This window comes from Pyrodictium brockii (assembly GCF_055379715.1).
In genome coordinates, this window is the sequence record NZ_AP042401.1 from 501,751 (window position 1) to 728,887 (window position 227,137).

General features: G+C 65.6%; 215 protein-coding genes, 5 tRNA genes and 3 pseudogenes (2 of these 223 running past the window's edge). 127 read left to right on the forward strand and 96 right to left on the reverse strand.

Annotation, left to right across the window (positions count from 1 at the left end):
* From ACZ42Y_RS02865 to ACZ42Y_RS02890, 6 genes are all read left to right on the forward strand, one after another.
* On the forward strand, positions 1–4,033 hold the 3' portion of the coding sequence (locus ACZ42Y_RS02865; protein WP_464735648.1) for a hypothetical protein. The gene continues 62 nt to the left of window position 1, outside the view; the window shows 4,033 of its 4,095 coding nt (coding positions 63–4,095); the start codon falls outside the window, past its left edge; the stop codon is at positions 4,031–4,033.
* Between the two features lie 228 nt (positions 4,034–4,261).
* On the forward strand, positions 4,262–5,557 hold the full coding sequence (locus ACZ42Y_RS02870; RefSeq protein ID WP_464735649.1) for a carboxypeptidase-like regulatory domain-containing protein: 1,296 nt from the start codon (positions 4,262–4,264) through the stop codon (positions 5,555–5,557).
* Between the two features lie 140 nt (positions 5,558–5,697).
* Entirely contained in the window at positions 5,698–7,116 is a 1,419-nt protein-coding gene (locus ACZ42Y_RS02875) for an acetate--CoA ligase family protein (RefSeq protein WP_464735650.1), read from the forward strand.
* Positions 7,117–7,178: 62 nt separating this feature from the next.
* Entirely contained in the window at positions 7,179–8,261 is a 1,083-nt protein-coding gene (locus ACZ42Y_RS02880; protein ID WP_058371509.1) for a potassium channel family protein, read from the forward strand.
* 44 nt (positions 8,262–8,305) lie between these two features.
* The gene (locus ACZ42Y_RS02885; protein ID WP_464735651.1) at positions 8,306–9,775 is read left to right on the forward strand and encodes a UbiD family decarboxylase; all 1,470 of its coding nucleotides are present in this window, start codon (positions 8,306–8,308) and stop codon (positions 9,773–9,775) included.
* 8 nt (positions 9,776–9,783) lie between these two features.
* The gene (locus ACZ42Y_RS02890) at positions 9,784–10,707 is read left to right on the forward strand and encodes a UbiA-like polyprenyltransferase (RefSeq protein WP_464735652.1); all 924 of its coding nucleotides are present in this window, start codon (positions 9,784–9,786) and stop codon (positions 10,705–10,707) included.
* Here ACZ42Y_RS02890 and ACZ42Y_RS02895 read toward each other — a convergent pair.
* Together ACZ42Y_RS02895 and ACZ42Y_RS02900 are read right to left on the reverse strand one after the other, a co-directional pair.
* Complete coding sequence (locus ACZ42Y_RS02895) at positions 10,639–10,977, reverse strand: MarR family transcriptional regulator (protein ID WP_058371506.1); 339 nt, start codon at positions 10,975–10,977, stop codon at positions 10,639–10,641. The genes ACZ42Y_RS02890 and ACZ42Y_RS02895 overlap by 69 nt on opposite strands.
* On the reverse strand, positions 10,970–11,422 hold the full coding sequence (locus tag ACZ42Y_RS02900) for a hypothetical protein (protein ID WP_464735653.1): 453 nt from the start codon (positions 11,420–11,422) through the stop codon (positions 10,970–10,972). The genes ACZ42Y_RS02895 and ACZ42Y_RS02900 overlap by 8 nt, the downstream gene beginning before the upstream one ends.
* A gap of 250 nt (positions 11,423–11,672) precedes the next feature.
* Between ACZ42Y_RS02900 and ACZ42Y_RS02905 the strand changes: the two genes are divergently transcribed.
* Complete coding sequence (locus tag ACZ42Y_RS02905) at positions 11,673–12,305, forward strand: phosphate signaling complex PhoU family protein (protein ID WP_464735654.1); 633 nt, start codon at positions 11,673–11,675, stop codon at positions 12,303–12,305.
* A 103-nt stretch (positions 12,306–12,408) separates the two neighbouring features.
* Here the strand turns inward: ACZ42Y_RS02905 and ACZ42Y_RS02910 are convergent, their stop codons facing one another.
* From ACZ42Y_RS02910 to ACZ42Y_RS02925, 4 genes are all read right to left on the reverse strand, one after another.
* A complete protein-coding gene (locus tag ACZ42Y_RS02910; RefSeq protein WP_058371503.1) occupies positions 12,409–12,852 on the reverse strand; it encodes a DUF2153 domain-containing protein in 444 nt (147 codons plus the stop codon).
* A 142-nt stretch (positions 12,853–12,994) separates the two neighbouring features.
* Positions 12,995–14,455: a homocitrate synthase gene (lysS, locus tag ACZ42Y_RS02915; protein ID WP_464735777.1), complete on the reverse strand. Its 1,461-nt coding sequence runs from the start codon at positions 14,453–14,455 to the stop codon at positions 12,995–12,997.
* Between the two features lie 196 nt (positions 14,456–14,651).
* The gene (locus tag ACZ42Y_RS02920; protein ID WP_464735655.1) at positions 14,652–15,488 is read right to left on the reverse strand and encodes a menaquinone biosynthesis family protein; all 837 of its coding nucleotides are present in this window, start codon (positions 15,486–15,488) and stop codon (positions 14,652–14,654) included.
* Between the two features lie 50 nt (positions 15,489–15,538).
* The gene (locus ACZ42Y_RS02925; protein ID WP_168371372.1) at positions 15,539–16,492 is read right to left on the reverse strand and encodes an ARMT1-like domain-containing protein; all 954 of its coding nucleotides are present in this window, start codon (positions 16,490–16,492) and stop codon (positions 15,539–15,541) included.
* Positions 16,493–16,660: 168 nt separating this feature from the next.
* Here ACZ42Y_RS02925 and ACZ42Y_RS02930 point away from each other — a divergent pair, with 168 nt between their 5' ends.
* Together ACZ42Y_RS02930 and ACZ42Y_RS02935 are read left to right on the forward strand one after the other, a co-directional pair.
* A complete protein-coding gene (locus ACZ42Y_RS02930; protein WP_464735656.1) occupies positions 16,661–17,485 on the forward strand; it encodes a slipin family protein in 825 nt (274 codons plus the stop codon).
* Positions 17,486–17,648: 163 nt separating this feature from the next.
* Entirely contained in the window at positions 17,649–18,008 is a 360-nt protein-coding gene (locus tag ACZ42Y_RS02935; protein ID WP_058371500.1) for a roadblock/LC7 domain-containing protein, read from the forward strand.
* A 122-nt stretch (positions 18,009–18,130) separates the two neighbouring features.
* Here the strand turns inward: ACZ42Y_RS02935 and upp are convergent, their stop codons facing one another.
* On the reverse strand, positions 18,131–18,793 hold the full coding sequence (gene upp, locus ACZ42Y_RS02940; RefSeq protein ID WP_464735657.1) for a uracil phosphoribosyltransferase: 663 nt from the start codon (positions 18,791–18,793) through the stop codon (positions 18,131–18,133).
* A gap of 88 nt (positions 18,794–18,881) precedes the next feature.
* Between upp and ACZ42Y_RS02945 the strand changes: the two genes are divergently transcribed.
* Positions 18,882–19,949 carry a pyridoxal phosphate-dependent aminotransferase gene (locus ACZ42Y_RS02945; RefSeq protein ID WP_464735658.1) on the forward strand — a complete coding sequence of 356 codons (1,068 nt, stop codon included), beginning with the start codon at positions 18,882–18,884 and terminating at the stop codon, positions 19,947–19,949.
* Here ACZ42Y_RS02945 and ACZ42Y_RS02950 read toward each other — a convergent pair.
* From ACZ42Y_RS02950 to ACZ42Y_RS02970, 5 genes are read right to left on the reverse strand one after another with little or no spacing between them, the layout of a single operon-like run.
* On the reverse strand, positions 19,946–20,335 hold the full coding sequence (locus ACZ42Y_RS02950) for a hypothetical protein (protein WP_058371497.1): 390 nt from the start codon (positions 20,333–20,335) through the stop codon (positions 19,946–19,948). The two genes, ACZ42Y_RS02945 and ACZ42Y_RS02950, sit on opposite strands and share 4 nt — an antisense overlap.
* A gap of 57 nt (positions 20,336–20,392) precedes the next feature.
* Entirely contained in the window at positions 20,393–22,282 is a 1,890-nt protein-coding gene (locus ACZ42Y_RS02955; RefSeq protein WP_464735659.1) for an aldehyde ferredoxin oxidoreductase family protein, read from the reverse strand.
* A gap of 59 nt (positions 22,283–22,341) precedes the next feature.
* Positions 22,342–23,106, reverse strand: a complete 765-nt coding sequence (locus ACZ42Y_RS02960) for an MqnA/MqnD/SBP family protein (RefSeq protein WP_464735660.1) — start codon at positions 23,104–23,106, stop codon at positions 22,342–22,344.
* Positions 23,107–23,121: 15 nt separating this feature from the next.
* Positions 23,122–24,285 carry a radical SAM protein gene (locus ACZ42Y_RS02965; RefSeq protein ID WP_058371494.1) on the reverse strand — a complete coding sequence of 388 codons (1,164 nt, stop codon included), beginning with the start codon at positions 24,283–24,285 and terminating at the stop codon, positions 23,122–23,124.
* Entirely contained in the window at positions 24,282–25,472 is a 1,191-nt protein-coding gene (locus ACZ42Y_RS02970; RefSeq protein ID WP_083494616.1) for a CofH family radical SAM protein, read from the reverse strand. Before ACZ42Y_RS02970 ends, ACZ42Y_RS02965 begins: the two co-directional genes overlap by 4 nt.
* 69 nt (positions 25,473–25,541) lie before the next feature.
* On the opposite strand from ACZ42Y_RS02970, the gene ACZ42Y_RS02975 reads away from it, so the two are divergent.
* Both ACZ42Y_RS02975 and ACZ42Y_RS02980 read left to right on the forward strand, forming a co-directional pair.
* Complete coding sequence (locus ACZ42Y_RS02975; RefSeq protein ID WP_464735661.1) at positions 25,542–26,348, forward strand: TrmB family transcriptional regulator; 807 nt, start codon at positions 25,542–25,544, stop codon at positions 26,346–26,348.
* Between the two features lie 47 nt (positions 26,349–26,395).
* On the forward strand, positions 26,396–26,797 hold the full coding sequence (locus ACZ42Y_RS02980; protein WP_058371492.1) for a hypothetical protein: 402 nt from the start codon (positions 26,396–26,398) through the stop codon (positions 26,795–26,797).
* Here ACZ42Y_RS02980 and ACZ42Y_RS02985 read toward each other — a convergent pair.
* From ACZ42Y_RS02985 to ACZ42Y_RS02995, 3 genes are all read right to left on the reverse strand, one after another.
* Positions 26,794–28,008 carry a SufB/SufD family protein gene (locus ACZ42Y_RS02985; protein WP_464735662.1) on the reverse strand — a complete coding sequence of 405 codons (1,215 nt, stop codon included), beginning with the start codon at positions 28,006–28,008 and terminating at the stop codon, positions 26,794–26,796. The genes ACZ42Y_RS02980 and ACZ42Y_RS02985 overlap by 4 nt on opposite strands.
* Before the next feature lie 6 nt (positions 28,009–28,014).
* The gene (locus ACZ42Y_RS02990; protein ID WP_058371490.1) at positions 28,015–28,740 is read right to left on the reverse strand and encodes an ATP-binding cassette domain-containing protein; all 726 of its coding nucleotides are present in this window, start codon (positions 28,738–28,740) and stop codon (positions 28,015–28,017) included.
* Between the two features lie 112 nt (positions 28,741–28,852).
* A complete protein-coding gene (locus ACZ42Y_RS02995) occupies positions 28,853–30,226 on the reverse strand; it encodes a serine hydrolase (protein WP_058371489.1) in 1,374 nt (457 codons plus the stop codon).
* A gap of 395 nt (positions 30,227–30,621) precedes the next feature.
* On the opposite strand from ACZ42Y_RS02995, the gene ACZ42Y_RS03000 reads away from it, so the two are divergent.
* Positions 30,622–32,277, forward strand: coding sequence for a hypothetical protein (locus tag ACZ42Y_RS03000; protein ID WP_464735663.1), 1,656 nt, complete (start codon positions 30,622–30,624; stop codon positions 32,275–32,277).
* On the opposite strand, the gene ACZ42Y_RS03005 is transcribed toward ACZ42Y_RS03000, so the two are convergent.
* The 4 genes from ACZ42Y_RS03005 to ACZ42Y_RS03020 all read right to left on the reverse strand — a co-directional run bounded on the left by ACZ42Y_RS03005 (position 32,274) and on the right by ACZ42Y_RS03020 (position 34,437).
* Positions 32,274–32,855, reverse strand: a complete 582-nt coding sequence (locus ACZ42Y_RS03005) for an SIR2 family protein (RefSeq protein ID WP_464735664.1) — start codon at positions 32,853–32,855, stop codon at positions 32,274–32,276. The two genes, ACZ42Y_RS03000 and ACZ42Y_RS03005, sit on opposite strands and share 4 nt — an antisense overlap.
* A gap of 276 nt (positions 32,856–33,131) precedes the next feature.
* The gene (locus ACZ42Y_RS03010; RefSeq protein WP_464735665.1) at positions 33,132–33,410 is read right to left on the reverse strand and encodes a hypothetical protein; all 279 of its coding nucleotides are present in this window, start codon (positions 33,408–33,410) and stop codon (positions 33,132–33,134) included.
* Between the two features lie 63 nt (positions 33,411–33,473).
* Entirely contained in the window at positions 33,474–33,914 is a 441-nt protein-coding gene (locus tag ACZ42Y_RS03015; RefSeq protein ID WP_236698217.1) for a hydrogenase maturation nickel metallochaperone HypA/HybF, read from the reverse strand.
* A 55-nt stretch (positions 33,915–33,969) separates the two neighbouring features.
* A complete protein-coding gene (locus ACZ42Y_RS03020; RefSeq protein WP_464735666.1) occupies positions 33,970–34,437 on the reverse strand; it encodes a PadR family transcriptional regulator in 468 nt (155 codons plus the stop codon).
* Between the two features lie 142 nt (positions 34,438–34,579).
* On the opposite strand from ACZ42Y_RS03020, the gene ACZ42Y_RS03025 reads away from it, so the two are divergent.
* Positions 34,580–38,833 carry an MMPL family transporter gene (locus ACZ42Y_RS03025; RefSeq protein WP_464735667.1) on the forward strand — a complete coding sequence of 1,418 codons (4,254 nt, stop codon included), beginning with the start codon at positions 34,580–34,582 and terminating at the stop codon, positions 38,831–38,833.
* Positions 38,834–38,891: 58 nt separating this feature from the next.
* Here ACZ42Y_RS03025 and ACZ42Y_RS03030 read toward each other — a convergent pair whose 3' ends face one another.
* Positions 38,892–40,112 carry a M20 family metallopeptidase gene (locus tag ACZ42Y_RS03030; protein WP_464735668.1) on the reverse strand — a complete coding sequence of 407 codons (1,221 nt, stop codon included), beginning with the start codon at positions 40,110–40,112 and terminating at the stop codon, positions 38,892–38,894.
* 357 nt (positions 40,113–40,469) lie between these two features.
* On the opposite strand from ACZ42Y_RS03030, the gene ACZ42Y_RS03035 reads away from it, so the two are divergent.
* The 4 genes from ACZ42Y_RS03035 to ACZ42Y_RS03050 all read left to right on the forward strand — a co-directional run bounded on the left by ACZ42Y_RS03035 (position 40,470) and on the right by ACZ42Y_RS03050 (position 43,791).
* Complete coding sequence (locus ACZ42Y_RS03035) at positions 40,470–40,610, forward strand: hypothetical protein (RefSeq protein WP_464735669.1); 141 nt, start codon at positions 40,470–40,472, stop codon at positions 40,608–40,610.
* 6 nt (positions 40,611–40,616) lie between these two features.
* The gene (locus tag ACZ42Y_RS03040) at positions 40,617–42,422 is read left to right on the forward strand and encodes a carbon starvation CstA family protein (protein ID WP_464735670.1); all 1,806 of its coding nucleotides are present in this window, start codon (positions 40,617–40,619) and stop codon (positions 42,420–42,422) included.
* Positions 42,423–42,506: 84 nt separating this feature from the next.
* The gene (locus ACZ42Y_RS03045; protein WP_464735671.1) at positions 42,507–42,800 is read left to right on the forward strand and encodes a DUF7990 family protein; all 294 of its coding nucleotides are present in this window, start codon (positions 42,507–42,509) and stop codon (positions 42,798–42,800) included.
* 4 nt (positions 42,801–42,804) lie between these two features.
* Complete coding sequence (locus ACZ42Y_RS03050; RefSeq protein ID WP_058371477.1) at positions 42,805–43,791, forward strand: ArsA family ATPase; 987 nt, start codon at positions 42,805–42,807, stop codon at positions 43,789–43,791.
* Between the two features lie 82 nt (positions 43,792–43,873).
* On the opposite strand, the gene ACZ42Y_RS03055 is transcribed toward ACZ42Y_RS03050, so the two are convergent.
* Positions 43,874–44,554 (reverse strand): Snf7 family protein, encoded by a 681-nt coding sequence (locus tag ACZ42Y_RS03055; RefSeq protein WP_464735672.1) that lies wholly within the window; start codon positions 44,552–44,554, stop codon positions 43,874–43,876.
* Between the two features lie 125 nt (positions 44,555–44,679).
* Here ACZ42Y_RS03055 and ACZ42Y_RS03060 point away from each other — a divergent pair, with 125 nt between their 5' ends.
* Positions 44,680–45,342: a hypothetical protein gene (locus tag ACZ42Y_RS03060; RefSeq protein WP_058371475.1), complete on the forward strand. Its 663-nt coding sequence runs from the start codon at positions 44,680–44,682 to the stop codon at positions 45,340–45,342.
* On the opposite strand, the gene ACZ42Y_RS03065 is transcribed toward ACZ42Y_RS03060, so the two are convergent.
* A complete protein-coding gene (locus tag ACZ42Y_RS03065) occupies positions 45,320–45,973 on the reverse strand; it encodes a hypothetical protein (RefSeq protein ID WP_201783118.1) in 654 nt (217 codons plus the stop codon). The genes ACZ42Y_RS03060 and ACZ42Y_RS03065 overlap by 23 nt on opposite strands.
* A complete protein-coding gene (locus ACZ42Y_RS03070; RefSeq protein ID WP_058371474.1) occupies positions 45,928–46,161 on the reverse strand; it encodes a hypothetical protein in 234 nt (77 codons plus the stop codon). Before ACZ42Y_RS03070 ends, ACZ42Y_RS03065 begins: the two co-directional genes overlap by 46 nt.
* 80 nt (positions 46,162–46,241) lie before the next feature.
* On the opposite strand from ACZ42Y_RS03070, the gene glmU reads away from it, so the two are divergent.
* Positions 46,242–47,567: a bifunctional sugar-1-phosphate nucleotidylyltransferase/acetyltransferase gene (gene glmU / locus ACZ42Y_RS03075; protein ID WP_464735673.1), complete on the forward strand. Its 1,326-nt coding sequence runs from the start codon at positions 46,242–46,244 to the stop codon at positions 47,565–47,567.
* A gap of 381 nt (positions 47,568–47,948) precedes the next feature.
* Here glmU and pyrH read toward each other — a convergent pair whose 3' ends face one another.
* Positions 47,949–48,629, reverse strand: a complete 681-nt coding sequence (gene pyrH / locus ACZ42Y_RS03080; RefSeq protein ID WP_058371472.1) for a UMP kinase — start codon at positions 48,627–48,629, stop codon at positions 47,949–47,951.
* A 296-nt stretch (positions 48,630–48,925) separates the two neighbouring features.
* Here pyrH and mgtE point away from each other — a divergent pair, with 296 nt between their 5' ends.
* Entirely contained in the window at positions 48,926–50,506 is a 1,581-nt protein-coding gene (gene mgtE / locus ACZ42Y_RS03085) for a magnesium transporter (RefSeq protein ID WP_464735674.1), read from the forward strand.
* A 178-nt stretch (positions 50,507–50,684) separates the two neighbouring features.
* Positions 50,685–51,539 (forward strand): TIM barrel protein, encoded by an 855-nt coding sequence (locus ACZ42Y_RS03090; RefSeq protein ID WP_058371470.1) that lies wholly within the window; start codon positions 50,685–50,687, stop codon positions 51,537–51,539.
* On the opposite strand, the gene ACZ42Y_RS03095 is transcribed toward ACZ42Y_RS03090, so the two are convergent.
* Positions 51,536–52,054, reverse strand: coding sequence for a hypothetical protein (locus ACZ42Y_RS03095; RefSeq protein WP_464735675.1), 519 nt, complete (start codon positions 52,052–52,054; stop codon positions 51,536–51,538). The genes ACZ42Y_RS03090 and ACZ42Y_RS03095 overlap by 4 nt on opposite strands.
* Positions 52,055–52,218: 164 nt before the next feature.
* Here ACZ42Y_RS03095 and ACZ42Y_RS03100 point away from each other — a divergent pair, with 164 nt between their 5' ends.
* Positions 52,219–53,088: a M48 family metalloprotease gene (locus ACZ42Y_RS03100; protein ID WP_058371468.1), complete on the forward strand. Its 870-nt coding sequence runs from the start codon at positions 52,219–52,221 to the stop codon at positions 53,086–53,088.
* Here ACZ42Y_RS03100 and ACZ42Y_RS03105 read toward each other — a convergent pair.
* A complete protein-coding gene (locus ACZ42Y_RS03105) occupies positions 53,068–53,466 on the reverse strand; it encodes a hypothetical protein (RefSeq protein WP_058371467.1) in 399 nt (132 codons plus the stop codon). The genes ACZ42Y_RS03100 and ACZ42Y_RS03105 overlap by 21 nt on opposite strands.
* Positions 53,467–53,793: 327 nt before the next feature.
* Here ACZ42Y_RS03105 and ACZ42Y_RS03110 point away from each other — a divergent pair, with 327 nt between their 5' ends.
* On the forward strand, positions 53,794–54,621 hold the full coding sequence (locus ACZ42Y_RS03110; RefSeq protein WP_058371466.1) for a tRNA (adenine-N1)-methyltransferase: 828 nt from the start codon (positions 53,794–53,796) through the stop codon (positions 54,619–54,621).
* On the opposite strand, the gene thrC is transcribed toward ACZ42Y_RS03110, so the two are convergent.
* Positions 54,618–55,892, reverse strand: a complete 1,275-nt coding sequence (thrC, locus tag ACZ42Y_RS03115; RefSeq protein WP_236698208.1) for a threonine synthase — start codon at positions 55,890–55,892, stop codon at positions 54,618–54,620. The two genes, ACZ42Y_RS03110 and thrC, sit on opposite strands and share 4 nt — an antisense overlap.
* A gap of 180 nt (positions 55,893–56,072) precedes the next feature.
* On the opposite strand from thrC, the gene ACZ42Y_RS03120 reads away from it, so the two are divergent.
* Genes ACZ42Y_RS03120 through ACZ42Y_RS03140 form a run of 5 tightly spaced genes read left to right on the forward strand, consistent with a single transcriptional unit; the run spans position 56,073 to position 61,658 of the window.
* Positions 56,073–57,818 (forward strand): ABC transporter substrate-binding protein, encoded by a 1,746-nt coding sequence (locus ACZ42Y_RS03120; RefSeq protein ID WP_058371465.1) that lies wholly within the window; start codon positions 56,073–56,075, stop codon positions 57,816–57,818.
* 23 nt (positions 57,819–57,841) lie between these two features.
* The gene (locus ACZ42Y_RS03125) at positions 57,842–58,780 is read left to right on the forward strand and encodes a carbohydrate ABC transporter permease (RefSeq protein ID WP_236698207.1); all 939 of its coding nucleotides are present in this window, start codon (positions 57,842–57,844) and stop codon (positions 58,778–58,780) included.
* 2 nt (positions 58,781–58,782) lie between these two features.
* Positions 58,783–59,730 carry an ABC transporter permease subunit gene (locus ACZ42Y_RS03130; RefSeq protein WP_464735676.1) on the forward strand — a complete coding sequence of 316 codons (948 nt, stop codon included), beginning with the start codon at positions 58,783–58,785 and terminating at the stop codon, positions 59,728–59,730.
* Positions 59,731–60,846 (forward strand): ABC transporter ATP-binding protein, encoded by a 1,116-nt coding sequence (locus ACZ42Y_RS03135; RefSeq protein WP_058371464.1) that lies wholly within the window; start codon positions 59,731–59,733, stop codon positions 60,844–60,846. It abuts the gene before it with no gap.
* A 56-nt stretch (positions 60,847–60,902) separates the two neighbouring features.
* Positions 60,903–61,658, forward strand: coding sequence for a hypothetical protein (locus ACZ42Y_RS03140; RefSeq protein ID WP_058371463.1), 756 nt, complete (start codon positions 60,903–60,905; stop codon positions 61,656–61,658).
* An 8-nt stretch (positions 61,659–61,666) separates the two neighbouring features.
* On the opposite strand, the gene ACZ42Y_RS03145 is transcribed toward ACZ42Y_RS03140, so the two are convergent.
* Positions 61,667–62,185, reverse strand: a complete 519-nt coding sequence (locus ACZ42Y_RS03145; protein ID WP_058371462.1) for a type 1 glutamine amidotransferase domain-containing protein — start codon at positions 62,183–62,185, stop codon at positions 61,667–61,669.
* A gap of 53 nt (positions 62,186–62,238) precedes the next feature.
* Positions 62,239–63,201, reverse strand: coding sequence for a DHH family phosphoesterase (locus ACZ42Y_RS03150; protein WP_058371461.1), 963 nt, complete (start codon positions 63,199–63,201; stop codon positions 62,239–62,241).
* Between the two features lie 84 nt (positions 63,202–63,285).
* Here ACZ42Y_RS03150 and ACZ42Y_RS03155 point away from each other — a divergent pair, with 84 nt between their 5' ends.
* The 3 genes from ACZ42Y_RS03155 to ACZ42Y_RS03165 all read left to right on the forward strand — a co-directional run bounded on the left by ACZ42Y_RS03155 (position 63,286) and on the right by ACZ42Y_RS03165 (position 64,837).
* A complete protein-coding gene (locus tag ACZ42Y_RS03155; RefSeq protein WP_058371460.1) occupies positions 63,286–63,747 on the forward strand; it encodes a universal stress protein in 462 nt (153 codons plus the stop codon).
* A 200-nt stretch (positions 63,748–63,947) separates the two neighbouring features.
* Positions 63,948–64,337: a hypothetical protein gene (locus tag ACZ42Y_RS03160; RefSeq protein WP_058371459.1), complete on the forward strand. Its 390-nt coding sequence runs from the start codon at positions 63,948–63,950 to the stop codon at positions 64,335–64,337.
* A 35-nt stretch (positions 64,338–64,372) separates the two neighbouring features.
* Entirely contained in the window at positions 64,373–64,837 is a 465-nt protein-coding gene (locus ACZ42Y_RS03165) for a PD-(D/E)XK nuclease family protein (protein ID WP_058371458.1), read from the forward strand.
* Positions 64,838–64,920: 83 nt separating this feature from the next.
* Here the strand turns inward: ACZ42Y_RS03165 and ACZ42Y_RS03170 are convergent, their stop codons facing one another.
* Positions 64,921–65,094 (reverse strand): ribbon-helix-helix protein, CopG family, encoded by a 174-nt coding sequence (locus ACZ42Y_RS03170; RefSeq protein ID WP_083494613.1) that lies wholly within the window; start codon positions 65,092–65,094, stop codon positions 64,921–64,923.
* Between the two features lie 163 nt (positions 65,095–65,257).
* Here ACZ42Y_RS03170 and ACZ42Y_RS03175 point away from each other — a divergent pair, with 163 nt between their 5' ends.
* Positions 65,258–65,623 carry a hypothetical protein gene (locus tag ACZ42Y_RS03175; protein ID WP_058371457.1) on the forward strand — a complete coding sequence of 122 codons (366 nt, stop codon included), beginning with the start codon at positions 65,258–65,260 and terminating at the stop codon, positions 65,621–65,623.
* Positions 65,624–66,115: 492 nt separating this feature from the next.
* Positions 66,116–66,838: an endonuclease III domain-containing protein gene (locus ACZ42Y_RS03180; RefSeq protein WP_464735677.1), complete on the forward strand. Its 723-nt coding sequence runs from the start codon at positions 66,116–66,118 to the stop codon at positions 66,836–66,838.
* On the opposite strand, the gene ACZ42Y_RS03185 is transcribed toward ACZ42Y_RS03180, so the two are convergent.
* From ACZ42Y_RS03185 to cutA, 3 genes are all read right to left on the reverse strand, one after another.
* Positions 66,835–67,179, reverse strand: a complete 345-nt coding sequence (locus ACZ42Y_RS03185; protein WP_058371293.1) for a hypothetical protein — start codon at positions 67,177–67,179, stop codon at positions 66,835–66,837. The genes ACZ42Y_RS03180 and ACZ42Y_RS03185 overlap by 4 nt on opposite strands.
* Positions 67,180–67,307: 128 nt before the next feature.
* Positions 67,308–67,415 (reverse strand) — tRNA-Lys (locus ACZ42Y_RS03190).
* Positions 67,416–67,461: 46 nt separating this feature from the next.
* Positions 67,462–67,791: a divalent-cation tolerance protein CutA gene (gene cutA / locus ACZ42Y_RS03195; RefSeq protein WP_058371292.1), complete on the reverse strand. Its 330-nt coding sequence runs from the start codon at positions 67,789–67,791 to the stop codon at positions 67,462–67,464.
* Positions 67,792–67,878: 87 nt separating this feature from the next.
* Between cutA and ACZ42Y_RS03200 the strand changes: the two genes are divergently transcribed.
* Complete coding sequence (locus ACZ42Y_RS03200; protein ID WP_464735678.1) at positions 67,879–68,400, forward strand: hypothetical protein; 522 nt, start codon at positions 67,879–67,881, stop codon at positions 68,398–68,400.
* Here the strand turns inward: ACZ42Y_RS03200 and ACZ42Y_RS03205 are convergent.
* The 3 genes from ACZ42Y_RS03205 to ACZ42Y_RS03215 all read right to left on the reverse strand — a co-directional run bounded on the left by ACZ42Y_RS03205 (position 68,397) and on the right by ACZ42Y_RS03215 (position 71,499).
* The gene (locus tag ACZ42Y_RS03205) at positions 68,397–69,419 is read right to left on the reverse strand and encodes an FAD-dependent oxidoreductase (protein ID WP_464735679.1); all 1,023 of its coding nucleotides are present in this window, start codon (positions 69,417–69,419) and stop codon (positions 68,397–68,399) included. The genes ACZ42Y_RS03200 and ACZ42Y_RS03205 overlap by 4 nt on opposite strands.
* A gap of 149 nt (positions 69,420–69,568) precedes the next feature.
* Positions 69,569–70,741, reverse strand: a complete 1,173-nt coding sequence (locus ACZ42Y_RS03210) for an inositol-3-phosphate synthase (RefSeq protein WP_058371289.1) — start codon at positions 70,739–70,741, stop codon at positions 69,569–69,571.
* Between the two features lie 242 nt (positions 70,742–70,983).
* Positions 70,984–71,499 (reverse strand): GIY-YIG nuclease family protein, encoded by a 516-nt coding sequence (locus ACZ42Y_RS03215; protein WP_083494612.1) that lies wholly within the window; start codon positions 71,497–71,499, stop codon positions 70,984–70,986.
* A 99-nt stretch (positions 71,500–71,598) separates the two neighbouring features.
* Here ACZ42Y_RS03215 and ACZ42Y_RS03220 point away from each other — a divergent pair, with 99 nt between their 5' ends.
* On the forward strand, positions 71,599–72,009 hold the full coding sequence (locus ACZ42Y_RS03220; protein ID WP_464735680.1) for a hypothetical protein: 411 nt from the start codon (positions 71,599–71,601) through the stop codon (positions 72,007–72,009).
* Positions 72,010–72,019: 10 nt separating this feature from the next.
* Here the strand turns inward: ACZ42Y_RS03220 and ACZ42Y_RS03225 are convergent, their stop codons facing one another.
* Both ACZ42Y_RS03225 and ACZ42Y_RS03230 read right to left on the reverse strand, forming a co-directional pair.
* Positions 72,020–72,991, reverse strand: coding sequence for a ribose 1,5-bisphosphate isomerase (locus tag ACZ42Y_RS03225; RefSeq protein WP_464735681.1), 972 nt, complete (start codon positions 72,989–72,991; stop codon positions 72,020–72,022).
* A gap of 6 nt (positions 72,992–72,997) precedes the next feature.
* Complete coding sequence (locus ACZ42Y_RS03230) at positions 72,998–73,987, reverse strand: eIF2B alpha/beta/delta subunit family protein (protein ID WP_464735682.1); 990 nt, start codon at positions 73,985–73,987, stop codon at positions 72,998–73,000.
* A gap of 80 nt (positions 73,988–74,067) precedes the next feature.
* Here ACZ42Y_RS03230 and ACZ42Y_RS03235 point away from each other — a divergent pair, with 80 nt between their 5' ends.
* On the forward strand, positions 74,068–74,730 hold the full coding sequence (locus tag ACZ42Y_RS03235; RefSeq protein ID WP_464735683.1) for a biotin transporter BioY: 663 nt from the start codon (positions 74,068–74,070) through the stop codon (positions 74,728–74,730).
* Between the two features lie 6 nt (positions 74,731–74,736).
* Here the strand turns inward: ACZ42Y_RS03235 and ACZ42Y_RS03240 are convergent, their stop codons facing one another.
* The gene (locus ACZ42Y_RS03240) at positions 74,737–76,080 is read right to left on the reverse strand and encodes an amidohydrolase (RefSeq protein WP_464735684.1); all 1,344 of its coding nucleotides are present in this window, start codon (positions 76,078–76,080) and stop codon (positions 74,737–74,739) included.
* 129 nt (positions 76,081–76,209) lie between these two features.
* Between ACZ42Y_RS03240 and ACZ42Y_RS03245 the strand changes: the two genes are divergently transcribed.
* From ACZ42Y_RS03245 to ACZ42Y_RS03265, 5 genes and pseudogenes are all read left to right on the forward strand, one after another.
* Positions 76,210–76,695, forward strand: a complete 486-nt coding sequence (locus ACZ42Y_RS03245; protein WP_058371282.1) for a MogA/MoaB family molybdenum cofactor biosynthesis protein — start codon at positions 76,210–76,212, stop codon at positions 76,693–76,695.
* Between the two features lie 84 nt (positions 76,696–76,779).
* A complete protein-coding gene (locus ACZ42Y_RS03250; protein WP_058371281.1) occupies positions 76,780–77,244 on the forward strand; it encodes a hypothetical protein in 465 nt (154 codons plus the stop codon).
* Positions 77,245–77,329: 85 nt separating this feature from the next.
* The gene (locus ACZ42Y_RS03255) at positions 77,330–77,842 is read left to right on the forward strand and encodes a YbhB/YbcL family Raf kinase inhibitor-like protein (protein ID WP_464735685.1); all 513 of its coding nucleotides are present in this window, start codon (positions 77,330–77,332) and stop codon (positions 77,840–77,842) included.
* 77 nt (positions 77,843–77,919) lie between these two features.
* Positions 77,920–78,186 (forward strand): annotated as a pseudogene (locus ACZ42Y_RS03260) (amino acid kinase family protein); the annotation flags it as partial.
* 104 nt (positions 78,187–78,290) lie between these two features.
* Positions 78,291–78,920: an amino acid kinase family protein gene (locus tag ACZ42Y_RS03265; protein ID WP_464735686.1), complete on the forward strand. Its 630-nt coding sequence runs from the start codon at positions 78,291–78,293 to the stop codon at positions 78,918–78,920.
* Here the strand turns inward: ACZ42Y_RS03265 and ACZ42Y_RS03270 are convergent.
* Positions 78,917–79,360, reverse strand: a complete 444-nt coding sequence (locus tag ACZ42Y_RS03270; protein ID WP_058371279.1) for a hypothetical protein — start codon at positions 79,358–79,360, stop codon at positions 78,917–78,919. The two genes, ACZ42Y_RS03265 and ACZ42Y_RS03270, sit on opposite strands and share 4 nt — an antisense overlap.
* 126 nt (positions 79,361–79,486) lie before the next feature.
* Positions 79,487–80,098, reverse strand: coding sequence for a hypothetical protein (locus tag ACZ42Y_RS03275; RefSeq protein ID WP_236698178.1), 612 nt, complete (start codon positions 80,096–80,098; stop codon positions 79,487–79,489).
* 186 nt (positions 80,099–80,284) lie between these two features.
* On the opposite strand from ACZ42Y_RS03275, the gene ACZ42Y_RS03280 reads away from it, so the two are divergent.
* The 4 genes from ACZ42Y_RS03280 to ACZ42Y_RS03295 all read left to right on the forward strand — a co-directional run bounded on the left by ACZ42Y_RS03280 (position 80,285) and on the right by ACZ42Y_RS03295 (position 84,162).
* Positions 80,285–80,372, forward strand: a tRNA-Leu gene (locus ACZ42Y_RS03280).
* A gap of 175 nt (positions 80,373–80,547) precedes the next feature.
* The gene (sufC, locus tag ACZ42Y_RS03285) at positions 80,548–81,300 is read left to right on the forward strand and encodes a Fe-S cluster assembly ATPase SufC (protein WP_058371278.1); all 753 of its coding nucleotides are present in this window, start codon (positions 80,548–80,550) and stop codon (positions 81,298–81,300) included.
* An 80-nt stretch (positions 81,301–81,380) separates the two neighbouring features.
* Positions 81,381–82,811: a Fe-S cluster assembly protein SufB gene (gene sufB, locus ACZ42Y_RS03290; protein WP_058371277.1), complete on the forward strand. Its 1,431-nt coding sequence runs from the start codon at positions 81,381–81,383 to the stop codon at positions 82,809–82,811.
* Between the two features lie 148 nt (positions 82,812–82,959).
* A complete protein-coding gene (locus tag ACZ42Y_RS03295; RefSeq protein WP_058371276.1) occupies positions 82,960–84,162 on the forward strand; it encodes a SufB/SufD family protein in 1,203 nt (400 codons plus the stop codon).
* A gap of 365 nt (positions 84,163–84,527) precedes the next feature.
* Here ACZ42Y_RS03295 and ACZ42Y_RS03300 read toward each other — a convergent pair whose 3' ends face one another.
* A complete protein-coding gene (locus ACZ42Y_RS03300; protein WP_236698177.1) occupies positions 84,528–85,349 on the reverse strand; it encodes a [LysW]-aminoadipate/[LysW]-glutamate kinase in 822 nt (273 codons plus the stop codon).
* A gap of 23 nt (positions 85,350–85,372) precedes the next feature.
* On the reverse strand, positions 85,373–86,431 hold the full coding sequence (gene argC, locus ACZ42Y_RS03305; protein WP_058371275.1) for an N-acetyl-gamma-glutamyl-phosphate reductase: 1,059 nt from the start codon (positions 86,429–86,431) through the stop codon (positions 85,373–85,375).
* Between the two features lie 310 nt (positions 86,432–86,741).
* On the opposite strand from argC, the gene lysW/argW reads away from it, so the two are divergent.
* From lysW/argW to ACZ42Y_RS03325, 4 genes are all read left to right on the forward strand, one after another.
* The gene (gene lysW/argW, locus ACZ42Y_RS03310) at positions 86,742–86,915 is read left to right on the forward strand and encodes an alpha-aminoadipate/glutamate carrier protein LysW (protein WP_058371274.1); all 174 of its coding nucleotides are present in this window, start codon (positions 86,742–86,744) and stop codon (positions 86,913–86,915) included.
* 154 nt (positions 86,916–87,069) lie between these two features.
* Positions 87,070–87,930: a lysine biosynthesis protein LysX gene (gene lysX, locus ACZ42Y_RS03315; protein ID WP_058371273.1), complete on the forward strand. Its 861-nt coding sequence runs from the start codon at positions 87,070–87,072 to the stop codon at positions 87,928–87,930.
* Between the two features lie 39 nt (positions 87,931–87,969).
* A complete protein-coding gene (locus ACZ42Y_RS03320) occupies positions 87,970–89,136 on the forward strand; it encodes an aspartate aminotransferase family protein (protein WP_058371272.1) in 1,167 nt (388 codons plus the stop codon).
* Positions 89,111–90,202, forward strand: coding sequence for a M20/M25/M40 family metallo-hydrolase (locus ACZ42Y_RS03325; RefSeq protein ID WP_464735687.1), 1,092 nt, complete (start codon positions 89,111–89,113; stop codon positions 90,200–90,202). Before ACZ42Y_RS03320 ends, ACZ42Y_RS03325 begins: the two co-directional genes overlap by 26 nt.
* Positions 90,203–90,408: 206 nt before the next feature.
* Here the strand turns inward: ACZ42Y_RS03325 and ACZ42Y_RS03330 are convergent, their stop codons facing one another.
* The 3 genes from ACZ42Y_RS03330 to ACZ42Y_RS03340 form a co-directional block, all read right to left on the reverse strand.
* Complete coding sequence (locus tag ACZ42Y_RS03330) at positions 90,409–91,881, reverse strand: B12-binding domain-containing radical SAM protein (protein WP_058371453.1); 1,473 nt, start codon at positions 91,879–91,881, stop codon at positions 90,409–90,411.
* 66 nt (positions 91,882–91,947) lie between these two features.
* Positions 91,948–92,313 (reverse strand): hypothetical protein, encoded by a 366-nt coding sequence (locus ACZ42Y_RS03335; protein WP_058371270.1) that lies wholly within the window; start codon positions 92,311–92,313, stop codon positions 91,948–91,950.
* 315 nt (positions 92,314–92,628) lie between these two features.
* Positions 92,629–92,961, reverse strand: coding sequence for a PadR family transcriptional regulator (locus tag ACZ42Y_RS03340; RefSeq protein ID WP_058371269.1), 333 nt, complete (start codon positions 92,959–92,961; stop codon positions 92,629–92,631).
* 200 nt (positions 92,962–93,161) lie between these two features.
* On the opposite strand from ACZ42Y_RS03340, the gene ACZ42Y_RS03345 reads away from it, so the two are divergent.
* The 4 genes from ACZ42Y_RS03345 (at position 93,162) to ACZ42Y_RS03360 (ending at position 96,285) form a co-directional block, all read left to right on the forward strand.
* Entirely contained in the window at positions 93,162–93,968 is an 807-nt protein-coding gene (locus tag ACZ42Y_RS03345) for a TSUP family transporter (RefSeq protein WP_464735688.1), read from the forward strand.
* 70 nt (positions 93,969–94,038) lie between these two features.
* Positions 94,039–94,407, forward strand: a complete 369-nt coding sequence (locus tag ACZ42Y_RS03350) for a hypothetical protein (protein WP_058371267.1) — start codon at positions 94,039–94,041, stop codon at positions 94,405–94,407.
* Positions 94,408–94,450: 43 nt separating this feature from the next.
* Positions 94,451–95,389, forward strand: a complete 939-nt coding sequence (locus ACZ42Y_RS03355) for an ADP-ribosylglycohydrolase family protein (protein WP_464735689.1) — start codon at positions 94,451–94,453, stop codon at positions 95,387–95,389.
* A 185-nt stretch (positions 95,390–95,574) separates the two neighbouring features.
* Positions 95,575–96,285 carry a hypothetical protein gene (locus ACZ42Y_RS03360; protein WP_464735690.1) on the forward strand — a complete coding sequence of 237 codons (711 nt, stop codon included), beginning with the start codon at positions 95,575–95,577 and terminating at the stop codon, positions 96,283–96,285.
* 142 nt (positions 96,286–96,427) lie between these two features.
* On the opposite strand, the gene bchH is transcribed toward ACZ42Y_RS03360, so the two are convergent.
* From bchH to ACZ42Y_RS03385, 5 genes are all read right to left on the reverse strand, one after another.
* Positions 96,428–99,994, reverse strand: a complete 3,567-nt coding sequence (gene bchH, locus ACZ42Y_RS03365) for a magnesium chelatase subunit H (RefSeq protein WP_464735691.1) — start codon at positions 99,992–99,994, stop codon at positions 96,428–96,430.
* A 445-nt stretch (positions 99,995–100,439) separates the two neighbouring features.
* Positions 100,440–101,282 carry a CbiQ family ECF transporter T component gene (locus ACZ42Y_RS03370; protein ID WP_058371263.1) on the reverse strand — a complete coding sequence of 281 codons (843 nt, stop codon included), beginning with the start codon at positions 101,280–101,282 and terminating at the stop codon, positions 100,440–100,442.
* Positions 101,275–102,627, reverse strand: coding sequence for an ATP-binding cassette domain-containing protein (locus ACZ42Y_RS03375; RefSeq protein WP_058371262.1), 1,353 nt, complete (start codon positions 102,625–102,627; stop codon positions 101,275–101,277). Before ACZ42Y_RS03375 ends, ACZ42Y_RS03370 begins: the two co-directional genes overlap by 8 nt.
* The gene (locus tag ACZ42Y_RS03380; RefSeq protein ID WP_464735692.1) at positions 102,608–104,161 is read right to left on the reverse strand and encodes a hypothetical protein; all 1,554 of its coding nucleotides are present in this window, start codon (positions 104,159–104,161) and stop codon (positions 102,608–102,610) included. Before ACZ42Y_RS03380 ends, ACZ42Y_RS03375 begins: the two co-directional genes overlap by 20 nt.
* Positions 104,154–105,827, reverse strand: a complete 1,674-nt coding sequence (locus tag ACZ42Y_RS03385) for an outer membrane protein assembly factor BamB family protein (protein ID WP_464735693.1) — start codon at positions 105,825–105,827, stop codon at positions 104,154–104,156. Before ACZ42Y_RS03385 ends, ACZ42Y_RS03380 begins: the two co-directional genes overlap by 8 nt.
* 74 nt (positions 105,828–105,901) lie before the next feature.
* Here ACZ42Y_RS03385 and ACZ42Y_RS03390 point away from each other — a divergent pair, with 74 nt between their 5' ends.
* The 3 genes from ACZ42Y_RS03390 to ACZ42Y_RS03400 are packed head-to-tail and all read left to right on the forward strand — an operon-like array spanning position 105,902 to position 112,016.
* Entirely contained in the window at positions 105,902–108,349 is a 2,448-nt protein-coding gene (locus tag ACZ42Y_RS03390) for a cobaltochelatase subunit CobN (RefSeq protein ID WP_464735694.1), read from the forward strand.
* On the forward strand, positions 108,346–109,923 hold the full coding sequence (locus tag ACZ42Y_RS03395; protein ID WP_058371257.1) for a cobaltochelatase subunit CobN: 1,578 nt from the start codon (positions 108,346–108,348) through the stop codon (positions 109,921–109,923). Before ACZ42Y_RS03390 ends, ACZ42Y_RS03395 begins: the two co-directional genes overlap by 4 nt.
* Positions 109,924–109,979: 56 nt before the next feature.
* Entirely contained in the window at positions 109,980–112,016 is a 2,037-nt protein-coding gene (locus tag ACZ42Y_RS03400; RefSeq protein ID WP_464735695.1) for a VWA domain-containing protein, read from the forward strand.
* A gap of 120 nt (positions 112,017–112,136) precedes the next feature.
* On the opposite strand, the gene ACZ42Y_RS03405 is transcribed toward ACZ42Y_RS03400, so the two are convergent.
* On the reverse strand, positions 112,137–113,606 hold the full coding sequence (locus ACZ42Y_RS03405) for a leucyl aminopeptidase (RefSeq protein ID WP_058371255.1): 1,470 nt from the start codon (positions 113,604–113,606) through the stop codon (positions 112,137–112,139).
* A 194-nt stretch (positions 113,607–113,800) separates the two neighbouring features.
* Between ACZ42Y_RS03405 and ACZ42Y_RS03410 the strand changes: the two genes are divergently transcribed.
* From ACZ42Y_RS03410 to ACZ42Y_RS03420, 3 genes are all read left to right on the forward strand, one after another.
* Complete coding sequence (locus ACZ42Y_RS03410) at positions 113,801–113,998, forward strand: hypothetical protein (RefSeq protein ID WP_058371254.1); 198 nt, start codon at positions 113,801–113,803, stop codon at positions 113,996–113,998.
* 125 nt (positions 113,999–114,123) lie between these two features.
* Positions 114,124–115,551 (forward strand): beta-propeller domain-containing protein, encoded by a 1,428-nt coding sequence (locus ACZ42Y_RS03415; RefSeq protein WP_464735696.1) that lies wholly within the window; start codon positions 114,124–114,126, stop codon positions 115,549–115,551.
* Positions 115,493–116,110, forward strand: a complete 618-nt coding sequence (locus tag ACZ42Y_RS03420; protein WP_464735697.1) for a beta-propeller domain-containing protein — start codon at positions 115,493–115,495, stop codon at positions 116,108–116,110. The genes ACZ42Y_RS03415 and ACZ42Y_RS03420 overlap by 59 nt, the downstream gene beginning before the upstream one ends.
* Here the strand turns inward: ACZ42Y_RS03420 and ACZ42Y_RS03425 are convergent.
* Positions 116,107–116,574 carry an acyl-CoA thioesterase gene (locus tag ACZ42Y_RS03425; RefSeq protein WP_058371252.1) on the reverse strand — a complete coding sequence of 156 codons (468 nt, stop codon included), beginning with the start codon at positions 116,572–116,574 and terminating at the stop codon, positions 116,107–116,109. The two genes, ACZ42Y_RS03420 and ACZ42Y_RS03425, sit on opposite strands and share 4 nt — an antisense overlap.
* Before the next feature lie 79 nt (positions 116,575–116,653).
* Between ACZ42Y_RS03425 and ACZ42Y_RS03430 the strand changes: the two genes are divergently transcribed.
* Entirely contained in the window at positions 116,654–116,956 is a 303-nt protein-coding gene (locus ACZ42Y_RS03430) for a transcriptional regulator (protein WP_058371251.1), read from the forward strand.
* Here the strand turns inward: ACZ42Y_RS03430 and ACZ42Y_RS03435 are convergent.
* A complete protein-coding gene (locus ACZ42Y_RS03435) occupies positions 116,953–117,675 on the reverse strand; it encodes a nucleotidyltransferase family protein (RefSeq protein WP_058371250.1) in 723 nt (240 codons plus the stop codon). The two genes, ACZ42Y_RS03430 and ACZ42Y_RS03435, sit on opposite strands and share 4 nt — an antisense overlap.
* A gap of 167 nt (positions 117,676–117,842) precedes the next feature.
* Between ACZ42Y_RS03435 and ACZ42Y_RS03440 the strand changes: the two genes are divergently transcribed.
* The 3 genes from ACZ42Y_RS03440 to ACZ42Y_RS03450 all read left to right on the forward strand — a co-directional run bounded on the left by ACZ42Y_RS03440 (position 117,843) and on the right by ACZ42Y_RS03450 (position 120,145).
* Positions 117,843–118,166 (forward strand): hypothetical protein, encoded by a 324-nt coding sequence (locus ACZ42Y_RS03440; protein ID WP_058371249.1) that lies wholly within the window; start codon positions 117,843–117,845, stop codon positions 118,164–118,166.
* 105 nt (positions 118,167–118,271) lie between these two features.
* On the forward strand, positions 118,272–119,276 hold the full coding sequence (locus ACZ42Y_RS03445; protein ID WP_058371248.1) for an ATP-binding cassette domain-containing protein: 1,005 nt from the start codon (positions 118,272–118,274) through the stop codon (positions 119,274–119,276).
* A 17-nt stretch (positions 119,277–119,293) separates the two neighbouring features.
* A complete protein-coding gene (locus ACZ42Y_RS03450) occupies positions 119,294–120,145 on the forward strand; it encodes an ABC transporter permease (RefSeq protein WP_464735698.1) in 852 nt (283 codons plus the stop codon).
* On the opposite strand, the gene ACZ42Y_RS03455 is transcribed toward ACZ42Y_RS03450, so the two are convergent.
* The gene (locus ACZ42Y_RS03455; RefSeq protein WP_058371246.1) at positions 120,142–121,509 is read right to left on the reverse strand and encodes a bifunctional hydroxymethylpyrimidine kinase/phosphomethylpyrimidine kinase; all 1,368 of its coding nucleotides are present in this window, start codon (positions 121,507–121,509) and stop codon (positions 120,142–120,144) included. The two genes, ACZ42Y_RS03450 and ACZ42Y_RS03455, sit on opposite strands and share 4 nt — an antisense overlap.
* A gap of 239 nt (positions 121,510–121,748) precedes the next feature.
* Here ACZ42Y_RS03455 and ACZ42Y_RS03460 point away from each other — a divergent pair, with 239 nt between their 5' ends.
* The 4 genes from ACZ42Y_RS03460 (at position 121,749) to ACZ42Y_RS03475 (ending at position 126,182) form a co-directional block, all read left to right on the forward strand.
* Entirely contained in the window at positions 121,749–122,786 is a 1,038-nt protein-coding gene (locus tag ACZ42Y_RS03460) for an MraY family glycosyltransferase (protein WP_236698176.1), read from the forward strand.
* A 101-nt stretch (positions 122,787–122,887) separates the two neighbouring features.
* On the forward strand, positions 122,888–124,852 hold the full coding sequence (locus ACZ42Y_RS03465) for a hypothetical protein (protein WP_058371244.1): 1,965 nt from the start codon (positions 122,888–122,890) through the stop codon (positions 124,850–124,852).
* Between the two features lie 129 nt (positions 124,853–124,981).
* Positions 124,982–125,560: a hypothetical protein gene (locus tag ACZ42Y_RS03470; protein ID WP_058371243.1), complete on the forward strand. Its 579-nt coding sequence runs from the start codon at positions 124,982–124,984 to the stop codon at positions 125,558–125,560.
* Between the two features lie 79 nt (positions 125,561–125,639).
* Positions 125,640–126,182 (forward strand): hypothetical protein, encoded by a 543-nt coding sequence (locus ACZ42Y_RS03475; RefSeq protein WP_058371242.1) that lies wholly within the window; start codon positions 125,640–125,642, stop codon positions 126,180–126,182.
* On the opposite strand, the gene ACZ42Y_RS03480 is transcribed toward ACZ42Y_RS03475, so the two are convergent.
* Together ACZ42Y_RS03480 and ACZ42Y_RS03485 are read right to left on the reverse strand one after the other, a co-directional pair.
* Complete coding sequence (locus ACZ42Y_RS03480) at positions 126,163–126,864, reverse strand: DUF432 domain-containing protein (protein ID WP_058371241.1); 702 nt, start codon at positions 126,862–126,864, stop codon at positions 126,163–126,165. The genes ACZ42Y_RS03475 and ACZ42Y_RS03480 overlap by 20 nt on opposite strands.
* 70 nt (positions 126,865–126,934) lie before the next feature.
* Positions 126,935–127,183, reverse strand: coding sequence for an Lrp/AsnC ligand binding domain-containing protein (locus tag ACZ42Y_RS03485; protein WP_058371240.1), 249 nt, complete (start codon positions 127,181–127,183; stop codon positions 126,935–126,937).
* Between the two features lie 300 nt (positions 127,184–127,483).
* Between ACZ42Y_RS03485 and ACZ42Y_RS03490 the strand changes: the two genes are divergently transcribed.
* Positions 127,484–127,795 carry a helix-turn-helix domain-containing protein gene (locus ACZ42Y_RS03490; protein WP_464735699.1) on the forward strand — a complete coding sequence of 104 codons (312 nt, stop codon included), beginning with the start codon at positions 127,484–127,486 and terminating at the stop codon, positions 127,793–127,795.
* A gap of 11 nt (positions 127,796–127,806) precedes the next feature.
* On the opposite strand, the gene rimI is transcribed toward ACZ42Y_RS03490, so the two are convergent.
* From rimI to ACZ42Y_RS03520, 6 genes are all read right to left on the reverse strand, one after another.
* Positions 127,807–128,319 carry a ribosomal protein S18-alanine N-acetyltransferase gene (gene rimI, locus ACZ42Y_RS03495; RefSeq protein WP_464735778.1) on the reverse strand — a complete coding sequence of 171 codons (513 nt, stop codon included), beginning with the start codon at positions 128,317–128,319 and terminating at the stop codon, positions 127,807–127,809.
* A gap of 95 nt (positions 128,320–128,414) precedes the next feature.
* Positions 128,415–129,398 carry a 2-oxoacid:ferredoxin oxidoreductase subunit beta gene (locus ACZ42Y_RS03500; protein WP_058371238.1) on the reverse strand — a complete coding sequence of 328 codons (984 nt, stop codon included), beginning with the start codon at positions 129,396–129,398 and terminating at the stop codon, positions 128,415–128,417.
* Positions 129,388–130,008, reverse strand: a complete 621-nt coding sequence (locus ACZ42Y_RS03505) for a transketolase C-terminal domain-containing protein (RefSeq protein WP_058371237.1) — start codon at positions 130,006–130,008, stop codon at positions 129,388–129,390. Before ACZ42Y_RS03505 ends, ACZ42Y_RS03500 begins: the two co-directional genes overlap by 11 nt.
* A complete protein-coding gene (locus ACZ42Y_RS03510) occupies positions 129,999–130,922 on the reverse strand; it encodes a 2-oxoacid:acceptor oxidoreductase family protein (protein WP_058371236.1) in 924 nt (307 codons plus the stop codon). The genes ACZ42Y_RS03505 and ACZ42Y_RS03510 overlap by 10 nt, the downstream gene beginning before the upstream one ends.
* A gap of 328 nt (positions 130,923–131,250) precedes the next feature.
* Positions 131,251–131,328, reverse strand: a tRNA-Val gene (locus ACZ42Y_RS03515).
* A gap of 219 nt (positions 131,329–131,547) precedes the next feature.
* Positions 131,548–132,153 carry an alpha/beta fold hydrolase gene (locus ACZ42Y_RS03520; protein ID WP_464735700.1) on the reverse strand — a complete coding sequence of 202 codons (606 nt, stop codon included), beginning with the start codon at positions 132,151–132,153 and terminating at the stop codon, positions 131,548–131,550.
* 468 nt (positions 132,154–132,621) lie between these two features.
* On the opposite strand from ACZ42Y_RS03520, the gene ACZ42Y_RS03525 reads away from it, so the two are divergent.
* The 10 genes from ACZ42Y_RS03525 to ACZ42Y_RS03570 all read left to right on the forward strand — a co-directional run bounded on the left by ACZ42Y_RS03525 (position 132,622) and on the right by ACZ42Y_RS03570 (position 143,313).
* A tRNA-Gly gene (locus tag ACZ42Y_RS03525) sits at positions 132,622–132,700 on the forward strand.
* A 206-nt stretch (positions 132,701–132,906) separates the two neighbouring features.
* Positions 132,907–133,338 (forward strand): hypothetical protein, encoded by a 432-nt coding sequence (locus tag ACZ42Y_RS03530; protein ID WP_464735701.1) that lies wholly within the window; start codon positions 132,907–132,909, stop codon positions 133,336–133,338.
* Positions 133,304–136,117, forward strand: a complete 2,814-nt coding sequence (locus tag ACZ42Y_RS03535) for a YncE family protein (protein WP_058371233.1) — start codon at positions 133,304–133,306, stop codon at positions 136,115–136,117. Before ACZ42Y_RS03530 ends, ACZ42Y_RS03535 begins: the two co-directional genes overlap by 35 nt.
* Before the next feature lie 20 nt (positions 136,118–136,137).
* Positions 136,138–137,535, forward strand: coding sequence for a hypothetical protein (locus ACZ42Y_RS03540; protein ID WP_058371232.1), 1,398 nt, complete (start codon positions 136,138–136,140; stop codon positions 137,533–137,535).
* 98 nt (positions 137,536–137,633) lie between these two features.
* Positions 137,634–137,711: transfer RNA gene (locus tag ACZ42Y_RS03545), tRNA-Glu, on the forward strand.
* Between the two features lie 325 nt (positions 137,712–138,036).
* Positions 138,037–139,866 carry a CBS domain-containing protein gene (locus tag ACZ42Y_RS03550; protein ID WP_464735702.1) on the forward strand — a complete coding sequence of 610 codons (1,830 nt, stop codon included), beginning with the start codon at positions 138,037–138,039 and terminating at the stop codon, positions 139,864–139,866.
* Between the two features lie 211 nt (positions 139,867–140,077).
* On the forward strand, positions 140,078–140,833 hold the full coding sequence (locus ACZ42Y_RS03555) for a phosphocholine cytidylyltransferase family protein (RefSeq protein ID WP_058371230.1): 756 nt from the start codon (positions 140,078–140,080) through the stop codon (positions 140,831–140,833).
* On the forward strand, positions 140,808–141,470 hold the full coding sequence (locus ACZ42Y_RS03560; RefSeq protein WP_058371229.1) for a CDP-alcohol phosphatidyltransferase family protein: 663 nt from the start codon (positions 140,808–140,810) through the stop codon (positions 141,468–141,470). The genes ACZ42Y_RS03555 and ACZ42Y_RS03560 overlap by 26 nt, the downstream gene beginning before the upstream one ends.
* Before the next feature lie 68 nt (positions 141,471–141,538).
* Positions 141,539–142,126, forward strand: coding sequence for a DUF445 domain-containing protein (locus ACZ42Y_RS03565; RefSeq protein WP_058371228.1), 588 nt, complete (start codon positions 141,539–141,541; stop codon positions 142,124–142,126).
* A gap of 68 nt (positions 142,127–142,194) precedes the next feature.
* Positions 142,195–143,313: a formate--phosphoribosylaminoimidazolecarboxamide ligase family protein gene (locus ACZ42Y_RS03570; protein ID WP_083494568.1), complete on the forward strand. Its 1,119-nt coding sequence runs from the start codon at positions 142,195–142,197 to the stop codon at positions 143,311–143,313.
* Here ACZ42Y_RS03570 and ACZ42Y_RS03575 read toward each other — a convergent pair.
* The 4 genes and pseudogenes from ACZ42Y_RS03575 to ACZ42Y_RS03590 form a co-directional block, all read right to left on the reverse strand.
* Positions 143,306–144,013 carry an acetate--CoA ligase family protein gene (locus ACZ42Y_RS03575; protein WP_058371450.1) on the reverse strand — a complete coding sequence of 236 codons (708 nt, stop codon included), beginning with the start codon at positions 144,011–144,013 and terminating at the stop codon, positions 143,306–143,308. The genes ACZ42Y_RS03570 and ACZ42Y_RS03575 overlap by 8 nt on opposite strands.
* Positions 144,014–144,060: 47 nt before the next feature.
* Positions 144,061–144,612: an AMP-binding enzyme gene (locus ACZ42Y_RS03580; protein ID WP_464735779.1), complete on the reverse strand. Its 552-nt coding sequence runs from the start codon at positions 144,610–144,612 to the stop codon at positions 144,061–144,063.
* Positions 144,595–145,658: pseudogene (locus ACZ42Y_RS03585) on the reverse strand (AMP-binding protein); the annotation flags it as partial. The gene ACZ42Y_RS03580 and the pseudogene ACZ42Y_RS03585, both read right to left, overlap by 18 nt.
* Positions 145,659–145,996: 338 nt before the next feature.
* Complete coding sequence (locus tag ACZ42Y_RS03590) at positions 145,997–146,662, reverse strand: PDDEXK family nuclease (RefSeq protein WP_058371227.1); 666 nt, start codon at positions 146,660–146,662, stop codon at positions 145,997–145,999.
* A gap of 296 nt (positions 146,663–146,958) precedes the next feature.
* Between ACZ42Y_RS03590 and ACZ42Y_RS03595 the strand changes: the two genes are divergently transcribed.
* Both ACZ42Y_RS03595 and cimA read left to right on the forward strand, forming a co-directional pair.
* Positions 146,959–148,194, forward strand: coding sequence for an FAD-dependent oxidoreductase (locus ACZ42Y_RS03595; RefSeq protein WP_464735703.1), 1,236 nt, complete (start codon positions 146,959–146,961; stop codon positions 148,192–148,194).
* 173 nt (positions 148,195–148,367) lie between these two features.
* Entirely contained in the window at positions 148,368–150,053 is a 1,686-nt protein-coding gene (gene cimA / locus ACZ42Y_RS03600; protein ID WP_083494567.1) for a citramalate synthase, read from the forward strand.
* Here the strand turns inward: cimA and ACZ42Y_RS03605 are convergent.
* Positions 150,050–150,529 carry a hypothetical protein gene (locus ACZ42Y_RS03605; protein ID WP_058371225.1) on the reverse strand — a complete coding sequence of 160 codons (480 nt, stop codon included), beginning with the start codon at positions 150,527–150,529 and terminating at the stop codon, positions 150,050–150,052. The two genes, cimA and ACZ42Y_RS03605, sit on opposite strands and share 4 nt — an antisense overlap.
* Positions 150,530–151,328: 799 nt before the next feature.
* On the opposite strand from ACZ42Y_RS03605, the gene ACZ42Y_RS03610 reads away from it, so the two are divergent.
* Positions 151,329–151,973 carry a hypothetical protein gene (locus tag ACZ42Y_RS03610; protein ID WP_464735704.1) on the forward strand — a complete coding sequence of 215 codons (645 nt, stop codon included), beginning with the start codon at positions 151,329–151,331 and terminating at the stop codon, positions 151,971–151,973.
* Between the two features lie 419 nt (positions 151,974–152,392).
* On the forward strand, positions 152,393–152,974 hold the full coding sequence (locus ACZ42Y_RS03615; RefSeq protein ID WP_058371223.1) for a DUF998 domain-containing protein: 582 nt from the start codon (positions 152,393–152,395) through the stop codon (positions 152,972–152,974).
* Here the strand turns inward: ACZ42Y_RS03615 and hemA are convergent.
* Positions 152,971–154,266, reverse strand: coding sequence for a glutamyl-tRNA reductase (gene hemA / locus ACZ42Y_RS03620; RefSeq protein ID WP_464735705.1), 1,296 nt, complete (start codon positions 154,264–154,266; stop codon positions 152,971–152,973). The two genes, ACZ42Y_RS03615 and hemA, sit on opposite strands and share 4 nt — an antisense overlap.
* A gap of 375 nt (positions 154,267–154,641) precedes the next feature.
* Here hemA and ACZ42Y_RS03625 point away from each other — a divergent pair, with 375 nt between their 5' ends.
* Positions 154,642–155,124 (forward strand): DUF2795 domain-containing protein, encoded by a 483-nt coding sequence (locus ACZ42Y_RS03625; RefSeq protein WP_464735706.1) that lies wholly within the window; start codon positions 154,642–154,644, stop codon positions 155,122–155,124.
* Positions 155,125–155,183: 59 nt separating this feature from the next.
* On the opposite strand, the gene ACZ42Y_RS03630 is transcribed toward ACZ42Y_RS03625, so the two are convergent.
* From ACZ42Y_RS03630 to ACZ42Y_RS03655, 6 genes are all read right to left on the reverse strand, one after another.
* A complete protein-coding gene (locus ACZ42Y_RS03630) occupies positions 155,184–155,498 on the reverse strand; it encodes a hypothetical protein (RefSeq protein ID WP_464735707.1) in 315 nt (104 codons plus the stop codon).
* Between the two features lie 228 nt (positions 155,499–155,726).
* Entirely contained in the window at positions 155,727–157,295 is a 1,569-nt protein-coding gene (locus tag ACZ42Y_RS03635) for an ATPase domain-containing protein (RefSeq protein ID WP_464735708.1), read from the reverse strand.
* A 577-nt stretch (positions 157,296–157,872) separates the two neighbouring features.
* On the reverse strand, positions 157,873–158,766 hold the full coding sequence (locus tag ACZ42Y_RS03640; RefSeq protein WP_464735709.1) for a type II secretion system F family protein: 894 nt from the start codon (positions 158,764–158,766) through the stop codon (positions 157,873–157,875).
* 28 nt (positions 158,767–158,794) lie between these two features.
* A complete protein-coding gene (locus tag ACZ42Y_RS03645; protein WP_464735780.1) occupies positions 158,795–159,652 on the reverse strand; it encodes a type II secretion system F family protein in 858 nt (285 codons plus the stop codon).
* Between the two features lie 16 nt (positions 159,653–159,668).
* Positions 159,669–161,261 carry a type II/IV secretion system ATPase subunit gene (locus ACZ42Y_RS03650; RefSeq protein WP_464735710.1) on the reverse strand — a complete coding sequence of 531 codons (1,593 nt, stop codon included), beginning with the start codon at positions 161,259–161,261 and terminating at the stop codon, positions 159,669–159,671.
* Positions 161,262–161,585: 324 nt separating this feature from the next.
* The gene (locus ACZ42Y_RS03655) at positions 161,586–162,044 is read right to left on the reverse strand and encodes an archaellin/type IV pilin N-terminal domain-containing protein (protein WP_464735711.1); all 459 of its coding nucleotides are present in this window, start codon (positions 162,042–162,044) and stop codon (positions 161,586–161,588) included.
* A 274-nt stretch (positions 162,045–162,318) separates the two neighbouring features.
* On the opposite strand from ACZ42Y_RS03655, the gene ACZ42Y_RS03660 reads away from it, so the two are divergent.
* The 4 genes from ACZ42Y_RS03660 to ACZ42Y_RS03675 all read left to right on the forward strand — a co-directional run bounded on the left by ACZ42Y_RS03660 (position 162,319) and on the right by ACZ42Y_RS03675 (position 163,887).
* Positions 162,319–162,606, forward strand: coding sequence for a hypothetical protein (locus ACZ42Y_RS03660; RefSeq protein ID WP_058371213.1), 288 nt, complete (start codon positions 162,319–162,321; stop codon positions 162,604–162,606).
* 58 nt (positions 162,607–162,664) lie between these two features.
* Positions 162,665–163,294, forward strand: a complete 630-nt coding sequence (locus ACZ42Y_RS03665) for a hypothetical protein (protein ID WP_464735712.1) — start codon at positions 162,665–162,667, stop codon at positions 163,292–163,294.
* A 143-nt stretch (positions 163,295–163,437) separates the two neighbouring features.
* Positions 163,438–163,665, forward strand: coding sequence for a hypothetical protein (locus ACZ42Y_RS03670; RefSeq protein ID WP_464735713.1), 228 nt, complete (start codon positions 163,438–163,440; stop codon positions 163,663–163,665).
* Between the two features lie 51 nt (positions 163,666–163,716).
* Positions 163,717–163,887 (forward strand): hypothetical protein, encoded by a 171-nt coding sequence (locus ACZ42Y_RS03675; RefSeq protein WP_464735714.1) that lies wholly within the window; start codon positions 163,717–163,719, stop codon positions 163,885–163,887.
* On the opposite strand, the gene purB is transcribed toward ACZ42Y_RS03675, so the two are convergent.
* The 4 genes from purB to ACZ42Y_RS03695 form a co-directional block, all read right to left on the reverse strand.
* Complete coding sequence (gene purB / locus ACZ42Y_RS03680; protein WP_464735715.1) at positions 163,884–165,263, reverse strand: adenylosuccinate lyase; 1,380 nt, start codon at positions 165,261–165,263, stop codon at positions 163,884–163,886. The two genes, ACZ42Y_RS03675 and purB, sit on opposite strands and share 4 nt — an antisense overlap.
* 54 nt (positions 165,264–165,317) lie before the next feature.
* Complete coding sequence (locus ACZ42Y_RS03685; protein WP_464735716.1) at positions 165,318–166,751, reverse strand: NAD(P)/FAD-dependent oxidoreductase; 1,434 nt, start codon at positions 166,749–166,751, stop codon at positions 165,318–165,320.
* Positions 166,751–167,770: an adenylosuccinate synthetase gene (locus ACZ42Y_RS03690; RefSeq protein WP_464735717.1), complete on the reverse strand. Its 1,020-nt coding sequence runs from the start codon at positions 167,768–167,770 to the stop codon at positions 166,751–166,753. The genes ACZ42Y_RS03685 and ACZ42Y_RS03690 overlap by 1 nt, the downstream gene beginning before the upstream one ends.
* Positions 167,771–167,890: 120 nt before the next feature.
* Positions 167,891–168,121, reverse strand: a complete 231-nt coding sequence (locus ACZ42Y_RS03695) for a hypothetical protein (RefSeq protein ID WP_464735718.1) — start codon at positions 168,119–168,121, stop codon at positions 167,891–167,893.
* A gap of 291 nt (positions 168,122–168,412) precedes the next feature.
* On the opposite strand from ACZ42Y_RS03695, the gene ACZ42Y_RS03700 reads away from it, so the two are divergent.
* Genes ACZ42Y_RS03700 through ACZ42Y_RS03710 form a run of 3 tightly spaced genes read left to right on the forward strand, consistent with a single transcriptional unit; the run spans position 168,413 to position 170,167 of the window.
* Entirely contained in the window at positions 168,413–169,093 is a 681-nt protein-coding gene (locus ACZ42Y_RS03700; RefSeq protein WP_464735719.1) for a hypothetical protein, read from the forward strand.
* Positions 169,094–169,153: 60 nt separating this feature from the next.
* Positions 169,154–169,861 (forward strand): B3/B4 domain-containing protein, encoded by a 708-nt coding sequence (locus tag ACZ42Y_RS03705; protein ID WP_464735720.1) that lies wholly within the window; start codon positions 169,154–169,156, stop codon positions 169,859–169,861.
* Positions 169,862–169,873: 12 nt separating this feature from the next.
* A complete protein-coding gene (locus ACZ42Y_RS03710) occupies positions 169,874–170,167 on the forward strand; it encodes a hypothetical protein (protein ID WP_058371204.1) in 294 nt (97 codons plus the stop codon).
* On the opposite strand, the gene ACZ42Y_RS03715 is transcribed toward ACZ42Y_RS03710, so the two are convergent.
* Positions 170,139–170,474 carry a cupin domain-containing protein gene (locus tag ACZ42Y_RS03715; RefSeq protein ID WP_464735721.1) on the reverse strand — a complete coding sequence of 112 codons (336 nt, stop codon included), beginning with the start codon at positions 170,472–170,474 and terminating at the stop codon, positions 170,139–170,141. The genes ACZ42Y_RS03710 and ACZ42Y_RS03715 overlap by 29 nt on opposite strands.
* Positions 170,475–170,552: 78 nt before the next feature.
* Here ACZ42Y_RS03715 and ACZ42Y_RS03720 point away from each other — a divergent pair, with 78 nt between their 5' ends.
* The 8 genes from ACZ42Y_RS03720 to ACZ42Y_RS03755 all read left to right on the forward strand — a co-directional run bounded on the left by ACZ42Y_RS03720 (position 170,553) and on the right by ACZ42Y_RS03755 (position 177,698).
* Positions 170,553–171,212: a LysO family transporter gene (locus ACZ42Y_RS03720; RefSeq protein ID WP_464735722.1), complete on the forward strand. Its 660-nt coding sequence runs from the start codon at positions 170,553–170,555 to the stop codon at positions 171,210–171,212.
* Between the two features lie 49 nt (positions 171,213–171,261).
* Positions 171,262–171,435, forward strand: a complete 174-nt coding sequence (locus tag ACZ42Y_RS03725; RefSeq protein WP_464735723.1) for a hypothetical protein — start codon at positions 171,262–171,264, stop codon at positions 171,433–171,435.
* 61 nt (positions 171,436–171,496) lie between these two features.
* Positions 171,497–172,111: a BMP family lipoprotein gene (locus tag ACZ42Y_RS03730; RefSeq protein WP_464735724.1), complete on the forward strand. Its 615-nt coding sequence runs from the start codon at positions 171,497–171,499 to the stop codon at positions 172,109–172,111.
* A gap of 3 nt (positions 172,112–172,114) precedes the next feature.
* Entirely contained in the window at positions 172,115–172,585 is a 471-nt protein-coding gene (locus ACZ42Y_RS03735; protein ID WP_464735725.1) for a hypothetical protein, read from the forward strand.
* Between the two features lie 97 nt (positions 172,586–172,682).
* The gene (locus ACZ42Y_RS03740; RefSeq protein WP_464735726.1) at positions 172,683–173,330 is read left to right on the forward strand and encodes a hypothetical protein; all 648 of its coding nucleotides are present in this window, start codon (positions 172,683–172,685) and stop codon (positions 173,328–173,330) included.
* A gap of 150 nt (positions 173,331–173,480) precedes the next feature.
* Positions 173,481–174,908 carry a B12-binding domain-containing radical SAM protein gene (locus tag ACZ42Y_RS03745; protein ID WP_058371196.1) on the forward strand — a complete coding sequence of 476 codons (1,428 nt, stop codon included), beginning with the start codon at positions 173,481–173,483 and terminating at the stop codon, positions 174,906–174,908.
* Positions 174,905–176,446, forward strand: coding sequence for a radical SAM protein (locus ACZ42Y_RS03750; RefSeq protein ID WP_464735727.1), 1,542 nt, complete (start codon positions 174,905–174,907; stop codon positions 176,444–176,446). Before ACZ42Y_RS03745 ends, ACZ42Y_RS03750 begins: the two co-directional genes overlap by 4 nt.
* Positions 176,447–176,672: 226 nt before the next feature.
* A complete protein-coding gene (locus tag ACZ42Y_RS03755) occupies positions 176,673–177,698 on the forward strand; it encodes an arsenic resistance protein (RefSeq protein ID WP_464735728.1) in 1,026 nt (341 codons plus the stop codon).
* Positions 177,699–177,759: 61 nt separating this feature from the next.
* On the opposite strand, the gene ACZ42Y_RS03760 is transcribed toward ACZ42Y_RS03755, so the two are convergent.
* On the reverse strand, positions 177,760–177,960 hold the full coding sequence (locus ACZ42Y_RS03760) for a hypothetical protein (protein ID WP_464735801.1): 201 nt from the start codon (positions 177,958–177,960) through the stop codon (positions 177,760–177,762).
* On the opposite strand from ACZ42Y_RS03760, the gene ACZ42Y_RS03765 reads away from it, so the two are divergent.
* The 5 genes and pseudogenes from ACZ42Y_RS03765 to ACZ42Y_RS03785 all read left to right on the forward strand — a co-directional run bounded on the left by ACZ42Y_RS03765 (position 177,877) and on the right by ACZ42Y_RS03785 (position 181,340).
* On the forward strand, positions 177,877–178,119 hold the full coding sequence (locus tag ACZ42Y_RS03765) for an ATP-binding cassette domain-containing protein (protein WP_464735781.1): 243 nt from the start codon (positions 177,877–177,879) through the stop codon (positions 178,117–178,119). The genes ACZ42Y_RS03760 and ACZ42Y_RS03765 overlap by 84 nt on opposite strands.
* Positions 178,013–178,285 (forward strand): annotated as a pseudogene (locus tag ACZ42Y_RS03770) (ATP-binding cassette domain-containing protein); the annotation flags it as partial. The gene ACZ42Y_RS03765 and the pseudogene ACZ42Y_RS03770, both read left to right, overlap by 107 nt.
* 279 nt (positions 178,286–178,564) lie before the next feature.
* Positions 178,565–179,212, forward strand: coding sequence for an L-threonylcarbamoyladenylate synthase (locus tag ACZ42Y_RS03775; protein ID WP_201783097.1), 648 nt, complete (start codon positions 178,565–178,567; stop codon positions 179,210–179,212).
* A gap of 432 nt (positions 179,213–179,644) precedes the next feature.
* A complete protein-coding gene (locus ACZ42Y_RS03780; protein ID WP_236698172.1) occupies positions 179,645–180,529 on the forward strand; it encodes a mechanosensitive ion channel family protein in 885 nt (294 codons plus the stop codon).
* Positions 180,483–181,340: a Rossmann-like domain-containing protein gene (locus tag ACZ42Y_RS03785; protein ID WP_058371192.1), complete on the forward strand. Its 858-nt coding sequence runs from the start codon at positions 180,483–180,485 to the stop codon at positions 181,338–181,340. The genes ACZ42Y_RS03780 and ACZ42Y_RS03785 overlap by 47 nt, the downstream gene beginning before the upstream one ends.
* Here ACZ42Y_RS03785 and ACZ42Y_RS03790 read toward each other — a convergent pair.
* Positions 181,300–182,625, reverse strand: coding sequence for a radical SAM protein (locus ACZ42Y_RS03790; protein ID WP_464735729.1), 1,326 nt, complete (start codon positions 182,623–182,625; stop codon positions 181,300–181,302). The genes ACZ42Y_RS03785 and ACZ42Y_RS03790 overlap by 41 nt on opposite strands.
* Positions 182,626–182,879: 254 nt before the next feature.
* Between ACZ42Y_RS03790 and ACZ42Y_RS03795 the strand changes: the two genes are divergently transcribed.
* Positions 182,880–185,018, forward strand: a complete 2,139-nt coding sequence (locus ACZ42Y_RS03795) for an ATP-binding protein (protein ID WP_058371190.1) — start codon at positions 182,880–182,882, stop codon at positions 185,016–185,018.
* Between the two features lie 23 nt (positions 185,019–185,041).
* Positions 185,042–185,938, forward strand: a complete 897-nt coding sequence (locus tag ACZ42Y_RS03800; RefSeq protein ID WP_464735730.1) for an ornithine cyclodeaminase family protein — start codon at positions 185,042–185,044, stop codon at positions 185,936–185,938.
* On the opposite strand, the gene ACZ42Y_RS03805 is transcribed toward ACZ42Y_RS03800, so the two are convergent.
* The 4 genes from ACZ42Y_RS03805 to ACZ42Y_RS03820 are packed head-to-tail and all read right to left on the reverse strand — an operon-like array spanning position 185,882 to position 189,570.
* Positions 185,882–187,039 carry a branched-chain amino acid ABC transporter permease gene (locus ACZ42Y_RS03805; protein ID WP_464735731.1) on the reverse strand — a complete coding sequence of 386 codons (1,158 nt, stop codon included), beginning with the start codon at positions 187,037–187,039 and terminating at the stop codon, positions 185,882–185,884. The genes ACZ42Y_RS03800 and ACZ42Y_RS03805 overlap by 57 nt on opposite strands.
* Positions 187,040–187,054: 15 nt before the next feature.
* Positions 187,055–188,017: a branched-chain amino acid ABC transporter permease gene (locus ACZ42Y_RS03810; protein ID WP_464735732.1), complete on the reverse strand. Its 963-nt coding sequence runs from the start codon at positions 188,015–188,017 to the stop codon at positions 187,055–187,057.
* A 17-nt stretch (positions 188,018–188,034) separates the two neighbouring features.
* Entirely contained in the window at positions 188,035–188,760 is a 726-nt protein-coding gene (locus ACZ42Y_RS03815) for an ABC transporter ATP-binding protein (RefSeq protein WP_464735733.1), read from the reverse strand.
* Between the two features lie 6 nt (positions 188,761–188,766).
* The gene (locus tag ACZ42Y_RS03820; RefSeq protein WP_464735734.1) at positions 188,767–189,570 is read right to left on the reverse strand and encodes an ABC transporter ATP-binding protein; all 804 of its coding nucleotides are present in this window, start codon (positions 189,568–189,570) and stop codon (positions 188,767–188,769) included.
* A gap of 214 nt (positions 189,571–189,784) precedes the next feature.
* Between ACZ42Y_RS03820 and ACZ42Y_RS03825 the strand changes: the two genes are divergently transcribed.
* Entirely contained in the window at positions 189,785–191,155 is a 1,371-nt protein-coding gene (locus tag ACZ42Y_RS03825) for an ABC transporter substrate-binding protein (RefSeq protein WP_058371185.1), read from the forward strand.
* A 240-nt stretch (positions 191,156–191,395) separates the two neighbouring features.
* Here ACZ42Y_RS03825 and ACZ42Y_RS03830 read toward each other — a convergent pair whose 3' ends face one another.
* Entirely contained in the window at positions 191,396–192,295 is a 900-nt protein-coding gene (locus tag ACZ42Y_RS03830) for a carbon-nitrogen hydrolase family protein (RefSeq protein ID WP_058371184.1), read from the reverse strand.
* A gap of 411 nt (positions 192,296–192,706) precedes the next feature.
* On the opposite strand from ACZ42Y_RS03830, the gene ACZ42Y_RS03835 reads away from it, so the two are divergent.
* Positions 192,707–194,479 carry a hypothetical protein gene (locus tag ACZ42Y_RS03835; RefSeq protein ID WP_464735735.1) on the forward strand — a complete coding sequence of 591 codons (1,773 nt, stop codon included), beginning with the start codon at positions 192,707–192,709 and terminating at the stop codon, positions 194,477–194,479.
* 296 nt (positions 194,480–194,775) lie between these two features.
* Positions 194,776–195,714 (forward strand): cation efflux transmembrane domain-containing protein, encoded by a 939-nt coding sequence (locus ACZ42Y_RS03840; protein ID WP_058371182.1) that lies wholly within the window; start codon positions 194,776–194,778, stop codon positions 195,712–195,714.
* 6 nt (positions 195,715–195,720) lie between these two features.
* Here the strand turns inward: ACZ42Y_RS03840 and coaBC are convergent, their stop codons facing one another.
* The gene (gene coaBC, locus ACZ42Y_RS03845) at positions 195,721–197,019 is read right to left on the reverse strand and encodes a bifunctional phosphopantothenoylcysteine decarboxylase/phosphopantothenate--cysteine ligase CoaBC (RefSeq protein ID WP_464735736.1); all 1,299 of its coding nucleotides are present in this window, start codon (positions 197,017–197,019) and stop codon (positions 195,721–195,723) included.
* 36 nt (positions 197,020–197,055) lie between these two features.
* Between coaBC and ACZ42Y_RS03850 the strand changes: the two genes are divergently transcribed.
* The 5 genes from ACZ42Y_RS03850 (at position 197,056) to ACZ42Y_RS03870 (ending at position 201,461) form a co-directional block, all read left to right on the forward strand.
* Positions 197,056–198,030: a GHMP family kinase ATP-binding protein gene (locus ACZ42Y_RS03850; RefSeq protein ID WP_083494559.1), complete on the forward strand. Its 975-nt coding sequence runs from the start codon at positions 197,056–197,058 to the stop codon at positions 198,028–198,030.
* 47 nt (positions 198,031–198,077) lie between these two features.
* On the forward strand, positions 198,078–199,073 hold the full coding sequence (locus ACZ42Y_RS03855; protein ID WP_058371179.1) for an acyl-CoA thioesterase: 996 nt from the start codon (positions 198,078–198,080) through the stop codon (positions 199,071–199,073).
* A 3-nt stretch (positions 199,074–199,076) separates the two neighbouring features.
* Positions 199,077–200,024 (forward strand): ketopantoate reductase family protein, encoded by a 948-nt coding sequence (locus ACZ42Y_RS03860; RefSeq protein WP_464735737.1) that lies wholly within the window; start codon positions 199,077–199,079, stop codon positions 200,022–200,024.
* Positions 199,988–200,851 carry a 3-methyl-2-oxobutanoate hydroxymethyltransferase gene (panB, locus tag ACZ42Y_RS03865; RefSeq protein WP_464735738.1) on the forward strand — a complete coding sequence of 288 codons (864 nt, stop codon included), beginning with the start codon at positions 199,988–199,990 and terminating at the stop codon, positions 200,849–200,851. Before ACZ42Y_RS03860 ends, panB begins: the two co-directional genes overlap by 37 nt.
* 277 nt (positions 200,852–201,128) lie before the next feature.
* Positions 201,129–201,461 (forward strand): hypothetical protein, encoded by a 333-nt coding sequence (locus ACZ42Y_RS03870; RefSeq protein WP_058371176.1) that lies wholly within the window; start codon positions 201,129–201,131, stop codon positions 201,459–201,461.
* Here the strand turns inward: ACZ42Y_RS03870 and ACZ42Y_RS03875 are convergent.
* Genes ACZ42Y_RS03875 through ACZ42Y_RS03885 form a run of 3 tightly spaced genes read right to left on the reverse strand, consistent with a single transcriptional unit; the run spans position 201,458 to position 205,036 of the window.
* Positions 201,458–202,207: a CoA-transferase subunit beta gene (locus ACZ42Y_RS03875; RefSeq protein ID WP_201783095.1), complete on the reverse strand. Its 750-nt coding sequence runs from the start codon at positions 202,205–202,207 to the stop codon at positions 201,458–201,460. The two genes, ACZ42Y_RS03870 and ACZ42Y_RS03875, sit on opposite strands and share 4 nt — an antisense overlap.
* Before the next feature lie 13 nt (positions 202,208–202,220).
* Complete coding sequence (locus ACZ42Y_RS03880; protein WP_070807841.1) at positions 202,221–203,045, reverse strand: CoA transferase subunit A; 825 nt, start codon at positions 203,043–203,045, stop codon at positions 202,221–202,223.
* A 26-nt stretch (positions 203,046–203,071) separates the two neighbouring features.
* Positions 203,072–205,036: an acetate--CoA ligase gene (locus ACZ42Y_RS03885; protein ID WP_058371174.1), complete on the reverse strand. Its 1,965-nt coding sequence runs from the start codon at positions 205,034–205,036 to the stop codon at positions 203,072–203,074.
* 222 nt (positions 205,037–205,258) lie between these two features.
* On the opposite strand from ACZ42Y_RS03885, the gene ACZ42Y_RS03890 reads away from it, so the two are divergent.
* From ACZ42Y_RS03890 to ACZ42Y_RS03935, 10 genes are all read left to right on the forward strand, one after another.
* Positions 205,259–206,014, forward strand: a complete 756-nt coding sequence (locus ACZ42Y_RS03890; protein ID WP_464735739.1) for an ABC transporter ATP-binding protein — start codon at positions 205,259–205,261, stop codon at positions 206,012–206,014.
* Complete coding sequence (locus tag ACZ42Y_RS03895; protein WP_058371172.1) at positions 206,011–207,171, forward strand: ABC transporter permease subunit; 1,161 nt, start codon at positions 206,011–206,013, stop codon at positions 207,169–207,171. The genes ACZ42Y_RS03890 and ACZ42Y_RS03895 overlap by 4 nt, the downstream gene beginning before the upstream one ends.
* A 23-nt stretch (positions 207,172–207,194) precedes the next feature.
* The gene (locus ACZ42Y_RS03900; protein ID WP_058371171.1) at positions 207,195–207,968 is read left to right on the forward strand and encodes a hypothetical protein; all 774 of its coding nucleotides are present in this window, start codon (positions 207,195–207,197) and stop codon (positions 207,966–207,968) included.
* A 218-nt stretch (positions 207,969–208,186) separates the two neighbouring features.
* Complete coding sequence (locus ACZ42Y_RS03905; protein WP_464735740.1) at positions 208,187–208,459, forward strand: hypothetical protein; 273 nt, start codon at positions 208,187–208,189, stop codon at positions 208,457–208,459.
* Positions 208,460–208,465: 6 nt separating this feature from the next.
* Entirely contained in the window at positions 208,466–209,347 is an 882-nt protein-coding gene (locus ACZ42Y_RS03910; protein WP_464735741.1) for a hypothetical protein, read from the forward strand.
* A gap of 13 nt (positions 209,348–209,360) precedes the next feature.
* Complete coding sequence (locus tag ACZ42Y_RS03915) at positions 209,361–211,997, forward strand: molybdopterin-containing oxidoreductase family protein (RefSeq protein WP_464735742.1); 2,637 nt, start codon at positions 209,361–209,363, stop codon at positions 211,995–211,997.
* Between the two features lie 12 nt (positions 211,998–212,009).
* Positions 212,010–212,654, forward strand: coding sequence for a 4Fe-4S dicluster domain-containing protein (locus tag ACZ42Y_RS03920; protein ID WP_464735743.1), 645 nt, complete (start codon positions 212,010–212,012; stop codon positions 212,652–212,654).
* A gap of 194 nt (positions 212,655–212,848) precedes the next feature.
* On the forward strand, positions 212,849–213,514 hold the full coding sequence (locus ACZ42Y_RS03925) for a restriction endonuclease (protein WP_168371331.1): 666 nt from the start codon (positions 212,849–212,851) through the stop codon (positions 213,512–213,514).
* 8 nt (positions 213,515–213,522) lie between these two features.
* Positions 213,523–214,566 (forward strand): molybdopterin-dependent oxidoreductase, encoded by a 1,044-nt coding sequence (locus ACZ42Y_RS03930; protein ID WP_058371166.1) that lies wholly within the window; start codon positions 213,523–213,525, stop codon positions 214,564–214,566.
* Between the two features lie 56 nt (positions 214,567–214,622).
* Positions 214,623–215,063 (forward strand): RNA-binding domain-containing protein, encoded by a 441-nt coding sequence (locus tag ACZ42Y_RS03935; RefSeq protein WP_058371165.1) that lies wholly within the window; start codon positions 214,623–214,625, stop codon positions 215,061–215,063.
* A 25-nt stretch (positions 215,064–215,088) separates the two neighbouring features.
* On the opposite strand, the gene ACZ42Y_RS03940 is transcribed toward ACZ42Y_RS03935, so the two are convergent.
* From ACZ42Y_RS03940 to ACZ42Y_RS03950, 3 genes are read right to left on the reverse strand one after another with little or no spacing between them, the layout of a single operon-like run.
* Complete coding sequence (locus tag ACZ42Y_RS03940) at positions 215,089–215,847, reverse strand: P-loop NTPase (protein WP_058371164.1); 759 nt, start codon at positions 215,845–215,847, stop codon at positions 215,089–215,091.
* Positions 215,848–215,855: 8 nt separating this feature from the next.
* Entirely contained in the window at positions 215,856–216,275 is a 420-nt protein-coding gene (gene hypA / locus ACZ42Y_RS03945) for a hydrogenase nickel incorporation protein HypA (RefSeq protein WP_058371163.1), read from the reverse strand.
* Positions 216,276–216,331: 56 nt separating this feature from the next.
* Positions 216,332–216,751 carry a 5-(carboxyamino)imidazole ribonucleotide mutase gene (locus ACZ42Y_RS03950; RefSeq protein ID WP_236698171.1) on the reverse strand — a complete coding sequence of 140 codons (420 nt, stop codon included), beginning with the start codon at positions 216,749–216,751 and terminating at the stop codon, positions 216,332–216,334.
* A gap of 362 nt (positions 216,752–217,113) precedes the next feature.
* Here ACZ42Y_RS03950 and rgy point away from each other — a divergent pair, with 362 nt between their 5' ends.
* On the forward strand, positions 217,114–221,385 hold the full coding sequence (gene rgy, locus ACZ42Y_RS03955; protein ID WP_058371162.1) for a reverse gyrase: 4,272 nt from the start codon (positions 217,114–217,116) through the stop codon (positions 221,383–221,385).
* On the opposite strand, the gene ACZ42Y_RS03960 is transcribed toward rgy, so the two are convergent.
* Entirely contained in the window at positions 221,382–221,975 is a 594-nt protein-coding gene (locus tag ACZ42Y_RS03960; protein ID WP_058371161.1) for a class I SAM-dependent methyltransferase, read from the reverse strand. The genes rgy and ACZ42Y_RS03960 overlap by 4 nt on opposite strands.
* Before the next feature lie 131 nt (positions 221,976–222,106).
* Between ACZ42Y_RS03960 and ileS the strand changes: the two genes are divergently transcribed.
* Together ileS and ACZ42Y_RS03970 are read left to right on the forward strand one after the other, a co-directional pair.
* Positions 222,107–225,064, forward strand: coding sequence for an isoleucine--tRNA ligase (gene ileS / locus ACZ42Y_RS03965; RefSeq protein WP_464735782.1), 2,958 nt, complete (start codon positions 222,107–222,109; stop codon positions 225,062–225,064).
* Between the two features lie 161 nt (positions 225,065–225,225).
* The gene (locus ACZ42Y_RS03970) at positions 225,226–226,386 is read left to right on the forward strand and encodes a hypothetical protein (RefSeq protein ID WP_464735744.1); all 1,161 of its coding nucleotides are present in this window, start codon (positions 225,226–225,228) and stop codon (positions 226,384–226,386) included.
* Between the two features lie 55 nt (positions 226,387–226,441).
* Here the strand turns inward: ACZ42Y_RS03970 and ACZ42Y_RS03975 are convergent, their stop codons facing one another.
* On the reverse strand, positions 226,442–227,137 hold the 3' portion of the coding sequence (locus ACZ42Y_RS03975) for a protein phosphatase 2C domain-containing protein (RefSeq protein ID WP_058371158.1). 150 nt of this gene lie beyond the right edge of the window; only the last 696 of its 846 coding nucleotides appear in the window; its start codon lies beyond the right edge, outside the window — the gene reads right to left on this strand; its stop codon occupies positions 226,442–226,444.

The following is a 227,137-nucleotide window of genomic DNA, read 5'->3' on the forward strand; positions in this document are numbered from 1 at the left end:
GCTAGCAGCGACCAAGGCGGCAGCCCAGAGCTTCACAGTCGAGGTCGTGCCAGCGCCATACCTCAACTACAACATACTGTTAATCAAGGTGGAGGGCGTCCCCAGCGACCACCCGCTAGCAGTATCGGTCACACCCTACGACGCTAACGGCAACGCGCTCGCAAGGGAGCCCTACCTCCTCCTAGCAGGCTACGCCGGCGGCAACGAGTGGCACGTATTCATAGCCCTCAACAAGACCTTCGAGAAAGGGGTCTTCCCCTGGAACTACACCAACACTAGCAGCACCACCATAGGCACGGCCTCGAAGATATACAAGATGAGCGAGCTGGGCATAAACATCTACACCGCTGGCAGCCTGGCAGACGCCCTCTCCAGGGTCAGCCCCGTGATAGCTCTAGAGGGTAAGGCCGTACAGAACATAACAAACATGCAGGATACCAACGGCAACAAATACAACTTCACATCGGCCAACATAACTAGCGCCTGGCCGATAGTCAACGCCCTCAGCCCAAGCGCTAACACTGCCTACATAGAGGTCAAGATAGAGGCCGGCGACCTGGGCAGCCAGACAGTGAGGATAAACATAGGGCCTAGCAAGGCCAGGCTGCTAACCCAGGGGTACCTATACACGGCCCCCGAGAAGGTAGTAGAGTTCAGTGTAGACGACCCAACACTGCTGGCCAACCCCACAGCCGCCAACACGCTAACCTACGTGAATTCCAACGCTAACAAGGTTCTCACCAGCAATACCAGTGTCCAGGTATTCAACCTAACCAGCGACGGCACCCCTGCTATGAAGGCAGCCGCCCTCGAGGCCGGCGCGAGCAATCTGAAGAATATCGGCATAAATGTTGGCTACAACACTACCGGCAACAACGAGCTAGAGATATCGGCCACCCAGGTGCCAGAGAACGCCACGATATTCGTGGAGCTCCTCGCGAAGGCAGCTCATAGCAGCGGTAGCGAGAATCTAGCATTCTACGCTGTACTGACCAGCAGTACTCCGAGACAGGCGTTCAACTGGACCAGCAATGCACCCGACAACATAACTATAACTCGTGTACGGGTAACCATAGTGCCCGCAAACGTGTCGACCAACATCAACGGCTTCACAGGCAGCGGGACCGGGCTATACAACTACACGGTAGGAAACACCAGCGTCTCAATAAACATGACCTACACGCCGGAGCAGTACACGTTCATACCAGAGGTCTACCAGGAGGGTAGCGCGCTGACGTTCAAGCTCTACATGCCCGGCAGGGGCGATGTGCCCAGCTACGAGTTCATAGCCGGCACCTACGCTGTGAACGACGCCCCGGTATCGATAACCTTCACCGAGGGCAGCGGGGCCGGCAGCGGCAGCTTTGAGGTGGACGCGTTCATAAAGCTGCAGACCGGCGCGCTCAGCATACCCAGCAGCGTGAAGCCCGGTGAGGCCTTCACGATAACCCTCACCGACATCGACGCCTACAGCCCGAGCGTTGACGTGACGCTGGTGGGCAAGGACGGCAACAATATCGCTACCGCGACTGTGCCGCTCGGGCCCACGGGCACCGCCGGCGAGTTCACGGCATCCCTCAAGGTGATGCTGCCCAGCAGCAGTGGGAACGCCGGCATAGATACCTCTAACGGCGTGATCTACGTGAACAGCAGTGTGGCGAAGATAGTGGTGACCTACCACGACAAGTACTCGGTGCAGGGCACCCCCGTAGACAGGAGTAAGACGGCTGCGCTGGAGTTCTACCCGACCACTGTGAGCCTGCCCAGCACCGCTGGCCCGCTCCAGGCAGTAACAATGAAGGTGATCAGCGGCAACCTCAACCTCAACCCCAGCGCTAACGAGACCCTCTACATGGAGATAGCTGGCGACCACGCGGTGCTGCACTACGGCAGCCCCAACGGCATAACGGTAGCAGAGATATACGTGAAGAAGAATGGCAACACGCTAAACAGCACTGAGCTGAACAGGGTGTTCGTGATCAAGACGTTCTACGAGACCGGCGCCGACACCGGCACCTACAAGATACCGCTCTACCTGCGCAACCTAGACCTAAAGAACAACGACAAGATAGAGGTGGACTTCAAGGACACGCTAAACAGCAGGTGGTACAACAGCACCATAGCCATACAAGCTATAGAGGGCAAGGTCAAGGTCTACGCGGTGGCTAACGGCCAGGAGATAGCCATAAGCAAGATACCGATAGCGGCCGCCAAAGGCGCAAACGTGAGCATAACTTACACAGTAGAGGTTAAGGACAGCGACGCTAACACCGACCCAGCAAAGGTTGAGAACGTTACACTCTACTTCTACTTCCTGAAGTACGGGCAGACGAGCCCGGAGAACATACAGGAGGTAAAGCTGCGGGAGACCGACATAGACACCGGTGTCTTCAAGGGCACGCTAAGCATAACCTTCTACAGCAATGGCAGCGTTGAGATAACCCTCGGCGGTAAGAGCATAACGCTGCAGCTGAGCGACCTGCCCTACGGCAAGCTAGTGATAATGTACAACGATACAAGCGTGGACAAGAACGTGACCGTAGAGCTGCCGGTGAAGAACCCGAGCACCGCCGAGCTGACGCTCCAGCCCACGGTGGCTGATAAGCTGAGCGACAACGTGACGATAACGCTCTACGAGCCCGACCTAGACACTATACCCGGCGCCGGCAACGACAAGCTGCCGAGCGATCTAACCTTCGGCGTGAGCTTCCAGGGCTGCACCGTGGCAACCGCCAGCATAACTGTGGCCGACCTGGAGAACGCCGCCGGGGCCAGCTTCAATGAGGTGGCTGAGGGCAAGTTCCAGCTAACCATGCCCGCCCAGGAGCTGCTAAGGCTGATAGCAAGCAAGCTGAACGTGGAGTACAGCAGCCTCATAGGCAAGGCAATAACCCTGAGCTACACCGACCCGGTCAGCGCTGGCAGCATATCCGGCAAGGTGTACACCGCGACCACTAGCGGCAGCTTCATGGTGCGCAGCCACACCGCGGAGCTGACGGTGACGCCGGAGAAGGTCAGCCCGTTCGGCACGGTGAAGATAGTGATCTACGACCCAGACCTCATAGGCATGAATGCGAGCTACGTACGGGGCTACCTGGCGGTATCCAGCGGTAAGACCAGCGATCTAAAGCCCTACCTGAGCACCGTGTACCCAGAGACCGGCGGCAGCGAGAACGGCACCTTCGTGTTCACGCTGAGCCTCAACGACAGCCTGGTCAACCCTGTAGACACAGTGATAGTGTCCTACACCGACCTAGTCGATGCTAACGGCCAGCAGAAGGTGATAACCAAGACTGTCAGCGTGGTCTCCGAGAACGGTACTATAGAGTTCACGCCGGAGCAGCCGGCTCCCGACAGCATGCTAACTATAGTAGTGAAGGACTTCGACGCCAACAGGGACCCGAACGCTATCGACACGGTTAACGTGACCGTGTACAGCAGCGCCATCAACGTGAGGAAGACCATAACCCTGATCGAGACTGGGCCCAACACCGGCGTGTTCACGTACACGGTGAGGCTGAGCAGCAGCCCTGCCGAGATAAGTGCCCCGAACACCATCTACGCGCCCGCCGGCAGCACTGTGTACGTGGTGTACCATGACGAGTACGGCTCCAACGGCAAGCCGGTGGACATAGTCAACAGCACCAAGGTTGCCGCGCCCACGCCGAAGGTGAGATACCCGCTGATACCCTACCCGGAGAAGGCTGTGCTGAAGGACGCCGCCACGCTGGAGAACATAAGCGTGGTGAAGCCTGGCAAGCAGGCGGTGATAGTGATACCTGTGGAGAACATCGCCGACTACGACGTGACGACCTACGTGATAGCGGTGGTGTACAAGGACGGTGCGCCGGTGGCCTACAACTACGCGATCAACAAGGTGCCGGCCAAGAGCGTGGTCGATGTGCCTGCGACGCTGCCGGTGCTGACGGAGCCCGGCACCTACACGGTGAAGATACTGTTCTGGAAGGACCTGGTGAGCATGCAGCCGCTCAGCAAGAGCGCTGTAGAGCTGACTATAACGGTTGGCCGGTAGCGCTGGCTGCAGAAGAAGGGCATGGGGGCTCGGAGAGTCTTGCCCCGAGCGCTTTTTCACATGGCCTCTACCCACTCTGGGGTTCTCCCTGTTTTTAGCCCCGGAGCGTCTACCGGCCCCAACGGGGCTCTAGATGAATGCTCTTGCGCGACGGGGGTAAACCCCTATATATTTGGGCTCTCTGTGTGCATGTAGGGTGTGAAGGGGAAGGCGAGCGGGTGAACCAGGATGAGGAGTAGGGCTGCTAAGAGGCTCGCGGGGCTAGCCGCTGCAGCGCTTGTCCTCCTAGCGGTGTCCCAGTCGATAGTGGCGCTGGCGGCGCTTAGCGTCTCGCTCAACAAGGCCAGCTTCATCCCCGGCGACACGCTCGTGGTCAGCGGCACAGCCGACCCCAACGCGGTCATAGCAATAAAGATTGTGGACCCGAACGGCGCGGTCAAGGTGGCGGACCAGGTAAGCGCTGGCGGCGACGGCAGCTTCACCTGGAGCATCAGGCTGCCCGGCGACTGGCCGACCGGCACCTACCAGGTGGTGGTCAGGAACGCTGACACCGGGGAGCAGCAGACGCTGACCTTCACCCTGCAGAGCGGGGGCGAGATAACCGGCAGGGTGGTGGACGAGAACGGCAGCCCGGTGGCGGGCGCGGAGGTGTACGTCTGCAGCGGCAACCAGACCGTCGCCGAGGCCGCCACGGGCGGCGACGGCAGCTTCACGGTGTTCGTGAACCCTGGTACCTACTGCGTGAAGGTTGAGAAGAGCGGCTACACCACCGCCACTGTCACCAATGTCAGCGTTGGGCGCGGCGAGCGCGTGAGCCTCGGCACGCTGCAGATACGGAGCCTGGAGAGCGTGGTGCGGGGCCTGGAGGCACAGGTGGCTGAGCTGAACAGCAAGCTGGCCCAGGTGAACGCCAGCCTCAACGAGCTGATGGCTACACTGGAGCAGCTCAACGCCAGCGTGGCGGCGGCGGCCACCAAGGAGTATGTGGACCAGCAGCTACAGCAGCTGAGCCAGCTGCTGCAGAGCCTCGCCGAGCAGGTTAAGACCCTGCAGAGCCAGCTGGACACCAAGGCCGGCAAGGCTGACCTCGAGAAGCTGGCCGCGGAGCTGAGCGACCTAAACGACAAGCTTGGCAGCCTCGCCGACCAGCTGAGCTCCCTCCAGGGCCAGGTCGCCGGCAAGGCCGACCAGGCCGCGGTGAACCAGCTGGCCGCGAAGCTCGGCGACCTGAGCGACAAGCTGGACAACCTGAGCAGCCGCGTCGCCACGCTGGAGAAGAGGGTGGACACCCTGGAGGCCGCCACCCAGAGCATCGGGCAGCTGCAGAGCGCCATAGGCCAGCTGAAGAGCAGCATCGACAGCTTCCGCGCCACCGCGGCTAGCCTGCAGAGCCAGGTGAGCAGCGCCAGCAGCAAGGCCAGCAGCGCCTCCAGGCTCGCCCTGGTCGGCGTCGCGGCTGGCCTGATAGGCCTCATAATAGCGATCGTGGCGGTGGTGCTGGTTTACAGGAAGATAGCCGGCTGAAGCCCCCGGGGCCCCCGGGGAGCCCTAAGGGCCCACGAGTTTTTCCCCCATCGCTCTACGCGCCTCCTACACCCCTCTCTCCCCGGCGCGCCGTTTTCAGCCCCCCGGGGCGCGGCTCTGGGCGGGGGCGTGGCCGCATCTTGAGGCCTAGGCCGCCGGCCGGCAGCGGCGTGGACGTCTTCTTCCATCCCCGCGGGGTCGCGGTGGTGGGCGCCTCCAGGCACCCGGGGAAGGTCGGGCACACGGTGCTCCTCAACCTGAAGAGGTGGTTCCGGGGCCCGGTGTACCCGGTGAACCCTCACGCCCGCGAGATCCTCGGGCTCCCCGCCTACCCTAGCCTGCTCGAGGTCCCGGACCCCGTGGACCTGGCTGTGGTGGCGGTCCCCGCGCCCCTGGTGCCGAGGGTTGTGGACGAGGCGGGCCGCCGGGGGCTGCGGGGGGTCATAGTGCTGAGCGCCGGGTTCCGGGAGGTGGGGCCCCGGGGGGCGGCGCTGGAGGAGAGGCTTGTGGAGGCCGCGCGGCGCCACGGGCTCCGGGTGCTGGGGCCGAACTGCATCGGGGTCTACTCGCCCTCCACCGGGGTGAACGCGACGTTCTTCGTGCCGGGGAGGCAGGGGCTGCCGGGCCCGGGGCCGGTAGCCTTCGTGAGCCAGAGCGGGGCGCTGGGCGCGGCGGTGCTGGACTGGGCCGAGGCCCGGGGGGTGGGGATCAGCAGGTTCGCGAGCCTCGGGAACAAGGCCGACGTGGACGAGGCGGATCTCCTCTCCTACCTCCGCGGGGACCCGGAGACGAGGAGCATCGCCCTCTACGTGGAGGGGGTTGACGACGGGCCCCGGTTCCGCGGGGCGCTGGAGGAGACCACCCCGGTTAAGCCGGTGGTGGTGCTGAAGGCGGGGAGGAGCGGCGCCGGCGCCCGGGCGGCGGCGAGCCACACGGGTAGCCTGGCCCAGAGCTACGAGCTCTACGCCGCCCTCTTCAGGCAGACCGGGGTGGTCCCGGCCTCCAGCACCGAGGAGCTCTTCGACCTCGCGGTGGCCCTGGCCCTCCAGCCCCCCATGAGGGGCGACCGGGTGGCGGTGGTCACCGTGGGCGGGGGCAGCGGGGTGGTGGCAAGCGACTGGCTGAGCAGCCTGGGCCTCGAGGTACCCGAGCTCAGCCCGGAGACCCAGGCCAGGCTCCGCCGCGTCCTCCTCCCCCTCGCGAGCACCAGGAACCCGGTGGACGTCACGGGCTCCGCCACCGACGAGCACCTGGCGGAGGCGCTCCACGTGGTCCTGGAGAGCGGGGAGGCGGACGGGATCCTCCTCATACCCTACTTCAACGTCCCCGGGATAACCGGGGAGCTGCCCGAGAAGCTGGCCCCCGTCCTCAGGAGGGCCCGGGAGGAGGGGGTCCCCGTGGTGGCCTCGGTGACCGGCGGCGCCAGGGCCTGGGGGCTGGCGAGGAGGCTGGAGGAGCTGGCCGGGGTCCCCGTCTACCCCGGCGAGGCGCGGGCCGCCAGGGCGCTCTGGGGCCTCCGCCTCTACGCCCGCTGGCTCGAGAAGACCGGGGGCCTCTAGCCCCGCAGCGGCTATGAGGGGGCCCCGGGGGGCCTGGGCCCCGGGGGAAGGGTGCCGGAGAGGTGGTGCTGGCGGCGGCCGTCGAGGCTCTCCGGCGGCTCCTGGCGAGGCTCGCCAGGAGGCTGCGCAGCAACATAATATTCGACGTGGCGCTCATAGCGATGCTGGTCTGGCTCGCCTCCGGCATCTCCTTCTCCCTGGTGGAGGGCCTGGGGCTCCAGGAGGGCCTCTACTGGGCCCTCGAGACCATGACCACGGTGGGCTACGGCGACATAGTCCCCCGCACCCCCGCCGGCAGGCTCATAGCAATGCTCACCATAGTGGCGGGGATAGCGGTCTACACCGCCCTGGTATCGATAGCCGCCGGCAACATAGTGGAGGCTGCCGAGAGGAGGAGGCAGGGCTACATAAGGTACAGGGGCGCCCGGCACGTGGTAGTCATAGGCTGGACCCCGGCCAGCGAGGCAGCGGTGAGGGAGCTGCGCAGCCGCGGCTACAGCGGCGACATAGTGCTCGTCACCGAGAAGCCCGCCGCGGTGGCGAAGGAGATAGACATAGAGGGCCTCACCCTGGTCCGCGGCGACCCCACCCGCCGCGAAACCCTGCTGCGGGCCAGCGTCCACCGGGCAGGCATGGTGGTGGTCAGCACCAACGACGACGCCAAGACGGTGCTGGTGGTGCTGGCGGTACGCGGCCTCAACCACTCCGCGAGGATAGTGGCGGAGGCCCTCCACCCCGAGAACGTGGAGCTACTCCACAAGGCCGGGGCCGACATAGTGGTGCCGACCCGCGACCTCGGCGGCAGGATGCTGGCGGCGAGCCTCCTCGAGCCCGGCGCGGCCATGTTCGTGGAGAACATATCCAGGATAGAGGAGGGCCTCATAGAGATCCACGAGATCCCCGCTGCGCCCTACGCGGGCAAGCGCTACATCGACGTGCTGCTCGAGCTGCGCCGCCACGGCATGACCCCGGTGGCGATCCGCCGCCGCGGCCGCCTCATAACCAACCCGGCCGACGACACCCTGCTGGAGAGCGACGACGTCCTCGTAGTAGTGGTCCCTACCCCGGCCGCCGGGGAGGCCGCCCCCCAGGGGGAGGCGGCGCCCAGCGGGGGCGGCGGGGCAGGCGGGGCCGGGGGCAGCTAGAACAGCCTCCAGGGAGGGGAGCCCCCCGGGGGGTGCACGCAGGGGTGCCGGCCGCGAGGGACCTCCGGGAGCTGCTCGCCCTGCTGGAGGAGAGGGGCCAGCTCCGCAGGGTGCGGGCCGAGCTGAGCCCGGTGCTCGAGATACCCGAGGTGCTCCGCCGCGTCATGAGGCGCCGGGGCCCCGCCCTCCTCTTCGAGAGGGTCCGGGGCTACCCGGGCTGGAGGGTGGCGGGCAACCTCTTCGGCACGCTCGAGAGGATAAAGCTCGCGCTGGGCGCAGAGAGGCTCGAGGAGATAGGGGAGAGGCTCACCAGGGCCCTGGCGGGCCCCCCGCCCATGGGGCTCCTGGAGAAGCTCCGGGGCCTCCGGGAGGCCCTCGACCTCGCCCGCTACGCCCCCAGGCAGGCCCGCAGGGCGGCCTTCGAGGACACGGTGCTGGAGGGCGGGGAGGCGAGCCTGGAGAGGATACCGGCCTTCAAGACCTGGCCCCGGGACGGGGGCCGCTACATAACCTTCGGCCAGGTGTACACCGTGGACCCCGCCACCGGGGTCACCAACATAGGCGTCTACCGCGTCATGGTGAGGGGGCCGAGGGAGGCAGTGGTCCACTGGCAGCTCCACAAGAGGGGCCAGCAGGCCTACCGGGAGGCCGGGGAGAGGGCCTGGGAGAGGCTCCCAGTAGCGGTGGTCGTGGGCTCCGACCCGGCGACGATGCTGGCCGGGGTGATGCCGGTCCCCTACCCGCTGGACAAGCTCCTCTTCGCCGGCGTGATGGCGGGCCGGGGGGTGGAGGTGTACCGGCTCCCCTCCGGGGTGCCGGTCCCTGCCAGCGCTGAGCTGGTGATAGAGGGCTACGTGGAGCCCGGCCGCGAGGCCCCCGAGGGCCCCTTCGGCGACCACTGGGGCTACTACGATAGGCCGGCCCGCCGCTTCCCCGTCCTCACCGTCGAGAGGATCTGGCTCCGCCGCGGCCCCGTCTACGTCGGCACGGTGGTCGGGAAGCCCCCGATGGAGGACGCCGCTATAGGCAAGGCTGTGGAGAGGATCTTCCTCCCCATCGTGAGGCTCCTCCTCCCCGAGGTGGTTGACATGAACCTGCCGGAGCACGGGGTGTTCCAGGGCATAGGGATAGTCTCGATAAGGAAGCGCTACCCCGGCCAAGCGAAGAAGGTAATGATGGCCCTCTGGGGCCTGGGCCAGATGGCGCTGACAAAGATACTCATAGTGGTCGACCACGACGTGGACGTGCACGACCTGAACCAGGTGCTCTGGGCCGTAGCCGCCCACGTGGACCCGCAGCGCGACGTGGTGGTGGTGCCGGGCACCCACACCGACGAGCTGGACCCCGCGGCCCCCTACCCCGGCTACGGGAGCAAGCTCGGCATAGACGCTACCAGGAAGCTGCCGGAGGAGAACAACGGGAGGCCATGGCCGGAGGAGGTGGAGCCCGACCCCGAGACCGCCAGGAAGATAGACCGGATATGGAGCAGCCTAGGCATAGACGCGGGGGGCTGACATGCCCATTGGCCAGGGCCGCCTGGGACCCGGGGAGGCTCTCCCGCCGCTCCCGGCTCCACGCGCTCATGAGGCTCGTGAGGATAGAGCACACCCTCTTCAGCCTCCCCTTCGCCTACGCCGGGGCTGTGCTGGCCTGCCCCCGCTGCCTGGGGCCCAGGGAGGCCGCGCTCATAGCCCTCGCCGTGCTGGGGCTCCGCACCGCGGCCATGGCGTACAACAACATAGCCGACCTGGACATCGACAGGCTGAACCCGAGGACGAGGAGCAGGCCCCTGGTGGCCGGGGCCGTGGGGCTCCGGGACGCCTGGGCGCTGGTGGCGGCGGGCTCCCTCCTCTACTACGCCTCAGCCGCCCTGCTGAACCGCTACGCGCTCCTCCTCTCCCCCCTGCTCTGGCTGGCGGCAATTACCTACCCGCACGCTAAGAGGCTCCACTGGCTCCCCCACCTCCACCTGGGCCTCGTGCTGGGCTCCGTGGTCTTCGGCGGCGCGGTGGCCGCCTACGGGGGCCGCGCCCGGGGCGCCTGGGACCTGCTCCACCACGTGCCGTGGCTCTACGTGGCGGCGGTGACGCTCTGGGTCGCGGGCTTCGACACGTACTACGCCATAATGGACATGGAGTTCGACAGGAGCATGGGGCTCGGCAGCATACCCGCCCGGCTAGGCCCCCGGGGCGCCCTATGGGCCTCCAGGCTGATGCACGCCGCCTCAGCGGTCCTCATGCTGGCCTCGGTGCCGGCCTACGGGCTGGGGCCGGCAGCGGCGGCCGGCCTGGCGGCGGCGGCGCTGCTCCTGGCCTACCAGCACCTCCTCCTAGCCCGCCGGGGCCTCGAGGCGGTGCCCCGCGCCTTCAACACCAACCTAGCCCTGGGCCTCGCCGCCGGCCTGGGGGTGCTCGCCGACAGGCTGCTGGCGCTTGCAGGCCTCTAGCGCCCCGCGCCTCACCCGGTAGAGCCTGACCCTGGCCCCGCCTCGAGGGACCCCGCACACCCTCGCCAGGGGGCAGCGGCTGCAGGGGCACGCGGCCGCCGCGGACCCGGCTCTCTCGACGACCCCGGAGGCCTCGAGGAGCGCCAGTATAGCCTCAACCCTGCCCCTCGGCAGCCCCGTGACCGCCGCCAGGTACTCGGGCGCCGCGGCCCCGGTCCTGGCGAGCGCCTCCAGCACCCGGCAGACCTCGCCTCCCCGGGGCTCAGCCACCAGAGCCGCCCCCGCCGAGCGCCTCGAGGGGCGGAGACCCCGTGTAGCGGAGCCGGAGCCCCCTAAGCCTCTCCATGGCCTTCTCGACGAAGCCGTCCAGCTCCCCGGGGTCCACGCCCCGCTCCCGGGCCAGCCGCTTCACCTCCCTCTCCACCAGCGCGTACCGCTTCAGCCTCTCGTTGAGCCTCCTCCACGGCACCCCGCGCAGCGCCTCCGCAAGCCTCTCGTCGAGGGGGAGCAGGCCCTCCAGCATCAGCGCGGCTATTATGGGGTAGCCCACGTAGCCGCGGAGCCTGGTGCCGTTGTCGTCGCTGTAGGCCAGGCCCCTGCCGGGGTCCACGTAGACCCGGTAGCTCCGGTCCCCCTCGCTGCTGGTAACCCTGTAGACCCCAGGGCCGAGCCTCTCGACCCTCCCGTCGGCTATCGCGCCGAGGGCCTCGAGCACCTTGATCCTCGGGGGCGCGCGTAGAACTCTTGCGTGGCCGGCCGTGGCTGCTCAGCCTCCCCGGGGAGACCCTCCCCGGGGAGGCTATGAGGCTGGCGTCGTGCCTCTCGGGGATTCGCCACGATCCAGCATCAATGACGTGATTTATACACCTTCAAGCCCCGGTGGGAAACTTATGTAAAGGCCTCCAGGGCCCAGGTTCGGGGAAGAGAGCGGAGCAGGAGGACAACCCGGCGGGAGGGTGGCAGGGTTGACGCGCCCCATAGAGCTGGCGCTCTCCGAGATAGGCGAGCTGCTCGACCGGCTATTCGACACCGCGCTTGCATCCCTAGACACCGCTATGAAGCTGGTCTCCGGCGAGGAGAGCGACGCGGGGAAGGTGGAGAGCTACAGCAGGGAGGCTTCACGCCTCCGCCAGGAGGTTATTGAGAAGACCGTGGAGGCGCTGGCGCGCTTCCAGCCGGTGGCGAGCGACCTGCGCCGCCTCACAGCCTACATGGAGGCGTCCTACGACCTCTTCCGGGTCTCCCGGTATGCGCTCGAGATAGCCCGGCTCTACGGGAGGCTCCCCCGCAACTGCCAGGAGGTCGCCCACGAGGCCCCGGGGCTCCGCGGCAAGGTGGAGGAGATGCTCTCCACCGCCTACGTGGCGCTGCAGGCCGAGGACCCGGAGAAGGCCCGCTCCGTGATCCTCCTCGACGAGGAGGTAGACAGGGCGTACGTGGAGGCCCTCGACCGGCTCGCGGCGAGCGAGCAGCTCCCCCGCTGCGAGGTCGCCAGGGTGCTCCTCCTACGCCACCTCGAGAGGATAGCGGACCACGCCGTCTACATAGCCTCGGCGGCCCACTACGTGGCCACCGGGGAGAGGCTGGAGCCCTCCTAGAGGCCCCGTGGGGCGCTCTCCGGGAGGGCTGCCGGGGAGAAGAACCCTGAGGGGCTGGGGGGCGGGCGGCGCCCCGCGGAGCCGCAGCAGCCTACACCATCCCTTATATCATCATTGTCGGTGGACGCCTGCCGCCCATCTCCTCCTCCTCGCCCACCTGCTTAACCGTGGCCACCAGCGGGTTCAGCTTGCCCTCCCGCGCCAGCTCCTCCAGCAGGTTCCTCACGTCGCTGGTGTGCTTGATGTCTATCTCCAGCAGCTGCTGCAGCACGTTGTACATAACCTTCCACACCTCCAGCAGCATCTCCCTGGGCACATGGGCTATTATAATGGGGTCCTGGAGCCAGTTGTCGAAAGCCTTGATGGTCCTCATCATGTGCTGGAACGCCGCCCTGGTAGCCACTATTATGTCGAGCCTGTCCCCCTCCTCAACCCTCCCAGCGGTCTCCCTGAATGTGTCCAGCAGCTTCCTCTGCATCTTCACCCACTCGTCCAGCTGCTTGAGGAACGCGTAGTCTACCACACGTATCTCACCAGGCCTGCTCATACGTGGACACCTCTCTTTTAGTATTAGGCTGCGGCGCCCCCTTTAGAAGGACACTGCCGTGCATGTAGCCGCTACATTCTCCGGGAGAGGATGGAGGCACCATGCAGGGCGTTTCATAAACCCTTCCACGGGCCCCCAGGGGCTAGCCCCGGCCGGCGGCCTGGGGCCGCGCGCCGTCGCTGAGGGGGATGCGGCGGAGGACCAGCATTGTGTAGGTCTCCCGGACGCCCCGGGTCCCTCTTATAGCCTCCACCACCTGGTTTAGCTCCACCGGGCTCCGGGCGCGGACCCGCAGGAGGATGTCGTTCTCCCCCGTCACCTCTGCCACCTCCTCCACGCCGGGGATCACGCTCAGCCTCCTAGCCACGCTGGTCGTGTACACGTTTGCCTCGCACTTCACGGTGACGAGCGCCTCTATCTCCTCCGGGGGCCTGGGCCTCAGGGCGCGGCCAGTCACCTCCTCGGCTATCTCCAGCAGGTCCTCGTCGCGGAGCCGCCTGGCGCCGCTCCTCCTCTTAACCTCCTGGAGGATCTTCTGCAGCTCCTCCTCGGAGACCCGCACACCCAGCCTCTCCAGCCTGGCCTGGAGCCCGCGGCGGCCGGTGTACTTGTCTATCGTGTAGTCCCTCGTCCTCCCCAGCCACTCGGGCGGGTAGGGCTCATAGGTCTCGGGGTTCCGCAGCACCCCGGCCACGTGGACGCCCGCCTTGTGGATGAACGCGTTCTCCCCCACCACCGGCGCGTTGGGGGGCACCGGGACGCCGCTGTAGCGCTCCACGAGCCTGGAGAGCTGGGGGATGAGCTTGGGGTCCACCACCTCGACCCCGTAGTGGCGCTTCAGCGCCACCGCGACCTGCTCGAGCGGGGCTATCCCAGCCCTCTCCCCCAGCCCGTTGACCGTCACGTGGATGATCGTGGCTCCCCCCTCCGCTGCCGCCAGGCTGTTGGCAACCGCTAGGCCCAGGTCGTTGTGGGCGTGGACATCGTACTCCACCCCCGGCACGTCGCGGCGGAGGCTCTCGAACAGCCTCCTCATAGCGTAGGGCGTGGCTATGCCCACTGTGTCGGCTATGGACACCCTGTCCGCTCCAGCGTCCCTAGCAGCCCTCACAGCCTCCACGAGGAAGCCGTAGTCAGCCCTGGTGGCGTCCTCAGCCGTGAACCTCACCTTCACGCCGTGCTCCCTGGCGTACTCCACCATCTCGCCTATAATGGAGAGGGCCTCCTCCCTGCTCACCCGGTGCTTGTAGCGGAGATGGATGTCGCTCACCCCGTAGAATATCGCCACCCTGTCCGGCTCCAGCGAGGCAGCCTCCTCTATGTCGCTCCGCGCCGCCCTGCTGTGGGCCACTATCTCGGCCCTGCGTATAATCCCCTCCCTCTTCAGCCCTATGATCCTCCGCACCGCCTCCCTGACATCGGGCGCGACGCTGGGGTGGCCGGCCTCAATCATAGCGACACCTGCCTGGTCGAGGAGCCTGGCTATCTCCAGCTTCTGCTCCACAGTGAAGCTCACGCCCGGCGTCTGCTCGCCCTCCCGGAGCGTGGAGTCCAGCAGCCCCAGCCGGAGGCTGCCGGGCCTCTCCCCGCCGACACCGCCCAGGCAGGATACCCCGGTGCAGCCGCCACCAGCCAACTCTGCACAGCCCCCGGAACCAGGTGCGGACCCATAGACCCGGCAGTAACGGGTTCATGGTGCCGGGGTGAAAGGAGCTACGGAGAAGAGGGGGGCGGAACCCGCACCGAGGGAGGGCCCGGGGCTCCCGGAAAAAGGCCCCCGGAGGACCACGGGGCCGGGGCTACACGAACTCGGGCTCCACAGGCTCAGGTATGAGGCGCTCGTCCCAGGCCATCTCGTAGAGGAGGCGGTGGGCCCTCCTCCCCTCCACGCCCATGTCCAGGGTGCGCTCGTTCACATACATCCGCACGAACCTGTCTATCTGCTCCAGGCTCCCGCTCCTAGCGAAGCCGGCTGCGTACTCCAGGGCCTCCCGGTGGTGGCTCCACGCGTACCTGATGCTCTCCTGCAGCGCCCCCCGCAGCCTCGCTGCCTCCTCCCGGCCAAGCCTCCTGGAGGCCAGGTCCACGCCCAGCGGCATCGGGAGCCCGCGGGCGACGCTGCTCCACCACTCCCAGAGGTCGAGCACCTTGACCAGCCCCATCTCACTGTAGGTCAGCTGGGCCTCGTGTATCAGTAGGCCGGCGTCAGCCTCGCCCCGGAGAACCATGCCGGGGATCCTGTCGAACCTGGCGTAGACCTCCCGGTAGCCGCCGCCCGTGGCGAGCCGCAGGAGGAGCCGGGCGGTGGTGTAGCGGCCTGGCACCGCCACCCTGGCGCCGCGGAGCCCCTGCAGCCTACCCCGGGCGACCAGTATGGGGCCGTAGCCCTCGCCCATGCTCGCCCCCGCGGTCATCAGGTAGTAGCGGTCCGCCAGGTAGGCGTAGGCGTGGGCGCTGGCAGCCGTTACCTCGACCTCCCAGCCCTCCTCCACCAGCCGGCGGTTCAGGGTCTCGATATCCTCCACCAGGTGCTCGACCCGTTCGTAGCCCGGCAGCCGCACCGCCCCCTTGACGATACCGTAGAACATGTAGGCGTCGTCGGGGTCCGGGGTGTGGGCTACACGGAGGACAGCCACAGCGGCGCACGCCCCGCGGGCAGCCCGGGGCCCAGGGGGTATTGAGGCCTCTAGCCCCCGGGGCTCCTCCACTCCCGGAGCCTCTCCAGCAGCCACTCGGCCGATGCCACCACGGGCTCCGCGTGGCCCACCCTGAAGAACCTGGAGAGGGGCCCGCACTTCGCCCTGAGCATGAACACCAGGCTGGCCCCGGGCCCCGCGGCGTCGGGGTAGTCTAGGAACGCCTCCAGGTTGGCTATCCCCTTAACCAGCACCAGGCTCCCGTCGGCGAGCAGGCTCCTGGACTCCTGGGACGCCCTGGGATGGAAGACGGGGTACCTGCCCCCGGTGCTCACCACCCTCGCCCCCGGCTCGAGCCTCGCGGCCAGCTCCACGGCCTCCCTGGCGGTCACGTCCACCTCGTAGGGCTCGCCCCTGGCGACCAGGTAGAGGGGTTTGCCGGCCCTCCTGGCGAGCTCGCCCGCCGCGGCTATGTCTAGCACCGCCTCTCCCGCGTTGTCGAGCACCACCACTATCCTCTCCGAAGCCCCCAGCAGCTTCTCGACGTCGCCCTCCCCGAGCCCCAGCCATGCCGCGCGGTCCCGCAGCCCCCGGAGCAGCTTCTCCAGCCCCGGCCGGTACCCCGGCATCGGTATGTCGACGCCGTTAGCAGCGGCCATGAGGGAGAAGATCTCCCAGTCCTCCATGCCCGCCAGGTCCAGGGCCCCGAGGGCCTCGAGGACGGCGTGGCTCAGCTCCTCCCTCTTCTCACGGTACAAGTCGTGGACGCCCAGCAGCCTCTCCACATAGTCGTAGCTCTCCACGAACACGCTGGTCCTGCTCGGCCACCTGGCCACCAGCTCAGCGGCCTTAGCCAGGACCCTGGCCTCCCTGGCCCGGTCGCCCGCGACGGCCTGCAGCCTCTCGTAAACGAGGCAGGCGACACACTCCAGGGGGTCCAGGGGCTCCCTCCTCCTCACACGGACCCCGAATCCAACTAACCAGACCACCTCCGCCTGCAGCACCTAGCCTCAGGAGGGCCCTGTGGACAGTCCAAGCCCCTGCAGGGAGAGCCGGGAGGGCGCCCACCGTAGACCCAGTTAATAAAGCTAGCCGCGGAGCCGGCGGCCCGCCCTAGGAGGGGCACGTGCTTATAGCCGGGCAATCGGGGCAATATATCAGGATGCAGTGCCTTGCCGCAAGCCCAGCCCGCCCCGGCGGGCCTCGGGGAGCTCGTAGCCCTCCTCCTCGGAGGACTCATAGCCCTCATAATAATCGCCTACAGCATACGGGTGGTGAGGGAGTACGAGCGCGCCGTCGTGTTCAGGCTCGGAAGAGTCGTGGGGGTGAAGGGGCCCGGGCTCATCATAGTGGTGCCCTTCATAGACAGGGTGACGGTGATAGACCTGCGCATACACACCGTCGACGTGCCCCGCCAGAGGATAATAACCAAGGACAACGTGGAGGTCTCAGTGGACGCGGTGGTCTACTACCGGGTCCAGGACCCGCTGAAAGCCGTGCTCACGGTGCGCAACTACAACGTAGCCGTCACCCTCCTCTCCCAGACAGTGCTGCGGGACGTGATAGGGAAGAGCGAGCTGGACGACCTCCTCTCCAGGAGGGAGGAGCTGAACAAGGAGCTGCAGAGGATACTCGACGAGCTCACAGACCCCTGGGGGATAAAGGTCACAGCTGTGACCCTCAAGGAGGTGGTGCTCCCAGAGGGCATGGTCAGGGCCATGGCCAGGCAGGCGGAGGCGGAGAGGTGGCGCCGCGCCAAGATAATAGAGGCTGAGGGCGAGCGCCAGGCGGCCAAGATACTGGAGGAGGCCGCCCAGACCTACGAGAGGCACCCCGCCGCCCCCCGGCTCAGGGAGCTCCAGGCGCTCATAGAGGTTGCCAAGGAGAAGAACACGGTCGTATTCTACCCCATAACGCTCGGCGCCGAGGCGGCCTCCCTGGCGGCCCTGGGCCTCGAGGCGGGGAGGAGGGCGAGGGAGAGGCGGGGGGAGGGCTAGCCCCCCGGGTGCCCGCGGCGTGCCGGCGTGGCTCCGTAAGACCGCTGTTAAGGCTGGCGGATGGCCTGCCCGTGGATACGCTTAATTTGGCGCGGCTGTATCCTATTTGGTCTCTACTTTTTATCCTAGCCTGCTTGCCTCCCTACCCACCCGGTGGCGGCCTATGTCCTCCCCTATGAGGGTGGTGCTCACAGACTTCACCAGGATAGAGGGTGTAACAGCCGCGGCTATAGTGTCCAAGGACGGCTTCGTGATAGACTATGTGCATACGGGGGAGGCCAGCATAGACCCGGACTCGCTCGCCGCCATGGTCACGACGCTCTACGGCGCCGCCACGAGGCTGGGCGAGGAGCTGAACCTGGGCGACATAACGGACGTGATAATAGAGTATCGGAACAACTACGTCCTATTCGACGACGTGGGCGAGGCCCTGACAGTACTGGTGGCCGACCGCCGCGCCATACTCGGCAGGCTCCGCTACGAGCTGAAGAAGCAGAGGGAGAGGATAAGGAGCGCGCTCTAGCAGGGGAGGCAGGGTCGGCTGGGTAACCGCCAGGCCATCCCCGGCGGCCCGCCGGGTCGCGCTCCCCGAAAAGATCCTCATCCCCTCCCTGCCCAGCGTTTTTGAGCCCTGCCCTCGGGGGATTACTCGCCGAAGCACCGGTCCCCCGCGTCGCCCAGCCCCGGCACGATGAACCCCTTCTCGTTCAGCTCCGGGTCCACCGCTGCGGCCACCACCTGGGCTCTGGGCGCGGCCTCGAGGAGCCTCTCCACGCCCTGCCTCGTGGCTATGAGGGTGACCGCTACTATCCGGCGCGGCTCCTCCCTGGCTATCCTCGAGGCTATGCGCGCCAGGGTGCTCCCCGTGGCCAGCATGGGGTCTACGATCATCACGTCCCGGCCCGTGAGCCTCGGCAGCCGCCAGTAGGGGGTGTCCACGTCGAATATCATTCTGCCGCCCTCCATCCTGCCTGTCTCCTCCAGCCTCGAGGCCGCCACGAAGCCCAGCCTGGCCCTCGGGTAGAGCCTGGCCGCTCCCAGGGCCATCGGCACAGCGGCGCGGAGCACCGCGACTATGACTAGCTCCTCGTCCGCCACCCTGGCGCCGGCGGCGCGGGCGCCGAGCGGGGTCTCCACCTCCTCGACCCTGGTCTGGAGGAGCCTGCCTGCCTCGTAGCCCAGGAGCAGCCCGGCTGTCTCCAGCAGCTCCCTGAACCTGTGCCTCGGGGTCCTCCTGTCCCGCAGCTCCAGCAGGACCCCCTGGAGCGCCGGGTTATCCACCACGTGGAGCCTCTCCTGCCGGGACACGCTGCTGCCCAGGGGGCCGGTGCCCAGGCCGCTGAGCGGGTTATTAACCGATGGCCCCGGGGCGTGTGGCGGGAGGGTGCTGGGAGCGGTGCCGGTCCGCGTGAAGCCCTGGCTGGAGGAGTTCCGGGGCTACAGCCCCCGCAGCTACCGGGGCGTAAGGGCCCGCCTCGACCTCAACGAGTCCCCCTACCCCCCGCCCGAGAGGGTTGTGGAGGCGGTGGCGAGGGAGGCGGCCCGGGGGAACAGGTACCCGGAGGCAGAGATGCTTGAGAGGCTGGCGGGGCTCCTATCCAGCTACACCGGGGCCAGGCCCGAGCAGATAGTGGTCGGCCTCGGCGGCGACATGGTGCTGGAGAAGGCTTTCCACCTCGTGCTCGCGCCCGGCGGCAGGATGGCGGCGCCCCGGCCCTCCTTCAGCATGTACGAGGTCTACACCCGGCTCCAGGGCGGCGAGCCCATCTGGGTGGAGCTGGAGCCCGCCGGCGGCTGCTGGAGGCTGGACTGGAGCCGCTTCTCCGAGGCTGCGGCGGGCTCCTCGCTGGCCGCGCTGGACAACCCCAACAACCCGACGGGCAGCCTCCTGGCCCCTGGGGAGGGCGAGCTGGCCGAGCTGCTCGAGAGGCTCTCGGCGAGGGGCGCGCTCCTCATCCTGGACGAGGCCTACTACGAGTTCAGCGGGGTAACCTACGCTGGGCTCACAGAGGCCTACGATAACCTGCTCGTAGTGAGGACGCTGAGCAAGGCATTCAGCCTCGCCGGGCTCCGCATCGGCTACGCCATAGCCCACCCCAGGCTGGCCGAGAGGCTCCGGAGCATCATGCCCCCCTTCCTCCCCCGCACCAGCGTAGCGGCGGCGATAGCGGCGCTCGAGGACCCGGGCTACGCCAGGAGGGTGGCCGACACGGTGCGCGGGGAGAGGGAGTGGCTAGCCTCCATGCTCCGCAGGCTCCCCGGGGTCAGGGTGTACTGCTCCTACACGAACTTCCTGCTCGTGGAGACCCCCGTGGAGAACGTGGTAGAGCGGCTGGCCGAGCAGGGGGTGGCGGTGCGCCGCGTCCCCCTCGGCAGCAACTGGCTGCGGGTGACCGTGGGGACGCCCGGGGAGAACAGGGTCTTCCTAGAGGCCCTCTCCCGGCTCCTCCAGGGCCAGGGCTAGCCCCCGGCCCGGGAGCCGGCGTAGCAGACGGCCTCCACCATGCTGTAGGCCAGGTCAACCAGCATGGCCGCCAGCTCGCCGGCCTCCCCCTCCAACCTCGGGAGCCCCTCCAGCCGGAGCGAGAGCCCGTAGAGGCTCCGCTGGAGCCTCTCCAGCACCTCCCCCGCCACGCAGCGGCCGCTCCACCCCGACTCCCCGCAGCCCCCTATGCAGGGCTCCACGGCCCCCGAGAGGGCCCCAGCAGCCCTCCGGAGAATCCTGGCGAGCCCCCCGCCCTTGCCCCGGCCCTTGCCGAGCGCCTCAGACGCCTCCTCCAGCGCCGCGAGGGCAGCGCCGCAGCCCGCGGCCAGCGCCTCGATGCACTGGCTCAGCCCGCCCCCCTGCAATGCCCTTGCCGCCCCGGGGCCGGGGGAGGGCGGGGGCCAGGGACTTAAAACAGCCGCCTAGGAGACTATGTAGAGGAACTCGTTGAGGCCGAGCCTCTGCAGGGTCTCGGGCAGCGGCTTGCCGTCCTCCCAGCCCCTGAGCTTGTAGTACTCCGGCAGGTAGGCCTCCAGGGCCTCCTTCGCGGTCTTGCCCCGGGCGGGGCCGTCGGGCAGCGGCTGCTCGAGGAGCCTCTTGGGCAGGTAGTCCCTGTAGCCCTGGCCCTCCCTGACGGCGAAGAGCCTCTCCACGTTGTATATCCTCTCGCCTATGGTTAGCAGCTCCTCGGCCGTGAAGTCCTCCCAGCCGGTGGCGGCGCGTATCAGCGGCACATAGTCCTCGGGCCCGGTGGAGAAGGTGTAGAACTTGCACACCACCATGCTGTCTATGGCGGCGAAGAAGTCCTGCTGGAACTTGACCAGCTGCACCTTCTCCAAGTCTATCTTCAGCGGGTCGGTCTTCTTCGGTATGCCCAGCACTTCGAAGCTCACAGCGTAGGCGCGGAGGTGGCAGCCGCCGCGGTTTGAGGTGGCGTACGCCAGGGCCATGCCGTTGATAGCCCTCGGGTCGTAGGCCGGGAGCTCGAGCCCCCTAACGTGGACCGCGGAGTCGGGGCTGCCGAAGGCCTCGGTGAACCTCGCCGTCCCCTCGGCCAGGTAGTCGCCTATCCCGTCCCGGTACGCGGTCCTCCAGACCAGCTCTATCACGGCGTCCGCGTTGCCCCAGGTGGGCTTTATGTCGCCGAGCAGGCTGAGGAGCTTCTCGGCCTTGTCCTTGGGCAGGGCGCCGTTAAGCGCCTTCTCGTAGAGCTCCATGAGGGCTGCGACGGCGTTGCCGAAGCTGATAGTGTCTATGCCCATGTCGTTGAGCAGGTAGTTTATCTTTATCAGGGCCTCCATGTTGCCTATCATCGGGTTGGCCCCGTTGGCCCAGATGGTCTCGTACTCGGGGCCCTTGCCGACCGGCGTGTAGTAGGGGCCCTCCTTCACCTCGGTGATGCGGGAGCAGCGTATCATGCAGCCCCAGCAGCCGCTGTTCTTCTTGAGATACTTCTCGGCCATGTACTCGCCGCTTATCTCGTAGGCCTTCTCGAAGGTGCCGCGGGTCCAGTTCTTGGTGGGCAGGGCGCCGTGCTCATTGATTATGTTGACCAGGACGGCTGTGCCGTACTTCCTCAGGCCCTGGCTGACCGGGTTGGCCTCAACCTTCTCCATGAACTTCTTGGCGGCCTTGAGGAATCCCTGGGGGTCGACCGGCTCTATCTTCCTGCTCCCGTAGGCAAATATGGCCTTGACCCTCTTGCTCCCCATAACCGCGCCGAGCCCGGTGCGGCCGGCGGCGCGGCGGCTATCGTTTATCAGCGCCGCTATCCTGGCCAGGTTCTCCCCGGCCGGGCCTATCGCGAGCACGCTGCCCTGGCTCGTGTCCTCCATCTTCATGAACTCGCGTATCCTCTTCTCCGTGTAGACCACGCCCTTGCCCCAGAGGGGCCGGGCGTCGTGGAACTCCACCTCCCCGTCAACGATGCTTATCCAGACTGGCTCCTCGCTGACCCCCTCGAGCACTATGCCGTCGTAGCCGGAGAAGCGGAGCCAGGGCCCGAACTTGCCTCCGGCGTTGGAGTCTCCGAGGATCCCGGTGAGCGGGCTCTTGCCGACCGCGTGGTAGCGGCCGTTCCCTATCCTGGTGTCGCCCACGGCCATGCCGGTCAGGGGCCCGGTGAGGATGTAGAGCCTGTTATCCGGGCCCAGCGGGTCGGCTCCCCGGGGGATCTCCCGGAGGGCCAGGTAGGCCCCGAGGCCGCGGCCGCCGAGGAACCGGCGGAGGGTCTTCTCGTCGACGCGCTCCTCCCTGGCCTTCTGGCTCCAGAGGTTTACACGGAGGAGCTTGAACTCCAAGGAGGGCTGCACCGGCGGGTTACCCCGGGCAGCAGGGATATTTCTATCCTCCTAGCCACAATCAATAACTATCAATGGTTAGAGAGACTGTAGACCCTTCCACCCTGGGCCTTGTGGAGGGCCTCCCCCAGGAGACGGAGCGCCCCGGCCAGCGCCCCGGGGTTGTAGTCGAGCCGGACCAGCCGGTGGTACCTCTCCGCCTCCCGGGGCGGCAGCCCGGTGACCCGGGCGGTGGCCTCCGCGTCGCCCCTCCCGGGCCGGGGCCAGGGCGGGGAGCCGAGGACCCCGGGGCACCCCCGGCCCCGGGCGACAGCGGTGGCGGCGTAGACGGGGCTGATCCCGAGCACGTCGCGGACCAGCTCCCCGAGATCGGCCACCACGTGGAGGCCCCGGGCCCGGGCGGCGAGGGCCTCGTCGCCTATCACCAGGGCGCAGGGGGCTGCCCGGAGCAGCCGGTAGGCGCTCGTCGCGCTGAGGCGCAGCAGCCGGGGCCGGAGCCCCATGTTCTCCAGGGCGAGCTGGAGGTAGAGGATGCTCGTCCTGGTCTCCCCCGTCACGGCTATCCTATCGCAGCCCCCCAGCCTCCTGGGCCCCCTGGAGAAGACGGCGACGCTCATGGTCTCTGCCTTGCTGTACACCATGGGGCCGGGGCAGCAGCGGAGCCCCTCCCCAGAGGCGAGGAGCCCGAGCGGCGCCATGCCGGCGTCCGCGGCTCCTCGGCGGAGCAGCTCAGCGGCCTCCGGGGGCGCGGCGATGTAGACGGCATAGCCCCTGCCCAGCAGCCAGCGGCGCAGGGGCGCGGCGTAGCGGTGCTGCGGGGCGGCGTAGACAGGCAAGCCCTCCGGCCCTCCCTAGGCGAGCCACGGGAGCTCCAGGGTATTCACCCTCTCCAGGTAGTTGTAGAAGGTGTCACGGAGCCAGGGCTCCCATCCCGCCTGGCGCAGCATGTAGGCGAGCTCCCCGGGCTCCTTCCCCCCGGGGCCGCCGCCGGCAGCGGTTATCACCGCCTCCCGGTAGAACGTGCCGCCGAGGTCGTTGGCGCCGTGGGCCAGGGCGGCCTGCGCCAGCTTGTCCCCCATGCTCACCCAGTAGGCTACAATATTGTCCACCGCCCCCAGCAGGGCGAGCCGGGCGGCGGCCACTATCCTTAGGTCGTACTGGCCGTCCAGCCTGGCCCGCTCCCTGTAAAGCCTGCTCCTCCCCAGCGGGGTGCTCCCCGGGTTGAAGCGGACGGGTATGAAGGATATGAAGCCCGGCGCCTTCTCCTCGAGCAGCCGCACCCGGTAGATGTGGCGGGCCACGTGTATAGGCTCCTCCACGTGGCCATACATCATTATCACGTTGCTCCTTATCCCGAGCCTGTGGGCCTCCTCGTGCACCCTGAGGTACTCCTCCGGGCCCGGCTTCAGTGGCGCTATCAGCCTCTGCACCCCCTCGTCGAGTATCTCTGCGCCCCCGCCGCTGAGCGCGTCGAGGCCCAGCTCCCGCAGCCTCTCCAGCACCTCGCGGACACGGTGCCCCGTGCTCCTGGCTATGAAAAGTATCTCCTCCGCGGTGAAGGCCTTCAGCGCCACCCTGGGGGCAGCCCTCTTCACGGAGGATACCAGCTCCTCGTAGTAGCTGAAGGGCAGCTCCGGGTTGTTGCCGCCGACCATGTGTACCTCGACTATGCCCAGCTCCTCCGCCGCCCGGCGCACAGCCCCGGCTATCTCCCCCGGGCTCCTGGTGTAGGCCTCCGGGCTGCCGGGGAGCCTGTAGAAGGCGCAGAAGCTGCACCTGGTGACGCAGACGTTGGTGTAGGTTATGTAGAGGTTCTTGGTGAAGCTGCCCCGGCCCCTCTTCAGCCTCCGGGCGTAGTAGTCGGCCGCGGCTGCCAGCGCGTGGAGCGGCGTCTTGGCCACCAGCTCCTCTATCTCCGGGGGCTCTAGCCTGTCTCCGTGGATCGCCTTCTCCAGCGCTGGGGAGCCCTCCTCCTGGGCCAGCCTCTCCAGCCACCTCGGGGGCTCGAGGCTCACGCCGCCGCACCCCCCGCCCGCGGCTCGGCCTCGGCGGCCTCCCGCCCTGCTATGGGCCGGTACCAGTTGTCGCGCTCGTAGGGCTCGTAGCCGGCGCCCCGTATGACCCGCTCGATGCTCCTCCTCACCAGGAGGGGTAGGGGCACGCCGGCCGCAGGGAGGACGCGCTCCCCGTAGAGGGTGCCTCCCCAGTCGTTAGCGCCGTAGTCGAGCGAGACCTGGCCCAGCCTCTCCCCGGCGGTGAGCCAGCCGGCCTGGATCCAGGGGATCTCGTGGCGGAACACCAGCCTCGCCACAGCCACGCTGCGGAGCAGCTCGGTGCCGCCGGCGGGGTAAGGGATCTCCCTGCCCAGCTCGGTGTTCCCCGGCTCGAAGTTCCAGGCTATGAAGGCCATTACCAGGCCGCGGCGCCTCTGCAGCTCGAGCAGCCTGAGGAGGTGCTCGGCCCTCTCCCAGAGGGTCTCCACGTGCCCGTACACCATGGTGGCGCTCACCGGGACGCCCATGGCCATCACGGTGTCCATGACCTGGATCCAGCGCTCCCCTGTTATCTTCCTCGGCGAGATGAGCCCCCGGACCCTCTCGCTCAGTATCTCCGCTCCCGCGCCCGGCACGCTGTCCAGCCCGGCCTCCCGCAGCCTGGAGACCAGCTCCCGGAGGCTCATCCTGCTGGACCTGGCGAGCCATTCCAGCTCCACCGCGCTGAGCCCATGGATGGCCACCTCCCCCCGGGTGGCCGCCTTGATGCCGCGGAAGGCCTCCTCGTAGTACTCCAGCGGTATCGAGGGATCCACGCCGCCCTGGAAAAGCACCTGGCGTATCCGGTACCTCCTCCAGTGCTCCTCCACCATGGCGGCGGCGCGGCGCGGGGGGATGCGGTAGGCGTCGGGGCTCCCGGGCCTCCGGTAGAAGGCGCAGAACCTGCAGCCCACCACGCAGACATTAGTGTAGTTGAGTATCATGTTCACTATGTAGCCCACCCTCCTCCCGGTGATAGCGTCGGTCACCGCGCGGGCCAGGCCGCCCAGGAGCCAGAGGGGCATACGGTAGAGCTCCACCACGTCCCCCGGGCCAGCCCTGCCCTCCAGCACCCTCTCCACCGGCGCCGCGTAGCCCAGCTCCTCGGCCACCCTGAGGAGCCTGGCAACCCCGGGCAGCTCCAGGTAGCCGCGGGGCCTATGGGGCATCCAGGGCCTGGCCGTGAACCACCACCCGGCGGTGGTTCCAATGCAGCGGCCTTATAACCCGTGGCCCGGGTGCAGCGCTCGGCGGCACAGCCGCGGGTAAGGCGGGGCTTGAGGGACCTCGAGGAGAGGCTCAGGAGGCTCCTAGGCCTAAGCGGCTACGAGGCCAGGGTATACCTCGCCGTCCTCCAGGGAGCCACGCGGCCCAGGGAGATAGCGGAGGAGGCCAACGTGCCTCCCCAGAGGATCTACGACGTGCTCCGCAGCCTCCAGCGCCGAGGCCTGGTGGCCCAGACGGGCGACGGCTACCAGGCGGTCCCTCCCTCCCGCTCGCTCCTCGTCGAGGCCGAGAGGCTACTAGCCGAGGCCTCCGAGAAGGCGGAGGAGCTCAGGAGGCTGGCCCGGGAGCTTGAGAGACGCGTCGCCCACGCGGCCAGGGAGTACGTGGCCGTCGAGGAGGGCGTCCACCGGGCCGTCGCGGCCGCCTCTGCCGCGCTCGAGGAGTGCGGGGAGAAGCCCTGGATAATGGCGTACAAGGCGGCCGAGAAGGCTGTGGAGCTGCTGCCGGTCCTCCAGCCCCTGCTCAGCCTGCTGGCGGGGAGGGGCGCCCGGGTCATAGTCTACCGGGGCGCCCGGGTCCCCGAGGAGGCGCTCCAGCAGGTCGGGAGGCTGCCGGGGGTCGAGGTCAGGGTCTCCGACGCCGTCCTCCTAGACATGATGGTGGCCTGCGACACGGTGGTGATAGGCGCCCCCGGCAGGGCTGGGAGCGTGGTGGCCGTCGTGGCTGTCAACCAGGGGTTCGCGGACGCGCTGAAGAGGAGGATCGAGGCTATATGGAGGGACTCCGAGCCCCCGCCCGGCGGGCCGGCTAAGCCCTAATCCAGGCCCCGGGGGCTCTAGGCTAGACTCTGGCGGGGACACGGAGCATGTCCCGGGAGGAGGGTGGAGGCAGGCGCCGTAGGCTCCCCATGTTCGCCACCGGGGAGATCGTGGGCGACTACGAGCCCCTCTACCTCTACTGGCAGGAGGCCGGGGACCGGGCGGAGAGGAGCGTGCTCAGCAACGAGGACTTCCGGGAGGTGCAGAGGCTGGTGGCGGAGGAGGGGGTCAACAGGCTCGACCAGCTCCTCGAGAGGCTTAAGCAGCGCTTCCTTCCCCGCGTCGACCCGGCCGCAGCGAGGAGGGCTCTCACCCGCTACTACGGCACGGAGATCCCCGAGGGAGAGGCCGCAGAGAGGATAGCGGGGATACTCGCCGGCTGGCTGGTCGAGGCCGCCACAGAGTGGGGTATGCTGAGGCTCCGCAGGGGCTGGGAGAGGAGGGGCTAGCCCGTCGCCTTCTCTGCGAGGGTGCGCTCTACGTAGCGTATCAGGCTCCGCAGCGGCGCCGGGAGCCCCGGCACCTCCACGTGGAGGAGGCCGCGGAGCAGCAGCCCCCTCGCCTCATCCTCTGTGAAGCCCCTCGACATCAGGTACTCAAGCTCCTCCTCCGCTATCCGGCCTATCGCGGCCTCGTGGGTCAGCTCGGCCCCCTCGACGCTGCTGTGGAGCTCCGGGATAGACTCTATCACCGCGTCGCCCGAGAGGGGGAGCCCCAGGCACTCTATATGGCCCCGTGTGTCGGGAGCGTGGGCCTCGATCCGGGACCTAGCATACACCCTCGCACTGCCCCTCGCCAGCACCCTCGAGACCAGCTCCGCCGAGGCGCCCTGCCCGCGGAGCCTCGCGAGGGCCCCTATATCGTAGACCGCATCGCCTTCAGCGACTATTATCGAGGCGCTGTAGAGCCTCGCCCCCCGCTGCAGCTCCACCACCGGGTAGCTCTGCACGCTCGCGACGGGGCCGTGAATCAGGTAGTAGTTCACGTAGCTACCATCCTCCTCGACCACGACGCCGGTGCGGGGCCTCACGTGGACCCCCGGGGCCCAGGAGTGGATCATAGCGTACCTCAACGTGGCACCCTTCTTGACGTAGAACTCTGAGACCCCCACGTGGAGCGCGCCGGTGACCCCGTGGGAGACACCGCACCCGCTTACCAGGTTCGCCTCAGCCCCCTCGTCAACCACTACTATGTTGTGGACTAGCTGGGCCTCCAGCTCCTCGGTTATGAGCAGGCAGGTGTAGATAGGCTGCTCCACCCTGGCGCCGGGAGGCACGTAGATGAAGTAGCCCTTCCTCCCGCCGTAAAGCTCCACCGCGGCTGTGTACTTGTCCGCGTCCACCGGGACGGCGCGCCAGTAGTAGCCCCTGGCCCAGGGCAGCTTCTCCAGCGCCTCGTGGAGGGGCATAACCAGCACGCCCTGTTGTTCAAGCCTGCGCGCTACAATGCTGCGGAGTATCTCCTCGTTAACCTGGACGTAGCCGGCCCTCCCCAGCACGCTCCTGCCGAGCCCAAGCTTCTCCAGAGCGTCCTCTACGGTGCCGGCCGCCGCGCCTCTGCGGGAGGAGAGGTAGCGCTCGAGGTCCACGTCGGGCCCGTAGGGGGCTGGGCTCTGTAGGGCGCGGAGGGCCCTCTCCCGCAGCTCGGCTACCTCGGCCACCCCTGCTCACCCCGCAGTGGCTGCCAGGCCGTGGAAGCCCCCCTCCCTCAGGGCGTGGAGCAGCGGGCCCGGGGGCCCCGAGGCGGCGACCCGCCCTTCCAGCAGCACGTGTACCCTGTCTATGGCTCCGTGGCCTGCGAGCTTCTCGAGCATGTAGAGCGTGTGGCTCACGAGTATCACCGTCACTCCTCTCCTCCGGAGCTCTATGAGGAGCCTCTCGATCCGCTCAAGAGTGTCTATGTCTACACCGCTGTCGGGCTCGTCGAGAAGCGCCACCTGGGGCCTCTGGAGCACTGTGAGGTACAGTTCTACGCGCTTACGCTCGCCGCCGCTCATGCCGGTGAAGAGAGGCCTGTCCATAAACTCCTTGACATCGAGTATCTCGGCCGCCCACTCCACCTCCCGGGCGCTGCCATAGAGCCTCTCCATGGCGGAGACCAGCTCGCGGAGGGTCAGCCCTCTCAGCCCCGGCGGGATCTGGTGGGCCAACGCTAGGCCCATCCGCGCCCTGCGGTAGAGGGGCTCGCGGGTCACGTCCCTACCCTTGAAGATTATCCGGCCCTTCCTAACATGGCAGCGGGAGAGCCCCATCAGGGTGTTCAGTAGGGTCGACTTCCCGGCCCCGTTGGGGCCCACTATCACGTGCAGCTCGCCCGGTCCAGCCTCCAGGCTCACGCCTCGCAGCACGGTCCTGGCTCCCACGTCCACGTGGAGGTTCTCAGCACTCAGCATCGTGGCCCGCCGCCCAGGCCTCCCCGGCTCTCGCAACGCTTGCAACCATTGTTACTGGTGAAAAAATCGCATCTATAGCTATAAACTTTTCCCGGCCCCGGGGGGTGGCGGGCTACTCGCCGGCCTGAGCCTTCACCAGTCTGTACCGGTCGTAGAGCATCTCAACTACCCCCTCCTCCAGGTCGATACGGAAGCTTACTCTCATCCTCTTCCCTGCCCTCGCCGTGAGGAACACCGGCTCGGCCGGGTCGAGCCGCTCGGGGAAGAGCACCTCCCTCCTCCCCGGGGGCTCCAGACTCTCCAGGAGCAGTGCATCCCCAACCCTCTCCAGCCTAACCCTCACAGTGCCCCTGTAGCCCGTGTAGACGCCCTCCAGGGCCCCGAGCACCCGGTCGGCTGTGTTGAAGGGCAGGCTCCAGGGATCCGCCCCTGCAGCCGCCGCGGCCAGCGTCATAGCTATCTGGGGCGAGCCGGGGTCGGCGTTTGCCAGCACGGCCACCGTGAGCCCCTTCTCCCTTATATGGCCGGCGAACCCCGTGTAGAAGAGTATGTTCCCGCTGTGCCCCACCAGCCTGCCGCCGGGGAAGCCCGGGTACACCATGACGCCGAGCCCGTAGCTGTCGTCCCCGAAGAGCTGTGCCGGGAGCCTGGCTCGGGGCTTCTCCATCTCCTCGACGCTCCTCTTGGACAGTATCTCTACGCCGCCCAGGCTGCCGCCGCTGGAGAGCGCCGCCATCAGCTTGCCCAGGTCCACGACGCTGCTCCAGCCGCCTCCATCCGCGGCTAGCCCCGGGGGTATTGCGGCCGGGCGGGGCGGGGTCTTGGAGGAGTCGTAGGGGGTTGCCAGGAGGCTCGAGCCCCATGCCTCCCCGTAGTCGAAGGTGGTGCTCCGCATCCCCAGCGGCCCGGCTATGAAGCGCTTCACGTACTCGGGGAAGCTTAGCCCCGAGAGCCTCTCGACGAGAAGCCCCAGGGCGACGTACCCCTCGTTTAGGTAGAGGAACCTCTCACCCGGGGGAGCCAGCGCCCAGTGGCGGGCGCCCCGCTCCAGCCACTCCAGCACGTCCCGGGGGTCCGAGAAGGGTAGCCAGCCGCGGCCGAGCCCCGCGTAGCCGGTGAGGAGGGCCTCCGCGTACCCTAGAGCCGGTATCCCGCTGGTATGGCTTAGCAGGTGCCACACCCTAACCGGCTCCCCCTGGACGCGGAGCTCCACGGGGAGATGCTTGTCCACCGGGTCGTCGAGGCTGAGCACGCCCTTCTCGACGAGCTGCATTACAGCCACAGCCGTGATTGTCTTTGATATCGAGGCTATGCCGTAAACCGTCTCCGCCGTCGCGGGGAGCCCCTTCTCTAGGGAACGGTAGCCGTAGCCCCTCTGAAGGAGCAGCTCGCCGCCGCGCTTCAGCGAGACGCTAACCCCGGGGGTACGGGTGGCCCTCATCCTCCCGTGGATGTACTCCCAGGCGAGGCTCTCAAGACCCTCCACGGCGCCCCCAGCACCCAGGAAGGGTGCATGCGCCCGCGGCTACTCAACGCTTCCCCGGCGGGGCGGCTGGGCAGCCCCGGCCCCAAGGGTGACAGGCCCATGGAGCCCCCGGGGGGTCAGCCGCAGGGAAGACCCCGGGCCTCCCCCAGGACCCGCGGGGTTCCCCGATGCAGGCCTCATCACCCCCTGGGCCCAGGTAGAGGGGCTCGGCCCACCCCTAGGGGCGTCACCGCCGGGGCTCCTCGGGACCGCCTCTGGGTGCTCGCGGGGCTCACTCCTCACAGCCCCGAGGGCCTCTCTAGCGGGACCATCCCGAGCGTTAATAGGCGCGCCCCCTGGGCCCCCAGGTTTATGTGGATCAAGGTGCCTAACCAGGGGGTGGAGCGTGGACAGCCTTGGCTAGGCGCTCACGCCGTTCACGCCTGCCTACACTATTGCTGCTCGCGCTGCTGCTCCTGCCTCCCCCCGTGGCCCGCGCCTCTGGCGGCGGGCATGGCTCGGTCACGCTCCTCGTCGACGGCGAGGGGGTGGTGTGGGTTAACGCGTCCCTCTCCGCCCCGCTGGAGGGGCTCAAGGGGCTCGAGTGGATGAACTCAACCACTACGGTAGCCCCCCGGCAGGCCGCGGGGGGCAACGCCAGCTACACCGTGATCTCCCGGGTCTCGGCTGCTACGAGGGAGGCCGCGGTAGCAGGGCTCGCGGCCACCGGTATGAGGCTCCGCCTAGCCGGGCGCGGGGGTAGCGGGGTCTTCGCGTTCAACCTCTCCCTCCCGGGCATGAGCGCCGGCGCGTCGGGGGTGTACAACAAGACGGGCCACGTCTACAGGGTGGACGGCGTGTTCTCCGCCTCTATAGACGCGGGTAACGAGACGGCCGCGCGGTCTCTGGCGGAGAGGATCCGGCGGCTCCTCAACCCCGTAGTGGCCACCGCCGCCCTCCAGGGCTTCGGCGTTAGGGTGGATAGCCTCAACGCAAGCGTGGAGGCCTCCGGCAGCACCGTGGTGGTGGGAGGATCCTTCACGGCATTCTTCGACTACTGGAAGTACGTGGAGAAGGCTGTCTCCGGGCTCGCGGCCGCCGGCGCGTTGAGCCCGGAGGAGGCCGATAAGCTGCTAAGCCTGCTGCGCGAGGCCGGCAGGCTCTCCTCTATGATCGACACCAGCCGGAGCATGGAGCTGGTCCTCAACTATACAGGAAACGGGCTCCTGGAGATCGAGGCGAGGAGCAACTCCACGATGACGGGGCCGAGGGAGGCCCTGGAGAGGATGCTGGCCTACACGCTCCTGGGCAGCGCGGCATCGATCACGGCCGTCCCCGGCGCCGGGGGCGTGCTGCCCGTGGCGGGGCTCGCGGCGGAGGGGCTAGCGGCCAGGGCCAGGGGCAACGCTACTATATCCTCCTGGGCCGGCAACGGGACTGTGGCTTACCGCGTGCAGGGGCTGGGCATCTACAAGCCTGGCGCCAGCCCCGCCGAGTCGGCCGAGGCGGCGGTGCACGCGGTAGCGGAGTTGCTCGGGAGCCGGCTGGGCCTAGAGAGGCTGAACATAACCCTCGTCTCCCGGCTCCCCCTGGAGGCGCCCCAGGGAGTCAACACGTCCAGGGAGAGGATTGGAGGCTCAGAGGCCTACGTGGTCAGGCTCGCCTCCCCCGGGCAGCTGGCGGCGGTGAAGTTCGGCCAGGCGTCTAGCAGCACTGGCCCCGGGGCGGCCACGGCAAGCCCCACGGGGACCACCACGACGGGCACAGCCACAGCAACCACCGCAGGGATGGCCTCCACGTCCCCCACCGCGCCAGCGGCCGGGGGGAGCACCGGCAGCGCAGCCACAGCAGCCGGGGCGGCCGCCGGGGCGGGTACGGCGTCCGCGACCCCGCCCGCCGCTGCCAGCAGCGCCGGAGCCGGCAGCGCAGCGGCGCCGCCCCCTACGGGCAGCAGGAGCCCCGGGGGTATGAGCCCGGCAGCGCTCACCCTGGGCTTCGCAGCCGTGGCGGCGGTGGTTCTGGCGGCAGGCCTCCTGGTCTACCGGAGAGGGGCCGCGGCTCCCCGGGGCTAGGGGGCTAGCCCTGCTAGGAGCTCCTCCAGGGTCTCGCCCGTCTCCTCGAGCCCCAGGCCCCTGAGCTGGGCCGGTGCCGGCTCGAGGAGCCTGACCCGGGTGAACCTCGAGGCTGCGAGCGCGAGTACCGAGCCGAGGACTGGAGGGGGCTCGCCGAGCCCGTGGACGGCCACAGCCTCGGCCGTGGTCAGCTCGTATATGGCCTCCTCCAGCTGCCTGCGGCGCGGCGTCTCGCTGTAGTCCGGCTCGCCTGGCCCGCCGCAGCGGGGGCAGCGCTCACCCTCGTCTATCCACCACCTCCTCCCGCACCGGGGGCAGCGGAGCCTAGAGACGGCGCCATACACCTCCACCACGCCCCGGCTCAGCAGCCTCGACAACGCGCCGTCGGCGCCGAGGTAGACTATGCTCCTCACAGCGCCGCTCTCTAGGCCGCGGCGCAGCCTCTCCAGCAGCCGTCCTCCCCCGCGGCGGAGCGCTGCACGATACAGCTCCAGCGGCTCCCCGGGATCCCCGGGGAGGCCGAGCAGCTCTACCGTGCTCTGGGCCCCTAGTAGTAGGACGTAGCCCTCTCCCGCCAAGCAGGTGCTCCCCGCTCCCAGCCGCTAGAGGCGTGCCGGCGGGCGGCGCGAGGGGCTCGTTGTTGCACAGGCTCAGCACCCCGCGGAAGAGCTAAGGCCCAGGCGTCCATTCACAGCCCCTGGCGCCGCCCCAGGGGCGGTGGCGGCCCGGGGCCGCCGCGTTAATGAGGCTTGAGGCGGCCACCCCGCGGGGCTGTGAGGAGGGCGATTGGGGCCGACGGCCGGGGATGGGGAGCCCGTGCTCCGTGCTGAGCCCCGCAGCCTCGGCGCGGCCTCCTAGTGGCCTAGCCGGACCGCTGCCCGGACGGCGTCGATGAGCCTCCTTCTCCTCCGCCTTCTCCTGTCCCGCGTCCAGGGTGCGGCAGGGGCCTCAGCCCCGGGCCCATGGCTTATTATACTCTGCTCTATCTCCTCCAGCTCGGCCCTGGTGGAGGCGTGGAGCTTCTCCGCAGCCGCCTCCACCATGCGCTCCCAGGGTGTGGGTTTACCTGCGCGGCTTCTCGGGCGGGAGGACGTCCTCATGACTGTGGCCCGCCTCTTCTCCAGGCCTTCCATGGTCCAGCCTGTGCTCTGGGCGTGGGTAAGCTGTTCTCCCCGTCGCGGTGGGCGCAACCCGTATTACAGCTGTACCCCGCGCTCCTCGTCCTCCCCGGTCTCTATGTCGACGCTGTGGAGCATTACACCGGTGCCCTGGACCACCTCCACGTCCCTGGCCCCGCAGCGGGGGCACTGGAGGAACCGGGGCAGGACGTCGGGGTCTATGTGGACCAGGGTGCTTATCTCTGGGTTGCCCGTGAGCCTCTCCGTCTCCTCCCTGCTCGGCTTCCACTCGTAGCCGCAGACCCTGCAGCGGAACCGGGGCTCAGCCATCTCCACCTCTATCTCCGCGTCCTCGGCGGGGGTGCCGCGGGAGGCTACGCGGAGCGCGAAGCGGAGAGCCTCGACGTCTATGAGGCTGAGCACGCCGACCCGGAGCCTTATCCTGGTCACCCGCTTCGCCCCGGGTGTGCTGCGGAACGCGTCCTCGACCGCCGCGAGTATGCCCAGGGCTATACTCATCTCGTGCAATGAGGCTGCGCCTCCATGCACGCCCTTCCCTGGGGGCGCCCGGGGCCTAGGCTGTAGGCACAGCGGCCAGGATGCCGCGGAGGGCCTCTATGAGGCTCTCGGTGAGCTCCTCTATCCTCTCAAGCCTCTCGACGGTCTCCTCTAGGAGCGGCCGCAGCTCCCCGCCCGGCTCGACCCCGGCTAGGCCCCGGGCGGCGTCTATGTGGAGCCTTATCGCCGCCTCTATCACGTGGAGGCCCCGGTTGACCATGCGTAGGAGCTGCTCGAGGCCTCTCCTCGTTATCCTGTAGACCTTCCTCTGCCTGGCCCCATGGGGCTCCTCGCTCGCCTCTATGAAGCCCTCCTCCTCCAGGCTGCGGAGCACCGGGTACACGGTGCCGGGGCTGGCGGCTGCACCAACCTCCCCCAGGGCGCTCCTTATCCTCTTTATCAGCTCGTACCCCGTCTTCGGCCCCTCGGCGAGGAGGAGCAACACCGTGTAGCGCGTCCTCATCTCCAGAGCCTGGCTGGCCATCCTACTTGCTGCACCCCTCCACTCTTGCAGGGGCTCCCCTGCTCTAATCTAGATAGGGCGGGGCCCCGGCTATGAGCGTCTATGGAAAGCGATTTATCCCCCTGGAGATGTGTCGGGCCCCGATACCTCGTGGGTGTGTAGTGTGGGTCTGGCTGAGGCGATAACGAGGAGGCCCCTCGCGGTTGTAGCCATCTGGATAATCGTGGCCGTGGCGGCGGCGCCTCTGTTCGCCAGGCTGAGCAGCGTGGTTAAGGAGCAGCAGTACAGCCTCCCGCCGAGCAGCGAGACCAGGCAGGCTGAGCAGCTCATGAGCAGGGTTCTGAGCGGTCATGGAGGCATCGGGGTCATAGTTGTCACCGGGGTCAACCTCGACGATAACGGGACTGTGCTGAAGCTTGTGGAGTGGGGCAGAAGGTTCAACGAGAGCGTAAGCAGCTACATGAGGGGTGTCAGCAGCCTCCCCCTAATGCTTGCCGCTGTGAACGAGTCCCTGTACAAAGCGATGCTCCAGGCGGTCAACATGTCGGCCGGCAACGCGGCGAGGCTCTACGCGATGCTGGAGCAGCTGGACCAGGCGTACGCCTCGGCGCTGGAGAACGCTAGCAGGCAGGTGAGAATGCTTAACCAGAGCGTAAGGGGGCTAATGGAGGCCGATAAAGGTTATGTAGAGGCCTACAGGAGCCTGTTGAGCCTCGCAGCAGCCCTAAACCGGACCATGGAGGGGCTCGCCCGGGTAGACCTCGCCCTTGAGAACGCCACAGACTCCCTGCTAGAGGTAGCGGCCAGGCTCAACGGGACCGCTACGGGGCTGGCCGGGCTGGACCAGGCGTACAGCAGTCTCTACCATAACCTGTCCCGGAGCGCCTCGAGGCTCAGACTACTCCTCTCCAATAGGACGGCCGTTAACCAGACTATGCAGCTAATAGCCTACACGTGGTGGCAGCTGGGCAGGGCCTACTACTACCTGGAGCTCTACAACGGCAGCTACCAGGCCTACGCCAGGGTAGCCAACCTCACCCAGGTGAGCCCGAGGTTGGCCCCGCTCCCCAGGAAGGAGGCCATCCAGGCCTGGCGCGGGATAGCCAGTATGGTTAGAGGGGGAGCCGACCCCGACACGGCCGCGCTGAAGGCGGCAGTGGAGGCCCTCGCCAACCAGACACCGGGCACGCTCCGCAGCCTGCTCCCCGTCCTCGCGGGCCACTGGGCCGAGGAGCTCAGCAGAGAGAAGAGGGGGATGAACATTAGCGAGGCCCTGCTCCTCCTCCAGCCCCCGCCCATGCACGTGAAGAGCCAGCTCAGGCTGCTCCAGCTCGCCCAGGAGGCAGCCAGCCGGGCCGCCGAGAGCGTGGCGAGCCACGCCGACGAGATCGCCACGGGCATACTAGCCGGGAGCCTGGAGGAGGAAGGCCTGCCGAGAGACGCCGCCGAGAAGCTGGCAAGGCTAGCGGTCGAGGGCAGGCTCCGTCCCCTCGACGCTGCTGAGGCGGTGGCGGCCGGGGCCGCTGCCAGGATGAGGCTCCCCGGCAACGCCACCAGCACACTGGCAAGGCTCCTCGTGGAGGAGGACCCCGGTGCCAACGGCACCCTGGCAGCTAGCCCGGAGAGGAGCATGGAGGCCGCGGCCAGGCTTCTGGAGCAGCTGGGCGCCCCAGCCGGGGCCGTGGAGGCCGCGGAGAAGCTGCTCCGGGGGCATGGAGGCCGCAGGGAGGCAGCCAGGCTGGCGGCGGAGCTGCTCCAGCAGCGGCTCCCCGCTGAGGCCCGCGGCCTAGTGCCCCTGGTTCTCCAGGCTGACCCCGAGGCCCGGGGGCTGCTGGCCAAGAGCCCCGAGGAGCTGGCCAGGCTGGCGGCGGAGCTGGTCTACCGGGAGGCCGCGGGGAAGGGCGCCAGGATGCCCAGGGACGTGGTCGAGGAGCTGGCCAGGCTGGTTGCGAGGGGCGAGGCGGGGCCTAGCCGGCTGAGGGAGCTGGCCCTGGAGCTTGTGGAGCGCCAGGCAGCGGGGCGAATGGGCGCCGAGAAGGCCCAGCTGGTTGTGGAGGCGCTCAGGCGCTACGACCCCGGGGCCCAGGGGCTGCTGGCGTCCAACGAGACCCTTGCAGCCGAGGCCGTGGCCTGGATGGTCGAGAAGCAGGGCAAGCGGCTGCCCTTCACCCCGGAGCAGCTGGTGGAGATGCTCCACAGCAGGGAGGCGTTGAAGAGGATAGTGGCCGGGGAGCTGCGCCGCCAGGTGCTAGCCCGCACCCCGGAGAACATGACAGGCACCGTGGAGGGGATGCTCGACACCGTGATCAGGGAGGGCCCCGTGATCCCCGCGGAGAGGAAGTGGAGCCTGGTCGAGGAGATGCTGGAGAAAGGGGTAAGGGAGAACATAGGCAGGATCAGCGTGGATGGGCTGAAGCCCCCGAGCTGGCTGCCGGGCGAGCTGGCCAGGCTAGCGGTTGAGGCGGCTAGGAACGAGACGAGCGTGGAGGGGGCGGCACGCCTGCTGGCGGAGAGGCTGCTGCTCGGCAGCGTGTACCCGAAGCTGCTGAGGAGTAGTGAGGGCCTCCTAGTATCCAGGGACCACCACGCCTTCACCGTGATGGGCGAGCCGCTGGGCTCTACGCAGGACGAGAGGGCGGGCAACACCGAGGCTGCCGGGAGGCTAGTCGAGGAGCTGCTGGACAGCATGCATATAGCCCATGGCAAGGTATATGTTAGTGGAAGCGACCTGCTCCTGAGCCAGGTGAAGAAGTATGCGAGGGAGGATGTCGAGAAGACTAGCGGGTTCAGCGAGATCGGCACATTCATAGTGCTACTGGTCATCCTGGAGAGCGTGTTCGCCGTCATACTGCCCTATATAGGCATCTTCCTGGGCCTCCTGGTCGGCGGCGCCATCATCTACCTGGCGGCCAGCCACGGGATAGTGAGCCTCGACTCCCAGACCCACGCGCTGATGATGACCACGGCGCTGGGCCTGGGCGCGGACTACGCCGCCTACCTGGTGCACCGGTTCCGCGAGGAGTACGCTAAGCTCGAGGACGCCCGGGAGGCGGCTAGGAGGGCTCTCAGGCGTGCCGGCCCCGCCATAGTTGCCAGCGCGCTCACCGTGATCATAGGCTTTGGCAGCCTGCTGCTAGGCTGGGAGGTAGGCTTCCTACGCAGAATGGGCGAGAATATACCGGTAACCGTCGCCGCCACCGCCGCCGCCAGCCTGACCCTGGTGCCTGCCCTCCTAGCACTGCTCGGCGGCCGCCGCTGGTTCTGGTGGCCGAGGAGGCCGAGCAGGGAGAGGCACGTGGGACGCGAGAGCAGGGTGATGAGGCTGCTGACCTGCTACGAGGCGCCCCTGTTCGCGGTCCTCGCCCTGCTGATAATCGTTTCCGGCCACTACTACGTAAGCTTCAAGGGCACCCATGACATGAAGCTGATGCTGCCGGAGAGCGCGCCAGCCCTCCAGGCGTTCAACGTGCTAAGCGAGGAGTTCGCCCCAGGCATAACGGACCCGGTCTACGTGGCCGCGGTGCTCCCCCACAGCGTGTGGGAGGACAACTCTACCGCTGCTATGCTGGATGGACTGGTGGACAAGATAGCGGAGGTGCCCGGCGTCTACAAGGTCCTAGCCCCCACCAGGCCCCACGGAGTGAAGGTCAGCATCGGGGAGGCAGCGCGCAGCGGCGGCAGGAGGCTCACAAGCAGCGGCGGCAGGGTGGCGGTTATCCAGGTCATACTCGGCGTGGACCCCTACAGCCGGGAGGGCCAGGAAGCGGTGGAGGAGATACACCGGGTGGCCCACAGCTACGCCAGCAGCCACGGCTTCACCGTCTACGTGGGCGGCGCGCCCTACGGCGTACTGGAGATGGATGAGCTTCTCCACAAGCTGTACTACCACCGCATCCTCCCCGCGGCGGCGCTGCTAATGATACTAGTCTTCACAGTGGTGTTCGGCAGCCTCGTGGCTGCAGTAGTAGCGCTCACGGTGATAATAGGCGCCGCGGTTATGGGGATAGCGGCGAGCATACTGCTTTTCCAGGACCTGCTCGGGAAGCCCGTGCTATGGTTCCTCAACATAGTGGCTATGATGGCTGTGCTCGGCGTAGGCATGGACTATAACAGCTTCTTCCTGGCGAGGGCGCTCGAGGAGTGCCACCTAACCGGCTGCGACCCCAAGAAGTCGGTGGCTAGGGCGGCGGGCGCGGTGAGCCTCTTCATAATAGGCCTCTCGCTGGTGGTAACAGTCGCCTACGCCTCGATGATGACCGCAAGCAACACTGGTATGAGGGAGATGGGCTTTACGCTGGCCTCGACGGTGCTCCTGGCGGGGCTGATGGCGTCCTACCTGCTGACGCCGCTGGCTATATCGCTGCTGGGCAGGGCCGCGTGGTGGCCGTGGGGGATGAAGAAGAGGATAGAGCACTAGGGCAGCGGGGCCCTGCCTCCGCTTTTTCTCCTTCCCTTTTCTCCTTCCCGGGGGCCTGCTAGCCCAGTATTCTGCGTATAAGGGCCCTGTACACCTTCACAGCGTTCTCGAGCTCCTCCAGGGGCACGTACTCGTCCGGCTTGTGCGCTGCCCCGGGGGCCCCGGGCCCGTAGGTCACGGCGGGGATTCCGCGCTGCTGGAAGTACCTGGTGTCGAGGCCGCCAGTGCAGATGGTGCGGAGGGGCTCCAGGCCCAGCGCCTCCCGGACAGCCTCCGCCACGGTCTCCACGAAGGGGTTGTCCGGGGGTATCCAGGTTGCCGGCGCCTTCCCCGTGGTCTCGACCTCTACCCGGTAGCCCTTCTCGAGAAGCGGCGCCGCGGACTCCATGATGAAGTCCCGTAGTTCCCTCTCCACCTCGTCGGGGTCCTCGCCGGGTATGAGGCGGCGGTCTATGCTGAACCGGTAGTAGCCGGGCACGACATTGGTCTTGGCTCCCCCCTCGATCTCCCCTCCGATCGTGATCGTCGGGTGCGCCGCCCTGGGATCGTCCATGGGCAGGTCTGTTCTCCTCTCCGCCAGCCTGGGCTTGTAGCCATGGATAAGCCTGTAGGCTATCTCCACCATTGCCTCGAAGGCGTTGAGGCCGAGCCAGGGGGTTGAGCCGTGGGCCTGCCTGCCGTAGACGTGGACGTTCATCCAGACCGCGCCCCGGCTGCCTATCCATATCCTCGACGTGGTGCTCGGCTCAGCCACCAGGGCGTAGTCCGGGAGCGTCAGGCCCTCGTCGAGCATGTATTTCACGCCGGTCTCTCCCCCGGTCTCCTCGTCGGGGGTGAAGCTCAGCTCTATGCTGCCCCGCCGGGGCCTCCAGCCCTCCTCGACGAGGCCCCGGATAGCTGCTATTACAGCCGCTATCCCGCCCTTCATGTCCGTGGCGCCGCGGCCGTAGACCCTCCCGTTCTCGACCACCGGGTTGAAGGGGTCCCTGGCCCACCCCTGCCCCGGCGGCACCACGTCGTAGTGGCCGTTGAGGTGCAGCACAGGCCTGCCCTCGCCCAGCCTGGCCAGCACTATGAAGCGGGGGTAGCCCCTGGCCCAGGGGTAATGCTTCTCCACCACCTCGTCCGGGACGCGGACCACCCGGGTCTCGAGCCCCAGGGCCTCCAGCTCCTCGCGGAGAAGCCCGGCCATCTCCGCGTAGTGCTCGCCGGGAGGATTCACCGTGGGCACGGCTATGAGGCGCTGGAGGAGGTACACCACGTAGCTGTTCTCAGGCACCCCGGGGGTCACCCTTGCAGGCGCCGCCGGGAAGTCCCTAGGGCCGCGGGCGCCGGCGGTAATATGTCCGAGGCTCTGCTGCGCAGCCCCGCTGCCGCGCCCGAAGCCCTCTGGGTCCACTGCCTAGGCTGTGGCATCCTCTTTGTTTCAGCTTAAGGATTTAGGCTTCACTGATCCGGAACAAAATTTATACAGATCACAGATCCTAGTGGCCTTCGAGGCCCACCCAGCGGTAGGCGCAAGGCCTCAGGCATCCAGGGGTGACATGACCTGCCCGGCTCGGCCAGCCGCGCGCTGGGTCTTGCCATCACTGCGCTGGGCATAGCGCTCTTCATCTACGCCTTCGCAGCGGCCATCATGAAGGGCCACCTGGGCTCGAGGGAGGCCTGGACCCCCGACGCGGTAGCGATTCTCCTAGGCTGGTTCCTGGTGCTGGTGGGCCCCGCCCTGGCCTTCGGCGAGGCCCCGGCATCAATAAAGACTGCAGTTAGGAGGTGAGCGGCCGTGTACACCCCTGCGGGCCTGGTCGCGGGTATAGTGCTAGCCCTCTACGCCATCGCATACATCTACTACGGCCGCCACATACTCGAGCGCCGGGTTGTCGAGGCGTCTGCCGAGAGGAGGACGCCGGCCCACACCATGTTTGACGGCGTAGACTATGTGCCCGCCAACAAGTACGTGCTGTATGGCCACCACTTCGCCAGCATAGCGGGCGCGGGCCCAATAGTGGGGCCCGCCATAGCCATGGCTTATGGCTGGGGCCTGCCCCTGCTCTGGATAATCTTCGGCAACATCTTCATCGGCGCTGTGCACGACTACCTCTCGCTCATGGCCAGCGTGAGGCACGGCGGAGTCTCTATAATGTCTGTGTCCGAGAACGTAATGGGCAGGCGGGCCAAGTACATATTCCTGCTCTACGTCTACTCCGCGCTGATACTAGTGCTGGCAGCCTTCATAAGCGTGAACGCTAAGCTGTTCGCTGTGCAGCCATCCTCAGCCTCCAAGGCCATGATCTACATGCCGCTGGCGGTGATGCTGGGCTTCCTGATGTACAGGACCAGGCTGAGCCCCAGAGCCAGCACAGTAATAGGCCTGGCCGCGCTGGCTCTGGGCATAGCGTTCGCGGTGAAGTACCCCTTCCTAATACCCGGCGACGCCTACCACACGTGGCTGATACTCCTAGCCCTCTACAGCTTCATAGCCAGCGTGCTCCCCGTCTGGTACCTGCTGCAGCCGCGCGACTACTTGAACGCCTACGTGCTCTGGAGCTTCGTGGGCCTCGCGATACTGGGCGCGCTTGGCATCGCCTGGAAGGGGCTCACCGGCCCCGCCTATACCAGCTTCGCGCCCAAGATATTCGTTGGCCAGGCTACGCCCTTCTGGCCGGCAATACCCCTAATCATAGCCTGCGGGGCGCTCAGCGGCTTCCACAGCGTGGTGGCGAGCGGCACTACGAGCAAGCAGCTGGCCAGCGAGCTGGACGCGCTGATGATAGGCTACGGCGGCATGCTCACCGAGGGAGCGGTGTCCAGCATGGCTGTGGTGATACCGATAGCCTTCGCCTGGCAGCACCCCGGCTTCTCCGAGTTCCTGAAGGCCATGGGCATGAAGGAGCAGGTGATAGAGACCTACCGTCAGAACGGCATACTGGTGCTGAACAAGATACAGCGCTTCACCCTTGGCTACGGGTTCATGCTGGGCCAGGCGTTTGGCGGCAGCACGGCAGTGGCCAGCTTCATGGCCAAGTTCGCGGGCATAGCGCTGGCAACCTTCATCCTAACCACCCTCGACTCCGCCACGAGGCTGGCCAGGTTCGCCTGGCAGGAGATGTTTGACTGGCTCGCTGACAGGAGCCCCATCGCCTACAATATTGTGGCTAACAGGTTCGTTGCCAGCGGCATCGCTGTGCTGCTGGGCGCCGGGCTGGCCTACCCCAGCGTGGTGATAAACGGGAAGCCCGCGCCAGCCTACAACATCATCTGGCCCGCCTTCTCCGGCACCAACCAGCTGCTGGCGGCCCTGGCGCTGCTCACCAGCGCGCTGTGGGTATACGCCGTGCTGAGGAAGCGGGATGTCAGGACCAACTTGCTGATACAAGCGCCTGCCTGGTTCCTGTGGATAACTGTGACGGCCGCCCTTATATGGTGGACTGCGGCGGTGCTGCCGCATTACCCGTGGATACAGAAGGTTGGCGCCGGCAGCATGGTGCTGGTATCGCTGGCCGCCGACTTCCTGCTGATCTACCTCTACGTGGTGGGGCTGCAGAGGGCCAGGAAGGCGGCGGTCGAGGCCGCTGCGAGGAGAGCCTAGCCAGTACATCCCGGCGGCTGGGGAGCCTACCCACTCCCTTTTTCCTCCCCTCTCGGCGTACCCCTGTCTCCTAGGGGATGCGGCTTGCTAAGATTCCTCCGCAGGCTCCTGGGCGAGGCTAAAGCATTCATAACCGGGATGCAGGAGGCCCTAATCGAGCAGGGCGTGGAGGTCCTTGAGCTCGAGCTGCTGGAGCTCGAGCACGCCTTCCTAAGCCTCGTTCTCGGCAGCCTCGTAGGCCTCCCTCTGGCCCCCATGGGGGTCGCCGCCGAGCTGGCTCCCCTGCTTGAGGGGGAGACGCGCATACTCTTCGAGAGGACCTGGCGCGGCGCCGACGCGATAGCCGACCTGTTCAGCAGGATGGGGGGTGAGTGGTAGAGCCTTGCCCTGGCTGGTGGAGGGCCTCGATACGGAGGGCTGGAGGCTCCCCCACGTGGTAATGGTTATGGGTAAGGGCGGGGTGGGGAAGACCACTGTAGGGCTACGGCTGGCCTACGAGCTGTCCAGGCAGGGCCGCCGGGTGCTTGTGGCGAGCCTGGACCCGGCCGGCCACTTGCTCGAGTACCTCAGGCTCCCCGGGCCGCTCCGGGAGGTGGAGAAGGCGCCTGGGCTTAGGGCGGTCCAGTACGAGGTCGAGGGGGTTGCGAGGAAGGTTGCGGAGGAGTACTCGATGCTCCTCCGCAGGCTCATGCCGGGGCTGCAGGCGCTGAGCATCGAGAGGGCTGTGGAGGTTATCCGGGAGGCGCCGGGTTTCGAGGAGGAGGTCTTCCTCCGGATACTGAGCCAGCTCTATCAGCGCCGGGACGTGGACATCGTCATAGTGGACACCCCGCCCACCGGCATAGCGCTGCGCGTGGTCTCGCTCCCGGGGCTCCACCTCTTCTGGGTTGAGAGGCTGAGGGAGCTGCGGGAGAAGATAGTCTCCATAAAATACGCTATAGCAAACGCCATGGGTAGGCCCGTGGAGGCCGACGACCCGGTGCTGAAGAAGCTGGAGGAGCTGAGGGGGCGCTACGAGGCGCTCCGGAGGGAGATGACCGACCCCGCCCGCACCAGCGTGGTAGCTGTGGCGACGCCGGAGCCCCTCCCAGTCTACGAGGTGGAGGTGATAGCCGGGAAGCTCGCCAGCCTGGGCATAGCGCTCAAGATGATCGTGGCCAATAGGGTGCTGGGGGAGCGGGCCCGGGGCCTAGGCTTCTCGGAGGTGGAGGAGAGGAGCCTCAGCCGCCTGGAGGAGGCAAGGTGCCGGGCGGACCCGCCGCCAAGCATGGCGCTGGTAGCCCACATGGGGAGAGCGCCCAGCAGCCTCGGGGACGTGGAGAAGCTCGGCGACTACATCCTCGAGGTAAGGCGGGGCTGCAGCGGGTAGGAGGCCGGCGCGGGTAGAATGGGCAGCAAAAATCCTTGCCCGGGCCCCCGCGGCGCCCCGGGCCCCCGGGGGCTGGAGTGGCTTACTTGGTGCCACCGTCCTGGTTCCGGTTCTGGCTGCCCTGCTGGGTGGGGCTGGGAAAGGCGCTGGGCAGCTCCGGGAACTCGGCCCGCATCCTCTGCTCGGCTACGGCCGCAGCCTCCTCCATTATCTTCTTGGCCTCCTCGCTGTACACCGTGGGCGCGCTCGTGAAGCTGGTGAACTCTCCTGCCTCTGTCACCACGCCCTCGAGCATCTCGCCTATCTCGGCCATCTCCAGGCCTATCTCCGGCACCAGGCCGGTGAGGTGGCGGCGCAGGTCCCTTATCACGCCCACCACTGGGGCCAGGCCCACCAGCACGTCGCCCATAGTCATGACAGTCTCTAGCCTCAGGGCCACCCTCTCTATGGCGTACTTGGCGACCAGCAGGCTCTTTATCATCTTCCTCAGCTCTGCTACCTCGCCGGCGTACATCGCTGCCCTAGTGGTGTCCTTCTCCATCTGTGCCTGGACCACCTTCTCGAACAGCGCCTGGTCCCGCTCCTTCATCTTAGCTATGATGTACTCCAGCTTGTTGTTCTGCACGCGCAGCTTGTACAGCGCTAGGGCGAGCTTGTGCCTCATGGGGGGCGGGGGGTTTATCGTGTTCTTAATCCTCTCTATGACGCCGGGGCCCTTGGGCTGCGGGTTCCAGGCCTTTGCGAAGTCCTCTACCCTAGCCATGGCTCTCAGCGCCGGTTGATAGCTTCTAGCCCCCAGTAACCGGGTAAGCCCGGCGCCCCGGTGGCACCGGGCCTCATGTCTTATAAGAGGGGGTCCGCGGGCGCCGGGGCCGCGGTGGCCCGCCAGTGGGCCCGGCCGGGTGGCTGGCAGTCTACACGCTGATAGCGCTCTCTTCGGCCTCTGTGGTCTGGTTCTTCCAGGTCCGCCGGAGCATGTTGATGCGTATGAGGGCTGTCGTAGGCATACTCGAGGACGTGTTCCGGCCGAGGGATAAGACCTACACCCTTCTAGGCTACCTGGTGGGGTTCCGCGCCGTCTACCGGCTCGACTGGCCCTGGGCCGGCAGGGCCTGGATCCTCTACACCATGCCGCCCAGCCACGTCTTCCTCTACCTGCCGGTGGTAGTCCTCCAGCGGCGGAGGGACCGGCTGGAGGTGACCCTCCGCCTGGCCTCGCCGCTCCCCGGGGAGGCCCACGTCTACGACCCGGGAGACCGGTGGGCCAGGAGGCTCGTGGCCCGCGACACCGCCGAGTCGCGGGGGAGGCTCCGCGAGCGGGAGCTGGAGCTGGCCGGCAAGAGGTACCGGGCCCTCTACAGCGGCGAGGAGGCGTTATCCAAGGCGGAGAGGCTGGCCCAGGAGCTCCTCGCCAGGGGCGTGGACGTGCGCCGGGTCACGCTCGACGATGGGCGCCGAGCCCTCCACGTATCCCTGGCCCCCAGCCTCGACACGCTGCGGGAGGCGCTGGAGACCGTGAAGAGGTCTGCTAGGCTTCTCGCCGGCTCCTAGCCCGCTCCACGAGCCCGGCAAGCTCCCTCAGCTTATCCTCCACGCCCTCCTCTCGGGCCCGCCTCACGAGGTAGCCCCAGTCGAGCCTATCCCTCCACACGGTGTAGATCCAGAGGGCCTTGTCCCGGTCCTCCGTAGAGCCCCAGTGCTTCCAGCCGGCCAGGTAGCGTACCAGTATCTCCTCCGGCGGCTCGATGTAGACGTGGTAGCCGTCCACCACCAGCTTCACCGGGGGCGCGGGCCGGCTATAGACCGTCGACACGATGTCTACCGACTTGACCGCGAGCGCCTCGTCGCGGGGCAGGTAGCCCCTGGCCAGGGGCTCCGCCACGCGGCGCAGGAGGGCCTCCAGGACCAGGAGGGCCGCCCTGCCCTCCACTATCACGTCCACATCCATGGTGCGGTAGACCCTGCCCGTGTAGACCTCGGCCGCGAAGCCCCCTGTCACTATTATCCTGCCGAGCCCCTCCTCCTCCAGCCTCGTGTTGAGCCAGGCCAGGAGGAGGAGGAAGCGCCTCGTCTCGTCCCGTTGGAGGCGAAGGCGGGGCAGCAGCTCCCCGGCCAGCTCCTCGAGGAGCCTCGCCGCTAGCTCCTCAGCCTCAGCACCCGCCTCTCCCCTGCCCTCCCCCACTCGACCACCTCCACTAGCAGCTGGGAGGACTCTACCGCCAGCATGGCCAGGCGCAGGCTGTCCTGGAGGCTCCTGCGGCCCCTGCGCGCCTCCCCCCGCTGCCGAAGCGCTGCGGAGAGGCGGGCGGCCTCGCGGCGCCGGCGCCGGGCAAGCTCCTCCACGTAGGCGTAGTCAAGCACCCTCTCCACGGCCCCCCGGCCCCCGGGCTCTGGGAGGGGCTGGCAGGCCCTAATACCGTGGCGCCCCGGGGGCGGGGCTGGGGGAGGCCTTGGCTCGGTATGCCGTCGTCCTGGCGGCGGGGAGGGGGGAGAGGCTCTGGCCGCTCACCTCCACCAGGCCCAAGCCGCTGCTCCCCCTGCCTGGCGGGGAGACGCTGCTCAGCCGCCTCCTACGCCAGCTCCAGGGCCTCGTAGACGGCGTAGTGGTTGTCGTGGCCGGTGGCTGGGCGGGTGAGGCGGTGAGGAGGCACCTGGAGGAGAAGGGGCTCGCCGCCAGCTACGCTGTGCAGCGGGAGCAGCGGGGCACCGGGGACGCCGCCATGGTGGGGGTTGAGGCCCTCCCACGGGGCGTCGACGAGGTGCTGCTGGTCAACGGGGACCTCCTCGTCTCCCGCGGCCTGCTCGAGGCCGTGGCCGGGGCCGGCGCCCCCGCCCTCGCGGCCGTGCCGAGCGAGAGGCCCTGGGAGTACGGGGTGGTGGACATCGACGAGAGGGGCTGCCTGCGGGGGATCCGGGAGAAGCCCGCGGACGCCAGGCCGGGGAGCCTGGTCAGCACGGGGGTGATGCTCCTCCCCCGCGGGAGGCTCGAGGAGCTGCTCCGGGGGCTGAAGCCGAGCCCCCGGGGAGAGCTGGAGGTCACCGACGCGCTCACCGCCCTCGCGGCCGAGGAGTGCGTGAGGATCGTCACCGGGGACTGGCTGTGGATGGACGTGGGGAGGCCCTGGGAGGCCATAGAGGCCTACAAGGCGGTGTTCAGGGAGAGGATGGGCCCGAGGAGGGAGCCCCTGGTGGAGGGGGAGGCCGAGCCCGGCGCCGTGCTCCGCGGCCCCGTCTACGTGGCGCCCGGGGCCGTGGTCCGGAGCGGCACCGTGGTCGAGGGCCCCGCCTGGATCGAGGGCGAGGCGGGGCCCCTGGCGAGGCTCCGGCCCTGGAGCTTCCTCCTCCGGGGGAGCAGGGCGGGGGCCCACACGGAGGTGAAGGCGAGCATTCTGATGGAGGGCGCTAAGGCCCCCCACCTCAGCTACGTGGGCGACAGCGTGGTGGGGGAGCACGCCAACCTCGGCGCCGGCACGGTCACGGCCAACCTGCGCTTCGACCACTCCACTGTAAAGATGACGCTGAAGGGCCGCCGCGTCGACACCGGTAGGAGGAAGCTGGGCGCCTTCATAGGCGGCTACGCGCAGACCGGGGTCAACGTCTCCCTCCTCCCCGGGGTGAGGGTGGGGGCCTACAGCTGGATCTACCCCGGCGCCGTGGTCTCGAGGGACGTGCCCGACTGCAGCTTCCTGGCCCCACGCGGCCAGGAGTACGTGGTAGAGGACCTAGCGGGGAGGATAGAGTGCCCGAGGCACCTCGACAGGCGGGTAAAAAGCTAGGGGGTCTCCGAGGCTAGGGCTTAGGGAGCAGTATTGCTGCATGAAGCTCTACACTACGACAACCTCAGCTAGATGGAGGGTTCCCGCCCTTATTCCCTGCTCTCCCCACTCTCTTATATAAACTTAGCTTATAACTTAGAGCGTTACGCATAAGTAAGAGGGAGCTTCTACCAGATAAGTGAGAGCATACTAATGGGGCCGCCGGGCGCGGCTACTATAGTGAACCCGGCGGCCCCGAGGGTGCCCCGGCTGCCGCCCTCGCCCCTCCCCATTTCTTCATGCAGTCGAGGCCTGTGGAGAGTAGGGTGGAGGTACCGTTCCCAGCACCACTCTTCTCCGCAGCAGCCTCTAGTCAGCAGTTTGACGTAGCGCCGGGGTGCGCTAGGAGGCCTCTATGAGGCTCCCCACCTGCTCGCCCCGGACGGCTCTGGCCACGTTCCAGGGGTCTGAGCCGTCCACCACGCGGACGGGTATCCTGCTCCGCTCTACTATGGAGAGGGCGAGGGGGTCGAGGAGCTCGTAGCGGCCGGGCTCAAGGCTCTGCTCGAGGACCCGGCGCAGCTCCCCGTAGCTCAGCCTGGGTATGAGCCTGGCCTCGGGGCTCCTCCTCGGGTCCGCGGTGTAGACGCCTTCAACTGTCGTGGCCAGCACGAGCAGCTCGGCGCCGAGGGCCTCGGCCAGCAGCGCAGCCACCCCCGCGGTGCTCTGGCCGGGCTGGAAGCCCCCGGCGACCAGTATCCTCCCCGTGGCCGCGGCCTCGAGCGCCTCCCAGAGGCTCCTCGGGGGCTCCGGGTAGGCCTCCGGCTGCAGCACGGCGGCGAGGAGCCGGGCGTTCAGCCGCGCCGCCTCTATCCCCAGCATGTCCTGGAAGGCCTTGCCGGCGCCAGCCTCCTCCGCCGCGGCTATGTAGGCCCGGGCCACGGGGCCCCCGCCCACCACTACGGCGAGCCGGTAGCCCTCCCGGCTGAGGAGCCGGAGCACCTCGGCGTAGCGCCGCACCATGCCCGGCTTCTCCGGGTTCACGTGCTTCCCGCTGATCTTCACCACCACCGTCGGCGCCACGGCTGCGCTCCCTGGGGTCCATGGCGGCCCGGGGGCCGAGTTAAGTCATTAACCTCGGCCCTGCGGCCCCGGGGCTAGTGAGGGTGGCGAGGGGGAGCGCTTGGGTGTAGCGCTGGCCGTCGTGGCGTGGATCCCGGCTAGGCTAGCGCTGTTCGCGGCGCCGCCGGCGCCATGCTGGTATCCAGGGGGCTCGCGGGCGCCATGGTCTCCGGCGTCGGGGGCGTCCTCGGCGGCCTACCCAGGGCCGCCGGCCGCTGCCGGGAAGGGGCAGGCGCTGGTAGGAGGGGTCGGGGACCGTGACTAGGAGGCTGCTGGTGCTCGTCGAGACCCAGGATAGGCCTGGGCTGCTGTCCAGGGTATCCGGGCTCCTCCACAGCCTAGGCGCCAACGTGGCTACCAGCCTGGGCTACAGGGTGGACGGGAGGGCGAGGATACTCTTCATGGTGGATGCGAGGCTTGAGCCCGGGGAGCTGGCTGAGCGGATCAGGGAGCAGCTCGGCGGCGAGGCACGGGTGGAGGCCGCCTACCTGGGCCCCGAGGGCGCCGAGCTGCTGGCGGAGTTTCTCGAGGACAAGCCGGGGCTTGTGAACCTTCTGGAGCTCTACCTCGACCCCCCGGATCTCCTGGACGCGCTGCTCCGCCTCCCTGAGGAGGCCCGGCGCCGCATATACCGCGTGCTCTCCCACAGCAGCCTCGCGAGGATAATGCTGCTGGCCGACGAGGCCACGGCGCAGGAGATAGCTGGGAGCCTGGACCCCGACCATCTCGCCAGGGCGCTGGCCACCCTGGAGCCCGACGAGACGGTGGATGTGCTGCAGAAGCTCCCGGAGAAGCTGCGCCGCCAGCTCCTCGGGAGGCTCCCGGAGCCCCTCCGCGAGGAGGCGCAGAGGCTGCTCCGCTATCCCCCCGACACCGCTGGCGGCGTGATGACCACCAGCGTACCGGTGCTCCGGGCCGACGACACCGTGCAGCGGGCTCTCCAGGAGCTGCGGAGCGGGGAGCACGATGTGCGGGACACAGTGGTGGTTGTGGACAGCCAGGGCAGGCTCCTCGGGCTGGTCACCGTAGACCAGCTCCTCCGCGCGGGCCCCGGGGAGAGGCTGGGGAGCCTGGCGCTGAAGCCGAGGGCAACTGTGGAACCCGAGGCCGACAGGGAGGAGGCTGCCAGGATAATGCTCCGCTACGATATCAGCAGGCTCCCCGTGGTGGACCAGGAGGGCAGGTTCCTCGGGCTAATCACCATAGAGGACATGGCCGGCGTGCTCACCGAGGAGGCGGCGGAGGACATAGCCCTGCTCGGAGGCGTGGAGGCGCCGAAGGAGAGGTACCTGAAGGCCAGGGTGCTTGACCTCTTCCGCCGCCGCATACTGTGGCTCCTCATGATATTCCTCGTGGAGAGCGTGACAGCCAACATAATTATGGGCTACGAGGACGTTATACGCCGCATAGCCCTGCTCGCAGCCTTCATACCTCTGGTGATGGATACCGGCGGCAACGTCGGGAGCCAGGCCAGCTCGATGATAGTCAGGGCGCTGGCCCTCGGGGAGATATCGGAGAAGAGCCGCCATGACATAGTATATGTTCTCCTAAAGGAGGTGGCCACCGCAGCCCTCATAGGAGCAGCTATGTCGGCCGTGGGGTTCGTCTTCGCGCTCCTCCTGAGCGGGGGCGAGGTGAAGCTCTCGCTAGTAGTAGCGCTCACACTCTTCATAGTTATCATGATGGCCGATGTTATAGGCGCAAGCCTCCCCATACTGGCCAGGAGGCTGGGCATAGACCCCGCAACCTTGTCGTCACCGCTGCTCACCACTATAACCGACATAGGGGTCACGGTTATCTACATGGGTCTCGCATCCTACCTTATACTCGGGAGGTAGAGGGGCAGGCGGGAAGAGAGGGCTGTGAAGAGTGTGGCGGGCTCAAGCCCCGGGGGGCCTGCCCCCGGGGGATGCAGAGAGTGGACCCGCTGAGCCCTCTGCTGACCCGCGCAGGCCTCCCTGCCGCGGGCCTCTTCAACCAGCCCTGTGGGAGCCCCTGGGGTGGAGGGTCGCCGGGATGAGCCGTAGGATGAGGTTTGGGCCAGCCGGCAAGCCTGTGGGCATGAAGAGCGGGGACTACGTGAAGGCCATAGAGTACGTGGCCAAGGAGGGGCTCGAGGCTATAGAGTACGAGGCGGTGCGCGGGGTACGGATCAGCGAGAAGAAGGCGAGGGCTATACGGGAGGCGGCAGAGAAGTACGGGACAACACTGTCCATGCACGCACCCTACTACATAAACCTCGCTGGCAGCGAGGAGACCATAAGGAAGAGTATTGAGAGGCTTAGGGCTGCTGTGAGGGCGGCGAGCTGGATGGGCGCCTACGCGGTCGTCTACCACCCTGGCTACTACCGGGACAATCCTAGCCCGAGGGATGCGCTCCGCAAGACCATCGAGAGCCTCCGGCCCCTCGTCGAGTGGATGAAGCAGGAGGGTATCCGGGGGGTGTGGCTAGCCCCCGAGACGACTGGCAAGACAAGCCAGGTGGGGAGCCTGGACGACGTGATAGAGATATGCAGGGAGGTAGAGTTCAGCAGGCCGGCCGTCGACTGGGCCCACCTATACGCCAGGAGCGAGGGCAAGTACATAACCAGCCTGGACCACGTCATAGAGGTTATAGAGAGGATAGAGAGGGAGCTTGGAAGCTGGGCTGTGAAGCCCCTCCACACCCACTTCAGCAGGATAGAGTACGGGCGGGGCGGCGAGAGGGAGCACCACACGCTGAGCGAGACCGAGTACGGGCCGGAGTGGAGGATAGTCTGCAGGGCCTACAAGGAGACCGGGATAGAGGGCGTGGTGATCTCCGAGAGCCCCCTGCTAGACCAGGACGCGCTTGTAATGAAGAAGATGTGCGTCGAGGAGGGCTACATCTAGCCCCTGGCCTCCCCGGCCCCCCTGCCCTCCTCTACCAGCCTCTGGAGCCTCTGGAGGGCGGACGCTACCAGCCTCTGGTGCTTCGCCTCCTCCTCGGTGAGCAGCTCGGCGAGCTTCCGGAGCGTTGTGCCCGGCTCGGCCAGCGGCACTATGCCCTCATAGTTGCTGCGGGCCAGGTCCTCTATGGTAGCGTGCGCCTCCAGGAGGCCGAGGAGCCTGCCCATGTCCTCTGGCCTGGGCTTGTAGCTCAGCACCTCCTTCACCGTAACCTCTATCTCGCTTGCTGCGCGTATCAGCGCCCAGGCTATCTCCTTGTGCACGATGCTATCCATGGCTATTAGGAGGAGGTTCCACCTACTGTCCTCGTCGTGGCAGAGCCTCGCCAGGTCGCCATAGGCCCTTGCCTCACTCATCTCGTCCAGGGCTATGTCCTCTAGGAGCTTCTTCATCCTGTCCAGGGACGCCAGCAGCCGCTCTAGCCGCTGCTCGAGCCTGCCGGCTCCCTCGCTCGCCACGGCGCCCCACCGCCTAGAGAGGGCCTCACCCTGCCGCCTCAAGGGGCTATGCCGAGGGCTATTAGGGGTTTCACCCGCTGCCGGGGGCTGGGCCGCAGCCACTATAGAGGCCCCCGGGCGTCCACGCCGGGGGATGGGAGGAGGCCTCAGCGGGAGTATCAGCCATGACGGGGGCTTCTCACGCCTCCCTGCCGGGGGCGGCGTTCTACGCCGGCATCGTGCTCGCCACAGCCCTCCCCGGGCTATACGTGCTGGTGCTCCGCGGCGACCCCGAGAAGGCGTGGGCCAGGCTCCGCGCGCTCATGGCCGCCGCGCTGGCGGCGGGGGCGCTCATGGCCGCGGGGGGTGGCGGTGTCGACCCCCTGGCGGCGGCCATGGTTGGGCCGGCCCTGGGCCTTGTGTACCTGGCTATCAGCTGGAGGCTTGGCAGGAGGACGCTGGGCAGCCTCGTCTACAGGGTTGGCGGCCGGCTCTACAGGGTCTTCCTGCTATCCTCCGGCCTGCCCACAGCCTTCACCGTGGCGGCCCTGGGGAGGATCTACGTGTCGAGGGGCCTCTACGAGAGGCTGAGGCCGGAGGAGGCGGGGGCCGTGGTGGCACACGAGGCTGGGCACCTGGAGGCCCTTCGGCCCCTCCCCCCGCTGGTGCTCGCCGGCCTCGTGGCCCTCCTCGCCTCCTGGCTGGTAGCGGCCGCTATGAGGCTGGCCGGGGCGGGGCCTCTGGGGGCCGCCGAGGCGGCGGCTATGCTGCTGGCGGCGGGGCTGGCGTGGGTGAGCTTCAGCTGGGCCTGGGAGCACCTGGCTGACATATACTCGCTCCGGGCGGCGGGGGCCTGGAGCATCTCAGCCCTCTACCGGATGACGGGCGCGCTTCCAGAGGAGCCAGTGGTGGCCCGGGCCTACCTCGACGCGCTCCTGGGCCTGAGGCCCAGGAGGGGCCCCGGGGTGGTCTTCCTGGTCAACCCTCACCCGAGGCCGGGGCACCGCCTATACCTCATGGAGAGGCTTGCCTGGCTAGGCCGGGGGCTGCTGTAGCCGCGGGGTGAGGTTCTCCAGCTCCCCCAGGCTGAGGGGGAGGCGGCGCACGAGGGCGGGGCCCCAGAGCCCCTCAGCAGTGTCGAGCGCTGCCTCGCCCCAGGCGTGGCCCTCCCCCGGGTCCGCCAGGTGGGCTCCGAAGACCACCCCGTCGACCACCGCCAGGCCGAGGCTGTGGCCGCTCTCATACTCTACGCAGACCAGGCCGGTGAACCTCTCCGCTACGAGCTCCTCGCCCAGCCGGAGCCACACGTCGCCCTCCATCTCGGCGGCCTCGGCGCTGGAGGCTAGTATGCACGCGGCCTCCGCCGCCCCGTCGAGGGGGAGCCCGGCCTGGGCGAGGCTGTGGCAGGCGGTCTTCTCGACGCCGAGGCTCACGGCCAGCTCACCGCTGGGAGGGACTAGGCGCGCGGGAGGGCTAGGGGCTTAGGGGGCTGTAGAGAACCATGTATCACCGCCGCCTCTTCTCCAGCTGCGAGAGCTCCGGGGAGGAGGGCCTCAGCCAACCCGGCTTACGCCATCAGCGCCGCCGTGGTGGCGCCTCGGCCCGGGGTTCGCTTCCGGCGCGTTCATCACGTCCCCGGGGGCTACCCGGGGCCCGGAGCCCTATAGCCTGATAGCCTCCAGGCGGCCGGGGGCTGCGGCGTGACATCGTTATAGGCGGGCTCTACAGCCCCGCGGCCCTCCCCCGGGGAGTGCATCCCCGTGGGGGGCGAGTGCTGCCGCGACGTGGTGTGCGAGGGCTGCCCAGTGCTCCTCGTCCTGGATGAGAGGAGGAGGTTCCTGTTCCGGGTCGAGAGGGGCAGGGTGCAGGGCAGCGACCGGGGCGTGGTGAGGCACGACGACCTGGTGGGGCTCCGCTACGGCTCCTGGGTGAGGCTGAGCAGCGGGGCCCTGGCGCTGGTGCTCCAGCCCCGGCTGGTCGACTACATGGAAAGGGGGCTGCGCAGGAGGAGCCAGGTGATATACCCGAAGGACCACGGCCTCATACTCATGCTGCTCGACCTCAAGCCGGGGGCCCGGGTGCTCGAGATAGGGGTGGGCAGCGGCTACACTACAATAGTCCTCGCTCAGGCTGTGGGAGCCACCGGCAGGGTCTACAGCTACGAGGTCCGCAGCGACATGCTGGAGACCGCCAGAAAGAACCTGGAGACGGTGGGGCTTCTGGACCGCGTGGAGCTGAAGCACCGGGACGCGAGGCTGGGGGTGGACGAGGAGGGGCTGGACGCGGCCGTGGTGGACATGCCCGACCCCTGGGCGGTGCTACCGGTGCTACACCGCGCCCTCCGCCCCGGCGCCGGCGCCGTCTTCTTCCTCCCGGCGGTCAACCAGGTCTCGAGGCTCCTATCCGCGATGGATCTCCGCGGCGGCTGGGCGGAGACCCGGGTCTACGAGGTCCTGCTCCGCGAGTACGAGCCCCGGGGCGACGCGCTCAGGCCGAAGACGACTATGATAGCCCACACGGGCTACCTCGTCTACGCGAGGAGGGTGGAGGAGAGGCCGGCTCAGGTAGGGGATAGAAATAGGGGCTAGCCGCCGGCCAGGCTGGTGACCAGCTTCACCGCGTCCTCCACGCCGGCCGCCACGTACCTCCTGGCCCCCGCCTCCAGCATAGCCTGGGGGTCCTTCAGCCCGTGGCCCGTCAGCACTATCACCACTGTCTCGTCGCTTGATATGACCCCCTCCTCGACGAGCTTTATGAGGCCCGCCAGGCTCGCCGCGCTGGCAGGCTCCACGGCGACGCCCTCCAGCCTCGCCAGCATCGCCTGGGCCCGGAGTATCTCCCTATCACTCACCATCGTGAAGACGCCGTTGCTCTCCCGCACTGCCCTCATAGCCTTGGGCCAGTTGACCGGGTGCCCTATCCTTATCGCTGTCGCCCTCGTCTCCGGCTTGTCTACGAAGAGCGGCTCGTTCAGCCCCTTCCTCCAGGCCCTGGCTAGCGGCGCCGCGCCCTCAGCCTGCACCCCCGCCATCCTCGGCAGCCTGTCTATCAGCCCGTGGCGGTGGAGCTCCCGGAACCCCTTCCATATAGCGGATATGTTGCCCGCGTTGCCCACTGGGACCACCACCCAGTCGGGCGGCTCCCCTCCAAGCGCCTCGACAACCTCGTAGGCGAGGGTCTTCTGGCCCTCCAGCCTCCAGGGGTTGAAGCTGTTCAGAGGGTAGAGCCTCGCATCCCTCCCCACCGCCTCCATCACGGCCCTCAGCGCGTCGTCGAAGCTCCCCTCTATCTCCACTATATCGGCGCCGTAGAGCACGCTCTGAGCCAGCTTGCCCAGCGCCGTCTTCCCGCGGGGCACCACCACTATCCTCCGGAGCCCCGCCCTGGCGCCGTAGGCGGAGACGCTTGCAGCAGTGTTGCCCGTGCTCGCCACCACGAGAGCCCTGGCGCCGGCCGCCTTAGCCAGCGTCACCGCCACGGTCATGCCGCGGTCCTTGAAGCTCCCCGTCGGGTTCTGGCCCTCGTTCTTAGCGTAGAGCCTCCGGAAGCCCAGCATCCTCCCTATGTTCTCGAGCTCCACCAGCGGGGTAGCCCCCTCGCCGATGCTCACGGGCTTGACGCCGCTTACCGCCGGCAGAAGCTCCCGGTACCTCCAGACCCCGGGCCTCCGCTGCTCCCAGAGCCTCCAGGATGGAGGCCTCGCGGGCTCGACCTTGACATCGAGGAGGCCGCCGCAGCGGGGGCAGCGGACCAGCCTCGGGTGCGGCGGGTACCTGGCGCCGCACGCCACGCACTGCAGCTCTACTTCATTCTCGAATCCAAGCGCATCGCCCGCCTCGTATCCAATCTCCCACGCCAAGCCCACGGCTAACCCGGGGCCGCGATATAAGCATAGCGGCTAATCCCTCTCCACGCCCACCAAGCCCCCGCAATAGACCGCAGCATCCTATAATGGCAAGACTTTTAGCTAACAACTGTTACGCAGTATATAGTAAATAATTGAAGAGGTTTTCACGTGCCCAGGAGGAGTGGTGGTGCCATGGCTCAGCGCACAGGCCTCATAGCCGCCGCGGTCGTAATAATAGTTATCATAGCTATAGCAGCCGCCATAACCCTCCAGCGTGGAGGCAAGCCCGCGGCAACCACCACAGCGCCGCCGGCCACCGCGGCCACCACGACTACAGCCGCCGCATCCTCCCCAGCAGCAACGGCAGGCCAGGCCAAGCCCTCCAAGCCAACACTCACCGGCAACATCGAGGAGGACATAGTAGCTATAGGCCGCTACCTAGCGGCTCAGGGCATACACAAGGCCACCTTCACCGTCTGGGGCGCCGGCGACCCCAACAGCGTGATGAGGACCCTCGCCGTCGCCGAGGCCGCGTACAGGCTCAACAAGATACTAGAGAAGAACGGCGTAGACTTCAGGATAGAGGTTAAGCAGAACTTCCGCCGCGGCGGCGGGGACAAGCTGGCAGAGGACTTCGCCGCAGCCTTCCAGAGCAACGCCAACCCCGACATAATGGCTAACAGCTACAAGCACATAGCGAGGTTCGCCGAGCAGGGCTACCTGCTCGACATAACCCCCTACCTGGAGAAGTACAAGAGCCTCCTAGGCGACTTCTACCCCAGCCTGCTCGCAGCCGTCCAGTACAAGGGCAGGTACTACGGCCTGCCGCAGGACACCGAGGCTAGGCCCCTCTACTGGCGCACCGACGTAGCAGCATGCATCAAGGAGAAGACCGGCAACGACATACTCGCCGGCCTCGCGGAGAAGATAGAGAGGGGCGAGGTAACCTGGCACGACATCTACCGCTACGCCAAGCTGGCGGTGGAGAGCGGGTGCAGCAAGTGGGGTGTGCTGCACCGTAAGGGCAGCGCCCACCCAGACCTAATACAGTTCATCTACGCCTTCGGGGGCAGGCTCTACGACCCCGAGAAGAACATGCTGGTCCTCGACGTGCCGGCCGTCTACAAGTGGCTCTACGTCGAGTGGCGGATGGCTCGCGACCACCTGCTGCCGGAGGACATGATGAGCTGGGACTGGGCCAAGCAGATACACCCCGCGGTGGTCAGCGGCCAGACGCTGGTGTGGATAGGCGGCACCTGGCACTGGACGGAGTGGCAGACTAAGCCCTACTACCTGGACCCGAAGACCGGCGAGAAGAGGCCGCTGACCACCGAGGAGGTGAAGAAGTACTTCTACTATACCCTCTTCGCAGCCGGCGACCCCGGTGATAAGCCGGTGACCCTTAGCCAGCCCTTCGTCTGGATGATAGCGAGCAACGCGGGCAAGGACAACCCCAGGTACAGCGAGCTCAAGGACGTGTACCACATGCTGGCGTTCCTCCTGGTAGTCAAGGCTGACGACCCTGACCTGGTGGCGATACACAGCATCATAAGCGCCCACCTGCCGGTGAGGAAGGCAGCGGCCGAGCTGATAGCAGACAAGGCGTGGGTGGAGAAGCTGGCCAAGCTGCAGGTAGACCTGAGCCCCGAGGTGAAGAACTCCATAGCCGATATAGTCAAGGCTACCGTCAACGACATAAACGTGGCGTTCCTCGCCAACGCGAGCAATATGCTGAAGTACACCCACCTGACCCCGATGCACCCCGACTACCCGAGGCTGGCCGACATATTCGCCAGCGCCGTGGACAAGGTGCTCCGGGGCGAGATGACCCCCGAGGAGGCCGTGAACTACATAATATCGAAGATCAAGGCGGACCCCGAGCTCTCCAAGACGGTGGAGATTGTCGGCGAGATCCCGAGGGACTGGAGCTTCCCCTAGCATCCCCCTAGGGGTGTGAAGCTGTGCCCAGGCCTAGGCTCGGCCCGGCAGCGTTTTTCCTCATGCCCGCCCTCTTCCTCATAGCCGTGTTCTACATAGCCCCCCTCATGCTCTCCATCTACATCGGGTTCACGCCTCTTAGGGATTGGAACCTGCACCGCTACCTCGGAAGCGTCACTACCTACAACTACGAGAGGCTCCTCCACCTGCTCCTCCACGACCCGGACGTTGGCAAGATCATACGCACAACCATAGTGTTCGTCTCGCTCACGCTCCTGGTCAACGTGCTGGGCGGCCTCGCCCTGGCTCTGGCGGCCTTCCTAATGGAGGAGAGCATCTCCCTGCCGACGAGGCTCGCCTGGATGCTTCCCCGCATGACGCCTATAGCAGTGTACTCGCTGATATGGTACTACTTCTTCCTCGGTGACCGCACCGGGACGCTCAACAGCATCCTCCTCCGGCTAGGCGTTATAGACAAGCCTGTGGACTGGGGCACCAACCCCGCGCTGCTCCCCTACAGCGACTGGGCCATACTGGTCCTCGTCAACGGCCTGGTGGGCGTGAGCTTCGGCATGGTGGTGTTCTACAGCGCGCTCCGCAGCATACCCAGGGAACACATCATAGCCGCGAGGGTGGACGGGGCCTCCACCTGGCAGCTGGTTAGGCACATACTGGTTCCCCAGCTCCGCTGGCACCTGGTGTACGTTACCATCTGGCAGCTGCTCAGCCTCGTCACAACCTACGCCCACATATTCCTGCTGGTGGAGTGGGGTGCCCTGGACAGGTGGTGGGGGAGCACATGGGCCCTCTACGTGTTCAACACTGCGTTCTCCACCGGCGACCAGGGCCTAGCGGCCGCTGCCTCCACCCTGCTCGTGGCCTTGGGCGTGGTGCTCGGCCTGGCCGCGCTCCGGCTGCTAGGCTTCCAGAGGATGATGCAGGAGCCGCGGGGTGAGATCTAGCCGTGCAGCTCCGCCTCCCCAGGCTGCGGAGGAGCGGGGCCGAGTGGTCCCAGCTCAGGGATGTGGAGACCCTGCCCAGGCGCCGCCTCACCCTGGTGCTGGGCCTGGCGGTGGGCCTGGCCACCCTCCCCCTGGTGCTGCTCTACCTGCTCCTCGTGCTCTCGAGCTTCGCCGACCACATGCTCTCGGGCCCCGACATATTCACCGCCCGCTACAGCCTCGATAACTGGAGGCTCCTCCTTGAGGGCCGGCTGGAGCCCGCCGCCGGCAGGCTCTACACGGCCCGCGACCTTGCAGCGATAGTGCTCAACACCTTCATAGTGGCGCTCGGCGTCACCGCCGTGGTTGTCGCGGCGAGCGTCATGGCGGGCTACGCGTTCTCCAGGATGAGGTTCCCGGGGAGGCGCAGGCTCATGGAGCTCATAATCCTGCTGCACGCTTTCCCGGGAGTGGCGCTTATCATAGCGGTCTACGCCATCTACGTCTGGAGCCTCGGGGCTGTGCCAAGGGACGCGGTTACGGGGTACCGCTTCCTCTACACCATCCTGGCCCGGGCGGCCCTGGAGATACCCATGAGCATATGGCTGATGAAGGGGTTCTTCGACAAGATACCCTGGGAGGTCGAGTGGAGCGCCCTTGTGGACGGGGCCTCCCGGCTCCGCGCCTTCTGGCAGATAGTGCTGCCCCAGGTCAAGCCGGGGATAGCAGCCCTCTCCATCTTCGCCTTCCTAGCGGGCTGGGAAGACCTGATATACGTGCACGTGTTCCTCTACACCGGGGGCATCAAGACGCTCGCTACCTTTATAGAAGAGGTGGTGGGTAACATAGAGACAGCCTACCTGCCCGTGGCGGCAGCCGCGGGCACTCTCTACCTGCTACCCACCATAGTCTTCTTCATCATCACCCAGAGGCTCCTCCTCGAAGCTGCCAGCGGCGGGGTGAAAGGCTGAATGGTGGAGGTCCGGCTCGAGAACGTGACAAAGAAGTTTGGCCGGGTAGTGGCGGTAGATAACGTGTCGCTGATCTTCCCCGACGGAAGATTCTCCGCGCTGTTGGCGCCGAGCGGCGCGGGGAAGTCGACGCTACTCTACCTGATAGCCGGGATCTACAAGCCGACGAGCGGCCGCATATTCTTCGGGGACCGGGATGTGACCGACCTGCCGCCGAAGGAGCGCAACGTGGGCCTGGTGTTCCAGAACTATGCGCTCTACCCACACATGACCGTGTATGATAACATAGCCTTCCCGTTGAGGCTGCGCAAGCTCCCCCGGGAGAAGATAGACGCTAAGGTGCATGAGGTCGCTAAGCTCCTCCATATAGAGGAGCTTCTCGACCGGTACCCGGGGCAGCTGAGCGGGGGCCAGCAGCAGAGGGTCGCCCTCGCCCGGGCGCTTGTCAAGGAGCCTGAGGTCCTGCTCCTAGACGAGCCCCTCAGCAACCTAGATGCCCTGCTGCGGCTCCGCATAAGGGCGGAGCTGAAGAGGCTGCAGAGGAGCCTGGGGATAACAGCGATATACGTTACCCACGACCAGTCGGAGGCCATGAGCATGGCCGACATGATAGTTGTGCTTAACCGGGGCAGGGTGCAGCAGGTGGGGAGCCCCGACGAGGTCTACAATGCGCCGCGCAACTTGTTCGTGGCCGGGTTCATCGGCTCTCCCCCCGCCAACATACTCCCAGGCAAGGCCGAAGAGGGCAGGGTTGAGGTCGCGGGCTCATGGTTCACGCCCAGGGAGGACTACTCCAGGGTGATGGCGAAGAGGGGGCTGAGAGAGGTAGTGGTGGCGTTCCGGCCAGAGCATGCTAGGCTCAGCCAGGAACCGGTGAAGGACACGCTGAGCATCATGGCTGAGGTCTACGTGGTCGAGCCGCTCGGCAAGGAGAACATCGTGACGCTGACGGCCGCCGGGGTCCCCCTGAAGGTTGTGACACCGCCGAACGTGAGGCCGGAGGCCGGGGAAAAACTCTACGTGGTCGTGCCGAGGGAAAAGGTTATGCTGTTCGACCCCGAGACGGAGCTCAACCTCGCCTACCTCGCTGAGGAGGCCAGGCGGTCCCTAGACTAGCCCCGCCTCTCGCACAGGACACATCTCCCGGCACAGGCCGGAGAGAGGGCGCCGGGATGGCCACGGGAAGGCCTTACTCATGCCTCCTAGCCGGCGCGGCCATCGGCGCCGGGGTTGTGCTAGCGGTAGCCGGGCTGCTCCTATACCACTACGCCGCCGGCAGCTACAAGCACCTCTACCAGGAGGCGGTGGAGTACCGCGGCCTCCTAGAGAGGTACCAGGCCGTACTCCGGGAGCTCAACCAGAGCGGGCTGCTCGAGGGCTACCGGGAGCTCGCGCGCCAGCTCCCCCGGGTCAGGGCCGCCCTCGAGGATTACCGGCGGGTTCTCGGCAACGCGTCTCAGGCTGCCGCGACGATAGAGGAGTTCTACAACCTGACCCATAGCAGCTGGTACAACAAGACCATGAAGATGCTGGCCGGGCTCGCCGGGAACCCCATTCTAGCCGTGCTGCTGAGGTCCAAGCTGGGGCTCGACACGCAGGCCGCCGGGCTCCTAGCAGCCCTCATGGCGGAGGCCCAGGAGGACACCGCCAAGGCGGCCAAGATCATAGAGGCTCTCCAGGGCCTGGACCGGCAGGCGGAGAAGTACCTCGCCACCCTGAGCAGGATCGTCGAGGAGCTGCCGCCGGATAGGCTGGAGCGCGACCTGGCCCAGGCCCTGGGAGCGCTGCAGGAGGCTGACAAGGCGCTTGCGAGGCTAGAGGAGAACCCGCCGGGGAAGCTCGAGGCCCGGGGCCTCGCCATCCTCGCCGCCGGCCTGGCGCTGGCGGGCGCCGGGGCCCTGCTGGCCCTGCGGCGCTGCGGCCCGTGACCAGGCCGCTAGTAGCCCCGGGACTTCAGCAGCCGGATGTACTCCCTCATCCAGGCAGGCATGTCGGGCGGCACCCTGGCGGTGACGAGGTTTCCGTCAACCACCACGGGCTGGTCCAGCCACTCGGCGCCAGCGTTTATCACGTCGTCCTTTATCCCGGGGTAGCTCGTGGCCCGGCGGCCGCGGAGCACGCCGGCGCTGATGAGTATCTGCGGCCCGTGGCATATGGCCGCGACCGGCCTCTCGTCCTCGAAGAAGCTCCTAGCTATCCTCTTCACGTGCTCGTTGTTCCTTATCCTCTCGGGGCCCCTACCGCCGGGGAGGACGAGGCCCACGTACTCGCGGGGGTCCACCTCCTCGAAGACCAGGTCGGGCTTGACGCTATACCCCCTCTTCCCCGGCAGGGTGTCCCGGCTGGGCCCCGCGACCAGGGTCTCATAGCCCTCCTCCTGGAGCCTGTAGAGCGGGTAGTAGAGCTCGATATCCTCGAACTCGGGGCCGACTAGGAACAGTATCCGCCTAGCCAAGGCCCAGGCCCCCGAGGTAGGCTCGCCGAGGCCCCCGGCTCTATTTCAGCGTTTCAAAGGCCCCTGCACCCGGCGGCCGCGTTGGCCACCATCCTCGCCACCTGGGCCGGGCCCATGCTGGTGCTCGGCCTCGGGGCACCCGCCACGTGGCTGTGGCCTCCGCCGCCCAGCCTGGAGGCGATGCAGTCGGCCCTCAGTTTCCCCCAGGTCCTTATGCTGAGCCCCCGGGGGTAGAGGATCACGGCGACATCGACCTCCCCAGGGCCGGGGACGAGGCCCAGGCGCTGGACGTCGCAGCCACTTGCCCTGGGCGGGGGAGTGACGACCGCCACCCGGACGCCGCTGATCTCGTAGCGGTCCACCCTGGTGCTCCTCCTTATCTCCTCGTAGTAGCGGGGCGCCTCGGCCTCGTAGATCCTCCTAGCCCAGTCGGGCCACAGGTCGCCCTCCGCCAGCGCCTCCGCCGCCCTCCGGAGGCCCTCCCAGTCCAGATGGCGGAGGACGAGCCTCCACCGCTCCGCCAGGCCGCGGGGGTCCTCGGAGCAGCTGTCATCGGCCCTGGCTATCTCCACGAGCTCCAGGTCCTCGCCGCCGCAGCGGGCGACGCAGCACGCTATCTCAGCCGTCACGTGGGACCGGTCGTGAACCACCACAGCCCCAGCACGCTCAAGCGCCTCCCGGGCGCCCGGGGGCCATTCATGGTGGTCTATCCAGGCCAGCCTCTGGCCCCAGCGGAGCAGCGCCGCCACCGCCTCCGCCTCGGAGCGGCTTCTCGGGGACAGGTCGGCGACGACCACCAGGGTGCCGGGCCTCCCCGCCGCCTCCTGGAGCCCGCGGCGGAGGACCCGGTAGAGGCCCCGGGCGCCAGCAACGCTGTGGACCGCCTCGAGCCCGCGGCGCCGGGCCCAGCGTAGCAGCAGCGCAGCCGCGGCGAGGCCGTCAAGGTCTATATGGCTCACCACGTGGACCCTGCGCGCTGAGTCGAGCAGCCGCCACGCCTCCTCCAGGCCAGCCAACCAGTACGCCCCAAGGTGCTAAGGGGTGCCCGGAGGATAGCCTTGTTTAACCCCTATCGCCTATAGGGATGATGGTGTAGGGGCTTGGTCTACACGTGCATAGTGGTGGGCTATGACGGGAGCCCGGCCAGCCGGCTAGCCGTGGACAAGGCGGTGAAGCTGGCCAAGCTGCTGGGCGCCAGGCTCCGCGTAGCCACCGTGGTGCCTCCGCCCGCGGTGTTCCTCGGCGAGATGGTGATCCCGGAGCAGCCCGTCGTGGAGGAGCTGGTGCAGCCAGCCAGGCAGAGCCTCGAGAAACTCGTCAAGGAGATAAAGGAGACGTCCGGCCTCGAGGACGTGGAGCCCGTGCTACTGATAGGCGACCCCGCTGACGAGCTTGTAAGTTTCGCCGAGAGCAATGACTGCGACCTGATAGTGGTCGGCCGCCGCGGCCTAAGCGGGCTTAGGAGGCTAATAATGGGCAGCGTCTCCAACAAGGTAGTGTCCATAAGCCATAAGGTGGACGTCCTAGTGGTAGAGACATCAAGCCTCAAGAAGGAGAAGTAGCCCCCGAGCCCCTGCTCCCTGCCTCCAGCCCCGCGGCTAGCCCAGCCCATGTTCTCCTCGCAGCCCTCCCCCTAGCCGCGGCCCCAGGCCTCCGGCACGGCCCCCGGTGGCTGCCTGAGGCCCGGGGCCTCCCTCCCCCTTTCTGGGGCGTAGAGACTACTACCCCTGGGAGGGGCTAGAGGCCGAGCCTGGGCTGAGGCTTGATATGCCTCGACAGGGTGCTCGTGCTGGTGGGGAGGCTCGCCCGGAGCCGCGGGCCCCCGGTGGTGGCGGCTAGCAGTATAGGCTCCTGGTACTGGTGCAGCCTGAAGGCCTGGCATGCTACAAGCCTCTTCAACGCAGGCTGGCTGAGCCCCGGGGATCTAGCGGAGGAGGCCTGGAGGGGCCTAGCCATCCTCTGGTCGGCTGAGCTGGCTAAGGACAGCTTCGCCGGGATCATACGCGGGAGGCTCCTCCACGGCGAGGACCTGGAGGAGGTTGCTCGGGAGGCGCTGGGGGGCGCAGTGCTGGCGAAGAGGCTGGCCAGGGGCGGCGCGGGGGAGATGCAGAGGCTCCACCGCGAGGGGTCATCCCGGTCCTGGGGCTCATAGACCCCGCGGCCTACGAGAGGCAGCTCCACCGCTACATGGAGGCCGAGGACCCCGTCGAGTACTACTGGAGGGAGGAGTGGCCCCTCATGGCCCGCAGGCCGAGGAGCCGGGGCTACACGGTGATAGGCGTGCCCGACGCCCTCGAGTGGAGCCCCGCGGGGCTGCGGGTGGTCGAGGTGAAGACCACCTCTAGGCCCCGGGCGATGCTCCGCAGGGGCCGCGGCTACTGGGCCGCCAGGGCGCAGCTCGCAGCCTACGCCTGGATCCTCTCCGAGCGCTGGCCCGTGGAGGAGGCCGTGCTCCTCGTCCGCGACGCCACCGGCGCCACTGCGCTGAGGGAGAGGCTGGACCCCTGGGAGCTGGCCTCCTGGTTCGAGGAGAAGATCCTCCCCGGCGTGGCGGACCGGCTGGCCTCCCAGAGCCCGCCACCCAGGCCCCGAAGGCCGCCATGCAGGAGCTGCGAGTACGGGGCCCGCTACCCCTCGGCCTCCGGGGCCTAGGGGGATGCCCCTCGGAGGAGAGGCTTGATGGGCCTCCAAAAAGAGTTGTGGGGCACGTGGAGTAGCCCGGCTGCTCCGCGGCGCTAGCTCATCAGCTTCACTATCTTGGGCTGCGGCTGCACCTTGTAGTCCTCAAGCCTCAGGTACAGCTCTATCGCCTTCCTTATCACTTCGCTCCGGGTCACGCCCTTCAGCCGTGCAAAGCTATCCAGCTTCTCGAGCAGCTCCTCATCCACCTTGAAGGTCACGACACGCATCCTGGGACCGCCCCCAACCCCCACCAGGCTTCTCCTAGTATGGGGAAGCCTCTAGTAGAAGATTACCGTGGAGAGTATTACTAGAGAACTCTCACAAGAGCCGGACACGGCGCGTTCGGCTTAAATAGAGGGCTCTTGTACCGAGTATACGTGGGCCGAGACAGTGCCGACAGTACATCTGTCACTGCCGGAGGCTGTCTACAGCGAGCTAAAGGAGTATGCCAGCGAGATGGGGATACAGATAACGGACTTGATAAAGATGATGATACGGGAGGGGCTGGAGAGGTACCGCCGCGAGAAGGAGGAGAAGAGGCGCCGCCAGCAGGAGGAGACGACACAGGCGCTCCTCCAGGTGCTCCACGAGCTTGAGGAGCTGCGCCGCGAGTTCCAGGAGTACCGGGCCTACGTGGAGGGCGAGCTCTACAGGCTGAACAGCAGCATACACGGCCTCAAGCGCCGCGTCTCTAAACTAGAGGACACCGTGGAGGAGCACCTCATACCCGTGGACGCGGAGATAGTGAGCCCCTAAGGCCCTGCCTACCGGTTCACGTTCACCCGCGCTGCCCCCCCAACCCCCACCACGCGCCCGGGGCACGAGCCCGGAGGGAGGGAGGGACCGCCCCCAACCCCCACCCCCACCTCCTCCCTCCCGTGAAGGGCCTCCCGGGCGCCCTCGCGTCGGCTTATCCCCCGTGTTGTTGAGGGCCCTGCGGCCCTCTGCCCGGCTTTGTGCTGGCTGATTCGGGCCCTCATTGGAGTGTTTTAGTTGCTAGTGGTGTTATGTAGCTCCTGTACATGTGCCGCCCCATATTTACCTATATGTAACGTGTTGTATAGGGTGCTATGGACGCCTCTACAGGCAGCGGCATAGAACGATTTACAGTAACATAAATCCTTGTCCCCGCCCCAGCCGAGGGGCCATGCATTACTTGCCCGAGGAATCCCGGGCCGGCGGAGCTAGCGGGCGCCAATACTATAGTAGAGGCGGCTCCGCGCGACTGGGGGTCCGGCGAGGAGGCCCTTGGCCGGCGGAGCTAGCATCTCCGAGCGGGTCGACGGGAAGACAGTGTTTAGGATCCTCTCCAGGAGCCTCCGCGTGGACTGGCGGGACTACGTGGTGCTTGTAGCCGACAGGCTTGACGGGAACCCCTTCGCCGTCCTGGCCGCAATCATACTAAGCCAGAATACGAGCGACCGGAGCTCGATAAGAGCCTACCATAGCCTCCGGATGCTGCTGGGCCGTGTCACCCCGGAGGCTGTGCTGAGCGTGCCCGAGGAGAAGCTCGGGGAGGCGATAAGGGCCGCGGGGCTCTGGAGGCAGAAGGCCCGGGCGCTCCGGGAGGCGGCCCGTAGGATACTCGAGGCCGGGGGAGAGAGGGTCCTCATGGAGATGCCGCCGGAGAAGCTGCGTGAGTTCCTCCTCTCGATACCCGGGGTGGGGAAGAAGACTGCCGACGTGTTCCTCTCCTTTAAGCGCCGCGCCCCGGTCTTCGCCGTGGACACGCATGCGCTCCGCATAGCAAAGCGCTGGGGCCTGGTGGGCGAGAAGGCCGGCTACGACGAGGCCTCCCGGGCGCTCCTAGAGTTCTTCGGCCCCGAGAGGAGCGAGGAGGCCCACCGCCTCCTCATAGCGCTGGGCCGCCAGTACTGCCGCGCCCGGGGCCCGCGGTGCAGCGAGTGCCCTCTCCGAGGCTACTGCCCGTACCCCAGGCGGGCCGGCGGGGAGGCGAGAGCCGGGGGCTAGCGGCCGCCCCTGCAGGCGGCGAGCCTCCCCCGGGACCAGGCCTCCATAGCCTCTCCGAGCACCTCCCCCTCGCTCCTGCCCGTCTCCAGGAGCTGCCACTCCGCGTACCCAGGCTTCCTCTCGCCCCTTCCGAGCCGCCTGGCCTCCAGCTCCACCGCCCGCCGCGCCGGGTGAGCGGCAACCATGGCGTAGGCTCTCACAAGCGCGGCCACGACTGCCTCGTGGAGCACTATGACCTGGTCGCCGAGGTCCAGGAGGAACCTGGCGTGGAGATGGCCCTCGGGTATGAATGCTACTATCTTCCTGACGCACTCGTTCGGGTAGATCCTGGGCTCTTGCAAGACCCGGGCAACCCTCCGGGAGGAATAGGGCGAGGCGCTGGAGCATGCTAGGAGCGTAGGGACGTGCGCCGGGAGGCAAGCCCACGTGGAAGGGTAGGAGGAGGGGGTAGTGGATCCCGGCGTAGGTGTGGCGGGCCCGCCGGGATTCGAACCCGGGACCTCCGCCCAGCCAGGCCGAAGGCCCGCTGGTCTACGGGTTAAGAGCCCGCCGCTCTACCAGGCTGAGCTACGGGCCCAGCCACGCGGCTCCATGTCCTACCCGGCCACAGCAGCTGGGGGTATTTAAGCATTTCTCTGAGGCTTGGTCTCGCTGCGGGCCCAGCGACAGTAGTCACCCAGGCACGCGATGACGGGGAGAGCTATAACCTCGGGCACGCTATACGGGTGGATCTCCTTCACGCGCTCAATAAGCTCCTCCAGCCTCGAGACAGTGGTCTTTATAACGAGCAGCTCCTCCTCATCCTCCTCGATCCTCCCCTCCCACCAGTACATGCTCCTCACGCTCCCCACGTTGACGCAGGCGGCGAGCCGCTCTCCGAGAAGCCGGCGCGCTATCTCAGCCCCCTTGCCGCGGGGCGCGGTCACGAACACCACAACGAGCCCGGACTCCACGGCTTCATCCCCGTGAAACTCCTCTAGGCACCAGGCATAAAATCCTCCAAGCAGCTTGCACCAGCCGTGAGGGTGCCCGGCTGAGCCGTGACCGGCTGCGACGCTGAAGACGAGGAGAAGACCCGCGAAAGCAGGCTTGTACACATTATCGCGGAGATATATGAGGCCTTCGAGATTGCAGCCCTAGCGGCGCTCGTAACCGCGACCTCCCTAGCCATAGCCGACTTCTTCTACACAGTGCTCGTGCACGGCTTCATATACAACGAGGCGGTTGAGAGGATACTCCTCATATTCGTCTTCATAGACCTCACGCGCACAGTGGTAGGGAGCCTCATAGAGGGGCGCTTCAGAATGGACATACTCTTCGAGGCGATAACGATAGCCGTGGCGAGAGACCTCATAGGCACACTGGCACTCATGGGCACTAGCTTCGACGTTACGAGGACGGCGGTGCTTACCGGCATGCTGGCCACAGTGGTGGCGCTGTGGGTGCTGGCTAGGAGGACGGAGGTGCGGGAACCCGCTCCCCTGGGCGCGTATAGATACTTGAGGAAGGGGAGGCCGTCCGGCAAGGAGGCCGGAAAGAGGAGGGGCGGGGGAAAGGGCTAGACGTCAGTCCTCCAGCCTATCTCCCCGTTGAGGTACTTCTCGATAGCCTCCGCCGCCTCAAGCCCGCTCTTCATAGCAGGACCTATCAGGCTGGGCCCGTGGGCCACGTCTCCCGCGGCGAACACTGGCTCCCTGGTGGTCCTCTTGTACTCGTCGACGTCTATGGTGCCGTTGCTTCTCAGCCTTATCCCGTAGTCTCCCCCATTGAACGGGGGTGTCGGTATGAGCCCCACAGCCTCCAGCACCATGTCCGCCTCTATCGTAATGTACTCGCCGGGCACCGGGACGGGTCTGGGCCTCTTCTCCCCCGGCTGCTCCACGAGCCGCATACGCTGCAGCCTCACCGCTGCGACACGGCCCCCGCTGCCCAGGTACTCGACGGGCGTGACGAGCTCGTGTACTATGGCGCCTGCCTCCTCGGCCTCCCGGAACCCCTTCTCCCCGGCGGGGGCGTAGCGGCGGGTGCGCCGGTAGACCAGGTGTATCTCCTCGGCGCCGAGCCACTTGGCTACATGGACCGTGTCGACCGCTGTCAGCCCGCCGCCCACCACCACCACGCGGCGGCCCACCGGCGGCCTCTCAGCCCTATAGCCGTAGCGCCACATGTGGTAGCCCACTATCCACTCCATGGCTGGCAGCACTCCCTCCTGCTCCGAGCCGGGTATTCGGAGCCTCCTGCTCCTCCACGTCCCCGTGGCTATGAGGACGGCGTCGTACTCTTTTATCAGGTCGCCGAGCATCACATCCCTGCCGACCCGCGTCTCCTGCCGGGACTCTACGCCCATCTGCCGCAGCTCCTCTATCCCCTTGCGCACGCCATTCTTATCTATGTGTATGTCCAGCACGCCGAAGATTAGGAAGCCGCCGGGCTCCGGGTTCTGGTCATAGACCGTCACCCTGAAGCCGCGGCACCGGAGGTAGCCGGCAGCATAGAGGCCGGCGGGGCCAGCGCCGACTATCGCCACTCTCTCCCGCCGCTCGCCATGCTCGCCCGGCTTGCAGCGCAACACGAAGCGCATAGAGCATCATCCAGCTTCAGGGGCCGCCCCGCCCCCGGTAAATAGAGCTGCGTACAGGTGGGCAAGGGGAGTGAGAGGTGGGTAGGGGGAGGCACCGGCAGGCCCCAGGAGGAGAGGGATGCAGCCGGTGGCGTGCAGTAAAACAGCTCTTAGGCCTTGATTACGCCCTTCTCTCTCAGGTAGTCGAGCAGCTGGTAGTAGGCGCGTATACGGGCTATGTTCCTGGCGCCGCGGGGCCCCGGATCCTTCATGAAGAAGGCGTTCACCGGGTATGCTGTACCCTTGACGCCCCTCTCCACCAGCGCCTTACCTATCCTCACCAGGTCGGTTAGCAGGCCCGCCAGGGCGGGGCTGTCGTTTATCCTCATGTTCACCACTAGCTCGTCCTCCAGCCCGTTGAAGGTCTTCCACCATATATGCATGGAGACGAACTTCTTGTCGCCCAGCGGCTCCAGGTAGCCGGTGGGCTTGATGTAGTGGGGCGCATCGTAGCCGAGTATGTCCTTTACTATGCTGCTCTTGGTCTCCTCCTTCATCTTGTTGCGCTCTGGCACACTTAGGGCCAGGAAGTCGGTGTTGCCGCCTATGTTGAACTGGGCTATGCTGAGCACGTAGCGGTTCCTCTCCGCGAGGTGCTCGAGCAGGTCAGCGGTCAGGGGGGTCGCGCCAGTGGCGCCATCGTCGCCAAGCACGAGGCTCTCGGCCTCCTCGAAGAGCTTCGCCACCGCGTCGTCGCGGGCTATCGGGCTGGGTATAACGTTCACGAAGACCACCCTCCTCCCGGTCTCCTTGGCGTAGAGGTAGGCGGCGTATGCGTAGGCGTGGCTGGCGCTCAGCCTCCTCCTATCATCCCTCTCTATCGCCTCCTCGAGGGCCTTCACGTCGTTAAACGCCTTGGCTGGCTCGGTGGTTGCCACCTCCACTATCACGTCGGGCTGGAGCTGCTTCCACTCCTCAACAAGCCTCTCTATCGCGGCCTTGGTGGAGCCCAGCTCGTCCTCGAGCCCCTTGACCCGGAAGGGCAGGCCCTCGAGGGAGCCCAGGTGGATGCCGCGCCTAACAGTGACACTCTTGAGCGTCTCGGGCACCGGCAGTATGTCGCCGACGGACTTGATGGCTACATCGTAGAGGGTCTTGCCCACCTTCTCCTCGTCCACGTCGTAGCTGCCCACGATCTCTATGTCCTTTATATCGTAGACCATGTTGTACTTGGCGAAGGGCACTCCGTAGGGCTCTACCTCTCCCTTCTTTATCCTCTCCACGCCTACGGCGAAGTGCGTAGCCACGAGACCCTGGCCCACCAGCACCACGCGCACAGCCATGGCTACCACCCACCACGGAGTACATGTGGCTGCCTCGCGGGGGCCGTGGTAACGGAGCGCTAGGAGACCCTATGCAGGGAGCAATAACCTATGGATACCCATTTGGGTTTTCAAGGCCTCCCGGCTGCTGAGCCTGCGTTGAAGAGGCTTAATGAACTACTGGGTGTCAACGGCCCCAGGCTCCACCGCTAACAGGCCGGGCTTTATTTAAGCATTGCGCTCACGCAAACCATCAATTACTATTAAATTGAATTAATATGCTTATAGTGCCGGGGGCCGGCCAGGCCAGGGGCGGCCATATGGACCGCCAGGAGGCCGGGCAGGGAGGAGGCGAGGCCCAGGGCCGCCGAGAGGCAGTCGCGGGCAGCGCAGCGGAGCACATGGCTGAGCCCGTAGGGGTCGTCGGTGCCCCCGAGGCCGGGCTCGAGGGGCTCAAAGCACCTGGAGGCGTAGGCCGCGGCTGCGAGCAGGGGCTCAGAGCCGCGCGGAGCCCTCACAGCCACCGCGCCCAGGGGCCTGTAGCCCGGGGCAGCGGCTAGGTAGTCCATGTGCCAGTGGAGCCTGGCACGGCGGCCGTAGAGGTGGCGGCAGAGCCTGGCACGCACCCCGCCGGGGCCCCAGGCGCTCCCGAGGTAGGCGTAGACCCCGGGCTCGAGGCTCACAGCGGCCCGGGAGCCCACCCTGCCCCGGTAGCCCTCGCGGAGGGCGAAGACGACTATGTAGACGCCCTTCCAGCCTGGCAGCTGGGCGCAGGGCATCGTGCAGCCTCCTGCAGCCCGCCGGGGCCCGTAGCCGCTGGACCGGAGCATCCATTAACACTGCCCCCGTGGGGCCTGAGCCCCGGGGGTGGAGCCGGGATGGCCGAGGAGGCGGGCATACCCGGCCACGCGGCTAAGACTGGCTGGGCTAAGAGGCTGCAGGGCTTCCTCCGCGACCGTGGCATCAGCTTCGAGGCGGAGGGCGAGGCTACAAGGATACACCTGGGCGACATAGTGGTCGAGGTTGCCGAGGCCGGCGGGGGCAGGGGCTACGCGGTGGTGATAACCGTGCCGCTGCCGGGCTCCAGCCGCGAGGCCGACGAGGCTGCCGGGAGAGCGCTGGCCGACGCTATCCGGCTAGCCGGACTCCTAGGCGCTGAGGGGCTGGGCTACGAGCTGGACACGAGCCTGCCGGGCTACCCTAGCCTGAGGATAATAGTGGAGTACATGGATCCCCGGGAGCTTGCCGATACCCTGATAGCTGCGCTGGAGAAGTACCTGGCCGCCTAGCCCCCGGGTTTTAGGCCGTGGCGTCCTCCTCCACCTTCACGCCGCCGGCCTCGGCTGGGCGGCGGCGGAAGAGTTCCCAGAGCACGAGGGCCACCGACTTCGGGGGTATGATGCCCCTCTCGGTCACTATCATGTCTACATACTCGGGCGGCGTCGCGTCGAAGGCCGGGTTGCGTATGACGACGCCCTCCGGGGGGTTCTCCAGCACCTCCTCTGGGGGCCTCTCCTCTATCTCGACGGGCTGGCCCACGACCGTGTAGGGGCTGAACTTGTAGGTCTCGGTGGCCACTATGAATGGGATCCTATGGAGGTGGGCGGCGAGGGCTATCTGGCTGGTGCCGATCTTGTTTATCACCGCGCCGTTGGCGGCGATGGTGTCGGCGCCTACTATCACCCTGGTTATCCTCCTGGACTTCATCACGCTTAGCACCGCTGAGTCCGGCACAAGGGTGACGGGTATACCCTCCCTAGCCAGGTTCCTCGCTGTTATATAGCCCTGGAACCTGGGCCTCGTCTCGGTGGCGTAGACGTGGAACCTCTTCCCACTCCTCCACGCGGTCACCAGTATCGACTCCACGGCGTTGCTGTTGCAGTGGGTGATTATCCTATCCCCCGTCTCGATCAGCCTCGAGCCTATCTCGCCTATCCTCCTCACCGCCTGCAGCGAGTACTCTATGAAGTCCCTGGCCGCCTCCACTACCGCCTTGCGGGCATCCTCGGGGGACTGGAACCTGCCTTCGCGGAGCGCCCGCATGACGTAGTTGACCGCGTTAGGCAGGCTTACTGCCGTGGGCCGGGTGGAGATCAGGAGCCTCGCCACCTCCTCCATGTAGGCCCGGAAGTCTTCGAGGCTGTTCCCCTTGTAGGCCTCGGCCGCCAGCATGAGGGTCTGGGCCGCGGCTCTCGCTATGCGGCCGGCTCCGCGTATCCTCATAGCCTTTATGTCCTCGGCTATCCTCCTAACCTCCTCCGGCAGCTCCACTACGTGTCACCTCTTCTCGGCCCTGGCTAGCTCCCTGAGCCTCTCCCTAGCCCTGGCGAAGAGCCTGTCGAGGGGCTCGAGGCGTGGGGGCCACTCGCCGTACTCCTCCCGTATAAGCACGGGCACCGCCTCGGGGGCTACGAGGCCCTTCTCCGTGGCGAGCGCGTCCACCAGGTTCGGCGGGATGGGCTCGAAGAGGGGCGCGTAGCCGCGGACTCCCAGCCTCCGGTGCTCCTCCGGAATTATCTCGTCGCCGAGCGCGGGGGTCTCTATGGAGAGGCCGTAGACCGTGTCGGGGTAGAGCTTGTAGGAGCCCGCCACCACGATGAGGCGCACCCGTGCCTCGTTGGCCGCGAGCGCCAGGAGCCCGGCGCCGGTCCTCGATATCACCGTGCCGTCAGCTGTCACCGCGTCGGCTCCTATGAGCGCCCTGGTGGCGTCCTTCACCATGAACCTCATAGCCGAGTCTACTATCAGCGTCACCTCTATGCCTATCCTGGCGAGCGCCCGGGCCGCCTCCACGCCGTCCAGGAGAGGCCTTGACTCGGCCACTATAACGCGTATATCCTTCCCCATCGCGGCCGCCTTCTCCAGGGCCCGTATGACGCTCCTGCTATACCCCTGGGTTAGCACAACGTCGCCATCCTCCAGCCTCCTGGCCGCTATCTCGGCAGCCGCCTCGGTCTCCTCCACGACCCTAGCCAGCACCCTATCGACGCTCTCGCTTATGCTCTTCCTAGCCTCGCCTATGCTTTCATACTCTTTCGACGCGAGGGCCTCGAGTATGCCCCGCGCGGTATTGACCAGAGGGGCGGAGAAGGGCCTGGCCGCTATACGGGCCTCCAGGAAGTCCAGGGCCTCCAGGAGCCCCCAGACGTCGCGGGCCTCCTCCACCAGCCTCCTAAGCCCCTTGAGAGCCTCCTCCGCCGCCTCGGTGGCCCCCAGCCCCCGGACGCCGTGGAGGCTGGGCTGCCGCCAGCTAGGCTCCTGGGGCAAGAGCAGGCATCCCAGGGTGCGGAGGAGCATAGAGGAGGCTAAATTAGCAGGCACCTGGGGGCGGCGCCGGGGGCTGGACGGTGGGGGAGAGGGCTAGCCGTATAGCCGCGCTCCTGGCGGGGGGCAGCGTTGAGCAGGGCATGGTGAGGCTTGAGGGGCTCCTCCTGAGCCCGGGGAGGGCGGCGCTGGTCTCCCTCGCCGAGGCCGCCGTGGGGGTAGGTCTTCTCGCCGTCTCGGCCCGCGCCTCCCTCCGGCTCCTGGGCCTCCCGGTGCCGTTCACGCTCCAGACGTTCGCGCTCACGCTGCTCATAGTGCTTCTGGGTCCGAGGGCTTGGAGGGCTGTGGCAGCCTACCTGGCCGCCGGGCTTGCTGGGGCACCTGTCTTCGCGCTGGGCGGGGGCCCCGGCTACCTGGCTTCGCCGAGCTTCGGCTACCTTCTCGGCTTCCTGCTGGCCGCCCTGGTGGCGGGCAGGCTCTCCCGGCCCTACAGCCGCCGGGCCCTCCTCCGGGGTGCGCTCCTGGTGCTGCCCCTAGTCTACCTCCCCGGGGCTCTCTGGCTATCCGGCTGGCTGGCGGCAGCGGGTGGCATGGCCTGGCGGGGGGCTGTGGCGGAGGCTCTCTGGGCCGGGGTGCTCGTCTTCCTGCCCTGGGACGTGCTGAAAGCTGTTGCCGCGGCCGAGGCCTCCTATCATCTCCTCAGGCTCCTCTACCGGGCCGGGCAGGCGGGGCGGCGGGGCGCCTAGCCCCTCTCACCGGCTGCAGGCCTGGGGCGGGCTGCAGGGCGGCTCGGGGTCCCGGCCCTCCCCTATCCTCTCCAGGAACCGGTTCAGCTGCTCTGCGCTCCTCTCCGCCAGGCTCCACAGCCTCTCCCGGTTCTCGGGCGTGTAGACGGGCCGGCCGTCTACGATGGTGTAGAGGGTGTCGCCGCCGGCCGCGGAGTAGAGCAGTGCCGAGGCCAGGTTGTCGGCGCGCAGGGGGAGGCTCCAGGGCCTGGATAGGTCGAGCACGAGTATGTCCGCCGGCGCCCCGGGCTCTATGGCGCCGGCGCCCCTCACCCCCATGGCCCGGGCTCCTCCCCGGGTGGCTGCCTCCAGGAGGTGGCGGGCCTTCACGCGGGTGTCCCAGTAGCTGTGGCGCTGGAGGAGGAGCCCCGTCTTCGCCTCCCTTATCATGTCGAGGCTGTTGTTGGAGGCTGGGCCGTCAGTGCCGAGCGCCACGTTCACCCCGGACTCCATGGCCTCGTAGAGGGGGAAGCTGCCCGCGGTGGCCAGCTTCATGTTGCTCGTGGGGCAGTGGACTAGGCTAGCCCCGGCGCGGCGCACCGCCTCCAGCTCCCAGCTGGCTATCCAGCCGGCGTGCACCAGCACAGCCCTCGGGCCCAGGGCGCCGAGGCTCTCGAGCAGCTCCACGGGGAACTTCCCAAACCTTTTCTTGGCCTCGTAGACCTCCCTCCTGGTCTCCGAGACGTGGATGTGGAAGGGCACGCCGAGCTCCTCAGCCGCCCTGTAGCCCTCCCGCACCGCCTCCAGCGGGGCGGCGTAGATGCTGTGCACATTCACCACCCCACCCGCCAGGGGGTCGCCCTGCAGGCTCCGGGCGAACCTGACTGCCTCTTCAACCGCCTTGTAGGGGTCGACGTCGCCCATTATGACCGGGCCTAGCCGGGCGCGCAGCCCCAGCTCCCGGGCCGCCCTAAGGGTCTCATGGGGCCAGAAGTACATGTCCATGAAGCCGCAGGTGCCCGTGGAGGCCATCTCCACCACTGCCAGGAGGGAGGCGTGGTAGGCCACGTCCGGGGTGACACGCTTCTCCACATGCCACATCCTCTCCAGCCACTCGTGCAGCTCGCTGTCGTCGTGGAAGCCGCGGAGCAGGGTCATGGCGGCGTGGGTGTGGGCGTTGTAGAGGCATGGCATGGCCACGGCGTAGCGGGGGCAGTCCACCACGGCGCCCCTCTTGGCGCCCGCCGGGGGCCCGTCGCCGATGTAGCCTATCCTCCCGTCCTCCACGTACACAGCCACGCCGGTGAGGGGGCTGCAGGAGGCGCATGGGAGCAGGAGCCGGCAGCGGAGTAGCAGCGGCTCTCCCCGCAAGGCTCCGCACTTGTGTCCACTAGGCACCCGCGCCCCGGGGCTTATCAGCGTAAGGCGCCGGGCCCCGGCGCTCCGCAATGCTTCTCTCCCCGGGAGCCTCCTCGGGGATGCAGGGGAGGAGAGGCCGCCGTGGCCCGCTGGGGCCTCGTAGTTACAAGCGACCGCGTGAAGGCTGACCCCTCGCTCGACAGGATAACCCCGGCGCTGCGCAGGATGCTCGCGGAGAACGGGCACGAGCTGGCCTACGCCGCGGTGGCCGGGAACGACCCAGTGGAGATACTCTACCGGCTGGCCGAGGCCCTCTACAAGGGGGCCGAGGTGGTTCTAGTGACGGGGGGCACCGGGCCCAGCCCCCGCGACGTCTCCGCGGACCTAGCGGCCAGGCTCTGCGACCGTGTCCTCCCCGGCGTGGGGGAGGAGTTCCGGCGCCGCAGCCTGGAGCAGGGCGTGGCCAACGCGGTGCTGAGCAGGGCCATGGCGTGCAGCTTCCGCGACCGCCTCATAGTGGTTAGCCCCGGCAACCCCGACGCCGCGAAGCTCATGGCGGAGCTCCTGCTGGGTGTGGTGGACCACGCGCTCCACCAGCTCCGGGGCCACCGCCACGGCGAGCGCTGAGGAGCCCTGCTCCCGGGCTCTGAGGAACCGTTTATTTGGATTCCAGCCCCACTCTATAGCTGAGACACCCGGGGCTGGTAACCTATGCCTCCGCTAGTACCCCAGAGAGCGCAGGGCGGGGCTGCGGACGCCAGGGGCCAGCTTCAGGGGCCCGTGGCTGCCGTGAGGCACGTGGTCCGGAGGCTGCAGAGGCTGGTGAACCAGGAGTACCCGAGGCTGGCTGACGCCGGCACGTGCGGGCACGAGTTCCTCGGGTTCGTGGATGCCCTGGAGAGGGAGGCGGACAGGGAGATGGCCTCCAGGGGGTTCGAGAAGCTTCCATCCCCCGCCGCCAGGGAGAGGCGCGACCTGGTCCTCGGCTGGTACCGGGGCGACGGCTTCGTAGTGGAGCTAGGCCTCCAGGGGCTCAACCGCTGCGGGGTGCTCCGGGAGCTGACCGGGGGAGAGCCACCCCACGTCTATGCGCGGTTCTACATCGGCGGGCAGGCGGCCTTCGTTATAGAGGCCGGCAAGGAGGAGGAGCTAGCGAAGACCACCTACATAATCTAGCGGCTTCCGCGGCCGGCGGGCCGCCATTCTGCAGTAGAGCTTTATCCAGCGCCCCCGGGGGTGTAGGGTGGAGGAGGCCCGGGCTATGGTTCTGTTCCGCCGTCACCGGGAGTACCTGGTACGCAGCGGGATTCAGTTCACCCTCTCCTCCCCCGCCTTCAGCGACGGGGAGAGGATCCCTAGCCGCTACACCTGCGACGGCGAGAACGTATCCCCCGCCCTCGAGTGGAGCGGGGCCCCCTCCACAACGGCTAGCTACGCCCTCATAGTCTACGACCCCGACGCCCCCAGGGGTACGTTCATCCACTGGGTGATCTACGATATACCCCGGGGGCTTAACGGGCTCCCGGAGGGGGTGCCCCGGGACCCGGTTGTGGAGGGCCTGGGCATCCAGGGCGTGAGCGACTTCGGCGAGATCGGGTACGGCGGCCCCTGTCCTCCGCGGGGCGACCGGCCGCACCGCTACGTTTTCGCCCTCCACGCGCTGGATCTGGAGAGCCTTGGCCTGGGCCCTGGGGCCAGGGCCGGCGAGGTGCTGGAGAGGATCAAGGGCCACGTAGTGGGCTATGCTGTGCTAACCGGGACCTATTCTAGGTGAACCAGGTAACTGGGTGGTCTCGCCTAGGGAATGGAGGAGGCCGCGGGGCGCCACGCCCTGGGCCCATCTCCGCCTCCATGCTCCTTGTGGACCCCTGGGGAGGGTGTAGCCGGGCTGTGCGGGGACTCCTCGTCGTTGCTCTCGGCGGCAACGCGTTCGTGAGGAAGGGGGAGGGGCTCGATAGCCAATGGCGCAACGTAAGGGCTGCGGCGGAGGCTGTGGCAAGGCTTGTGGAGAGGGGCTACCGGCTCGTGGTGACCCATGGCAACGGGCCGCAGGTTGGCGCGGTCCTGGAGTGCGCCCATAGCTGCCCTGGCCCCCGGGGAGCCGGGAGGGCTATCACCATGGACGTGGCCGTGGCTATGACCCAGGGCTGGCTGGGCTACATGCTCCAGCAGGCTATAGGCGACGCGCTGGAGGAGAGGGGCTTGAGAGGAGGGTGGCCACGGTGGTCACGCAGGTGCTTGTGGGCAGGGACGACCCCGCGTTCAGGAGGCCGAGTAAGCCGGTGGGGCCCTTCTATACCCGCGAGGAGGCGGAGAGGGCTGCTAGGGAGACCGGCTGGGCATTCGCAAAGGACCCCCGTGGCGGGTATCGTCGCGTTGTGCCGAGCCCGCGGCCGCGTGGGGTGGTGGAGATGGGCGCCATAGAGGCGCTGCTCCGAGCCGGCTACGTCGTCGTGGCCGGCGGGGGTGGGGGAGTCCCCGTGGTGCGGGGCGAGAGGTGGCTCCACGGCGTGGAGGCGGTGGTGGATAAGGACTACACCTCCAGCCTGATCGCCCAGCTGCTCGGGGCGGAGGCCCTCATCATACTCACCGATGTCCCCTACGTCTACCTGGACTATGGGAGGCCCGGGCAGAGGCCGCTGGAGAGGCTCACAGTCAGCGAGGCCCGGAGGCTGCTGGAGGAGGGCAAGCTCCCTCCAGGCAGCATGGGCCCGAAGGTGGAGGCGGCCGTGGAGTACGTTGAGGAGAGGGCTAGGAGCGGCTGCGTAGAGTGCTACGCCGCGATAGGGAGGCTTGAGGACGCGGAGCAGGTGGTTGAGGGGAAGAAAGGGACGAGGGTGGTACTGGGCTAGGCCCGCTGGTAGAGCGGGCAGAGGCCGCAGAACCAGGGCGCCTCCGCCACCTTCACCCGGTAGACGCCGTTGTCCTCCGCCACCGCCGTCTTGAGCCTCTCCGCGGCCTCGCGGCTGAGCCTCCACAGCCTGCAGACGCCGCCGCTGTTATAGATGCATGTCTGGGACTTCCAGCCCCCGATCATTGAGGCGGTCTGCTTGAAGGCCTCGAGGTCGGCTATACGCTGCTCGTAGAGGCTTAGGGAGGCCGCGTAGCCCTCAACCTGGCTCTGCAGGCTCTTCAGCGAGACGCCGGCCTCGGCCAAGCCCTCCTCGAGCCGCTGCAGCCTCTCCCGGAGCTCCTCGACCTCCCTCCAGGGCCTCTCCGCGGCGCCGGGCTCCGGCTCTATGAGTGCGTGGCGGTGCCCGTTCCTCTCAACGGCTAGCAGCTCGGCCGCCAATGCGCTTGTCACCTCCCTCCCCTCTTCTCTGGCTACAGTGGGTGGGCGGGGATTGCCCGAGCCCCAGGGGTGTGGTTGGCTACGGCTAGAGGCTAGGAGGCGTCCGGCCTGCTAACACCCGAGGGGCTATTGGCGCTCCTTCTGCTTCTTGAGGAAGGCGTCTAGGCCCATCTGCCTCCCCTTCTCCTCCATCTTGCTGAGGCTCTCCAGCCTCTCCATAATGCTTCTAGGGGGGCGGGGTTTCTCGCCGCGCAGGAGCTGGAGGAAGAAGGTGTCGCGCACAGGCTCGTAGACGAGTTTGTAGAACCTCTGGGGGTCGCGGAGCACCCACTCGGGGAAAAGGGAGACGTACTCCAGCGCGGCCTGCCACGCCTTATCCCAGGGGACGACCCTGGAGGCCCTGGAGGCGACCTCGCGGTCGAAGTCCCTTGGTGTCTGTTCCTCGCCCCCGATGGAGTACCATCCCCTGGGTCCGATGGCGACGCACTCTCCCAGCTCCTCCACCATGCCTTCCGGGCAGCGGCCTGCTCTCCCCTCCTCCGCGCCGCTGGGGCGGCGGAGGAGTTCCTCCAGCCTAGCGGCCCTCCTCCAGCCCCGGGGCCCGTAGTGCTTGGCCCACGCGTAGAATATGGCGCGATTTAGTCCCCAGCTCTTCGCCTTCTCCAGATCGCCCCGGAGCCTATAATGGCGGGCGGCCTGCAGCAGCGCCATCACCTGGAACCGGCCCACACCGGCCATGCGGAGCAGGTCCTCTGGCCTCGGCAGCCCTGGCACCCCCCGGGGGATGCCGGAGACCCCAGGAGTGCAACTATGAATCCTTATAGCCGGGTGGACGCCGCTACGCTCCCCATGGGCTGTGGGCCCCGGCGCCGGCCGCTGCGGGGATCTTCCGGCTCCGGCCCCCTTAGGCCGCCTATCCTGGAGGCGGGGGTGCCCGAGCCAGGTCGAAGGGGGCGGGCTCAAGACCCGCTGGCGTAGGCCGGCGTGGGTTCAAATCCCACCCCCCGCACCACGCTCTGGGCCCCATCGCGGTGTTGCTGCCTCCGCCCCTGGCCCGTCTTAGCTGCCCGAGCGCCCTCGTGCCGGTCCGCGTCTACGATTACGCTTTGTCTCTATCGCTGCGGGGGCTGGGCAACGCTATGCTTAATAGCGACTTTAACACCTGATAAAGGTGGGGTGCGTCGGAGATGGCTCTGGAGACGAGAAATCTAACAGCAGGCCCCGGGGATAAGGTAGTACTTCACGGCGTTAACATTAAGGTTTCTCCCGGGGAGATTGTAGCTCTAATGGGGCCCAACGGCAGTGGTAAAACAACGCTGGCCAGCGTCATCATGGGGCACCCGCGTTACAGGGTGAGGGAGGGCGACGTACTGCTCGACGGTGAACCGATAACCAAGCTGCCCACCTACGAGAGGGCCCGTAAGGGCGTGATGCTGGCCTTCCAGAACCCGGTGGAGGTGCCGGGGGTACGCTTCCTAAACTTCATAGCCGCCGCCTACAATAGGCGGTTTGGGCTGGAGGAGAGGCTGATAGGCGCTCCCAGGCCCGAGCTGCTGAAGCAGGCCAGCGAGCTGGCCGTGAAGCTCGGGCTGCGCCCGGACATGTTGCAGAGGGAGGTTAACGTCGGCTTCAGCGGCGGCGAGAAGAAGAGGGCTGAGATGCTGCAGCTCCTCCTCCTGCGCCCACGCTATGCCATACTCGACGAGCCCGACAGCGGCCTCGACGTGGACGGTGTACGTGTGATAGCGGGAGCGATAAATGAGCTGGCAGACCAGGGCGCAGGCGTAATAGTCATAACTCACTACGCGAGGATCCTAGAGTTCGTCGAGCCAAACCACGTGGTTGTGCTGGTGAACGGTCGCGTGGTTGATGAGGGCGGGCCCGAGCTGGCCCGCAGGATCGAGAAGGAGGGTTACGCGCGCTACCTGAGCTCGAAGTAGCTCTTGCCTATATCTCCCCATCCCGTGCACATGCCCCAAGACAGCTCCGTGGTAAAGCTCATGGGTTAGGGGTGCCTCCCATGGCGAGCGTGCGTCCCGCGCCCATAAAGGAGGTGCTCGAGGCTCGTAGTATCGAGGACCTCCTGGGCATTGAGAAGCCCTACCCGAAGGAGATCGAGATACGCGGCAGGATTGAAAGGAGCCTTGTCGAGGAGATCTCGCGGATAAAGAAGGAGCCGGACTGGATGCGTCGCCTCCGCCTCCGCGCGCTGGAGATGTTCTACAAGCTGCCAATGCCCCGCTGGGTCCGGGGGATCGAGGAGATTGATCTCGAGGAGCTGGCAGCCTATGTGAAGCCTAAGGCGGAGAAGGTAGAGAGCTGGGATGAGCTGCCGGACTGGATTAAGGAGTACTATGCCAAGCTGGGGCTGCCCGAGGCCGAGGCTAAGGCTCTCTCAGGGTTGACTGCTGTATTCGACAGCGAGGCCGTGCTCAACAAGGCTAAGGAGGAGCTGCGCAAGAAGGGTGTCATACTACTGCCTTTGGAGGAGGCCGTGCAGCGCTACCCCGACCTGGTGAAGCAGTACTTCGGCAGGGTCTTCCCCGTCGCCGACCACAAGTTTGCTGCACTGCACTACGCGCTCTGGAGCGGCGGCGCCTTCGTCTACGTGCCGCCGGGGGTGAAGGTGAGGCAGCCGATAGAGGCGTTCTTCTTCGTCGGCAGCGATCTCGAGGGCCAGTTCGAGCACTCCCTCATAGTGGCCGACGAGAACAGCTACCTGGAGTTCATAGAGGGCTGCGCCGCCCCGGTGCTGAAGAAGTTCAGCTTCCACGACGGCATGGTTGAGCTGTACGCGCACCGCGGCTCCAGGGTATACTTCTACACTGTGCAGAACTGGAGCAGGAATATAATCAACTTCAACAACAAGCGCGCTATAGCCGAGGAGGGTGCGTACGTAGAATGGCTGGAGGGTAGTATAGGCAGCAGGATGACCTACACCTACCCCTCCACTATCCTCAGGGGCCGCGGCGCCTCCACCAGAAACGTGTCAGTGGCTATAGCTAACGGTCCCTACATCAAGGACACCGGCGGCAAGGCTATACATGCTGCACCCGAGACCAGGAGCGTCATAGTATCGAAGAGCATTTCCAGCAACGGCGGCCTGGCAGTCTACCGGGGCCTAGTCCGCGTGAACCGCGGCGCCTACAACAGTGTGAGCCACGTGGAGTGTGACAGCCTAGTGCTTGACGAGAAGAGCAAGTCCTACACCTATCCGAGGAACGAGATAGAGGAGCCGACTGCCGAGGTAACCCACGAGGCCAGCGTGGGCAGGCTGGGCGAGGACCAGCTATTCTACATGACCAGCCGCGGGCTCACAGAGGGCGAGGTCAAGGCGTTGATAGTGCTGGGCTTCATACAGGATATACTGAAGAGCCTGCCGCTGGAGTACCTCAGCGTGCTCACTAAGGTGATAGAGCTGGAGTTTAGCGAGTACGGCGCCGTAGGCTGACACGCCCCGGGGAGCCCCCTGGAGGCACAGGGGCCCAGGACCCCCCACACACCTTTTCCAGGGTGGCCGAGGGGCCCATGGGCTGCACCCTAGTGCGAGACGCGCGTGTCGGCGCAGGGTTCCGGGTAGAGAAGAGGGTGAGGCAGTAGTGTCGAGGCAGGCTGTAGCCGGCCTGGAGGAGGCTAGGGAGAGGGCTAGGAGCCTTCTCGACAAGCTGCCCTGGCAGCACATAGCTGACTCCCCGACGACCAAGTACTATACGGACTGGAAGCTGTTCGAGGAGAAGCTGGAGAAGGCGCTCAGCGAGCCCCAGGCAGTGGGGGCCGGCGCCGGGGCTGGAAGGGGGCTGGAGGGCTATGACGCGGCTATAGGCTGCGGGGGCGGCGCTGCCGGGGGCATCCGCGTCTATAGGCTAGAGGAGGCGCCTAGCGAGCTAGCCAGGTTCTTCGCCTCGATGCTGCATCCGGATGAGAGCAGGCTTACAGCCGCACATTACGCGTTCCTCCGGGAAGCCTACGTGCTGGAGATCCGGGAGCCCGGCGTCTACAAGGTGGCAGTCTGCGGGCCGCGCGGCGTCTGGGCCAGCAGCCATCTACTCGTAGCAGTGATGCCGGGGGTTGAGGCCGGCCTGGTGCTGGACAATAGGCCCTCCTCCAGCGGCTCCACCGCTGTGGAGATGCTGGTAGGGGAGAAGGCGAAGCTTGAGCTGTTCACCCTGGCGAGGGCGCCGGAGGAGGCCGTCCACGCGCTGATGGGCCGCCGCTTGGTGCTGCATGGTGCCGAGCTGCGCTCCGCCACCATAGCGCTGGGCTCCGCCATGCACCGTGTGGAGGAGGAGACGAGGCTGGCCAACGGCTCCAGCTACACCCACTACGGCGCGGCCGTGGGCAGGTGGAGGCAGAGGCTGGACATGATAGCCGATACAATCCACCAGGGCGCTGGGAGCAGGAGCCGTGTGAGGGTCTACGGGTTCGCGCTGGATGAGAGCCTGGTGTCGGCTAGGGGGCTTGCAAGCATAAAGGAGAGCGCCCGCGGCAGTAGCACAGTCTTCGAGGCCGAGGTGCTCGTGATAGGCGAGAAGGCTAAGGGCTACACCATGCCCTTCCTGGAGATAGACACGGGCGACGTGGAGGAGGCCAGCCACCGCGCGGCCGAGTACAGGATATCGGGGGAGCAGCTCTTCTACCTGGAGAGCAGGGGGCTGAGCGAGGAGGACGCCCTGCAGCTCCTGCTGAGCGAGAGGCTGAGGACCGCGGCGGGGCACCTGGAGAGGCTCGCAGGCGAGGCAGAGAAGATGATAGAGGCTATACTGGTGGAGCTTTTCCACCCCCAGGGGCAGTGTAGTTTTTGATTGTTGTTGGAAAGTTTATATTGGTTGATGTTTAAATGTTATACCTGAAAACCCTGGGGGGTGATGGGGGCAGTGCTCCAAGCCCCTCAGGGCATAAGATCTTGGATGGGAGCCCCGTGCCGTTGGGCTCGACAGCCACCCATGACCCCATAACTCTAAGGAAAGAGTTATGGGCGAGGTGGAACTCCCTAGATGCGAACATAAACCCATATAAAATTGGGATGAACATCTAGGGAGAAACGGTAGGCTACGCACCACCCCCAGGGGCCGTGTGGAGGGCTGCAGCCGCCCTGATGGGCCGCCGAGCCCCCCCCCCCCCCCGGGCGGTGAGGTGGGCGAGGGACGGCCGAAGCCCTCCTGGCCTCCTAGCCCTTCTCGACGACAGTGCCTCTGCCTTCTAGCCCGCGCTGAACCGGGTCGGGCTGGGAGGCGCTGGTTATCACTGCACGGGCTACGCCCTCCTCGACCGCCCGGGCTATCTCGTAGAGCTTCCTGTTCATCCCCGCGCCTACTCGGCCCTCCTCCAGCAGCCTCCGGGCCTCGCTGACTGTGAGCCTCTCGACGAGCCTCCCGTCGAGGAGCAGGCCGTCGACGTCGGTGAGCACTATGAGCGCGTCGGCGTGGAGGGCTGCCGCTATTCGCGCCGCGGCCTGGTCGCCGTCGACGTTGAGTAGCGTGGCCTCCCGGGGGTCGAAGGCTATGGGGGCTACCACGGGAGTGTAGCCGTTATCGAGAAGCTTCTCGAGGAAGCCCGTGTCTACGCTGGTTATCCTCCCGGTGTAGCCGCCTTCAACGACGCGCTTCCTCCCGGTCTCGGGGTCCAGGACTACTATCCTCCGCCTCCTCTCGGCCTGGAGCACTAGGCCGTCGACGCCCGTGAGGCCTACCGGCCTGGCCCCCAGGCTTGCGAGCCGGCTGCAGATTCTCTTATTGAGGAGGCCGCCGAGCACCATTACGAAGACCTCCAGCTCCTCCCTCGTCGTGTACCTGCTCCTCACCCCCTGGGGGCTGGTCACGAACCTGGGCTCTATGCCGAGCCTCTTCTCGTACTCCGTCACCAGGTCGCCTCCCCCGTGGACGAACACCAGGCGGTGGCCCCGCCTGGCGGCGGAGGCTACGGAGGCTACTATGTTATCCATGTTGGCCATGAGGGCTCTGCCGCCGGCCTTGACCACCAGGGTTGCCACTCCACCGGCACCCCTCTCCCTCTCTAGGCTGGCTTGAGCGGGGGCAGGCGGAGCCCCGTGTCCTCGGGGAGCCCTGCTGCTATGTTCCAGGCCTGCACTGCCTGGCCGGCAGCGCCCTTAACCAGGTTGTCTATGGCGGCGAAGCCCGTCACCCTGCCCAGCCTCTTCTCGAGCGCGAACCCCACGTCAGCGTAATTGCTGCCGGCCACGTACTTCGGGTCGGGATAGCCCGGGGGAGTGCCGTGGACCAGGCGTACAAAGGGGCTGTCGCGGTAGAAGCCGGCGTAGAGCCGCAGCAGCGTCTGCTCCTCCACCTCTCTCAAGAGCCAGGCGTGGCCGCTGGCCAGGGCGCCCCTTATCGAGGAGACTGCGTGGGGGATGAGGGAGACCCTGACCTCTGAGCCGGCTAGCCGGGATAACTCCTGCTCCGCCTCGGCTGCGTGCCGGTGGCCCCGGGGCTCGTAGGGCCTTATCGCGTTCTCCCTCTCAGGGTGGTGGCTGCCCCTAGTGGGCTTCGAGCCCCCCTCGCTGCTCCCCACCTTCACATCGACTATTATCCTGGAGAGGTCCACCAGCCTCTCCTTGGCGAGAGGTGCGAGCGCAAGTATGGCCGCGGTGGCGTTGCAGCCGGGGGATGCTATCAGCCTGGCTCCTCTCAGCTCCTCCCTGTGGAGCTCGGGGAGCCCGTAGACCGCCTTCTCGAGCAGGTCGGGGTAGGGGTGCTCGAACCCGTACCAGGTCTTGTAGGCCTCGGGGTTCCTGAGGCGGTAGTCGGCACTGAGGTCCACCACGGTGAGGCCGGACTCGTAGAAGGTCTTAGTGTACTCTAGCCCCACGCCGTGGGGGAGGGCCGAGAACACCACATCGGCCTCGCTCTTCAGCACCGCGTCGACGCTGAAGGGCGTGAAGCGGAGCCCCCGGTACCAGCCCCGGAGATTGAAGTGGACGAAGTGCACCGGCTTGCCGGCATACTCCCTGGAGGTGGCAGCTACAACCTCTACCTCGGGGTGGAGGGCCAGCAGCCGGAGCAGCTCCCCTCCCGTGTAGCCCGACGCCCCCAGGACAGCGACCCGGTAGGCCATCCCGGCAGCGGCACCCAGGGCCCAGCCCCGAGCCAGGGGGTTTTAGGGGTCTGGTACGCCCACCGCACCAAGCCACGGCGGAGCCCCGCTGGCTGCACCAGAAGCTGCTCAGAGCAACAATTAGTGCACCTTGACGGGTTCTAGCCGGGGCTCCGGTTTAGATCGGTCCCTCCAAGCAGGGGGAACGAGGAGCACCACTCTATCGGCTGGTGCGGATACCGTTCAGGCCGGTAGATGAATCCGTACTGCACGAAAAGGGACAGCATTATTAGGGCTAATCGCGGCCCCGGCTCCCCCCGGGTGGCACGGTATGCCGACACTCAAGTGCCCCGTGTGCGGTGGCCCCGTAGAGGTCCCCGACGACGCCATGCCCGGCGAGCTGATAGACCACGACTGCGGCGTCACCCTGGAGGTCGTCAAGAGGGATGACGGCAGCATAGAGCTGAGGCCCTTCGAGGGCGTCGGCGAGGACTGGGGCGAGTAGCGGGAGGGGCCTCGGAGAAGCCACCGCTCCGCCCAGAGCCTTTCACCGAGGAGAGGGGCCTGGTCCCGGAGCCCGCGGGCCGGGTGCCTCTCCTCCCGGGGCTTGTCCCCGCGGATGGCGGTTGCACGGCCCCACTACCTGGATGGGAGGATGCATGGGGTTGGCCAAGATAGGCATGGCGTACATGGTGGCTAGGTGGGAGGAGAAGTCCATAGCCTCTGCCGCCAGGAAGCGGGGAGCCGATATCACGCTCATCCATCTCTCCAGCTTTCACGCTGTTATAGGAGACAGGGAGCTGGGCGGGAAGCTGCCGGGCGTGGTGCTCCAGAGGAGTGTGAGCCACTACGTCGCCGTTTCCTCCAGCCTTGTCCTGGAGAGCCTCGGGCTGCGGGTGGTGAACCGGGGCCAGGCCACCGCCGCCGCCAACGACAAGGTGTGGAGCCTGGCTCTCCTGCGCGCCGCGGGGATTCCCACCCCTGTCACCGGGGTCGCGTTCGGCTCCGAGGCTGCCGGGAGGCTCGCGGATGAGATAGGCTACCCGGTCGTGGTGAAGCCCACCAACGGGAGCTGGGGAAGGATGGTGGCGCTGGCCGACGACTGGGAGGATCTCCGTGTGATCCTGGAACATAGGGAGTACATGCCGCAGCCCGAGATGAAGGTCCACTTGATCCAGGAGTATGTGAGGAAGCCGGGACGCGACATAAGGGTCACCGTGGTGGGTGGTAGGCCCGTGGCGGCTATCTACAGGTACTCCAGCCACTGGATCACAAACACGGCGCGCGGGGGGAAGGCCGAGCCGGCGCCGGTCGAGGGGGAGCTGGGCGAGCTGGCGGTACGGGCTGCGGAGGCCGTGGGCCTGGAGATAGCCGGGGTAGACCTCTTCGAGGACCCGGAGCGGGGCTACCTGGTGAACGAGGTCAACCCGGTGCCAGAGTTCAAGAACACGGTGGCGGTCACCGGGGTGGACGTGGCGGCCGAGATAGTGGATTACCTCCTCGAGCTGGCCCGCCGCTAGGCCCGGGGCACCACCTCCAGGGGGGAGGCGTAGAGGGTCTTGGTACTCCGCTACCTCCACTTCTACGCTCCCCGCGGGCTCCGGGTCGCGAGGGCCCAGGGCCAGTATATCTGGGACCTTGAGGGCCGTCGCTACCTCGACGCCCACACGGGCCACGGGGTGGCGTTCCTGGGCCACCGGCACCCGAGGATAGTGGAGGCTCTCCGCGAGGCGCTGGACACCGTTATGGTCGCGCCGCCGGGGATGGCGGGGCCGTGGCTCGAGGAGATGCTCGAGGCCCTCACCCCCCTGCTGCCTGGTAGGATGGAGTACGTGACGCTGCTTAACAGCGGCGCGGAGGCCGTGGAGCTCGCGCTGAAGATAGCGCGCCGGGTGACCGGCCGGAGGGGGATAGTCTACTTCACCGGCAGCTTCCACGGGAGAACGATGGGTGCGCTCTCCGTCACCTCGAGCAACCCCCTCTACCGGAAGGGCTACGAGCCCCTGATCCCGGGGACCAGGAGGGCCAGGTTCAACCACCCCGAGGACCTTGACAAGGCTATAGGGGAGGACACGGCCGCCGCGATAGTGGAGCCCATACAGGGCGAGGGCGGCGTGAACCCCGCCACCCCCGAGTTCATGAAGGAGCTTAGGAGGAGGTGCGACGAGGCGGGCTGCCTGCTGGTCGTCGACGAGGTCCAGACGGGGTTCGGCCGCACCGGGAGGGTCTGGGCCCACGAGCACTACGGAGTAGAGCCCGACATACTAGCCGCGGGCAAGGCCATCGGGGGAGGCTTCCCGGTCAGCATGGTTGCGGTGCCGGGCTGGGTGGCGGAGAAGCTCCCCCCGGGCTTCCACGGCAGCACCTACGGCGGCAACCCTATGGCTATGAAGGCCGTGGCCGCGGCCAGCAGGGTACTCGTCGAGGAGAGGGTGCCGGAGCAGGCGGCGGAGAAGGGGGCAAGGCTCCGCGGCATACTGGAGGAGATGCTGGAAGGGGCCAGGGTGGTTAGGAGGGTGAAGGGAATGGGCCTCATGATCGGGGTGGAGCTGAGGCTCCGGCCCGACCCGGTTCTCCGCTGCCTCCAGGAGGAGAAGGCGATACTAGCCCTCAAGGCCGGCTCCACCGTGGTACGGCTCCTGCCCCCCTACCTGCTGGCCGGGAAGGACGTGGAGGCGCTGGCGCGGGGAGTGGCGGACTGTGTACTACGGCTCCAGGGCGGCTAGGCTGCTCCAGTCCCTGGTCGAGGCCTACAGCCCCACCTTCATGGAGAGGGACGCCGCCAGGCTGCTGGTCGAGGAGGCCTGGCGGCTCGGCTACAGCCAGGCCTACCTAGACGATGCGGGGAACGCCAGGCTCCTAGTTGAGCCCATGGAGCGGGTCGAGGAGCCTCCCAGGATAGCGCTGGTCAGCCACATAGACACTGTGCCAGGCTGGGTCGAGCCAGCCAGCCCGCCCTGCGTGGTGAGGGGCCGGGGGGCTGTGGACGCTAAGGCCCCGCTGGCAGCCATGGTGGCCGCCGCCTCCCTCTACCGGCCGAGGAGGGCGGTGGTCGAGGTCGTGGCGGCCGTGGGCGAGGAGGGGCCCAGCCACGGCGCATGGCACCTCCTGAAGACGGGGTGGAGGGCGGACGCCGTCATAATAGGGGAGCCAACTAACACGACTAAGGTGGCTATAGGCTACCGCGGCGGCGCCAGGCTCCGGGTCCACTGCCTCGGCGAGCCGGGGCACGCGAGCAGCAGCTGGCTCTACAGGAGCGCCTGCAGCCTCGTGGTGGAGGCCTACCAGGCGGTGGAGGAGCTGAGCGAGGCCACCGCGAGGGGCTATACCTACACCGTGACCGCTATGAGCTGTGGCTCCGGCGGCAACGTGGTAGCCGACGAGGCGACGCTGGTGGTGGACCTCCGCATACCGCCAGGCGGGAGTCTAGAGGAGGCCCTCGAGAAGCTGGGGCGGAGGCTCCCCGAGGGCTGCTGGGCGGAGAAGCCGGGCAGCTGGCTCCCACCGGTAGCCGTTAGGCCGGGCAGCCCCGCCGCCAGGGCGCTGATGCGCGGCCTTCTAGCCGAGGGCTACCGGGCCCAGCCCGTGCTGAAGGCCGGGACAAGCGACATGAACATACTCTACAGGGTGGCCGGGAGCATCGCCGCCTACGGCCCGGGAAGGAGCGAGCTGAGCCACACGCGGCACGAGGAGGTGACGCTGGCGGAGCTAGACCTGGCGGTGAGGGTCTACATAAACGCTATACGCTGGCTTGAGGACACGCTGGCCAAGACGAGGAGAAGTGCCGGCTGAGAGGTGGCAGCCCCCGAGGCCCCGCCCCACCTGCTCTTAGGGGCCGGCGAGCTCTCCAAGCCCTCCACATCCCGGCAGGGGTGGAAGTGCCCCTCTCCTCGCTAACGGGCGGGAGGCGTGGGTCCCTCCTACACGCTTCTCAGCCCTGAAGCCCCGGCGGGCGCCGAAAGAATAGTGACTGCGGAGCAGGAGCGGGCAAAAGGGGGCTAGGCGCGGAGCATGGCCTCGATCTTCGGCAGCATCTTCTCAGCCTTCCTCCTGGCATACTTTATGAAGGCCTCTATGCCCATCCTCACCGGCAGCATGTGCGGCTCCCGGAGGTAGAACTTGCTCAGTATGTCCTCGGCCCAGTAGAGGGAGTGGAGCAGCGTCCTCTTAAGCACCTCCACGTGCTCGGGCCTTAGCAGGTTCCTCTTGAACCAGTCCCTGTTCTTCAGCACGCCCATCGGCACGAAGAACATCGGCACTATGAGGCTCCTATAGGGCCTCAGCCTATCAAGCATCTCCGCCGTCATCTCCACATCCTCCGGCCTCTCCTCGGGGAGCCCTAGTATCAGCGTACCTGCCGGGATTATGTTATTCTCATGCATGATCCTGAAAGCATCCTCAACCACGTCCGGCCATTTCTCGGCCGGATAGGGGGCGGACTTGGCGGGCATTATTATCTTGGCTAGCCTCGGGCTCAGCGTCTCGATGCCTACCTCAACGCCGAGGAAACGCTGGTTAGTGAGCACTATATCGTTCATTATCCTCGAGACTAGGCGGTGCTTCTCCTCCGCGTACTTCACCGCCGCCAGGCTAGCGTGGCTCCAGGCTATGGTGCCAGGGACGAGCCTGCGAACCCTCTCATGGAGCTTGATGAGAGGCTCGGGCCTAGGCTTCACGCCATCAGCACCATAGAGGAGCACGTCCTCGCTGTGGAGTATCACAGACTTCACGCCGTTCCTGAGGTTCACCTTTATCTCTGCCTCGATCTTGTCGAACGGCATGTAGCGGAGCGGGCGGAGGGTGACGCTGCAGAACTTGCAGCCCCTCGGGCACCCCCTCATTATCTCCACTAGGCCGTTGACGCTAGCGCCCTTTATCACCGGGATCTCCTCTATGCTCGGGCTGTCCTGCGGCCCTACGTAGATGTAGTCGGGCAGGGGCCCACCGCTGAGAGCCCTCTCGGCGAGGTCCACTACCACCTTCTCGGCCTCACCATCGATTACCGTGTCCACGCCCCACTTCTGCCACTCCTCGAGGGACCAGAGCCACTGCCACGCCGCAGGCCCCCCGGCGATGATCTTCACTCCTTTCTCCTTAGCCTTCCTCACCGCCGGGCTCTCCATGAACCTCCTGAAGGACCTCCGATTCACCGGCTCCTTGCCGGTTATCATCCACCACTCACTGCTCGGAGGCCCGTAGGCGAAGTAGTCGTGATGACCTATCATAAGAACCTTCATAGTATCTAAGTGCTTATGCAGATGGTCGGGGTCGACTATAGCGGCGTTGAAGCCTGCATCCACAAGCTTTGCCTCTATCTTGCGGAGCCCGTAGGGCGCCTCACGGGGCCTGCCAAGCTCATCGGTCTCAACCTTGGGCGCTGCGAGCCACATCCAGACGCGCTCCGGCATCCCTATGGCAGGCCCCGTGGTCATGAAGCCTATGAACTCCCTGCCGTGGTGGTTGCTCATCATGGTGCGGTCTGTGGAGATCACTATCTCGAAGCCCTTCACTACCCCACACCTCGTCCTGGCCTATGCCTAGACAACTACAGGGTTTAAACCATGCTCTCGCAAGATAGAAATATACTCCGGCAAATGAGAGTCAACAATATAGACGGCTTCATCACCCAGCTTCCTGGCGAGGTCCTCCAGGCTCCCCAGGTCTTCTCCATGATACCGGACCGAAAGCGTATAGACTATATTGTTCTGGATGAGCGTCCTCAACAGCTCCATGTACTCTACCCTTCCCAATGGCGAGACCACGTGTATCACGAACCTCGAGCTAACCTTGGGATCGCGGCTCCGGAGCTCATGCAGCTTCATAAGAGCCCGGGATATGACTCTCCCTCCCTCCCTACTAAATACTAGCACTACGTGCTTTGCACCCTCCTCGACCCACACCATCGCCCTACACCCCGGAGCCTCCGGGGAAGAGTCTCCTAAGGGGAAGCTTCCTGGGGCAGGAGCCGCGCTGGGCGAGGACCTTCAGGACGTCTATCATCCATGTGCGCCTACCTCGAGCATCTTGGGGGCGGGAGTGCCGCAGAGCATTGCATGCTCCTGGGTTGTCCTTTGCAGGAGGCCAGTGGATTCCATCTATCATTGTTTTGCTATACGCGTTTCTCTTGCTAGAATGGAGCGCTGCTGCAACCGGCCATGGACTGGGGAATGCCGACGCTACTGGCTGAAGGCCCGGCATGGCCCCATAGAGCCTGGGGACTACTTCCCGGCGCCGGTCTCCGGCCCCTCCGCCAGCGCCTCGATAGCCCTGCTCAGCTCCCAGAAGACGCTGTAGAGCTTGCGGAGCTTGAATACCCCCTTCTCCGTTATCTCGTAGAGCACTACCTGTCTCCCATCTTTCTCGCCTCTGACGGCTCTCACGAGGCCGCGCTGCGACATCCGGGAGAGGGCTGTGTATACGACGGCCTCGCTCACGTCGAGGCCGGCTGCGCGTAGCCTCTTGTAGAGACCGTAGCCGCATAGAGGCCCCTGCTTCTCGAGGAGTATGAGTATGGCTAGCTGTATGTAGGGTATACAGCCCTGGCGCGGCATTGCTCCCAACCCTCTGGGGGCGTCTAGCCTCTAAAGCCCTCTCCGGGGCGGCGGCGCAGCGCGCTCCAGCGGCTCTGGGCGGTTTGCCGCTACCATGTCGCCACTATATCGTATCACTATATCGTATTATGTCGTATTATGCGACGTAGATAAATTAATAACTGCAACTGTCCTGTAGGAAATGCCCTATCGGTGATAGGGTGCAGGGGGTCCAACAGCTCGCCCTAGCACCGGTGATAGGCTTTGTACTAAACATTATGGGCGGCTACCTCGGCCTAGGCGGCTGCGCGGTAATGCTTCCAGCAGTGCTTATGATTATTTTTAAGGAGCCTGTGCCCGTCGCGGTGGGTACGACCGCGTTGGCTGTGCTCATAAGCGCCAGCATAATAACCACGCGGGCCGGGCTCAGGATGATAGACCGGAGGTCCATGCTCGTCCTCGGCGCGTGGGGCGCCCTCGGGGCTGCTATAGGCGACCTCCTCTACGCCGCGGCGGCCAGGAAGCCGTGGGTGCTGTTGCTCAGCCTGAGCGCCGTCTTCGCCTACGCCGCGTTCGGAATGGTATGGGAGACGGTAAGGGGCGCCAGGGTACTCGCGGGGAGGCAGCTCGCCCGGCGCATGCCTGGAGGCGCTGTGGCGAAGTCCCTGCTGGGCCTCGTGGACGGCTTCGGGGCAGGGTTCCTAGGGCTCGGGACCTGCATCGTGATACCGGTCTCAATATACGTGCTGGGCGCCGAGCCCGGGGTAGCGGTGATGACTGCCATGTCCTCGCTCGTGTGGGCTGTGCTGGTGTCCTCTGCCCAGAAGCTGGCTATAGGCGCGGCTAGTGTGGTGGACGCAGTCCTACTAGCTGTGGGCATCATAGTGGGTGCTGTGGTTGGCGCCAGGCTTGTGCCTAGGACGCCTGGCTGGGCCGTAGTCCGGCTGAGGCAGCTATTCGCCATAATATTCGCGGCGGTCTCGGTCAAGCTGCTGCTGAGCGGGCTCGCGTTGATGCATGCGGGCTAGCCGGGTGGCTTGATTTATACTCCCCCTGGGCGGTGCGCTAGTGGCTCAATTCCTGGGGGCTTCCCTGGTCTTGGACCGCAGCGGGATATTGATGGGCTACACGCTCCCCTGCCGGAGGAGCGCTGCCCTAGACTTTCTCGGGAGGGTTGAGAGGAGTCTAAGGCTGGAGAGGCTTAACGCGCTTGTGGTACTCATAGTGGTGGTCGCTGTGCCTGGGCTGCTTCTCCCCTCGGCCCGGCTTACCAGGGCCGCGGAGGCGCTGCTAGAGGGCCTCTTCACCCTCGGGGCAGCGGCAGCCGGCGCCTCTGCCGTGTGGAGGACCATGCTCCTCGGGAGGCTGAGGAGGCTCCGCGCCAGGCTGGAGGCCCTTGGGGTGGAGGAGCTGCCCCAGGATCTCTGCAGCGTGGAGCTGAGAAGGCTGTTGAGCGGGGCTGGGTAGATAAGCCCCCGCCGGCTGAGCGTGGACGGATAGGGCCTAGGCAGTGCCGCTCCTAGAGCCGCTGGATAGCGCTGCAAGGCTGTTCCAGGAGGTGCTCCTAGCAGCTGTACTGGGTGACGCGGTCGGCCTCCCGGTGGCCATGACTGGGGCGCCCGGCGCGCCGGGCATAGTGGTTGACGGGCTCTACGCCTACGGGAGCATCGCCGAGATGATGCTCCTGCTCGCCGAGAGCGTCGCCGAGAACTGCGGCTTCAACCCCCGCGGCTACGCGGAGGCCCTTGCCAGCCGCGCCGACGTGGAGAACCCGCTCCGCCTCTACCACCCGGCCACCGCCGCGGCGATAAACGGGATCCGGCGGGGCAAGCCCTGGTGGGAGGCGAGGCGCCAGCCCCTCCAGGACGGGCCCAGGATGGACGCGGCCGCGCGGGCGGTGCCAATAGCCCTCTTCTACCGCTCCAGGCGCGTAGCCGCCTCCATGGCTGAGGCCCAGGCGCTCGTGACGCATACCAGCAGCCACGACGTGGAGGCCGCGAGGCTATACGTGATAGCCCTCTACGAGACGCTCCGGGGGCTAAGCCCCCGCCGGCTGGCCGGCGTGCTCGCCGACGAGGCAGGGGACCCGGTGCTCAGGGAGCTGATGGCGAGGCTCGAGGACCTGGCAGGGGAGCCCCTGGGGAGGGCGGCGAGGCTCCTAGCCCCGGTGCCGGGCGGCGACCCCCACCCCTTCGCTGCAGCCCTCTACGCCTACATGGAGAGCCCGGGCAACCCGCTCGAGGCGGCCAGGACCGCTGCGGCCGTAGCCCCCGGCTCCGCCGACGCCGCCGCGGCTATGGCGGCCGCGCTCGCCGCCGCCCACGGCGGGCTCGAGGCGGTGGACCCGGGGCTGCTAGGCCGGCTGGAGGCCGGGAGCTGGGCCCTAGAGGCCGGGAGGAGGCTCTACCAGGCAGCGAGGAGCCGCCACGGGGAGAGCCCAGCCTCCTAGACGCCCGGGTCCCCCCTCCCGGCGCCGCCAGGCCTCCACCGGCGGGGCTACCCGGGGGTAGCTCCTGATAATACGCCGGGGCTTCGGCCAGGCGGGGCTCCAGGACTGTACCCCGCTTCTAGATGTTACCCCGGAGCTATACCAAGGTCCCCGGGGGCTCCGGGGAGAAGGAGGGGTGTCTGCCGTTGGACCCCGCGGCGCCCGGTGTGAGGGAGAGGGTGCTGGAGTTTCTCGCGGAGTACGGTGAGAGAGGCTACGCCGTGCTCCGCGCCGCTGTGGACGCTGCGCTCGCCTCCCGGGGGCGCCGTGGGGTCCGCCTGGGCGACTTCAGCCACCGCGAGGTCGTGGCCAGGCTCAAGGCGTGGGGGATAGACTATAACCCCTCAATGCTCCTCCGCGCCCTGGAGCGGGGCTACGGGGTCATCGAGACGAGCTACCGGAGCAGCAACCAGCACTGGTGGAGGTTCCTAGACCTGGACGCGGTGGTGGAGGCGCTGGAGGCCTACGACCGGGGCGTCGAAGCCGCCGAGCCCGCGGGGGAGGAGGACGAGGAGCTCGACCCGGAGACGGAGCTGCTCCGGATACAGATAGCCAGCATAGACCCCGAGGGCGTGCTCGAGGAGCTGCGCCGGCTGGCGGCCAAGCCGAGGCTGGCCCGGCAGGACCTTGCCCGGCTGAGGATGCTAGCCTTCAACGAGCTGGAGCTGGCGGCCAAGCTGCTGCGGCGAGCCGGGGAGCTGGGCTACGAGGGCCCGGAGGTGGAGATGCTGCGCGAGGTCCTCAGGCTCGCCTCCAGGCTGAGCCGCCGCCTCCTCTCCAGCTCCAGGCTCCAGGCCGAGAGCCGCCGCACCCTGAGCGAGCTGGCCCGGGCGGGCTCGGAGCTGCTGAAGCCCTAGCATCAAACAGCATCCTATAGCCGTTGACTACGAAAAGAGTGGAGCGGAGGACAGGAGTACCTCGTGGTGCACTACGGCCAGGCCCTAAAAGCGTGATGCGGCGGAGCCCTGCAGGAATGAGGCTCGCAGCATAAAGGAGCCTCTAAGCTTCCTCCTCAAGCATCGCGTCAAGCTCCATATACCTCTCTTTTATCTTTTTAAGCACCTTCCTGTCCGCCTTCCAGTAACCTCTTTCGCTTGCCTCAAGAAGCCTCTCTAGGATCTTCTTTGCTGCATATGGGTTGCTGCTCTTTATCCTCTCGAAGAGGTTTTCATCGAGCACAAAGCGCTCAGCAACCTTGTCCCAGACCCAGTTCTCGACCGCCCCGGTAGTCGCAGCTAGGCCAAGGAGATACTCTACTCTATCAGCTATCTTCTGGGCTCCGTGGAACCCGTGTTTCAGCATAGCTTCTATCCACTTCGGGTTTAAAGTTCTCGTTATTGTCCCCCTTGTTATCGTCTCTCTAACGTCTTCGACCTTCACCATCTCCCCGGTTGTGTCGGCTATCAGCATCTCTGGCTTCTTCCCTCTTAGCTGCTCAACGGACTTCGCTAAGCCGCCGAAGAACTCGTAGTAGTGGTCTAGATCCGTAATCTCATAGTCTTGTGAGTCTCTGACTTGTGTAACCATGTCGACCCTCTTTAGCAGGTCTTCGAATAGTTGCCTCGCCTTTTGAGAGTATATGCCTTCACCATACGCGTAGCTCATTGATTCCATGTAGGCCTCAGCTAAGTCTGCCTCATCTTTCCAGGCGCTGTCTTCGACTAGCTGGAGCATCCTAGTGCCATACTCTGTTGCTCTCGGCCCGAAGATTCTTACCTTTGCGAGACTTCCAAAGCCTCTAAGCTCCTTTACATGCTTCTTGACAAAGTTGAGCTCCTCGGGTTCATCGAGCTCCGCGACAAGCTTCACGGCCCTATCTATCAAAGCCATCACGTTTGGAAACATTTCCCTGAAGAACCCGCATATTGTGACCACGACATCTATACGTGGGTGGCCAAGCTCGCTGAGGGGTATGACTCTGAGCTCCTTCTCCCAGGGCGATTTGTGGATAACCTCAACCCCCAGATACTCAAATATCTGTGCAACGGTCTCGCCATAGGTCTTAGCCGTCTCAAAGCCCCATAGCACTACCCCAACGCTCTCGGGATATCTTCCATGCTTCTCAAAGTACTTTCTCAGAGTCTCTCTTGCAATGTATCTGCCCCTCTCTGTTGCAGCCTCCGTCGGCACTTTTAGCGGGTCGAATTGGTAGATGTTTCTCCCGGTCGGCAAAGCCTCAGGATTCCTTATCACATCTCCGCCAGGCGATGGCTCGATGTAATTACCTTTTAGGCCCTCTAGCAGGTTCTTTATCTCGAGAGAATTATCTGCATATTTCTTGGCGATCTCGAGGCTGTATCTCAGTGTCTTCTCATACCTTGCTGGGACTTTCTCACCTTTAAGGAACTTCTGGACTATTTGCCGAGCCTCCCTGTCCACCTCTCTAAGCCTCCTTGGATCCTTCAAAACCTCTTCGTAGCTCCACCCCTTGTCCTCACATATTAGTCTGTTGAGCGACTTTATCTCTCCTCTGTCATACCTTGCGAGAAGCACTATGAAGTCTTCGAGTTCTTCTAGGCTGTATTTCTGGCCGAGAACGTGTAGGCCCTTAGGTATTATTGAGCGCTTATACTCATATAGCTTCGCCTCAACCTCCTCAAGGTCTTCGCCTAGGTGAAGCTTCCTCGCTAGCTCAAGGGCCTTCCTCTTTGCGATCTCTGCCCTAGCTCTGTCTCCGCTGCTCAATGCCTCACGGTACTCGTCGAGATATCCCTCTAGCCTTGCATAGTCCTCGTAGAGATCTGCGGTTGTATAGGGAGGCGAGTTGTAACTTATAAGTGTCGCATAGAGTCTCCTCTTGGCTAGCGTGGCCTCAGACGTGTTGACGACATGATATATGTACAAGCTAGGCATGTCACCTATCAGTATGTCTGGGAAACACCTAGAGGAGAGGCCAACCTCCTTCCCCTTCATGAACTCGGCTGTACCATGAGTTCCTACATGGATGACGGCATCCGCCTTGAACACTCTTTGAAGCCAGAAGTAGAAGGCTAGGTACTGGTGGTGGGGGGGCCTAGTCGGGTCATGGATTGCATGGTAGACGTCCTCTTCCCTGGCTAGTGGCGGTCTTGATGGCTGGACGCCTATGAACACGTTCCCAAGCACAACCCCGGGTATTAATATACCCTTGTCATCTACCATTATTTCGCCAGGTGGCTCGCCCCAGTATCTTACCACCTCTCTTCTGACATCCTCCGGTAGCTCGTTGAAGTACTTCAGATACTCTTTGACGCTCATTCTCGGGCAGTCAATCTTCTCGGGAGGATAAATTGTTGGGTTGAAGAGCTTCTTCTCAATAAACATTTTCTTGAGGTCTTTAACTTCTGGGACCTGGTAGCCCTCCCTTCTAAGCTCCTCTAGTATTCTCTCTACGCTCTTGAAGGTGTCAAGGTAAGCTGCGTTGCCTAGATTCTCCTCGCCCGGCGGGTAATTGTATATTATTATCGCTATTCTCTTCTCATGGTTGGGCTTCCTCCGGAGTTCTAGCCACCTAGCAACCCTTCTAGCAACCTTATCCACTCTGTCATCGATAGGGACAACTTCGTCACCCTTAACCCCGCCCAGGGGTATAGGCTCGACGCCGCCGTCCATCTCAGGGAGGGTCACAGCAGTTACCGTTGTGAGTGCGTTTAACCCTCTCTCGCTTTTCCTCCAGTCCTCTATCTTTTGGTTATACATCATTACGGGGGTGAATAGCTTAGCCTTAAGCCTCTTCAATAGCTCGACAGTGGGCCTTGGGTCTCCACCATAGGGGCCGCCGTTCAGTCTGAACCAGAGAAGGCTTATTATCGCATCGACACCAGTGAAGAATTTTTCAACAGGTTTTAGCGCGAGTATACCGTCTGTATAGGCGGGTATAACATTTATATTCATCTCTTCGAGCCGTTTTACAAGCTCTTCAAGCGTTTTGGCGCATTGCCCGAAGTGCATTCCGCCATAGAAGAGTATGCCTACTGTCGGCTTACTTGGATCGATTATAGGATTGTAGTTGAAGCCGTGAACCGGATGGTATAGCCCATACTCCTGGAACTCGATGGGCTCTCTAACTTCTACTCTGGCTCCAGCTCTCCGGGCTAGGAGGAGAAACATGTTCTTGTAGTTCTCATAGCCCCCATTAGCCCAGTACTTTACCAGCCTCACATAGTCCCTTGCATCTCTTAGAGCGCCGAAGGGAATAATTCTTCCAAGGCTTTCAATAATCCTTTCCATCCTCTTTATCTTTGCAACCATAGATTCAGGGCTACTGACTGCTATGGACGCAGCTTTCGCAGGCATTCTAAATCTTCCAAGCTTCGTCCTAGCCATTAGGGTTGGCGAGCCGCCAACCAGGTAAACTACGTCCTTCTCTTTATAGTCTATTTCGCTGAGTACACCGGGGTCGCCCCTGACATCTATCAGGATTACGTCTGCCCAGTCAACGAGTCTCTGGAGATCCTCCCTGCTATAGCTCGGCAACTGGTGAGAATACAGCAGTTTAACATCCACATAGCTGCTAACATCTTTAATCGCTCTCTTCAAGTCACCGCTGATAACAGTAGATATTAGTAGAACCTTAAGCCTCCCCAAGTGCACCCCCCGGGAGCCTGTGGTGCACCCGCATTAATGGTGTCGCCGCTGCATAAATACCTGGCCTTCATGATTCCGAGGACCGTGCTATGGGGGAGCATAGCCCTGGCAGCATTGTTCTGAAGAGTGACAAGTGCAGATGGAATACTTGTCGTAATCTATCTCAGCAGCCTCGACAGGTTTAACGCCTATAGCGTGTAGAGTGTGCCATAATCCTCCACATAAGCTACGGCCATTGCTTAAGCTTTTTCAGCCTGGTGCGGCTATAAGTTCATGGCTCAAGAAGGAGCCCCGCTACTGAGAGGAGCTGGGCCCTGCCTGCCCCTAGCTTTCCCGAGTCCGCTTTCCTCTTAGCTGGAGTGTGGTATGGCTGCACATTTCCACCCATTATATTGCAGCATGCTGCCCCTCCGGAGAAATGCTCCAGTGCATAGGCCACACTATGCTATGAGAACCAGAGCCTTAGCCACTCATAGAGCTCTTGTAGGAAGGGGCTGTAGAGCACCCCAGCGGAGTAGAGGAGATAGAGCACGTAAAGCACCATGAGGAGAGATGCTAGCCCGAAGAGCATCAGGGCTACTATGCCCCAGCCCTCAGCTACTCGGACGGGAGATGAATACTCTAAGGCTAGGGCGGTTGATGTAGCTCCAGCCTCTATGCGTCTTACAATCAATGGGATGAGCTTGTGGAGCCTCGAGAAGCCTAGACGCGCACCTGTAAGCTTTAGAGAGGCTAGCCCTTCTTCCAGCTCGTCGAGAAGCTTCTCGAGGCCACGGAGCCCAGCTAGAAGCGCTGCGAGAAGCCTAGGATGCCTGGCCAGGAGAGCATAGATGTCCATAATGCTCGTTGACGATGCCAGGCCCGCGCCTGCATATAGGCCTGCTAGCGCTCGCAGGCTCTGGCGGAAGCCGTAGCCTAGCCCCTCATAGTATATGTATATGCCACCCGTAAACCTGCCTATAATGGGTGTAGTCGACGGCACTAAGACCGCTATAGGTGTTCTAGGCGAGCCTTGGTAGAAGAGAGCCTGGGCAAGCACAATGCTCCAAACCACCGCCGCGGCTAGGAGGGATACAGAGAGGAGCTTGCGCAGACTGGGGCCCGAGAGCAGGAAGAATACTATACTGGCTGTTGCCAGGGCTACAAGCACCTCAATCCTACCGAAGACCATGCTTGACACCGATACGAGGAAGACGTAGGCGAGTCTTGTTCCAGGCCTAAGCCTGGAGAGGGGACCTCTACTGCGCCTCACATAGTCCCGTGAGAGTTTTAGAAGCCTCTCAGCCAACCATGTAGCACCCCCTATCAACCCTGTAGATGAGGTCGAATTCCCGGAGAAACTCCAGGTCGTGGGTTACTACTACTGAGCAACCTCCGCTGCGGGCTACAAGCCGAGCCGCCTCTAGGACAACCTCAGCGCTTCTCCTATCCTGGCCTCGGAGAGGTTCGTCGAGGAGAAGCAGCCTAGGCTTCTTCACAACAGCTCGTGCCACAGCAAGCCTGACCATCTCGCCTCCACTAAGCCTCCATGGCTTCTCTCCTAGGTACTCTTGTAGCCCAAGCAGCTTTAACACCTCTAAGGCGTCCTCCCTGAACGAGGAGCTTCCAGCCCTGCGGGCAGCCACAGCTACCTCGTCGAACACCGTGTCTTCCAGAAAGGATAGCCAGGGCGAGGCGGGGGCGTAGCCTATCATCCTCCAGTCCCAGCGCCCCCATGCGTAGTAGACACGGCCCCTCCAGGGCTTGGCCACTCCAGCAAGCAGCCTCAACATAGTCGTCTTACCCGAGCCGTTGGGGCCTATAACAGCCACCATGGCCCCTCTAGGACATATAAAGCTAAGGCCTTTTAGCACGGCCCTACCCTCGTACCCTGCGTAGACGTTCTCTAGCCCGGCCACAGCATCCTTCCAGCCACTAACGCTCTTGCAGCTGACATCAATCTCTACTTGTTCTCCAGTAGCGTCTGCAGGGCGTACACCGATATCCTCAGCAATCCGGAGACCCCCCTCCACGTTTTTACCGTAGTAGACTGGCCTCCCATCCTTACCGAGCACAAGGATCTTGTCGGCGAGCCCAGCAAGCTTTGAGACGCGGTGCTCAGCGACTATAACAGACCCTCCTTCCCCTGCGACTTCCTTGACGGTCCTATATGCTAGGCTTGATGAATATACGTCAAGATTTGCAAGAGGCTCGTCGAGGAGGACTATGCTCCTCCCCTGGCCGAGGACGGCTGAGAGGAGCAGTCTTTGTAGCTGCCCACTGCTCATCTCGGATACTCTCCGCTCCAGTAGCTCCTCTACCTCTAGGCGGGGCTTGGCGCCATAGAGGAGAAGTATCTCGGCACCGTAATCCCCTAAAGCTAGCTCGCTAGGGTCCTGGGGCATGTATGCTACCGGCCTGCGCCCCGGCGGCAGGCCTTCAATGCTTTCACCATGTACGAGTATGCTTCCATGTAGATGAGCATCCTCTATGAAGGGTATCACTCCTGCTATGGTTTTGAGAAGGGTGCTCTTCCCAGAGCCACTGGGCCCTACGACCAGCAACACCTCGCCAGGCTCTAGGCTTACATGGACGTTCTCGACAGCCACCCTACCCCCTGGATACGTGACCCGTCTAACCTGTGCCTCCAGCATGGCCACGCACCATTCTCAGTGCGAGGAGTGTGCCAAGGGAGGCGTAGAACCCCATTCCAAGACTGTATGCTGCAACATACCAGTGCGCATAGTATAGCCTGTATATGAATGCGTACAGGTTTATGTCAACGTAGCTGTCGAGGATCTTCGCGAGGCCGAAGTAAATGGGGAGCAGGCCTAGACGAGTACGTAGGGCTGCATACCCCGCTAGAGCTACCACGGAAAGCGTCGTGAGCACCCAGAGGCTACTGAGCACTATATTGCCGGGGCTGAGTATGAGCGATGAAAGCAGCCACTCAACAAGCACAGCGCCTGCCGTGACCACCCAATCACCTGTCGCGGCAAGACAGGCCGCCAGCAGGCCATAGTAAAGCCCACTGGTTACCGGGCCATAGACTATCCAGTCGAAGGGCCCCAGCACTTGCGAGAGACGGAGGAGGATACCCCCGATGATCCGTACAAGGGCGGTGAGAGAAGCACCCGTAAGAGCCATATAGGCTATCCTCCTGCTATCCTTCACCCTCGCGAGGGGGACAAGCACTAGGGCACCTGTAAGAGTTGCCGCGAGAGCAGTAACTATGTCACCGTGATATAGCAGCCTTACAATCACGTCATGGCTGTAGGTGGCTAGAGGCCTAGCAGACCCGGGCAGATATAGTCCCAGCGTGAGGCGATACCTTCCAGGCGGTATCACTTCCGCTAGAGACCATAGGGGGACCACAATACAGCCATGATATTCATTCCTTCCAGCAGTGCTGTTAACCACCACCATGGATCTTATGTAGGGGGAGCCCGCTCCCGGAGTTATGACCGTACTCGCCACTGGAGCAGGGCGGCCTTTAGAGTCGTATACGCGGCCGAGGACCAGGAAGCTGCCCGGCATACTCGACCTGACGCAAACACGCATGTAGCCGAGGAGAATGTTCTCCCCCACGCCCAGCAGCTTACGCAGGGGCGAGGGGTAGGACTCTACAAGGGTGAAAGGCTCTCTCCGTGGATCCCTCACACCCAGATAGTCTACAGGAAGGTAGACACTGCTAAAACCCGCCTTAAGCTCTACATTAGCTACGTGGAGGGCTATGCTGCGGGTGCGGTTCTGGGCTTGGAGCCGGGCAATCAGCTTGAAGCCTCCGCTACCAGCCTCGATGAGCCCATATAGTATGGCTCTATCCCCGTAGCCTTGCAGCACGCCTTCAAGGGGGCCGGATAGCTTCTCTAGGCTTGCATCACCCTCCACCTTCAAGTCGAGTTTGTATCTGACGAGTCTACCCGTATTGGACTCCACTATGAGCCAGAAGATGTAGCTACCCGGCAGGGGTAGTTTGAGAGAAGTATTGCTGTAATGCTTCTGGCCCGGGGGTAGCTCGACTACAAGGCTTACAGGGGGGCTGCCCCCTGCCCCCTTAGCATGTGCGTGTACAAGTAGGCTGCCGAGCAGGGCTAGGGCCGATAGGAGTGCGGCTACCCAGAGGAGCTTACCAGAGGAAAAACCCTCCGGGCCTCTCGGCACCGCGTTACCCCCAACTCTAGCCAAGGCTGTATACCAGGATGCGGTAGCTGCCAACGAACCTCGGGTTCTCTAGCGTACCCAGGTTTATTGGATAAGTAACCGCCACGACCTTGGAGCCGTCGGGGCTTATGGCTCCCCCGATGACCACGCCGGCGTCTCTCGGCGGCTTAACCATGTATGTCAATGCCTCCCCGCTCCTAACCGCTTCGATGTCTGTGAGGTTGAACACATAGACGCCGGTATACACCATTGTTCTGCTTATATAGTCGTGGCCCACTGGGACTGCTAGGAGGCCCTTAGCAGGGGAGTAAGTTGCCCACTGCTCGTAGTTTGGCCTACCATGCAGGGGATACTTTGCTACGAGCACCAGTTTTCCTCCCACCCATTCATATATGAAGAGGGAGTTCGCGTCAGGGTGGTTGAGGGTGGGCCTAGCGTTCTTACCTAGTGCTGTGACGCCGTAGGTGTTGCTTGTCCTCACTAGGAGTAGTGTACGGCCGTTAGGTGTTCTAAGGACCTTACTGTAGCCACTGAACACGTAGGCATAGCCCTCCTCAGTAGTATTGCTTCCCTTGGGGATGACAAGGACCGGCAAGGGATTAGTCACGTTGATCTCGGCCTTCTCGGTGAGATTGGGCGCCTGTAGTATATGGATGATGCCGACGTCTGTCACATAAGCTATGGTTGTATTGTCGAGCCAGCCTAATCCGTTCCAGCTGCCGCACCAGCGGAATGGTGGGCGTGGGCTGGGCCGGAACCTGGCAAGCAGCTTCCCTGTAGCAGCGTCTAGTAGGAGGAGGTCGCCGCCCTTCCAGGCCTTGCCGCGGTAGTACCAGGTGGCCGCTGCTAGGTATGAGCCGTCAGGGCTCAACTCTATATCGCTTACAAGTGTGTCTATAAAGCCCTCTGGGGGGTACCTCCAGAGCAGCTGGCCCGTCTTAGCGTCAAAGCAGTATATTACCGAGTTCTTCCCATAGGAGGCTTGTGGCTTGGCCGCAGCCGCTACATAGACTCTTCCACCCCTATACCTTATAGCATATACTTGCGGCCAGTACCACCTCGGCTCACGGGGGTCCCCCTTGCCAAGATCTCTACTGGTCGCATAGCTCCAGAGCATCCTGCCCGTTGACGCGTTAACCGCTACCACTCTCCCATCAATGCTGTCCTCTCCTATGAAGAGGATTGCGCCGTCACTGCTCCAGGCGAGGGAGCGGACATAGCCGCTCCCCACGCTGAACCTCCATAGCTCAGCGACCTTTCCACCCTCGACGCTGAACACGCGTACCTCGCTAACGGGCTTACCTCCTACAAATCTCGTCACTGTCACTGCGAACTCGTCTGAGGATGGTGCGAAGACTATCAAAGTGTATGGAGCGTGGCTACGCCATGACGATACCTGGACATAGGTGTAGGGTGGGAGCGAGCTTCTCGACGCGATAGGGATGTCGGCGAGGAGTCTAGGCCTTCTAGCCTCCTCGATAACAACAGTCCTAGTTACCGGTACTGTTACTGTCCTGGTGGTCGCCACGGTCTTTACAAGCGTAGCAGCCGGTGTAGCAACAGTTGTCCTGGCCACCGTTGTCGCCACAGTTTTCGACGCCGTGGAGGGGTGGCTGAGGACCTCGTAGCCGGCTACAAGGCCTGCAGCAATCAGTACTGCTACCACCGTGATTAGCCAAGTCCGGCTCATACCTGAGAACCCTCCATCAGAGGGGTAGGTGCACCAGAGAATATAAATCTGGTGCACCAGATTTATATTCTCTGGTGGCTTGGGAGTGGGGGAGGGTGCCCGGGGGGCTGTTCATGGGCTCGCTAGTCACGCTTGTAATAGGCTATGACAGCCCCGTGATAGAGCTGCTGCGCAGACTTGGAGCTGAGATGGGGGAGGCTGGCCAGTTCATCAGAGTCTTTTCCCCAAACACGCTTGAGGGGGGTAAGGGCCTGGATGATCTCAGAAGCTCCAGGGTAATCTTCCTCTACACGCATAGGCTTCCAAAAGAGGCGGAGGAGGCCATAGCATCATCGAGTGCCAGGTTTGTGATACCCGTGGGGGAGAGCTATGCGTATCTAGCCCGTGGAGAGGAGGGCGCTCTGCTCCAGGCGATGAAGTATTTTAGGATCGGTGGCGAGGAGAACCTGGGCCTCCTTCTCCGGTATCTCTTGTATCTGGCAGGTCTCGTGGAAGAAGAGCCCCCGCCTCCCAGGGAGATCCCTCTGCACGGGGTGTGGCACCCAAAGCTAGGCGTCTACGAGGATATCGACGACTATCTACGCGACTATTATATGGCTGACAAGCCTCTCATAGGCATACTTTACTACCGTAGCCTCTGGCTCTACGGGAACCGAAGACCCCTTGAAGCGCTCATAGATGCTTTGGAGACTGAGGGGCTTGGCGTCATTCCCGTCTTCACGCAGGGCTATAGGGATAGCGTGCTGGGCGGACCCAGCGCTGAGGACACTATACGCAGCTTCTTCCTAGGCGCTAAAGGGGCTAGAATAGATGTGCTCATAGATATGCTTAGCTTCTTCCTCCTCGACCATGGAAGCTACTCAAGAAGCACGGTTGACGAGAGGTTTAGGATTGTTAGAGGCGTTGAGCTGCTCCAACGCCTCGGGGTCCCAGTGCTTAAGCCCATCCGCGAGTGGTATCAGAGTGAGCACGAGTGGCTCGAGAACCCCCAGGGAGTCAACTATCTGACACAAGTATATGAAGTCATCATGCCCGAGGTTGACGGCGCAGTAGAGCCCATCGTCATTAGCACATCGACTAGGGTCTCCGATTACAGGAAGCACATACCCTATGAGCCTCACGTCAGGCTCATAGCTAGGAGGGTTAAGCGCTGGGTGATCCTGCGCAGGAAGAAGCCCAGCGAGAGGCGGATAGCCATAATACTCAATAATCCCCCATGTAGGCAGCTTGAGGCATCGATAGGAGTCGGGTTCGGGCTCGATGTGCCTGAGAGCCTTGTACGCTTCCTCCACCGTCTCCGCAGCCTAGGCTACTACACTGGCGAAGGCGAGCTGCCGAAAACGGGAGACGAGCTAATCCACTTGATACTCGAGAGGAGGGCTACGAGCGAGTTCCGCTGGACCCCCGTCGAGGAAATAGTTAGGCGGGGAGGATACCTTGACATGGTTGACCTCGACACATACATGAAGTGGTTCATGGAGCTTCCAGAGGAGGCTAGGAAGGTTATGCTTAAGTGGTGGGGTGATCCCCGTGACATCCTAAGCGGCAAGGTTAAGAGGCTATTCGCCGGCGCGGTGTACAACGGGAAGTTCGTAATACCCGGCATACGTTTCGGCAACATAGTTATCATGCCGCAGCCGAAGTTTGGCTGCGCCGGCGCCCTATGCGATGGGAGGGTCTGCAAGATACTCCACAACCCCACTATCCCTCCCCCGCACCAGTGGCTGGCAGCCTACCGGTGGGTGACCAGGATCTTCCGCGCAGACGTGATGATACATTGGGGGACGCATGGGTATCTTGAGTTCCGCCCAGGCAAGGGTGTCGGGCTTTCGCCCTACTGCTGGCCAGAGATAACAGTTGACGACATACCCTTCCTCTACATATACAATGTGACAAACCCCATGGAGGGTGTCATGGCTAAGAGGAGAGGCTACGCGGTGATAATAGACCATGCCCACCCGCCGTACATGAAGGCTGACACAGCTCTTGAGGAGCTTGACGAGCTCCTGGAGGAGTACAGCCGTGCAAAAAGCCTAGGCGAGGAGGCCCGTGCAAAAGTAATCTTTGAGCAGATTGTTGAGAAAGCTCGAGAGCGTGGCATCGATGTAGGCAAAGGGAGCCCTGATAAGATCACTGAGAGGCTTCATGAGTTCCTGGACGAGACAAGAGGAAGTACCGTCGAGAACGGGCTCCACGTCTTTGGTGAAACGCCTTCAGATCCTGAAAAGCTTGCAGAGCATGTAGCAGCTATAATGTCCTGGGACACTGGCGAGTGGATATCAATAGAGAGGGCAGTGGCAACACTACTCGGCCTAGACTACGACAAGATAGTGTCGAAGCCCAGCGAGTTCTGCAAGAAGCTGGGGGTTAGCAACAGGAAGGCTAGAGAGATCCTCCACAGTATAGCTGTTAGGGTCCTCGAGAAACTCTTGTCAAAGGATATAGATCCTGACATGCTTTCTTTCAATCTTCTCCAAGACCTTGTGGCTGAGGCTGCGCGCGGGGAGGGGGTGAAGATTTGACAGAGTTAGTCCAGCTTCAGAAGCCCTTAGGGGAGGAGACCAGACAAGCCTTAAACGCTTTCAGGAAGGCACTCCTAATTGCTAGGCTGTACCGGGAGAGCGGTAGGCACGAGATAGAGGGCCTACTCAGCGGGCTCTCTGGAGGCTTTGTGCCGCCAGGCCCCTCGGGAGCCATAACCCGCGGCAAGATAAATGTGCTACCCACGGGCAGGAACTTCTACGCCGTAGACCCAGAGGCTCTTCCCACACGTGCCGCGTGGAGGATAGGCGTTGAAACGGCTAAGAAGCTTCTAGAGGAGGCTAGGAGGAGGCTAGGCCGCTACCCCGAAACCATGGGTGAAGTATTGTGGAGCATTGACGGCTACAAGGCTGACGGAGAGCAGCTTGCCAGGGTTCTCTACCTGCTAGGCGTGCGTCCTGTATGGGATGCTAGCGGCAGAGTGAAGGGTGTGGAGGTCATACCGCTCAAAGAGCTTGGTAGGCCACGGGTAGACGTCTTCGTGAGGATAAGCGGTATAGTACGCGACACGCTGCCAAACTATGTGAGCTTGATAGATGAGGCTGTAGAGAAAGTTGTTAATCTAGATGAGCCGCTTGAGCTTAATTATCCACGCAAGCATTATCTCGAGTTCCTTGAAAGGCTGAGAAGGGAGGGTGTAGGCGAAGAAGATGCTAGAGAACTTGCCCGTGCACGCGTATGGGCTGCGCCACCCGGAGCCTATGGCACAGGAGTCAACTATGCTATATTCGCCTCCGCATGGCGCGACGAGAGAGACCTAGCAAAGGTGTGGGTTCAGTGGAGCAGCCACCCGTATACGCGGAGGACTTGGGGCAAGTCTCATCCAGCTGCAGCTAAGGCCCTAGTCCTACAGGTTTCACGCATAGACGTAGTGGCGAGAAACCATATAAGCGATGAGCATGACCCGCTGAACTGCTGCTCCTACTTCTCACATCAGGGCGGCTTGCACGCCCTCGTCAAGGTTGTCCGAGGGCGTGAGCCGCTAAACATGGTTGTCGATACCCGTGAACCCTTACGCCCCAAGATACGTGAGGTAAAGGATGAGCTGCTACGTGTAACCTACGGCAAGCTCCTAAACCCACGATGGATCGAGGGCATGAAGAGGCACGGGTACAGAGGAGCATACGAGATAATGAAGAAGATACAGAACCTCTACGGCTGGCATGCGACGACACACGCTGTCCCCGACAGGGTGTGGGACCAGATAACATACACGTACCTAGGAGACAAGACCAACAGGGAATGGATGAAGAAGGCTAACCCGTATGCGCTCGAGGAGATAACACGCCGTCTAGCAGAGGCTGTGGAGAGGAAGCTATGGAGGCCCAGCCCTGAGGCGCTGAGGATCCTCCGGGAGGCCCGTGCCGAGGTAGAGGCGCTACTCGAGGGCGAGGCGCCGTCAGGTGAAGCACAGGGTGGAGAGATATGGGTCTACACCAGCGAGGACGTTAAGGAGTGGGCAGAGAGCGCGAAGCCTGCCGAAGAAGCGCTTCAGTGGGCCCGCTCCCTGCTCTCTTCAAGACGCTCAACTAGGAGGGGAGGTGGGGGCTTCTGAACAGCCCGGAGGAGCGCGAGAGGAGGTTATACCTGCCCTTCACAGCAATAGTAGGCATGGAGAAAGCCAAGCTCGCCCTCCTGGCTGCAGTCATAGACCCTGAGGTAGGGGGAGTGCTGCTGGTAGGTGATAAGGGTACTGGGAAGACCACGCTTGTGAGAAGCCTCGCACAAGTGCTGTCAGAGATACCGGTGATTAAGGGCTGCCCCTTCAACTGTAACCCCTTCAACCCCAGGGAAATGTGCGACAAGCACTACAAGATGTGGCTGAGAGGCGAGAGGTTTGAAGTCGAGTGGAGGCCCATGAGGGTTATAGACCTGCCCCTCAACATTAGCGTTGATAGGCTCGTGGGGAGCATAGATGTCGATGCTGCACTGAAGAGAGGAGAGGTTGTGTTTAAGCCAGGGCTCCTGGCGGAGGCAAACCGTAACATACTCTACATAGATGAAGTCAACCTACTTGACGACCACATAGCAGATCTCATACTCGACGCTGCTGCTACTGGCTGGAATGTTGTGGAGAGGGAGGGCTTCTCGATCCGCCACCCCGCACGCTTCATACTGGTCGGCAGCATGAACCCGGAGGAGGGCGAGCTTAGACCTCAGCTTCTCGACCGCTTTGGCCTCTATGTTGATGTTAATGCCTCACAGGACCCAGAGGAGAGGGCACTGATAGTCGAGAGAGTTGAGGAGTTTCGCCGAGACCCTATAGGCTTCATGAAGCGGTACGAGAAGCAGGAGGCAGAGCTACGTCAGAGGATTAGGCGTGCTAGGGAGCTACTCCCCAGAGTAGAGATACCGAGAAGCCTACTGCGCCTCATTACAGAAACGACGGTTAAGCTCGGAATAAGGACGCATAGAGCAGACATAGTTACTGCACGGACAGCTAAAGCTCTGGCAGCGCTCGATGGCCGGACCACTGTAAGCATCGAGGATGTAAAGAAGGCTATGGAGCTAGCGCTGCCGCATAGGCTGCGTTCACAGCCCTTTGAGAGCCCAGAGGAGAAGATGAAAAAGCTACAAACCCTTCTGCAGAATCTAGGCCGGGATGGGCAACAGGATACAGGTAGGCAAAAAAATAGGCCAGAAAATGGGCGGAAAAATCCCCTAATCAACAACAGAAGCATGAATAACGGAAGCAAAGGCGGCGAGAGGGTGCAGGGAGGCAGAGAGGATGGCGGAGAAGACTACAGTGGCAAGCCAACCACGGGCTCTATTGGTAGCGGTGCAGGGTCCGGCGCCACGCCTCTCGCCAGGCTTGGAGACGTTAGGGCAGATCCCTGGTTCCATGAACCCCCCAGAAGCATTTACTATCTACCGGAGCATGCCGCGATAGCTCCTACAGGGCCTAGAGGAAGGGTACGCTGGCAACGCTACCGGGTAAGCTTCTATGGCTGGGGAAGGCATGTAGACTCTATACCCTTCCTCCGGGAGCCCGAGAGGCTCGGGGAAGGCTACCAGGTAGACTATTATGCTACCCTCCGTGCTGCCCTAAGGCGTAGAGCCAGGAGGCCATCGGTCCACGACATACATGTCCGTGTGTACCGTGAGGAGCCTGAGGTACTGCACATGATTCTGCTAGATGCCAGTGGCAGCATGTATGCTGAGAGAAGGCTCGTCCTAGCCAAATCTATAGCTGAGGGAGTGACGCGTAGGAGCTACGTCGAGCGCACATGGGTAGGCCTTATAGCGTTTCAGGGAAGGAATGCGCAAACCCTTGTGAAGCCTACGCGTAACTGGAAGAAGCTCATGGAGGCTCTAAACCAGGTCACTATAGGAGGTTCTACTCCCCTGCCTGCAGCATTGCTTGAAGCTAGTAGGCAGGCCAAAGGGTTCCTACTGAAGAGGCCTAACGCGCATCTAGTGCTCCATATAATAACTGATGGAAGGGCTAACGTTCCGCTAACGAACAGCATCGAAAGCGACATAATTAGAGTCTCTCAGGAGCTTAGGAGGCTAAAGGTGAAGGCAATAGTGTATGATACAAAGAGTACCAGGAGTCTAAAGCTACTAGACTATACGGAGCTGCTGGCAAAAGCCCTTGGAGCTGAAGTAGTCAAAATACCGTATCGGATGCCGGGGATTGATGCCTAAGACGGGCCCCCGGGGAGGCCCTGGGCGCTTACATGGAGGGCCTTTTGTAAAACATCTAGGGCCGGGGCCCGCGATTCCCGTAGCCCTGTTAAAGTTCAAAGCTTATAAAATAATATGATATTAGAGGCCCCGGAGGTACTCTACAACTGTTCTTACGCCCCAGCCGGTGGCGCCTCCTTGGTGGTAGTAGGGCTTCCAGGGTCCCTTCTCCTGCACCCAGGCCACGCCCGCTATGTCTAGGTGCGCCCAGGGCCTCCCATCGACGAACTTCTCCAGGAACTTGGCTGCCGTTATCGCTCCCGCCCAGCGGCCGCCTATGTTATTGGTGTCCGCCACCTTGCTCTCCAGCTGCTTCTCGTAGACCGGCCACATGGGAAGCCTCCAGGCGGGCTCGCCGGCGGCCCAGGCGGCCTTCTCGATCCCTGAGGCTAGGTCCTCGTTGTTGGACATGAGGGCTGCTGCGTGGTTTCCTAAGGCCACCACGGCGGCCCCGGTGAGGGTTGCAAGGTCTATCATTGCGTCGGGCTTGTACTTCTCCGCCGCGTATGCCAGGGCGTCTGCTAGTATTAGCCTTCCCTCTGCGTCAGTGTTCCCGACCTCGACAGTCAAGCCATTGTACATCTTTATCACGTCTAGGGGCTTGTAGGAGCGGCCGCTGGGCATGTTCTCCACGGCGGGGATCAGGGCTACGAGTTCTACGGGGAGGCGGAGCCTGGCGGCAGCGGCTATGATGCCCATGGCTGCCGCGCCGCCGCTCTTATCGTACTTCATCTCCAGCATGTACTGGGAGGGCTTGAGGTCGAGGCCGCCGGAGTCGAAGGCCACCGCCTTGCCCACTACTGCTACCCTGCGGCCGCCGCCGTGGTACTCGAGCACTATGAGCCTGGGCTCCTTGTCGCTGCCGCTTCCGACGGCCAGTATCCCGCCCATGCCGAGGCTCTCCAGCTCGCCGCGGTGGAGCACTCTTATCCCGAGGCCTAGCCTCTTGGCCAGCTCTCTCGCGGCGTCCTCGAGGCCGTCCGGCCCCATTATGTTGGCCGGCGCGTTGGCCAGGTCTCTGGCCAGCCTCACGCCCTCGGCGATCGCGCTGGCACTCTCGAGGGCCTTCTCGTCGCCGGGCCCGATCCGGATCTCGTCCAGCACGTGGGGGCGGTCGCCGCGTCCATGGAGGCTGTAGACGTAGTTGGCCATGTCGGCGGCTATGAGGGCCTGCTCCACGGCCCACCTCTCGCCACGGCCCTCGCTGGCGGCCTTCTCGAGGAGCCCCTTCTCGACGACTATCCCTAGCCTACGGATCTGGCGGAGCCTCCGGGCCTGCTTTACCGCCGCCGCCACCGCCACGCGGAGCCGCTCGGCGTGGCCGATCCACTCGTCCTCGCCGCCAGCGCCCGAGAGAATAAGCCTGGGGACGCCCTCCAAGCGGTAGATGAGAGCGGTCTCCTCGAGCCCGGCCTTGAAGTCGCCCAGCTCTATCACACGGGACGCGGCCGGGTCCACGCCGCGGAGCCAGTCCAGGGCCTCGCGGCCAGCGACATACGCTATAGCGTCAACACCCTCGGCGGCGTCGCCCACCCTTATGGAGCCGCGCATAACAAGGCACCGGGGCGTAGGGATTACCATGCCTGGAGGGGTGATAAGAGCGCCGCCTGCCGGCAGCCGGGTCATGCAAAGTGTTTTGAACAGCACAGAGCAGGGGTAGGGTTCAATAACACAGTTCAATAACACAAGGGGTTAGTTAGGGGAGGGGCCTGGGGGAGCCCCCCGGGACCCCCTGGGGTGGCAGGGTGCCGCCCCTAATCATACCCAGCCTGGGAGCAGCTATAGCTCTTGTACTCTTCGCCAGCGCTAGGCTGCTCCGCAAGCGCAGAGACGAGGCCGATGGCCTGCTGAGGGGCTTCGAGACCTTCACAGGGATAGTATTGATGCTCGTAGCTGCGATGCTCCTGGTCGCGCTCCACGCCGCCGCCACCGCAGGCCACTGAGAACGCTGTCGAAGGCTTGTGAAGGCATGTTGGAGCTCCGGGGCCGGGCGGCAGAGATATTTTAGCGTAGATGTCAGCATATCGCAGCGTGGCCTCGGGCTCAGACCCTAATGGTGCACCACGCTTTGGGCAGGATCTCGTACAGCAGCATCACGATTATGGTCGCTGTCCTCCTCCTCGGTATTGCTGCCGGCTACATGCTCGGCTCCATCCACGGGAGGCCGGGCGGGGCCCAGCCGGAGGCAGCGACCGCCACGGTGACCACCACTGTTACCGCCGCGGCGGGGAGCGGGGCAGGGCCGCCGTCCACTACGACGGCCGGCGGCCGGGCTAACACCAGTCTAGCCGTGTCATGGACGGGCTATGGCTACAGAGTGCCGTGGAGCGTTGTGGAGGAGCTTGCTAGGCTGAGGCCTCAGAGCCCGGTGATGCCGCTGGGTGGGGCGTCCCCCGCGGGCCCGGCCACGAGGGAGGTGGGGGCTGCACCGGAGTATAGCTCCACTAACGTCCAGGTAGCCGGGGTGGACGAGCCCGATATAGTCAAGACTAACGGCACCCACATAGCCGTTGCAGCAGGCAGCGCGGCTGAGGTGTACAATGTATACCCGCCGGAGGCTCTCAGGCTTGTCAGTGTTTTCAACGCTAGCCGGGAGGTGGAGGAGCTTGTAGGCGACGAGGAGCTGGCACTGATATCCCATGGCAGGGTAGAGCCCGTCGCCAGGGTTGTGCACCGCGTGTGGGTGAGAGGCCTATTCATGGAGAACGGCCAGCTGGTGGTGGTGGCCGAGGAGGCTAGGAGCCCATGGCTGCTCCCCTCCAGGACCTGGGTGATCAAGCTAGGGCCTGGGATGAAGCCCCTATGGGCTAGGGCTGTCACCGGCAGCTTCTACGACGCGAGGCTCTACAACGATACGCTCCTGCTGATAACCTATACCGGCTTCCTCGTGCGCCCCCTGCTACTCGGGGCGGGCAGCGGCCCCACCCCCGTCCCGGAGCCGCCGCTCATCGTGGGCCCAGAGCCGCTCGAGACCATAGTGGCTGCCTTCAGCCTCAGGACCGGCCGTGTCTCCACGCTGACCCTCATAGGGGCCCACCCCTCCGCCATGTATATGCCGCGTGGAGGCCGGCTCTACGTAGTGCTTCCGGGGGTGGAGGAGCTCCACCGGATCCTGGGAGACAGGGGCAACGTGACCCCCGGGGAGCTGGCGGCGGATCTCCGGAGGCTATGGGGGTCTCCAAGCCGGTGGTCCCGGAGCCTGCTTGTCGAGCTGGCGGTGGAGCCGGGGCCAAGGCTGTCCGTCAGGGCTGTCGCCCGCCTACCCGGCGTGGTGAGGAAGCAGTGGATGCTCGACGAGTACCGTGGCGTGCTCCGCGCCGTCGTCGAGGAGCAGGGCTTCGAGGAGGGAAGGTGGGTTACGAGAGTGAGCCTCTACCTGTTCAACTCCACGAACCTGAGGGCGATAGCGAACACCAGCATCGTGGTGGGGGAGAGGGGTGCACGCTACCCTCTTCCTAGGGCCCCGGCTCTACCTCGTAACGTACCGGAGGATTGACCCGCTATTCACCGTGGACCTGAGCGATCCACGTAGGCCGAGGGTGGTGGGGTTCATCAAGTCTCCGGGGTTCGACGAGTACCTCTACCCGGTAAACGAAACGCTCCTCATCGGCGTGGGGCGGGATGGACCCGCGCTGAGGGTGAGCCTCTACAAGGTTCAGCGTGGAGGCGTGGAGGTACTGGGCAGGGTCCACGTCGGGGGCAGGGGCTACGTGTGGAGCCCGGTGCTGGACCCGAGGCTGGGCCACCGGGCCTTCACCTTCGACCCTAGGCATGGCTACATACTGCTGCCGGTTAGCGGCGCTGTGGCCGTGCCCCTGAAGGGGGCCACCGGCATGGAGAAGGTGTACGGCGGTGTGGCTGTGGTGAAGCTTGATGCACGGCGTGGAGGGCTGGAGCTGCTGGGGGTGCTCGGCCACTCTGGCGCCGCTAGGAGCGTCTACATAGATGATGCCATATACACCGTCTCTCCCTACTCACTGCCCCGGGTGAAGGCATTCAACGCGACCACGCTGGAGCCCGTGACCGCCGCCCCCGCGGGAGGAGGGAGGGGCTAGCCCTCCTCTCCCCGGGCTTGGCTGTTCTTCTCCCTCTCAACGGCTCCTATCTCCAGCAGCTTTCTCCTCATCTCCTCCGGTATTGGTATCGACCTTCCCTCGGCTATGCTGTAGGCCACCGCCACGATGCTGCACTCCGCAGAGGGGCTGCCCAGGGTCTCATTCACGATCCTGAAGCTGTATCTTATACTCTTCCTGCCCAGCTCTATACCCGTGACCTCTACGCGGTAGGTATCGCCGAGCCTCAGCGGGGCCTGGTAAAGGCACTCGGCATGCACCCTGGGGAAGACTATCCTGGGCGGCATCTGGCCCACAATAGAGTCCATGAGGCCTAGACTGGCTAGCATGTCCTCCTCGCAGCGCTCCAGGGCGCGGAAGAAGTTGCTGAAATGCATTATCCCCGCGGCGTCTGTCTCGCTCCAGTGTACACGGTACCTTGCCGCGAACAGGGGCTCTCCCGCCACTGGGTGCCCCTGGGCCGGCTCTGCGCTGTCAGATTTTTATAGCACGTCCCGGGCGTTTATTGGCAGGGGGTATGAAGGGATGCCCTCTGACCGTGCTGTAGGCGCAGCTCTAATAGTGGTTTCACTGCTGGTGATAATAGTCTATGGCTGGCTGCTCTTCGCGCCGCCCAGGAAGGGGATAGATCTAGCCCTATTGAAGCTCACAGCTTTCATAGCCGTGGCGGGCGTCTTCGGCATACTTGCATGGATAGGCTACACCCTCGCCACAACACCGCCGCCCAAGCCGGTGGAGGAGATTGAGAAGGAGATAGAGGAGGAGATTAAGAAGCTCCAAGAGGAGCTAGAGAAGGAGGAGAAGGCGGGGAAGAGCGGGGAGAGCTAGGCTTTTTTGCTAAGAAGCTTCTCCTCTAGACGAAGAGCCCGGATCTGCTGGGCCGCCTCCTCTAGATCCTTCACCGTGTCTATGCTGCGCCAGTACGCGTCGGTAAACCGCTCCCCTAGGATGCGCCGCTCCTCGGCGAGCCTGGGGAACGCTGTACGCTCTATATCGCCCTTCTCGGGGAGGTAGTCGAGCACCTCTGGCTTCATCACGTACACGCCAGCGTTGATCCAGTAGTCGAGGGTGGGCTTCTCGACGAACTTGACCACGTGGTCCTCCTCGTCAAGCTCCACTACTCCATAGGGGCTCCGGAGGGGCACCAACGCTATCGCCGCGACGGCGTCTTCTCTACTCCTCAGCCTTGAGACGAGCCTCCCGAGGTCTAGATCAGTCACTATATCACCGTTGATGACTATGAAGAGGTCCTCGCCACGGAGGAGGTGTTCAGCATTCTTTATAGCGCCGCCCGTGCCGAGCGGCTCGTCCTCTACTACATAGGCTATTCTAACCCCGAGCTTGTGGCCGCTGCCCAGGTGCTCTACAAGCCTTTCCCACTTGTAGCCTAGGAGGACCACGATATCCTTCATACCATGGCTCCGGAGCCACAGGATCTGCCACTCTATGATGGGGCGCCCCGCCACCTCTACAAGTGGCTTGGGCCTGTCTTCTGTGAGGGGGCGGAGGCGCTTACCGAACCCGCCCGCGAGTATTACTGCCTTCAAAGCCCCTACCACCAGCCGGTGACACGGAGAGCTGCAGCCCTGGGGGTAGTCTGGGGCCAAGGTGCATAGGCCTGGCGACACGTTAAATATTATAGTATAGTGAGTGCCCATCTTGTTTGTCTGGTGCAGAGAGTGTAGACTCGGGGGAGCCTGGAGCGTGACAGGCCATGGCGTGGTGGCAGGGCCCGGGCTATGGCTACGGGTACTGGTGGGGCTATGGCGGTAGGAGGAAGAAGACGCACGGCAGGGAGGAGCCTCCGCCGCCACCGCCGTCGGAGCTTGCATCCTACTACCCTCCGCCCCCGCTGCTCTGGGCTGTGCCGCCCTACCCTGGGCCGTGGGGTAGGCCTAGCCCGGAGATAGAGCTTGAGATACTCCGGGCTCAGCGCAGCTGGCTGGAGACAATCAAGAAGATGATTGATGAGCAGATTAGGGAGATTGACGAACGCATTAAGGAGGTTGAGCGCGAGATAAAGGGGGATGAGGGCTAGGCCGGCCAGCCTCCGGGGAAGACGCCCCCATATATCGGAGGCCGACAGGTCTTTTTGGACCCGCAAGTCTCTCCGCTTCCGGGCCTACCGCAGGGAGGCTGCTTCATGGACGACTATGTGATTATCACGGAAGGGCTCCGGAAGAGCTACAACGGTTTCGAAGCAGTTAGAGGCGTCAGCTTTAGGGTCCGGCGTGGGACGGTGTACGGCCTACTAGGCCCCAACGGGGCCGGGAAGACAACTACCATAGGCATGCTCACCACCATTATCAAGCCTAGTGGGGGCCGGGCCCTGGTAGCAGGCTTCGACGTTACGCGTGATCCTCAGCGCGTAAGGGAGCACATAGGGGTTGTATTCCAGGAGCCTACCGTGGATCGCGACCTCACCGCGTGGCAGAACATGCTGACTCACGGCCTCATACATGGGCTCCCCAGGAGGCTGGTCGAGCAACGCATCCCCGAGCTGCTGGACCTCGTAGGGCTCAGGGAGCATGCGCATAGGCCGCTCAAGAGCTACAGCGGCGGCATGATACGCCGCCTAGAGATAGCCAGGGCGCTCCTCAACGAGCCGGATGTAGTGTTCCTCGACGAGCCCACCATAGGCCTGGACCCCCAGGCTAGGATGAAGGTCTGGGAGGTTATAGACAAGCTGCGCCGCAGTGGTGTGACCGTGTTCCTCACAACCCACTACATGGATGAGGCTGAGAGGCTCTGCGACAGGATAGCCATAATAGATCATGGCAGGATCATCGCGGAGGGCTCGCCGGAGGAGCTGAAGAGCATGGTCGGCGGCGACACGGTCTACGTCAAGCTGCCTGGCAGGGATGCGGCAGAGAAGCTGGCCTCCCTGCTCAGGGAGAGAGGGCTAGGCGAGGACGTCTCCGTGGCGGGCGACATGGTGGCGGTGGTGGCCCGGGACGCACCGAGGCTCATGCCTAGAATACTCTCGCTGGCCCAGGAGGCGGGCATTAGGGTCCTTGAGGCCCGCTACACCAGGCCGAGTTTAAACGACGTGTTTGTAAAGCTCACCGGCCGTAGCCTGCGCGACGAGGAGGGCGACTGGAGGGACTTCCTCAGACTGCATATACATGCCGGGAGGAGAGCCAGGTAGGGAGGTGGGGTTGAGGGTTGACGGAGCCGGTTAGCGAGGCCCGCGCCGGGGTGGAGGGTCTGGGGAGGCCGCGCCGCGGCGGGGCCCCGTCCTTCTGGCTGCAGGCCTTCGCCGCCATGGCTTACAGGCAGCTGGCGCGGTTCCGGGCCGCCCCGAGCAGGATTGTCAACTCTCTAGTGTTCCCGCTGATATGGCTCCTGTTCTTTGGGCTTGGCTGGAGCGCAGCGTTCAACGTTATGGGCCCTATGGCTAGGCAGCTCTTCAAGGGGCTGGACTACCTGGAGTTCCTGGCGCCGGGCATAATAGTGATGACTGTGTTCACGAGCGGGTTTGGCAGCGGCCTCGGGGTGATATGGGACCGCGAGTTTGGCTACCTCAAGGAGATACTCGTGTCGCCCGCCCCTCGTAGCGCTGTGCTCCTGGGGCGGATGACCGGGGACACCCTGGCTACCATGCTGCAGGGCGCAGTCATGGCCTTGCTGGTCTCCGTAGCGGCGGGTTATACTAGCGTGCAGGGTGTACTGGCTGGGCTGCTGGCGGCCTTCATAGCTGCCTACGCGTCTGCTAGCATAGGCACGCTCATAGCGCTGTCGATGAGGAGCCCGGAGGGCTTCCATACGGTCATAAGCCTTATAATGATGCCGATGCTGTTCCTCAGCGGCGCCTTCTACCCTATAGACCCGCTGCCGGGCTGGCTGAAGGCGCTGGCCTACGTGAACCCGCTGACATATGCTGTTGATCTCACACGGGGGCTTATGTACGGCGTCTATAGCCTATCGCCGGGTCTCGATATACTGGGGCTGCTGGCCGTTACCGGCGCCTTCACGGCCCTCGCTCTGGCCAAGTTCGGCAGGACATACATGGCCTAGCTGTGGGAGGCTCTCTCGAGTATTTTGAGGAGCTTTCTAGCCGCCTCCACGGCTGTACCAGCGAAGATTCTTATCATTGGCTCCTTGCCCCAGTCCCCCTCATCGTAGACTAGGTCGGCCGGGCTGTGGGGGAACACGCTCCTGGCTATCCACTTCATGGTGCCTCCTTCGGCTGTCCTTGTCTCGGGCGGCTCAGCTGCCCGGTCTATGCGGGCTACCCGGTAGCCTAGCTTGCGGGCTGCCTCGACGAGTTCCGGGGAGTACCTTATGTTTATCACCGACCTTATCCAGGGGGTATACTTCATCACTTCCAGTACCAGCCTGGCCAGGTGGTCCGAGGCCCCGAAGGCTACGGGGCCGGCGCGTAGCCCGCGGGGCGTCCTCACTATGCGGCCCAGTATCCCCGCTACATCCTCCCGGCTGCGGGCGTAGGGGGCCGGGAGGGCCTCTACCACGTTGGTGCCGACCTCGGGCACGTGGGGTGCTACCAGGCTTTCCGCCTGGAGGATCATCGAGCTGGCCCTCTCGACGCTCCGGGCTACCCTCCATCTCCACGCGTCCATCTCCAGGGCCGCTACGGGGTTCACGGGGCACGCCCCGCGGCCCAGCCTAGCTGCATACTCTATTGCTGCTGTCACCAGGCTCTTAGCTGTCCTGACTGCCTCTTCCAGGGGCCTGCCCTTGGCCAGCTCTGCTGTTATCGCTGCCGAGAGCGTGCAGCCCGTGCCGTGGCTGCAGCCGTGGCTCAGCCTCGGGGCCCGGTATTCGTGGAAGCCGCCCCTGTGGTAGAGCACGTCTATGCTCTCCCTGCCCCCTAGGTGCCCGCCCTTGACTAGGGCTGCCTCTGCGCCGTACTCCTCTACGAGGAGCTTCGCAGCTCTGCGTGCCTCCTCGATGCTCGTTATCCTAATGCCTGTGAGCATCTCGGCCTCAAGTGCATTGGGTGTCACGAGTGCTGCGCGCGGGAGCAGCTTCTCCCGCAGGGCTTCCAGCGCCCTGTCCGGCATGAGCCTCGTGCCGTCACTCTCAGCGGCCGTTACCGGGTCGACCACCAGGGGGAAGTCGTAGCTCTCCAGAACCCGTGCCACCTCCAGTATGGTCTCGGCGCTGCCCAGCATCCCGGTCTTGGCCGCGTCCACCCCCATGTCCTCGGCCACCGCCCTTATCTGGGCGGCCACCAGCCCGGGCGGGATTAGGTGGACCGCCTGGACCCCGAGCGTGTTCTGGGCGGTGACGGCGGTCACCGCGGCCGCTCCATGGACTCCCAGCGCCGCGAACGTCTTTAGATCGGCCTCTACACCCGCGCCTCCGCCGGAGTCGCTGCCAGCTATGGTCAGCGCCACCGGCCTTATGCGCCGCTCCATACCCCTTCAGCCCTCACGGGGAGCCCGGGGTGCTCCAAGGCTGCTTTAAGGGGTCTACCCGACCTGGAGCCTGCGGGCCGGTGAAGAGCATTGCCTCAGGGTCCTACCCGCCGACGCTAGGCAGTGGGGATCCCGGCAGGAGCTGAGGCCCCGCTTTCCTCCCGCGCCGAGGCCCGGTAGCGCTATTTACCTTGGCAGCCGCCTCGGCGCATTGAATGCCTCGGAGAAGGGCGTGCATCTTGACGCCAGGCGAGGCTGCGTACCTGCTGGCGTCGGCGGCGGTGGCGTTCACCCTCGTAATTGTGGTAGAGCCGGCGTGGATACGGGTCGCCAGAGAGAGGGGCCTCGTAGGCCGGGATATGAACAAGCCCGGTAGAGTCATGGTTGCCGAGGCCGGCGGCATCTGGGCCGTGGTGGCGGCCGCGTTCGGGTTGTTGACGCTCGAGGCCCTCTACACCTACCTCGGGGGCGGGCTCTACAGGCCCGCGGAGCTCTTTGCACTTGTGGCACTGCTCCTCCTCTCCAGCGTGCTGGGCTTCGTGGACGACATACTGGGGTGGAAGAAGGGGCTACCACGATGGCAGCGCGTAGTGTTCATGGCCCCTGTCTCGCTGCCGCTCGTGGTGATTAAGGCGGGTCATTCACGCCTAGAGCTGCCCCTTATAGGCGCTGTGGACCTGGGCCTAGCCTATCCTCTCGTAGCGGTGCCCATAGGCGTGCTGGGAGCGGCTAACGCGTTCAACATGATCGCCGGGTTCAACGGGCTAGAGGCGGGTATGGGGCTGCTCCTAATGCTCTTCACCGCAGCCTACGCGTACATGAAGAAGGTCTACTTCGTCCTCCAGGGCTCAGTCATAATGGCGGCAGCCCTGGCGGGCTTCCTGGTCTACAACTGGTACCCTGCCCGAGTCTTCCCGGGGAACGGGTTCACCTACGGGGTCGGGGCCTACTATGCGGCACTCGTGATAATAGGCAATATGGAGAAGTTCGGCCTATTCCTATTCACACTATACTTCATAAAGGCCCTCCTGAACCTTAGGGGCTACCTGCACCACGTCTGGAAGCCAGGCGTCATAGAGGACTTTGGCGTGCCGCTGCCAGATGGTACGCTGGACTCGCCGCTGGAGGGAATATACACGCTAACCCACGCTGTAATAAAGCTGCTTAAGAGGCTCAAGGGATCGGCGCGCGAGCCCGAAGTAGTAGCAGTCATCCTTGTGATGCAGGCTTTGATAGGCATAGCAGCCCTCATACTCGCTGCCCGCGGTATCCTCTAGCCCCCGGGGGCAGCCTCCTCGGAGTGAAGCCCGGCAATAGTTCCGGTCGACCGGCACGCAGCGGCAGCCCCCACCCCGGCTGACAGCAGTGGGAGAAGGTGATGAGAGGGCTTGGAAGCATTCTGGGAAGCGCGCTCCTTGCATCCATAGCAATAGTCTCCATAGCGGCGGTCACAGCCATGATGCACTACTGGGCCCTAAACCTCCAGGAATCCGTCGAGAAGGCAGCCGCCCTAGCGGCCCCGCCTCGGATGATCCTAGAGCCTCTGGAAGCATGCAACGCCAGCGGGTGGATGAAGGCGGCGCTGACCGTGAGGCCCCCTACCGGTGATGTCCGGCCCTGGATTGTGGAGGTGTACAGCGTCGCGGATAAGAAACTCCTATACACGGGAACCTTCAGCTCCAACGGGACAGCCGTACTCGACATACCCTGCAGCAGTAATGTCGAGATAGTAGTCAAGGGCAGGAACGGCGGTGCATGGCTCTATAGGTACGAGCTAGACCCCACTAAGCCATGCCTCTCCGGCCCTCGGGTCAACGGCAAGGTACTGCTGGAGAACGCTACAGCATGCATAGCTAGCCAGGACCCGAAGCAGGTAGTAGAGCGCGTAACGAGAAAGGCTGTTGCGGAGATGCTATCCCTGCAGTACGGCCCCCTCCTGCAGCCCCTGTGGATAGCAAGCGCCCTCCCACCTAACGTCGATCCCAGGTATGCTGCCAGCTGGGGCGTGGTACCGGGGCTCGATGTAGACACTACAAGGCTGAAGATGTACCCCATAAGTGAGTGGCCGGTTAAAGAGGTGAGGGACCGCATCGATGCGGCCCCATTACCTGAGAAAAGGTATACCCCGGGAGTAAGAAGGATCTACCTCTATCGCCGGATACTCGCACCCTATGCTGGCGGCGCATGGATAGTAGAGCACCGCGAGGCAGACATAATCGCGAAAAACTACCTGAGCAACATATATTACCAATTGTATCTAAGATTCACACCTGAAGGAATACTAGAGACGTACTACAAGCTATGTGGACTTGACAACAGCTGCAGCGATATACAAGGCTTCAGTATACCCGGCAAGCTCGACGTACAGAACACAGCTACATGGAGCCCAGTTTACTGGAAATCGGTAGGCGCCATAGGGGCATTCTACATACCATTCCTCATAACAGGGAATGCCGCGCAGAAGAATATAGCAGTGGTGATCGAGCCCTGGGGCTCAACCACCGCATACATGAAAGCAACCACACACACCATAGACTGTATCAACATAAACTTCTGCCTCCGCGACATGGAGAACACATACTTCATGAAGCCTCCTCTAGCACCAGCCTATGTATCGGTAAAACTGCATCTATTCTCCATCAACGGCTATGAGCCCGGGAAACTGATAGTAACACGTAAGCTTATCGGCAAGGTTGAAACCGGCTGGCAGAGCAGGGTAATCGAGCCGCTATACACTTACACACTACTAGACGCAGCCAAATTAGACCATCCAATACTTCTAAAAGTACCGCTAGGAGCTGAGCTCGTCAGAAAACTTGGCCCAACAGCTACCGCCGCCATAGCCGTTATCGAGGTAGACTATGCCGCAGGGGTGAGCAGGTGGATAACGAGCAGTCTTAGAGACGCTGCAGCAGTGGGGATAAGCTTCCTACTATACATAGCTGATGATCACACCGAGACAGCTAAGGCCGACGCGTTGCTCATACCATCAATATTCGATGTATCGTCCTGTGCCAGGAAAGAGATTGTTAAGGAAATATACATCTGGAACCATACATGGCGTTACTCTGATGTGAGGAAGGATGCATGTGGCGTATGTGGGCTCAAGAAGTACATACTATCCTACTATGTCGCGTCGGTGCTGGATGACCCGAAGCTGATACTCTGCCATGTAAAGCGGGGAACGCAGGTCAAGCTAACAGTAGAAGGGGGCTCCAGCGCGTCCCCCGCGGGCGGTGTTGCCGTAACACTTGACTCCGCGGATTTGAGCAGAGCCGTGTTCCCACGTAGCCTTATTGACGAGATCAGGGAGGAGGGGGCTAGCCCTCTGATAGTAAGCTAGGTCCTCCCTCACTATCTACACGTGCTTTTTCCCAGGTTTTTACTCGTGTCCCGGCTCTAGGGGAGGGCTCGTCGCCGCCTCCTAGAGGTTTAAAGAAGAGGCCCTAATTGGGAGGAGCTGGGTCGCTGCATGTCCAGCCGTAAGGGGGCTAGGAAGCTTATAGCAGTGCCCGAGGAGATTCTGCAAGAGCTCTCAGTAATAGCTAAACGCTCTGGTCTTACAATATCGGAGCTTGCATCCCTGATACTATCCTTCGCCGCACGTGCCCTCCACGGCAGGGATAATATTGCATCGCTTTTCACAGAGATGACGCTGCTCACCGACATGAGGAGGCTAGGGGGAGTGATTGTTCCACAGAAAGGGCTGGTAGAGCTGGTTAACTCTGCAGACCCAAGCGCCCGTGACACTTTTATAAAGGAGGTTGGGCGGCTCGCGACCTCCATAGCAGTGTTCGCAAAGGTGCGCGGGCTCGATGATATACTCACGAAGGATATAATATCGCTTTTCGTGCCAAACGCCTCCATAGAGGAGATCAATGATGGCAACTCGGGGAAGATAATCATATCAATAACGGAGAAGCCCTACTCGGGTATGCTTGATATGCTGAAAACCATAGCGACCAGCGTACTCGAGGCTATGGGCAAGAGGGTTGAGAAGATAGACGAGTATGATTCCATACTAGTTATCAACTATAGGCAGAGTAGCTAGCTTGCAGCAAGCCCCTAGGGGCGGCCAAACCTCTATCTCAGATACCCGAGCCTCTCAGCTGCTTCGGGGATACATCAGCTTGTCCGAGGAGAGCGCCGGCAGGAAGAGAAGACCCATAATGATCGACTCGAAGCTTGTCGACCTAATTAAGGGCATAGCCGCCAGGCACGGCATGACTGTATCGGCCTACATGAGGGCGCTCTTAACCGGGGCGGTGGAAGCCGAGGAGAGCAGTTCATTTGCGCCTCTCGTGCTCAGAAAGGCGCTGATATATAGTAAGCTTCGCCGTGTAGGCGTGGTGCTTATTCCTCTCTCGCTCCTGGATAGCTGCAATAACGCTAATATCCATGAACTTGCACGGGAGGAGGGGAGGAGGCTAGGTGCCCTACTGCGCAGCCTAGAGATTGGCCTAGAGGAGGCTCTTGACATAATGCTTGAGGACTCGAGGATAGCCATACGTGAGCGGGATAAGGTAATTCTGCTCCCCGCCACAAAACCCGGCGAAAAGGCCGTTAAGAGCATGATTGAGGGTGTTGCGGAGAGCTATGGAGCCGAAATAACGCGGGACAGCTCGGGCGTAGTAACTATAGCCCTCCCAGAGGCTAGATACCATAGCTCATGACGAAGCTCTGGCTCCATCTAGCCTGTGAGCCTACTCCGCTCCTCTGCAGCAGCCGCGGCGCCTCCCTGAAGCCCTCCAGCCTCTCCGGCTCCCGGAGGGAGACGATTGCTGTGAAGGGACTGGTTACTGTAACCTCTATATTTGAGCCCACAACCGCCCCCTCACCGTCATAGTAGAGGCTTAGGGCGCTGGCCGGAAATACTATCCTCGATACCCGTGCGGGCCTAGAGGACTTGCTTCTCGCAACAACCCTTACCATCGCGCTGCAGTCCTCCCTCTGCTGCCTGGGTAGCGGCCTTGCAGGGATAAACCGGGCTAGTATCCCCCGGCTGGGAGGCCCGTAGAGCGCGTACTTTCCAATCCCTTTAGACGGCATTGCATCGACCAGCTCATAGCCCGCGCCCTGAGAGCCTACTACAGCCACTATATCGTACTCAAGGCTGAGCCAGAACTCCTCTCCGCCCCCGCTCTCGACTACCACCGGCTCCTCCAGCCTCACCATAATGTAGCTGGCCAGGTACTCTGGGTAGAAGACAGGGGCTGCAGGGTAAAGGTGGGTTGACGTGCAGGGTACTATCGCTTTGACACCGTCCCTCCGGTACCTGCACTTACCCTCGTACTCCTCTAGCGATACTTCAAACCCGCATACCTTGTGGCTGCCAAGCGTTATCCTGCCGAACACGTAGATGCACCTTCACCTCTAGGAGCCGGAGAGAGGCCCAGAGGAGGCAAAAATCGGGGGCATACAGCAGCTAGGCAGCGATGAGAGTTACAGTCCTCATTACACCCGGGAGGCTCCTTATCATGGTCACAACCTTATCCACCTTCTTAAGCCCATCAGCCACAATCTTAGCCGCTACATCGTACTCTCCATAGACCACGTAGGCCTCAACTTCAACATCTGTCCGACGCGCAATATCCTTTATCCCTTCAACGACGTCATACTCCTTACCTATCTCGGTTACCGCGAGCACGAAGGCCACAACCTTCTCCTCTGCCAAAGGGACGCCACCCCAAACCTCTACCTAGCAATACGGGGGCTCTCATCGCTAGAGGGAGGGTGCCGCGGCACCTCTTCATCCAGGAGGCTCAGCATATAGCCCGAGGCGTCATAGCCCCTGAAACCAGTCTAGCCTAGATACCGTGATATGAGCATTACCCTCTAGAGGGCCTCTAAAGCCCGATGGTAGTAGCGGCTTCATCACGCCAGTATTAGTGTATAGGCGGGTGAGGGGTCTGTGGTATGGAACCGAATGCTGAAATAAAGGCTGGAGAGCTGGAGAGCCAGGGCAGGAGCAGCAATGCCCTCCGTGGACGAATGCCTGGAGATTGTGGAGAAGCTCTACAGCCAGGGGCTGCCAGTAAAGGAGATAGCTAAACAATGCGGCAATAGTATGAGCACAGTGTACAAGACGCTTGATAGGCTGGAGGCTATGGGGGGGATACGCAGGAGGAAAGGACGCTACCGTAGGCACCGGCGGCTGAGCGACGAGGAGCTGGAGCAGATAAGAAGACTCTACCTCAGCGGGGCATCAGTGTACGAGATAGCCAGGCGCATGGATAGACCCGAGTCAACCATATACTATGCGTTGAAACGACTCGGCCTAAAATAGCCCGGGAAAGCCTACAGCTCCCGAGCCATTAGATACGCGTCCTCGCCATCAAGATAATACATCGGTATAACCCGGACCTTCTTAAACCCCAGTTTCTCGTAGAGCCTTATGGCAGGCTCGTTGGAGACACGTACCTCTAGATACACCTCCTTACAGCCATATCTCTCCTTAAGCGCCTTTAGGGCAGCTTTCATCAGCGCTGTCCCTATGCCGCGGCGCCTATACCCCTCCAGGACAGCGATAGATACGATATGACCCTTCTTGACTATCAAGCCCTTCGTGAATGTGGGAGCACCATACTCCACCCTGGACATTACGTAGCCGACTATCCTCCCTTCAACCTCGGCGACGAAGAAGGCGTCACCCCATTTCTCCAAGTGATCCCGCCAGAACCACTCAGGGTAATTCTCCGGCAGAGTGGCACGATTAATAGCTATTATCCTTGGCAAGTCTTCTAGCCTGGCCTTCCTGATTAGGAATGGTTCCTCCCGGGCTGCCGCATTACTAGCATACACTGGCTCCACAAGAACCCCCCAGAGGGTGTTCTCAGGGTCCAGCCCTATGAATCCCTGGATTAGGCTTTCCGGTGAAAATTCTAAAAGCTTCAAATAGATGAGGGCTAGAGGGGGCTGGCAACCCGCTGTTTTCCTCTCACACCGCTCCTAACCGGTATGAGCTTACTCCTGAATATGCGGCGTACGGCCTCGCTATCGATAAGCGGCCTGCCATCCTCGGTGGATATCCTCTGGCGGGCCGGCGGTGCCTCGAGGTAGTTGCCCAGGCGTCTCTGCAGCCTCTCCTCGAAGCTCGGCTTCAGCGGGTTATGGTAGAAGATGCCTATCGGTATACGCTTACCCCACTCCATTGCCTTCGCCATAGCTTTCAGCCTCTTCTCCTCCTCCTCAGAGGGGTCGTGGACCAGGGGATCCCAGCCTGGATCGTCCTCCAAGCGGTACACTGCCTCACGGTAGAACTGGACGGTGTAGACATTGTTGTATGTAGGGCAGGGCTGCAGCACGTCTATGAAGGCGGAGCCGCGGTGCCTAATAGCCTGCTTCATGAGCTCCTTCAAGTGGGCCACGTCGGTCGCCAGGGCCCTGGCGACGAAGGTGTAGCCGCTCGCAAGCGCTACGAGAAGCGGGTTTATCGCATCTTGTATATTCGGCCCAGGCAGCGCCTTGGTCTGGACGCCCTCTGGGAGCGTGGGGGAGGCCTGGCCCTTAGTTAGCCCGTAGACCTGGGTGTCATGCATTATCACGGTAATGTCTACGTTGCGGCGGCCTAGGGCCACGAAGTGGCCGGCACCTATCCCCAGTAGGTCGCCATCACCACCGTTCACTATGACTGTTAGCTCGGGGTTTGCCAGTTTTATCCCAGTAGCGAACGGTATAGCCCTACCATGCAGCGTGTGCACGCCATTAACTTTCAGGAAGTGTGGCGTCTTCCCTGAACAGCCTATCCCCGACACCACCACAGTCTTCAGAGGGTCGAGGTCCAGCTCCGCCATAGCCTGCGCCATGGCTGTTAGTATGCCATAGTTGCCGCAGCCAGGGCACCAATCTACCCACAGGCTGGTACGGTACTCCATAGGGTTACGCGCCATAGTCGAGCACCACCCTCTCCTCTCCCTCAAGTATGCGGTGAACGGCTTCAACAAGCTCATGCGTGTAAATAGGCCGGCCCGTGAACTTGACAATACTCTTACGTATCACACGGCCGGTCTCCATGGCTATGAGCTTGGCCACCAGCGCCCCGTAGCTGTGCTCCACTGCGACAACCCTATCGGCGCCCATCCTGTCGAGAAGGCTGCTGATCATGCTTGTAGCCAATGGGTACATGTAGCGCACATTGAGGTACGATGCCTCTACCCCCTTCTCACGGAGGAGCCTAGCTGCCTCCAGCGCCGGGCCCTTAACGGAGCCCCAGCCTACTAGAAGTATGTCCGGCTCCCTACTGCCGTAGAGCTGGGCGCGCCTCTCCTCCGGTATCTCGCGCCTAATTATATCCATCTTCTGTATGCGCTTGGAGTACATCCTCTCCCGCATTATGGGGTCCTCGCATATATGGCCGTACTCGTCGTGCTCATCGCCCGCATGCCAGGACACCGCGTAGCCTAGAGGCGCGCGAGGCGAGACCGGCTCCTCTAGGCTGAACCGCTTATAGTTGAAGGGGTCCTTGACCTTGGTTACGAGCTTACCCCTGTCTATGACCATGCTGCCGGTGTCGGGGACCGGATGGTCGCTATGCTATTGGCGAGAAACTTGTCGAGGAGATGTATCACCGGGACCTGGTAGCGCTCAGCCACGTTGAACGCCTCCACCGCATCCCGCAGGGCTTCTTCATGGTCGCCAGAGGTTATGACCACGCGGGGGAACTCGCCATGGCCCGAGAAGAGGGCGGCGAATAGGTCGCTCTGAGACCCGCGGGTCGGCAGCCCGGTGGAGGGGCCTCCCCTCTGGTAGAAGGTTATCACCACCGGAGCCTCGTTCATGCCGGCCCAGGAGAGCCCCTCAACCATCAGGTCGAAGCCGGGACCGCTTGTCGCCGTCGCAGCCCTGGCACCGGCGAGGGAGGCTCCTATAGCCGATGCTATGGCCGCTATCTCGTCCTCGGTCTGGAATACTACTACAGAGCCAAGCTGCCTATCCCCGTCTTCTAGGCGCTCGTACTCTTCTAGGAAGAAGCTCTCATCCTGCGCCGGTGTGATCGGGTAGTAGGACTGGAACCTTAGCCCACCCACGACCTTGCCTATAGCTACTGCATCGTTACCGCTAACCACCATTAGCTCATCGTAGCCTAGCCTGCTCTCCTCGAGCCTAAGGGCATGACCATACTTGCTGGACACAGCGTCCGCCACGATGGATGCTACATACACGTTAGGATCCACAAGGCGCCTCCTCCGCTCACCGAAGCGGTAGAGGAGGCCCGCGCGCAGCGACTCCTCATCGAGGCCCATGAGGCCCGCTATGGCGCCGACTATTATGGAGCTAGTAAACCTTGAGAGGAGGCTATGACTGATACCATACTTCTCGTGGAGCTTCGCGAGCACCTCTTTATAGTCTATGCCTATTACGCGCACGCCTCTTGACTCGAGATACTCTACAACATCCCTGAGTACGGGCTCCACGCCCTTGCTCCTCAGGCTCTCCGTTTCTCCCTACCGCTTCATTTTGTGTGAGAGTGTATCACTTTAGGGAGTTCCACCTCAGCCATCTGGATTGAGAAATCCAGATGGCTTCACTGGTGGCGGTCGAGGCTAACGGCACGAGCCTCCCATCCACGGGAAAACCCTCCAGGGCTTAGAGCAGAGCCCCCATCACCCTGGAGGGCCCTCAAATTACACACCTACACACAACAATACACAATGAAACCTATAAAGTTTTCTGCCCTAGGGGAGAACCTTCCGGGGCTTCCAGAGAATGTGTGTGGACAACCCTGTGAGGAGGCTGGGGTGATGGTGGGCCCGCGGGGATTTGAACCCCGGACCTCCGCCGTGTGAGGGCGGCGTCCTAACCAGGCTAGACGACGGGCCCAGCCTGCAGGGGCTCCCATCAGACCCGGAAGCCGGCTTCCGGGGTTTTAAGCATTAGCCCTGTCTCCCGCCTTAGCCCCCGGGCGCCGTGCCCAGGCTCCCAGGTGCTCGTGACTGTAGAGCCTCCCACCCCTCTCCATTGATAGCCTGCCCCGGGGACGAGCCCCAGCCTTCGACTCCGAGGGGTGTACGGGACTGCCTCGGAAGCCCTAGGCGGCTCTCAAGCCGTGAACTCTTCCAGGAACTTTCTGAGTATCTCTCTGAAGGCTTCGGGCGAGTCTCTTTGGACCACATGCCCCGCGCCCTCGACGACCTCCAGCCTAGCATTGGGGAACACATTCAAGAGTTTCTCGACGGCACCCCTCCTAACGACCCTATCCCTATCACCCCAGACTATGAGCACCGGCGCCCTGACGCTCCTCGCCAGCTCCCAGGCTCTCTCATCCCTCCCCAGGGCGGGGCCTACCAGGACCAGCCCTTTGACGCTGGCCGAGTGGGCTAGGTACACGGCGTACCTAGCGCCTAGGCTCGCTCCGACTACAACGGCCTGCTCGATACCGGCTCTGCGAGCGGCCTCCCCCGCTACTGCAAGGTTTACATCAATCCTGGAGGTTCTTGAGGTGCATGAGGTCGACCTACCGTAGGGCATGTCGGGGGCTGCCCATGAGAGGCCTAGGCTCGCCGGCGCCTCCACGGCCCCTGTTTCCGTCCAGACCGTATACCTGAAGCTGTACCCGTGGAGGAAGAGGACTCCTGGGTTGCGGCCCCTCTCCACAAGGGCGCGGCACTCTACACCATTGCCTCCAACCACTACCTCAAGGGGCACCCTTACCCACCCTAAGCCACGCCTGTCGTATAGAGCCAGGGCCCCAGGCTCTGTATAGACGGCCACAGCCGGCTATGTAGAGCCTAAGCATCCACCCCCAGAGCCTCCACTTGGGGGCCTGCTGTGGCCGCCCCCTGCCGCCCGGCTCCACTGCCGGCGGGCCAGGGCCAGCCGCCGTGTGTCTAGCCTCCTCTGGCATCCATGATGCCGCGCAGTTGCTGCCGAGACGCTCGCGATGGGGGCGGGCTTCCCGCAATGCTTGTCGTAGGTGTTGTAAACCGTTATTATGGTGCTCCCTCCTGCTACGGCAGCCTCGCCTGGGGCTGTGGGGAGGCCCTTTCGTGCCCGACCCTCCATGGCTGGGGATGTGGTGAGCCCCGACTCCCCTTAGCCCCCGCTGAGCCTCCGTAAAGCTTCTTAACCCGGGCCGGGCTAGGCCCTACACTACATGGCTGCCGGGGCCTGGACGCGGCGGTCGTCTAGCCTGGACTAGGACGCCGGCCTGCCAAGCCGGCGATCCCGGGTTCAAATCCCGGCCGCCGCACCAATCTTCCTACCCCCTCAAGCCCTTCGGCCGGGCTCTAGAGGCACCACGGCCCCCACCATACGCCCCGCCCATTGCCTAAGGTATGGTGTGCAGGGGCTGCGGCGTCCTGCTGCCAGTGCCTCAGGAAGCGCGCCTAGGCAGCATATATTAGGGCAAATGATGTTGTTCATCAGGATACACGGGGCCGTGCCATGCGCTATCGCGGTGTGAGCGAGCTTCTGTCGGCGACGCTGCTAGCGCTCATAGTGATATCGGTGGGCGGCTTCCTGCTGGCAAAAGTGCTCAGCACTGTTAACGAGAGGATGAACGAGATATCGCAGAGCGCTCTCAGGGCTGAGAACAGGCTCCACCAGGCGCTTGATATAGCCATGGCGTACATCGATTCTAGCGGAAACCTCCAGGTTGTAGTAGCCTCGGGCGACTACCCGGTGAAGCTGCAGAGGCTCTACGTCAACTCGACTTCTGCGAACTGTACAGTCTACCTGACCAATGGAGACCAGGGGCCGGTTGAGGGCTTCACCGTACCCCCCTACTCTCTCGCCAGGATAACCTGCAGCCTCGGGTCCGGTGCCGAGTCGGCTGACGTGAAGGTGGTCTATCAAGGTGGAGAGGTATATGCTCATGCGCAGAGGGTATAGGTCCGTAGGCAGTATAGTCGGCATGGTCCTCATAGCGGTGCTGGTGTTCATAGCGCTAGGCTTCTCGCTCGTAATTATATCGACCTTCGAGAAGTACGGCTCACTAATCTCAGCCATGCTTAGCGAGCGTGCAGCCTCGCTGGCGATAGCCCAGAGCATCCAGGGCTGGTGGCTCCTCCAGGGCGGTACTTTGACCGTGCACCTCGAGACAAGCTACCCCAAGACGGTGCTGCTGACCGGGGTCACGGTGCTCTGGAGCGATGGCAGCACCACTCTAATGGATCAGGGCAACGGCACCCTAAGCTCCGTGGCGATCACCGTCAAGGAGCCCAGCGGCGCAGTCCACAATGTGGCGGGGCTGCCGGTGGCGCTGGGCCCGGGCTATAGGCTCAACATAACACTACGCGCGCCGGCGGGGGTAGAGCCCGTCTCCATAGTAGCCAGCTTCTCGGCGAGCCCGGCAGTGGTGGTCATCCCGGTGAGGAGGTACGTACCCCCCTCGGGCAACGTGACCCCGGCTCCTCCCCCGAGCGGTAACTACACGTCCCCCGCCGTGTCCCTACAGCTCCTCCCCCAGGTGCTCTCGGGCTACACCACCGCGACCAGGATATACCAGGCAGTGCTCAGCCCAAGCCGGGTCCTGGAGCCTAGCGGCTACAGCATAGTCTACGGAACCCACGTGTCGGGCAGCCTATCCAGCCTCTCCGCCAGGGATGGCGACACGCTGAACATACAGTCCAGCGGGACAGTGCTCTGCCCAGCCTACACCGGGTGGCGCTACTACCGCGAGGTCACGGTAACCAACCCCAACCCCTACAGCTACACGGATATACAGGTGAGGATAGAGCTCGACACCACGAACTTCGACTTCAACAAGGCTAGGAGCGATGGAAGCGATATCCGCGTGCTCACGGAGGATTGTCGGCCCCTGCCCTACTGGGTGGAGGAGTGGAACACCACAGCAGGCAGGGCAGTCATATGGGTGAAGATACCCAGCATCCAGGCGAATGGACGGGTAAAGATCCTCTTAGTCTATGGCAACCCCTCAGCCACCCAGCCGGACCCGGACTACTACGGCCTAGAGAAGGTAATGACGCCCCTCCCAGCGGGCGACGGGCCCGGCTACACCATCCAGTACCAGGAGTGGGTAATGCCGCGCAGGGGAGTCATACCCGGCGGCACCCCCATGGGCTGGCACGCCGATGATGGTGCATGGAGGTATACGCTTCCCTTCAGCTTCCCCTTCTACGATAGAAGGCTCAGCAGCGTCTACGTGTGCAGCAACGGGTTCATATCCCAGAGCCGTATCACAGACTGGAGTGACAGCACGTACGAGCTAGAGAGGAGGCTAATGATAGCACCCTTCTGGGAGGACCTAATGACTTCCGGCGACGCGCACGACATATACATACTGAGCGGCTACAGCGACCAATACGGCTCCGGGGTAGTCATACGCTGGCACACCGACTTCTACTGGCACCACGGTGTAGCTGACTTCGACGTCGTGCTCTACGAGAACGGGCTCATAAGGTTCGACTACGGCTCAATAAACGGGTATAGCGGCGACAGGCCGACCATAGGCATCTCGCTCGGAGATAGGAGGCACTACACTATATCCAGCTACAACAACGCGAGGGCCAGCAGCCTCAACAACGCCCCCTCGCTGATGTTCTGGCCCCGGAAGAAGCCGGTGAGAGAGCTGGAGGCCGAGGTGGGGCCGGAGCGCCTCTTCACCATTCACAGGGCGGGCGTGGAGATAAGCTACAATACCAGCGGCAGGATCTCGATAACCGGCATCGAGGTATACGCTAATGACCCAGGCAGCCCCTACAGCTACCAGGTATCCATCATAAGCGGCGGCGTTCCCGTCTACAGCGTCGAGGCAGGCAATGCGAGCGGCCCCCTCAGCATAAGCCTCTCCGGCCTCAGGATACCCGTTGAGGGCTCCTTCAGTGTCAGGATAGTGGTCAGCCGGTTCACGGGCTTCCAGCTGCAGCTCGACCTGGTGAGTATCAACGCAAGCACGGTGACTATAACGGGCAGCAGGATAGCGATAGCCAGCGAGCAGTCAAGCAGTCTGCTGATATACGATCCCGCGAGCGGTGCAGCGGAGCAGGTGGACCTAACGGCCGCGGGGCTCCCAGGCACCGGGGCGACGCTGCTAGCCATGGACCCGGTGGTTAGGGGGGCGTCCACATGGCTCTGGGTGCTGCGTGGCAGCCGTGCAGTACCCTACGACCTCTTTAGGCGGCAGTGGCTGGCCAACAAGACTATAACGCTCGGCAGCAGCATAGCTGAGGGAGGCTTCGCAGCCTCCAACGGCACCCACCTATACGTGTACCCCGGCGGGGGCCTGGACAGGGTGTACGTCTACAGCATAGAGAACGGCACGCTGGTCTCCACCATACAGCTGCCCCTGGCGCCGGGCAACTATACTTCAACAGCGCAGGCCGGCTCGATCCTCTACATACACACCGGCGAGGCCGGCCGGCTCCTAGCGCTGAGCCTCTCCGACGGCAGGGTGCGGGACCTCGGCCCGGTGCCAGCCCTCTACCCGGTGGGCATGGACTACGACCCGGACCGTGGGAGGCTCTGGGCGATGCTCCGGGGCGGCGAGCTGGAATACTACGACCTCGCGGCTGGCTCCTGGAGCGCCTACCCGGTGACAGCGCCCTACTACCCCATGAGCCCGGGCGACCGGCTGGTATACATGGACGGCAAGCTCTACCACGTCAGAGAGGATGGCACGAGCAGCCTACTCGTACTCCAACTCGGCTAGGCGCCGCCTGGGTGTGGGCGATGCGCGGGGGCTCACGCGCGGTAGGCACGCTGGTGGGGGGCGTAATCCTGGCGCTGATACTGCTCTCAATACTGGGTGTGGGTATCCTCCTCCTCCGCTTCCTCGACAGCTATGGCCAGCTCGCCTCCCGCCTCGTGAAAGAGAAGTCCAAGTCCCCGATTGTAGCCAAGGCGCTCGACATCTTCTGGAGCCTAGACGGCTCCAACCTAACCATTGAGATAGCCTCCCGCTACGCCGACGCCCTGCTCGTCACCGGCGTCACGGTGCTCTGGAACGACTCGAGCATAACCATGCTCGACAGGTTGAACTCGAGCGGGGTAAGGATAGTCGCTGAAAGCCCTGACGGGAGCACCTACGTGGCTGACAGGCTCCCCGTAGCCCTGGGGCCGGGGTACCGGGTAAACATCACGCTGGTAGGGTACGCTAGTGGCCGCACCCCGGTGGCGGTGATCCCCGTTGTGAGTGGCAGCCCCCTGGTAGCCCCTGTGCCGGCGGCCCCGAGGGCCGCCGCGGCTGGGGGCGCCGCTAGCCAGCCCACCCGGTATTCCCTGGCCCTCCTCGAGTCCACAATGCTGGACTGCACGGTCACGTGGCTGGGCAGCGCCACGGTGAACGGGGCTGCGTCGACGATCCTGCTCGTCGCAAGAGGCGGCTCGAGAGACATAGAGGTCTACAACGTTACCGGCGCCGGGCTGGCCTACCTCTACAGCATCGACGCGGGCACGGTGTTCAACTGTAGCGCCGACATAGTGTATAGCCCCGCGAAGAGCCTGCTATACCTGGTCAACGCCAGCGGCATCTACGCCCGCAGCCTAAGCCAGGCGGACACCTGGAAGCTAGCAACCAGCGCGTGCAGAGCCCTGGGGCCGGGGACCCGCATCGAGGCCCTGGAGGCCCAGGGGCGCCCCTACCTCTTCGTCGCCCAGGGGGGCGGGAGCAGCTACTGCATCATAGATCTCACGGGCCAGGGTAAAACAATCGGGGCCGGCCACGTATCCGCGGGTGAGATGATTGTTAATGGTGGCAGGCTCGTGGCCGGGAACTACACCGTCTCGGCGGCTAGCGGCGACACAGTCTACATCCTAGCCTATAATGAGACCACTGGGGAGCCCTACATAGCGCTGTACAACGCCACCTCCTCGAGCTGGAGCCTCTTGGCGAAGGCCCCGGGCCGCTACGCGGTGGGAATGGCGTGCAACGGTACCACGCTCTGGCTCCTCCTCCAGCACAGCGGCCTCTACAAGATCGACGCCGGCACGGGGAGGCTGAGCCATGTAGACACGCTGCTCCCGGCAGCGCCCTGGGGGCCTGGAGACAGGCTGGAGTACCTGGGAGGCACGCTCGTCTTCATCCGGGCGGACGGAACCAGGGAGGCCTGGCTCATCAGCCCCGGGTAGCCCGTCAGCCAGCATGACTAAACCTAATTAAACCCTGCAGGGGGGCACCCGCCCGTCAAGGGCCGCGGCCTCCCCCAGGCAAAGGGGCTGCGCGGCGTGCCGCGGTAGTATAGCCCGGCCAAGTATGCGGGCCTTTCAAGCCCGTGACCCGGGTTCAAATCCCGGCCGCGGCACCACCCCACCAGATCCTTCATGAGGCACCGGGTCCCCCGCCCCCCGCTCAGCTCCACAGCGTTCCGCCGGGCGCAACCCCTAGGGGGTCTCCGCAGCGACACCCGTTGCCAGGCGGCCCTGGGAGGGGTTTGAGAAGCACTCCATTGGAGAGAACGGTGCCCCTCACGGCCCCCCGGCCTGCTCTTCTTCTGTTAGGCCCTCATCTAACCATGAGTCTTTAATCCTCATGCACCCCCCTCTTCTATCCCTGGGTGGGCTTCGTAATGAAGGTGTGGGAGGCTGCTAGGAAGCCGCGGGTGGTGGTGCCCCCCCGACACCCCTGCCACGGTGGTTAGGGCCCTGCTCCGGGAGAACGAGGAGCCTATAGCGGTGCTCGTGGACAGCGAGAAGACTATGAAGCTGCAGGGCTACGTCACCTGGAGGGAGGTTATACAGATAACCAGCCACTACTCCAGCCTCCGCGCCAAGGACATCGCGCTCGACTGGCCTGTCGCCTACCGCGACGAGGACGTGAGGGATGCTGTCAAGAGGATGGAGGAGGAGCGGGTATACGCTGTACCCGTGGTAGAGTCCAGGGACAACCCAGTTGTTGTGGGCGTGGTGAGCGTCGCGGACATAGTGAAGGCGCTGATGGCCGCCGGCTTCGAGCCCGCCGCTGAAACCGTCGCGGAGGTTATGACCACCGAGGGGCTGGAGGAGTACATTACCACCCAGCATGAGGGAGTTAACAAGGTCTGGAGCGACCTGGTCTACCACGGCAAGCTCGGCAAGATTGTTGTTAGGAGCAGGGAGGAGCCCATACCTGTAGGCATAGTATCGCTCAGAGAGTTCGCCGAGACCGGCCGCTGGTTCTTCCACCGCGAGTCCGAGAGGGGGTTGAAGAGCATAGCCAAGGTACGCAGTATAATGCTGCGCGGCGCGCCGGCCGCCACCCCCGAGACCCCGGTCCAGTACGCCGCCAAGATAATGGTGGAGAACGACTTCCCCGTGCTGCCTGTCGTAGACGAGGAGACGGGCAGGCTGGTGGGCGTGCTGACGATATTCGATGTGGCGAGGGCCTACCTGGAGGGCGCGAAGCCCGGCCGCGTGAAGCCGGCTAGGAGGGCTGCGCTGCCGATAGAGGTTAGGCCTGAGGAGCGCGTAACCTACGCCAGTACCGAGACGGTGCTGCAGCAGGTGCTTGTAGCCAAGCCGCAGGCTGAGGCTCTGGTGGGGCTCAGCGCCGCCGACGTGGCTAGGCCAGAGCTGCCGGCGGTGACGGTGAACGATACCGTGGAGCACGCCCGGAGGATGATGCTCCGCTACCGGACCAACTACCTGCTGGTGGTGGATGAGAAGGGCGAGATAGTAGGCGTGGTTAGCAAGTGGAGCATGCTACGTGCCATAGGCCTCAAGGGCCCCATCTGGAAGAGGAGGGTGCATGACCGCTACTTCATAGACTACGTCATGGACACCGACATACCAAGGGTCAGGCCGGATGACAGCATCGAGCAGGTAGCGCTCCGCATGGTTGAGTCGAAGGCCGAGGTAGCGATAGTGGTCGGTGATGACGGCCGCCCCGTCGGCTTCATAACCAAGGACGATCTCGTGGACGCCTACGCGCGGCTCCAGGCCGGCCGCGCCAGGGTAGAGAACGTGATGACACCGGGCAGAATAGGGATAGTGCACCCGCACCACAGCCTCCACCACGCGGTCAAGAAGATGCAGACCTTCTACCTTGACGCCCTCACGGTCTACGACGGCTCCAGGATAATAGGAGTGGTCTCCGCCAACCGGCTGCCCTTCGTAGCCTACGAGGACGCCGTCACCGGGATCCGGAGCCGCAGGCTGGTATGGGTCAGGAAGCTCGTCCGCGGCGCCGCCAAGAAGGGCCGCTACGTCAAGGTGACCCCGCTCCTGGTGATAGACGCCACGGTGCCGCTCCGCGACGTATACGTGAGGACGAGCGACGACACGGTCAAGTCTATAGAGCTGATGCGCGAGCACAACGTGGACGGCGTGCCGGTTGTGGACGAGGAGGGCCGCGTAGTCGGCGTGGTGACGAAAACCGACATTGTGAGAGAGCTCGCGAGGACAGCCAGGCTCCGCATAGAGCGCGGCGAGACCGTGAAGATAGAGAAGAAGGAGAAGCCCGAGGCCAAGCCGAAGGCCGGGTAGGGGGCTCCTGCAGCCAGCCCTTCTTTTAACTGGGCCCCTGCACCTCCGGGGGCATCCCCGTAGGGCCCCTCTCCCGCTCCCTGGGGGTGAGCGGAGCCACCGACACTGAAGCCCCCGGGCCTCCGGGGGCGTGTTGAAGCCCAGCGATGGCGACCCCCTCGACGCCCTGCAGCCCGTGCGTTGGCCGCCACAGCTCGGAGGTGCCGGCCTCGTGGCCGCTGCCCGGTATGCGGTGCTGCTCGCGGCGGGGCTAGGGAGGAGGCTCGGCGGCCCCAAGCCCCTGGTGAGGCTCCGCGGCCGGCCCCTCGCCTGGTACCCGCTCAGCGTCCTCCACCTGCTAGGCGTCTCCGAGGCGTGCATAGTGACCCGGAGGGAGCTGGCCGGCGAGCTTAGGGGGCTGGCGGAGAGCATCTACGGCCCCGGGGCGGTGGACGTGGTTGTGAACGAGGAGCCGTGGAGGGAGAACGGCTACAGCCTCCTACTGGCTAGCCGGGGCTGCCCGGGCCTGGGCTGGGAGCCGGTCTACGTATCGATGAGCGACCACGTCTACTCGCCCCTCCTCCCGGCCAGGCTCCAGCCCCTCCCCGGCTGGGCCCACTACGGCATCGCCGGCGACGGCGACCCCTGCTGCGTGGACGTGGAGGAGGCGACCCGGCTGCAGGCATCCGGCGGCATAGGCTACGCGGTGGGGAAGGGGCTGCGGTACTGGAGCCACGTGGACACCGGGGTCCACGCGGCGAGGCCCGCCGGCCTGGCCGAGGAAGCCCGCCGGGCCCTCGCCTCCGGGGGCGGGGTCCTCTCCCTCAACACGCTCACCAGCGGCCTGGCGGCCCGGGGCCTCCTCTACGTGGCGGAGGCCTCCGGGCAGCCCTGGACGGAGATAGACACGCCCCGGGACCTCGAGGAGGCGGAGAAGGGGGAGAGGAGGAGGGTGGTGGACCATGTCCTCTCCTGGCTCCGCTGCTAGGCCGGCGGGCCTGGCTAAGCCCACCGACGGGCTTGTCTCGAGGCTGATAAACAGGAGGCTCTCAACCCGGATAACCCTGATGCTCCTACGCCTCCCGAGGCCCCCGAGCCCCGACGCGGTGACTGTGCTGGCCACCGTCCTCGTGGCCCTCGGGGGCCTGGCGTTCGCCGCCGGGCTTCCCTGGCTGGGCGGGCTCCTGGCGCAGGCGGGCTCCATAGTGGATGGGGTGGACGGGGAGCTGGCCAGGGCCCTTGGCAGGCAGAGCAGGGCAGGCGCGCTCCTAGACACGGTGCTGGACAGGCTCTCCGACATAGCCCTCCTAGCGGGCATGTCCCTCGCGGTGCTCGCCAGCCACGGGGGCCTGGCGGCGGGGGCGGCCGCGCTGCTCGCCGTCACGGGCGACCTGATGGTGTCCTACCTGCATGGCGTGGGGGAGAAGCTGGCCGGCCGGCACCCGGTGCTGGTGGGAAGGATACCGGGCATAGCGGGGAGGGATGTGAGGCTCTTTATAGTCTTCCTCGCCGGGCTCGCCGGCAGCCCCCTGGCGGGGCTCGTGGCGGTGGCGGCGCTCGGCCACTGCTACGTGGCCTGCAAGACCGTTGAGCTTCTCCGCTACATGGAGGAGCAGGGGCTCTAGGGTGCCCTATATACCGGGGCCGGGGGGCGGCCCCCCGGGGGCCTGCAGGAAAGAGGTGCCTAGCGGCCGTGGCCGGGGCCTTGGCTACGCTGCTCGTGTCCACGCTCGTGGGTGCCCTCGTCGGCTACGTTACCAACGTGGTGGCTGTCCAGCTCCTCTTCCGCCCCTACAGGCCCGTCCGCATACCCCTCCTCGGCCTGAGGGTGCAGGGGCTGATCCCCGCTAAGAAGGAGGAGTTCGCCAGGAGGCTCGGGGAGATCGCGGAGGAGTACCTGAAGACCCCGAGGCTGCAGCGGGACCTGCAGTCCAGCATGGAGGAGGCGGCGAGGAGCGCCATAGAGAACGCTCTCAGGGGCATGCTCCGCTCCAACCCTATCCTATACGCGGCGCTCGAGGGCTACGTGGCCAAGATAGCTGACGCTGTCTCGGAGAGCATAGTCTCGCCCATACTCCAGTCCCTAGCCTCCTCCGCGGCCGGCAGGGTCAGGGTTGGGGAGCTCGTCGCCGAGCAGGTATCAGCCCTCGACTCGAGGGAGATGGAGGCCCTCTTCCGCAGGATAGCGGGCAGGGAGCTACGCTTCATAGAGCTCGCCGGCCTAGCCCTCGGCGCGGTGATAGGTCTCGCCGAGGGCCTCGTGCTCGTAGCCCTCCAGTAGCCCCCACGGGGGAAGGGGCTGTTTTATCCCGCGCCCGGGGCCTCAGCGGCCCATACGGTGCCCCGGGCTTGCCCATAGAGCGTGGAGAGGTGGAGGAGGTACTCCGCCGCTACGACCCCTCCCGGGTAACCATAGGCGTACTCGCCAGCCACTCCGCCCTAGACGTGCTCCGCGGGGCCCGGAGGCTCGGGTTCCGCACCCTCGCCGTGGCCAAGCGGGGCCGGGACCTGGCGTACCGCATGCTCCCCGTGGTGGACGAGCTGCTGGTCCTGGACGACTACCGGGACATGCTCCGGGATGAAGTGCAGGAGAAGATGAGGAGGCTCAACACCGTCTTCGTGCCCAACAGGAGCTTCGCGGTCTACGTGGGCTACGAGGGGATAGAGAACGAGTTCCTCGTGCCAGTGTTCGGGAACCGGTTCCTCCTCCGCTGGGAGGAGAGGGTCGGGGGGAAGAACTACTACCGCCTCCTAGACGAGGCGGGCATCCCCAGGCCGAGGGTCTACGAGAGGCCCGAGGACGCGGACGGCCCCGTAATAGTGAAGCTCCCCGAGGCCAGGAGGAGGGTGGAGAGAGCCTTCTTCATAGCCCGCGACGGGAAGGCGGCGGTCGAGAAGCTCAGGGAGCTCATGGAGAAGGGGGTTATAGACGAGGAGAGCCTCAAGGCCATGACGGTTGAGGAGTATGTGCCGGGCGCCCACTTCAACCTCAACTTCTTCCAGAGCCTCGTCTACGGGAGGCTCGAGCTGCACAGCATAGACAGGAGGCTCCAGACCAACATAGACGATCTAAACAGGCTCCCGGCCTGGATCCAGGAGGGGCTTGAGGGCGCGGTGGAGCCCAGGATGATAGAGATAGGCCACATACCCGTGACGATAAGGGAGAGCATGCTCCACCGGGTGTTCGAGCTGGGCCTCCGCTTCGCCGAGGCGGCTGCGAGGCTCGAGCCCCCCGGCGTCCTGGGCCCATTTACCCTCCAGGCCATAGCGACCCCTGAGCTGGGCCTGGTGGTCTACGATATAGCCCCCAGGATAGGCGGTGGCACCAACGCGGTCATGGCCTGGGGCGGGCAGTACAGCAGCCTCTACTTCGACAGGCCCCTCAGCCTCGGGGAGAGAATAGCGCTGGAGATACACGAGGCCCTGCGGAGGGGCGGCGTCGAGGCCCTAGCCAGGCTGGTCACCTAGCCCCCTCCCCGAGCACCACGCGCGCGTCCACAGCCAGGGCCCCCTCCGGGTAGCTCAGCACCGGGTTTATGTCGAGCCCCCGCACCTCCGGGTTCTCCTCCATGAGCCTCTGGACAGCCATAACTATGTCGACGAGCGCCCCTATATCCCTCGGCGGCAGCCCCCTCACGCCCCGGAGGATGCGGTACGCCCTCACCTCCCTGATCATCTCCTCCGCGTCCCTCCGGGTGAAGGGCGACACGCGGAAGCTCACGTCCCGGAAGACCTCCACGAAGATCCCGCCCAGCCCGAACATGACCGCGGGGCCGAAGACGGGGTCCCGGACAGCCCCGACCACGAGCTCGACGCCGCCCGGGGGAGCCATGGCCTGCACCAGCACGCCCACCACGCGGGCCCCCGGCGCCCTCTCCCTCACCCTCTCGATTACCTCGCTGTAGGCCTTCTCCACCTCCCCGGGCGTGCCGAGGCCCAGCACCACGCCGCCCACATCGCTCTTATGCACTATGTCGGGGCTCACTATCTTCAGGGCCACCGGGAACCCGATCTCCCTGGCGGCCTCGGCGGCCTCGCGGGGGCTCCGGGCCAGCCGGTAGCCCGGAACCCGCACCCCGTAGGCCTCCACGAGCGCTAGGGCCTCGTGCTCGAGGAGCTTGGAGCGGCCCTCCCTGAGGGCTGCGGCGACTATGCTCCGGGGGTCCACGGGCAACGCGGTGCATCCTCGCCGCCGAGCCTAGGGCCCCGGGGGTGCTAGCCTTTCCCCTCCCCCGGAGCCTCCCCGGCCAGTATGCCGCGGAGCTGCGCTCTTAGCTTCTTCTTGTCTATCTTCCCGACGCTTGTCCTGGGCAGCTGGTCTACAACCACCACGCGGCCGGGGAGCCACCACTTCGGTATAGCGCCCTTCTCGACGAAGTTCTCCATGAGGAAGCGCCTTATCTCCTCCGTGGTCACCCTGTCCCCGCAGCCCGGCCTCGGAACCACGGCTGCCACGGGGCGCTCCTGCCACTTCGGATGGTAGGCCGCCACAACCGCCACCTCCGCCACGCAGGGGTGGAGGCTTATCGCGTCCTCCAGCCTCGTGGAGCTTATCCACTCGCCCCCACTCTTGATGATATCCTTCTCCCTGTCCACTATCACCACGCTGCCGTCGGGGTACCAGACCGCCACGTCGCCGGTGTGGAACCAGCCCCCGCGCCAGGCCTCCCGGGTCTTCTCACTGTCCATGTAGTACTCGGGCGCCACCCAGGGGGCGCGGACCACTATCTCGCCCATGGTCCTCCCGTCCCTGGGCACGGGCCTCATCTCCTCGTCCACGACCTGGAGGTCGACGAGGGGCACCGGCCAGCCGGTGCGGAGGGCGTAGTCCAGCCACCTCTCCTCCGCGTCCCGTATCCCGGCGTGGGGCAGCGCAATCGTCAGCACCGGCGCCGTCTCGGTCATGCCGTAGCCGACTACCACCCTTACCCCGCGCTTGGCCGCGAGCTCGGCCAGGCCCCTGGGGAGCGCGGAGCCGCCATTGATGAACTTGAGGCCCCTAAGGTCGTAGCGCTCGGAGTCGGGGTGGCTGAGCAGCATGTAGAGTATCGTCGGCACCCCGGCGGTGAGGGTGACCCCCTCCTCAGCTATGAGGCGGAGGAGCACGCCCGCGTCCAGCTTGTTAGGGTCACCTGCTTCATGCCCAGCAGGGTGGCTAGGTAGGGGAGCCCCCAGCTGTAGACATGGAACATCGGGACTATGTGGAGTATCGTGTCCCCGCTGCTCACCCTCACGCTGGGCGAGGACGCGGCCAGGTGCAGGCCGGCGGCCAGGGTGTGGAGCACTATCATCCGGTGGCTGTGGTACACCCCCTTCGGGAGCCCGGTGGTGCCGCTGGTATACCCCATTGCGGCGGGCTGGTCCTCGTCCAGCTCGGGCCACTCGTAGCCGCCCCGGTGCTCCCTCACCAGGTCCTCGTAGTTGTAGAGGGGCCTGCCGGCGATATGGTCGGGGTGGGACTCGGCGTCCACCACTATGACCGCCCGGAGCCGCTCGAGCTGCGGCGCCACAGCCTCCACCAGGGGGGAGGAAGTCGCGGTGGACTATCGCGACCCGGTCCCCGGCCTGCCTCATAATGTAGGCTATCTCCGCCGGAGCGAGCCGGACGTTGACCGGGTGGAGCACAGCCCCCATCATGGGACGGCGAAGTACGCCTCGTAGTGCCAGTGGGTGTTCCAGTCAAGGGTGGCCACCGGCTCGAGGCGGCCCACCCCGAGGCTCTCGAGGCCGGCGGCCAGGGCCTGCATCCTCTCGGCAGCGGCGGAGAAGGTGTACCTCTCCACGCCCCGCCGGGTACGGTAGACGATCTCCATCCCTGGGAAGAGGCTGAGCGTCCGCTCATAGATCCTCCTGAGGGTCAGCTCGTAGCCAGGCCTCCGGGGCACACGCTCGGGGAGCCCGGGCAAGGCCAGGCGCCTGAGACTGAAGGGATAACGGTCCAAGCCCGGATTAAACGGTTACCCCCCGCGTCTTCGCACCGCCCCCGTGGGCCAGCCCTCCTCCGCCGGAGCCCCCCGGGCGTGGGAGGCGGGTCTAAAGGGAGGGTCGGCGATGCGGGGCTCCAGTCACCCCCTCCCCCGGCCCCCCGGGGGAGGGTCTTCAGCCGGGTCTCACCGGGGTTACTCGTCACCCCCCTGAAGCCCTCAGGGGGCTAGAGGTGTACCGGTAGATCCCCCTGGTAGACCAGCTCCAGCCTCCCACCCCGGCAGCGGGCCCCGACACGGTAGGCCCGCAGCCCCAGCCTCGGAGCCCAGGCGGCCAGGAGCCCCCTCAAGCCATGATCCCGGACCGCGAGCCCCCCGGCGGGCCCCGCCACCGCCACCACAAGCTCGGCCCTCGCGCCTGCCTCCCCCGCGGCCCTCCACATGACCTCCAGCTGCCTCGCCAGCCTCGGGTCCACGCGGCCCCTAGGGTAGACCGCCTCCCCCAGGCCAGCATGCACCACGGTCTTGTGCTCCACCAGCACCAGGCCCCCGCGGGTGGAGACCAGGTAGTCCACCCTGGCGCCGTTGAGCCACCTCTCCCTCTCCACCACCGCCCCGGGGTCGCGGTAGAGGAGCCCAGCAGCCCTTGGAAACCCCGCTTCCACAAGCCGGTGGTCCACCGGCAGCAGGAGGCCCCCGCGGGCCACGGCAGCCAGCCTGTAGCCCCCGAGCCCGGAGGGCGTGAGGAGGAGCCTCTCCGCCCCGGCCACCAGCACCCGGGGAGCCTTGGCCGCGCTCACCCGGACCAGCCTGCCGCCGAGCCGCGCCAGGAGCCAGGGCCAGCGCAGCCCCGCAGGCTCGGCCTCCACCACCCGTGCCTCGGCAAGGATCAACCAGGGGCGCCCCCCGGGGGCTTATCGCCCTAGCCCTCCCGTCGCCCCCCTTTATCTCCCAGGCCTATACCGTGGAAGAGTTTCAATCATTATGTGTATAAAGTTTCGCATTGCTATGTGTATTGCCCTCGGGATCGGGGCCCCCGGGGGCTCCGCGCCCACCCGGGCCCCGCCCGCAGCGTTCTGCTAAGAGCCCGCCTCACCGAAGCAACTCCAACCAAGTCTATTATTTTCAATACGATGCAACTACGTTTTTATGCCCCTACACCCCGCGATGTATTTACACGCCCGAATACATGAAGGATAGCGCCAGGAGAGGGCGTGGAGCCATGGCCGGCCAGAAGAAGAGGGTAGTCATAATCGGCGGCGGCATAGCCGGCATGGGCGCGGCCCACAACCTGGTGGACCGCGTCGGCGACCAGGTAGAGGTGACGGTCATAACCAAGGACCCGTTCTACATGACCGGGCCCAGCCGCCCCCTGCTCCTGACCGGCGAGCAGAAGTATGAGAGGATGATACGCGGCTACGAGGAGGCTGCCGCCAAGGGCATCAACTTCGTGTTCGGCAACGTCTACAAGATCGACCCGGCCGAGCGCCGCGTCTACTACACCGAGTCCCCCACCAGGAGCTACGTCACCAGGAAGGAGAACAGCATAGAGTACGACTACCTCATAGTAGCCCCGGGCATCGTGTTCGACGGCTCCAGCATAGAGGGCTACAGGGAGAACTGGCACAGGATAGCCAACGTCTATGAGCCCGGCCGCGTGGACGTGCTGAAGCACCGCGTATGGACCGCCACCAAGGGCACAGTCGTCGTCTACGCCCCGCCCATGCCCTACCGCTGTGCCCCCGCCCCGACCGAGACAGCTATGGCCATCGACCAGGTGCTCCGCTACCGCGGCGTGAGGAACAACTTCAGGATAGTCCACGTGGACGCCAATCCGAAGACCCAGCCCCCCGTGATAGCCGACGTGGTGGCCAGGCTCTACGAGGAGGCCGGCATAGAGCTGATAACAAGCCAGAAGATAGTCGAGATAACCCCCAACGAGGTAGTGCTCGAGAGCGGCGAGAAGATAGAGTACACGATACTAGCCCTCCTGGAGCCCAACCACGCCCCCAGGTTCATAGCCGAGGCGGGCCTCGGAGACCCCTGGATGGAGGTAAGGAACCCCACCGACCCTAGGAGCCCGAAGTACGACGACGTGCTGGCGGCCGGCGACACCGCGAAGCTGCCCTTCCCCAAGAACCAGGAGATAGCCTACGAGAGCGCCCTGTACGCATCCAACAAGATCATAGAGGAGCTGGGCGGCCAGCCGGCCAGCGTCCAGTACGCCTTCCTCGGCTGGGCCTACGTGGGCAACACCCAGGGCAAGCTGGAGACACTCAGCGTCCAGTTCGGCCTCAACTTCACCACCCAGCCGCCGAAGCCCAGCAAGGACCCGGAGCCCAAGCGCGACTACACCCTCCAGAAGGACCGCTGGGAGCAGAGCTACCTCAACCGCCTCTTCCACCCCAAGGAGGAGCAGAAGTAGCCCCGAACCCCCAGGGGCCCGCCTCCCCCTCTTTTGCACGCCCGCGGCTAGCCCTCCCCCAGCACCTCGCCCAAGCCCCTCAGCCCTCCCCAGGCGCCGCGGCACGTTTATAGAGGCCGCCGGCCCCCAGCCCACCCGCCTCCCACCCGCGGCGGGAGGGACGGAGGCTATGGGTGGTCGGGAAATCCGCGGCTAGACTCCACGCAGCCAGGTACCTCAAGCTCCTCCCAGGGGACGCGAGGCTCCCCGAGAGCGTCGAGGTCCTCGACACGACTCTCCGCGACGGCGCCCAGGCCCGCGGCGTCTCCTTCAGCCTCCAGGCCAAGGTGAGGATAGCGCTCGAGCTCGACAGGCTCGGGGTAGCGTTCATCGAGGCGGGCTGGCCCGGCAGCAACCCTAAGGACGCTGAGGTGTTCCGCGTCCTAAGGGACTACAGCCTCGAGAACGCCGAGATAGTGGCCTTCACCTCCACCCGGCGCAAGGGCGTGAGGCCCCAGGACGACCCGCTGCTCTCCAGGGTGCTCGACGCCGGCACACGCTGGGTAACAGTGTTCGGCAAGGCCTGGACCCTCCACGTGAGGGAGGTGCTCCGGGCCAGCCCCGAGGAGAACCTGGACATGGTCTACGACACCGTCCGCTACCTCCGCGAGCACGGGGTCCGCGTCATATTCGACGCCGAGCACTTCTTCGACGGCTACCTGGAGGACCCGGACTACGCGCTCAGCGTCCTCCGGGCGGCCGAGGAGGCTGGGGCCGAGAGGCTGGTCCTAGCCGACACCAACGGCGGCACGCCGCCCCACGTGGTCTACCAGGTGGTGCGCGAGGTACGCGGCAGGGTGAAGACGCCCCTGGGGCTGCACATGCACAACGACTGCGGCTGCGCCGTAGCCAACACGCTCATAGGCGTGGCCGCGGGCGCGTCCCACGTCCAGGCCACGGTCAACGGTATCGGGGAGAGGACGGGGAACGCCGACCTCTGCCAGGTGGTCCCCGGCCTGGAGCTGAAGCTCGGCGTCAGGGCGCTGCGGAACCCCGAGGGGCTCCGCCTCCTCCGCAGCGTCTCCAGGCTCGTCTACGAGCTAGCGGGGCTGAAGCCGAACCCCTACCAGCCCTACGTGGGCGACAACGCGTTCGCCCACAAGGCGGGGGTCCACGTCGACGCGGTCCTGAAGACCCCCAGGGCCTACGAGCACATAGACCCGGGCCTCGTCGGGAACGAGAGGAGGCTCACAGTCTCGGAGCTGAGCGGCGCAGCCAACCTCGCCGCCTGGGCTAGGAGCGAGCTGGGCCTGGAGCTGGACAAGCGGGACCCGAGGCTCCGCAGGGCCCTTGAGAGGGTGAAGCAGCTGGAGAACAGCGGCTACAGCTTCGACAACGCCCCGGCATCCGCGCTCCTCATCCTGGCGGAGGAGCTGGGCCTACGCGAGGAGGCCTTCCGGCTCGAGGCCTGGAGGGTGGTAAGCGAGGGCGGCCCACGGGGCTCAAGGAGCTGGGCGCTGGTGAAGCTCTCCACCGGCGCGGCCGAGGCGCTGGCGGCAGGCGAGGGGGGAGGCCCGGTGCACGCGGTCGACGAGGCCCTCAGGGCGGCGCTGGAGAAGCTGCTGCCCGGCACACCGGGGAACGTGAGGCTCATAGACTACCGCGTGACCCTCCCCGGCGAGGCCCGGCACACAGCCAGCAAGGTGAGAGTGGAGGTAACCCTCACCGACGGCTCCAGGGCATGGACAACTGTAGCGGTCTCCGACAACATCGTGGAGGCGAGCCTCGACGCGCTCATCCAGGGCGTAGAGTACTACCTCCTCCTCCGCCGCCTAGCCCAGGGGAAGAGGAGCCCGGAGAGCAGGCCCACCCCCGCCTAGCCCCTCCCCAGCCGCGCCTCCAGCTCCTCCACCAGCCTCCCAGCCCTCCCAGCCATGGCCTCCAGGTGCCTCTCATCGCCGATACCCTCCTTCCACGCTATATACGCGGCCAGCCCCGCATACCAGGCGTCAGCAGCCGCGCCCAGCTCCCCCATAGCCTCCGAGACAAGGCGCCAGTACTCCGCAAGCCCCCCAGGCCTCTCGCCCCCACGGAGGAGCGAGAGAGCATCAAGCGCCATGAGCACAGAGGCCCAGACACGGCGGAAAGCATCCCCAAGCCTACCCTCCCCAGCCAGCTCCCTGGCATGCTCCAGGCTCGTACGGGCAGCATCCAGCAGAGCCCCAGGCCTCTCCCCCGGCTCCACAAGCCGCAGGAGCATCCCTACAATCACAGCCTCTGGGGTACTCTCCCTCCTCTCAGCCTCCCTCTCCAGAGCACGTAGGATAGAATCCGGCAGGACGACACGCCCGGGCAACCCAGAGGCCACCACGCATATAGCCCCGGGAGGCCAGCTATACGCCTAGCCACCCACCACGCTCCCGGCAGAGCAGTGCACGCGTGCATCAACCGGTACACCCACCCACGGCCGCCCACAGCCCCTCCAGCCACCGGCTGACAGGTTAGGCGAGAGGCTTACACAGGCCCCAGGGTATACGGGCTTGCCCGCACACCCGAAGGCCCGGCGCACACCCCACGGAGGGTAACACCCAGGGCACAAGCCAACCTATTAACAGACGGGCAAACAACAAAACATGTCTGCACGCGGCAGTATAGGTTCCCCGGAGCCTTGACGCGGAGACGGGCGCACAGGGGCTAGCTAGCATGCAGGCGCCCCACGGCGCCGGGGGCCCACACGTATCACTCATCGAGGATCCTAACAGGTACGCCCAGGCTAATATACAAGCATGCCCCAAACATTAAACCCTGTGCTTAAAAGATTCGGAGAGAACAGCCCGCCGGGCGGGGCGTGGACGGGCTAGCTAGCGGGGGCCGGGGCCACGGGGCCGGCCGGGCACACGTAATACTCATGACGGCGCCTATACTGTAGCGCCTGCGTGAACCAGGTTAGGGAACCGGTTTATTTTTATTCACCTATTCGCGGGGTTCTGTAGCCCTTAGGGGCCGCTGGCGCGGCATTGCACTACTAGGGGTGTACCAGCGCTGCACCCCTTTGAAGCCAGATTATGTTCAATACCGGCCAGGTTGCACTCGTTTAGAGCGAGTGTGGGCTGAGCAAGGTTATCCCGATACGCCGTGAGGGTGCGCCACCGGCTATGTACCTCTACGACAGGGGAGGCGACAAGGCCATACTGGCGGCTGTGCTAACGCTAGCCGCCTCCATCGCCGTGCTCGGCTTGATAGCAGTGTTTGCCACCAAGCTGCCCGCCCACTACGCTGCGCGTAACAGTGGCCAGGAGGCCGTGCACCAGGCGCCCGTGGAGACGCAGGCTGCCAGCACCCCGGGGAGGAGCCACGTGGCCAGCACCACAGCCAAGGCAGGGGCGGAGGGCGAGAAGCCACTGCACGCTCATAGCTCGGGTACTCGGGTCCTCGTCGAGATATCCCCCCTGAAGCTTAACGCCACGCTCCCCTCGAGCGGCCAGCTGACGCTCCACAACTGGATGAAGGTGTACATACCGGGCGGGAGTGGCGGGGTTAAGGTGGCACTGGTGCTCGCTAACGCCGAGCAGCTCGCAGCCTACTTCGACATGTTCGACATAGTTGTGGTGGACCCGCACACTGCTAGGGTGGTGACGGTCCTGGGCATAGCAAAGCCCCGGGCGGTGGTGAGCCTCGGGGAGAGCGGCCCCGCTCCCAAGACCCTGGTGTTCGACGCCGTTGTGCGCTACGAGGAGCGTGAGCCCCTCCCCCACCCTCTCCCGGTGACGGTGAAGGCCGAGATCCAGGGGGCCGGATAGCCCCGGGCCCCTGGGCCACGCTGGTGCAGGGTGTCATGCAGCCCTGGGGCTCCGCTACCGCCCCGGGGCCTGGGACCTCTGGGGCGGCGGGGAGGCTGCTGCATCGCGGCCTGGGAGGCCCTGGCCAAGTGGCGGGCGGGTATTCGGGCGATGGTGTAGTTAACTGGCGGTTAACTTGACGCCCAGTAGAGTTAACCACCCATACCGGATTCGAAAGACCCGGCGCGCCGCCCGCGCCCCCACCCAAACGCCATGGAGAAGCCCCCGGGGCGGGGGAGTGGTAGGGCTCTGGGGCCTCCCTTCAAGGGCCTGCTGCGCTCTCCTGCCCCGGTGGCTCCGGGGTTTTAGCCCGGGGCCCCGGGGCTGCACCCCGGGGGCTCTCTGGCGCCGAGGCCGCGCGTGGGGGTGGCTGGCTCCTCTTGGCCAGGGCTGGCAGGCTTGTGGCGGTGCTGGCGGCCCTGGTGGTGGTCCTCGGCTGGGCCGTGATACTGGCCGCGTGGAGCCTTAACCCCTGGTTTAGCCCGCTCCGCGGCGCCTACAGCGACCTAGGCTCCCCCAGGGCCTGCTGCCCCCTGGTCTTCAACCTCGGCCTGGCTGTGGCCGGGCTGCTCGTCCTCTGCCTGGGCGCCGCCGTCTACAGGGCGTCGGCTACGCGGCTCGAGGCCGCCGGCGCGGCGCTGCTCGCGGAGGCCGGCGTCTTCCTCTCAATGATAGGCTTGTTCCCCGAGGGGAGTTATCCGCACAGGTTTGTCTCCTACTGGTTCTTCCTCCAGCTCTACGCCTCCTACACGGTGCTGGGCGCCGCGCTTTCGAGGAGGGGGCTGCGGGGGCTCGGCGCCTCGCTGGCGCTCCTGGGGCTCCTCGCCGCCCCGGCGGCGCTGCTCGTGGAGGCCCTGGCGGGCTGGCCTTCTATAGCGGTGCTGGAGACCTACGCGGTGCTGGTCGCGGATGCGGGCGCCCTGCTGCTGGCTGCGGCCTACACCCGGGCCGGTGGCCGCTAGCGGGGGCAGCTGGGCCTGCCCCTGGCGGGGCTGTCGCGCTCCGGCCTCGCCGAGGTCTTCTTCTCTATCTCGCGGCGGAACATCTCGACCAGCTCCTCCAGGTTCCCTGTCCTCCCGTTCTCGGCCGCGCGGTGGGCATAGACTATGAGGGGGCGGAGGAGCTTCTTCACCAGGCTCTGGGCGAAGTCCCTGGTGATGCTTGCCGCCGCCCCGTCGACGCCGAGGCCCTGGAGCCTGCCCTGCAGCTCCCGCAGCTCCTCCTCGACGACCTGGCCCGCGTACTCCATCATCACCGTTATGGCCTCGTCGGCGGCCCTCCTCATCCAGGCCTTGCGGAACAGCGCCAGCTGCTCCTCGATCATCCTCTCCGCCTTCGGCACCTCCATGCGGCGGCGCTCCAGCGTCTTCTCGATAACCCTTTCGAGGCCCTGCAGCCCTATGTAGCCGAGGTGCCCGGGCACGGGCTGCTCTACCGCCGGCGGGTTCGAGACGTCCACTATCAGCGTGCCGGGCCTGACACGCTCGAGCATGCTCCGGGTGACCAGCGGCTCCCTCGCGGTGACGGCCAGGAAGACTACGTCCGCCTCCTCGAGGAGGCCTGGCAGCTCGTCGAGCCCGTGGGCCTCTCCCCGCACTCTCTCCGCGAGCTCCACGGCCTTCTCGAGCGTCCTGTTGGCTACTATTATGCGGGCGCTCCGGCTCTTCTGCCGCACCAGGCTCGCTATAATCGAGCCAGCCTCCCCCGCGCCTACGACCAGCACGGTGCGCCTATCGTAGCTCCCCAGGAGCTTCTCCGCGGCGTGCACGGCGGCGCCCGGGGCGCCGACGTTGCCGTAGGATATCTGCGTCCTGCTCCTAACCAGCTTCCCGGTCTTCACCGCGTAGTGGAAGAGGAGAGACATGTACTTCCCGGCGTGGCCCCGCCTCCTCGCCTCCTCGTAGGCCCTGGCAACCTGGCCGAGGACCTCGTTCTCCCCCAGTATGGCCGACTCGAGCCCGGAGGCCACCCGGAAGAGGTGCCGGGCGGCGTCCAGCCCCCGGAGAACCCTGGCGTAGCGGGCGTAGCTGCCCAGGAAGCTCTCCGCCTCGGCGAGGAGCCGGGGCGAGTACAGGGCGTAGACCTCAAACCGGTTACAGGTGGCGAGCACCACCATCTCGTCCGTGTGGGCGTGGAGGCGCTCGTACGCCTCCCCCGCCCTGGGCTCCAGGGCCCCCACTACGCGGAGGGGCGCGGTACGGTGGTTGACCGTGACAACTACGAGGTCTTCCAGGGGCCTAGCCACGAGCACCACCAGGATGAACCCGGCCTCCCTCGACGCCCGCTGGGCGCGGTAGGGCTGTACCCTTTCTCCATGGTCACGTGTTTAGAATGCCTCTCCCGGATTAAATAGGTTAAACCGCACGGTTTCCGCCCTAGGCCGTGGACGGCTGCGGTGAGGGGTAGCACCGCTCCACAGCAGCCGCCGGCACCCCGGCCGCGAAGCCCGGGGCGTCGGTGCACCGGTGGATCCACCGGCCCCGCCGGCCTCCCCTGGAGGCTCTGCAGCGCCACGAGGAGGGAACCCCCCAGAACCTCCGGGGAAACATTTAAGTAAAAGCGCTTCCTAATAACATAATGAATGTGCAGGAAATCCACGGATACTGTAGAAGAGTAGAGGTGGAGACCCATGCCCCGCCGGGGCATCAACTGGGCCGTGGAGGTGCTCAGGAGGATACGCGGGCTAAGCTTCCCGGTAACCAAGGAGCAGCTCCGCGAGAGGCTCAAGGACTTCTACTACCACGGGATACCCGCCACAAGGATCCTCGACGAGGCTGAGAAGGAGAGCTTCGGGAGCCCCGCAGAGCTGCTCCATGAGCTCGCGGAGGCGATAAGGAGGCTGGAGGAGCGCGGCGAGCTGCCGGTGACCGCCAGGAGGGGCATCAACTGGGCCGTGGAGGTGCTCAGGAGGATACGCGGGCTAAGCTTCCCGGTAACCAAGGAGCAGGTTAGGGAGAAGCTTGCCGGCCTAGCATGGCACGGCGTCGGCATAGAGAAGATCCTTGACGAGGTCGAGAAGGAGAGCTTCGGGAGCCCCGCGGAGCTGCTGCACGAGCTCGCCGAGGCTATAAGAAGGCTGGAGGAGAGAGGGGAGCTGCAGCCAGCCGCCTAGCCCCTCCCCCAACCCGCTGTTTTAACCCTCCCCGGGCGTCCATCAATGCAGCCCGGGGGCTACCCCTTCTTCAGCCGGTTTATCAGCTGCTTTAGGGGCTCCGGGTCCCCCTTCTCGAGCGCGTCTATAGCCTCCAGCACCTCTGTGGCCGACTGGGCGAAGGGGAGCAGGATGCTGCGGAGGAGTAGGCGCGCCTTATGGGGGCTCCGCTGGTAGGCTAGGAGCACCTTGTACGCGGCCTGCGGGTCCCTCACGAGGAGGGTGGCGAAGTCCACGCGGTACGTGGCGAAGGAGAGGCTGTCTAGGACCGCGAGCGCGCCCAGGGCGATACTGCGCAGCCTCTCCCGGATAAGCTGCACCGCCCTCTCCTCCATTCCAGGCCCCTCGGGCTGGGACGGGGCCGTGCTGCCCCCCATAGCCCTAGGGGTGAGCAAGCAATTAGGTGTTTACCGCAGCGCTGCTGGGAGGCCAGGTAAGGAGGAGGACCCATACAGCGTAATACACAATGCCAGTGAGGAGAATAAATTATTGGCTAGGCTATTAGGTATCGACGCGCCTGGTACATGCCACCGGCCCCGGATGAGGGGCCGGGGAGGTTAGCTTTAGCCAAAGCAGTTCCAGCGGAGGAGCCGGTAGGTGTCTACGAGCATATTGAAGCTCGTATGGGCTATAGCGTGGTAAACCTCCAGGCTCAGCCCCAGTGCGAGCTTGCTGGCTCTACCCATTAGCTGGGACGACGTGTAGGGGCTGCTCTCAATATATATCCCCATGTCGAACATGGAGGTGAGCGTCTGCTTCAACATCGCCTGGCGGAGCGGGAATGACTGGAGCCAGAGCCCGGTAATGCCCCTCCTCTTGTACCGGAGCACCATATTGTACATGTTATATGCTATAGAGTTCTCGTTCCCCTTGCCGGCCACCGCCTCGAGTATTTCAAGCCCCTCCGTTATGGCTATGTCTGGCTTGAGCCTCCGCACAGCCAGGTCTATCATGTCGTTGATCTCGTTGACCGTGTAGGCGGTCGGGTTGAGCGATACCACGTATAACAGGTCATCTACTCTGCAGCTGTCCCCGCCCCCCTCCCGCTCGTTCCCCGCGTCGCTGCATGCCAGGCACCGTACAAGGCTCATTATGGACTGTGGGCTCGACTTGAAGCTCACCACTAGCGTTCTCCTGCCACTCTCCCTAGTGAGGGCTGCTGCTAGGAGGGAGGCTATTAGCTTGCTGCTAACTGTGCTCGAGAGGCCTACGAGAACCTGGGCCCCTCCGGGTATAGAGAGTATGCTGGATAGTACTTTCCGTGCATCCTCCCTATCCCTACGTGTTCCGGGCAGGCTTACCTCGATGAGCTTCTCCCCGCCTATGCTTAGGGCTAGGAGGGCTTCGAGCACGTTGCAGGTCCTGGTGTAGTCTACCGGGGGCACCTCTTCCGGCTCCTCTGGCAGGCTTATCTCAATCACGATGCCTGGCCTCGTGTAGAAGGGCAGCTCTGCCTGATGTATTGGCGCCCACCGGGCTTTCCGCAGCTCTAGTATGCGCTGCAGCTTCCCCTGCTCTATCTTGAACCTTAGTATGAACACGGCGTCTACTATGAACTCTTCTATGCCGTGGTCTACGACTCTCGCTCCGTAGGGGTACTCCGCTATCAGGACTGATGTTATTCCGAGGGGCTTGAGGCCGTTGACGAAGAAGTTTTGGAGCAGCTCCCTGACCTTCGGTTTATCCTGGAGTATCTGGAGTATGGCGCTTATACTGTCTATCACTACCCTCTTTGCATTCATCTCTGTAGCCGTCCTTATTATGTCCTCGAGCTGGGATGCCAGCGTCTCTTCATCGGCTACGGTTAGGGCTTCCACGTAGCGGAAGAGCCCTTCCTCCTCAAGCGGCTCGAACTCCATGCCTAGCGAGGCCATGTGTCTGAGGAAGTCATGCCTCGGCTCCACGAAGCTGACGTATATGCCCGGCTCTTTGAGCCGGAGGGCGCCCTCGTATAGGAACTTGGCTGCGAATGTCGTCTTACCCGTGCCGGGGTTGCCGGCTAGTAGTATTACGGCTCCCCGGGGGAAGCCTCCTTGGAGCAGCTTGTCGAGCCCTGGTATCCCGGAGGGCGAGATCTCCATCTTGGCGCTGCCCATGCCGGTTAGCCCGTTAACGCCTGCGTCGGCCGTCACGGGGAGCCACCCTGTATCCGGGATTAGCATGTGTGAAAAACCGTGTTGTGGGGGCTCAGCATCCAGTGTATGCCCGGTGTCCTGGGCCGCGTTCCCGCACTCCTATACCCCATCCTGCGTGACCACTGTACTTCGCACCTCTCATTTATTGTTTATAGTATAACGCTGTTATGATATAAATAAATTATAGTATGTTTATAGTCTGTGGCGCGGGGTGCCGTCTCCTCCGTGGGGCAGAAAACTTTATAAGTTTTATTATGTATTGATAAGTTTCATTATGTATTGTTGTGTGTAGGTGTGTAATTTGAGGGCCCTCCAGGGTGATGGGGGCTCTGCTCTAAGCCCTGGAGGGTTTTCCCGTGGATGGGAGGCTCGTGCCGTTAGCCTCGACCGCCACCAGTGAAGCCATCTGGATTTCTCAATCCAGATGGCTGAGGTGGAACTCCCTACCGCCGACACAAAGTGATACACTCTCACACAAAATGAAGCGGTAGGGAGAAACGGCTGTGCACTGATGGGGTATATGGTGGCTTGTCATGGATGCGTCTTGAGGGGGCTCGGTGCTAGGGTGTATGCTCTAGCTTATCAGGAGGGGTGAGGCTAGGAAGGCTAGCATGCTTGCCGCTGTGAGCAGCATTATGTACTTTGACGCTAGTATGGTGTAGCCGTGGACAACCTTGGCTATCACTATCGATGAGGCAACGTTTATGACGAGGAGGGAGTAGAAGTAGAGGCCTCCGAGGAGGCCTGGGCTAACCATTGAGCTGAAGAAGCCGCCTCCAGCGGCCACCTTCTCCACGAGGGCCTGGACTATCCCTGCGGCCACGGCGTAGGTGAGCGACGCGAGTGAGACTACGAAGCTGTACTCTGAGAGTCTCGACTGGGTTAGCTTGCCCAGCCTCCTGCTCTCCCTGGTGTGGGTCGCTGCCGCCGAGAGGACCTCGTGGACTAGCCCGCCGCTCTTGGAGGCTGCCACTATGCTGCGGGCGAGCAGCCTGACCCGCGCGGGCGCGCCGCGGAAGGCTTCCTCGAAGGCCTTCTCGAGGTCCCCGGTCACCTTGTATATCCTGGCCATCCTCTCCACGTAGGTGTTTAGCGGCGGCTTTATCACCTTCGAGGCCATTAGGAGGGCCTCGGCCGCCGACCTGCTGGAGGCGATCAGCCCCGCGTAGGTTGAGAGGAGCTCCGCCAGCTCGTCATCCAGCCTCTCCATAACCTTGACGTAGCGCCTCGCGTAGAGGTAGATGGGCAGCGCCGCCGCGGCCAGCGCGCCTGCTATGAGTATCATTGTGCCCTTGTCGGTCACCACCGGGACCATGTAGAAGACTGTTATACTGTACCTGGGCGTGACCCACTCCGCGTGGAGCAGCCGGGCCAGCCTCGGGGCGAGGGCCGGGTAGCCTATAACCCAGGCGGCCGCGAGGCCCACAGCGGCTGCAACGGCCACTGCCTTCGCGAGCCCCCTCTCCATGGCCTACGCCCCCTCTCCACGGCCCCCTCTAGATCCTCACTCTGGACAGCATAGAGTCCACCAGCACCACCACGGTGGCGCTGACCACGGGCACGGCTACGAATGTTAGCAGGAACAGTATACTGTTTATGTTGAGCCCGGGTATTGCAGCGGCACCCTGGAAGCCTATGGCTAGTAGGAGGCCCACCACGCCCACCGCCACTGGGAGCATCGCGCTGGCAGCCACGTACACCTCGAGGATAGCGCCGAGACTCCTGGAGAGACGCTCTATCTCGGTCTCCAGGGAGTAGAGGTGCTCCCTTATCGCCGCCAGCACTATCTCGCGGACCCCGGTGCCCGTGCGGGCGGCTGCCGCCAGGCTTGTGAAGAGCCTCTTGAGGCTGGGGGATGGGGTCAGCCTGGCGGCCTCCTCTAGGACTCCCTCCGGGGGCATGCCGGCCCTCAGCCCGGAGGCTATGTACTCCACCTCTAGGAGGAAGTCTCTGAGCTCCTCCGCCTCCTTCTCGTAGGTCATTATGAAGGCTGTGGCCAGGTCTGCGCCGGCGAGGAGCTTGGTGGAGAGCGACTCGGCGAAGAGCAGGAACCGGGGCTCCAGCTTGCTCCCCCTGTTGGCGTAGGCCAGCATTGGGAGCGAGATGTAGGAGGCAAGCATGATGGTGAAGGTGGCCAGGCCGCTCCCCGCCGCAGCGGCTGCGGCGACCGTGGCGGGGAGACCCCTGTACTCGAGGAGGGTGAACACGGCGGCGGCTACGCTGGGCACGGCTATAGCCATTACTATTAGGTATGCGAGCGTGTAGCGCTCCAGGCTAGTGGAGAGCCCGGAGCCGAGGACGTGGTAGCGTAGGTCCGGGTCCAGCTTCTCCCCGATGCCGGCCAGCCAGGCCACGGGGCTCAATGGGTGCTCACCGTGGGGGCTTGAACTCGTAGGGCTCTACCTCGGCCAGTGCCTCCTGGTACGTCTTCTCAGGGTCGCGCATATACTTTCTAACCGTCTCGTGCAGCTCTAGCGTGTCCATGCCCCGCTTGGCGGCCCAGCGGAGCACTGTGGCCCTCATCTGTAGGTCCCTCCAGACGTCCTCCGGCCTGACCACTAGAAGCTCGGCTATGGATTTTACGAAGCTGCTCTCCCTCGCCATAAGCCTCCAGTCGTCCTCGCTGCTCATCCACTGGAAGAGCCTTGCGAGCTCTATCTCGTCGCGGTTGGGGTCGTAGGATCCCGTCTCGTCCACGCGGGTGATCCTTCGGATCACCTGCCCGCCCCTCTCTATGCGGAGGATGTTCACGTAGAGCTTGGCGGCCGCTATTATGCTCTTAGGCACGTTCATTGGCGGCGAGGCGAGCCTCCTGATAAGCACGTCCGCCGACTCGGCGTGCACCGTGGTCAGCCCCCCGTGCCCCGTCGCCAGCGCCTGGAAGAAGGCGTAGGCCTCGCGGCTGCGTATCTCGCCCACTATTATCACGTCGGGCCTCATCCTGAGCGCGCTCTCCACCTGGGCCTGCAGGGTCACGTTCTGGACGCCCGGGGCGTCGGAGAGCCTCGTGTGCATGGCGGCCCAGTTGTCGTGGAACGGTATGTAGATCTCCGGCGTGTCCTCGATAGTGACGATCTTGTACTCGGGGGGCAGGAGCATGGCCAGCGCGTTCAGCAGCGTAGTCTTGCCGGACCCCGTGGGCCCGTAGATAACCACGCCCTGCTTATACTGGATTGCCGCCCAGAGGGCAGCCGCGACACCCTCGTCGAGGGTGCGCCGCTGCAGCAGCTCCACGATGGTGAAGGGCTCGGCCCGGAACTTTCTAATGGTGAAGCTGTGGCCCCTCCGCGACACTATATCGAGCACTATGTGCACGCGGTAGCCCTCGGGCCGTAGCACGCCCTCAACCACGGGCCGGGCCAGGCTGGGCTCCTGGCCAGCCCGCAGGGCAAGCTTCATCACGACCCGCTCGAGCTCCCCCCTGTCGTTGAACGTGAGGCTCGTGGTGAGCCACTCGAACTCGGTGTGGTAGACGAACACGGGGCTGTAGAGGCCGTTACACGATATATCCTCTATATGGGGGTCGCGGATGAGCGGGTCGAGCCTCCCATACCCCACGAGGTCCCGCGCGATATAGTACGCCACGCCCATGGCCTCCTTCTCCGGGTCCACGCCGGCCTTCCTAAGCCTCCTCCCCCACCGCTGGAGCAGGGGCTTAGCCAGGGCGTAGGCCTCCCGCAGCCCCTCACCCAGGTCCTCGAGCTCCGAGAACCGGCGCAGCAGCCGCAGGTCCCCCATGATCCTCCTCAACAGCTCCCCTTGCGCCCTCCTCCCGGCATCGGTGAGCTGCGGCTCCTCCACATGGTAGAAGCGCCTCCCATCCACATCCTCGACAACCTTCACAGCGACCCGGGGCTCCTCGAGCAGCGTGTACTCGCGCAGGACCCGCTGCCCCTCCCCCCGCCCAGAGCCCTCCCCCTTCGCGCCCTCCCCGGGCTCCCCGCCCTCGGCACTGCTCTCCATGGCTAGGCCCCCATGGGCTCCTCGTGGCTGCCACCAGCTCTAAGCTATAGAGTGTTCAGCCAGGCCACTCGCTTAGAATGCTCTTCCCCCAGGCCGTGTAGATCATGCATGGATGCCTGGAGCGTGGATCGTGCGGCTGCCTGGCTGGAAGGGAGGGCTCCCTGGGAGCTGCACACTATAGGGGCTAGAGCTAGAACGGGTAGAGCACTGTAGAACGTGGAGCGCGTTGTAGTGGAGGCGAGGCCGGGGCTCCCCGGGAGAAAGAGGGGCTCGTTGTGGAGGGGCTTAGGCTGCCCCCGGGGGCTCCGCTGCCTAGCCCTGCCTTTAGCCTCTCAGCGTCAGGATGTATGTGGCCTCGACACCGTCCTGGGTTACCACCTTTATCTGCACCACTCTGCCAAGCTCGTTGGCGGGCACATTGTTTATGGTAACGGTCTCCACCTTGCCGGGCGCTATGGTGACGTTAAGGGTTGTGTTGGAGCCTGCCACGGTGCCGTTCTCGTTAATCACATAGGCGCTGCTTATTCTTGCAGCTATCTGGCCGACGTTGCGCACATACGCCATGAAGTTATAGTAAGTGCCGCTGCTGGCTGTGTTCTTGGTGTATTCTACTGCGTCTATCTTGATCTGCTCCTGCAGCTGGTTGGCGTTCTGGGGCACGTTCTGTACGGTGCCGCTTACCCATAGGTATAGGAGGGCTGCCGTGACCACTGATATGAGTATTAGCAGTGCCGTCGCTACTACCGGGGATACTCCTCTTAGGCGCGGCTTCTCGGGCCTCATTGCAGCCTCACTTCCAACTCTGCATAGAGGATGGCGGTCGTTTATTAGGATTTTGTCAAACTAGTCTGTCCAAACTGGACTGGTCTATCATGTGCGGCAATCCCCTACAGCATTCGGGGGCGTGCTAGCGCTCAGGGGCACGGTGTTACTGGTTTGTCCCGGCATATAGTATTCCAGCCATACTGAACTGAATAATAATATGTTTGTGGTTATCAACTGTGGCTGTGGGAGCAGTTAATTATGGCCCCGCGCCCCCGCTGCGGCGGGGCTCCTCGTGGACGCGTACCCGGCTCTGAGCCCCTCGGTAGGGCTTGCTTGGAGGCTTCAGCGGCTCCTGGATGCTGAGGGCTTCTACGTGTCCAGGCATGCCTCAAGCATGCTGGTCATGAGCGGGGGCAGGATCGTGGCGACGGTGCACGTGCACGGCGATACCTGCAGCATCCACCTCTATAGGCCGTGGCTGGGGGAGAACCGGGAGGCCGCTGAGAGGCTTAAGATCCTGGCGCGCAGGGTTTGCGGCAGGGTGGTCGAGGAGGAGGTGCCCTGGGAGAGCCCGCTGTAGCCCCGGCCGGCGGGCTCCCGGCGCGCCTCCATGGCCTTGGTGTGGGAGTGTCCCCGGGTTGAGCGGGGAGAAGGGTGGAGCGGCTGGCGGGCCGGCGGGTCCTGGCCCGCTGGGCCGGCTCGCGGGTAGGACCGGCCTCTGGGGCCTAGTGCTCATAGTGCTCGGGCTCTGGCTCGCCGAGGCCCTGCACTACGCCGTGGTGGCCGGCAGCCTTCACGGCCTCTCGGGGCTGGGGCTCCTGGCCTACTACGCGAGGGTTGCCGTGTTCGCCTCCGTCCTCGCTGCCACCCGGTGGCTCCTCTACATGGGTGCTGTGTGGCTCTTCGCCTGGCTTCTCGGGCTCCGGGGCCTCGACGGGAGGAGGGCGCTGGTGGCCGCGGCCTACACCGCGCCTGCCCACGCCCTCGTGGCCCTCGCCGCTACCCCCGCCTGGCTCCTCTCCGGGGGAGGGGGGCGCGCGGGGGTGCTGGTGGTTGTGGCTAGCTACTACTCCTCCATGGCGGCTGCCGCCGCCGCCCTGGCCTGGGCGGTGAGGAGGATCACCGGCGGGGGCTGGGGCCGCGCCGCGGCCGCCGCCGCGCTCTCGGCGCTCCTGGTGGGGCTGCCGCCGGCCGCCATGCTGACGCCGGGCTTCAACGTCTATAGCGTCGTGCTCTACGTGCTGCAGCGGGGCCAGCCCGCCGGCTAGCGGCCCCCGGGGTTTGGGGTGGCCCCGGCCCCTATAGCCCCCCGGGTCGTCCGGCGGGCCTGGAGGGGCCTTGCTCTGGTTCGTGCTTACCATGGGCGGCTGCAACCTGCGCTGCAGGTACTGCGGGGTTCCCGGCGGAGGTTGTGCCGCCGCTCCCACGGTACCGTGTCGGGGAGCTTGTGGAGACCATTGAGAGGCTCGATAGGAGCCCGGTGGTGCTCTTCTACGGGGGCGAGCCGCTGCCCAACCCCAGGATGATAATGGAGGTTGTGGACCTGCTACCGGGGCCCGGCTCGGGATCCAGGCCAATGGCCTGCTCTACCGCAGGCTGCCGGACAGGTGCTGGGCCGGGTTCGGCAGGGTGCTGCTGAGCATAGACGGGGTGGAGCGGGCGGCGGGTCACGGACCGGTGGAGGGGCCGGATGGAGAGCGGGTACTGGCCCAGGGGTCTGCTGGAGGAGCTGGACCGGGTGAACAGGAGGAGCATAGACGTGGTGCTCTCCACGGTGGTGCCGGCGGTTGGGAGGGGCCTCATGAGCCCCGGCGACGTCTTCTACGACCCGCTGGAGGAGTCCACCGAGGTCGTCCCCTAGCCCTCCTCGAGGGGCGGGCAGGGGGCCCGGAGCACCCGCTCCGCGTAGCCCAGCGCCTGCTCCACCAGCCACCCCGCCGAGCCCGTGTAGCGCAGGGGGTCGAGGATCTCCCGGAGCCTCTCCGGGGGCACTCGGCCGGCCAGCGCGGGGTGGCTCGCCGCTAGCTCGTGGAGGGGCCTGCCGGTGGAGGCCGCCTCCTCCGAGAGCTTCTTCGCGAGCCTGTAGGCCTCCGGCCTGCTCATGCCGAGCTCCCTTATGAGCAGGCCCATGAGGGCCTCGGCCATTACCGCTCCGTGGCTCAGCTCAAGGTTCCTCCTCATCCTCTCTGGGCTGTAGCGGAGCCTGCCGAGCAGGGCCAGCGTGTCCTCCAGCATCTGGTCGAGGGTGAGCAGGAGGTGGGGGATGGCCACCCTCTCGGAGCTGCTGTTGCTCAGGTCGCGCTCGTGCCAGAGGACGATGTTCTCGAGGAAGGCTGTGGAGAGGCTCCTGGCTATCCTGGCCAGCCCGCTTATCCTCTCAGCCGTGACCGGGTTAGCCTTGTGGGGCATGGCGCTGCTCCCCAGGGTGCCTGCACGGTCCTCCCAAACCTCCATTATCTCTGGCCTTGCCAGCTCCCGGACCTCGGTGGCGAGGCGGTCCAGCTGGCTCGCGAGGATAGCGAGCGCGGCTGCGACCTCCGCGAAGCCGTCGCGGGGCGCCACCTGGGTGGTTATGACGTGGGGCTCGAGCCCGAGCCTCCTCGCCGCGGCCTCCCGCACCCTGGGCCCCGCCTCGCCCCACGCGGCCATGGTGCCCACAGCGCCGCCTATCTTAGCCCTCACCGCCCTGGAGGCGGCGGCGCATATCCTCTCCCGGCTGCGGGCGAGCTCGTAGACGTAGTTGGCTAGCTTGAACCCCAGGGTTATGGGGAGCGCGTGCTGCCCGTGCGTCCTCCCTATCATCACCACGTCCCTGGTCTCCCTGGCGAGCTGGGAGAGCCTCTGAACCAGCCTGGAGAGTTTGCCGAGGAGCAGCCTTAGGGCGTCGCGGAGGACCAGCGCCCAGGCCGTGTCCACTATATCGTTGCTCGTCGCGCCGTAGTGGATCCAGCGGGCCGCCTCGCCCCCCGCCTTCTCTGCCAGCGCCTCAACGAGCGCTATCACCTCGTGCCCGGTCTCCCGCTCCCTCTCGTAGACCTCCTCCGGGTGCACCCTGGAGGCGGCCTCCCGGAGCCTCTCCGCGGCCTCCCTCGGGGCCAGCCCCGCCTCGGCCAGCGCCTCGAGGAGGGCCACCTCGACCCGGATCATCCTCTCGATAAAGCCGCGGCGCGATACTATGGCTCTCATCTCCGGGCTGCCGTACCGCCACTCGAACGCGCAGACACTGTCAGCGCTCATGGCCGGGCGCCCTCCGCGAGCCCCTGGAGCCGCGGGCCCCCTGCAGCCCGCCTCCTAGTCGCTCTCCTCCACGGGCAGCCTGGCCTCCGCCCCCAGCCTCTCGGCGGCGCCGCGCGCCGCCAGGTAGCCCGTAGCGGCCGCCACGTTGATCCCGCGGCTCAGCCCCGCCCCGTCACCCGCGGCGTACACGCCGGGGAGGCTGGTCTCCATGGTCGGCGTGCTCACCTTGACCTTGAGCGAGTAGTACTTGACCTCGGGGGCGTAGAGCAGGGTGTGCTTGCTCCAGACGCCCGGCGCCAGGTCGTCCAGCCTCTCCAGGCCCTCCAGTATGTCTGTGAGCACGCGGTACGGGAGCGCCATCCCTATATCGCCCGGCGTAGCGTCCTTCAGCGTGGGCTCCACGACGCTGCGCTCTATCCTCTCCGGGGTGCTCCTGCGGCCCGCCAGCAGGTCGCCCAGCCTCTGGACCAGGGGCTCGCCTCCCCCCAGCTTCGTGGCCATCCTTGCTATGCTCCTGCCGTACTCCAGCGCGTCCTCCATAGGGTCGGTAAGCTTTATGGTCACCAGGAAGGCGAAGTTGGTGTTCATGCTGCGTCTCGCGGCGAAGGTCTCGCCGTTCACACCTACGAGGCCGTCCCCGTAGACCTCCTTCACGACGAAGCCGCCGGGGTTTGTGCAGAACGTCCTCACGCGGTCGTCGTAGGTCCTGGTGTGGAATATAACCTTGGGGTCCCAGACCACGCTTGTGAGGGGCTCCATAACCGTGTAGGGCACCTCCACCCTGACCCCGACGTCGAGGGGGCCGGGCTCGGTGTCGAGGCCCAGCCTCTTCGCCTCCTCGGCCAGCCAGTGGGCCCCGCTCCTGCCGGGCGCCAGGATTACCGTCTCAGCCTCCAGCTCGCCCCGGCTGGTGCGGAGCGTGTAGCCTCCGCCGGGCCGGGGGTCCACGTGCTCGACCCTGGTCCTGGTGTGGAGCCTCACGCCCTTCTTCTCCAGGTAGACAGTCATAGCCTCTATAACCTTAACGGTGTTGTCCGTGCCCATGTGCCGCTGCCTTATCGGGATGAACTTGGCCCCTGCCTTCACAGCCTTCCTCTCCAGCTCCCTCACCCTGGCGGGGTCGGGCTCGAATAGCCTGTCCCTGGGCGCGCCGAAGTAGAGGAACACCCTGTCAACCAGCTCTATGAGCTGCTGCGCCTGCTCCCAGCTGCCCAGGAGCCGGTGCAGCTCCCCGCCCACGTCGGGCCTCAGGTTTATTATCCCGCTGCTGAGCGCGCCCGCCCCGCCCACGCCCTGCATTATGGCGCAGGGCCTGCAGTTGGGGCACACCCCTATCTCGCGGAGCGGGCACCTCCGCTGCGAGGCGCGCAGCCCCTCCTCGATGAGTGCTACGCGGAGCCTGCCCCTCTCGGCCTCGCCGGCAAGGGCCAGGGCTGCGAACAGCCCCGCGGGGCCGGCCCCGACTATCGCCACGTCGTAGCGGGGCATTAGGCCTCCACCCCCTTCTCCCTGGAGAGGTCTATGGTGCACTCCACGTCCTCGCCCGTACCTATGACCGTGACGGGGACCCCGAGCTTGTCCTCCACCTCCTCTATCCAGGCCCTGGCCTCCCGGGGGAGGTCCTCCCAGCGCCTCCTGCACCTGGCGCCGGGGAAGACCCGGTCCACCTTGGTGAGGGCCAGGTCTGTGGCCGTGTTGGCCCGGACGGCGCGCCGGGCCAGCTCGGGGTTGAAGGGGGCCACCCTCCTCGGCCTACCGGTCACGGTGCCGTACTCGGCCCAGCCCAGCTCCAGGGCCTTATCCTGCGGCAGCTCGCCGGGCAGGGGGCCGCCCCCCACCCTGGTGACGTAGGCCTTGAGCACGACCGTTACCCGCTCCACGCTCCTGGGGCCCAGGCCCAGCTCGCTCAGCGCAGCCGCGGCGGTGGTGTCGCGGCTGGTCACGTAGGGGTAGGTGCCGTGGTAGAGGCTGAGCCAGTAGCCCTGCGAGGCCTCCACCAGGACCAGCTCGCCCCTGTCGAGCGCGTCGAGCAGCTCCGCCTGGGTGTCGGCCAGGTAGCCCCTCAGCTCGGGGTAGTCTCGGGCGAGCCGGAGCCGGCGGAGCACCCTGTCAACCATCGCGGCCCCCACGCCGGTGCCCGTGGAGCCTATGGTCTTCATCAGGTGGGGGTCGCTCCTCTCCCTCTCCACGTGATCCCGGGTTATGACCCCGGTGTTGTAGTCGAGCCATATCCTGCCCTGCAGCCCCAGGGCCTCGGCCTCGGCGAGGAAGACCTCCAGGTCCACGAGCGCGCCCCTGGCTATGTAGAGCCGAGCCCCGGGGTGGAGGAAGCCGCTCGGCGTGGCCCGCAGCTTCCAGACCCTGCCCTGGTACACCACCGTGTGGCCCGCGTTGGTCGCGCCGGTGCGGGCGCAGGCCCAGGGCCGGCGGGCGAGGGCTAGGTGGGCAGCTACCCTGCCCTTCCCCTCGTCTCCGAAGAAGCCGCCTACAACTACGTGTACCGGCACCGGGCTCCCAAACGCGCCGACGCCCGCCAGCAGGCTGAATATAACTGTTTCCGCTATCTGTAGCTCTCAGCCCACTTTACAACACCTCTTGTAAAAACGCCTCAGCCTCCTCCGGAGTCTTCACATGCTCTTCCCCAGCCGGATGGTGAAAGCCAGGGCCACCAGGTAGAGCAGGGTAACCGCGGCAGCCATAGCCCAGACCACAGCCTCCATGCCCCTGGGCAGCAGCCTCCCCGCGTCGAAGACGCCGCGGAGCGAGCCCAGGTAGAGGAGCGTGACCAGCACGAAGCCGGCTATCAAGCCCCTCCTGCCGGTGAAGAGCGCAGCGACGCGCTTCGCCGCACACGTCATAGCCGTGCAGACACCCCCGGGGAAAGCCAGGGCTCCCAGGCCTCCGGGATACGCTTGTCCACAGCCCCTACCCGCCGGATGCATACACCGCTTGAGAGCCCGGAGCCTCGGCATGTCGTAGTAGACTCGTTCACCGTGATAAGCTCGGAAAAGCATTTAGTCTATTAGCCAGCTATACGAGGTTCTCGGAATGCACTTTCGAGCTAGATATGTTATCTACTTAGTAGCGTAGCCCTACGCATCGCCCTGGTCGAGCCTCCGACGAATACCGTGACTGGAGAGGTGTGCGTTTTGAGCTCCAGGAGCGGCTCTGGGGAGAAGGGGGCGGGCATGGGGCCGGGCGCGGGCTCGGCCTCGGAGCTACTCGAGGCGGCGGTGAAGAACCCGGAGGCCGCGGCGTACTGGCTCATGGTGTATATGACCTACTTCCGCAACGTGGTTGCCGCTGCTGCAGCCCACCTCTACCGGAGCGTGGGGCTCCGGGCCGGCATGATGCAGCTAGGCAACATGGTTGAGGAGGCTATATACAAGAGCTTCCACGTGCAGGAAGCAGCGGCCAGGGCCCGCGGCGCGAGGCTGGAGACCCTGGACGACCTGTTTGAGCAGAACCGGGTCTGCCACCACGATGCAGCGGCCAAGCTCTCACCGCTGGGCATAGAGGTATTCGATATGGGGAGGGATGAGCAGGGCCGCTACTACATGGAGACGGGCGAGTGCAGCCTGTTCAAGCTCGTCGACGAGGTACCAATAGTAAGGGTGTTCCCCGTAGCCCTTGTCTCGGGGCTGATAAGGGGCCTCGGCTACAGGAGCAGGTGGCTCACAAGCCCCGGGGAGAAGAGGAGGCTCTGCCAGAGCATAGCCGGGGGCCACGCGGAGAGGTATGACTACGTGGTCTACCTCGACGAGTCGGTGAAGCCTCCGGCCTGCAGGATACTCGTGGAGAAGCTCGACTGCGGCAAGGAGCTGGGCTAGCCCCCCGGGCCCCCCTTTTAAGCCCCCTCCTCACGCCGGCGGCCCCGGGTGGCCGCGGGCATGGATGACTGCGCCGGGCTCTGCAGCAGCCTCGACAGCCTGGTCGAGGTGGATGGGGAGGCCCAGGAGCTCGGGGCCCGGGCGGCCTACAGCCTCTCCTGGGGCAGGCCCGCCGGGGAGCTGAGCCCCGGGCCCCTCCGGGCTGAGGAGGAGAAGCTGCTCCGCGAGCTGGCCGGGCGCTACAGCCTCGAGGCGCTCCGCGGGGAGCCGCTGGTGAGGGCTTACAGGGACTTCTACTGGAGGATAGGCATAGACCCCACCAAGACCCGGCCCAGCAGCGAGGCCCTGGTGCGCCGCGCCCTCCGGGGCCGCTGGCCCAGGGTCAACCCGGTGGTCGACGCCGGCAACATAGCCTCGGCCAGGCTCATGGTGCCGATAGGCCTCTACGACGCGGAGCGCTTCCAGCCGCCGGCGAGGATAACCCTCTCGAGGGGAGGCGAGCTGTTCAACCCCATAGGCGGGGAGCCGGAGAGGCTGGAGAAAGGGGTCCCCGTAATGGTGGACTCCCGGGGCGTGGTGATGCACCTCTACCCGCACCGGGACAGCAGGGAGACGATGATCAGGCCCGAGACCCGGTGCGTGCTGGTCCTCGCGGCCGGGGTGCCGGGGGTCCCCGCGGAGCGGCTGGGGGAGGCTGTCAGGGAGGTGCAGAGGCTCCTGGGGCTCCTCGGCTGGCAGGCCTGCGGCAGGGTGGCGCACGCGCCCTAAAGGGTGGCCCTCTTGCTGCTCCTCCCCCTGGCTCTCGCGGCCGGGGCGCTGCTGGGCCTGGCCCTCGAGAGGCTGGGCATCTACAGCCGCGTGTCGCGGCACGTAGGGCGGCTCATCGAGGCCCTGGTGTACCTGCTCGTCTTCCTCGTGGGCCTGGAGGCGGGCTCGGCGCTCCGCGGGGGCTCCCGCAGCCCAGTCCTCGTGGTGCTCGAGGCCCTCGCCTACGCCGCCGCCTCCAGCCTGGCGAGCCTCGCCTCCGCTGTAGCCCTGGCGCGCCTCACCCGCAGCCGGCGCCGAGCCTCCTAGCCAGCTCCAGCCGGTCGGGGGTTGCGGGCGCGTTAACGTCCACCACGAGGCTGTCCTCGAGCGCCTCGGCCCAGTGCGGGACGCCCGGCGGTATCACCCTGTAGCTGCCGGGGCCCAGCTCCTCGGCCCCCCGGCCCTCGACTCCCAGGAGGAGCCTCCCCCGTATCACGAAGGTGGCCTGCACCCCCTCGTGGCTGTGCCTCGGCACCCTCGCACCCTTCTTCACGAGGGTCTCAACGACAACCATGTCCCTGCTGCAGTAGACCAGCCTGGAGCACACGCCCTCAAGGAGCTCCCTGCACTCCAAGGCCCCGGAGCCCTCCTACAGCGCCCGGAGCCTCCCGGGGTGATAAGGGTGGGCCCCTGGGGCACCCCTTTAGAGGGGGTGCCGGCCCGCCAGCGCCTCCATGCCCCGGAGGGCGCTGCCGGGGTGGCTGAGAGGCCGCCGCTGCCGCAGCCGGCCGCGACGCTGCTGGTCCTCCTGGCCGGCGTCGCCGCGGGCTATGCTGGGCTCCGGGCCCCGGAGGGGCTGGTGGAGCCGCTCCTCGCCGCGCTCATACTGGCGGCGGGGGTTGCCGTGGGCGGGCAGCTTCCCGCCCAGGAGGCGAGGCTGGCCCAGGCGGCCTCCCGGGGGCTGCTGCTGGCGGCCTCGACCATGGCCGCCAGCGCCTCCGCCTCCGCGGCGCTAGCCGCCTTCACGGGGACCATGCCTCCGGGGGCCGCTGCGGCCCTCGGAGCCGCCGCCGGCTGGTACAGCCTCGCGGGCCCCGCCCTGGCGGCGGTGGACCCTGTCTACGGGCTGGTGGCCTTCCTGGCCAACCTGGCTAGGGAGGCGATGCACCTGGCCTTCTACCCGGCGCTGGCCCGGCGGGGGCTGAGGGTCGAGGGGATAGCGGTCGGGGGAGCGACTACCATGGACACCGGGCTCCCCGTGGTGGCGCTCCACGGCGGGCCCTACGAGGCCGCCGTGGCGCTGGTTCACGGCGTGGTCATAACCCTCGTGGCGCCCGCCGTGGTCCCCCTCCTAGCGGCCGCCGGGAGGTAGCCCCGGAGACCTATTGAGGGCCCTCCTTGCCCTCGCGGTGGGGCAGTGTATGAGCGGCAGGACGCTTGCCGCCGCCCTGGCCGTAGTGGTCATAGTGGCTGCTGCAGCCGCCGCGCTCATGGCGATGAGGAGCGGCACCCACGGCGGGGCCGCGTCCCCCACAACGACGGCGGCTCCCCTGCCCAGCCACCAGCGCCGGCAAGACGGCTACCGCCCAGCTTAAGCGCAACAAGATCTGCGCCGTCTACGATATCCGCCTCCGCGGCGACCTAAGCTTCAACGACATGGCCTACCTGGGCGCGAGCAGGGCCGCCGGGGACTTCGGCCTCCAGCTGATAGAGGTGCAGAGCACGAGTGAGAGCGACTACCTGCCCAACCTCCACACCCTCGCCAGGCGCGGCTACTGCGCGGTGATAGTGGCTGTAGGCTTCCTCATGGCCGACGCCGTGAAGAAGGTGGCGGACGAGTACCCGGACCAGCTCTTCGCCATAATAGACGGCTACGTGCCCGACAAGCTCAACGCGCTGAGCGCGCTCTTCAAGGAGCATGAGGGCAGCGCGCTCGCCGGCGCCTTGGCGGGCATGGTGGCCCACTACTACGGCTGCAAGGCGGTGGGCGTAGTGCTGGGCATGGAGATACCCGTGCTCTACAAGTTCGAGGCGGGCTACTACTGGGGCATCCGCTACGGCGAGAAGCTCTACGAGAAGCACACAGGAAAGAGGGTGGAGCCCCTCACGATGCTCTACACCTACACCGGCGCCTTCAACGACCCTGCCAGGGGCAAGACGGCCACCGAGGCCCAGCTGGCCCAGGGAGCCTGCATAGTATACAACGTGGCGGGCGCGACGGGCCTGGGCATATTCGAGGCGGTTGAGGAGGCTGCCAAGAAGCAGGGCTAGACCATGGGCCCGGCCTTCGCCGTAGGCGTCGACGCCGACCAGGACTGGATAAAGCCGGGCTTCATCCTAGCCAGCGTGATGAAGCGGGTCGACGTCGGCGTCTACAAGGCGGCCGGGAAGGCCCTCAAGTACTACCGCGGCGAGATCGAGAAGTACGGCGGCGTCATGGAGCTCGGCCTAGCCGATGGCGGTGTAGCGCTGAGCAGGCTAGAGGACCTCGAGACCCTCCTAGACCTAGCAGTGAAGGCTGGCAGCATAAAGCCTGAGCAGAAGCAGGAGATATACGAGAAGGTCGAGAAGATGAGGGAGCAGATACCGGGCTGGATCTGGGAGGAGGTCTACAAGCTAGCCGACACGCTCAAGAAGAACAAGGACCCGGAGGCCATGGGCGTGAAGTTCAGCGACATAGAGAAGGCGATACCCCTCGACTCCAAGGAGATACGGGAGATACGCGAGAAGCTCAAGGCGGGCTAACCCTATCCCCTCAGCCACCCGGGGGGCTGGAGACCGGCAACGAGGCGCTTATCTCCAGCCCCAGGGCCCCTCCCCGGGGATAGGGGTTGCCCGCTCTGTGAAGCTGCAGCCATTCCTCGTCGAGGCGGTGGCGTGGTCGCTCGATAGGCTGCTGGGGAAGTGTGTTGAGCTGGGGCTGCGCTGCACCGACCCCCCGGCGGTGATAACCCCTCTGCTGAGGTGCCTCGGCTACAACGAGTACCGGGTCCGCCGGTTCTGGGCCCTCCTGGAGGAGGCGGGGAGCCCCCTGGACATAGAGCTCTACCGCTACCCCCCGCTGAGCTTCAGCCTCACGCTCATCCACCGGAAGGGCGCGGTGGCTCACCTGCGTGACGGCTGCGTGCCCCTGGACGAGCTGGACTGCAAGACGCTGGGGGACGAGTGTATAAGGACGCCCCACTCACACATGCTCTACATCTACGTGGGCGGGGGCCTGGGCCAGGCCCAGGTGAGGGTGAACGCTGTGAGGCTCCTCCACCTCCTCCACCGGAGGAGCCCCGAGGCCGCGGAGAGGCTCCTCGACGCGGTGGTCGAGGCTGCCTGGGGCCGCGCGGGCCCCGAGAGGCTCTACGAGAGCGTCCTCGAGGCCCTCCGCGCGGGGAGTGACGTGCTGCACCTGGTCCTCCCCCTTGTCCCCTCCACGCTGGAGGAGCTGGCGCGGGTCTCGCCCGCCCTCCGTAGGCTGGCCCCTCTCCCCGGGCGCTAGGAGGGGCCCCGGGGGGTGCAGCGTAACCCGCACCATTCCCATACATTGTACATTCGTTAATCTGCGGGAGAACATGAGCCCCCTCGGTAACCGATCTACGGGCACCCGTATCAGTACGCGATAGGGTATTACCTACCGACGGGTGGATTATTGAAGGTCCTCCTCACGGTACCCCCCGACGTGCACCGGCTGGAGATCTACCGCGTGGCCGGGATGAAGGCGCCGCCGCTCGGCCTCGCCTACATAGCGGCGGTGCTGGAGCGCGCCGGCCACAAGGTCAAGATAATTGACACACCCACCCTCGAGATGGACACCAAGACCTGGCTCCACGAGGTCAAGTCCTGGAGCCCCGACGTGGTAGGCATCTCGATGCTCACCCCAACCGCGCCCAAGGGCTACATGGCGGCCAGGCTGGTGAAGCAGGAGCTGGGAGACGACGTGGTAGTGCTGGCTGGAGGCCCCCACCCCACGTTCATGTACGAGGAGGCCCTCAGCAACGGCGTCGACATAGTGGTGAGGGGTGAGGGAGAGTACACCACCCTGGAAGTGGTGAACGCGCTGGAGAAGTACGGGTTCAGCAGGGAGGTGCTCAGCGACATAAAAGGGATAGCGTTCAGGGACGAGGACGGCAAGGTCAAGGTTACACCACCCAGGCCGTTCATAAAGAACCTCGACGAGCTCCCCTGGCCGGCACGCCACCTCCTCCCCATGGAGAAGTACACGCTCTTCGGCAAGCCGATCCAGATAGCCCATGTCATGGCCAGCAGGGGGTGCCCCTACGGCTGCATGTACTGTATAACCAGCTACTTCTGGGGCCGCCGGATAAGGTTCCGCAGCCACGAGGATGTCGCTAACGAGATAGAGTTTCTGGTGGACAGGTACAAGGCCAAGCACATAGCATTCGCGGACGACGACCTGGCTATAAACAGGAGGTTCATCTACGGGCTCATAGACGAGCTGAAGAAGCGGGGGCTCGACATAACCTTCTCCTGCGGCTCCAGGGTAAGCCACATGGACAAGAAGACTCTGAAGCTCCTCTACGACAACGGGTGCACAGCCCTCTACTTCGGCGTCGAGTCGGCTAGCCAGGAGACGCTGGACAGGATAGGGAAGAAGGTGAGGCTCGAGCAGGCTGTGAGGGTGTTCCAGTGGGTGAAGGAGCTTAAGGGCTTCGCCCTAGGCTCCTTCATACTAGGCTTCCCCTGGGAGACTATAGAGGACATGAAGAGGACGGTGGAGTTCGCTATAAAGCTCGACCCCAACTACGCGCAGTTCACAGTGCTCACCCCCTACCCCGGCACCCCCCTCTACTACTACGCGAAGAAGCACAACCTGATAGAGGACTGGAACTGGGAGCACTACACCACGATAAGGCCGGTTATGAGGGGCTTCCACTTCACCCGCGAGGACCTCGGCAGGATGATCAAGTACGCCTACCGCCGTTTCTACCTCAGGCCCGCCTTCATAGGCAGGGAGCTGAGGGCGGGCAGGCTCCGGGACCTCGCCGGGATTCTCTTCAAGGAGGTTTTCTCCTGGATAAAGGATACCATTGTACACTACATGAGGTGGGGTAGATGAGCAGCGAGATGGTGGACACCCTGGTGGAGGGGCAGGGCGGCGGGAAAGAGCGGGGCGGGATGGGGGCCCTCCTGGCGGGCCTCCGCCTGCTCTTCAACAACCCCGCCACCAGGGCGCTGCTCCGCGCCGCCTGCCGGGACGCCAAGTGCGTCTACGACGGCAGGGAGGTGGAGGCGCCGGCGATATACCATGCCCTCTCGATGTTCGCGGGCGAGAGCGTCACCTCCTGTCCGGTGACAGCCAGGTTCATAGGAGTGGTGATAAAGCACATGCTGAAGCTCGGCGTCAGGCTGCTCCACGGCAACGAGGAGGAGGCCCGGGAGGCCCTCCGCGACCCGGCGGTGCGCCGCGGAGTAGCCCTGGTCATGAAGGGCCTGGGGCTCTACGGTGTCACCGTGCCCCAGAAGATGCCGGCGCCCTTCCTCGTAGTCTGGAACTTCACTAACATGTGCAACCTCCGCTGCCTCCACTGCTACCAGAGGGCGGACAGGCCGCTCCCCAACGAGCTGACCCTTGAGGAGAAGCTGAGGGTCGTGGATCAGCTCGACCGGGCCGGGGTGGCGGCGGTGGCGCTGAGCGGCGGCGAGCCGACAATACACCCTCATTTCTACACGGTGCTCCACGAGATAGCCTCCCGGGGCATGTACGCCGCAGTAGCCACTAACGGCTGGACCTTCGCGGATATAGAGAAGCTGGAGAAGGCTAGGAAGCTGGGCCTCCGCTACGTGGAGGTGTCGGTGGACAGCGCCAAGCCCGAGAGGCATGACAGGTTCCGCGGCGTGCCCGGCGCCTGGCAGAGGGCTGTGAAGGCGCTCGAGAACGCCGTCAAGCTCGGCATAAACCACGGCATGGCGGTCACGGTCACCAAGATAAATATTGACGAGGTAGAGGATATACTAGACCTAGCTGAGTCCATAGGAGTGAAGAGGGTGGTGTTCTTCAACTTCGTGCCGACGGGCCGCGGCAAGGAGAACATGTGGCTAGACCTTGACCCCGTGGAGAGGGAGGAGTTCCTACGCACAATATTCAAGGAGATGCAGCGGAGGAAGATAGAGATAGTGAGCACCGCCCCCCAGTACGGCAGGGTCGCCCTGCAGCTCAGCGGCGGCAGTAAGGTGGCTCCGACCCACTTCTACGTGGGCAACGACCCAGTGGTAAAGGCTGTAGCGGAGTTCGTGGGAGGCTGCGGCGCCGGGAGGATATACGCAGCGATAGAGCCCGAGGGCACGGTGACCCCCTGCGTCTTCCTGCCAATACCCGTGGGCAACCTGAGGGAGAAGACCTTCTGGGACATATGGAGCAACGCGCCCCTCTTCAAGCTTCTGAGGGACCGGTCGAAGCTCAAGAGCTTCTGCGGCAAGTGCCCCTACAGGAACATCTGCGGAGGCTGCAGGGCAAGGGCCTACGCCTACTTCGGCGACCCGACGGCGCCGGACCCCGGCTGCATATACAACAAGAGGGACTGGGACAGGCTAGTCGAGGAGTTCAAGAAGGTGCACAACATCAAGGTCCGGGTGGGCGGTAAGGTGGTGGGCTAGCCGCCGCCCCGTTTTTCTCTCCGCCTTCCTCCCCGCGCCGTGCGCCCCCTCTCCTCCTTCTATTGGCCCCTGGTCTCGCCCGCGTCACGCGCTGCATCCAGCCGTGGCGGTGGCATTCCTAGACGCGTGTTAACATGGTATTTTGGTTATTGCACGCTGCAGCCAACAATATGTTTTTATACAGCATCTCTTCAATATCAGTGATAGGGGTCAGTGATAGGGGTAGGTGGTTCATACGCCTGCCAGGGTTAAGCGTATAGCGAAGAACCTCTCGGAGAACATGCTGCAGTACACGATAATAGCCATTATACTCGGGCTCGTGACAGGCTATTACTTCAACCTCAGGCCGCTCTCGGTGCTGATAACGCCTGTGGTCCTCCTAATGATCTACCCAATGATGGTTAACCTTTCGCTGGCCAGCCTGCTGAGGATACGGGAGACACTGAAGCCCGTTCTCGAGGCGCTTGTGCTGAACTTCGCGGTAGCGCCGGCTCTGATATACACGCTGGTAGAGGCGTTTCACGCTTCGACCTACATGAAGATAGCGTTGATGCTGCTGTCCGTGGCCCCGAGCTGCAGCATGGGGCTCGGCTACGTGGGGCTCGCGGGAGGCGACATGCTGACGGCCACTACAATAGTTGCCTCGGCCTTCCTGCTATCCCTCGCGGCGCTCCCGGCTGTGGGCTGCTACGTGGCTGCCGGCTCCTCGCTCGGGGTGCCGCCGGGCCTCATACTCAAGAGCCTCGCGGTGGTGCTGGTGGCGCCGCTAGTCCTCGGCGTGGCCGCCAGGGAGTTCATCGAGAGACGCTATGGACTGGAGAAGTACGGGGAGCTGAAGCCATACTTCTCAACGGTGACCCTGGTGAACCTGTACCTGCTGATATACCTTATATTCGCCGTTAAGGCTAGGCTGGTGGTCAGCCACTACCACGACCTAGTGGTGCTCGCCCCGCTGATGCTGGTCTACTACGCTGCCGCTATCTCTCTGCTCCTGGCTGTCAACCTCAAGCTGCTGGGGCTGAGCTACGAGCAGCACCAGGCGGTTGTGTTCACTACTGCGGGCAAGAACGTGGCCCTCACGATAGCTGTGCTGGCCACAGCCTTCGGCAAGGCGGGTAGGTTTATGGCCGTGTACCCGGCTATGGTGGCTCTCATCCAGCCGATCGTGCTGATACTCTACCTCCGGTACAGCGGCCGCGTCAAGGCCTGGTTCGCCGCGAGGACCGCGGCCGCGCAGCGGGTGCCAGCTTAGCCCCCGGGCCTGGCCTATGTTTTTCATCCCCTTGCGGCCTCGGGCCTAACCCCCTCGGGGCCTAGGGGGATTGCAGCCCGGTGGCAGCCCCATCGTCGAGATGAGGGGTATAGTGAAGATCTATCCTGACGGCACCGCCGCGCTCCGTGGCGTCGACCTCCGGCTCGAGCCGGGGGAGATACACGGGCTCCTCGGGGAGAACGGCGCTGGGAAGACCACGCTTATGAAGATCCTTGCCGGCCTCCTCCGCCCCCCCCCCCACCCGGGGCGAGATAATCCTCCGGGGTGGGCGGGTCCGGCTCCGGAGTGCAGCCGACGCCCTCCGCCATGGTATTGGGATGGTTCACCAGCACCTCTCCCTGGTCCCCGTGTTCACGGCCTACGAGAACATCGTGCCAGGGCTCGGGGGCAGGGAGCTTAGGACTGCCCGCCGGCGGATCGAGGAGCTTATGCGGGAGACGGGGCTCCACGTGCCGCTCGACGAGCCGGTGGAGAGCCTGTCCTTCGGGGCCCGGCAGAGGGTTGAGATACTCCGGATGCTCCTCCGCGAGGTCGACGTGCTGATACTTGATAGGGCCAACCACTAACCTCACTCCGCTGGAGACCCGGGAGCTCTTCCAGGCCCTCAGGAGGCTGAGGGGCCGCGGGAAGTGGGCGGCGCCGCGCTCTTCGGCTTCTTCGACACCCTCCGCGAGTGGGTCAAGGTCCTCCCGGCTGTGAAGGCCGTGGTGCCCCGACACGCTGATCAACACGATGCCCTACCTGGTGACCCTGGCGGCGGTGGCGGGTGTGCCGCGCCGCGTGAGGCCTCCAAGCCATATTAGGAGTGCCCTACCGCCGCGAGTAGGGGGGGAAGGGAGGCCCCCTTGGCGCCGCCCAGGATACTCTACGCCTGGGGCATCCAGGAGGCCCGCCGCGCCGCGCTGGAGGCCTCCTGGCTGGTCAGGGCCGGGGGCTTGGTCGTCTACCCCACCGACACTGTCTACGGGCTCGGCGCCGACCCGCTGAACCCCTGGGCTGTGCTCCGCGTGTACCAGGCCAAGGAGAGGCCGCTGGACAGGCCCCTACCGGTCCTCGTCTCCGGCCCGGAGGAGGCGGAGAAGCTGGTAGCCGTCACCCCCGAGGCGCGGAGGCTCATGGAGAGGCTCTGGCCCGGCCCCCTGACCCTCGTGCTGGAGGCTAGGCCCGGCGTGCCCCGGGTGCTCCACGCCGACACCGGGAGGCTCGGGGTGAGGATGCCCAACCACCCGGCTGCGCTAGCGCTCATAGAGGCCTCCGGCGGCGCCCTGGTCGGGACCAGTGCCAACCTCCACCGGGGCCCCAGCCCGAGGACGGCGCGGGAGGCGCTGGAGCAGCTGGGCTCGAGGGTCGACGCGGTCATCGACGCCGGCCCTGCGCCCGGCGGCACCCCATCCACGGTCCTGGATCTCACCACTAGGCCCCCCAGGCTGGTCCGGAGGGGGCCGGTGGCGAGGGAGGAGATCGAGAGGATCCTCGGAGGCCCGGTTGAGTAGAATGAGTAGAATGTGGAGGAGGGGCCTCGGCGGCGCCCAAACCGCTCACCGCCCCCCGGAGGGCTCGCTCCCCGCAAGGTGGACGGCTCCCCACCGGCCCCCGGGGGCTGGCAGCCCGGGGCCCAGGGGCCTTGTGGCCGCCGCCCCCTGCCGGAGGGGCTGCAGGATGCCCCGGGCTCTGGTCCTCGTGGCTGCGGCTGCACCGTCCCGGGAGGAGCCTGCAGCGCCGGGGGCTATGCAGGGCCGCGAGGAGCAGCCCGGGGATGCGGGGAGCTGGACGCCGCCCTGTGGACCCCGCCCTCATCCAGCTTCCGGGGCGCCGCCCCGGCGTCCGGGCGGGTGGGCCGCCCGCCGTGCCTGGAGCCCAGCGAGCCCTGAGGCTTAAACCCGTCCCGCCCGGCCCTCCTCTAGCCAGCGTGCCCGGGGCCCGGGTTGGCCGGCTCTCTGGCGGCGCTGCTGGCTACGATCGGCTCCTACGTGTACCGGGGCCTCATCTTCGCGGCGGTCATGTCGGCCGGCGTGCTGGTAGCCATGATGGTCCGCCGCATGGTCCGGAGGACCCTCGAGCTGAGCCAGCTCCCCATGCCCGTGGTGGATATAGCGGCGAAGCTCACCTACTATAGCCTCGTGGCCCTCGTGGGCGTCCTGGCCCTTGGGCTGGCGGGCTTCAGCCTGACCGGCTTCGCGTTCGCGGGCAGCATGATAGGCGTCGCGCTCGGCTTCGCCAGCCAGACCGTGGCGTCCAACTTCTTCAGCGGCCTCTTCCTCTACTTCGACAAGCCCCTGAAGCCGGGGGATATAGTGGAGCTGCCGGAGACAGGCGTGCTGGGCCGCGTAGAGGATGTAACCATGTTCTCCACGAGGATAACGACCCTCGACGGGCTCAGCGTACGGGTCCCCAACGAGACGGTGTTCCGGAGCACGATAAAGAACCTCTACAGCCACCCAGCCCGGAGGATAGAGTACCTGGTCGGCATAGGCTACGGGGAGAGCATCGAGGAGGCGCGGGAGACAATACTCCGCGTGCTGGCAGGCCACCCCCTGGTGCTGGCCGAGCCCGAGCCCAGGGTGTTCGTAGAGGAGCTGGGCGATAGCGCCGTGGTGCTTCGCGTAGCCTTCTGGGTGCCGAGCACCAAGTGGCTGGAGGTCAAGTGGGAGATGCTCGGCAGGATAAAGGAGGCGCTGGACGAGGCCGGGATAGAGATACCCTTCCCCCAGCGCGTGGTCTGGCTGAGGCGGGAGGAGCCCAGCGCCCCGGAGGAGGCGGGTGATGGAGGCCGGGGAGCCCTGGAGGAGGCTCTCGAGGGCGCTGCTTGAGGCCCTCGACGGCCCCCTCCGCCGCTGGGCGGGGCTGAGGCTGGCGGACGCCTTCGCGGGGCTCAGCCACGTCTACCTCGAGCTGGAGGGCGGCTGGTGCGGGGTCAGCCTGGTCCCCCGCTGGCTCCCCCTGGAGCCGCTCGACGCGGTGCTGGAGGACGCGACCCCCAGGATGCTCGCCAGGCTGGCCGCCCGCGGGGGAGGCCTGGCGGCAGCCTTCGCCGTCGCGGCGGTCAACGCCGCCACGGGTGCGTGGATAGAGTGCAGCCCCGAGCCGGGGGTGGCGGTGCAGAGGACCGGGCTCGCCAGCCTCCTCCGCGTGGAGCGGGGCGACACCGTGGTGATGCTCGGCTACATGCCCGGGCTAGCGGGGGAGCTGGCCGCCCGGGGCGCCAGGGTGGCGGTGGCGGAGCTGGACCCCTCCCTCCTCTCGGAGGCGGAGAGGGCGGGCTACCCCGTGCTCCGCTCCATGGAGGAGACGCTGGAGGCCCTCCGGGCCGCGGACATAGTAGTCGCCTCGGGGAGCGCCGTGCTCGACCCGCCTAGGCTCCTCAAGGAGCTGGCCGCCGCGGGGGCTGCGAGGGAGCGGGTGCTGGCCGGCCCCACCTCCAGCTTCCACCCCCTCGTCGCCGGGAGGCTCGGGGCCACCCTGGTCGCGGGGACCTACATCGATCGGAGCGTCTGCAGGGAGCTGCGCTGGGCGGTGGCGGCCGGCGCCGGGCCCCACAGCCTAGAGCGGCGGCGCCGGGCCCGGCTGGTCAAGTGGGTCGCTAGACCCCCGCCGCCATCCCCCACTCGCGGAGCCCGTTGACGGCCATGTAGAGGCTCCGCTGCACCGCGTGGGCCGTGTAGAGGCTGGCCGTCCTCGTGAGCCTGTAGCAGTCCCCCCTCCTCTCCTCGCCGATCATCCTTAGCAGCGCCTGCACCGTCGCGCTGAGCGGGGCTGCCAGCCGGCCGTAGCGCTCCAGCAGCACTGCGGGGCACCAGCGGAGCCCGAAGGCCATGGCCGAGGCGTAGTAGAGCATGTCCTCCACGGGGCTGAGCCTCCTGGCTAGCAGGGCTGCATGGCCCCTCCTCTCGACCATCCTCATGTAGCCCTCGGGGGTGAAGCAGTTAACGTATACATAGCGCCTGGTGCGGCCTATCCCGCTGAGCCCCAGCGCGAGGAACCTGTCATATTCAACCACGTACTCGTCTATGAGCCTAGAGCCCCGGTTCATACACCAGGGGGTCGCCGGCTGGTAGCCGGCCTCCAGGGCGGCCCTGAGTACAGCCTCATAGAGCCCCGGCTCCTCCGGGTGCCAGGGCCCCTCGCCCCGGATCATCATCAGCCTCCTCCGCCCCGGCGGGGGCATCAACGGGTAGAAGGTGACCTGGCTCGCTCCGAGCCTGAGCGCCCTCAGGGCTTCCTCGTACACCGTCCCGCGCGTGTCCCCCGTGGCGCCCCAGATCATGTCTATATTGAGGGTCTCGAACCGGCCCCTCGCAGCCTCCACTGCCCTCACCGCATCCTCCACTGTGTGGCTGAGCCTGCCGAGCCTCCGCAGCCTCTCGGCGGTAAGCGCCTGGACCCCTATGCTCAGCCTCCTCACGCCCGCCGAGCGGAGCACAGAGACACTTTCATCATTTATATCTATAGGGTTGGCCTCCACCGACACGGCCAGGCCGCGGCCGAAGTAGCTCCGGAGCACATCTATCGTCTCCGCCAGCCCGTATACATCCACGGTGGGCGTACCCCCGCCTATGTAGACGAGGGGCACCCGGACCCTCTCAGCAGTGGAGGCTAGCCACGCGGCCTCCACCGCTAGGGCCTTGAGGTACCTCCGGCTCCTCTCGGGGTCGAAGGGGTAGCGGACGAAGCTGCAGAAGCTGCAGAGAGGCTGGTGGCAGAAAGGCATGTGGACGTAGAGCGCGTGGTCCCCCTCCGCCGCGGCAACCTCCTTCACGTGGCTACGGGGCTCGGCCCTGCTCTCCCGGAGGCCTGTGAAGAACCTCTCGGCCTGCTGGAGCGCCGCGGCCGCGAGCACCCGGGCCAGCCGCACTGAAGCGGGCGGGATCCCGTAGGTCGGCGGCCTCTCGCCTTCTCTGCTGCCCAACCGCCGATCCCACGCCTATTTCTGCGGGATAGTAAGGCTAAATATGCGTCGATTATTTTGTTTATTAGTTTTGTTTCTTGTCTTGGTTTCCGGGATTCCGCTCCCGGGGGCCTCTCCGGGGCTTCTCCTGTCAGGCTCTGGGCCTGGATCTTGGAGACCTATACTTAAAGTAATACCTCCCATCCTAGGGGATGGGGCAGGGGTCCCTGGAGCAAGGACCCCCGGGATAGACTCTGCGGGGATGCAGCGGGGCCTTGAGGGGGAGTGCCAAGGGCGGCGAGCCGGTAGGCATGGTGACCGGTGACTCCAGGCCGGACTACTTCGTCTTCACCGTAGACCCCGAGAGGATACCACCCCTCTACGACTACGTCTACGTTGAGGCCTGGGAGACGCCGCCCGGCGAGGACACGAGGGTTATGGTGAAGATACTCGCCCAGATACGGGCGATGCGCCGGCTCGCCGTGGGCGTGTCCCCCGAGCACCCCTGGCCGGTGATAAGGAACCTCAGCCTCCCCCGGGGCAGCGACACTGTTGTCGCGGCGGCCCGGGTCCTGGGCTATAAGTGGAAGGGCCGCATCTACCTGCCCCGCCACGCTCCTCCGGTGGGGAGCTGGGTCTACCTCGCCTCCGACGAGCTTCTCCGCGACTTCTACTCGGTGGAGGAGCCCCGCCGGCTCCACGTGGGCAGCCTCATCTCGCGGCCCAGCGTCCCTGCCTACCTGGATCTCGAGGGCGTGAAGAGGCATGTGGCGATAATAGCGGCGACGGGCGCGGGGAAGACGTGGGCCAGCGTGGTGCTTATAGAGGAGCTGCTGAAGAAGGGTGCAACCATAGTTGTCCTGGACCCCCACGGCGAGTACACGGCTATGAAGAGGACGGCGTTCCGCCTGGGCCCTGGCTTCGAGGACTCGGTGCGCGTCCTCAAGGCCAGGAGGGACCAGGAGGGGGACATCCAGTACCGGGTCAGCGTGGCCAGCATGTCGGCGGAGGAGCTGGCCTCCATAGCCGGTGTGCCGGCTAAGGCCACGAGGATAAGGAGCGTGATCTACGGCGCTAAGCGGCTCGCCCGCTGGGTGGCCGAGGCGACGGGGGAGAAGAAGTGGCTAGGCCTCCGCGGCATGATAAAGGTGGTGCAGGCCGCCATAGACGCGGCCGAGGTCGCCAAACTGCAGGGTAGCAGGCTGGACCGGTTCGCCGCCGAGCTCCTGCGCCGCCTCAGCGTCACGGCTAGCAGGGACCTGCAGAAGGCCGCGGCCACGGGGAGGCGGCTGGAGGAGATACTCTCGGCCGACGAGGGGCTCGGCCGGGGGATAAGGAGGCTCTGGCTGGCCCTCAGCAAGGACAGCAGCCCCGGCTACGACGCGATACGCTACCTGGAGGAGCTGCGCCGCATAGGGGTCTACGGGGTCGCCCGCCTCCCCCTGGACCAGCTGCTCTGGCCGGGCACGGTCACGGTGGTGAACCTGGCCGGGCTCCGGGCCGAGGTGCAGGACCACCTGGCGTTCAACATCCTCTCGAGGGTGTTCAACGCGAGGCTCCGCCACGTGAGGGGCGTGGGCGGCGAGAGCTACCCCTACCCCGTGGTGGTCGTGGTGGAGGAGGCCCACAGGTTCATGCCGCCTAAGACGCAGAGGCAGACGCGGAGCCGCGACATAGCGGCGACCATAGCCAGTGAGGGCAGGAAGTTCGGCGTCTTCCTCGTAGCTATAACCCAGAGGCCCTCCAGGATAGACCCGGACGTGCTCAGCCAGCTCCAGGGCCAGGTGATACTCCGGATAGTGAACCCCAGGGACCAGGAGGCGGTCCGGGACGCCAGCGAGCAAGTGAGCCAGGACCTGCTGGACAACCTGCCGGGCCTCAACACCGGCGAGGCAGTGGTTGTGGGGCCCCTGGCCCCCAGCCCCATCATGCTCCGGCTCCGGGACAGGGTGCTGGACTACAGTGGCGGCGACCTGAGCCTCGCTGAGGCCTGGGCCGGCGGCCGCGAGGACGCTAGGCTGGTGGAGGAGATCAGAAAGGAGGCCCTGGAGAAGGCCGGCGAGCTTCTCGGCGAGAAGCCCAGCGACCTCGGGGACGCCTTGGCTGCTATAGCCGGGCTCGACCCGGCGCCGGAGATACTGGAGAGGGCGCTCCGGCTCCTCGCCAGGGAGAGGGTGTGGGCCAGCTACAGCGAGGAGACCGGCACGGTCTACGGCGAGGTGGAGACCAGCGGCGGCCGCACCTACGAGGCGAAGGTGAGCCTCGCCGACCGCCGGAGCAGCTGCAGCTGCGGCTCTAGGCAGCCCTGCAGCCACGCGGTCGCTGTCCTCCTCCGCGCCCTGCTCGACGGGCTCCTCGCGGCGCCCAGGCAGCGTGGCGGCCAGGAGGACGCCTGGTGGAGCGACTTCCTCTAGACCCCGTGGAGGTGTGGGCCTCCTTGACGGTCTACCTGGATGCAGGGGACGTGGACCGCCTGGCCGACCCGGAGGGCCTGGTGGAGGATGTGGAGAGGCTGCTGGCCTCCGGGGCCTCTGCGCCTCCCAGGCTCTCGCTGGAGCACCGCGGCTCCTGGCTCGGCGTGATGCCCGCGGCGGGCCAGGGCTTCTACGCGGTTAAGATCGTCGGGGTCTACCCTGGCAACCCGGGGCGGGGCCTGCCCCTGGTCCGGGGCCGCCTGCTCCTCCTGGACGCCGAGACGGGGGAGGCCCTGCTAGAGGCCGACGCCGCCCCCGCCACCGGCTGGAGGACGGCCGCCGCCACGGCCGCCGCGCTCCGCCTCCTGGGCGGGACCAGCGGGGTGCTCGGCGTAGTCGGCGCGGGGGTGCAGGCCCGCTACCACCTCAGGCTGCTAACTCGCCTATACAGCTGCAGCACGGTCCTGGTAGCTTCGAGGAACAAGGCGAGGGCGTGGGAGCTGGCCAAGAGCTACGGGGGCGAGGCCGTCTCCCTGGAGAAGCTTCTCCGCCGCTCCGACGTGGTGGTGGCAGCCACCACGTCCCCCAGCCCGGTGGTGCTGGGAGGCCTCCTGCGCAGCGGCGCCGTGGTGGCCAGCGTGGGCGCGCCGAGGCCGGTCAGGGAGCTGGACCGGGAGGTGCTGCTCCGGGCCCGCTGCGCCCTGGTGGACACGAGGGAGGGCGTGCTGAGGGAGAGCGGCGACCTCGACGAGGAGGCGGTGGGGGAGACGGGGGTGGAGCTGGTGGAGCTTGGGGAGGCGCTCCGGGGGAGGAAATGCGGCTGGGGCGATATCGGGCTCTATAAGAGCGTTGGGGCCGCGCTGCTAGACCTTGCTGCCGCCCTCCACCTCTACCGCAGGCTGCGCTCCGCCGGCTCTTAGCCCCTGGGCCTTCTCTTCCAGCCTCTTCCTGGGCAGCGGGTAGGTGGTCTTCTCGGGCAGCAGGCCCTGCGGCCTCACCATCAGCAGTATCACTAGCAGGGAGCCCAGCACCAGGTAGTCGAGCCAGGCGGGGTCGAAGGGCAGGTAGGGCGCTATAGCGGTCTTATTGTAGGTTATCATCTGGCGGACCAGCACCAGGGTGAAGACGCCCAGCAGCACGCCCAGGTTGTTAGCCATGCCGCCCAGTATCATCATGGCCCAGACCCAGAAGGTCCAGGACACCCTGTTGTAGGTGGTGGCTATCCAGCCCAGCGACCACGTCATGAACAGCGCGCCCGCCAGCGCCGCCAGAGCGGAGCCCACCATGAGGGTCTTCAGCTTTATCCTCGCCACGTCCTTGCCCAGGCTCTCGGCCGCGACCTCGTTCTCGCGTATGCTCTTCAGCAGCCTGCCCACCGGCGCGCGGGCCAGCAGCTCCATGTAGGCATAGGTTAATGCTGCTATCAGCAGGGTTATCAGCAGCACCGACACCGTGTGGGCGTGGGGCACGCCGGCGCCTCGGAGCATGCTATCCAGCCACACCAGCGTGTTGGGGACCGTCAGCCCCAGGGTGCCGCCCAGCTGGGGGGCGTTGTAGGCCACCCTCAGCGTCGCCTCGGCGGCTGCGAGCAGGAGTATGGCCAGGTAGTCCGCCCGGAGCCTTGCAGCCGGGTAGGCGGCCAGCCAGCCCACCACGGCGCCCAGTGCAGCTGCCACTGCCAGCGCCAGCAGGAAGAGGCCGGCGGCGAGCCCCGGGTGGGCTGCATAGTACTTGGTCAGCACCTCCGCTATGAACGCGTTGTACTCGCCGGCGTAGTTGAGGCTCCCCCCGGTGGTTGAGGCCAGCTGCTGCTTCAGGCTCTCGGGGAGCAGCGCCACCCCCAGGTAGCCTGGCAGGGCTGCCGCGACAACAGCGCCTATGATCACCGGCAGGTGCTTGCCGAAGTTGGGTATACCTGTTATACCGGCCTCCAGGTTGAGGCTGAGCGCCACGATAGAGTAGACCGCTACCCAGAGCCAGAAGCTAGGCTGGAGCGCCACACCTATAACCGGGATGGCCACGCCCCATCACCCCTCCTAGCTTGTCTCAACAGCCTCCTCCCTCCTCAGGGTTACGCGTTTAACAAACTTCCTCCAGTTGACCCCCATCAGCCCCTCGGGGGCCAGGAGCAGTACTATAATTATGAGGGATAGGGAGACCACCTTACGGTAGACGACCAGCCCGGGCATGTTGAGCGCCTCGGCGAGCATGCCGGTGCCGAGGGTCTCGCTGAGCCCCACCAGGTAGCCGCCGAGCACGGCGCCCAGCAGGCTCTGCAGCCCGCCCACTATGCTGGCGGCAAACACGCTCACCACCTCCTCGCTGCCCACCACGGGGTTGATGCGGAGCACGAATGAGAGCAGCCCGCCGGCAAGCCCCGCGAACCCGCCGGCGATAATCCAGGAGAGCATGTAGACCAGGTCCACGTTGACCCCTAGCACCTCCGCCAGGCTGGGGTTCTCGATGCTAGCCCTCATCGCCACGCCGAGCCTGGTCCTTGTCAGCAGCAGGTAGAGCGCCACCAGGCCGGCGAGCGTAAGCCCGACGGAGATCCAGAAGCCCTCCGTCGCGCCCGCGACTCTGCCAGAGACCATGCCGCGGAGGCTCCAGTCCCTGCTCGTGCCCGTGGCCGGGTGCATGCCGGTCAGTATATCGGCGTATATGTTGAGAACGCCTATGAGGAATATGTCGACGCCCAGCGTGGATATCATGAGGCCCAGGGGGTCGGTGCCCCTCCGCTGGAGCGTGCGGAGGACGAGAATATACTGGAGCAGCCCCGCCAGGGCGCCGGCCAGGAAGGACGCGGCAAACCCCAGGCCTATTCCATGCCTATACACCGCTACCACGGTGAACAGCGCGTAGGCGCCCACGATGGCGAGGCTGCCGTGCGCGAAGTTGGGTATCTTAGTGGTTAGGTAGGTCAGCGTGAGCCCTATAGCGAGCAGCGTCAAAGCGTTGGCGTAGATGAGGCTGTTCTGGAGGAATATTATCGACACCATCGCCCCGGGCCTCCGGCTCAGCCCTCGCTGCTGACAAGGCCGAGGTACATGCGGGCCAGGTCTGGGTGCTTGAGGAGCTCGTCCGCCCCTCCCTCGAATGCCACGCGGCCGCCCACCAGGAGGACCGCGTGGTCGCCGTACTCGAGGGCCTTCCTGGCGCTCTGCTCTACCAGCAGGACCGTTATCTTGTACTCGTCGCGGAGCCTCGCTATTATATCGAGTATCTCGAGAGCTATCTTCGGCGCCAGCGCGGCGGTGGGCTCGTCAAAGAGCATGAGCTTGGGCCTCCTTATCAATGCTATCGCTATGGCCAGCATCTGCCTCTCGCCGCCGCTAAGCGTTCCCGCCCGCTGCCCCATCCTCTCCCGTAGCCGGGGGAAAAGCTCCAGGACCTCCTCCACCCGGTCCTGGGCCTGGTTCTCGTCGAGCCCGTAGGTTGCCATGGACAGGTTCTCCCTGACGGTGAGGCTGGCGAACACATTGTTGGTCTGCGGCACGTAGGCCACGCCGAGCTTGGCTATCCTGTGAGGCGGCAGGCCGGCTATGTTCTTGCCGTCGAGGAGTATCTCGCCGCTGTAGGTGGTGGTGAGCCCGAATATGGTCTTCAGCGTAGTGCTCTTACCGCTCCCGTTGGGCCCCACTATAACGGTTATCTTCTCCGGGAGCACGGTGAAGCTGACGTCAAACAGTATCTGGAGCTTACCATACCCTGCGTTTACCCCGCGGAGCTCAAGCTTGGGCACGGCTCCTCACCCTCCAAGGTAGCTGTCGATTACGAGCGGGTTGGATACAACCTCCTCCGGCCTGCCCTCCGCTATGACCCGTCCCCGGGCCATGGCGTAGGCGTAGTCCGCGTACTTCATAGCTATATCGAGCCTGTGCTCTATTATAAAGAAGGTTATGCCCTGGTCACGGAGCCTAACTATAAAGTCGAGTATCCTATGCGCGAGCGTAGGGTTAACGCCGGCGATAGGCTCGTCCATGAGCACGAGCTTGGCCCCGCTCATGAGGGTGCGGGCTATCTCCAGCAGCTTCATCTGGCCGCCGCTCAGCTGCCCCGCCGGATGGTCCCAGAGATGGTCGAGGCCCACAAGCCTAAGTATGGAGAAGGCCTTGCCCACGAGCTCCTCCTCCACGGGGAGCCACTTGCCCCGGACGAGCGGGGCAGTGAAGGACTCGCCCGGGTGCCTCTTCGCAGCGAGGAGGACGTTCTCGAGCACGGTCAGCTTGGGGAAGGGCTGGGGCACCTGGAAGGTCCGGGCCATGCCCAGATGGTAGAGCCTGTGGGGCGGCAGGCCGGTCACATCCCTGCCCTCGAACACCACTCTCCCACCGTCGGGCCGGTAGTAGCCGGCTATCACGTTGAGGAGGGTGGTCTTGCCGCTCCCGTTGGGGCCGATCAGCAACGTTATGGTCTTCCTGCGTATCTTGACCGTGGCATTGTCCACTGCCACCAGGCCGCCGAACCTCTTCACTATTCTCTCCGCAACCAGTATGTACTCGTTGCCGTGCCCCTCCCTGGGCTCCACCCGCTCCCCCGCCACGGCCTCCATGGAGGACCCTAGGCCCACGAATAGGGCATTAGAGTATTAAAGAGCTTATTCCGGCACACAGGTCAAGCATATAGTGTTATTGATAACGATTAATGATTAGGCAACCAATTATGGGTGCGCTTGGCTCGAAAACATAAAAGGGAGTGGGAATCCCGTACCCCCCGGCCATCAGAGGAATCACGGTCGCGTACGCGTGGGTGGAGGTGAATAGGCCGTGGCGAGCAGCCGTGTAGCCGCAGCAGCTGCAGCCATAATAGTCATCGCTATAGTCGCGCTCGCAGCCTACATGGCCAGCCACAGAGGCGGCGCCCCCAGCGCGCCGGCCAGCGCCCCGGCAACCACAGGTACCCCGCCGGCCGCCACCACGCCGGCGACAACGCAGCAGACGCAGACGGCGCAGGCAACCAGCACCGCTGCCCCCTCGGGCGGCCTCCAGGGCGAGGTGCTGATAGGCGCCCTGCTCCCGCTCACCGGCGACCTCGCCAGCTACGGCGAGAACAGTAAGGCAGCTCTCGAGCTAGCCCAGAAGGATATAAACAACTTCCTGGCCAAGGCCGGCGCGCCCTTCAGGATAAAGATAGTGGTCGAGGACACCCAGACCAAGCCCGAGGTCTGCCTCCAGAAGGTCCAGGCCATGGCCGCTAAGGGCATAAAGTTCTTCATAGGCCCCCAGACCAGCGCCGAGGTGCGCCAGATACTCAACTACGTCAACCAGAACCACCTGCTAATCATAAGCCAGAGCAGCACCGCCCCCAGCCTAGCCATACCCGACGACTACGTGTTCCGCTTCTGCCCCACCGACAACATACAGGGCCCAGTGATAGCCAAGATGGCCAAGTACTTCGGCGCCAAGGCTATAGTGATCATGTGGCGCGGCGACGCCTGGGGCGACGGCCTCCACGATGCCATTAAGAAGGAGGCCCAGAAGCTCGGCATAGAGGTCATCGACGGCCCCAGGTACGACCCCAAGGCCAAGGAGTTCAGCACCGAGGTAGACAGGCTAGCCAGCCTCGTGCAGCAGGCGGTACAGAAGTACGGCAAGGACCACGTGGCAGTAGTCTACATAGGCTTCAACGAGGTAGTCCAGGTGTTCCAGGTGGCCAGCCAGTATGACATACTGAAGCAGGTCCGCTGGTTCGGCAGCGACGGCACCGCCCTGCTAAGCGAGCTGATAAAGGACCCGACCGCCGCCGAGTTCGCCGCCCAGGTGAAGTTCCTCAACCCGATATTCGCTGCCACCCGGAGCCAGAAGTACGAGAAGATAGTAAGCGAGCTCAAGAAGATGCTAGGCCGCGAGCCCGACACCTACGCCCTGGCAGCGTATGACGCTGCCTGGGTGCTGACCCTATCCCTGCTGGCCACCCAGAAGTACGACCCCACCGCTGTCAAGAATATACTGCCCGACGTTGCCTACAACTACTTCGGCGCCACCGGCTGGATAGTGCTTGACAAGGCTGGCGATAGGGCGTTCGCCGACTACAACCTATGGGTGGTGGTCAAGACTCCGCAGGGCTACGATTGGAAGCTGGCCGGCGTCTACCACTACTCCAGCGACAGCTTTAGCTGGTACATCAACCTCCAGTAGGGGAGGGGGGCCTCTGCATCAGGTGCCGGTCCAGGCCATGAACGTAACTCTAGATTCTTTTTAGCAGCCTGCTTAGGCCCCTTACTCCGGCTGCGTCGTGATGCATGAGTCTCCACTCCTTTATCTGCTCGCCGCACCTGCATGGCCGCGGCTGCTCTCGGTGCAGGCATTTTATGCTCGCAGCCCTGTATCCGGCGGCTACTTGGTAGCGGTGCGGGTTGGAGGCTGCTCTACATCTTCCTAGGTCGGCTCTTTCTCCTCGTTACTGGTGCCTGTTGCCAGCTTGTAGCGGCCTGCAAGGTTCTCCACTAGGCTGTCCTTGGCGGCTTTGCAGTATATCGATGAGAGGGCCTTGGCTCGGAGGCTTGTATCAATAATGTCGCGTATGTTGCTTGGCTGCTCCATGACCTCTACCAGCAGGAACGTGTCCTTGGGCTCGTTTATCTCCTCCACTATCCCGCTCTGCGGCTCCACCACCATGGTGGGCATCTCCACTATCTTGTCCACGGTCTCGAAGACAGAGCCCACCGCGAGTATCGGGACGTTGTTCTCCACGCTACGGGCTAGGAGGCTTAGCTTCACCCGGTGCTCGTCCTCCCCGGGCCGGAGGCTCGCTATGAACACTGTCGCGCCCTCGAGGAGGAGGCTGCGGGCCACCTCCGGGTAGTAGATGTCGTCCTCCGCTAGGAGGCCTATGCTCCGGCCGACCTCGTCCACCACTACCAGGCTGCGGCCCGGGCTTATCCCTAGCTCCTCGTCGAGCCCGTTGCTCGCTATCTTGCGGTACTTCGCCAGGAGCGTGCCGTTGGGCGCTATCACCACGGTTGTGAGGAATATCTTGGGGCCCGCCCTCTCTATGATGGGGCCCGCCACCAGGTAGACGCCGTTCTCCAGCGCCACCATGGAGAGATACTCGAAAGTGTTGCCGGGTATCCTCTCCGCCTGGTTCCTGGTTACAGCCCGGTTCCTGGTCCGCGGGTAGTGAAGGAAGAAGGGGCCGACGTTGACGAAGCCCGGGAGGACTACGAGCCTCGCACCCTTGAGCGCAGCCTCCTTCACCAGCTTCCTAGCCTTCTCCAGGTTCGACTTCTTGGCTAGGGGCTTCAGCCTCATATGCACCAGGGCCACAGTTATAGGCACACGCACCTACCTCCGAGCATCCTCCACTCCAGCCCGCTCCAGGGAGCGTAGGGGGACGCGACGCCCCCGGGGGGTGGGCAGCTGGCCCGGGCCCGCGGCGTCTCCTATGCGGTATCTCATGGGGATAAAACCTCTTAGGGCCGGCTCCTCCCTGGCCGCGCTGCCCCTCTTGCAGCGCTGCAGGCCCCCAGGGGGAGCCTGCACGGTCTCCTCCCGCCGGCCCCTCCCAGTACCCCATGCAGACGCCCGGGGATATAGAGGGTCTAGTCGGGAACCAAGCCCCGGGTCAGGCTGAACGAGCCCCCGGGGGCTGGGGCGGCGGTGGCAGCGGGTAGTTTCACCCGCCTCCAGGATACTAACACTATATCACAGGAGGGCTGCTGCGGTGGTAGCTGTGGATGTGAGGACTGAGTGGAAGACATAGCTAAGCATACCCCGTACCATGCCAGGGCGGCGCGCCTCGCAGCCGTGGCGCTCCTCTCCCTGATCCTCCTCGTCCCCGCGCCCATGGCCCCGGCGGGGGCCCAGCAGGCGGCCGGGCTCCGCGTGGAGGTCCACAACTCGACGCTAGCCATACTCGTCTACCCGGATGGCTCGATAAGGCCGGTCTACCATCTCGAGGCCAGCTTCTACCCCGTCAAGGGGACGGGCGCCGAGGGAACGGTTAACGCCAGCTACACTACGTACTATAACGGCTCGCTCGAGCGCCATGTGCTCAACGCTACAGCCCAGCTGGCCTTCTCCAAGCCGGTGGAGAATGGCAGCGCGGTTTTCAGGCTGAACGGCAGCTACAGCTACAGCAACGGCAGCGGGGAGGCTGTGGCCAGCGGCGGCCTGGTGGCGGTGAGCGGCGGCAGCGAGACCAGGCTGGGCCTGGAGGAGCTGAGGGTAACGCTCTCCAACGCCTCCGAGATCCTGGTGGATGCCAGGCTGCTTCTGCCCAGTGGCAGCGTGGACCCAGGCCAGCTGCCCCCGGCGAGCCAGCTGAACATGCTGCTGGCGGTCCAGGGGATAAGCTACCTAAGGGTGAGAGAGCTTAGCGCCAGCGAGCAGAGCGACGGCAGGGTACTCCTCCACCTGGCGCTAGCCATAGACGCCGACGCGATGCTGGAGTCGGCCGCAGGCATGGGGCTCAGCGCGGGCGACGTGGCAGCGATAAGGGATATGCTGGGCTCCGACATAAGCGTCAACGGCTCCTTCAGCCTCAACGCCAGCGAGGAATCGAGAGGCGCCTCGTTGAGGGCATCGCTCAGCTACATTGACACCCACATGGGGGACCTGGAGAACGCGAGTAGCATCGCCGCCAGGGCGGCGCCGGCCCTGGAGCACCTAGTGGCAGTGCTAGCGGCGAGAGCGGCGGCCCCCTACCCCGGGGCCCCCGGCGCCGGGATCGGGGCCCAGCTCCCGGTCCAGATAGCGCCCCTCCCGCTAGGCTGGCTAACGGCGCTCCACGAGCTGGTCTCAGCCACCCCGCCGGGGCTCGTCAGGGCCCCCGGCGAGGCGGCCGTAGAGGCCAGGCTGGCGCTCCACATGGATAGGGCCGACCTGGTGCTCGACTACACGGGCTACAGGCTCCACACCGCCAACACCACGGGCAGTCCCGCCCGAGACGCGTCCAACGCCCTCACCGCGGTCTCAGCAGCCTACACTGCGGCGCAGCCGGCCATAGAGCAGGCGGGCAGCGTGGCCCCAGGCATAGTGCCGGAGGAGGCGAGGCTCATCCCTGCGGGCAGCGAGGTCAGCATCCATCCCAGCCACGCCCCGCTCCCGGAGCTGGGCAGCGTGGTGGTTGTGATAGGGGGTGAGAGCAGCCAGGGCCAGCCTTCCACGACGGCCACGCCGCCAGCCACCACAACCACTACTACAACCGCGCCGGCCACGACTACAACCTCGACAACAGCTACAATCACCACCACTACATCTACCACAGCGGCCACAACAGCCACGCCCACTACAGGGTCCACTACAGGGACAACGACGACAGCGGGCGCAACCACAACGGCGGCAGCCACAGGAACCCCGGCGTCGACAACCCTCCCGGCAGCCTCCAGCACGCCAGCGGCCACGGCTAGCCCCAGCCCCGGCGGTGGCCACGGCCGCGCAGCAGCCTACGCGGCGGGCGGCATAGCAGCCGCGGTAGGAGTGGCGCTGCTGCTCAAATGGCTGCTTGCAGCCAAGCCCTAAGGCGGCCTGCCTCTCGGCACTCTCCCAGGCAGCGCACCCCACCCTAATCCTTCTTTCCACTGGCCTCCCAGACGTCCCCATGCTCTCCTCCACCAGCTCCATGGCCTAGCCCACACCTTATCCACTCCTGCCTCTCCTACGGGCCTGCCCTCAGCGCCGTAGGGTCCTGGAGGAAGGTGGTTACGTGGAGAGGGACTGGAGGCGGCGGGGAGGGGGGAGGAGGGGATGCCCGAGGGCCTTATCAGAGCCTCCCGTCGAGCCCCGCCTGGGCGACGGAGCTCCTGGGGGAAGGGGCTGTGCGGGCCAGGGGTCTCCCGGCGGTGGTGCTGCTCAGCCTCGCCGGCGCGGCTGTCAAGATCTACGGCTCGCTGGCCTACGGTAGCAGGGCTCTCCTAGTTGATGCCCTAACCTGTGTAGCCAGCCTCGTCTCCCTGGCGGCGGTGGTCTGGTACCTGAGCATCGCCAGCGCTCCTCCAGACGAGGACCACCCCTATGGACACCACCGGCTCCGCTACGGGGGCGCGCTGGCGAGCCTCTCGGCCTACATGTTCGCCGCCGGCTTCTCCGCCGCTGTGCTGGCCGCGAGCACGGGGGGCTACCGGGTGGGTGGGGAGAGCAGCCTAGCCGCCCTGGTGGGCGGGGGCTTCTACGCCGCCGCTGTGCTCGCCGCCCGGGGGCTTGACCCGGTGCTCCGCGTCTACGCCGGGTTCACGGCCAGCGAGCTGGTTGAGAGCGTTGTTACCGCCGCCAGCAGCTGGCTCGGCTCGAGCCTCGGCTACCTCTACGACCTCGCCGGTGGAGCCCTGGTGCTCGCCTACCTCCTCTACGAGGCGGTCGAGACCCACCGGAGGCTGCTCCGCGTATTCTCCGACACGGCCGCGCCTAGAAGGCTGTACGAGCTCGTCGAGAGGGAGGCCCGGCTCCGCGGCCTGGAGCCTCTCCGGCTTAGGCTCCGTATGCTCGACGAGGCGCGGTGCAGCGGCGACCTGATAGTGGTCCCCGAGAGGGGGATGCCGCTGGACGTGGCCGATATACTTGCCGACGAGCTCCGCCAGGAGATGGAGGCCAGGGGCTGCGACCTGGTGATACACGTGGGTGTCCAGGAGAGGCGCGAGGCCGCTGCAGGGGGTGGAGGCCTCGGGGTGGGACCCGCCGGCTCACCCCAGGCCCGGGGAGCGGGCCCCGGCGTCGCCGGCGCGGCCTCCATGGCCGCAGAGAGTGGGGGCTCCTCGTGATAAACCCTAGCGCGGCCTATGCCCCTCCCGCAGCAGCCTGCCGACGGTGTCGAGGAGCCGGCGGGCGGCCAGCCTCTTGTGCATCCTGGGGATCTCTATCCTCTCGCCCCTCCAGGTCACCACGAGCAGCCGGTTGGTGTCGTAGCCGAAGCCGGCGCCGGGCTCGAGCACGTTATTGGCCGCCACGGCGTCGAGCTTGTAGCGCTCCAGCTTCTCCCTGGCCTTCTCCTCCAGCTCCCTATCATCCCTCGCGGTCTCCGCGGCGAAGCCCACGTGCACTGCCCTAGGGGCCTCGGCCACCGCCTCCTCCACTATCTTCGGGGTCGGCTCCAGCTCCACGCTCAGCCTGCCCCCAGTGCTCGGTATCTTCTCCCCGCTGCTCCTGGCGGGCCGGTAGTCCGCTACCGCGGCGGCGTAGAGGGCGGCGTCAACCCTCCTCACAGCCCTGAGCACCGTGGCCATCATCTCCTCGCTGGTCTCAACCCTCACGGCCTCATCAAGGTAGCCTGTCCAGCCTCGGGGGAGCCCGGCGCAGAGCGGGCCGTGGACGAGCCTCACCCTCGCGCCCCGCCACGCCGCCTCCAGCGCCAGGGAGACGCCCATCTTCCCGGTGGAGGGGTTGGTGACAACCCTCACCGGGTCCAGGTGCTCCCGGGTGGGCCCGGCGGTGACGAGGACGTGGACGCCCTGGAGGTCCCTGCCCCTGGTCACCACGGCCTCGGCCCACCAGGCGGTGAGCTCCACCGGAGGGTACTTCGCCTGCTCCCCCTCAACCAGGGGGTGGAGCACGTGGAAGCCCTGCCTCTCCAGCTCCTCGACCAGCCTCCCGGCCCTCCTCCACATGCCCATGTGCATCGCGGGGACGAGGAGCACGGGCTTCCCCAGCCCCGCCGCCTCCTGGGCCAGGGCTGAGACGGGGGTCGAGGCGCGGAGGCTGGCCATCTCGGAGAGCGTGTCCAGGCTTGCCGGCGCCACCAGCACGGCGTCGCAGAGACGGGCGAGCGCCACGTGCTCTATCGCCCCGGTTATCTCCGTGACCGCGGGGAGCCCGGTGGCCCACTCGAAGAGGCTTGGGGAGACCAGCTCGGCGGCCGCCCTCGTCATGGCTACGCGGACCACGGCGCCGTAGCGCATAAGCAGCCTCGCGAGGTCGATGCTCCTGTATACAGCCGCGCTCCCCGTGACCCCGAGGGCGATGCAGCGGCCCTCGAGGTCGCCGCCCAGCTCCCCTATGATCCCGGCGCTGGGGTGGCGGGCGCCCCAGAGCCAGGGCTCCAGGCCGCGGGTCAAGGCCTGCAGCGCCACCCGCCGCTGTTCCCCGGCCCCCCGGGTTTGAATTAGATGGCGCCAGGCGGTGGCCCCCAGGGGCTGCGGGGAGGACCAGTGGCGGGCAGCGGCTGCCTCTACCGTGTCCGGGTCCCGCTCCATGTAACCGGGCTCTGGCTCCCGGTCTGGCGGCCCTCCCGGAGGGAGACGGGAAGCCTGGGCGCGGGCCTCCTCCTGGAGCCCGGGGCGGTGGCGCGGGTCGCCAGCTGCAGCGGCGGGGGCTGCGGCGCCCTAGTGGTGGCGGCTGGCGCGAGGCTCGAGGAGCAGCCCAGCGTTCTGAGGGAGCTCTACAGGCTCCTCGGCGGCCCCCGGGCCCGCGTCCTGGTAGAGATCCCCGTCCCCCTCGCCGTGGGCTACGCGGGCTCGGCTGCCCTGGCCCTGGCGGTGGCTGCTGGGGAGGCGGCTGTGAGGGGCATGAGCCTGGAGGAGGCGGCGGCGCTCGCACACGAGGCCGAGGTGGCCGCCGGCACCGGGCTGGGGGACGTGGCCGCCATGTTCCTCGGCCGCGGCCTGGAGGTCAGGCTCGCCCCCGGAGCCCCCGGGCTCGCCAGGCTGGCCAGCTACCCGGTGCCGGTGGCGAGTGTCTACAGCCTGGAGCTGGGCAGGATGACCACGGATGAGATGCACCGGGGGCTCGGGGAGAGGCTCCATGTGCTCGCCGCGCCAAGGCTGGCCAGGCTGGCCAGGAGCCCCGGGCTCGAGCGCTTCCTGGAGGAGGCCCGCGGCTTCAGCATCGAGGCGGGCTTCGCCCCCGGCTGGCTGGCGGAGGAGCTGGACGCGCTGAGGGAGAGGGGGCTCCTCCTGGGTTGGTACGCTAAGAAGAAGGTGGCGGTGGCCGTGCCGAGGCCTGGCCGCGAGCGGGAGGCCTGGAGGGCCATCGAGAGCCTAGCGGCGGGCCACGGGCTGGCTGCGAGGCTCCACCGGCCCGCCCCCGGCCCCCTGACCCTGGAGCCCTGCCCCGGGGAGCCGGGCGCGGAGGCCTGGCACTAATAGCCCGCGGCCCCTGGCCCCCCCGGGGCCTGGAGGCCAGCAGGGCCGTGGCCCGGAGGCTCTGTACCGAGGAGAGCCTTGTCACCGTGCTCCGCCCCATATACCCCAGGCACACTAACCGCTACGGCACGCTCCACGGGGGCAGGCTCGCCGGCTGGATGCTCGAGGCCGGCGGCATGGCTGCTATGAGGGCCTCCAGGGGCTACACGGTGCTCGGCGCGATGGACTACCTCTTCATGCTCAGCCCTGGGAGGCTCGGGGAGAACCTCCACGTCTACGCGTGGGTGATAGGCTCCACGACCCACACGCTCGACGTGCTGGTCTACGCGGAGGCCCACCCGATAGGGGGCGGCGGGGCCCGGCCGGTGAGCGTCAGCCTCCAGACCCACGTGGCTGTCGACGGGGAGGGGAGGCCCAGGCCCCACGGGGTCGAGGCGGGGCCCTGCAGCCTCGAGGCGGAGGAGCTGGCGGAGACGCACCGCTACTGGCTCGAGGCCCGGAGGCCCCTCGTGGAGAGGAGGAGGGAGATAGCCTCCAGCAGCGCCCCCCTCGACGCGGTGTACAGGAGGACGAGCTACTTCTTCGTCTCCCCCGAGGACACGTTCACCCTCCCCGGCGTGCTCGACGCATCAAGGCTCTTCTACTATATAGACCAGATGGCGGCCGTGCCCGCCATAGAGTTCACCGGCGCCCCGATGGTGACGGCGGGCTTCGACGCAGCCGTGTTCGCCTCCCCCGCGAGGGTGGGGGACCTGGTGAAGCTGGAGTCCGGGATAACCGGGGCGGGGAGGAGCAGCCTCGAGGTAGCGGTACGAGTCGCGGCCAAGAACCCCCAGCTCGAGGAGACGGAGAGGACGGTGGCCCTCCTCTACGCGACCATGGTGGCTGTAGACGAGGAGGGGAGGCCCAGGCCCCTCCCCCGCCGCCCCCTGCTGAGCGGGGAGAGGATGAGAGAGTACCTGGAGAGGAGGAGGCTGCGCGAGGATAGGAGGAGGGGGGTAGGGAGGATAGTGGAGCAGGCCCGTAGGCTCGCCGGTGGCTGAGCCTTGGAGCCCCTGGTGGCCGTGGTGGGCGGCTGCGGCGCCGTCGGGAGCGTGGCCGCGGTCGCGCTCGCCAGGGCCGGGGCCCGCGTGGCCGCGGTGTCCAGGAGGCCCGGGGGCTGCAGGGAGGAGGCCCTGGAGGCCCGCGGCCTGGGGGCGGCCCGTCTCCCCGTCTGCGGCTGGCAGGGGGCCCGCCGGCTCCGGCCCAGGGTGGTGGTCTACGCGACCAAGGCCTACGACCTGGATGGGGCGGTTGAGGCATCCCTAAGGGCGGGCTGGTCCCCCGAGCTGGCGGTCTCGATGCAGAACGGGCTCGGCAGCCTCGAGCTGCTCGAGCAGGCCTACGGCCCGGGGAGGGCCGCCGCGGCGCTAGCCTACTACGGCGCCACCAGGCTCCCCGGGGGCTGCGGCGCGAGGCTCGCCGGCTCCAGCCGCAGGGTTGCGGTCGGCTGCCGGGCCAGGGCGGGGGGCGCCTGCAGCCCCCTGGCCAGGAGGCTGGCGGAGCTCCTCTCCAGCGGCGGGCTCGAGGCCGAGTACGTGGGCGACGTGGAGCCCTACAGGTGGGAGAAGCTGGCGGTGAACGCGGCCGTGAACCCTGTAACGGTGCTGGCCTGGGATAGGAACAGGGTGGTGGTGGAGAACCCCTGGGCCCGCGGCCTGGCCGAGGCCCTCGCCCGGGAGGTTGGGAGGGTGGCCAGGGCCGCGGGGGTCGAGCCGGCCAGCGACCCCGTGGAGGCTGCGCTCCGGGTGGCGGAGGCGACTGGGGACAACTGCTCCTCGATGCTGGAGGACGTGGCCGCGGGGAGGCGGACCGAGATAGACTATATCAACGGCGCTGTATGGAGGCTCGGCGAGAGCCACGGGGTGCCCGCCCCTGCGAACCGGGCGGTCCACCACGCTGTGAGGCTGCTCGAGCCATGGCTGGCCGGGAGAAGGTCACCGTGCACCACGTGATTAGGGCTAAGCAGAGGGGGGAGAAGCTGGTAATGGTCACAGCCTACGACACGCCGACAGCCCGGCTGGTGGACGAGGCGGGGGTCGACATGATCCTGGTGGGCGACTCGCTCGGCATGGTAGTCCTGGGGCTCCCCTCAACCCTCCAGGTCACCATGGAGGACATGGTGCGCCACACCGAGGCGGTTGCCCGGGCCCAGCCACGGGCACTAGTGGTCGGAGACATGCCGTTCATGAGCTACGAGGCCTCGGTGGCCGAGGCGGTTAGGAACGCCGGCCGCCTCCTCTCGGCGGGAGCAGACGCGGTGAAGATAGAGGGCGGGAGCGAGTACACGGACGTGATAAAGGCTATGCGCCGCGCCGGGATACCGGTGATGGCGCACGTGGGGCTCACGCCCCAGAAGCACAAGCTGCTAGGCGGCTACAGGCTGGTGGGGAAGACGGCGGAGGAGGCCCTAGAGGTCATACGCGACGCCGAGGAGGCCGCCGAGGCGGGGGCCTTCGCGGTAGTGGTGGAGTTCACCGCCTGGGAGGTGGCGAGGGAGATAACAAGGAGGATAAGCGTGCCCACGATATGCATAGGCAGCGGCCCCCACTGCGACGGCCAGGTGCTGGTCATCCACGACATGCTCGGCCTAACCCCCAGCCCGCCGCCCTTCGCCAAGCGCTACGCCGACGTGGCCTCGGTGATACGCGGCGCGGTCGAGGCCTACGCCCGCGAGGTGAGGAGCGGAGCATTCCCGGGCGAGGGCATGTACTGGGGCATGAAGAGCGGCGAGCACCAGCGCCTCCTAAAGCTGCTGGAGGGCAGGGGGGAGAAGCGCTAGAGAACCCCCGGGCCGGGAGGAGAGGGGGTCGGCATTCGCTCCCCCTCCACGCAGCCCCCGGGGGAGGGCTCGGCGAAGCCGGGCACACTCCCCATCCAGCCCGAGAGGCGGCTCCGGGGAGAGGGGAGGCTAAATTTCCGCTAAACCTCCGGAGGGGCGGGGACAGGCTTCAGGAAGGCGTTAGGTTGCAACCCCGCCCCCGCCCAGGGCCCTGGGGCTGGGTGGAGGGGCGGAAGAGAGATAGCCTGGGAGGAGCCCTTATCCTTAGGGCCTCCAGGTGCTGGTCCTGCCCTGCGACCGTGGCGCCGCGCTGGCTAAGCTGGAGCGGCTCCACCGCCGGCTCCGGGGCAGGCTGCTGGGCGTTCTGGCGTCCTCCACCCTCGCTGCCCTGCTGGTGCTCGCCGCTGTAACCCTCCTCCCGCTGCCCGGCCTGGCCCTCGTGGCCCTCGCCATCCTCGCCCTCCTCCTCGCGGCCACGCCGCTCCTAGCCTACGCCCGGCTGCTGCGCCCGCTCCTGCTCGTGGAGAGGCTCCGCCGCGGCCTGGCGGACGGCTCCATCGATATCAGCGAGGTCTGCGGCCGCCCCCTCCTGGAGCCGCCCAGCCGCTAGCCCATGCGCTGGAGGTAGCGGAGCCCCTCGGGGTCGTGCTCCCTTATCACCTTCTCCTCCTCGGGCGTCAGGGGGTCCAGGGTCTCCACGCCTCCGCGGGGCACCCTTATCCTCATCGATGAGTTGGAGAGCACCTCCTCAACCGTCACGCCTGGGAGGAGCATGCGGAGCACCGGCCCCTCCCTCGTGTACTCTATCAGGGCCTTGTTCGTGCAGAGCAGGTGGCGGAACCCCTTCTCTATCCTGACCCTCCCCGGCCCGGTGACGAAGTCGACGCGGGGCACCAGCACCCTGGGCTCGTGCCTCGCCCATATGATGAGCTTCGGCACTAGGGGGAAGAGGTAGGCCGTGGCGGCGCCTCCGGGCAGCTTCACCCTGGGCTTGTCGTAGCCGCCTATGGCTGTGAGGTTTGTGTTCCCCTCCTCGTCGACCTGGGCGGCGCCGAAGAACATTGTCGTGAGCCTCCCCTTGGCGGCGAGGTCGAAGGCGTCTATGGTTGTGAGCACCCCCAGGGGCTCCGGCTCGGTGTAGGGGTCCCCGGTGCTGGGGGCCAGCCTGACCGCCTCCACCCTCGGCTCTAGGTGCTCCACGACGCTGGCCCATGTGAAGTCTACGCCGTAGACGCGGCGGGCCAGAGCCATGGCTAGGACGGGGAGGGGGCTGGTGAGCCCGTGGTACACCACGTCCCCGTCCTCTATCAGCCTGGCCATGCATTTTATCATGTGGTCTGTGGGCCTGCTGGCCACGGCCGTCTACCCCTCACCCCCTCATCCTGGAAAGGTTGGCCTTCACCCACTCCATGGCCCTGCCCTGCCTCGCCGCCTCGACGTAGCCGCGTATCGCCTCGTAGTCTGCCCGGTAGAGCCCCGGCATCGCTGTCGGCCAGGCGCCCCTGGGCGCGTGGACCACCGCGTCCACGTGGAGGCTTGTAGCTGAGAGCGTGTGCCTGAAGCCTCTCAGCTCCTCCGGCTCCACGATCCTCTCGGCCGAGATTATCACGTGGCGGGCGGCGCGTATCTTCAGCTCGTCCTCGAACCTCGGGCCCTCTATCACAGCGTTCCCGTAGGGGTCGCTGACGTGGACGTGGACCAGCGCGTAGTCCGGCTCTATCGCCCGTACAGCCACCAGCTCCTCGCCGGTCCAGGGGTCCCTTATCCTCCTCCACGTCCCCCAGCGCTTCTCATGCAGCTCGAGCAGCTGGCTTCCCAGTATCCCCCGGGCGGGCATGAAGGGGACGCCCTGGGCCCCCGCCCGGAGCCCGGCTATCACCGCGCCGCAGGTGTCCTCGATGTACTCCACCTCCCCCCTCTCGGCCAGCCTCCTCACCGTCGGGGCCAGCCCGTAGAGCTCGAAGCTGGCCATAGCGGCCCTCACGCAGCGGAGCAGGCCGGCCGCAGCCATAACGTCCAGCGCGAACCCGGGCTCCCGGTCTATGAAGCAGAGGTCCCTGGCGCCGCGCTCCACCAGCGCGGCCACAAGGGCGGAGGGGTTCCTCACGAACGTTATACCGCTCACCGTGACGCTGGAGCCGGGCTCCACCAGCTCCGCGGCGTAGTCCAGGTCCACGAGCTTGGGGCTCGGCACCCCTAGGCCACCCCCTCCATCCAGCCTTAGCCCCTGGCCGCGCTCTCCATGGCTCTGCGGAACTCCTCGACCGCGCGCCTCACCTCCTCCACCCCTGCCTCGTCCTCGAGAGTGCTGAGGTCGCCCAGCGGGGCGCCGGTGAGCACCGCGCGGAGCACGCGGCGCAGGATCTTGCCGGTCCTGGTCTTCGGCAGCTTGTCCACCACGTAGACCCCCTTGACCACGGCGACGGGGCCGTACCTCCTCCTTATCATCTCCCTGACCTCCCCCGCCAGCCTGGCCCGGTCGACCTCCACATCCATCTTCGGGACCACGAAGACGGCGAGGACCGTGCCCCTAAGCTCGTCCGGCACGCCCACCACGGCGGCCTCCGCCACGGCGGGGTGCTCGAGCACGGTGTTCTCGACCTCTGCGGGGCCTAGCCGGTGGCCAGCCACCTTCAGCACGTCGTCGGCCCTGCCGAGGATGTAGACGTAGCCGTCGCTGTCTACGTAGCCGTAGTCGCCGGTGTAGTAGTAGCCGGGGAACCTGCTCCAGTAGGTCCTCACATACCTCTCCCTGTCGCTCCATACACCGTAGGCGAAGGCCGGGGGCACCGGCGCCTTGATAGCTATGTAGCCCTTCTCCCCCGGCGCCGCCTCGCTGCCGTCGTCGCGTAGGACGCGGAGGTCTATCCCGGGGTAGGGGAGCCCGACGCTCCCCCTGCGGTAGGCTATGCCCCCTACAAGCCCGTAGCCGCCCGGCGCGGTGATGAAGCCGCTGTTCTCCGTCTGGCCCCAGGTCTCCACCACGTGGCAGCCCTGGCGGCTCCTGCAGACGTGGTTGACCAGCCAGTGCCAGGGCTCGAGGCCGAGGATCTCCCCCGCGCTGACTATGAGCCGGAGGGTCTCGAGGCTATAGCTACGGGGCACCTTCTCCCCGTAGCGGATGAGCAGCCTGACAGCGGTCGGCGCCACCCAGGCCATGTTGACGCTGTAGGAATCCACTATGTCCCACCAGGCGCCGGGCCCCGGGTGGTCGGGGGCGTCGCTGTACCAGACCACGGTGGAGCCGTTGAGGAGCGGCCCGTAGGTGGCGTAGCTGTGGCCGTTTATCCAGCCTATGTCCACTGGGACGAAGAACACGTCGTTGTCCAGGAAGCCGAAGAGCCACCGGGTATGAGCGTAGGTCCAGACCATGTACTGGCCGTGGAGGTGTAGCATCCCCTTGGGCTTACCCGTGGTGCCGCTGGTGTATAGTATGAAGAGCGGCTCCTCGGACCTCACCATTACGGGCTTGAAGCCCACCCTCCGGGGGTACTTCTCAAGCTCCTCGTGGACCCAGAAGTCGCGGCCAGGCCTCATCTCGACCTCGTTGCCGGCCACGCGGTGGACGAGGACCTTCTCCACCACCCCGCCGGCCTCGGCCACCGCCTCGTCGACCACGGGCTTCAGGGGTATGAGCCTCCCCCTCCTCCTCATCCCGTCCGCGGTCACCACAACCCGGGCGCCGGAGTCGCGTATCCTCTCGGCAAGGGCCCTGCTCCCGAACCCGCTGAAGACGACCACGTGGGCGGCCCCGAGCCTGGCCACGGCGAGCATAGTATACATCGCCTCGGGCACCATGGGCATGTATAGTACCACGCGGTCGCCCCGCCGGACACCCATGTCCCGGAGCAGGGAGGCGTAGCGGTTCACCTCCCTCAGGAGGTCGCTGTAGCGGATTATCCTCTCCTCGCCCTCCCCGCTCCTCCAGATCAACGCGGCCTTGTTGCCCAAGCCCTTCTCGATGCTCCGCTCCAGAATGTTGTAGGTTATGTTGGTGACGCCTCCCACGAACCAGCGGTAGAACGGGGGATCAGTGTCGTCGAGCGTGGTGTCCCAGCGCCGGGCCCAGTAGAGTTCGCGGGCCACCCGGGCCCAGAAGCCCTCCGGGTCCCGGAGGCTCTCCTCAACCACCTCCTTCTGCCTCTCCACAAGCTCGCGCTCCCAGGCATCCCCGCGGGGCTCCATGGCTACCAGCCTGCAGTCGCGGCGCTACGCGCGCGGAGCGTAAAGAAGAGGTACAGAGCTAAGATATAAACCTGCTATTTTACCTAATCTATGCCCACAGTTCCGTGTCGCCGTGCCGGCTTACCGTGGGCCCAGGCAGCGATGGACGCGCCTGGGGTACCTCTTCTTAAACTCCAGCCCCGCCCCCGGACTGGGCGCTCCACCAGGGGCGGGCATGGAGGCATGCCGCTGCTGGAGGTCCAGGGGCTCGTCAAGATCTACCCCGGCGGGGTGGAGGCCCTCCGCGGCGTGAGCTTCAGCCTCGAGGAGGGCGAGGTCTTCGGCCTCGTCGGGCCCAACGGCTCGGGGAAGACGACGCTCCTCCGCATAGTGGCCACGCTGCTCAAGCCCACCAGGGGCAGGGTGGTCCTCGACGGGGTGGATGCGGTAAGGGAGCCCGGGGAGGCCCGTAGAAGGCTAGCCTATGTCCCCGAGGAGGTTGGGGGCTATCGCCGGCTCACGGGGCTCGAGTACCTCTCCTTCGTTGTGGGGGCCTTCCTCTCCGCCCGTGGCGCCTCGATGAGGGAGGTGGAGGAGGCGCTGGAGGAGGCGGTGAGGCTCACCGGGCTCAGCCGCCGGCAGCTGGGGAGGAGGATGCAGGAGTACAGCAAGGGTATGAAGCGCCGCCTCCAGGTGGCCTGGGCGCTGGCGGTGAAGCCTAGGCTGGCTATACTCGACGAGCCCACCTCCGGCCTCGACGTGGAGGCCGGCTACGAGCTTCGCAGGGTCATAGCGGGGTACGCTAGGTCCCACGGCGTGACGGTGCTGATGAGCAGCCATAACCTCTTCGAGGTCGAGTACCTCTGCGACCGGGTCGCCTTCATGAAGAATGGGAGGGTGATCGATATGGGCTCCCCGAGGGAGCTTATAGCCAGGTACGGTGCCCGCAACCTGGAGGAGGCCTACATGAGCGCTGTGGCGGAGCGTGGCGCGGCTTGAGAAGCCTCATAGCAAAGGAGCTTAAAACGCTTATAAGGGAGCCGATGGTAGTAATGATGATAGTTATGCCTGTGCTTGTCTACGCGCTCAGCGCCCCCTTCTACAGCGGTGCCGCCCGCCAGGCTGAGGAGGCGGCCAGGCTCCGAGGGGTCCGCCTGGCCCTCCTCTCCTGCCACGGTGGGGGCCTCGTCCTCAGGCTTCTGGCGGCCTCCCTCCGCTCGGCCAACGTGAGCGTGGACGTGGTGGACAAGTGCAGCCCGGTAGAGGTGCTAGAGGAGGGCTATGACGTGGCGGTGGCGGTCAACGCTACGGGCGGGCGGCTCCGCCTAGAGATATACGTTGGAGGGGACCTCGCCAGGCTCGCCCGCACCCTCGCCCTCCCCGGCTCCCTCACCAGCGTCCTGGCCCGCGCCATGTCTCCCGGGGGCAACGTGTCGAGCAGGGCCTACGTGCTGCTTAACGGCCGGCTCTGGGGCTTCGAGGAGCTGAGCAGCGTCTACTACACGGGCGTCACCATGGGCTACGCCTCGCTCTTCATACTCTTCCCCGCCGCCTCGCTGGGCGCGGCGCTCATAGGGGCTGAGAGGGAGGAGCGCATGCTTGACGTGCTCCTCTCCCTCCCGGTGCCCAGGAGGAGCATAGCCCTCTCCAAGGCCGTTGCCGCGCTCGTGGTGGCCCTCCTCGCAGCGGGCTCGGCGTTCGCGGGGCTCTTCATCCTCTTCTCCTCCCTGGGGCTCCGGCTCAGCCTGCCGAGCTACTATACGCCGGCGAGCCTCGGGCTCTACACCCTCTCCCTCGCCTCCGAGTCCCTGCTGGCCACGGCTCTGGCGATGCTGGTGGGCCTCTTCGCCTCAACGGTGCGCGGCGCCCAGTCGGCGGCCGCGCTGGTCGCGTTCCCCGCCCTGATCCCGTTCCTCGCGACCCTGGCGGGGCTGCCCTCCTCAAGCCTCTTCGCCCTGGCCCCATACGCTGCCTCCATCTACACCGGGCTCTCCCCGATCCTCGGGCTGAGGCCGGCAGCCCTGGCGACCCTCGCCCAGCTCGCCGAGGCCGCCGCAGCCCTCCTAGCGCTGGCCAGGCTGCTGGAGTCCGAGACTGCTGTAACCGGGCCGGAGACGCTTAGGAGGCTGCTCTCCAGGCTAAGGGCGAGGAGGTAGCACCCCGCGGGGCCCCGGCGGCCTTGGCCAGGGTGAAGCATGTAGCCGGCGTGACCGTGGCTGTCCTGGAGCACGGGCCCACGCCCCTCTCCCCCCTGGGCGGCATGCTCTCCAAGCTCGGGGAGGTCTACCGGAGGGCCCGCCCGGGGGAGAAGCCCGACTACGTGGAGCTGCACCTCTACCCGAGCATCCTGGCCCTGGCGGAGGCCCTTGAAGGCGAGGCTCTGCGGGCCGGCGCGGGGGTCTCGGCGGCCTACCCCGTGGCCTACGAGGCCTGGACCGGCATACCCAGGATACATGCGGTGCCGGGCGAGCTGGCCAGCCTGCCTGGCGGCCTCTCCCTGCTAGCCCACGAGGCCGTGCACAGCATCCTACACCAGGGCCCGGGCTACTACATTGTCCGCCTCCCCCGCGGGCTCCCCGCCCACAGCGGCGTCCTCGTGGCCCACGCCGCCGCAACGGTAGTCAAGGACCTGGAGGTCCACCTCTGGATGGCCGAGAGGGGGCTAGCCGGCGACCTAGGGGCGCTGAGGAGCTACTGGCTCCATAGCCTCCCCCGCGAGGCCCCCTGCACCCGGCTCACACTGGCCGGGGATGTGCTCAGAGCCGCCACCGCCTGGATAGCCGAGGGCCTCGAGCCCCCGCTCCCCCAGGGCTGCAGCAGCCTAGCCCCGCTCCTAGGCGTACTCCAGAGCATGGCCGAGGGGTGGCGGAGAGGGCTGAGGCCCTGGGGCCAGGTGGACAGGCTGGTAGAGGAGATGGCCCGCCTCGCGGCGGACGGCACGCTCACACCGTAGCATCGGGGCTCCACAGCCCCCGGGCTGCAGCCCGGCAACCAGGCCCCCAGCATTTCCATCATATATATCATTATACTCTAATGATTCACGTTATAGTATTTTATCATGATATTATATTAATGCGTTATTATGCAATTTATTGAGATAGAAATAAATAGAGCAATCAAGCGTTGAAATGTCACGGCCAAGGCGTGGAATACATTGAGGTGCTATTGTGTATGGATAGCAGGATAGCACTCGCGATAGGCATAGTGGTGCTGCTTGTAGGCCTCGCCGCGCTTGTGCCCGGCCTCCAGCGCTACTGCCCGAGCTGCGTAGTGGAGCGCAGCCCCTACCCGTTCACTGTGATGATGGTGGCCTACACCACCTACGCCGGCCTGGCAGCGGGGATAGTGATGGCGGTCTCCCTTGCGAGGCTCGCCGGTAGGCTGGACGAGAAGTGGATGAGCCACGCATACTGGGCGGCGCTCGGCCTGCTGATAGCTGCCTGAATAACAGTGTTCCTCGACCTCGGCCGCCCGGACCACGCCGTCTGGCTGGTGGAGGGCTGGCACCCGACCAGCAGGGTCGCCTGGATGCCGGTGTTCTACATACTCCTCCTGATACCGCTGCTCACAGTGCTGGTGGGCTGCATAAGGGAGAGCAGGGTCTGCTCCAACGGCGTGGCGGTGGGCGCGGCTCTCCTCACAGCGGCGCTGCTCGAGCTCAACCTTGGCAGCGTCTTCGGCTTCGCTGTCGGGGTCCCGGCGTGGCAGGGGCTCTACCCTGCCCTCAGCTTCCTAGTGGCCGGCGTGGCAGGGGGTGCCGCGGCTGCGGCCTTGCTGGTCCCTCTAGGCGCTAAGCTCCACGGCTCCGGCTCCGACACGGCGAAGGCCGTCAGGCCGCTGGCCGGGATAGCCTTCGCCGGAGCGCTGCTCGAGCTGATCCTCGAGTACTGGAGGGGGCTCCAGGCGGGCTACTACCCCGGTGTTGAGGCCTACTTCAGCCTGGCAGGCTCCAGCATATGGGTGGAGGCGGGCCTGCTGGTAGCGGCGCTGATAGTCCTGGCTGCGGCCTATGCGAGGAGGAGCTACTGGGCCCTGGCGCTGGGCTCCCTGCTCCTCATAGCTGGGGTGGTGGCCGGGAAGTACGGCTTCATAATACACGGCGAGGAGGCCAGGATAGAGGCCCAGACATTCACCCCGGTGAACCCCTACAACGTCCTCTACGGGGGCGAGCACTACAGCATCTCGGGGGCCGACGCGGCGGCTGTGGCCGCGGCGCTCCTCATAGGCCTCGGGGTGTTCATGATCGGCGAGCCTCTTCTCGCTCTCGAGCCTGGTGAGAAGCCTAGACTGCTTTTCTTCCGTAGCGCAGGCGGAGTAGAAGCTAAGCGGTAGAGGGGTGGCCTACGTGTCGAAGCTCTCTAGGCGTGAGTTCCTCAAGGCCGCGGGCGCCACGGGCATAGCGCTGGCAGCGGCTGAAGCGCTCAAGCTGGGCGTGGGGAGGCGCGGCCCAAGCCCGGGCCTCATGCTCGAGGCGGGCAGCGGGGATGCCGAGCTTGTGCCCAACGTCTGCAGGATGTGCACTGCGGCGTGCAGCGTTATGGTCCGCGTTAGGGACGGCAGGCCTGAGAGGATAATAGGCAACCCCTACGCCGACGTGCTGAACTCGACGGCAATCTGCGCCCGGGGCAACGCCGGCGTCTTCCGCGCCCTCAGCCCCGATAGGCCCAGGAGGCCCCTGCTGAGGACGGGCGGCGCCCGCGGCACCTGGAGCTTCAGGGAGGCGGACTACGAGGAGGCTGTGGCCAGGGCCGCGGAGATACTTGGCAAGCTCTACAGGGAGGGGAGGGGGGACAAGCTCATAGTAATCATAGGCCAGATAGGCTGCGCCACCTACCACCCGCACTCGGCAAGCCTCGCCGCGGTCCTGGGGAGCCCCAACATCATAAGCATGCCGCTCTCGACCTGCATAATGCCTAAGGGCGCTGCCTGGGGCGTAACCGGCCTAGCGGGCAAGCACACCGAGATCCTGCCGGACTACCCGAGGACCAGGTACTTCCTCAGCTTCGGCCGCAACCTCGGCGGCGCCGTGGCGGTATCATACCAGACGAGGAGGGCCGGCGAGAACATCCGCAGCTTCAAGCTCGTGGTCCTCGACCCCAGGCTCAGCGAGTGGGCCGCCAAGGCTGATGAGTGGATCCAGATCAGGCCTGGCACCGACCTGGCGTTCCTCCTGGCGATGATAAACGTGATAGTGAGCGAGGGGCTCTACGACAGAGAGTACCTGGCCAAGTACACCAACGCGCCTATGATAATCGCGGGTGACGGCCTAGCCCCGGTGAAGACCAGGAGCATCAAGAAGAACATAGCCGGTAAGGAGGTGGAGCTGGTAGACTTCCTGGTCTACGACCTAGCCTCTAGGGAGTTCAGGTGGGCTAGCGAGGCGCTGATGCCGGCGCTCGAGCTCCCGCCCGGGGCCCGCGAGTATGAGGGCAAGCCGGTGCGCACGGTGTTCGAGGCCCTCCGCGACCACGTGAAGCAGTACACCCCCGAGTGGGCCTCGAGGATAACCGGAGTGCCGGCAGAGACCATCAGGAGGATTGCAAGAGAGTTCGCCACGACAAAGCCGGCGGCGATCGAGACCGGCTGGAACTCGACCAAGTACTGGAACGGGTTCCAGCTGTACCGCGCGGCAGCAGTGCTAGCGGCGCTCACTGGCAACCTGCTCCGGCCGGGCGGCGTGGTCCTCTCAGCAGCCGGGATAAGCAGCGTGCTCTCCAGGGCAGGGCCCCCAATGCTGCCTCCGACCTCGGTCGTCCGGAAGGCGGATCTCTCCACCGAGATAACCCTCAGCGACGGCACCAAGGTCAAGGGGCCGCTCCTCCCGCTGGGCTTCAACTACACCGAGAAGCTCCCCGAGCTGCTCAGCAGGGACAAGGGCTGGGTGATACTGGTCATAGGGGCCAACCCCGCTAAGACTATGATGGGCGCGGCGTTCAAGAAGATAGCCACACTACCCACAGTTGATGCCGTGATAGACCTAGGCTACAATCTGGACGATACCGTGCTCTACAGCGACGTGTTCATACCCGAGTGCGCCTACATCGAGAGGAGCTACAACATACACGGGGCCTGGTTCACCCCCGCTAAGGCTGTACGCGCTGCATTCAAGGCCGCTGACCCGCCGCGGGGCGTGCAGTGCAAGGGGCTTGTGGAGATCATAGCGGACATACTTGCCAGGATAGACGAGGAGCTCGTTGAGAAGTATGCCGAGCACCTGGCCAGCCACCTGGGCATGCCCAGCTGCGCCGAGGGCTTCATCGAGGCTGCCCGCCGCTACCTGCAGACGAGGCGCCACGACGAGTTCATGTCCGGTATAATAGAGGCGCAGGCCAAGTGCATGGGGCTGAACCTGGCCAAGCTGAGGAGGGAGGGCATAGTAGTCATTAAGCCGGAGGAGTGGGGCCTGGAGATGAACAGGAAGATACTGGAGAACGGCTGGCTCAACAGCCCGACGGGCAAGGTGGAGATACTCCCGCTCAAGATACTGGGGCTCATGAAGAAGCGCGGCTTCCCGCTGAAGCCTGAGTGGCACCCGTTCCCCACATGGGTGCCCCCAAGGTGGATGCGCGGGCAGCTGGGCGGGGACGAGTTCGTGGTGATAACGGGCAAGGTGCCCACCATGAGCTACGAGTCTACCTATGACAACCCGCTGCTCGCGGCCAAGCTCACGCCGCCGGAGCATGAGAGCGTGTGGATCCACAGCTCCAGGGCCCGGGCGCTCGGCGTGAGGACCGGGGACGTGGTGGAGGTGTGCGGCGAGAGCGGCAAGTGCTTCAAGGCAAGGGTGTGGGTGACCGACTGGATCCACCCGGACGCGGCCTACATACCGCCGCACTACGGCGCCGAGCCGGAGCTGAGGAGGAGGCTACGCTTCTACAGCGCAGAGGTGCCGCCGCTGGCAGAACTGGCCCCGCTGATCACGGAGCCCGTGGCAGGGAGCCACCTCATGTCCGACTTCAAGGTCAAGATAAGGAAGGCCTAGGGGTGGCTGGCCGTGACGAGGCGTATAATGGTCATAGACCTGGAGAAGTGCACAGGCTGCAACGCCTGCGCGGCAGCATGCGTGGCCGAGAACCTCAACAGCCCGATCTACTACAACCCGCCGCCGGTGGCCAAGCTGCTCGGGCTCGCAGAGGAGGCTAAGAGCCCCGAGGAGGCTAAGACGCTGATCCACGAGCTGCTGTGGCTCCGCACGAGGACTCGCCGTGTCTACCGAGACGGCAGCATGACAGTATACCATATCATGTGCCAGCACTGCGACGACGCCCCATGCGTGGCCGCCTGCCCCACCGGCGCCAGCTACCAGAGGAAGGATGGCATAGTGCTGGTGAACCCGGAGAAGTGCATCCTATGCGGCTACTGCATCGCTGCCTGCCCCTACGGCGCCCGCCACGTGAACCCATTCACGAGGACAGTGGACAAGTGCACCCTCTGCGCCCACAGGGTGGACAGGGGAGAGCTGCCGGCCTGCGTCGAGACCTGCCCCACCGGCGCCAGGATGTTCGGCGACCTCGACGACCCCAACGACCCTGTTGCGAGGCTGGTGAGGACAGGGCAGGCCAGGCCGGGCTCGGTCGGGGGCGTCCTCGGCCCCACGAGGCCGAGAGTCTACACGGTGCCGCCGCAGAAGAAGAGGTAGCCCCACGCCCAGCCGCTTTTCCAGCCCCACCCCTCTTCTCCATCAGCCTCCCGGGGGCCAGGCAGCCTGCCCGTGGGGCTCCGCAAGCCCCCTCCCAGGCATAGCCAGGCATAGCCCCCGGCCCCGCAGCGCGGGCGTCCCTATAGCGCCCCTGGGCCCTGGGGCTCCACCGGGGAGGTGCCTCGGCGCTCCCGGTGGCGGCGGTCGCGGCTTTGCTGCTCGAGAGGGGGAGGGGCTGCACCCCGCTCGGCGAGATGGCTGCCAGGCTCTTCCTCCGTCCCGGGCTCGTGGAGGCGGCTGCCGCGAGGCTCGCCGGCGCCGGCGGCCTCAGGCTGGAGGGGGACGCGGCCTGCGTGGACGACCCGCTGGCCCTGGCCCTCGCCGCCGTCAAGCTGGGCGTCTCCGAGACCGCTGTTGCCCGGCACCTGGACTGGAGGATGTTCGAGGAATACGCCGCGCGGGCTCTGGCGGAGGCCGGGTTCGAGGCCCTCCAGGGCCTCCGGGTCCACGGCCCCGGGGGTCTGGAGCTGGACGTGCTGGGCCTTGACGCGGCCGCCGGGCTGGCGGTGGCTGTGGACTGCAAACACTGGAGTCCTAGGGTCTCGACCCCTTCTAGGCTCCGCGCGGCGGCGGCCAGGCACCGGGAGAGGCTTGGTAGGCTTATCCGCCACTGGCGGAGGCTCGGCCTCCCGCCCGGCAGGTGGAGGATAGTCCCGGCCCTCCTGGTGCTCAGGGAGCACGCCCCCAGGCTGGCCGAGGGGGTGCCGGTGGTGCCCGCGTCGAGGCTCCGCGGCTTCCTGGAGGAGCTGCCGGCGCTCGCCGAGGACCCTGCCGTGTACGTCGCAAGGCTTGAAGCCTAGAAGGCCCCGTGGAGCAGGAGGGCGGCTCCTCCGTGCCCGCAGAGGTGACGGGCTGCCGGGTCTACGTAAACACGCTGGCCGAGGCCAGGCCGGTGGTCGTGGCAGACTGCGCCGCGGCGGGCACCGTGGACTCCCGGGGCGAGGCCCTCAAGGCCCTCCAAGGCCTGCTGGGCCTCCTATCGAGGGAGCTATCCCTACGCCTAGAGCCAGAGGGCCCTGAGAGCTACGAGGCCGAGCCACTGGCCAGGAGGAGGTACACCGTCCATATCCTCCGGCTCCGCGGGGGAGGGGAGGCGAGGCTCGTGGAGGCCCGTGGAGGCGTGCTCGCCGCCGCCCTCGTGGCGCCCCTGGACGCGGTGCCAGGGGCGCGGGAGGCCCTCGCCGGCGGAGCGGTCGAGGTGGGCGAGGCGCCTCGGCCCCCGGTGCTGCTCCGCAGGCCCATCCTGGAGCCCGACGGGGAGCCCGCGGGGCAGGGGAGGATACCCCGCTTCGTAACCTACGCGGTCGAGGGCCTCCCCGCCAGGGCCCCCAGGGCCTGGGAGATACTGGTCCACACCCCCGGCGGGCGCCGCCGGCTGGGCCAGGAGCTGATCGAGGAGAGGGCAGGGTGGAGGCTGCTGTACCTGCACTGCGTCACCGGCTGGAGCGTCGGGCCCCGGAAGTGGCTCGCCGCCCCCCTGGGGGAGGTCCTCCGCGCCGCCCGCGCCCCCCTCCCCGGGGACGGGTGGCTCCTGGCCCGCAGCGCGGGCGGCTACTCCGCTGTCCTCCCCCTCCCCCTGGCCCTCGAGGCCGCCTACCTCGCCGTGGGGCTCGAGGAGGGGCCCCTCCCCCTGGAGCGGGGCGCCCCGGTGAGGCTGCTCGCCCCGACGCTCTACGGCTGGAAGAGCGTCAAGTGGCTGCGGGAGATACACGTCCTCGAGAGCTACGTGGACGGCTACTGGGAGGCCCGGGGCTACCACGAGCGGGGCCTGGTGGCGGCCGAGGAGAGGTTTAAGCTCCGGAACCCCGGGCTCCTCGAGGACCACGCCCTCAAGCCCCCGGAGCCTAGATAGGAGCGGCCCCGGTGGATGCGCACCCGGGGTCGCCGGGCAGGGGTGTGGCCCAGGGCATGCAGACACGGGTCAGGGTGGAGGCGGAGGCCAGGCCCACGGAGGATGTCGAGAAGGTCAAGCGGGCCATACTCAACGTGTTCACGCCCGATAGGATGTGGGTTGAGGACCTGGGCCGCGGCTACCGGCTGGTCGTGGCGGAGGCCTATAGCCTCCGCAGCCTCCTGAGGCTCCACGAGCTGCTCCGCCGCGAGAGGATCCTGGACGCAGCCCGCAGCTACATGCTCCACGGCATCGACCAGGGCGTGCTGGTGTTTAAGATAAACAAGCAGGCGGCCTATGTGGGCAGGCTGAGCCTCGTAGACATGGACGCGGAGGCGGCGATGGGCCCGATAACCTTCATCGTAGAGTACAGGGACCCGAGAGCGGTGGTGGACTGGCTAGCCCCTCCCACTAGGATGGGGCGCCCCCTCTACGAGAACCCGATGCCCGGGGACTAGCCCGGGGCCGGCGGCGCGGCGTGGGCTAGATGCCGAGGTCCTCGAGGAGCCTGTCAACCGCCTCCGCGACGTCCCTGGCCATGCCGGTTGAGAGCAACTTCTCGGGGTCGCCGAGGGCCTCCTCGACGGAGGGGTCGAGCCTCACCCTCCCCAGGTACCTGGCCCCGTACTTCTCGGCCAGGTCCTCGAGCCCGTCGCCCCCCGCGTACATGTTGACGAGGAGGTAGCGGGGCTGTCCCTGCTCCTCCAGCAGGGCTAGCAGCCTCTCCACCCCGGCGCGGGCCAGCCTCGAGGGAGTGGCGACAGCCACCACCCTGGGGTCCGGCAGGTACTCCAGCGTGTCCAGGGCCTCGTCCCGGAGGCCCGGCGGCGTGTCGACTATCAGCAGGTCCAGCTCCCCCCAGTTGGTGACTGCCAGCACCTCCCTGATAGCGTCGTCGACGGCCTGGCCGCGGAGCGGCGTCGGCCTGTCCCAGGTATAGTAGGCCACTGTCATGAACCTGACGCCCGCCACGAGCGGGGGGACTACGCCGTTCTTCTCCTCCGGCTGCAGGCTCCCCGGGTCCACGCCGAGGGCTATGTGGGCGGAGGGGCTCGTCACGTCCAGGTCGAGGAGCCCGGTCCTCCTACCCCGCCTCGCGGCGTGGAGCGCGGCGATCACCGCCACCAGGGTCTTGCCGACGCCGCCCTTAGCGCTCATAACGGGGACCACGGCCCTGACCCTGGAGAGCATCTGCCTCGCTCCGGCCAGCCTGGGGTCGAGCACGGCCTCTCCACGCGCCATCCCCGGGCTCACCTCCCCTCTCCCGCCGCCTCCTCGCCCTTCCTCCTAACGGCCAGGGCGAGCTTAACCCCGCGGCCCTGGACTATATCGTAGTCCCTGCTCCCGCAGCGGGGGCAGCGGACGAAGCTGTAGACGGCCTCCGGCACGAAGTGGATGGCCTCACGGGTCTCCTCGTCCAGCTCCACCTCGTCGAGGCCCCACTCGTAGCCGCAGACCCTGCAGCGGAACCTGGCGGGCTCCTCCACGTAGACCACTCTAGCCCCGGGGGCTATCTCGGGGAGAGCCTTCCCCAGGTACGCCTCGACAACGCCGCGGTCGACGTTCTGCAGCTCCCCGAGGATAATCTTGACCTCCTCCACCCCGTAGCCCTGGCGCACCTTGTCCTCTATCTCCGCTATTATCGCGTTCACGAGCGCCCACTCGTGCAAAGCCCTGGGCGCACCCCGCGACAAGGAGAGGTGCACCAGCGCGTGGATAAAAAGCTCTACTCCCCGCAGCGGCTCCCGGCGGCCAGGACCCGGAGGGCGAACAGCGCAGCATTCTCCGCGGCGCCGATGCCCACAGAGGCCACCGGCACACCCCGGGGCATCTGCACGATGGAGAGGAGGGCGTCAACACCCTTCAACGGGCCCACCGGCAGGGGGACGCCCACGACAGGCTTACCGCACCTCGAGGCAATATACCCGGGGAGCGCGGCGGAAAGCCCGGCCATAGCGATGTAGACGTCCACCCTGCCGCAGCTAGACCGGATAAACTCGTCGAGAGCCTCCGGGTCCCGGTGCGCGCTCAAAACCCGGACCTCAACCTCCACGCCGGCCCCACGCAGCACCTTCTCGGCACGCTCCGCATACTCCAAGTCGCTCCTACTACCGACCACGACCGCTACACGGCCCCGGCAGCGCAAGCCAGGAACCCCGCCTCCCGGGGGCCGCAGCATCCCCGGAGCAGCTAGAAAACCATAGAGCCCCCGGGGGCTGGGCCACGCGCTAGAAGCCCTAGACGCCATCAAGACGCTCAACCCTGCATACGCGTAGCAGTAGCCGGGGGCAGCCTAGGAAGGGCTCCAAGCAAGGCTATAGCCCGGGGCTGCAGCAGCGGGGCTAGGCGCTCGCCGGGCCCGCGGACGGTGGGTTGACATAGGGGCTGCGTGGCCCGGGGACGCAAAAACGTTATTACAATTATAAGCTCGCTGCACGGGGGCTTGGGGCTTCCAGGGCCCGGGCCCCTCGGGGCGTGTATGGCCTCTACGCGGGGAATGGTGCTGCCTTGAGCTGGGCCGGTGGCTCCGAGCCTGCTAGGGGTGTGTACTTCTTCTCCTGCCCGGGCTGCTGCGGCCCAGAGGGGGATGACCGGCTCCAGCTCGGGCTCCCCTGCCCCCGCTGCCTGCCGGAGCGGGTTGCCGCCGAGTCCGTCCTCGATGTGGCGGAGGCTGTGGAGAAGGCTAGGGGGCTGAGGAAGGGGAGCCCGCTGGAGCGCTATGCGAGGGTTGAGAGGGAGGCTAGGGAGGTCGAGGCTCTCTTCGAGAAGGCTACGGGCTCCAGGCTCTGGAGCGCGCAGCGTGCATGGGTTAGGAGGGTGCTTAAGGGGAAGAGCTTCGCGGCCATAGCCCCGACTGGTGTGGGTAAGACCACGTTCGGCGTGCTGATGGCCGTCTACCTGGCCTCGCGGGGGGAGAAGAGCTACATAGTTGTCCCCACCACGCCCCTGGTGAAGATGGTTGAGGAGCGGGCTCTCCGCCTGGCCGACGCCGCGGGGGTCCCGGCTAGGATAGTAGCGCTCCACAGCCGGCTCTCCCAGAAGCAGAGGAGGCGGCTGCTGGAGAGGGTGGCGGAGGGCGACTTCGACATACTGATCACTACCAGCCAGTACCTAGTGAGGAACGCTGAGACGCTCGCCGGCCTCAGGGAGCAGTGGGGGAGGGGCTTCCGCTTCGTATTCGTGGACGACGTGGACGCGGTGCTGAAAAGCGGGAGGAGCGTAGACGCGGTCCTCCGCGTGGTGGGGTTCAGCAGGGAGGAGGTGGAGCTGGGCTGGAGGCTCCTCCAGCTCCAGCGCCGCCTCGTCTGGGAGACCCGGAGGGCCCAGAAGGAGCTGGCCAGGAGGCTTGAGAGGCTGAGGCAGCAGGCCAGGAGGAGGGGCCGCCGCCTCACCGCCGAGGAGGTGCGGGAGCTGCGTAGGAGGGTGTTCGAGGAGACCCTGGAGCCCCTCTACCGGGAGCTGAGGAGGATAGAGGAGAGGCTCGAGAAGGCCCGGCGCCGGGCGGCGGTGCTCGTGGTCAGCAGCGCCACCGGGAGGCCTAGGGGCAGCAGGGTGAGGCTCTTCCAGGCGCTGCTCGGCTTCCAGGCGGGCTCGGCGGGGGAGGCGATAAGGAACATCGTGGACTCCTACACCTCCCCCGGCCCCGGGGGGCTCGAGGAGCGGGTTGTCGAGATAGTCTCGAAGCTGGGGGACGGCGGGCTAGTGTACGTGCCGGTGGACCGGGGCGCTGAGTATGCTGAGAGGCTCGCCGAGCTCCTCCGCAGCCGCGGGGTGGCGGCGGAGGCGTTCACCTCCCAGAACCCAGGGGCGCTGGAGAGGTTCCGGAGCGGCGAGACCCAGGTGCTGGTGGGCGTAGCCGTCTACTACGGCGTGGCTGTGAGGGGCCTCGATCTGCCGGAGAGGATCCGCTACGCGGTCTTCGCCGGCGTGCCCCGGCTCCGCTTCAGCGCCAGGTTCGAGGACCCGCACCCCCTGAGCATCCTCCGCGCCCTCGCGGTGCTGGCCGAACACGCGCCGAGGGACGTGGCTGAGAGGGCGCAGACGCTCCTGGGCAAGCTGAGGGCGCTCGCCCGGAGACTGAGCCAGGCGGCGCTGGCGAGGGTCGCGGAGGAGCTCCGGAGCGGGAGGCCCGGGAGCGATGCCGCCAGGGAGTTCGCCTCGGCTCTCGAGTGGCTCCGGGACACTATGAGGAGGGAGGATGTCTGGAGGGCCCTGGAGCGGGCCGACGACATAGCAGTGGTGAGGGAGGAGGGGCGGGCCTACATACTGGTGCCCGATGTAGCCACCTACATCCAGGCCTCGGGCAGGACGAGCAGGCTCTTCGCCGGGGGGATAACCAAGGGGCTGAGCGTGGTTGTGGCCGACGACCCGAGGCTGCTCAACGGGCTGATGAGGAGGACCCGCTGGCTGGTGGAGGCGGAGTGGAGGAGGTTCGAGGAGCTGGACCTCCCATCGCTGCTCCGCGAGATAAACATGGACAGGGAGAGGGTCAGGGCGGTCCTCGAGGGGAGGGTTAAGCCGGAGACCATGGAGCTCGTCAGGACGGCGCTGCTGGTGGTGGAGAGCCCGAACAAGGCGAGGACTATAGCAGGGTTCTTCGGGAGGCCCAGCGCCCGGCAGATAGGCCCGCTGAGGGTCTACGAGGTCTCCACCGGCGACTACGTCCTCCTAGTCGCTGCGAGCGGGGGCCACGTCTACGACCTCGTGAAGCCCGCCACGCCCCGAGAGCTGGCGGGCCCCGAGTGGCTGCTCGACGAGCTGCGGGGCTCTGTGGAGGGCTACGACTGGCCCAGCGCCCGGAATGTCCACGGCGTCCTGGTGGCCCGCGGGGGTGGGAGGCGCTTCCTGCCCGTCTACGCCCCCCTGGCCCGCTGCCTCGCCTGCGGCCACCAGTGGCCAGTGAGCCCCGAGGACTACAACCCGGTCACCGGGAGGGGGGAGCTGCGCTGCCCCGTCTGCGGCTCGCCGCTGGTGAAGAGCAGCTGGGACATAGTGGAGGCCCTCCGCGACCTGGCCAGCGAGGTTGACGTGGTGATGATAGGCACTGACCCCGACACCGAGGGCGAGAAGATAGGCTGGGACCTGGCCAGCCTGATAAGACCCATGGCGAGGAGCATTGTGAGGGTGGAGTTTCACGAGATAACCCGCCGCGCGATACTAGAGGCTATACACGGGGCAAGGCCCTTCCTCGAGAGGCTGGTGGAGGCCCAGATAGTCCGGAGGGTGGAGGACCGCTGGATAGGCTTCACACTGAGCCCGGTGCTCTGGACCAAGTTCTGGCCGCGCTTCTGCACCTGGAGCCGCGAGTCCCGGCTCCAGAGCGCCAGGAGAAGGCTGAGGGACGCCAAGGCAATGCTCAATGCTATGGAGAGGGATGCGATGCTTAGAGAGGAGTGCAGCAGGCCCAACTACAACCTCAGCGCCGGCCGCGTCCAGACACCGGTGCTCGGCTGGATAGTGGAGCACACGCTGGGCGCCAGGTTTCTCCGCATTCCCCTCTACAGGCTCCGGCTCCGCGACGGGGACGGCAGGGAGCTGGAGGTCGAGGTGAGGGGCGACGAGGCCAGCGATAGGATAAGAGAGGCGCTGGAGGAGGCCAGGGGGCTGCTGGAGGAGGCGCTGCGCCGCCACGAGGTGCTGGAGAGGCTCGGCGGGCTCGAGGAGGCGCGCCGGAGGAAGGCCAGGGTGATAAGGGAGGTCAACAGCGCGCTCCGCGGGGGCGCGGCCGTCAGGGCCGTGGTGGGTGACGTCGAGGAGTGGGAGGACGAGCTGAAGCCCCTCCCACCCTTCACCACCGACGCCATGCTGGCGGAGGCTGCGGCGAGGCTGGGGCTCTCAGCGCCCGAGGCCATGAAGCTGGCCCAGGACCTCTTCGAGCTCGGCCTAATAACCTACCACCGCACCGACAGCACCAGGGTGAGCGACGCGGGCCTAACAGTGGCCAGGGAGTATCTCCGCTACCGCTACGGCGAGGACCGGCTGGAGGAGGTGTTCCAGCCCCGCCGCTGGGGCGAGGGCGGGGCCCACGAGGCGATAAGGCCCACCAGGCCCATCGACTCTGAGACCCTCCGCCGCCTAGTCGGGGAGGGCGCGCTCCAGCTGGCGAGGCCGCTGACGCAGCGCCACTACCGGCTCTACGACCTCATATTCCGCAGGTTCATAGCGAGCCAGATGGGGTCTGCAAGGGTGAGGAGGCAGAGGGCGAGGGTAACGGTGGAGATCAGCCTGCCCGGCGAGAAGCCGAAGAGAATTGAGAGGACCGAGGAGCGCATAGTCGAGGTCATTGAGCCGGGCTGGCTCGACGTCTACCAGGCGGTGAGGCCTCAGCCACGGCTGGAGCCGGGCGAGTACCGGCTGGAGAGTGTAGGGGTCAGGGTCTGGAGCCCCCTCCGGCTCCTCAGCCAGGCGGAGGTGGTGAGGATGATGAAGGAGAGGGGCATAGGGAGGCCCAGCACCTACGCCAAGATCATCGACACACTGCTTCGCCGCGGCTACGTGGTCTCCGCCGGCAGGGCGGGGGCTATGATAGCCACCACGCGGGGCATAGGGGTCTACGACTTCCTCATGAAGAGGTTCGGCGGCCTGGTCTCAGAGGAGGTCACAAGGAGGCTGCAGGACACCATGGACAGGATAGAAGAGGGCGCCGTGGACTACCAGAAGGTGCTCAGCGAGGTCCTCGAGGAGCTGCGCAGGGCCCTCCACAGCCCTCAGAGCGGCCTCACCGGGGAGGAGGCCGAGCGCCTGCTGCCAGTCCAGCAGGAGCCCCCGGGTGGGGCCTAGGGGCGGGCCCGGCTGCTCCCCGGGGCGGCCGCGCGGCAGGCCAGCATCCTGTAGGTCGGAAGCCCCTGGTCGGCCTCCATCATTACCACCCTCATCATGTTCTCCTGCAGCTTCTCCGCCACCTCGCTGGGCCTCGCGAACCTAGCGGGGAAGCCGAGGAGCCTCTCGGCTAGCTCCACCAGCTTGCCGGAGAGCCTCCCGGCGTCGATATCGTCTATTAGGATGCACTCTGCCGCCCGCGCCGCCTCCGCTAGAGCCTCCCAGGGCCGGTGGAAGTGGTGAAGGGCGTCATGCAGCACAGCCATGTCGACCGCGCGGCCTCGGAGGGGGAGCCTCTCGGCGGAGGCCTGGATCCTCTCGATCCAGGCCCTGGAGGGGGCTGCCGCGAGGAGGAGGCTGTCGACGTCGAGCGCGAGGTAGTAGCTCGGCAGGTAGCCATGGTCCTCTAGCGCCCGGGCTAGGAGGGCGTTGGCCGAGCCTATATCAGCCACGAGGCGGGGCCCAGCCTCCGCCAGGGCCTTGGCCGCCGAGTGGTGTAGGAAGAGCGGCCCCCGGCGGTAGAAGACCCGTAGCAGCCGCTGGCCTAGCATGGGAGGCAGGCCCCTAGGCGTAGAGCCGTGGCGTGTACTAAAAACGTGCAGAGGGGCGGCCGCGGAGGGTTTAAGGGAGCCGGCCCTGCCACGATGGCCAGCGGTGATGCCCATTATCCGCGAGGCCCCCGCTGAAGCGAAGCTATAGCCCCCTAGAGGTCGAGGAGTGGGTTCTCCGCTTCTGGGACAAGAACAAGGTATATGAGAAGGTCAAGCGGATGACGTGGGACGAGAGGCCCAATGCGCCTCTATTCGCGTTCCTTGAGGGCCCGCCGACCGCCAACGGGTTCATGCACGTGGGCCACGCCAGGGGCAGGACCCTGAAGGACGTGAAGCTGCGCTACGCCAGGATGAGGGGCTACCGAGTCTGGGACCAGGCCGGCTGGGACACCCAGGGGCTCCCCGTGGAGCTTGAGGCGGAGAAGAAGCTTGGCATGAGGAGCAAGAGGGATATCGAGCGATACGGCGTCGACCGCTTCATCGAGGAGTGCAGGCGGCTGGTAGACTACTACATCGAGCACTGGGAGAGGGCGAGCAAGAGGCTCGGGCTGTGGCTGGACTATGGCCACGCCTACCAGACGAGGCACCCCCGCTACATAGAGGCTATCTGGGAGTTCATCAAGAAGGCGCATGAGAAGGGGCTCCTCTACGAGGGCCGCCGCGTGGTCCCCCGGTGCCCCCGCTGCGGCACAGCGCTCAGCAGCCACGAGGTGGCGCAGGGCTACCAGGAGGTGGATGACCCCAGCGTCTACTTCAAGCTCCCCCTGGAGGGGCTCGACAACACCTACCTTGTAGCCTGGACCACCACGCCGTGGACGATAATAGCCAACGAGGCGGCGGCCGTCCACCCGGACGAGTGGTACGTGTTCATCTCAGTCGGCGATGAGATATGGGTGGTGGCTGAGAAGAGGCTGGAGGCCTTCGCCAGGGAGGTGGGGCTGGAGAAGTACATGGTTGTCGAGAGGGTGAAGGGCGCCACCCTCGCGGGGATGAGGTACCGGCACCCCCTGGCGGAGGAGGTACCCTACCACCAGCGCCACGAGCCCCCCTACCACACGGTGCTCGCCGCCAACTGGGTGACCATGGAGGATGGCACCGGGGTAGTGCACCTGGCCCCCGCCCACGGCCCCGAGGACTTTGAGGAGTGCAGCAAGAGGGGGATAGAGGCCTACACCCCGCTCCGCGAGGACGGCTACTTCGGCCCCGAGTCCGGCGCCTTCAAGGGCATGTGGTTCGAGGACGCCGGGGAGAAGGTGATAGAGGTACTCCGGGGCAAGGGGCTCCTAGTCCACGCGGGCACGGTGAGACACGAGTACCCGTTCTGCTGGCGCTGCGGCACCAGGCTCTTCTACTACGCGTCCCGCCAGTGGTTCATAAGGATAACGGACGAGATCCGGAGGAAGATGGTCGACGGGGTACGCTCGATGCGCTGGGCCCCCAGCTGGGCGGCCAGGAGGATGAGCGACTGGGTTGAGAACGCCCGCGACTGGTGTATAAGCCGCGAGCGGTACTGGGGCACCCCCCTCCCCGTGTGGCGCTGCACCAGCTGCGGCCACACTGTGGTCGTGGGGAGCCTCGAGGAGCTCAGGAGGCTAGCCGTGGACCCCTCCAGCGTGCCCGACGACCTCCACCGGCCCTACATAGACCGTGTGGAGCTCCGCTGCCCCAAGTGCGGCGGCGTGATGAGGAGGGAGCCGTTCGTGGTCGACGTCTGGATGGACAGCGGCGTGGCCCACACCGCGGCGCTGAAGCAGTACGGCTGGCTCAGGCTATGGGACCAGCTCTACCCCTACACCTGGATAACCGAGGCCGCTGACCAGACCAGGGGCTGGTTCTACACACTGCTCGTGACCGGCGTGGTGTGGCACGGCAAGGCCCCCTACCGCTCGGTGCTGCTCCAGGGCCACGTGCTGGACAAGGAGGGCAAGAAGATGAGCAAGAGCAAGGGCAACGTGGTGTGGGCGCTGGAGTGGATGGAGAAGCACGGCGCCGACCCTATGAGGATGCTTCTCCTGAGCCGCGCGCCCTGGGACAGCGTGAACTTCGACCCCGACGAGGTGGAGAGGTACCGGGGCTACCTCAACATACTATGGAACACCGTGAAGTTCGCCGACACCTACATGGAGCTCGACAAGTGGAGCCCCGGGCCCCCGGAGCCCGGGAGGCTCCAGGCAGAGGACCGCTGGATAATCTACAGGCTAAGCCAGGCGCTGAAGAGGGTGGAGGAGGCGGTCGAGAACGACAACATGCACCAGGCGCTCCAGACGCTGGTCGACCTGGTGGTGGAGCAGCTGAGCCACCGCTACATCCCCCTGGTCAGGCCGAGGGTCTGGGAGGAGGAGGCCACAGAGAGCAAGGAGGCGGCATACGCCACCCTCTACTACGTGCTCCGGAGGACCATAGCCGCCATGGCGCCCTTCACGCCCTTCATAGCCGAGTACCTCTACCAGGCCTTCGTAAAGAAGTACGAGCCCGGGGCGCCCGAGAGCGTCCACATGCTAGAGTGGCCGAGCGTCGACGAGAAGCTCCTCGACGAGGAGAGCTACCTCGCCGTCGAGGAGGCGCTAGAGGCGGCGGAGAAGGTGCTCGCACTGAGGAGCGAGAGGAGGCTGAAGAGGCGCTGGCCCCTCCGCCGCGCCGCTATAGCAGCCAAGCCCGGCTCCAGCCTCCCAGTGGAGAGGCTTCGGGAGGCAGCTGACGTGCTAGCCAGGTTCGCCAACGTAAAGGCAGTGGAGGTGGTGGATTCGGAGCCCGGCTGGGCCCCCAGAGCGGAGAAAATAGAGACCAGCAGCATGACAGTGTACGTGGACATGCAGCTGGACGAGGAGACTATGCTGGAGGGCCTCGCCAGGGAGGTCATACGCCGCGCCCAGGTGCTCAGGAAGGAGCTGGACCTCCCCGTAGACCACACCGCTAGGAGGCTCCTAGTCTACGCCACGGGGAAGCTGCGGGAGGCGGTGGAGAGGCACCGGGAGCTGATAGCACGGGAGGTGAGGGTCGGCAGCATCGAGCTAGCCTCCAGCCCGCCTAGAGACGGGAAGAAGTGGCGAATAGAAGGCGAGGAGCTGGTGCTAAGCCTAGAGCCCTAGCCTCCCCAACCCCGGGGGCCGCACAGCCCAAGACAGGCCAGCAGCCCGCTAGGCACAGCACATAATGCTACACTGCACTTATTTAATGCCGCCTCGCCCAGCCTATACCCGGCTTTGCAGCTTAACATTCATGGCTAGGGCAGCCCGGGTGCCCTAGAGCCTTGAACCACCGCTCAGCAGCCCTCGCCCTGGCCGCCCTCGCCGCCTCGGCTGCCGCCCTCGCCCTGCTAGCAGGCTTCGCCACCACCCAGAGCCCGCTGAACAGCTTCCACGCGGTGGGCTGCGCGCAGGCGCCCAACGAGCCCATAAGCCTCCAGCAGCTCGGCAGCATAACCATAGCCCCAGCCTCCGGGGCCGAGGGCTCTCTCGAGGAGCCCGAGTGGCTCAAGATAACAAGGCACAGTGATGTCGACTATGTGAAGCTGGAGCTGAGCCTGGAGAACGCGGATCAGCTGCGCCGGCTCCTAGACTACCTAAGCATAGAGGTTAGGGAGGCATACCAGGTCTTCGAGGGCAACGTGACGACGGATCAGCCGTACTGTAAGAGGGCTCCTCAGGATGAGTGGCCGCACCTCTCCTGGGCCATAGACGGCCACGGGAAGGATATAGCCGAGAAGCTTAAGCACGTCCTGCGGGGCCACGTGCAGAAGGGAATAGACGTCGATGCCGCGGTGCAGGACATACTCAGCAGAGTCTCCTACGCCACCATAACCCTAGCCTACCGCAACTACACCTACAACGGCACCCTATACCTGGCCCCGGGCAACGGCACAGCAATCAACGAGACCCTCCACGAGATAGCCCGCCACCTGGTCCGGGGAAGCGGGATAGTGGTCCACACGCCCTACGCTGACGGTAGAGGCTTCCACCACGTAGTGATTGAGGCCGACACGCAGCCCCCAACACTGTTCTTCGACTCCGCGGATTACGGCATAATAGTGGGCAACGGTACGAGCGGCCACAGGCCCGCGTCCGCTCTCAACTTCACCCTGCGGCTAGACTTCTACGATAGCTCCGGCAACTGGCTGTTCGCCATATGGTGGGACACGATCTACTACAGCTATGCCGGCGGCCGCTTTAACAACTGGGCCTCGTACGAGTATCTCAGCGTCGCCCGGCCGGTCCTCAAGCTGGGCAACGTTAGGGCCGTGCTCAGCCTGGGTAAGCCCAGCGCAGTGGTCGCTGTGGACGGGGACTCCTGGCTCTACGATGGAGGCCGGGCGGCGGTCCTGGGCGCCCGGGTGTACTACGAGGCTAGGGAGGGCGTGCTCTTCGACAGCGTGCCCCTGGTGATCAACGCCAGGGTGGTTGAGACGGGCTAGGGGGCGGCGGCCCCAGGGCACACCTCACACCTTTTTCCCTCTGCATCCCCGCCTCTCAGCGCCCTAGCCGCCCGGGGGCCTGGCTGGCCCAATACGCCAGCGCTATCGTCGCATCATCCTCCAGCCCCCCGGCCCGCTGCTGGATGCGGCTGAGCAGCAGGGAGGCGGGGTTCCCCTCCGCCGCGTCCTCCGGCACCCCTCTTCGGGCCAGCTCCACAAGCTCCTCCGCCAGCGCCGCGGGATCCACCCCGTCCGTCGCGAGCGCCAGCAGGGTGTCGCCTGGGAGCCTGGTCTCCAGGACCACCGGCTCCCCCTGGAGCCCCCTGCCGACCTCGATGAAGCGGGCTAGCCGGCTCCCCTCGTAGAACTGTGGCAGCGCGCCCCATAGGAGCCAGGTGGACTCCTTGCTCCCCGTCGTAGCCACAACCACGCCGTCGCCCGCCAGCACCAGTGCCAGCTGGCCCCCGGGGCCCAGGAGGGCCGCTAGAAGGGTCGTGGAGGGCGCCTGCCCGCCGCCCCCCTCCTGCGGGGCCTGGGCCTCGAGCCTAGCCGGCTCCCATGGGCTCATCGGCCTGGTGCAGGGGGCCCCGCAGCCCCTGTAGTAGAGGCGCTTAGCCTCCGCCGCGGTGTCGGCGTCGCGTGGGGACGCCTCCCGAGCCGCTTCGTCGAGGAGCTCTAGGCAGCGGCGCGCCGCGCCGGCTATGCTCCCCCGCCACCCCGGCAGGACGGCCCTGCAGAACGCTGTGAACCC

What these genes read in the sequence shown, in the direction of transcription:
- ACZ42Y_RS02870 (WP_464735649.1), top strand. Translation starts at nt 4,262, where the DNA reads ATGAGGAGTAGGGCTGCTAAGAGGCTCGCGGGGCTAGCCGCTGCAGCG.
- ACZ42Y_RS02910 (WP_058371503.1), bottom strand. Translation starts at nt 12,852, where the DNA reads ATGAGCAGGCCTGGTGAGATACGTGTGGTAGACTACGCGTTCCTCAAG.
- ACZ42Y_RS02935 (WP_058371500.1), top strand. Translation starts at nt 17,649, where the DNA reads ATGTCCTCCCCTATGAGGGTGGTGCTCACAGACTTCACCAGGATAGAG.
- ACZ42Y_RS02970 (WP_083494616.1), bottom strand. Translation starts at nt 25,472, where the DNA reads ATGCCCCATAGGCCCCGCGGCTACCTGGAGCTGCCCGGGGTTGCCAGG.
- ACZ42Y_RS02980 (WP_058371492.1), top strand. Translation starts at nt 26,396, where the DNA reads ATGTCCCGGGAGGAGGGTGGAGGCAGGCGCCGTAGGCTCCCCATGTTC.
- ACZ42Y_RS02990 (WP_058371490.1), bottom strand. Translation starts at nt 28,740, where the DNA reads ATGCTGAGTGCTGAGAACCTCCACGTGGACGTGGGAGCCAGGACCGTG.
- ACZ42Y_RS03010 (WP_464735665.1), bottom strand. Translation starts at nt 33,410, where the DNA reads ATGGAAGGCCTGGAGAAGAGGCGGGCCACAGTCATGAGGACGTCCTCC.
- ACZ42Y_RS03015 (WP_236698217.1), bottom strand. Translation starts at nt 33,914, where the DNA reads ATGAGTATAGCCCTGGGCATACTCGCGGCGGTCGAGGACGCGTTCCGC.
- ACZ42Y_RS03020 (WP_464735666.1), bottom strand. Translation starts at nt 34,437, where the DNA reads ATGGCCAGCCAGGCTCTGGAGATGAGGACGCGCTACACGGTGTTGCTC.
- ACZ42Y_RS03035 (WP_464735669.1), top strand. Translation starts at nt 40,470, where the DNA reads ATGAAGGGCCACCTGGGCTCGAGGGAGGCCTGGACCCCCGACGCGGTA.
- ACZ42Y_RS03055 (WP_464735672.1), bottom strand. Translation starts at nt 44,554, where the DNA reads ATGGCTAGGGTAGAGGACTTCGCAAAGGCCTGGAACCCGCAGCCCAAG.
- ACZ42Y_RS03090 (WP_058371470.1), top strand. Translation starts at nt 50,685, where the DNA reads ATGAGCCGTAGGATGAGGTTTGGGCCAGCCGGCAAGCCTGTGGGCATG.
- ACZ42Y_RS03100 (WP_058371468.1), top strand. Translation starts at nt 52,219, where the DNA reads ATGACGGGGGCTTCTCACGCCTCCCTGCCGGGGGCGGCGTTCTACGCC.
- ACZ42Y_RS03120 (WP_058371465.1), top strand. Translation starts at nt 56,073, where the DNA reads ATGGCTCAGCGCACAGGCCTCATAGCCGCCGCGGTCGTAATAATAGTT.
- ACZ42Y_RS03135 (WP_058371464.1), top strand. Translation starts at nt 59,731, where the DNA reads ATGGTGGAGGTCCGGCTCGAGAACGTGACAAAGAAGTTTGGCCGGGTA.
- ACZ42Y_RS03140 (WP_058371463.1), top strand. Translation starts at nt 60,903, where the DNA reads ATGGCCACGGGAAGGCCTTACTCATGCCTCCTAGCCGGCGCGGCCATC.
- ACZ42Y_RS03165 (WP_058371458.1), top strand. Translation starts at nt 64,373, where the DNA reads ATGGAGGCCGAGGACCCCGTCGAGTACTACTGGAGGGAGGAGTGGCCC.
- ACZ42Y_RS03170 (WP_083494613.1), bottom strand. Translation starts at nt 65,094, where the DNA reads ATGCGTGTCGTGACCTTCAAGGTGGATGAGGAGCTGCTCGAGAAGCTG.
- ACZ42Y_RS03205 (WP_464735679.1), bottom strand. Translation starts at nt 69,419, where the DNA reads ATGCGCTTCGTGTTGCGCTGCAAGCCGGGCGAGCATGGCGAGCGGCGG.
- ACZ42Y_RS03210 (WP_058371289.1), bottom strand. Translation starts at nt 70,741, where the DNA reads ATGGCTGTGCGCGTGGTGCTGGTGGGCCAGGGTCTCGTGGCTACGCAC.
- ACZ42Y_RS03215 (WP_083494612.1), bottom strand. Translation starts at nt 71,499, where the DNA reads ATGCCCTGCGCCCAGCTGCCAGGCTGGAAGGGCGTCTACATAGTCGTC.
- ACZ42Y_RS03220 (WP_464735680.1), top strand. Translation starts at nt 71,599, where the DNA reads ATGGCCGAGGAGGCGGGCATACCCGGCCACGCGGCTAAGACTGGCTGG.
- ACZ42Y_RS03250 (WP_058371281.1), top strand. Translation starts at nt 76,780, where the DNA reads ATGCCTCCGCTAGTACCCCAGAGAGCGCAGGGCGGGGCTGCGGACGCC.
- ACZ42Y_RS03255 (WP_464735685.1), top strand. Translation starts at nt 77,330, where the DNA reads ATGGTTCTGTTCCGCCGTCACCGGGAGTACCTGGTACGCAGCGGGATT.
- ACZ42Y_RS03275 (WP_236698178.1), bottom strand. Translation starts at nt 80,098, where the DNA reads ATGGCCGGTGTGGGCCGGTTCCAGGTGATGGCGCTGCTGCAGGCCGCC.
- sufC (WP_058371278.1), top strand. Translation starts at nt 80,548, where the DNA reads ATGGCTCTGGAGACGAGAAATCTAACAGCAGGCCCCGGGGATAAGGTA.
- sufB (WP_058371277.1), top strand. Translation starts at nt 81,381, where the DNA reads ATGGCGAGCGTGCGTCCCGCGCCCATAAAGGAGGTGCTCGAGGCTCGT.
- argC (WP_058371275.1), bottom strand. Translation starts at nt 86,431, where the DNA reads ATGGCCTACCGGGTCGCTGTCCTGGGGGCGTCGGGCTACACGGGAGGG.
- lysW/argW (WP_058371274.1), top strand. Translation starts at nt 86,742, where the DNA reads ATGCCGACACTCAAGTGCCCCGTGTGCGGTGGCCCCGTAGAGGTCCCC.
- lysX (WP_058371273.1), top strand. Translation starts at nt 87,070, where the DNA reads ATGGGGTTGGCCAAGATAGGCATGGCGTACATGGTGGCTAGGTGGGAG.
- ACZ42Y_RS03330 (WP_058371453.1), bottom strand. Translation starts at nt 91,881, where the DNA reads ATGATGAGCAACCACCACGGCAGGGAGTTCATAGGCTTCATGACCACG.
- ACZ42Y_RS03335 (WP_058371270.1), bottom strand. Translation starts at nt 92,313, where the DNA reads ATGGTGTGGGTCGAGGAGGGTGCAAAGCACGTAGTGCTAGTATTTAGT.
- ACZ42Y_RS03340 (WP_058371269.1), bottom strand. Translation starts at nt 92,961, where the DNA reads ATGCCGCGCCAGGGCTGTATACCCTACATACAGCTAGCCATACTCATA.
- ACZ42Y_RS03375 (WP_058371262.1), bottom strand. Translation starts at nt 102,627, where the DNA reads ATGCTGGAGGCACAGGTTAGACGGGTCACGTATCCAGGGGGTAGGGTG.
- ACZ42Y_RS03385 (WP_464735693.1), bottom strand. Translation starts at nt 105,827, where the DNA reads ATGAGCCGGACTTGGCTAATCACGGTGGTAGCAGTACTGATTGCTGCA.
- ACZ42Y_RS03400 (WP_464735695.1), top strand. Translation starts at nt 109,980, where the DNA reads ATGGAGAAAGCCAAGCTCGCCCTCCTGGCTGCAGTCATAGACCCTGAG.
- ACZ42Y_RS03405 (WP_058371255.1), bottom strand. Translation starts at nt 113,606, where the DNA reads ATGCGCGGCTCCATAAGGGTGGGCGACGCCGCCGAGGGTGTTGACGCT.
- ACZ42Y_RS03430 (WP_058371251.1), top strand. Translation starts at nt 116,654, where the DNA reads ATGCCCTCTGACCGTGCTGTAGGCGCAGCTCTAATAGTGGTTTCACTG.
- ACZ42Y_RS03440 (WP_058371249.1), top strand. Translation starts at nt 117,843, where the DNA reads ATGGCGTGGTGGCAGGGCCCGGGCTATGGCTACGGGTACTGGTGGGGC.
- ACZ42Y_RS03445 (WP_058371248.1), top strand. Translation starts at nt 118,272, where the DNA reads ATGGACGACTATGTGATTATCACGGAAGGGCTCCGGAAGAGCTACAAC.
- ACZ42Y_RS03455 (WP_058371246.1), bottom strand. Translation starts at nt 121,509, where the DNA reads ATGGAGCGGCGCATAAGGCCGGTGGCGCTGACCATAGCTGGCAGCGAC.
- ACZ42Y_RS03465 (WP_058371244.1), top strand. Translation starts at nt 122,888, where the DNA reads ATGAGAGGGCTTGGAAGCATTCTGGGAAGCGCGCTCCTTGCATCCATA.
- ACZ42Y_RS03470 (WP_058371243.1), top strand. Translation starts at nt 124,982, where the DNA reads ATGTCCAGCCGTAAGGGGGCTAGGAAGCTTATAGCAGTGCCCGAGGAG.
- ACZ42Y_RS03490 (WP_464735699.1), top strand. Translation starts at nt 127,484, where the DNA reads ATGCCCTCCGTGGACGAATGCCTGGAGATTGTGGAGAAGCTCTACAGC.
- ACZ42Y_RS03500 (WP_058371238.1), bottom strand. Translation starts at nt 129,398, where the DNA reads ATGGCGCGTAACCCTATGGAGTACCGTACCAGCCTGTGGGTAGATTGG.
- ACZ42Y_RS03505 (WP_058371237.1), bottom strand. Translation starts at nt 130,008, where the DNA reads ATGGTCATAGACAGGGGTAAGCTCGTAACCAAGGTCAAGGACCCCTTC.
- ACZ42Y_RS03540 (WP_058371232.1), top strand. Translation starts at nt 136,138, where the DNA reads ATGCGCGGGGGCTCACGCGCGGTAGGCACGCTGGTGGGGGGCGTAATC.
- ACZ42Y_RS03560 (WP_058371229.1), top strand. Translation starts at nt 140,808, where the DNA reads ATGTCCTCTCCTGGCTCCGCTGCTAGGCCGGCGGGCCTGGCTAAGCCC.
- ACZ42Y_RS03580 (WP_464735779.1), bottom strand. Translation starts at nt 144,612, where the DNA reads ATGAGGCCCGTGCCCAGGGACGGGAGGACCATGGGCGAGATAGTGGTC.
- ACZ42Y_RS03595 (WP_464735703.1), top strand. Translation starts at nt 146,959, where the DNA reads ATGAAGGATAGCGCCAGGAGAGGGCGTGGAGCCATGGCCGGCCAGAAG.
- ACZ42Y_RS03610 (WP_464735704.1), top strand. Translation starts at nt 151,329, where the DNA reads ATGTACCTCTACGACAGGGGAGGCGACAAGGCCATACTGGCGGCTGTG.
- ACZ42Y_RS03625 (WP_464735706.1), top strand. Translation starts at nt 154,642, where the DNA reads ATGCCCCGCCGGGGCATCAACTGGGCCGTGGAGGTGCTCAGGAGGATA.
- ACZ42Y_RS03630 (WP_464735707.1), bottom strand. Translation starts at nt 155,498, where the DNA reads ATGGAGGAGAGGGCGGTGCAGCTTATCCGGGAGAGGCTGCGCAGTATC.
- ACZ42Y_RS03640 (WP_464735709.1), bottom strand. Translation starts at nt 158,766, where the DNA reads ATGGAGAGGGGGCTCGCGAAGGCAGTGGCCGTTGCAGCCGCTGTGGGC.
- ACZ42Y_RS03650 (WP_464735710.1), bottom strand. Translation starts at nt 161,261, where the DNA reads ATGGAGAGCAGTGCCGAGGGCGGGGAGCCCGGGGAGGGCGCGAAGGGG.
- ACZ42Y_RS03655 (WP_464735711.1), bottom strand. Translation starts at nt 162,044, where the DNA reads ATGAGGCCCGAGAAGCCGCGCCTAAGAGGAGTATCCCCGGTAGTAGCG.
- ACZ42Y_RS03675 (WP_464735714.1), top strand. Translation starts at nt 163,717, where the DNA reads ATGGAGAGCGGGTACTGGCCCAGGGGTCTGCTGGAGGAGCTGGACCGG.
- purB (WP_464735715.1), bottom strand. Translation starts at nt 165,263, where the DNA reads ATGAGCGCTGACAGTGTCTGCGCGTTCGAGTGGCGGTACGGCAGCCCG.
- ACZ42Y_RS03685 (WP_464735716.1), bottom strand. Translation starts at nt 166,751, where the DNA reads ATGCCCCGCTACGACGTGGCGATAGTCGGGGCCGGCCCCGCGGGGCTG.
- ACZ42Y_RS03695 (WP_464735718.1), bottom strand. Translation starts at nt 168,121, where the DNA reads ATGACGTGTGCGGCGAAGCGCGTCGCTGCGCTCTTCACCGGCAGGAGG.
- ACZ42Y_RS03705 (WP_464735720.1), top strand. Translation starts at nt 169,154, where the DNA reads ATGGATGACTGCGCCGGGCTCTGCAGCAGCCTCGACAGCCTGGTCGAG.
- ACZ42Y_RS03725 (WP_464735723.1), top strand. Translation starts at nt 171,262, where the DNA reads ATGAGCGGCAGGACGCTTGCCGCCGCCCTGGCCGTAGTGGTCATAGTG.
- ACZ42Y_RS03730 (WP_464735724.1), top strand. Translation starts at nt 171,497, where the DNA reads ATGGCCTACCTGGGCGCGAGCAGGGCCGCCGGGGACTTCGGCCTCCAG.
- ACZ42Y_RS03735 (WP_464735725.1), top strand. Translation starts at nt 172,115, where the DNA reads ATGGGCCCGGCCTTCGCCGTAGGCGTCGACGCCGACCAGGACTGGATA.
- ACZ42Y_RS03750 (WP_464735727.1), top strand. Translation starts at nt 174,905, where the DNA reads ATGAGCAGCGAGATGGTGGACACCCTGGTGGAGGGGCAGGGCGGCGGG.
- ACZ42Y_RS03785 (WP_058371192.1), top strand. Translation starts at nt 180,483, where the DNA reads ATGGAGGCCGGGGAGCCCTGGAGGAGGCTCTCGAGGGCGCTGCTTGAG.
- ACZ42Y_RS03810 (WP_464735732.1), bottom strand. Translation starts at nt 188,017, where the DNA reads ATGGTGTCGATAATATTCCTCCAGAACAGCCTCATCTACGCCAACGCT.
- ACZ42Y_RS03820 (WP_464735734.1), bottom strand. Translation starts at nt 189,570, where the DNA reads ATGGAGGCCGTGGCGGGGGAGCGGGTGGAGCCCAGGGAGGGGCACGGC.
- ACZ42Y_RS03850 (WP_083494559.1), top strand. Translation starts at nt 197,056, where the DNA reads ATGGCGCCAGGCGGTGGCCCCCAGGGGCTGCGGGGAGGACCAGTGGCG.
- panB (WP_464735738.1), top strand. Translation starts at nt 199,988, where the DNA reads ATGGCTGGCCGGGAGAAGGTCACCGTGCACCACGTGATTAGGGCTAAG.
- ACZ42Y_RS03885 (WP_058371174.1), bottom strand. Translation starts at nt 205,036, where the DNA reads ATGGAGCCCCGCGGGGATGCCTGGGAGCGCGAGCTTGTGGAGAGGCAG.
- ACZ42Y_RS03890 (WP_464735739.1), top strand. Translation starts at nt 205,259, where the DNA reads ATGCCGCTGCTGGAGGTCCAGGGGCTCGTCAAGATCTACCCCGGCGGG.
- ACZ42Y_RS03905 (WP_464735740.1), top strand. Translation starts at nt 208,187, where the DNA reads ATGGATAGCAGGATAGCACTCGCGATAGGCATAGTGGTGCTGCTTGTA.
- ACZ42Y_RS03935 (WP_058371165.1), top strand. Translation starts at nt 214,623, where the DNA reads ATGCAGACACGGGTCAGGGTGGAGGCGGAGGCCAGGCCCACGGAGGAT.
- ACZ42Y_RS03940 (WP_058371164.1), bottom strand. Translation starts at nt 215,847, where the DNA reads ATGGCGCGTGGAGAGGCCGTGCTCGACCCCAGGCTGGCCGGAGCGAGG.
- ACZ42Y_RS03960 (WP_058371161.1), bottom strand. Translation starts at nt 221,975, where the DNA reads ATGCTAGGCCAGCGGCTGCTACGGGTCTTCTACCGCCGGGGGCCGCTC.